The organism is Agrobacterium sp. CG160-95 (genome assembly GCF_053521725.1).
Genome location: NZ_JBNWDU010000010.1, coordinates 1 through 181316 on the forward strand (window position 1 = coordinate 1; position 181316 = coordinate 181316).

The 181316-nt window shown below is 57.5% G+C and carries 197 protein-coding genes and 10 pseudogenes; 85 read left to right on the top strand and 122 right to left on the bottom strand.

The features are described 5' to 3' along the window. Window positions 1-36: 36 nt before the first annotated feature. Entirely contained in the window at window positions 37-600 is a 564-nt protein-coding gene (locus tag ACQZ63_RS25175; RefSeq protein ID WP_173998604.1) for a hypothetical protein, read from the top strand. A gap of 229 nt (window positions 601-829) precedes the next feature. On the opposite strand, the gene ACQZ63_RS25180 is transcribed toward ACQZ63_RS25175, so the two are convergent. The 3 genes from ACQZ63_RS25180 to traA all read right to left on the bottom strand — a co-directional run bounded on the left by ACQZ63_RS25180 (window position 830) and on the right by traA (window position 7279). Continuing rightward, window positions 830-1108 (bottom strand): helix-turn-helix transcriptional regulator, encoded by a 279-nt coding sequence (locus tag ACQZ63_RS25180; RefSeq protein WP_111817816.1) that lies wholly within the window; start codon window positions 1106-1108, stop codon window positions 830-832. Window positions 1109-1125: 17 nt separating this feature from the next. Beyond that, window positions 1126-2448: a type II toxin-antitoxin system HipA family toxin gene (locus ACQZ63_RS25185; RefSeq protein WP_173998606.1), complete on the bottom strand. Its 1323-nt coding sequence runs from the start codon at window positions 2446-2448 to the stop codon at window positions 1126-1128. Window positions 2449-2650: 202 nt separating this feature from the next. Further along, entirely contained in the window at window positions 2651-7279 is a 4629-nt protein-coding gene (traA, locus tag ACQZ63_RS25190; protein WP_173998608.1) for a Ti-type conjugative transfer relaxase TraA, read from the bottom strand. A gap of 222 nt (window positions 7280-7501) precedes the next feature. Between traA and ACQZ63_RS25195 the strand changes: the two genes are divergently transcribed. From ACQZ63_RS25195 to ACQZ63_RS25220, 6 genes are all read left to right on the top strand, one after another. Beyond that, window positions 7502-7789 (top strand): TraC family protein, encoded by a 288-nt coding sequence (locus ACQZ63_RS25195; RefSeq protein ID WP_448799442.1) that lies wholly within the window; start codon window positions 7502-7504, stop codon window positions 7787-7789. After that, on the top strand, window positions 7779-8012 hold the full coding sequence (locus ACQZ63_RS25200) for a conjugal transfer protein TraD (protein ID WP_013637342.1): 234 nt from the start codon (window positions 7779-7781) through the stop codon (window positions 8010-8012). Before ACQZ63_RS25195 ends, ACQZ63_RS25200 begins: the two co-directional genes overlap by 11 nt. Then, window positions 8009-9928 (top strand): Ti-type conjugative transfer system protein TraG, encoded by a 1920-nt coding sequence (gene traG, locus ACQZ63_RS25205; protein ID WP_173998610.1) that lies wholly within the window; start codon window positions 8009-8011, stop codon window positions 9926-9928. The genes ACQZ63_RS25200 and traG overlap by 4 nt, the downstream gene beginning before the upstream one ends. Before the next feature lie 520 nt (window positions 9929-10448). Further along, complete coding sequence (locus tag ACQZ63_RS25210) at window positions 10449-10760, top strand: WGR domain-containing protein (protein ID WP_173998629.1); 312 nt, start codon at window positions 10449-10451, stop codon at window positions 10758-10760. A gap of 33 nt (window positions 10761-10793) precedes the next feature. Further along, window positions 10794-11072 (top strand): HU family DNA-binding protein, encoded by a 279-nt coding sequence (locus ACQZ63_RS25215; RefSeq protein WP_003517400.1) that lies wholly within the window; start codon window positions 10794-10796, stop codon window positions 11070-11072. Window positions 11073-11212: 140 nt separating this feature from the next. Further along, entirely contained in the window at window positions 11213-11362 is a 150-nt protein-coding gene (locus tag ACQZ63_RS25220; RefSeq protein WP_173998612.1) for a hypothetical protein, read from the top strand. Between the two features lie 248 nt (window positions 11363-11610). Here ACQZ63_RS25220 and ACQZ63_RS25225 read toward each other — a convergent pair whose 3' ends face one another. Beyond that, a complete protein-coding gene (locus ACQZ63_RS25225; protein ID WP_173998614.1) occupies window positions 11611-11856 on the bottom strand; it encodes a hypothetical protein in 246 nt (81 codons plus the stop codon). A gap of 346 nt (window positions 11857-12202) precedes the next feature. Continuing rightward, window positions 12203-14341, bottom strand: coding sequence for a prolyl oligopeptidase family serine peptidase (locus ACQZ63_RS25230; RefSeq protein ID WP_173998616.1), 2139 nt, complete (start codon window positions 14339-14341; stop codon window positions 12203-12205). Window positions 14342-14520: 179 nt separating this feature from the next. Here ACQZ63_RS25230 and ACQZ63_RS25235 point away from each other — a divergent pair, with 179 nt between their 5' ends. Beyond that, window positions 14521-15147 carry a TetR/AcrR family transcriptional regulator gene (locus ACQZ63_RS25235; RefSeq protein ID WP_076846252.1) on the top strand — a complete coding sequence of 209 codons (627 nt, stop codon included), beginning with the start codon at window positions 14521-14523 and terminating at the stop codon, window positions 15145-15147. Between the two features lie 55 nt (window positions 15148-15202). Here ACQZ63_RS25235 and ACQZ63_RS25240 read toward each other — a convergent pair whose 3' ends face one another. The 8 genes from ACQZ63_RS25240 to ACQZ63_RS25275 form a co-directional block, all read right to left on the bottom strand. Further along, window positions 15203-15367, bottom strand: a complete 165-nt coding sequence (locus tag ACQZ63_RS25240) for a hypothetical protein (protein ID WP_173998618.1) — start codon at window positions 15365-15367, stop codon at window positions 15203-15205. Between the two features lie 319 nt (window positions 15368-15686). Further along, window positions 15687-15998 carry a DUF736 domain-containing protein gene (locus ACQZ63_RS25245; RefSeq protein ID WP_003517402.1) on the bottom strand — a complete coding sequence of 104 codons (312 nt, stop codon included), beginning with the start codon at window positions 15996-15998 and terminating at the stop codon, window positions 15687-15689. Window positions 15999-16588: 590 nt separating this feature from the next. After that, complete coding sequence (locus ACQZ63_RS25250; RefSeq protein WP_019565693.1) at window positions 16589-17521, bottom strand: ArdC family protein; 933 nt, start codon at window positions 17519-17521, stop codon at window positions 16589-16591. Window positions 17522-17952: 431 nt separating this feature from the next. After that, window positions 17953-18552 (bottom strand): hypothetical protein, encoded by a 600-nt coding sequence (locus ACQZ63_RS25255; RefSeq protein WP_076846236.1) that lies wholly within the window; start codon window positions 18550-18552, stop codon window positions 17953-17955. A 505-nt stretch (window positions 18553-19057) separates the two neighbouring features. Beyond that, window positions 19058-19456: a DUF1419 domain-containing protein gene (locus ACQZ63_RS25260; RefSeq protein ID WP_112651663.1), complete on the bottom strand. Its 399-nt coding sequence runs from the start codon at window positions 19454-19456 to the stop codon at window positions 19058-19060. 90 nt (window positions 19457-19546) lie between these two features. Further along, window positions 19547-22804, bottom strand: a complete 3258-nt coding sequence (locus ACQZ63_RS25265; RefSeq protein ID WP_173998620.1) for an error-prone DNA polymerase — start codon at window positions 22802-22804, stop codon at window positions 19547-19549. Beyond that, window positions 22801-24312 carry a Y-family DNA polymerase gene (locus ACQZ63_RS25270; RefSeq protein WP_173998622.1) on the bottom strand — a complete coding sequence of 504 codons (1512 nt, stop codon included), beginning with the start codon at window positions 24310-24312 and terminating at the stop codon, window positions 22801-22803. Before ACQZ63_RS25270 ends, ACQZ63_RS25265 begins: the two co-directional genes overlap by 4 nt. After that, a complete protein-coding gene (locus ACQZ63_RS25275) occupies window positions 24233-24985 on the bottom strand; it encodes an ImuA family protein (RefSeq protein WP_111835370.1) in 753 nt (250 codons plus the stop codon). Before ACQZ63_RS25275 ends, ACQZ63_RS25270 begins: the two co-directional genes overlap by 80 nt. A 282-nt stretch (window positions 24986-25267) precedes the next feature. Here ACQZ63_RS25275 and ligD (ACQZ63_RS25280) point away from each other — a divergent pair, with 282 nt between their 5' ends. Next, window positions 25268-26320, top strand: a complete 1053-nt coding sequence (gene ligD, locus ACQZ63_RS25280; RefSeq protein ID WP_173998625.1) for a non-homologous end-joining DNA ligase — start codon at window positions 25268-25270, stop codon at window positions 26318-26320. A gap of 58 nt (window positions 26321-26378) precedes the next feature. After that, window positions 26379-27143, top strand: coding sequence for an SOS response-associated peptidase family protein (locus tag ACQZ63_RS25285; RefSeq protein WP_173998630.1), 765 nt, complete (start codon window positions 26379-26381; stop codon window positions 27141-27143). A 127-nt stretch (window positions 27144-27270) separates the two neighbouring features. Here the strand turns inward: ACQZ63_RS25285 and ACQZ63_RS25290 are convergent, their stop codons facing one another. The 3 genes and pseudogenes from ACQZ63_RS25290 to ACQZ63_RS25300 form a co-directional block, all read right to left on the bottom strand. After that, complete coding sequence (locus ACQZ63_RS25290; RefSeq protein ID WP_065687550.1) at window positions 27271-27858, bottom strand: DUF1349 domain-containing protein; 588 nt, start codon at window positions 27856-27858, stop codon at window positions 27271-27273. A 340-nt stretch (window positions 27859-28198) separates the two neighbouring features. Beyond that, window positions 28199-28318 (bottom strand): annotated as a pseudogene (locus tag ACQZ63_RS25295) (hypothetical protein); the annotation flags it as partial. Between the two features lie 317 nt (window positions 28319-28635). Beyond that, a complete protein-coding gene (locus tag ACQZ63_RS25300) occupies window positions 28636-30585 on the bottom strand; it encodes a methyl-accepting chemotaxis protein (RefSeq protein ID WP_145167096.1) in 1950 nt (649 codons plus the stop codon). Here ACQZ63_RS25300 and ACQZ63_RS25305 point away from each other — a divergent pair. After that, entirely contained in the window at window positions 30579-30842 is a 264-nt protein-coding gene (locus ACQZ63_RS25305) for a hypothetical protein (RefSeq protein WP_236776499.1), read from the top strand. The genes ACQZ63_RS25300 and ACQZ63_RS25305 overlap by 7 nt on opposite strands. Window positions 30843-31020: 178 nt before the next feature. Here ACQZ63_RS25305 and ACQZ63_RS25310 read toward each other — a convergent pair whose 3' ends face one another. Next, on the bottom strand, window positions 31021-31287 hold the full coding sequence (locus tag ACQZ63_RS25310; RefSeq protein WP_080802594.1) for a hypothetical protein: 267 nt from the start codon (window positions 31285-31287) through the stop codon (window positions 31021-31023). Between the two features lie 148 nt (window positions 31288-31435). On the opposite strand from ACQZ63_RS25310, the gene ACQZ63_RS25315 reads away from it, so the two are divergent. After that, the gene (locus tag ACQZ63_RS25315; RefSeq protein WP_065658907.1) at window positions 31436-32047 is read left to right on the top strand and encodes a TetR/AcrR family transcriptional regulator; all 612 of its coding nucleotides are present in this window, start codon (window positions 31436-31438) and stop codon (window positions 32045-32047) included. A gap of 68 nt (window positions 32048-32115) precedes the next feature. After that, window positions 32116-32361, top strand: a pseudogene (locus tag ACQZ63_RS25320) (IS6 family transposase); the annotation flags it as partial. A gap of 415 nt (window positions 32362-32776) precedes the next feature. On the opposite strand, the gene ACQZ63_RS25325 reads toward ACQZ63_RS25320, so the two are convergent. The 4 genes from ACQZ63_RS25325 to ACQZ63_RS25340 all read right to left on the bottom strand — a co-directional run bounded on the left by ACQZ63_RS25325 (window position 32777) and on the right by ACQZ63_RS25340 (window position 35673). Then, complete coding sequence (locus ACQZ63_RS25325) at window positions 32777-33475, bottom strand: nucleotidyl transferase AbiEii/AbiGii toxin family protein (protein WP_173998519.1); 699 nt, start codon at window positions 33473-33475, stop codon at window positions 32777-32779. 11 nt (window positions 33476-33486) lie between these two features. Continuing rightward, window positions 33487-33750 carry a hypothetical protein gene (locus tag ACQZ63_RS25330; RefSeq protein WP_013637284.1) on the bottom strand — a complete coding sequence of 88 codons (264 nt, stop codon included), beginning with the start codon at window positions 33748-33750 and terminating at the stop codon, window positions 33487-33489. A gap of 189 nt (window positions 33751-33939) precedes the next feature. Continuing rightward, on the bottom strand, window positions 33940-35007 hold the full coding sequence (locus ACQZ63_RS25335; protein ID WP_173998517.1) for a D-alanine--D-alanine ligase family protein: 1068 nt from the start codon (window positions 35005-35007) through the stop codon (window positions 33940-33942). A 45-nt stretch (window positions 35008-35052) separates the two neighbouring features. Continuing rightward, window positions 35053-35673 carry a C39 family peptidase gene (locus tag ACQZ63_RS25340; RefSeq protein ID WP_025591215.1) on the bottom strand — a complete coding sequence of 207 codons (621 nt, stop codon included), beginning with the start codon at window positions 35671-35673 and terminating at the stop codon, window positions 35053-35055. A gap of 83 nt (window positions 35674-35756) precedes the next feature. On the opposite strand from ACQZ63_RS25340, the gene ACQZ63_RS25345 reads away from it, so the two are divergent. Beyond that, window positions 35757-36425, top strand: coding sequence for a GntR family transcriptional regulator (locus ACQZ63_RS25345; protein WP_113556456.1), 669 nt, complete (start codon window positions 35757-35759; stop codon window positions 36423-36425). 471 nt (window positions 36426-36896) lie between these two features. Next, a complete protein-coding gene (locus ACQZ63_RS25350; protein ID WP_173998515.1) occupies window positions 36897-37793 on the top strand; it encodes a transglutaminase family protein in 897 nt (298 codons plus the stop codon). A 254-nt stretch (window positions 37794-38047) separates the two neighbouring features. Here the strand turns inward: ACQZ63_RS25350 and ACQZ63_RS25355 are convergent, their stop codons facing one another. From ACQZ63_RS25355 to ACQZ63_RS25380, 6 genes are all read right to left on the bottom strand, one after another. Continuing rightward, a complete protein-coding gene (locus ACQZ63_RS25355; RefSeq protein ID WP_173998513.1) occupies window positions 38048-38332 on the bottom strand; it encodes a MurR/RpiR family transcriptional regulator in 285 nt (94 codons plus the stop codon). 99 nt (window positions 38333-38431) lie between these two features. Continuing rightward, window positions 38432-39451: a Gfo/Idh/MocA family oxidoreductase gene (locus ACQZ63_RS25360; RefSeq protein ID WP_112361297.1), complete on the bottom strand. Its 1020-nt coding sequence runs from the start codon at window positions 39449-39451 to the stop codon at window positions 38432-38434. Window positions 39452-39474: 23 nt separating this feature from the next. Continuing rightward, window positions 39475-40269, bottom strand: coding sequence for a TIM barrel protein (locus ACQZ63_RS25365; protein ID WP_173998511.1), 795 nt, complete (start codon window positions 40267-40269; stop codon window positions 39475-39477). An 84-nt stretch (window positions 40270-40353) separates the two neighbouring features. Further along, window positions 40354-41142: an ATP-binding cassette domain-containing protein gene (locus tag ACQZ63_RS25370; RefSeq protein ID WP_019565642.1), complete on the bottom strand. Its 789-nt coding sequence runs from the start codon at window positions 41140-41142 to the stop codon at window positions 40354-40356. Next, complete coding sequence (locus ACQZ63_RS25375; RefSeq protein WP_065662701.1) at window positions 41142-42263, bottom strand: ABC transporter permease; 1122 nt, start codon at window positions 42261-42263, stop codon at window positions 41142-41144. Before ACQZ63_RS25375 ends, ACQZ63_RS25370 begins: the two co-directional genes overlap by 1 nt. A 126-nt stretch (window positions 42264-42389) precedes the next feature. Further along, window positions 42390-43343 (bottom strand): sugar ABC transporter substrate-binding protein, encoded by a 954-nt coding sequence (locus ACQZ63_RS25380; RefSeq protein WP_173998509.1) that lies wholly within the window; start codon window positions 43341-43343, stop codon window positions 42390-42392. 175 nt (window positions 43344-43518) lie between these two features. Between ACQZ63_RS25380 and ACQZ63_RS25385 the strand changes: the two genes are divergently transcribed. Beyond that, window positions 43519-44514 (top strand): LacI family DNA-binding transcriptional regulator, encoded by a 996-nt coding sequence (locus ACQZ63_RS25385; RefSeq protein ID WP_019565639.1) that lies wholly within the window; start codon window positions 43519-43521, stop codon window positions 44512-44514. A gap of 583 nt (window positions 44515-45097) precedes the next feature. Here the strand turns inward: ACQZ63_RS25385 and ACQZ63_RS25390 are convergent. The 6 genes from ACQZ63_RS25390 to ACQZ63_RS25415 all read right to left on the bottom strand — a co-directional run bounded on the left by ACQZ63_RS25390 (window position 45098) and on the right by ACQZ63_RS25415 (window position 49211). After that, a complete protein-coding gene (locus ACQZ63_RS25390) occupies window positions 45098-46165 on the bottom strand; it encodes an alkene reductase (RefSeq protein ID WP_111796583.1) in 1068 nt (355 codons plus the stop codon). Window positions 46166-46280: 115 nt separating this feature from the next. Continuing rightward, a complete protein-coding gene (locus tag ACQZ63_RS25395; RefSeq protein WP_080802563.1) occupies window positions 46281-46688 on the bottom strand; it encodes a winged helix-turn-helix transcriptional regulator in 408 nt (135 codons plus the stop codon). Window positions 46689-46947: 259 nt separating this feature from the next. Further along, complete coding sequence (locus ACQZ63_RS25400; protein WP_173998507.1) at window positions 46948-47241, bottom strand: type II toxin-antitoxin system RelE/ParE family toxin; 294 nt, start codon at window positions 47239-47241, stop codon at window positions 46948-46950. Continuing rightward, window positions 47241-47495 carry a type II toxin-antitoxin system ParD family antitoxin gene (locus tag ACQZ63_RS25405; RefSeq protein ID WP_173998505.1) on the bottom strand — a complete coding sequence of 85 codons (255 nt, stop codon included), beginning with the start codon at window positions 47493-47495 and terminating at the stop codon, window positions 47241-47243. Before ACQZ63_RS25405 ends, ACQZ63_RS25400 begins: the two co-directional genes overlap by 1 nt. A 158-nt stretch (window positions 47496-47653) precedes the next feature. Next, on the bottom strand, window positions 47654-48907 hold the full coding sequence (locus ACQZ63_RS25410) for a type II toxin-antitoxin system HipA family toxin (RefSeq protein WP_173998539.1): 1254 nt from the start codon (window positions 48905-48907) through the stop codon (window positions 47654-47656). Then, window positions 48900-49211, bottom strand: coding sequence for a helix-turn-helix domain-containing protein (locus ACQZ63_RS25415; protein WP_173998503.1), 312 nt, complete (start codon window positions 49209-49211; stop codon window positions 48900-48902). The genes ACQZ63_RS25410 and ACQZ63_RS25415 overlap by 8 nt, the downstream gene beginning before the upstream one ends. 247 nt (window positions 49212-49458) lie before the next feature. Between ACQZ63_RS25415 and ACQZ63_RS25420 the strand changes: the two genes are divergently transcribed. After that, a complete protein-coding gene (locus tag ACQZ63_RS25420) occupies window positions 49459-49725 on the top strand; it encodes an NAD(P)-binding domain-containing protein (protein WP_211387622.1) in 267 nt (88 codons plus the stop codon). Further along, complete coding sequence (locus ACQZ63_RS25425; protein ID WP_211387620.1) at window positions 49688-49900, top strand: NAD(P)-binding domain-containing protein; 213 nt, start codon at window positions 49688-49690, stop codon at window positions 49898-49900. The genes ACQZ63_RS25420 and ACQZ63_RS25425 overlap by 38 nt, the downstream gene beginning before the upstream one ends. Before the next feature lie 592 nt (window positions 49901-50492). On the opposite strand, the gene ACQZ63_RS25430 is transcribed toward ACQZ63_RS25425, so the two are convergent. The 3 genes from ACQZ63_RS25430 to ACQZ63_RS25440 form a co-directional block, all read right to left on the bottom strand. Further along, the gene (locus ACQZ63_RS25430) at window positions 50493-51314 is read right to left on the bottom strand and encodes an oxidoreductase (RefSeq protein WP_173998501.1); all 822 of its coding nucleotides are present in this window, start codon (window positions 51312-51314) and stop codon (window positions 50493-50495) included. A 79-nt stretch (window positions 51315-51393) separates the two neighbouring features. After that, window positions 51394-52173, bottom strand: coding sequence for an SDR family NAD(P)-dependent oxidoreductase (locus tag ACQZ63_RS25435; RefSeq protein ID WP_003519125.1), 780 nt, complete (start codon window positions 52171-52173; stop codon window positions 51394-51396). A 69-nt stretch (window positions 52174-52242) separates the two neighbouring features. Further along, window positions 52243-52539, bottom strand: a complete 297-nt coding sequence (locus ACQZ63_RS25440) for a YciI family protein (protein ID WP_003519127.1) — start codon at window positions 52537-52539, stop codon at window positions 52243-52245. Between the two features lie 127 nt (window positions 52540-52666). Between ACQZ63_RS25440 and ACQZ63_RS25445 the strand changes: the two genes are divergently transcribed. From ACQZ63_RS25445 to ACQZ63_RS25455, 3 genes are all read left to right on the top strand, one after another. Next, complete coding sequence (locus tag ACQZ63_RS25445) at window positions 52667-53098, top strand: winged helix-turn-helix transcriptional regulator (protein WP_173998499.1); 432 nt, start codon at window positions 52667-52669, stop codon at window positions 53096-53098. Window positions 53099-53654: 556 nt separating this feature from the next. After that, window positions 53655-53966, top strand: coding sequence for a type II toxin-antitoxin system RelE/ParE family toxin (locus ACQZ63_RS25450; protein WP_173998497.1), 312 nt, complete (start codon window positions 53655-53657; stop codon window positions 53964-53966). After that, window positions 53956-54270 (top strand): addiction module antidote protein, encoded by a 315-nt coding sequence (locus ACQZ63_RS25455; protein ID WP_065689125.1) that lies wholly within the window; start codon window positions 53956-53958, stop codon window positions 54268-54270. Before ACQZ63_RS25450 ends, ACQZ63_RS25455 begins: the two co-directional genes overlap by 11 nt. Before the next feature lie 180 nt (window positions 54271-54450). Here ACQZ63_RS25455 and ACQZ63_RS25460 read toward each other — a convergent pair. Then, window positions 54451-54597 (bottom strand): annotated as a pseudogene (locus ACQZ63_RS25460) (SDR family NAD(P)-dependent oxidoreductase); the annotation flags it as partial. Between the two features lie 661 nt (window positions 54598-55258). Here ACQZ63_RS25460 and ACQZ63_RS25465 point away from each other — a divergent pair. The 4 genes from ACQZ63_RS25465 to ACQZ63_RS25480 all read left to right on the top strand — a co-directional run bounded on the left by ACQZ63_RS25465 (window position 55259) and on the right by ACQZ63_RS25480 (window position 58397). After that, on the top strand, window positions 55259-56080 hold the full coding sequence (locus tag ACQZ63_RS25465; RefSeq protein WP_013637262.1) for an LON peptidase substrate-binding domain-containing protein: 822 nt from the start codon (window positions 55259-55261) through the stop codon (window positions 56078-56080). An 89-nt stretch (window positions 56081-56169) separates the two neighbouring features. Further along, window positions 56170-56685, top strand: coding sequence for a GrpB family protein (locus ACQZ63_RS25470; protein ID WP_013637261.1), 516 nt, complete (start codon window positions 56170-56172; stop codon window positions 56683-56685). Window positions 56686-56771: 86 nt separating this feature from the next. Next, window positions 56772-57920, top strand: coding sequence for an amidohydrolase (locus ACQZ63_RS25475; RefSeq protein WP_013637260.1), 1149 nt, complete (start codon window positions 56772-56774; stop codon window positions 57918-57920). Window positions 57921-57992: 72 nt separating this feature from the next. Continuing rightward, on the top strand, window positions 57993-58397 hold the full coding sequence (locus ACQZ63_RS25480) for a hypothetical protein (RefSeq protein ID WP_173998495.1): 405 nt from the start codon (window positions 57993-57995) through the stop codon (window positions 58395-58397). Window positions 58398-58504: 107 nt separating this feature from the next. On the opposite strand, the gene ACQZ63_RS25485 is transcribed toward ACQZ63_RS25480, so the two are convergent. Next, window positions 58505-59167, bottom strand: a complete 663-nt coding sequence (locus ACQZ63_RS25485) for a VOC family protein (RefSeq protein ID WP_236736263.1) — start codon at window positions 59165-59167, stop codon at window positions 58505-58507. A gap of 902 nt (window positions 59168-60069) precedes the next feature. On the opposite strand from ACQZ63_RS25485, the gene ACQZ63_RS25490 reads away from it, so the two are divergent. Continuing rightward, window positions 60070-60429 carry a type II toxin-antitoxin system RelE/ParE family toxin gene (locus tag ACQZ63_RS25490; protein WP_041699467.1) on the top strand — a complete coding sequence of 120 codons (360 nt, stop codon included), beginning with the start codon at window positions 60070-60072 and terminating at the stop codon, window positions 60427-60429. After that, window positions 60426-60752: an XRE family transcriptional regulator gene (locus ACQZ63_RS25495; RefSeq protein ID WP_013637255.1), complete on the top strand. Its 327-nt coding sequence runs from the start codon at window positions 60426-60428 to the stop codon at window positions 60750-60752. Before ACQZ63_RS25490 ends, ACQZ63_RS25495 begins: the two co-directional genes overlap by 4 nt. Window positions 60753-60888: 136 nt before the next feature. On the opposite strand, the gene ACQZ63_RS25500 is transcribed toward ACQZ63_RS25495, so the two are convergent. Next, window positions 60889-61260: a response regulator gene (locus ACQZ63_RS25500; RefSeq protein ID WP_041694743.1), complete on the bottom strand. Its 372-nt coding sequence runs from the start codon at window positions 61258-61260 to the stop codon at window positions 60889-60891. A gap of 921 nt (window positions 61261-62181) precedes the next feature. On the opposite strand from ACQZ63_RS25500, the gene ACQZ63_RS25505 reads away from it, so the two are divergent. Continuing rightward, window positions 62182-63633: a sensor histidine kinase gene (locus ACQZ63_RS25505; protein ID WP_173998493.1), complete on the top strand. Its 1452-nt coding sequence runs from the start codon at window positions 62182-62184 to the stop codon at window positions 63631-63633. Window positions 63634-63661: 28 nt separating this feature from the next. Here the strand turns inward: ACQZ63_RS25505 and ACQZ63_RS25510 are convergent, their stop codons facing one another. The 7 genes from ACQZ63_RS25510 to ACQZ63_RS25540 all read right to left on the bottom strand — a co-directional run bounded on the left by ACQZ63_RS25510 (window position 63662) and on the right by ACQZ63_RS25540 (window position 66789). Further along, entirely contained in the window at window positions 63662-64033 is a 372-nt protein-coding gene (locus ACQZ63_RS25510; RefSeq protein WP_173998491.1) for a response regulator, read from the bottom strand. Then, window positions 64026-64433, bottom strand: coding sequence for a response regulator (locus ACQZ63_RS25515; protein WP_013637249.1), 408 nt, complete (start codon window positions 64431-64433; stop codon window positions 64026-64028). Before ACQZ63_RS25515 ends, ACQZ63_RS25510 begins: the two co-directional genes overlap by 8 nt. A 208-nt stretch (window positions 64434-64641) precedes the next feature. Continuing rightward, window positions 64642-64866 (bottom strand): hypothetical protein, encoded by a 225-nt coding sequence (locus ACQZ63_RS25520; RefSeq protein ID WP_049790405.1) that lies wholly within the window; start codon window positions 64864-64866, stop codon window positions 64642-64644. Window positions 64867-64921: 55 nt separating this feature from the next. Next, window positions 64922-65221, bottom strand: a complete 300-nt coding sequence (locus ACQZ63_RS25525; RefSeq protein ID WP_013637247.1) for a DUF982 domain-containing protein — start codon at window positions 65219-65221, stop codon at window positions 64922-64924. Window positions 65222-65298: 77 nt separating this feature from the next. Next, the gene (locus tag ACQZ63_RS25530; protein ID WP_013637246.1) at window positions 65299-65772 is read right to left on the bottom strand and encodes an Hsp20 family protein; all 474 of its coding nucleotides are present in this window, start codon (window positions 65770-65772) and stop codon (window positions 65299-65301) included. Between the two features lie 358 nt (window positions 65773-66130). Further along, on the bottom strand, window positions 66131-66421 hold the full coding sequence (locus tag ACQZ63_RS25535) for a hypothetical protein (protein WP_111783373.1): 291 nt from the start codon (window positions 66419-66421) through the stop codon (window positions 66131-66133). A 95-nt stretch (window positions 66422-66516) separates the two neighbouring features. After that, the gene (locus ACQZ63_RS25540) at window positions 66517-66789 is read right to left on the bottom strand and encodes an usg protein (RefSeq protein ID WP_013637244.1); all 273 of its coding nucleotides are present in this window, start codon (window positions 66787-66789) and stop codon (window positions 66517-66519) included. Between the two features lie 277 nt (window positions 66790-67066). On the opposite strand from ACQZ63_RS25540, the gene groES reads away from it, so the two are divergent. Together groES and groL are read left to right on the top strand one after the other, a co-directional pair. Then, entirely contained in the window at window positions 67067-67381 is a 315-nt protein-coding gene (gene groES, locus ACQZ63_RS25545; protein ID WP_013637243.1) for a co-chaperone GroES, read from the top strand. Between the two features lie 48 nt (window positions 67382-67429). Continuing rightward, the gene (groL, locus tag ACQZ63_RS25550) at window positions 67430-69058 is read left to right on the top strand and encodes a chaperonin GroEL (protein WP_013637242.1); all 1629 of its coding nucleotides are present in this window, start codon (window positions 67430-67432) and stop codon (window positions 69056-69058) included. Between the two features lie 269 nt (window positions 69059-69327). On the opposite strand, the gene ACQZ63_RS25555 is transcribed toward groL, so the two are convergent. The 4 genes and pseudogenes from ACQZ63_RS25555 to ligD (ACQZ63_RS25570) all read right to left on the bottom strand — a co-directional run bounded on the left by ACQZ63_RS25555 (window position 69328) and on the right by ligD (ACQZ63_RS25570) (window position 73853). Then, entirely contained in the window at window positions 69328-69726 is a 399-nt protein-coding gene (locus ACQZ63_RS25555) for a LysR substrate-binding domain-containing protein (protein WP_049790366.1), read from the bottom strand. Between the two features lie 49 nt (window positions 69727-69775). Continuing rightward, entirely contained in the window at window positions 69776-70273 is a 498-nt protein-coding gene (locus ACQZ63_RS25560; RefSeq protein ID WP_041694741.1) for a DUF4334 domain-containing protein, read from the bottom strand. A gap of 35 nt (window positions 70274-70308) precedes the next feature. After that, window positions 70309-71166: pseudogene (locus ACQZ63_RS25565) on the bottom strand (hypothetical protein). Window positions 71167-71189: 23 nt separating this feature from the next. Further along, window positions 71190-73853: a DNA ligase D gene (ligD, locus tag ACQZ63_RS25570; RefSeq protein ID WP_173998489.1), complete on the bottom strand. Its 2664-nt coding sequence runs from the start codon at window positions 73851-73853 to the stop codon at window positions 71190-71192. A 210-nt stretch (window positions 73854-74063) separates the two neighbouring features. Here ligD (ACQZ63_RS25570) and ku (ACQZ63_RS25575) point away from each other — a divergent pair, with 210 nt between their 5' ends. The 7 genes from ku (ACQZ63_RS25575) (at window position 74064) to ACQZ63_RS25605 (ending at window position 79559) form a co-directional block, all read left to right on the top strand. Beyond that, window positions 74064-74951 carry a non-homologous end joining protein Ku gene (gene ku, locus ACQZ63_RS25575; RefSeq protein WP_173998487.1) on the top strand — a complete coding sequence of 296 codons (888 nt, stop codon included), beginning with the start codon at window positions 74064-74066 and terminating at the stop codon, window positions 74949-74951. Window positions 74952-74954: 3 nt separating this feature from the next. Then, window positions 74955-75776, top strand: coding sequence for a non-homologous end joining protein Ku (gene ku / locus ACQZ63_RS25580; protein WP_173998485.1), 822 nt, complete (start codon window positions 74955-74957; stop codon window positions 75774-75776). A gap of 283 nt (window positions 75777-76059) precedes the next feature. Beyond that, on the top strand, window positions 76060-76419 hold the full coding sequence (locus tag ACQZ63_RS25585) for an SPW repeat domain-containing protein (protein WP_013637234.1): 360 nt from the start codon (window positions 76060-76062) through the stop codon (window positions 76417-76419). Window positions 76420-76447: 28 nt separating this feature from the next. Beyond that, the gene (locus ACQZ63_RS25590) at window positions 76448-77623 is read left to right on the top strand and encodes an alcohol dehydrogenase catalytic domain-containing protein (RefSeq protein ID WP_173998483.1); all 1176 of its coding nucleotides are present in this window, start codon (window positions 76448-76450) and stop codon (window positions 77621-77623) included. Window positions 77624-77625: 2 nt separating this feature from the next. Beyond that, entirely contained in the window at window positions 77626-77856 is a 231-nt protein-coding gene (locus tag ACQZ63_RS25595) for a hypothetical protein (protein ID WP_173998481.1), read from the top strand. Further along, window positions 77789-78775: an SDR family oxidoreductase gene (locus ACQZ63_RS25600; protein WP_173998479.1), complete on the top strand. Its 987-nt coding sequence runs from the start codon at window positions 77789-77791 to the stop codon at window positions 78773-78775. The genes ACQZ63_RS25595 and ACQZ63_RS25600 overlap by 68 nt, the downstream gene beginning before the upstream one ends. A gap of 64 nt (window positions 78776-78839) precedes the next feature. Further along, window positions 78840-79559 (top strand): DUF4336 domain-containing protein, encoded by a 720-nt coding sequence (locus ACQZ63_RS25605; RefSeq protein WP_173998477.1) that lies wholly within the window; start codon window positions 78840-78842, stop codon window positions 79557-79559. A gap of 88 nt (window positions 79560-79647) precedes the next feature. Here ACQZ63_RS25605 and ACQZ63_RS25610 read toward each other — a convergent pair whose 3' ends face one another. After that, the gene (locus tag ACQZ63_RS25610) at window positions 79648-80592 is read right to left on the bottom strand and encodes a DMT family transporter (RefSeq protein ID WP_173998475.1); all 945 of its coding nucleotides are present in this window, start codon (window positions 80590-80592) and stop codon (window positions 79648-79650) included. An 89-nt stretch (window positions 80593-80681) separates the two neighbouring features. On the opposite strand from ACQZ63_RS25610, the gene ACQZ63_RS25615 reads away from it, so the two are divergent. After that, the gene (locus ACQZ63_RS25615; protein WP_013637228.1) at window positions 80682-81296 is read left to right on the top strand and encodes a CGNR zinc finger domain-containing protein; all 615 of its coding nucleotides are present in this window, start codon (window positions 80682-80684) and stop codon (window positions 81294-81296) included. Between the two features lie 75 nt (window positions 81297-81371). On the opposite strand, the pseudogene ACQZ63_RS25620 reads toward ACQZ63_RS25615, so the two are convergent. After that, a pseudogene (locus ACQZ63_RS25620) lies at window positions 81372-81793 on the bottom strand (DUF6766 family protein); the annotation flags it as partial. A gap of 298 nt (window positions 81794-82091) precedes the next feature. Here ACQZ63_RS25620 and ACQZ63_RS25625 point away from each other — a divergent pair. Further along, complete coding sequence (locus ACQZ63_RS25625) at window positions 82092-82334, top strand: hypothetical protein (RefSeq protein WP_049790362.1); 243 nt, start codon at window positions 82092-82094, stop codon at window positions 82332-82334. Window positions 82335-82554: 220 nt separating this feature from the next. On the opposite strand, the gene ACQZ63_RS25630 is transcribed toward ACQZ63_RS25625, so the two are convergent. The 4 genes from ACQZ63_RS25630 to ACQZ63_RS25645 all read right to left on the bottom strand — a co-directional run bounded on the left by ACQZ63_RS25630 (window position 82555) and on the right by ACQZ63_RS25645 (window position 85785). Further along, entirely contained in the window at window positions 82555-82884 is a 330-nt protein-coding gene (locus tag ACQZ63_RS25630) for an ArsR/SmtB family transcription factor (RefSeq protein ID WP_049790361.1), read from the bottom strand. Between the two features lie 332 nt (window positions 82885-83216). Next, window positions 83217-83720: a DUF3459 domain-containing protein gene (locus tag ACQZ63_RS25635; RefSeq protein ID WP_173998473.1), complete on the bottom strand. Its 504-nt coding sequence runs from the start codon at window positions 83718-83720 to the stop codon at window positions 83217-83219. A gap of 65 nt (window positions 83721-83785) precedes the next feature. Further along, entirely contained in the window at window positions 83786-85012 is a 1227-nt protein-coding gene (locus tag ACQZ63_RS25640) for an alpha-amylase family glycosyl hydrolase (RefSeq protein WP_173998471.1), read from the bottom strand. After that, window positions 85009-85785 (bottom strand): SDR family oxidoreductase, encoded by a 777-nt coding sequence (locus ACQZ63_RS25645; RefSeq protein WP_173998469.1) that lies wholly within the window; start codon window positions 85783-85785, stop codon window positions 85009-85011. Before ACQZ63_RS25645 ends, ACQZ63_RS25640 begins: the two co-directional genes overlap by 4 nt. Before the next feature lie 233 nt (window positions 85786-86018). On the opposite strand from ACQZ63_RS25645, the gene ACQZ63_RS25650 reads away from it, so the two are divergent. The 3 genes from ACQZ63_RS25650 to katE all read left to right on the top strand — a co-directional run bounded on the left by ACQZ63_RS25650 (window position 86019) and on the right by katE (window position 89415). Next, window positions 86019-86531 (top strand): ferritin-like domain-containing protein, encoded by a 513-nt coding sequence (locus ACQZ63_RS25650; protein WP_111783367.1) that lies wholly within the window; start codon window positions 86019-86021, stop codon window positions 86529-86531. Window positions 86532-86637: 106 nt separating this feature from the next. Next, on the top strand, window positions 86638-87138 hold the full coding sequence (locus ACQZ63_RS25655) for a YciE/YciF ferroxidase family protein (RefSeq protein ID WP_173998537.1): 501 nt from the start codon (window positions 86638-86640) through the stop codon (window positions 87136-87138). Between the two features lie 78 nt (window positions 87139-87216). After that, window positions 87217-89415: a catalase gene (gene katE, locus ACQZ63_RS25660; RefSeq protein ID WP_173998467.1), complete on the top strand. Its 2199-nt coding sequence runs from the start codon at window positions 87217-87219 to the stop codon at window positions 89413-89415. Window positions 89416-89548: 133 nt separating this feature from the next. On the opposite strand, the gene ACQZ63_RS25665 is transcribed toward katE, so the two are convergent. The 4 genes from ACQZ63_RS25665 to ACQZ63_RS25680 form a co-directional block, all read right to left on the bottom strand. Then, window positions 89549-90478, bottom strand: coding sequence for an NAD(P)/FAD-dependent oxidoreductase (locus ACQZ63_RS25665; RefSeq protein WP_173998465.1), 930 nt, complete (start codon window positions 90476-90478; stop codon window positions 89549-89551). Beyond that, window positions 90471-90800, bottom strand: coding sequence for a DUF983 domain-containing protein (locus ACQZ63_RS25670; RefSeq protein WP_173998463.1), 330 nt, complete (start codon window positions 90798-90800; stop codon window positions 90471-90473). Before ACQZ63_RS25670 ends, ACQZ63_RS25665 begins: the two co-directional genes overlap by 8 nt. 207 nt (window positions 90801-91007) lie before the next feature. Further along, window positions 91008-91178: a hypothetical protein gene (locus ACQZ63_RS25675; RefSeq protein WP_419457088.1), complete on the bottom strand. Its 171-nt coding sequence runs from the start codon at window positions 91176-91178 to the stop codon at window positions 91008-91010. Continuing rightward, on the bottom strand, window positions 91178-91381 hold the full coding sequence (locus ACQZ63_RS25680; RefSeq protein WP_013637215.1) for a hypothetical protein: 204 nt from the start codon (window positions 91379-91381) through the stop codon (window positions 91178-91180). The genes ACQZ63_RS25675 and ACQZ63_RS25680 overlap by 1 nt, the downstream gene beginning before the upstream one ends. A gap of 339 nt (window positions 91382-91720) precedes the next feature. Here ACQZ63_RS25680 and ACQZ63_RS25685 point away from each other — a divergent pair, with 339 nt between their 5' ends. After that, window positions 91721-91966, top strand: a complete 246-nt coding sequence (locus ACQZ63_RS25685) for a DUF982 domain-containing protein (RefSeq protein WP_083807409.1) — start codon at window positions 91721-91723, stop codon at window positions 91964-91966. A gap of 108 nt (window positions 91967-92074) precedes the next feature. On the opposite strand, the gene ACQZ63_RS25690 is transcribed toward ACQZ63_RS25685, so the two are convergent. The 3 genes from ACQZ63_RS25690 to ACQZ63_RS25700 form a co-directional block, all read right to left on the bottom strand. After that, window positions 92075-92554, bottom strand: coding sequence for an MgtC/SapB family protein (locus ACQZ63_RS25690; RefSeq protein ID WP_013637213.1), 480 nt, complete (start codon window positions 92552-92554; stop codon window positions 92075-92077). Window positions 92555-92785: 231 nt separating this feature from the next. Then, a complete protein-coding gene (locus tag ACQZ63_RS25695; RefSeq protein ID WP_173998461.1) occupies window positions 92786-93394 on the bottom strand; it encodes an exopolysaccharide biosynthesis protein in 609 nt (202 codons plus the stop codon). Window positions 93395-93463: 69 nt separating this feature from the next. Next, window positions 93464-94078: a flavodoxin family protein gene (locus ACQZ63_RS25700; RefSeq protein WP_013637211.1), complete on the bottom strand. Its 615-nt coding sequence runs from the start codon at window positions 94076-94078 to the stop codon at window positions 93464-93466. A 471-nt stretch (window positions 94079-94549) separates the two neighbouring features. Between ACQZ63_RS25700 and ACQZ63_RS25705 the strand changes: the two genes are divergently transcribed. Both ACQZ63_RS25705 and ACQZ63_RS25710 read left to right on the top strand, forming a co-directional pair. Continuing rightward, on the top strand, window positions 94550-94792 hold the full coding sequence (locus ACQZ63_RS25705) for a DUF2934 domain-containing protein (protein WP_173998458.1): 243 nt from the start codon (window positions 94550-94552) through the stop codon (window positions 94790-94792). Continuing rightward, window positions 94695-95102: a SemiSWEET family sugar transporter gene (locus tag ACQZ63_RS25710; RefSeq protein WP_272870725.1), complete on the top strand. Its 408-nt coding sequence runs from the start codon at window positions 94695-94697 to the stop codon at window positions 95100-95102. Before ACQZ63_RS25705 ends, ACQZ63_RS25710 begins: the two co-directional genes overlap by 98 nt. Before the next feature lie 78 nt (window positions 95103-95180). Here the strand turns inward: ACQZ63_RS25710 and ACQZ63_RS25715 are convergent, their stop codons facing one another. Beyond that, a complete protein-coding gene (locus ACQZ63_RS25715; protein WP_448799443.1) occupies window positions 95181-95432 on the bottom strand; it encodes a DUF6894 family protein in 252 nt (83 codons plus the stop codon). 536 nt (window positions 95433-95968) lie between these two features. Here ACQZ63_RS25715 and ACQZ63_RS25720 point away from each other — a divergent pair. Continuing rightward, complete coding sequence (locus ACQZ63_RS25720; RefSeq protein WP_173998454.1) at window positions 95969-96472, top strand: hypothetical protein; 504 nt, start codon at window positions 95969-95971, stop codon at window positions 96470-96472. Between the two features lie 156 nt (window positions 96473-96628). Here ACQZ63_RS25720 and ACQZ63_RS25725 read toward each other — a convergent pair whose 3' ends face one another. Together ACQZ63_RS25725 and ACQZ63_RS25730 are read right to left on the bottom strand one after the other, a co-directional pair. Then, window positions 96629-97426: an SDR family NAD(P)-dependent oxidoreductase gene (locus ACQZ63_RS25725; protein WP_013637207.1), complete on the bottom strand. Its 798-nt coding sequence runs from the start codon at window positions 97424-97426 to the stop codon at window positions 96629-96631. Between the two features lie 11 nt (window positions 97427-97437). After that, entirely contained in the window at window positions 97438-98607 is a 1170-nt protein-coding gene (locus tag ACQZ63_RS25730) for a zinc-dependent alcohol dehydrogenase (RefSeq protein WP_013637206.1), read from the bottom strand. A gap of 209 nt (window positions 98608-98816) precedes the next feature. Here ACQZ63_RS25730 and ACQZ63_RS25735 point away from each other — a divergent pair, with 209 nt between their 5' ends. After that, window positions 98817-99131, top strand: a complete 315-nt coding sequence (locus ACQZ63_RS25735; protein WP_173998452.1) for a plasmid stabilization protein — start codon at window positions 98817-98819, stop codon at window positions 99129-99131. Between the two features lie 51 nt (window positions 99132-99182). Next, entirely contained in the window at window positions 99183-99479 is a 297-nt protein-coding gene (locus ACQZ63_RS25740) for a DUF3175 domain-containing protein (protein WP_013637203.1), read from the top strand. Window positions 99480-99838: 359 nt separating this feature from the next. Here ACQZ63_RS25740 and ACQZ63_RS25745 read toward each other — a convergent pair. From ACQZ63_RS25745 to ACQZ63_RS25755, 3 genes and pseudogenes are all read right to left on the bottom strand, one after another. Continuing rightward, window positions 99839-100347 (bottom strand): annotated as a pseudogene (locus ACQZ63_RS25745) (flavodoxin family protein); the annotation flags it as partial. A gap of 141 nt (window positions 100348-100488) precedes the next feature. After that, entirely contained in the window at window positions 100489-100896 is a 408-nt protein-coding gene (locus tag ACQZ63_RS25750; RefSeq protein ID WP_013637201.1) for a low affinity iron permease family protein, read from the bottom strand. A gap of 370 nt (window positions 100897-101266) precedes the next feature. Next, window positions 101267-101926, bottom strand: a complete 660-nt coding sequence (locus ACQZ63_RS25755; protein ID WP_173998450.1) for a DUF6766 family protein — start codon at window positions 101924-101926, stop codon at window positions 101267-101269. Window positions 101927-102108: 182 nt separating this feature from the next. Between ACQZ63_RS25755 and ACQZ63_RS25760 the strand changes: the two genes are divergently transcribed. The 4 genes and pseudogenes from ACQZ63_RS25760 to ACQZ63_RS25775 all read left to right on the top strand — a co-directional run. Next, entirely contained in the window at window positions 102109-102975 is an 867-nt protein-coding gene (locus ACQZ63_RS25760; RefSeq protein ID WP_013637199.1) for an SDR family oxidoreductase, read from the top strand. Window positions 102976-103158: 183 nt separating this feature from the next. Next, window positions 103159-103518 carry a hypothetical protein gene (locus ACQZ63_RS25765; protein WP_013637198.1) on the top strand — a complete coding sequence of 120 codons (360 nt, stop codon included), beginning with the start codon at window positions 103159-103161 and terminating at the stop codon, window positions 103516-103518. Between the two features lie 144 nt (window positions 103519-103662). Beyond that, window positions 103663-104460: an alpha/beta fold hydrolase gene (locus ACQZ63_RS25770; protein ID WP_336510474.1), complete on the top strand. Its 798-nt coding sequence runs from the start codon at window positions 103663-103665 to the stop codon at window positions 104458-104460. A 143-nt stretch (window positions 104461-104603) separates the two neighbouring features. Further along, window positions 104604-104908, top strand: a pseudogene (locus tag ACQZ63_RS25775) (IS1096 element passenger TnpR family protein); the annotation flags it as partial. 87 nt (window positions 104909-104995) lie between these two features. On the opposite strand, the gene ACQZ63_RS25780 reads toward ACQZ63_RS25775, so the two are convergent. Genes ACQZ63_RS25780 through ACQZ63_RS25810 form a run of 7 tightly spaced genes read right to left on the bottom strand, consistent with a single transcriptional unit; the run spans window position 104996 to window position 111859 of the window. Beyond that, window positions 104996-105814 (bottom strand): bifunctional allantoicase/(S)-ureidoglycine aminohydrolase, encoded by an 819-nt coding sequence (locus ACQZ63_RS25780; RefSeq protein WP_173998446.1) that lies wholly within the window; start codon window positions 105812-105814, stop codon window positions 104996-104998. After that, on the bottom strand, window positions 105811-106473 hold the full coding sequence (locus tag ACQZ63_RS25785; protein ID WP_173998444.1) for a flavin reductase family protein: 663 nt from the start codon (window positions 106471-106473) through the stop codon (window positions 105811-105813). Before ACQZ63_RS25785 ends, ACQZ63_RS25780 begins: the two co-directional genes overlap by 4 nt. A 1-nt stretch (window position 106474) precedes the next feature. Then, the gene (locus ACQZ63_RS25790; protein WP_173998442.1) at window positions 106475-107899 is read right to left on the bottom strand and encodes a M24 family metallopeptidase; all 1425 of its coding nucleotides are present in this window, start codon (window positions 107897-107899) and stop codon (window positions 106475-106477) included. 31 nt (window positions 107900-107930) lie between these two features. Continuing rightward, window positions 107931-108752: an ABC transporter permease gene (locus ACQZ63_RS25795; protein ID WP_173998440.1), complete on the bottom strand. Its 822-nt coding sequence runs from the start codon at window positions 108750-108752 to the stop codon at window positions 107931-107933. Beyond that, window positions 108745-109572, bottom strand: a complete 828-nt coding sequence (locus tag ACQZ63_RS25800) for an ABC transporter permease (RefSeq protein WP_173998439.1) — start codon at window positions 109570-109572, stop codon at window positions 108745-108747. Before ACQZ63_RS25800 ends, ACQZ63_RS25795 begins: the two co-directional genes overlap by 8 nt. Before the next feature lie 9 nt (window positions 109573-109581). Further along, window positions 109582-110622 carry an extracellular solute-binding protein gene (locus ACQZ63_RS25805; RefSeq protein WP_173998438.1) on the bottom strand — a complete coding sequence of 347 codons (1041 nt, stop codon included), beginning with the start codon at window positions 110620-110622 and terminating at the stop codon, window positions 109582-109584. 19 nt (window positions 110623-110641) lie between these two features. Beyond that, the gene (locus tag ACQZ63_RS25810) at window positions 110642-111859 is read right to left on the bottom strand and encodes an ABC transporter ATP-binding protein (RefSeq protein WP_173998437.1); all 1218 of its coding nucleotides are present in this window, start codon (window positions 111857-111859) and stop codon (window positions 110642-110644) included. A 531-nt stretch (window positions 111860-112390) separates the two neighbouring features. Here ACQZ63_RS25810 and ACQZ63_RS25815 point away from each other — a divergent pair. From ACQZ63_RS25815 to ACQZ63_RS25830, 4 genes are all read left to right on the top strand, one after another. Further along, window positions 112391-113326, top strand: coding sequence for an ABC transporter substrate-binding protein (locus tag ACQZ63_RS25815; protein WP_173998436.1), 936 nt, complete (start codon window positions 112391-112393; stop codon window positions 113324-113326). Window positions 113327-113329: 3 nt separating this feature from the next. Then, on the top strand, window positions 113330-114184 hold the full coding sequence (locus ACQZ63_RS25820; protein ID WP_173998435.1) for an amino acid ABC transporter permease: 855 nt from the start codon (window positions 113330-113332) through the stop codon (window positions 114182-114184). Window positions 114185-114284: 100 nt separating this feature from the next. Next, window positions 114285-115415: a sugar phosphate isomerase/epimerase family protein gene (locus tag ACQZ63_RS25825; protein ID WP_173998434.1), complete on the top strand. Its 1131-nt coding sequence runs from the start codon at window positions 114285-114287 to the stop codon at window positions 115413-115415. 157 nt (window positions 115416-115572) lie between these two features. Next, the gene (locus tag ACQZ63_RS25830; RefSeq protein WP_173998535.1) at window positions 115573-116322 is read left to right on the top strand and encodes a GntR family transcriptional regulator; all 750 of its coding nucleotides are present in this window, start codon (window positions 115573-115575) and stop codon (window positions 116320-116322) included. A 239-nt stretch (window positions 116323-116561) separates the two neighbouring features. Here the strand turns inward: ACQZ63_RS25830 and ACQZ63_RS25835 are convergent, their stop codons facing one another. Beyond that, a complete protein-coding gene (locus tag ACQZ63_RS25835; protein WP_173998433.1) occupies window positions 116562-116843 on the bottom strand; it encodes a DUF427 domain-containing protein in 282 nt (93 codons plus the stop codon). 436 nt (window positions 116844-117279) lie between these two features. Between ACQZ63_RS25835 and ACQZ63_RS25840 the strand changes: the two genes are divergently transcribed. Continuing rightward, complete coding sequence (locus ACQZ63_RS25840; RefSeq protein ID WP_173998432.1) at window positions 117280-118125, top strand: type IV toxin-antitoxin system AbiEi family antitoxin domain-containing protein; 846 nt, start codon at window positions 117280-117282, stop codon at window positions 118123-118125. Then, window positions 118115-119032: a nucleotidyl transferase AbiEii/AbiGii toxin family protein gene (locus tag ACQZ63_RS25845; RefSeq protein ID WP_173998431.1), complete on the top strand. Its 918-nt coding sequence runs from the start codon at window positions 118115-118117 to the stop codon at window positions 119030-119032. The genes ACQZ63_RS25840 and ACQZ63_RS25845 overlap by 11 nt, the downstream gene beginning before the upstream one ends. Before the next feature lie 214 nt (window positions 119033-119246). On the opposite strand, the gene ACQZ63_RS25850 is transcribed toward ACQZ63_RS25845, so the two are convergent. From ACQZ63_RS25850 to ACQZ63_RS25870, 5 genes are all read right to left on the bottom strand, one after another. Beyond that, window positions 119247-119498: a hypothetical protein gene (locus ACQZ63_RS25850; protein ID WP_448799444.1), complete on the bottom strand. Its 252-nt coding sequence runs from the start codon at window positions 119496-119498 to the stop codon at window positions 119247-119249. A gap of 91 nt (window positions 119499-119589) precedes the next feature. Continuing rightward, window positions 119590-120561, bottom strand: coding sequence for an SDR family NAD(P)-dependent oxidoreductase (locus ACQZ63_RS25855; RefSeq protein ID WP_173998430.1), 972 nt, complete (start codon window positions 120559-120561; stop codon window positions 119590-119592). A 219-nt stretch (window positions 120562-120780) separates the two neighbouring features. Next, window positions 120781-121167, bottom strand: coding sequence for a GFA family protein (locus ACQZ63_RS25860; RefSeq protein WP_110802728.1), 387 nt, complete (start codon window positions 121165-121167; stop codon window positions 120781-120783). Window positions 121168-121220: 53 nt separating this feature from the next. Further along, window positions 121221-121484 (bottom strand): hypothetical protein, encoded by a 264-nt coding sequence (locus ACQZ63_RS25865; protein ID WP_165910742.1) that lies wholly within the window; start codon window positions 121482-121484, stop codon window positions 121221-121223. A 7-nt stretch (window positions 121485-121491) separates the two neighbouring features. Continuing rightward, window positions 121492-122136, bottom strand: coding sequence for a TetR/AcrR family transcriptional regulator (locus tag ACQZ63_RS25870; RefSeq protein ID WP_110802706.1), 645 nt, complete (start codon window positions 122134-122136; stop codon window positions 121492-121494). 118 nt (window positions 122137-122254) lie between these two features. Between ACQZ63_RS25870 and ACQZ63_RS25875 the strand changes: the two genes are divergently transcribed. Both ACQZ63_RS25875 and ACQZ63_RS25880 read left to right on the top strand, forming a co-directional pair. Continuing rightward, window positions 122255-123130 carry an SDR family oxidoreductase gene (locus ACQZ63_RS25875; protein WP_173998429.1) on the top strand — a complete coding sequence of 292 codons (876 nt, stop codon included), beginning with the start codon at window positions 122255-122257 and terminating at the stop codon, window positions 123128-123130. An 85-nt stretch (window positions 123131-123215) separates the two neighbouring features. After that, window positions 123216-123953, top strand: a complete 738-nt coding sequence (locus tag ACQZ63_RS25880; protein WP_419457095.1) for an NADPH-dependent F420 reductase — start codon at window positions 123216-123218, stop codon at window positions 123951-123953. A gap of 350 nt (window positions 123954-124303) precedes the next feature. Here the strand turns inward: ACQZ63_RS25880 and ACQZ63_RS25885 are convergent, their stop codons facing one another. The 5 genes from ACQZ63_RS25885 to ACQZ63_RS25905 all read right to left on the bottom strand — a co-directional run bounded on the left by ACQZ63_RS25885 (window position 124304) and on the right by ACQZ63_RS25905 (window position 129832). Beyond that, window positions 124304-125467: a mandelate racemase/muconate lactonizing enzyme family protein gene (locus ACQZ63_RS25885; RefSeq protein WP_173998427.1), complete on the bottom strand. Its 1164-nt coding sequence runs from the start codon at window positions 125465-125467 to the stop codon at window positions 124304-124306. Between the two features lie 307 nt (window positions 125468-125774). Further along, the gene (locus ACQZ63_RS25890; RefSeq protein ID WP_173998424.1) at window positions 125775-126857 is read right to left on the bottom strand and encodes a tartrate dehydrogenase; all 1083 of its coding nucleotides are present in this window, start codon (window positions 126855-126857) and stop codon (window positions 125775-125777) included. 18 nt (window positions 126858-126875) lie between these two features. Beyond that, a complete protein-coding gene (locus tag ACQZ63_RS25895; protein ID WP_173998422.1) occupies window positions 126876-128378 on the bottom strand; it encodes a tripartite tricarboxylate transporter permease in 1503 nt (500 codons plus the stop codon). Next, on the bottom strand, window positions 128363-128815 hold the full coding sequence (locus ACQZ63_RS25900; protein ID WP_173998420.1) for a tripartite tricarboxylate transporter TctB family protein: 453 nt from the start codon (window positions 128813-128815) through the stop codon (window positions 128363-128365). The genes ACQZ63_RS25895 and ACQZ63_RS25900 overlap by 16 nt, the downstream gene beginning before the upstream one ends. 51 nt (window positions 128816-128866) lie before the next feature. Further along, entirely contained in the window at window positions 128867-129832 is a 966-nt protein-coding gene (locus ACQZ63_RS25905; protein WP_173998417.1) for a tripartite tricarboxylate transporter substrate-binding protein, read from the bottom strand. 123 nt (window positions 129833-129955) lie between these two features. Between ACQZ63_RS25905 and ACQZ63_RS25910 the strand changes: the two genes are divergently transcribed. Together ACQZ63_RS25910 and ACQZ63_RS25915 are read left to right on the top strand one after the other, a co-directional pair. Beyond that, window positions 129956-130867 (top strand): LysR substrate-binding domain-containing protein, encoded by a 912-nt coding sequence (locus ACQZ63_RS25910; protein WP_173998415.1) that lies wholly within the window; start codon window positions 129956-129958, stop codon window positions 130865-130867. Between the two features lie 335 nt (window positions 130868-131202). Continuing rightward, window positions 131203-132195: an alpha/beta hydrolase gene (locus ACQZ63_RS25915; RefSeq protein ID WP_209159888.1), complete on the top strand. Its 993-nt coding sequence runs from the start codon at window positions 131203-131205 to the stop codon at window positions 132193-132195. Between the two features lie 232 nt (window positions 132196-132427). Here the strand turns inward: ACQZ63_RS25915 and ACQZ63_RS25920 are convergent, their stop codons facing one another. Continuing rightward, entirely contained in the window at window positions 132428-133006 is a 579-nt protein-coding gene (locus ACQZ63_RS25920) for a TetR/AcrR family transcriptional regulator (protein WP_173998412.1), read from the bottom strand. Window positions 133007-133134: 128 nt separating this feature from the next. Here ACQZ63_RS25920 and ACQZ63_RS25925 point away from each other — a divergent pair, with 128 nt between their 5' ends. The 6 genes from ACQZ63_RS25925 (at window position 133135) to ACQZ63_RS25950 (ending at window position 138026) form a co-directional block, all read left to right on the top strand. Beyond that, the gene (locus tag ACQZ63_RS25925) at window positions 133135-134457 is read left to right on the top strand and encodes an NtaA/DmoA family FMN-dependent monooxygenase (RefSeq protein ID WP_173998533.1); all 1323 of its coding nucleotides are present in this window, start codon (window positions 133135-133137) and stop codon (window positions 134455-134457) included. Between the two features lie 16 nt (window positions 134458-134473). After that, a complete protein-coding gene (locus ACQZ63_RS25930; RefSeq protein ID WP_272870724.1) occupies window positions 134474-135244 on the top strand; it encodes an NADPH-dependent F420 reductase in 771 nt (256 codons plus the stop codon). A 33-nt stretch (window positions 135245-135277) separates the two neighbouring features. Then, window positions 135278-136060: an NADPH-dependent F420 reductase gene (locus ACQZ63_RS25935; RefSeq protein WP_272870726.1), complete on the top strand. Its 783-nt coding sequence runs from the start codon at window positions 135278-135280 to the stop codon at window positions 136058-136060. A gap of 88 nt (window positions 136061-136148) precedes the next feature. Beyond that, window positions 136149-136898 carry an SDR family NAD(P)-dependent oxidoreductase gene (locus ACQZ63_RS25940; RefSeq protein ID WP_173998406.1) on the top strand — a complete coding sequence of 250 codons (750 nt, stop codon included), beginning with the start codon at window positions 136149-136151 and terminating at the stop codon, window positions 136896-136898. Between the two features lie 90 nt (window positions 136899-136988). Further along, entirely contained in the window at window positions 136989-137828 is an 840-nt protein-coding gene (locus ACQZ63_RS25945; RefSeq protein WP_236776496.1) for an NADPH-dependent F420 reductase, read from the top strand. Between the two features lie 45 nt (window positions 137829-137873). After that, window positions 137874-138026 (top strand): hypothetical protein, encoded by a 153-nt coding sequence (locus tag ACQZ63_RS25950; RefSeq protein WP_173998403.1) that lies wholly within the window; start codon window positions 137874-137876, stop codon window positions 138024-138026. 139 nt (window positions 138027-138165) lie between these two features. Here the strand turns inward: ACQZ63_RS25950 and ACQZ63_RS25955 are convergent, their stop codons facing one another. Beyond that, window positions 138166-139056, bottom strand: a complete 891-nt coding sequence (locus ACQZ63_RS25955; RefSeq protein WP_173998401.1) for an SDR family NAD(P)-dependent oxidoreductase — start codon at window positions 139054-139056, stop codon at window positions 138166-138168. Window positions 139057-139136: 80 nt separating this feature from the next. Between ACQZ63_RS25955 and ACQZ63_RS25960 the strand changes: the two genes are divergently transcribed. Beyond that, window positions 139137-139631, top strand: coding sequence for a MarR family winged helix-turn-helix transcriptional regulator (locus ACQZ63_RS25960; RefSeq protein WP_173998399.1), 495 nt, complete (start codon window positions 139137-139139; stop codon window positions 139629-139631). Here the strand turns inward: ACQZ63_RS25960 and ACQZ63_RS25965 are convergent. After that, window positions 139591-140061 (bottom strand): Lrp/AsnC family transcriptional regulator, encoded by a 471-nt coding sequence (locus tag ACQZ63_RS25965; protein WP_209159887.1) that lies wholly within the window; start codon window positions 140059-140061, stop codon window positions 139591-139593. The genes ACQZ63_RS25960 and ACQZ63_RS25965 overlap by 41 nt on opposite strands. A gap of 117 nt (window positions 140062-140178) precedes the next feature. Here ACQZ63_RS25965 and ACQZ63_RS25970 point away from each other — a divergent pair, with 117 nt between their 5' ends. The 3 genes from ACQZ63_RS25970 (at window position 140179) to ACQZ63_RS25980 (ending at window position 142957) form a co-directional block, all read left to right on the top strand. Continuing rightward, entirely contained in the window at window positions 140179-141387 is a 1209-nt protein-coding gene (locus ACQZ63_RS25970) for a diaminopropionate ammonia-lyase (RefSeq protein ID WP_173998394.1), read from the top strand. Then, entirely contained in the window at window positions 141384-142604 is a 1221-nt protein-coding gene (locus ACQZ63_RS25975) for a M20 aminoacylase family protein (protein WP_173998392.1), read from the top strand. The genes ACQZ63_RS25970 and ACQZ63_RS25975 overlap by 4 nt, the downstream gene beginning before the upstream one ends. A 221-nt stretch (window positions 142605-142825) precedes the next feature. Beyond that, window positions 142826-142957, top strand: coding sequence for a hypothetical protein (locus tag ACQZ63_RS25980; RefSeq protein ID WP_255610409.1), 132 nt, complete (start codon window positions 142826-142828; stop codon window positions 142955-142957). On the opposite strand, the gene ACQZ63_RS25985 is transcribed toward ACQZ63_RS25980, so the two are convergent. Further along, on the bottom strand, window positions 142958-143656 hold the full coding sequence (locus tag ACQZ63_RS25985; RefSeq protein WP_173998390.1) for a type 1 glutamine amidotransferase domain-containing protein: 699 nt from the start codon (window positions 143654-143656) through the stop codon (window positions 142958-142960). A 147-nt stretch (window positions 143657-143803) separates the two neighbouring features. On the opposite strand from ACQZ63_RS25985, the gene ACQZ63_RS25990 reads away from it, so the two are divergent. After that, window positions 143804-144709 (top strand): LysR substrate-binding domain-containing protein, encoded by a 906-nt coding sequence (locus ACQZ63_RS25990; protein WP_173998388.1) that lies wholly within the window; start codon window positions 143804-143806, stop codon window positions 144707-144709. A 209-nt stretch (window positions 144710-144918) separates the two neighbouring features. On the opposite strand, the gene ACQZ63_RS25995 is transcribed toward ACQZ63_RS25990, so the two are convergent. Then, window positions 144919-145818 carry a LysR family transcriptional regulator gene (locus ACQZ63_RS25995; protein WP_173998386.1) on the bottom strand — a complete coding sequence of 300 codons (900 nt, stop codon included), beginning with the start codon at window positions 145816-145818 and terminating at the stop codon, window positions 144919-144921. 190 nt (window positions 145819-146008) lie between these two features. Here ACQZ63_RS25995 and ACQZ63_RS26000 point away from each other — a divergent pair, with 190 nt between their 5' ends. From ACQZ63_RS26000 to ACQZ63_RS26010, 3 genes are all read left to right on the top strand, one after another. Next, window positions 146009-147292: a serine hydrolase domain-containing protein gene (locus tag ACQZ63_RS26000; protein ID WP_173998384.1), complete on the top strand. Its 1284-nt coding sequence runs from the start codon at window positions 146009-146011 to the stop codon at window positions 147290-147292. A gap of 33 nt (window positions 147293-147325) precedes the next feature. Then, window positions 147326-148207: an NmrA family NAD(P)-binding protein gene (locus tag ACQZ63_RS26005; RefSeq protein ID WP_173998382.1), complete on the top strand. Its 882-nt coding sequence runs from the start codon at window positions 147326-147328 to the stop codon at window positions 148205-148207. 74 nt (window positions 148208-148281) lie between these two features. Next, on the top strand, window positions 148282-149112 hold the full coding sequence (locus tag ACQZ63_RS26010; RefSeq protein WP_173998380.1) for an aldo/keto reductase: 831 nt from the start codon (window positions 148282-148284) through the stop codon (window positions 149110-149112). 203 nt (window positions 149113-149315) lie between these two features. Here ACQZ63_RS26010 and ACQZ63_RS26015 read toward each other — a convergent pair whose 3' ends face one another. The 8 genes and pseudogenes from ACQZ63_RS26015 to ACQZ63_RS26050 all read right to left on the bottom strand — a co-directional run bounded on the left by ACQZ63_RS26015 (window position 149316) and on the right by ACQZ63_RS26050 (window position 154396). Further along, window positions 149316-149609, bottom strand: a complete 294-nt coding sequence (locus ACQZ63_RS26015; protein WP_081308669.1) for a type II toxin-antitoxin system RelE/ParE family toxin — start codon at window positions 149607-149609, stop codon at window positions 149316-149318. Beyond that, window positions 149609-149812, bottom strand: a pseudogene (locus tag ACQZ63_RS26020) (ribbon-helix-helix domain-containing protein); the annotation flags it as partial. The pseudogene ACQZ63_RS26020 and the gene ACQZ63_RS26015, both read right to left, overlap by 1 nt. 46 nt (window positions 149813-149858) lie before the next feature. Then, the gene (locus ACQZ63_RS26025) at window positions 149859-150248 is read right to left on the bottom strand and encodes a RidA family protein (protein ID WP_013637179.1); all 390 of its coding nucleotides are present in this window, start codon (window positions 150246-150248) and stop codon (window positions 149859-149861) included. A 241-nt stretch (window positions 150249-150489) separates the two neighbouring features. After that, a complete protein-coding gene (locus ACQZ63_RS26030) occupies window positions 150490-151248 on the bottom strand; it encodes an alpha/beta fold hydrolase (protein WP_173998378.1) in 759 nt (252 codons plus the stop codon). A gap of 107 nt (window positions 151249-151355) precedes the next feature. Beyond that, window positions 151356-152090 carry a L,D-transpeptidase gene (locus ACQZ63_RS26035; RefSeq protein ID WP_153793619.1) on the bottom strand — a complete coding sequence of 245 codons (735 nt, stop codon included), beginning with the start codon at window positions 152088-152090 and terminating at the stop codon, window positions 151356-151358. Next, the gene (locus ACQZ63_RS26040) at window positions 152087-152617 is read right to left on the bottom strand and encodes a VOC family protein (protein WP_080850527.1); all 531 of its coding nucleotides are present in this window, start codon (window positions 152615-152617) and stop codon (window positions 152087-152089) included. The genes ACQZ63_RS26035 and ACQZ63_RS26040 overlap by 4 nt, the downstream gene beginning before the upstream one ends. A 65-nt stretch (window positions 152618-152682) precedes the next feature. Beyond that, window positions 152683-153531: an alpha/beta fold hydrolase gene (locus ACQZ63_RS26045; RefSeq protein ID WP_173998376.1), complete on the bottom strand. Its 849-nt coding sequence runs from the start codon at window positions 153529-153531 to the stop codon at window positions 152683-152685. Window positions 153532-153571: 40 nt separating this feature from the next. After that, a complete protein-coding gene (locus ACQZ63_RS26050) occupies window positions 153572-154396 on the bottom strand; it encodes an oxidoreductase (RefSeq protein WP_080850531.1) in 825 nt (274 codons plus the stop codon). 108 nt (window positions 154397-154504) lie between these two features. Between ACQZ63_RS26050 and ACQZ63_RS26055 the strand changes: the two genes are divergently transcribed. Continuing rightward, window positions 154505-155368, top strand: a complete 864-nt coding sequence (locus tag ACQZ63_RS26055; RefSeq protein WP_173998374.1) for a LysR substrate-binding domain-containing protein — start codon at window positions 154505-154507, stop codon at window positions 155366-155368. 67 nt (window positions 155369-155435) lie between these two features. Here the strand turns inward: ACQZ63_RS26055 and ACQZ63_RS26060 are convergent, their stop codons facing one another. From ACQZ63_RS26060 to ACQZ63_RS26095, 8 genes are all read right to left on the bottom strand, one after another. After that, entirely contained in the window at window positions 155436-155747 is a 312-nt protein-coding gene (locus tag ACQZ63_RS26060; RefSeq protein ID WP_410118134.1) for a chorismate mutase, read from the bottom strand. 26 nt (window positions 155748-155773) lie between these two features. Beyond that, window positions 155774-156358: a DUF308 domain-containing protein gene (locus tag ACQZ63_RS26065; protein WP_173998372.1), complete on the bottom strand. Its 585-nt coding sequence runs from the start codon at window positions 156356-156358 to the stop codon at window positions 155774-155776. A gap of 51 nt (window positions 156359-156409) precedes the next feature. Further along, entirely contained in the window at window positions 156410-156739 is a 330-nt protein-coding gene (locus tag ACQZ63_RS26070; protein WP_173998370.1) for a hypothetical protein, read from the bottom strand. 34 nt (window positions 156740-156773) lie between these two features. Then, on the bottom strand, window positions 156774-157550 hold the full coding sequence (locus ACQZ63_RS26075) for a molybdopterin-binding protein (protein WP_013637168.1): 777 nt from the start codon (window positions 157548-157550) through the stop codon (window positions 156774-156776). Then, window positions 157547-158401, bottom strand: a complete 855-nt coding sequence (locus tag ACQZ63_RS26080; RefSeq protein ID WP_041694735.1) for a cytochrome b/b6 domain-containing protein — start codon at window positions 158399-158401, stop codon at window positions 157547-157549. Before ACQZ63_RS26080 ends, ACQZ63_RS26075 begins: the two co-directional genes overlap by 4 nt. 108 nt (window positions 158402-158509) lie before the next feature. Beyond that, window positions 158510-159136: a hypothetical protein gene (locus tag ACQZ63_RS26085; RefSeq protein ID WP_003519160.1), complete on the bottom strand. Its 627-nt coding sequence runs from the start codon at window positions 159134-159136 to the stop codon at window positions 158510-158512. A 67-nt stretch (window positions 159137-159203) separates the two neighbouring features. Then, window positions 159204-159794 carry a TetR/AcrR family transcriptional regulator gene (locus tag ACQZ63_RS26090; protein WP_003519161.1) on the bottom strand — a complete coding sequence of 197 codons (591 nt, stop codon included), beginning with the start codon at window positions 159792-159794 and terminating at the stop codon, window positions 159204-159206. Window positions 159795-159849: 55 nt separating this feature from the next. Continuing rightward, window positions 159850-160677, bottom strand: a complete 828-nt coding sequence (locus ACQZ63_RS26095; RefSeq protein ID WP_127966515.1) for an oxidoreductase — start codon at window positions 160675-160677, stop codon at window positions 159850-159852. A gap of 93 nt (window positions 160678-160770) precedes the next feature. Here ACQZ63_RS26095 and ACQZ63_RS26100 point away from each other — a divergent pair, with 93 nt between their 5' ends. Further along, entirely contained in the window at window positions 160771-161682 is a 912-nt protein-coding gene (locus tag ACQZ63_RS26100) for an AraC family transcriptional regulator (RefSeq protein ID WP_173998368.1), read from the top strand. A gap of 51 nt (window positions 161683-161733) precedes the next feature. On the opposite strand, the gene ACQZ63_RS26105 is transcribed toward ACQZ63_RS26100, so the two are convergent. From ACQZ63_RS26105 to ACQZ63_RS26125, 5 genes are all read right to left on the bottom strand, one after another. Further along, the gene (locus tag ACQZ63_RS26105; protein WP_112153591.1) at window positions 161734-162423 is read right to left on the bottom strand and encodes an aspartate/glutamate racemase family protein; all 690 of its coding nucleotides are present in this window, start codon (window positions 162421-162423) and stop codon (window positions 161734-161736) included. Between the two features lie 266 nt (window positions 162424-162689). Further along, window positions 162690-163445 (bottom strand): SDR family oxidoreductase, encoded by a 756-nt coding sequence (locus tag ACQZ63_RS26110; RefSeq protein WP_173998366.1) that lies wholly within the window; start codon window positions 163443-163445, stop codon window positions 162690-162692. A gap of 88 nt (window positions 163446-163533) precedes the next feature. Next, window positions 163534-164952: an MFS transporter gene (locus ACQZ63_RS26115; protein WP_173998364.1), complete on the bottom strand. Its 1419-nt coding sequence runs from the start codon at window positions 164950-164952 to the stop codon at window positions 163534-163536. 80 nt (window positions 164953-165032) lie between these two features. Next, entirely contained in the window at window positions 165033-165716 is a 684-nt protein-coding gene (locus tag ACQZ63_RS26120; RefSeq protein WP_448799448.1) for a TetR/AcrR family transcriptional regulator, read from the bottom strand. Window positions 165717-165725: 9 nt separating this feature from the next. After that, complete coding sequence (locus ACQZ63_RS26125; RefSeq protein ID WP_065689099.1) at window positions 165726-166106, bottom strand: winged helix-turn-helix transcriptional regulator; 381 nt, start codon at window positions 166104-166106, stop codon at window positions 165726-165728. A 46-nt stretch (window positions 166107-166152) separates the two neighbouring features. Here ACQZ63_RS26125 and ACQZ63_RS26130 point away from each other — a divergent pair, with 46 nt between their 5' ends. After that, complete coding sequence (locus ACQZ63_RS26130; protein WP_065689098.1) at window positions 166153-166962, top strand: SDR family NAD(P)-dependent oxidoreductase; 810 nt, start codon at window positions 166153-166155, stop codon at window positions 166960-166962. Window positions 166963-167007: 45 nt separating this feature from the next. On the opposite strand, the gene ACQZ63_RS26135 is transcribed toward ACQZ63_RS26130, so the two are convergent. Beyond that, entirely contained in the window at window positions 167008-167994 is a 987-nt protein-coding gene (locus ACQZ63_RS26135) for an alpha/beta hydrolase (RefSeq protein ID WP_065689097.1), read from the bottom strand. Between the two features lie 250 nt (window positions 167995-168244). Between ACQZ63_RS26135 and ACQZ63_RS26140 the strand changes: the two genes are divergently transcribed. Next, on the top strand, window positions 168245-169153 hold the full coding sequence (locus tag ACQZ63_RS26140; protein ID WP_065689096.1) for a nucleotidyltransferase and HEPN domain-containing protein: 909 nt from the start codon (window positions 168245-168247) through the stop codon (window positions 169151-169153). A 461-nt stretch (window positions 169154-169614) separates the two neighbouring features. Here the strand turns inward: ACQZ63_RS26140 and ACQZ63_RS26145 are convergent, their stop codons facing one another. The 3 genes from ACQZ63_RS26145 to ACQZ63_RS26155 form a co-directional block, all read right to left on the bottom strand. After that, entirely contained in the window at window positions 169615-169866 is a 252-nt protein-coding gene (locus ACQZ63_RS26145) for an antitoxin (protein ID WP_173998362.1), read from the bottom strand. Window positions 169867-170372: 506 nt separating this feature from the next. Then, entirely contained in the window at window positions 170373-171317 is a 945-nt protein-coding gene (locus ACQZ63_RS26150; protein WP_065689093.1) for an alpha/beta hydrolase family protein, read from the bottom strand. A 37-nt stretch (window positions 171318-171354) separates the two neighbouring features. Further along, on the bottom strand, window positions 171355-172113 hold the full coding sequence (locus tag ACQZ63_RS26155) for an SDR family oxidoreductase (protein WP_080850543.1): 759 nt from the start codon (window positions 172111-172113) through the stop codon (window positions 171355-171357). Window positions 172114-172211: 98 nt separating this feature from the next. Here ACQZ63_RS26155 and ACQZ63_RS26160 point away from each other — a divergent pair, with 98 nt between their 5' ends. Beyond that, entirely contained in the window at window positions 172212-173111 is a 900-nt protein-coding gene (locus ACQZ63_RS26160) for an AraC family transcriptional regulator (protein WP_173998360.1), read from the top strand. 336 nt (window positions 173112-173447) lie between these two features. Here the strand turns inward: ACQZ63_RS26160 and ACQZ63_RS26165 are convergent, their stop codons facing one another. After that, window positions 173448-174404, bottom strand: coding sequence for an MBL fold metallo-hydrolase (locus tag ACQZ63_RS26165; protein ID WP_173998359.1), 957 nt, complete (start codon window positions 174402-174404; stop codon window positions 173448-173450). 93 nt (window positions 174405-174497) lie between these two features. On the opposite strand from ACQZ63_RS26165, the gene ACQZ63_RS26170 reads away from it, so the two are divergent. After that, on the top strand, window positions 174498-175451 hold the full coding sequence (locus ACQZ63_RS26170) for a LysR family transcriptional regulator (protein WP_065689089.1): 954 nt from the start codon (window positions 174498-174500) through the stop codon (window positions 175449-175451). Window positions 175452-175915: 464 nt separating this feature from the next. On the opposite strand, the pseudogene ACQZ63_RS26175 reads toward ACQZ63_RS26170, so the two are convergent. From ACQZ63_RS26175 to ACQZ63_RS26190, 4 genes and pseudogenes are all read right to left on the bottom strand, one after another. After that, window positions 175916-177672 (bottom strand): annotated as a pseudogene (locus ACQZ63_RS26175) (thiamine pyrophosphate-binding protein). Window positions 177673-177802: 130 nt separating this feature from the next. Beyond that, entirely contained in the window at window positions 177803-177982 is a 180-nt protein-coding gene (locus ACQZ63_RS26180; RefSeq protein WP_173998357.1) for a hypothetical protein, read from the bottom strand. Window positions 177983-178203: 221 nt separating this feature from the next. Next, window positions 178204-179169: pseudogene (locus tag ACQZ63_RS26185) on the bottom strand (Y-family DNA polymerase); the annotation flags it as partial. Between the two features lie 186 nt (window positions 179170-179355). Then, a complete protein-coding gene (locus ACQZ63_RS26190; RefSeq protein WP_173998355.1) occupies window positions 179356-179709 on the bottom strand; it encodes a DUF982 domain-containing protein in 354 nt (117 codons plus the stop codon). Between the two features lie 379 nt (window positions 179710-180088). Between ACQZ63_RS26190 and ACQZ63_RS26195 the strand changes: the two genes are divergently transcribed. The 3 genes from ACQZ63_RS26195 to ACQZ63_RS26205 are packed head-to-tail and all read left to right on the top strand — an operon-like array spanning window position 180089 to window position 180981. Continuing rightward, window positions 180089-180262, top strand: coding sequence for a hypothetical protein (locus tag ACQZ63_RS26195; RefSeq protein WP_173998353.1), 174 nt, complete (start codon window positions 180089-180091; stop codon window positions 180260-180262). After that, entirely contained in the window at window positions 180259-180459 is a 201-nt protein-coding gene (locus ACQZ63_RS26200) for a hypothetical protein (RefSeq protein ID WP_173998351.1), read from the top strand. The genes ACQZ63_RS26195 and ACQZ63_RS26200 overlap by 4 nt, the downstream gene beginning before the upstream one ends. A 30-nt stretch (window positions 180460-180489) precedes the next feature. Then, a complete protein-coding gene (locus tag ACQZ63_RS26205; RefSeq protein ID WP_173998349.1) occupies window positions 180490-180981 on the top strand; it encodes a DUF4142 domain-containing protein in 492 nt (163 codons plus the stop codon). Window positions 180982-181316 lie beyond the last annotated feature (335 nt).

Here is a 181316-nt window from a genome sequence, read left to right on the forward strand (position 1 = left end):
TAGGAGTATCGTCCATGATTTGGTGTCCACCTATTTTTGATGGACACTTCATGCATCAGAGCACTGCGCTTCAGAAGGTGCACAGAAATTCGCGCTTACCTTGATAAAGCCTCAGGATCTACAAACATCTCTCAAAAAACGATATCGGACGTCGAAGCTGATTACTCTCGCAAACGGCTTGATGCCCTTAGAACCGAGTGGCGTTCAGTTCACCCTAAAATAGATGCCTACATCTCGCTCATAAGTCGCCAAACAGGAAAAAATGAAGTCCGGGAACTGGCGGCGCGCGACCGCTTGTTGGAAGTTTGCTTCGAGCTCGCCGAATTGGAAGGCACCGACAAGTATAAAGACGAGTGCTATGAGAAAGCAGCGCAATATTTAAAAAGGGAAAACTACCGCAAACTGTTCGAGCTCTCAGCTTGCATCGTAAGTGTTCTCTACAAGATAGGTGCAATTGAACTGAAACTTAGCAAACAGGAAACGTTTTATGCAAGTTACAGAAACGACGCTGTTGTTGCTCCAGTTCAAATCACTGAGGACGCCTCCTATCGCGTGACACCTATGCTTTGGAGAGCTCTCGGCATAACGCCAAACATTTAGGTATCGAAGTGGCGCCAATTATTGGCAATTTGCAAAAGTGCCGGTCCGCTCACCGAGACTTTCGATGTGCTCAGGCTTCAGCTTGACGTTCGGCTCAAGAGCGACATTCGCGGGACCGCTTGTCATCGAAGAAGCGTCAGCCAGCGGCCTGCAGCAGCCGATTGATTTTGATCCTCGCCGTCGCTTCCTTGCGTAGTACCAACGCCCATCCCCCGAGAAAATTCAGCCATCATTGCGCCTTCGGAATAAACCCCACAGTAAATCCGAACAATCGCCCAATCTTCCCTAAAGTTTCGAGGGTTGGGTTCGCCGTCCCGGCTTCGATCTCAGCAACTTGGCGCCTGGTGAGCGATAGCGTCTTGGCGAATTCGTCCTGCGTCAAACCAAGCCCTCTTCGGATTTCAACAACAGCCTCAGGTAACCTCAAGTCGCCAGTCCGAGCGCGTTGCGCCAGTGTTCGCCGGTTCTCAAGAATTTCCTCTTTCGTTGGCTTTCTCCATCGAGCCATTTAGCTGTCCTCCGGCATCACTGGCACGCCACCAGAACGCTCTCCGCGATTTCAATGCAGCGTCCCATTGCACGCTTTAGAATTTCCGGAGACCCACCCATATCTTTCGCCATAGCCGGTGTTTGCCGGAGGTATTCGGCAAACACGGAAAGCTCAGTTGCGAGCGCATTCTGCTCATCAGGATCAGGGATCAGTTCAGCGCAAATGCGTTTCCAATCGGGAAGGTGATCGCGACCACTGTCCCGCATCATCGCCCAGCGGGTGGAACGAACGATCCCCTCTTTGGCGAGCCGCATTGGCGCGAAATCAAAGAGCGGAGACAGGCGGATCGTGCCGTCCTGGTGCTTACTTAGTGCAGAATTTCGGCCGTGATTATCGGGATTGCCGAGCGCCAAATTGGCGATGTCCCGCTTCAGGTATTCGGCAATGTCCGCGAAGGGATTGGCAGAATATTGGCGCAAAACGTCGATGTAGGCCTCGTGTGAGCCGACATGACCGAAATCAGCAACGCCGATCGCGGATACCAGGCTTTCTTGGCCCAGCCTAACGGTTCCGCCACCTTCTTTTTCCTTCCGGTCGAACCGAGGAATGATCAGGACACTTTCGGCATAGGTCGAAGGTTCGTGCACATTCAGGCCGATCTCTTGAGCGATCCGCGAATAGAGAGCTTCGCCTTCGAGTATAAGGCGGTCCACGGGCTCGTTGCTGCGGACCAGCTTGACAATGACGTGGCGCACGGCCTCATCGTCAGTTACGAAGCTGTCGGGATAATAGAGACCGTCCTTCGCTTGGGTCATCGAGACCTTGGGCCATTCGCCTTGCAGGCCACTTGAGCCAGAGGCGAGCATTCCGAAGCGATCGGCGACTTCCATGAAACGATCCGAGCGCTCAAGGATTTCCGCTTCTGTAACCCCTTGGCGCTCAACACCGCGCAGCCGTTCCGTCTCGGCCTCCGCCGCTTCTTTGATCCGGATATTGCCTATGCCGCCCGTCGCCGATCGCAGAAGCAGCGGTAGATCGGAAGCGCGCGAGCCTTCAGCAAGACTGAGATGCTCGGCAAGCTTTCGCCTTGCATGCCCCTGGGGCATAAGATCCAAGAGGAAGGGCGGCCAGCTGCGGCTATATCGATTTTCGAGATCAACGGGATATCGGACAGATAACGCGCGATGGTCGCGAACCGTTTTTCCACCCGCGAACTCCGCAGATGCAACTGTGACGAAATAGTCGAGATCGTAATCGACGATGGACGCGCCCTGGAAGCCGGCCGCGTCATCCTTAAGTTCTAGCGTCGCGGCGTGGTGCCACTGGCCATAAAAATGGGTTTGGAGCGTTAGGCGCATTAATTGACCCTTTCAATGGTTCAATTAATGCATATTTTCAATTTATTCAACCCATCAAAGTGGGTTGAATAACTTCCCTTGGAACTGCCAGCTACTGAAGCGGTCATTAAAACTCCTGATCCGGCTGACCATCTTCCGGCCACGCAACGCATTGCCGTAAGCGAACAGCATGAGGGACAAGCTCAGCACAGGTGTTAGCCATTCATTGGTTAAAGAGGATAACGCCGCGGGCGCGGTCGAGTACACGCCGGTGGCGCTCTGCTACGATGTTCTGGCTTGCCTGCATGCGGACAACCTGCTGCAGCACCTTCAACTGTTCCCGCATTACCTCGAACGCACGGCGCTGAGGAGGCGGCACGCGATTGATAACATCCAGCTCTCCACGCAGGATAGCATTGCGGCCGAAGCGCTCGTCGAGGGCGCGGCTCACGGTTGCAAACTCCTTACTAATGGCGGGATCGAGCGAGCCGGCAGCGACGTCGAGCCTGCCGTTCTTTTTCTTCATCGCCACTGAGAGTTCTCTCAGTGCATCTTCGGCGGACGGCGACAGTCCCGGGATGGCAATGCTCATGCGCTGGCGCTCCTCAGTGATCGCCTCCCTCTCTGCATCAAATGCGGCCCTAAATGAGGTGGCCAATAACCGCACACGGCTTGCCGCCTCCGGGACGGCACGGAAAGCCTCCTTCCGCTCCTGGCCGACAGCGAGCAATTTATCCATGATACGGCCGGAGCCTCGCAACGCGCCGTAGGCAGCGGGATCATTGCTGATGGCCGCAGCGATCCGCTCACCGGCAAAGCCCTTCAGGATCAGATCTTCAATCTTTCCGACAGCACCTGCCGGATCGCGCCAGATACGCGCTGCCGCGTTCGCAAGGGCGGCGCGATTTTGACTGTAGTGAGGAACAGCTCGCGCCCTCTCCCGCGCCTCGTGGTCGATCGGGGTTTCAAACTCTGTTACAGCTGCAAGCATTGGCAACACCGGCACCGTCTCTTTCCCAGGCACGACGCTGGCGCCGGTAACGATCCTGGAGCGATCTTTCCTTTCGACAAGATGCTGTTCTTCGGCAAAGCGGCGTATGGCGGCAAAATGACGATTGAGCTTTTCGCGCCGGTCGAGGTCAAGGTCGTCCGGCATGCGCTCGATCATGTTGCGCTGGGCAACAGTGTCTGCCTTGTCGGTGAAGGCGGACCAGCCGAAGCGAGCGTTGAGAGCGTCGTTGACCCCCCTCACCTCTTGAACAAAAAGGCGATCCTCCGCCGCGTAGGCGAAGGCCGTCTTGTAGGCATCCTTGCCACCGCGCTCGCGTACGGCTTCGATTTCGGCAAGGCGCGCCATAGCCGGTTTGGAAAGCGCCGGGATCGACAACGACATATGCGCGCGCCGTTGCTCCTCGCGAATGCCGAAGCGATCGACCTGGCGGCGGAACTCTGTGGCATGGGCACGTGCCAGCGGCAGCAATTCGGACAAGGCCGACACCGCCGCATCGCGCTCGGAGCGGGCCGCGCGGCCATCGACAAGAAGATTCGATCCACGCAGACGGCCGAGACGCTGCGGCGAGGCCTCAAGATCGTCGGCAAGCTCGCGAGGCGCAATCCGCGCGTCGGAGGCAAGCGCGTTCAGTCTTGCAAGCGCACCTTCGGGATCGCGATAGATCTTTTGCAAGACTGGGCGAAGAATGGCGTCGCGTTCCTTCCAGTGATCCGAGCGAAGCTGCGCGCGGCGGGCATCCTCGCCGACACTACGGGAAAACAATGTTTTCGGCGGGATGAGATATTGTCGATCCGTCGGAATTTCTGCCGTCCGGGTTTCGGCTCGTTCCTCACTATAGGAAACACGCTTCTCGCTTTCGATCGCGAAGCCGAGCGCCACGCTCGCCCGCTCCCAAAGCTTCGCCACTTGCTCGCGCTTCTGCGCCAGCCACGCCAGCTGCCGCCCCGCCCCGTCCTCCATCCAGGCTGCGACACCGGAGAGCGTATCGATACCGCGACGCTGGGCAAAATCCCGAGCGTGCGCCTGGTAGCCGGCCTCGCTCTCGAAATCGAGGGTCGTCGTCTTGGCGCCGGAGCGGCCAAGACGCTCCACCAGTTGCTTGAACAGTTCCGGCCGATGGCTCTCCTCATCTATGCGCTGCCGGCGAACCTCTCCCGTTTCGATCCGTTTGGCAGTCCAGACGTTTCGATCGACCGTCCGTTCCTCGAACCTCTTCTCTCCGGTTTTCTCGTCGATGACGGGCACCGTCACCGTCACCCGTTCGACACCGTCCTTGCGCAGCGTCACCGTGTCGCCTTCCGACACGTCGGCCTCCTCCAGGGCCTTTGGCAGGCTCACGCCCCAGAGCCGATGCACGGTTCCGTCGTCCGTTTTCACATCGGCATAGGGGCTTTGGTCGGCATCCTCGTCTTGCGGCCTGAACTTCGCATTGCCGGTTCCGACCAGCTCGCCCGTGACGCCTGCGGCGTGATCAACCCGGGATCTTTTCCCCCATTCCGGCTTCGGCTCAAAGTCCTCGCGAGCGGCATAAAGATCGGCCCGATCGCGATGGCGGGTCATCGATACGTATGTCAGGTGCTGATCCATCAGCCCGGTTGCGAGCACGAATGTCCTGTCGACGGTCGCACCTTGGGACTTGTGAATGGTCGCAGCATAGCCGTGATCGACATTGCGATAGCTGTCTTCGCTGATGACGACATCCCGGCCATTATCGAGACGGACCGATAGCAGTGGGCCGCCGTGCGTGTCGCCGGTGGATACGACCGTGCCGAGCATGCCGTTCTTGACATATTGGGGTCCAAGCTTTCGCGCACGCGGCTCGAGGAACCGGGCGTTTTCGAGGAAGATGATCCGGTCGCCGACGGCGAACTCCCGCACGCCTCGCTCCGTGTAAAATTCACGAGAAACGGTCAGGGCGCCTTCATCTTTCATGACGTTGCGCAGCGCTTCATTGAGCCGCCTCACGTCGTCATTGGTATGGGCGAGAACGAGCAGTTCGTCACCACGCAAGCGGGCCGGCTGTTCTTTATCGGCATGTTGCTGGATGAGGTCGCGGCGAGCGCGCGTCCAGTCTGCAACGATGCGCTCAACAGCTTCAGCCCGGCTCTCCGCCTCAACGATACGCCCCCGCTGCGCATAGGCATCCAGCCCCTCCTCGACCTTGCCGCGGGCGAAAAGACGGGAGGCCTCTCGCGCCCACTCTTCACGCTGGCGCCGCACACCGGCAAGTTCGGCAGAACCGATCCGTTCGGAAATCGCCCGAAAGGCTGCGCCGGCCTGGATCGGTTGAAGCTGCATTGCATCGCCGACCAGAACCACCTTGGCTCCGGCCTCCTCGGCGCGCTTGAGCACACGCGCCATCTGCTGCGACGAGACCATGCCAGCTTCATCGATGACAAAGATGTCCCGCCGGTCGAGGAGATCGCGTCCGTTCTCCCAGGCTAGTTCCCATGAGGCGAGCGTGCGCGATCTGATGCCGGAACTATCCTCAAGCCCTTCGGCCGCCTTGCCAGCAAGCGCCGCCCCGAAGACGCGGTAGTTGCCGCTCTCCCAGGCGATGCGCGCCGCGGCAAGCAGCGTCGATTTTCCCGCACCGGCATGCCCGACCACAGCGGCGATGCCAGTGTCGCCGGCGACATGATGGACAGCCTCCACCTGTTCGCGATCAAGCGTGAACGGATTTTCCGGATTGGCGGTTTCTATGGTTCTGACAGCCGCCGCAATTTTCGCGTTGGCGACGCCGAAGCCCTTGCGCCGGGCCAGAACTTCCGCCGACTGCGCCATGTCGTATTCGGTGCGCAGGATATCGCGTGTGGTGAAGACCGCAGGTTCGGCCACCTTGCCGGTCTGCAGGTTCGCCTGTTGCGGCTTCAACAGTACGAGATCATTAGAGGCCATCAGCTTGGAGCGTATGTTGGCGAAATCAGCGGGATCGTCGACATAGCGGTGCAGTGCCTTGGCGATGTCCCGTTCATCGAAGGTGGAGCGCTCGTTGCCGAGTTGTTTCAGGAGTAGGTACGGATCGGCCAGCAGCCGGTCGGCCATCTCCTGCCGGCGCGCGAGATCGGCCGGCGCGAAATACATCGCGACACCCTTGCGGGCGAGCGCTGCCTTTTCCGGCCCGAGATGTTTCTGGGCAATCCCGTCGAGCCCCTGTTCGGCATAGGAACGCCCATCGAGGCGGATCTCATGGCCGGCAAGCCCCAGATGCCGATTGGCCGTATCCGCCCAGGCGATCTTCCATGCCTTCATGGTTTCCTTGTCGCCGGCCCAGAGCCTGTAGACGATCTTGCCCTTCGGTCGGTCCGGCGTGACGACCCGCAACGGCTCGCCGTCGGCGCCAAGCACCGGCACTTTCTTCGGCCCGAAACCCTGTTCCGTCAGAGGTCGAAGCGCGGTCATCAGGTGGATGTGTGGATTGCCTTGCCGGTCATGATAAACCCAGTCGGCGATCATGCCCTTGGACGTCAGATTGTCCCGGACGAACTCGCGCACAAGGGCGATGTTCTCTGATCGCGTCAACTCTTCCGGAAGCGCGATGATCAACTCGCGGGCAAGCTGCGCGTCGGCACGAGTTTCGAATGCGTCCACTGCATTCCAAAGAGCCTCGCTGGCCGCAACGACGCTCTTCCCATCGATGACCGCGCGCAGCCAGGCCGGTACCTGGTCCGGCAGCGCCAACTCCTCGTGTTTCAGTTCGGCCGCGCCGCCAAGGTAACTGAAGGAGGTTCCGGCCTGTTCGTCCATCATCCGCGCCCGATGACGATAGGCGGCGGCCGAAACGATACTGCGTCCCGCTCCCCTGCTGATCACCTGCGCTCTGACGAACATGATCGCCACTAACGTCTCCAGTCCTTCCAGGCACGTCGCGTCAGCGACGTATATTGCGCCCTCAAATCAATCGGCCTGACAAGACCGATGCTGCTTTTCCAGAAGACGGCCCTGCTGGGATTTCCAATATCGACGTTTGTGGGCTTGTGTACGGTAGCGCTTTTGACTACTATTTTCTAGTCAGTTAAATGACGGGATGAAAATTTCCAAAGACGTTGAGAGGACTTGCCTATGGCCACTAAGCCGGCGCTCATGGATATTGATGCTCAAATTGAGAAGCTTCGCGAACGACGAAAAACTTTAATAGTGAAATCAGCTGATCGTTTCGCGCGTGCGGCAACGAAGTCGGGATTGGCAGAGATGGAGATCGCTGACGAGGAGGTGGATCGCATCTTCGACGAGATCGGAGCGCGATTTCGCAACGGCGAGAAGAAGCAGGCCGCTGGCTCACCTGCTTCGCCGCGTGGACAGGCAAATGGAGCGACTGGTTCGGAAACGGAGGCTCCACATGACATCTGACCGAAAGAAGGGAGCGAGAGAAAAGTTCTTGCTCGGTGACATTGTCGTTCGCGCGGGCCTGTCGAACGCCGATCGGGCTTTCCTGCTTGGCGGACTTCTCGAAATGAAGCGGGTCGTGCCGGGGACACCTGAACATCGGCGTATTCGCGATATCGGGGAGCTCGCCTTCAGGGCCGCGGCATCCAGCGGCAGGGTGGAACGCTTTGCGAAGGCGTCGGAATGAAGGGAAAGGCCAAACCTCGTCCAAGCCTCTTGCTTATCATCATTCCCATCGCCGTCACCGGTTTTTCCTTTTACGTCGCCCACTGGCGTTGGCCTGAATTGGCGACCGGCATCACAGGCAAGACGCAATACTGGTTCCTTCGGGCGTCACCATTGCCCGTCCTTTTGTTCGGGCCGCTGGCTGGACTGCTGGCGGTCTGGGCGCTGCCCCTCCATCGGCGGAGGCCCGTGGCGTTGGCAAGCTTTCTCTGCTTTCTCCTGATGGCCGGCTTTTACGGGATGCGCGAGTTCGGGCGGCTTCAGCCGCTCGTAGAGAGCGGTGTGCTGACCTGGGATCAGGCGCTATCATTCGTCGACATGATTGCGGTCGTTGGCGCAGCGATGGGATTCATGGCGGCCGCGGTCGCGGCGCGCATCTCCAGCGTCGTGCCCGAACAGGTGACGCGCGCCAGGCGCGGAACATTCGGAGATGCAGACTGGCTGCCGATGTCGGCGGCGGCACGGCTGTTTCCCAATGATGGCGAAATCGTCATCGGCGAGCGCTACAGGGTCGACAAGGAACTCGTCCATGAGTTGCCGTTCGATCCGAAAGATCCGGCCACCTGGGGACGTGGTGGCAAAGCCCCGCTGCTGACCTACTCCCAGGATTTCGATTCGACCCACATGCTTTTCTTCGCGGGCTCTGGTGGCTTCAAGACCACCAGCAACGTCGTGCCGACGGCGCTCAGATATACAGGCCCGCTAATTTGCCTGGATCCGTCCACCGAGGTGGCCCCGATGGTCGTTGACCACCGAAGAGATAAACTCGACCGAGAGGTCGTTGTGCTCGATCCGGCAAATCCGGTCATGGGATTTAACGTGCTCGACGGCATCGAGCACTCGCTAAAAAAGGAAGAGGACATTGTCGGCATCGCGCACATGTTGCTCTCGGAAAGCGTGCGCTTCGAATCGTCGACTGGCTCTTACTTCCAATCGCAGGCGCACAATCTGCTGACCGGTCTTCTGGCGCATGTGATGCTGTCACCGGAATATGCAGGACGACGAAACCTCCGCAGCCTGCGCCAGATCGTCTCCGAGCCGGAAACCTCCGTGCTCGCCATGCTACGCGACGTACAGGAACACTCCGCGTCCGCCTTCATCCGCGAAACGCTCGGCGTCTTTGTTAACATGACCGAGCAAACATTCTCAGGCGTCTATTCGACGGCATCGAAGGATACGCAATGGCTGTCGCTCGATAATTACGCGGCACTGGTTTGCGGCAACACGTTCAAATCGAGCGAGATCGCTGGCGGAAAGAAAGACGTCTTTATCAATATCCCCGCATCGATCCTGCGGTCCTATCCCGGTATCGGTCGGGTGATCATCGGCTCGCTGATCAACGCGATGATCGAAGCGGATGGCGCGTTCACGAGGCGAGCGTTGTTCATTTTGGACGAAGTCGATCTGCTTGGCTACATGCGCGTGCTTGAAGAGGCGCGCGATCGCGGTCGCAAGTACGGCGTTAGCATGATGCTGATGTACCAGTCCGTCGGGCAACTGGAACGGCACTTCGGAAAAGACGGCGCGGTCTCATGGATCGACGGCTGCGCTTTCGCGAGTTACGCCGCGATCAAGGCACTGGATACCGCCCGCAACGTCTCAGCCCAATGTGGAGAAATGACTGTCGAAGTCAAAGGCAGTTCTCGCAATCTCGGCTGGGGTACGAAAAACAGTGCGTCGCGGAAATCCGAAAGCATCACTTTCCAGCGCCGCCCGCTGATCATGCCGCACGAAATCACACAATCGATGCGCAAGGACGAGCAGATCATTATCGTCCAGGGCCACAGTCCGATCCGCTGCGGACGGGCGATCTATTTCAGGCGGAAGGACATGGATATGCACGCCAGGCCCAACAGGTTTGCCAAGCTGGGACCTTGACGGCTCAGGTGTTTTCTTGCGGACCGTATTCGGCTTCTATTGGCCATTTCGTTGCCTTCATCAGCGCCAGTGCCGCGTCGATCGCCTTCTAGCGCTTCGATCAGGTCGTTGTGTCTCGTTGAAGGATGGGCATGGACACCGAAGAATTGGCGATGTGCTAGCTCAACCCGTCCTAATGCCTCTCCAGTGTAGATGACAGATGCTCCTGTATCGTAGTCGTTGCGGCCGCCGCTTCCTCAAAGGGTGCCATTTGATCCTCCTTTTTCGAAAACATGCGATGCCTGAACATGGACCTACTGACGATTGGAAGCGAAGACAGCTCGCCATCTGATTTACCGGCTGTGCTCACCTCGACGATCGCGCCCGGACGTACCGTTCAGACCGGGAAGCTTGATCCCGTGAGGATGATCGGACACTGCCGAAACCGCAACAGGCTTCCATCACAGAAATGAATCGGAAGCGACCTTTCGATTCATAAGTCTCGTTGGACCAGATCGCGAGCATCGCCGATCATGCGGGGATGGGAACACACCACTACCAGCTTTATTGCCAGAGGATCGACGCCACCAGGAACATGGCCCGATATTACGCGCTTGCGATCCGGCCAACCCTTTTTGGCGAAATAGCCGTCGTGCGAAGCTGGGGACGGATCGGCAAGGCTGGCGGGGAGATGACCGAGGTGTTCGGCAATGAGAATGATGCGATATCGCGCTTTCTCGAACTGGTACTGCAGAAGCGCAAAAGGGGCTATCAACCGGCAAGAAACTGTGGAAACCCCGGCAGGAGCGCCACTCTAAGGACATCGCCGCATGACAACGTAACGATCGCCTGAAAGGGTTTTCCCGTCTTTAACGAGGAAACCGTCATGACCACAACCAATGAAATCGCCGAAAAGATCGCATCCGAACAGAACCTGACCAAAGCCCAGGCGAAATCGATCGTCGAAACCGTCTTCGCGTCGATCACGACGGCAGCCACGTCCGGAGCGGAAACATCTATCCCGGGATTCGGCAAGTTCAAGATCAAGGATACCCCGGAGCGTGAGGCTCGCAATCCGGCAACCGGCGCCACCATCAAGGTTGCCGCTGCGAAGAAGCTTACGTTCCAGCCTGCCAAAGCACTGAAAGATGTGCTGAACAAGTGAGCCGAAGCGCGGTAAGCGGGGTCATCAGGGGGAGCCGCCAAAGGCAGACGGCGCAGCGTCATCGGCGCTGCTTGCCATCACGCTTAAAGCTGATCTCGATCTCGATGGCAATCGGACGGTGGTGGCAGCATTGCGGGTGTATGCCGCCCTCAGAAGGGCGGCACGGCGTCAACGGAACCGTCCTGCTCGGCCATGAGAACGGCCAGTTCGGCCAGAGCCAGTTCCAGCTCCGCGGCAATCTGGCGACGCTCGTCTGGGTGGCAATGGTTCATCTCGAGGCGTTATGCTGACAGTCAAGGATCAAGGCCGCTTCTGGCCCACTTGCCGCCCCGGCAGGCGATCAACATCCTGGGACCGCCGTTCCAGCACCAGGCGTGCGCTGAAACCGGCGGCGTGCGAGGCCCGCTTTCCCCTCTGCATTGAGATTGGGGCGAGAAGGGCCTCCAGGTCTAACGGAACCGGAAGCCCTCTTCTCAGATTGCATGCAATTCGCCGCACTGGCTCTCTAAGAGATCTGCCAGCTCCCGTAATCGGTCGATCACGAGTCCGACGGTTTTAAAAGGTTCGCAGCGAAGCTTCTTGCCCGTTCGGCAAAGTCGAACTCCAGCTCCGATTGTGGATCGAGGCGCATTATGTACGCCTCGACATCCGTGGTGATACGTTTCCTCAGGCCCGGATCGGCTACGCTCGCGTTGTCTACCAAAGCCCGGATCACCGTTGTGAGCGCAAGCCGATGCGCGCCCTCCGCCGTGCCGTGCTTGTCCGGCCGTTCGTCTATCGGCATGTCATGAATTCCTCTTCCTTTCTGCCGCAACTCAGAGGTCAGTACTCCCCGCGTTTCCTTCTGATCTCTCGGAGCATCCTGAGATTTTCACGGGCCTGCTGAGCACTTATCAGGGCTCTTTCCTGGTTCATCAGTTGTTCGCGATCGCGATGGTACTGTTGGCCGTTCATGCATCCGGCATAGTGTCTCGAACTGTAGCATGCGCGCCTGTCTTCATAATGTTGGTCTTGAGCGGATGTGCACCCAGCTAGCGCCAGGGCGATGAGGCCACCCCCACAGACCGTTGTCATGGCTTTAATCATAGGCTTCTGCGATCTCGTCATTTTTACATTCTCCTTTTGATCGGTCATTTTCCCGATGTAATTTTCAGCCCCGTCCAGTGGGCCGCGAATGAAAATATATCGGCGCTCTGTGCGACGACCTTGTCGATCGGCAGGCCGCTGCCATGGCCAGCACGGGTTTCAATGCGCACCAGTCGCGGTTTCGGGCCGAGGTCAGCGGCCTGCAGTGCCGCGATATATTTGAAGGTGTGCGCGGGAACGACGCGGTCGTCCGCGTCCGCCGTCGTGGCCAGGATCGCGGGATACTCCTTGCCATCTCTGATCGTGTGATAAGGCGAGTAGGTCAGGAGGTTGCGGAAAGACTTCTCTTCGGCAGGGTTGCCGTATTCGCCTCTCCAGAGCGCACCGCCTGTGAACTTGTCGTAGCGCAGCATGTCCATGACCCCGACACCTGGAAGCGCGACGTCGAACAGGTCGGGGCGTTGGTTCGTGACCGCACCCACAAGCATGCCACCGGCGGATTCGCCCTGGATGGCCAGACCTTTCGGCGATGTGATGCCCGCCCGCTTCAAGAATTCGGCGGCGGCGATGAAGTCATCAAGCGCGTTCTGCTTTCTTTCGAGCTGACCAGCGCGGTGCCAGGCGCGACCGTATTCGCCGCCCCCGCGAATGTTGGCGATCGCCAACACGCCGCCCTGTTCCACCCATGCGAGTTGCATCGGATTGAAGACGGGGATCTGGCTGATGCCGAAACCGCCATAGCCGTAGAGCAGGGTCGGAGCCGGCGCAGTGACATCCTTGCGGCGGATGATAAACAACGGCACTTCGGTGTGGTCCTTGGAGCGATAGAAGCGTTGCTCGACAAGAATTTTATTCAGGTCGATCGGCACTTTCGGCTCCGCCCACGGGGTTACCGCTTTGGAAGCCGTGTCGTAATGATAAATTGCTATCGGTGCGTCGTAGCTGGTAAAGACGAAGAAGGCTTCCTTGGCATCACCTTCCAGAAATCGGGCGCTTCCGACCCCCGGTAGGCTCACGGTACCTTCAGGCTTCCCATCGAGGGTGAAGCGTCGCAGTTCCGCCTTGACGTCGATCTGATAGTTCACCAGCAGTTTGTCACCCGCAAGAACCGCGCCGTCCAGAACCGCGCCATCGGCAGCCTCGGCTATGATCTCTTTTGGCTCAGGATTTTTATCGGCGAGATCGAGCGAGACGATGCGCGCACGCTCCGCCCCCTGTGTCGTAGCGAGAAACAGAGTGGTCCCATCGTTACCTATGACATACCACGCTGAATCCATGTCACCGACGATCGTCCGGGGCTTCCAGTCCTGAGACGCGAGATCGATGACGGTCAGGGAGCTTTCGTTCGTACCGGGCGTCGAAGAAATGGTGAGGTAGCGTCCGCCCGAAACCCTGTCGGCGCCGTGCAACAGGTCAGGGCGTTCAGGGGTGGCGTAGATGAGACGATCCTCTGTTTGCTCTGTCCCCAGCCTGTGGAAATAGACGGCGTGGTTGGCAACAACCGCAGCGGTCGTTCCATCCACCGGCTTCGGAACACGTGAATAAAAGAAGCCCGAGCCATTAGGTGCCCATGCGATGCGTGTGAATCGCGCCCATTCAACGACGTCGTCGAGTATCTTGCCACTGTCGACGTCGAGCACCCTGATGGTCCGCCAGTCGGTACCGCCCGTCTGCTTGCCGAATGCCAGGAGGCGTCCGTCGTCGGACGCGTTCCATATACTGAGTGCGTCGGCGCCGTCCTCCGACCAGCTATTGGGATCGATGAGCACGCGACTGTCACCAAACACGCCTTCACGAACATAGAGCGACGGCTGGTTTTCATTGCCCTTGATGACATTGAAGAAATAGCGGTCTCCGCGCTTTCGCGGAACGGTATAGCGATCATAATCAAGCAGCTCCTTCATCCGTTTGCGGAAGTGGTCACGTCCAGGGAGGGTGTCGAGATAGGGTCGCGTAACGGCGTTCTGCGCCTCAATCCATGACCGAACCGCGCCGTCTTCAGGGTTGCTGTTCTCCAACCAGCGATACGGGTCCACAATCGTCTGACCAAAATACTGCTCGGTCACGTCGATGCGTTTTGTCTCCGGATAGATGTCTTTAGGCAATTTGCCTTCCAGTTGTTCGGCGGAACTGCCGTCTACACACGTGAGCAGGAGGGCGACGAAAGCGGCTGGTGTTCGCATTGGGGACTCCGGTTAAAAGTGGCGATTATCCTCAGGTGGAAAAAACGGATAATGGCACTAAGTGTCATTATTATGACTTGTTAAATGAAAGGAGTTAGCCGATTTGCGATACTCTCCCCTATGGATGCGGCACTGAATGTCGTTTACATTCCCCGCGAACGAGTCCCTTAGGAGTATTGATGAGCAGGACGATCCCGGAAGATGCGCATATCGAAGTGGCGAGATGTGCCGCGCGCTTGTTCCTGCAAAAAGGCGTAGCGGACACGACTGGCGATGAGATCGCCGATGCGGCAGGCATCTCAAAGCGGACGCTTTGGCGCTACTTCCGCACTAAGGAAAGCTGCGTTGAGCCACTCTTTGCGCTCGCGTCGCAACGTCTCGCGGCCAGGTTTCGTAACTGGCCGAGCGACGTCTCAGTGGAACGGTTCTTTGAGATCACCTACGATATGAGCAAGATCGACGGCCAGGAACTGATAGATACCGGTCTTCTCATCCATCTCATCGCTCGCCTGGACGAGGAACCAGCGCTTCTCGGCCCTTGGCACATGTCGACGCGGAACACCGAAGACACGATGGCTGAGGTGATTGCCAGCCGGCTCGATCTCTCGCCGCAGGATTTCGACGTGATGCTGTGTGCCGCAACGGTCGCAGCGGCGATGCGGGTCGTTGACGAGACCGTCAGCCGTGGCGCGGTGAGATACGGACAGACACCGACCGTCGCAGAGACGAACGACCGACTAGCCCAAGCGATACGACGTGCAAGCACCCTGCCGTTCTGCGATCCCGTTACGCCCAGGCCGAGATGAACGGGCAGCCTGTAATCGAGAGGGTGCTTAGACGAGTAAAACGGCGATGACCGCCCTATTCGGGCGGCTCGGCCTTCAGCTGCGCGTTATACGCGGCCTCTTCCTCCGCAAGCTGCGCTTCCGCCGCTGCAAGCTCGTTGAGGATCCACTGATGCTCGTCCTGGTAGACGGCGTTACGCAACTCGGCGCGCAGTTCTTCGATATGTTGTTCCAGTAGCATCGTCATCTCCTTGACGTTTGAGAAAGATGACGCCGCGGGGCGTGAGGAAATGACGGGGTCAAGGATCGCGTCGGCGACCGCCAGAGGCGGCGAGTGGGGTGCCGGTTTTGTTGAAGCGCAGGGAACCGGAGCGGAAGCAAAATCGGGGGGCCACGCGAAGTCCTTGAGGCCGGCATTTGCTCGCGGCACGATTGGTCACTCTGAGCAGACCCCGCCTCTCCGTATCGCGACCAGTAGAAGAAGCGGGCTAGATGCCCGGTTCCTTCTTGGTTTGAACAAGGGAAAAGCCCCGCCGTTTCCGGCAGGGCTTCGTCTTTGATCAGGCGTCGCGCTTCGGGCGGTTCCAGACCAACGTATAGTCGCCTTCCCTCTCGGTCGGCCAAAGTGCCGCATTGATCGGGGCCGGGAAGCTCGGATCGTCGAGCTTGACCGAGATGTAGGGCTCTCCGTCGCCGGAAACCTGGCTCCAGGCGGCGCCGACTTCGGCCGCTCCGGACATGATCCGGAAGTCGGGAGCGTCGCGGGATGTGCGTTCGATCGGGTTCAGACGGGCCTTCATGGAGACCGTCAGAGTGCGTACGTGGCCGAGGATGGTGTTGCCGTTGGTGGTGAATTCGCCGATGATTGCCATTGTCGTGATCCTTTCGGTTTGATCGGGCCGCGACCATCGCGTCCTCGATGACTGTCGATTTGATCGGGGACGATCGGACCGCATCCTTAAGGGACCGGAATGCAATGGAGGGCGGCGGGAGACGGCTTTCTTGGACCGCGAGGAATGCGAACGCAGGTCGCAGGGGAAGAAAGGGGGCGATGCCGTTGCGGGAGAACGATCGAGGCGCAGCCGATCTTCGATCGGACATGTCAAATCGAGGCCGCGTTGGCCGCGCCCACTTCCTATGCCCGAATGGATGGCAGCAATGGCCACATCGATCGTTTGGGCATTGCCGGGCCAATGCGACAAGTCCGGTGAGCGTCGCCGAACTTTCCTTCTCGATGGCGGCTCCGGTTTTCAATCTGGCACATGTCGCCCATGCTTGCTCGTATCCGCAAGAATGACCTGTTGCTGATGCGCAACGCATAAGGGCCAGTCGCAGCAAAACTGGCTCGCGCCCGCACGGAACAAGATCGCCTTCGCTTTCCTCCCGAACGGTCAATCCGCGCTGCCCGGATTCAGATTTTGGGAGCAGTACCAAAGGACGCTCTAAAAAGAGAGGGGCGCTATTACACTGCCTCCCTCGTCGCGCAGGCATCCGCCCTTGGCTGAAGACCGTGGAGATAATTGACCGCCCGCTGCGCATGCGCGGCCGCCTGGAAAATTGCCCGTTTGTCGTTGGCCAGCACCGAGAGCCATGACTGCAGATAGGACGCGTGATCCGGCCGCGGCTCAAGTTCCGGCGCGATACCGAGGTCAGCGCAGAGGAAGCAACTGCCAAGTTCGGCAATGAGTTCTTCCCGCGCTCGCTCCGTCCGGTCCTTGGCATAGCGCGACAGGTCGCGTCCCACGCGATGTTCTGCCGCCGTCCAGTGGGTCGCCTCATGGCTGAGGACTGCCGCATACCCGGCGGCATCGCGGAAGGCTTCGAACGGTGGCATCTGGATATAGTCCATGGCCGGAGAATAGTATGCCTGGTTGCCGCCGTGCCGAATGACTGCGCCGGTATTGCGGAAGAACTCGTCGGCGTGACCGATGCGCTCGATCGGGCTCAGGAGCGGTTCGGGTACGCCATGATAGTGGTCAGGCAGGCCGTCGATCTGCGCTACGTTGAACACCGTGTACGATTTAAGGAACGGAATATCGCGCTCCACCTCGCCGCCATTACTGTCGGTCTCCGACTTGGTGAAGCGGCTTGCATAGATGACCGTCGTTCCGGTCTCGCCCTTGCGAACAGCTCCATCCAGCTGCAAGGCCTGTTTGAACGTCATCCATGTCGGCGAGACATAGCCCCTCGCTGTGCTCTCCGACCACAACAGCAGCACGTTGAGACCGCTATAGGCTTCGCCGTTGTGGCGCAGCGGCCGGGTGATCCGTCCGGTCGTATTTGCGGCCGACCAGGGCTTCATCCACGGACGGACGCCTTTTTCCAGATCCGCAACGATCATGTCGGTGATCCGCGCATAGAGATCGGCGCGCTCGCCCTGCCCTTTTCTTTTCATATCCTTGAACCTCCGTTTTCGGAGGTCGCGACCATCGCGACCCCGTCACGTCGGTCAAAAGCCGGGGAGATCAGGGATGAGCGCACGCGGAACGCGCCGTAACAACGTGAAGGAGGGCGAAGCCCTTGCGCGAGACCCTCGGCCCGGCAGACCGCAGGCGGGACGGGGTAGCAATGGACAGATTACCGATCTTCATCCGCAGCCAATGCGAGGGTGTCGCCAGCAGGACCACTTTCTGCCGCACGGTAGCCGATGGAATCTTAGCAACGGCGCGGTTGAGGTTGGGACCTTCTGTCGACGCATTGAAGTCGCGTCCCGTCGTTGATCCGAGGCGGTGGCCGGCACAGGCCCTCGTGACTTCGAGCTGACGAGAACAGGACACCTTCGTCGACGTGAACAAAGGCGGGGCCGGAGCCCCGCCGTGATGGATGTTATTCGAAGGCTGACAGCTGGACTGCTGCCGCCTTGCGGTCGAGCGTCTGGCCGGGATTTTCGACCGGCCGGTCGAAGGGTTTCCATGTTTCGCCTACCACCTGCTCATAGGCTGCGACAGCGCCGACGGCCGCCATTCTGAGCGCATGTGCCTGGATGCCCATGTCGGCTGCGAATTCGCGCTTGCGCTGGGCGGCGCTCTCATAGCCGACCGGACCGTCGAGATCCTCGTCGCGGGCATCCGCAGCGCTCTTGGCGGTGGCGTTCCGCGCCTCGGTGACGGCGCGGGAGTAGAACTGGCCGGCGCCATGGGCCGATCCGACATAGGCCCCGACGATGCGCTGCAGATGGATCTGCATCGCCCGGTCGCCAAGGCCATCGGAAAGTGCGGTGGCGGTTTCGACGATCAGGCGCTCGTGCATGCCACGGATGCCATCGCTGTCGACAATGGCGATCCCGAAGCTTTCGGCGATCCGAAGCGCCTGTGTTTCATCGGGGCATGAAAGGCGGACCATTTCGAGGGTGGCGCCTCTGCGCAGCGGCACGACGCGGGCGGATTGGCGGATTGATTGACGGGATTGGGTTGCTGACTTTGCCATGGTGGTCTCCTTTGCTTCGCCGAAGTGTCGGCCCCCTGGCCGTTCTGTCCTTCGGTGCGGTCGAAAGGAACAGGCGCAATCCGGGCGGATCAGGGCCCGGGCAGGCCAGATCGAGCGAAGCAGGCAGGCGGTCAAGCAGGGGTGACAAGCCCTTGCGAAGCCCGCGTGCCTGCTTTGTCGAGAGCGGCATGACCGGCCGCCCCGCGGCGCGAGAGCGGCCTTGAACCGAACGGGCGCCGGTTCAGACGCCACGAAACCGAAGGACGGAACGGCCAGAGGCAAACCTCGGATGCCGAAGCTGAGAGGAAACCACGCTAGACCTGCGCCAGGCCGCGCCGATCCAACGTCCAAGCCGCAGCTTGCCCAGTCATCACAACCGCCGACGTCACTATCGGCTCGTGGTCCCGTTTGGCCTGAGCCACCCGGCAGATGTGCACGGGCACGCAATGATGCGATTGCATCCTCCTGTCGCGCGAGCGTTCACGAAAGTCCATCGACGGAGGAATTATGCCGCATAACCGAGACAATCGTCCGCAGTGCGCGACCAAATATGTTCCAGCTTCTCGTCGTGCGTCATCACAAGGGAGGGCCTGGATTCGCGTTCGATGACAGCGCTTTGCATGCGTTCGGGCGAGCTCTTGTCGGCCAGGTCGCAATAACCGCGGAAGTGCCGGATGCACCCGTCGACCGGCAGAGAGAAGAGGATGCTGGTGACCAAACCGTTCGGGAATTCGCGCATGGCGAATATCCCGGCCTTGATCGAGAGCGGCGGCAGTATCTCAAACGTGTAGTCGTGGGATGCGTCGGCGATCTCGAACCATTCGCCGCTGTAGAGCGCGCTGTCGTCCCACTCCCATACATGCTCAGCCTCGTTCGGTAATGATCGCGCTGATGTGGCACCCATGGCTGCACGCCAACTCTACTGTTTTCCAAAAAAATGCTGCGGGGGCCCTCGAGGGACGCCAAGCGGCGCGGCTCCCGGGATAGCGAAAAATCACTGAAAATTCCGACTTTTTATCTTCAGCGTATCGATATGGAGATCGGGTGTGAACATGTCCCGCGGGACAACAGGCTTTTGTCGATCACGCGAATCCGGCCCGCCGCCGCCGTGGGCAAACTCGTCGCCCCGCCCCGCCGGCAGCCTGAACCCGGTATCCCGATTAGCCAGACCGACAAGGTCCGCTGACAGGTCGAAGAGTTGCTGCGCGACAAGATGCACGACCTCCCCTTCCCGCTGAATCCGCCCATTGATTGCCATCATCGAGGATCCGAGCACCACGCTCCTGCGCTTCTCGAACAGTGACGGCCAGACGACGATGTTGGCAGGGCCTGTTTCGTCCTCGATGGTGATGAACATGACACCCTTGGCCGACCCGGGCTTCTGGCGCACCAGCACCACACCTGCAGTATAAACCCATCGCCCATCCCGAGCATTCATCGCCTCCGCACAAGGGATGATGTTGCGTGCCGACAGGTCCCTGCGCAGGAACGCAACCGGATGCTGCCGTAGCGTCAAGCCCGTATGGCTGTAATCTTCGATGACGTTGTGCCCGTCCGTCATCTGCCGAAGGGCGACCTCCGGCTCCTGCTGCTCAGCAATTGCCGCCATCTCGCGCTCAGTCGCGGCGGCAAACAACGGCAATGGCTCATCACGCAGCGCCTTGATGGCCCAGAGCGCGTCGCGCCTCTCGAGTTTGAGCGATGGCAGAAAGGCATCGGCCTCTGCCAGCTGGACAAGGGCCTCCGTCGGCACGCTGGACCGGCGCCACATGTCATCGACGGATAAGAAAGGACTATTCATTCGTGCCGTCACGATCCGCGCTGCGTCAGCGACAGCCAGTCCCTTTACCTGCCGAAACCCAAGCCGGACAGCATGCCGATCAATGCTGCCGATCTTTTCCAGAGTGCAGTCCCAGCGCGAGCGGTTGACGCACACAGGTCGCACCTCGACGCCATGCTTGATCGCATCGCCGACGATCTGGGCGGGCGCATAAAAGCCCATCGGCTGACTGTTCAAAAGCGCCGCGCAAAAGACATCCGGATAATGGCATTTGATGTAGTTCGATGCATAGGCGATCAGCGCAAAAGATGCCGCGTGACTTTCCGGAAAACCGTAGCTGCCGAAACCTTCGAGCTGGGAAAAGGTCTTTTCGGCGAACTCCGCCGAATAACCGTTCTTGACCATGCCGGAGACGAGTTTTTCCTTGAAGCGGGAGACCCCGCCGGTGAACTTGAAGGTGGCCATCGACTTGCGCAGCTGGTCGGCCTCGCCACCGGTAAAACCGGCGCAGACCATGGCGACGCGCATGGCGCTCTCCTGAAACAGCGGCACGCCCAGCGTCTTGCCGAGCACGGCCTCAAGCTCGGGTGTGGGATACTCTACCGGCTCCTTGCCTTCGCGGCGGCGAAGATAGGGATGCACCATGTCGCCCTGGATAGGACCGGGCCGGACGATCGCCACCTGCACGACGAGATCATAGAAGGTGCGTGGTTTCAGGCGCGGCAACATCGCCATCTGCGCGCGGCTTTCGATCTGGAAGGTCCCGAGCGTATCGGCTTTTCGGATCATTGCGTAGGTGGCTGCGTCTTCCTGCTGGATCGTAGACAGATCGAGATCCTCGCCCTTATCCTCACGGATGAGATGAAACGCCTTTGCCATGCAGGTGAGCATGCCGAGTGCGAGCACATCCACCTTCATGAACTTCAGCGCCTCGACATCGTCCTTGTCCCATTCGATGATCTGGCGGTCCTTCATCGTTGCCGGCTCGATCGGTACGAGATCGTCCAGCCGGTCATGGGTGAGGACAAAGCCGCCAGGATGCTGGCCAAGATGTCGCGGCGCCCCCATCAGCTGCTGCGCCAGTTTCAGGGTGAGCGCTAAGCGCCGGTCGTCGGGGTTGAGATTGAGCTCGCGGATGTTTCGGTCGGGCACTTCCTCCGACCAGGACCACATGCCTGATGACAGCGCCTTGATCACGTCTTCCGGCAGGCCGAGCGCCTTGCCGACATCGCGGATCGCTCCCTTGGCACGATACCGCGTAACGGTGGCGCAGAGGGCTGCCTTGTCATGTCGGTAGGTCTTGTAGATCCATTGGATGACCTCCTCGCGCCGTTCATGCTCGAAGTCGACATCGATATCCGGTGGCTCGTCGCGTTCCTGGCTGACGAAACGCTCGAACAGGAGGTCATTGGTCGAGGGGTCGATCGATGTGATGCCGAGAATATAGCAGACAGCGCTGTTGGCCGCCGATCCCCTGCCCTGACAGAGAATGCCCTGGCTTCTGGCGAAGCGCACGATCGAAAACACGGTGAGGAAATACGGCGCGTATTTCATGGTGCGGATGAGATCGAGCTCGTGCCGAACGGTCTTTAAAACATCCGGTGGCAGGCCTTCCGGATAACGGTCAGGCGCGCATTCCCAGACATAATGCTCCAGCGAGGCCTGCGCATCCTTGCCCGGCACAATGGCTTCCTCCGGGTACTGGTAGGTCAGTTCCTCAAGCGAGAACTTGCAACGACGCACGATCTCCATGCTTCGTGCCAGGGCCTCCGGATAGCGCGGAAATAGGCGAGCCATTTCTTCCGGAGGCTTCAGATATCGGTCGGCATGACGCTCGCGCTCGAAGCCGACATCGTCGATCGTGGTATTGTGCCTGATGCAGGTAACGATGTCTTGCAACTGCCGCCGACCCGGCTCATGAAACAGCACGTCATTGGTGACGACGGTTTTGACCCTGAACCGTGCCGCCATGTTGGAAATCTCATGGAGCCGCATCTGGTCGTTGGGTCGCCGGCGCAGGCACAGCGATACATAGGCTCGATCACCAAAAACGTGCGCCAACTTGCGAAGCTGCACGGCGCATGTGGCGTCCGGCAGATCCGGCACCAGAATGCCGATCATGCCTTCCGAGTAAGCCATGACATCGTCCCAGTGCAAAATGCAGTTGTTCTTGCCGCCGCGCGACTTGCCAAGCGTGATGAGCCGGGTCAGGCGCGAATATGCCGGACGATCCATCGGATAGACCAGCAACGACATACCGTCGGCGAGGTCGAGGCGACAGCCAACGACGAGGCGGAGACCCGTCGCGCGGGATGCTTCAAGGGCGCGGACGATGCCTGCGAGCGAATTGCGATCGACGACGCCGATCGCACTGATCCCAAGGAGTTTTGCAGTATCAAACAACTCCTGCGCCGACGAAGCACCACGCAGAAACGAAAAATGTGTCGTGACCTGGAGCTCGGCATAGCTCATGCGAATATCCCGTGGCAGAACCAGCGGTGTGACCCGGTTTCCGGATCAATACCGTCGCCGGAGCGGAACACCCACAAGCGCTCGCCTGCTTCATCCTCGATGACGAAATAGTCGCGCACGGCGTCCATTTCGGCATCTCGCTGCCACCATTCCCCGAAAATGCGTTCCGGGCCGTCGGCACGTTTGACCTTGCGGCGCTTGCCACGCCAGACGATGGAGACTGGGGGCCGGTCCGGCATCAGCGCGATCGCCTCGATCAACTCAGGTCTCGGCAAGAGACGAACGGGGCGGCGCCAATGGCTGACCCAGGCAACGGCGATCGGTTCGGCGACGGGGCTGATGCGCTGGACAGAGCGTTCCGGCACATCGGAGGCGACCGGTGCGACGCGATAGACCCTCTGCCCCCGGTTTCCATAGAGGTCGATCAGCGGCGTGACATCAGTGACCTCATCCTCGACCAGAGCAGAGGCTTTCTGAGCCTCCTCAAGAGGCTCGGCTATAACGGCGAGCAGGATCAGCTTTTCGATCCCGAAGCCCGGCTCGATCTTTTCCGTCCGGTCCCGAAACAGTTTTGTCAGCCAGGCGACATCTCGGGCGGGCCTGGCGGTTCCGGCGCGGATGGCCTGTCTCGTGCCATCGACCTTCTCGACGATCAGGTCGGCACGGCGAATGCCAAGCCCGCGCTTCTGGAGTTCGTCAACGAGTTGGACGACCAGACGGCCAACATATTTATTGATTGTTTCGACTGCCCCGATCGGTTCGGCAAAGGCCTTGGAGACTTCAACCAGCTCTGCGGTCCGGATCGGTTCGATCGGTTCGGCGACACGACAGAGCATCTGGTCGAGACGGCGGCCGACCTCCGGACCGAAGCGCAATGTCAGCGGGGCCCGCGGGGTGTTGGCAAGCTCGCCGATTGTCTGGAAACCGAGAATGCGCAGATCAGAGACGATCTTTGACGGCAGGCGCAGAAGCGAAATCGGCAGTTTTTCGACGGCACGGGCCGTCTCGCCCGGAGGAACGACAATCGTTTCGCAGTTGATTGCGCGGGCGCAAGCATGGGCAGCACCCCAGCTGTCGGCAACCGCCACGCGCGCCGTCAGTTTTCGGGCAAGAAACTGGTTGGCGATCTTCGTCACCATCGGCAGTTCACCACCCTGCAAATGATCGGCGCCTTCCGTATCCATGACGATACCATCAATCCCGTCGACGGCGACGATCGGCGAATAGATCGTCAGCGCCCAGAGCGTGATGCGCTCGAGCGCGGCTTGATCGGCTTGCGAATCTGCGTCAACCAGCATCAGGCCGCGAAACAGAGACTGCGCCTTTGCCGCCGCCATGCCGGCATGCACGCCCGCCTTTCTGGCAGCCGCATCGGCGGCAGACACCCATCGCTTCGAACCGCTTCTCGCGATCACGGCGATTGGCTGTTCAGGCGGAATAGACGGATCGGCCCGACGAATGCGATCCGTCGGCAGATCCGGAAGATAGATCGAGACGACCCTTGTCATCGCACGCCCTCACGAGAAACTCAGCACACTCACCCGCTTTCACGCGCATCAATTCCAGAAACCATTGAGGCCTGCCCACCCCCGGTACCGGCAAGTCCTCTGACGGCATCACGCTGACACGCCATCGCGTGGTCGAGGCCGTCGGCTGCCCAAAGTCATTGGCCTCCGTCTGTCGCCGCCATCGGCGGACCGCGAGCGCCATGGTCCCGGTTCGCTCGGCTGCAAGCTGCAGACGGCGGGAACTGACCATAGGCAGGCGAACAAGTTCACCGACGACGGCACCAAGTCCGCCGAAGGAAAGGCCCTCCTCCATATTGGCCAGCACATCCTCTTCCTTGTCGGATTCAACAAAGATGACGCGGTCGGGATGCAGGCCCACATGGGCAAGAGCCGGAAAAAAAAGATCCGGCCGCGTCAGACACCAGATGACGGGGCCTTTTGTTCTTGCGGCAATGCCGGCAACACAAAGGGCGGCCGCTGCACCATCGACAGTACCGGAGCCACCGCCTGCAAACTCGTGCAGCGCGCCATAGGCGAGGCCCCCGCCAGGCAAGGCCGCATCGATCTCGGAAACGCCAAAAGAAAGTGTTCCGGCCCGCTTCGCGGATACCCCTTCCATCGACGCGATGCGGTCTCGCAAGTCGCAAATCACCCTCTGACGGGCAGCACTCATCGTTCACGGCTCCCTTCAAGGTCGCGTTCAAAGGATCGACATTATGTCGTACGGGCTATATGTTCATTGTTTGTTCTCGGAATGCAAAAGAGTCAAGCACCACATGGTTGAGGAATATTATCCCAGTATTAGCAAAGTCGAAGATTCGAAAAGGATTCAAGGAGGTAAGGGAAAACAGAAATTTTTGCAGCCCTTGCGTCCGTCGGGTTCAAAACGGTGGATAGCGGGGATAGATGAACGGCGTCACAATCTTCTTAAGGTTTTCGTGCTGAACTCGTTTGCATGACGAAGCCACCGAGATCAAAGCCGCTCCTTCGTGATACCGAAGCTCCGCTACGGTCAAAGCCGCGTCGGAAGCGCAATCCCGCACAGCCACAGCTGCTGTTTGATCCGATGCCCGATCGCGTCGAGCCGGCGCTCGCCCAATTGAAGGCGCACCCTCCACAAGGCGACCAATGGAGCTGGGAGCTGAAATGGGATGGCTATCGCCTGGCTATCCATATCGAGCCGACAGGGGTCCGCATCCTCACGCGTGGTGGCCATGACTGGACGCACCGGTTTCCGGCGATCGAGCAGGCTGCCCGGGCGCTTGGTCCGGCAACGATGATCATTGATGGCGAGGCGGTTGTGCTTGACGATGAAGGGCGGCCGGATTTCGGGCTACTGCAGAAATCGTTGGGTGCGTCTGGAAAGACGGCTGGCAACCGAGCTTCGGACGCCATCCTCTACGCGTTCGATCTTATTTATCTCGACGGCCATGACCTGCGCAACGTGGAGTACCGTTCGCGCCGGCATCTTCTCGAGGATACGCTGAAGGAGCACGACGGCGCGATCCGCCTTTCGGAAACCATTGACGCCAATCCCGCGATCCTGCTGGAACATGTTGGCAGCCTTGGCCTCGAGGGCATCGTCGGCAAGCAATTGGATCAACCCTATCGCTCCGGCCGGACCGGCGACTGGGTCAAGATCAAGTGCGTTAAGAGCGAAGCCTTCATGGTTGTTGGCTACGAGCCATCGACGGCATCGTCCGGCGGCTTCGGCTCTCTGGTGCTTGCTGCCTATCGCGGTGACGAGCTCGTTCATGTCGGGAACGTCGGGACGGGCTTCAAGCAAGCCGAGATGAACAGGCTGCGCAAGATGCTCGACAAGCTGCGCTGGAATCGGAAACAGCCGCCTGTTCCCTATGCCGAACAGGCAGACATCGTTTGGGTCGAGCCGACTTTGATTGCCGAGATCGAGTTTCGGACCTGGACGGCCGACGGCAAGCTACGCCATTCTTCCTATAAGGGCTTGCGGGAACGGCAAGACAATGCCGACGTTTACAAGCTCGACTAGCGACGCAGGCGGAACTCACCACACAACTGCATTCGGTCGCAACGGAGGAATTGCTGCCATGTGCAATCTATATCGGATGGAAGACAAGGACTGGGTCTCCAAATGGGCTCAGGACGCCGAAAGCCTGATCAACCTGATGCCAGCCTATCAGATGAACCCCGACCAAATGGGGCCGATCGTCCGCAACACGGCGGAAGGCAAGAAGCAGCTTGTGCATGCGCGATGGGGATTACCTTCCCCTCGCTTCGCCTTGGAGAAAGCGGCCAAAGCCAAGGCCGAGAAGCTCGCGGCCAAGGGCAAGCCATTTGATCTCGAGGAGCTGATCCGCATGGAGGCCGACCGCGGCACGACAAACGTGCGTAAGCTCAATTTCCCGCACTGGACGCGATGGTTCGACGTCGAACACAGATGCCTTGTCCCAGTCACCAGCTTCGCCGAACCGGATCCGGCGAGCAGAGAGGAAGGCGGCAATGTGCCCAATGCCTGGTTTGCCCGCGATGACAAGAAATCGCTGATGTTTTTTGCCGGCATCCATGTGCCGCAATGGAAGAGCGTCCGGAAGGTTAGGGACGGACTCACGATCGACGACCTCTATGGTTTTCTGACCACAGACCCCAACGATCTCGTGAAACCGATCCATGAGAAAGCCATGCCGGTTCTGTTGCTGACGAAGGAGGACACGGACATCTGGATGCGGGCGCCGTGGGACGAGGCAAAACATCTTGTCCGCCCGCTTCAGAACGATGCGTTGATTATTTCGTCGCGAGAACCGTACGGGTCCACCGTCGTGTCGAAATCGGGCGAACCGGTTGACCAAGACTGATTTGTGTCGTGTCTGATCAGGCGGCACTGGCGCCGAGAGGCCGTGGCTGCTCCTATCCCTTTACTGGCACCTGTTACAAGGACGATAGATCGAGACGGCATTTGTGAAGAACTCCCTTAAATAGCTGCTAGCTAGACAGGTCGTGGAGATCGGTAGTGATCGCCGCACCGACTGAAAACTCCGAAAACCGGACATCCAGTCCGCCACGCTCAGGCGTACATGCAGTCAACCCAACGAAATAATGGGAAACTTTAGGAAACGGAGCAAGCCGCAGCAACGGCCAAATGCTCCCATTAGAGGATGCCTGAATACGCATCGTGCCTTCCTTCAATGTGATCCGGATATAGAAATCTTCAAGCTCCTTGAAGGGCTGGGACACTGACCAGTCGGATTTTCCATCGGTAATGACTGTGCTGAGAAACCGTTCGCCATCTGTAAACTCAACGCCTGACTTCACCCATCGATTTTCATCAATGCGCACCATAAGACCGGCCTGATCGTAGAGAGACCGGAATTCGCCTTGGACGCGGACACTCGCTGTGAAACCATCCACGACCATTACACCTAGGAAATGGCCACTGTCGCGCGTGAAGCCGTAATGTGTTTCACGCCAGAAGTCAGTGTTTGCTTCGGTGGTTAAAGAGAGACCCGTCTCGGTGGCTTCCCACACTACAGGTTTATTCAGCCACTCAGCTTCTTTGAGATTAACGTCCACGGCACTGTCTCCGGAATTGCCCTTACATCACTGCTGGTGGGGCTATTGCCCGACTCAACGGATACCCGTGATCATAAACTCGGTAAAGTGAGTGTTGGCCTGCTGCCGGTTTCGTGGACACCAAGTTAAGGTGCTTCCAATGAAACTGGAGTGCATAAATGCAACGAAGGGAGTTCAGCCGCGAGTACAAGCTTGAGGCAGTGAAGTTGGTTAGGGAGCGTGAGGTCACACCCTCACCGAAGCGCTCGGCAAAAATCTTTCGATGGCAGTTGGTAGCACTATAGACAAAGCGCCTGACGGACAGATGCAATGCGATCCGTCGACCCGTACGCGGCAGATCACCGATCACCCGAGGGTAACGGCTATGAACTCGACGGGAAACGGTCCCGCAACGGGGACATATGGAGTCCGTTGACCCGGCGGACGCAGTGACAACGATCGCATCGGTGGCATCATGCATCGATTCAACGTTCAAACCGGCCGGGATCAGGTCGGAAGTCAAAACTGGGCTCGCATGGCGCTGATTCCACTTCGGAAATCACACCAATTGAATCCGAAACATCATCGAGAATGAGTCCGTGCCCAAAAAGATCCCCACGGCCATAGTCGCGACGCGCTGCGTGAAGGATAATGTATTGCGAAGATTGCCAGACATGTTCGTCACCGCCCCTCTGGCATAAACTATGCCACGCAAACGATTTCCGATTGCGTGGCATAGTCCTTGATTGGCGGCGGGGATATCCCCCGCCGATGCTCATGTCGTTGACCGATCGCCGATCAAAACTCCTGCCAGTCGTCCTTTGACGTATCGACAGCAGCGTTACCAGAGAATGCGGATGCAATCTTGCGGCCAAGCGCGCGTACGGGGGATGCCACGTATCTGTCGTTGCCGCCGGCATTGCGAACCGGAGCGGGCTGGCTCTTCTGCTGATAGGCGGTATCGGCGAGCTTGAACTGCGCGAGAAGCTGGTTGAGCGAAGCTACCTCCTTGGCCAGATTGTGGCTGGCGGCGTTGGTCTCTTCCACCATGGCAGCATTTTTCTGCGTGTCCTGGTCCATCTGGTTGACCGCGGTATTGATCTGCTGGAGGCCAGAGGATTGCTCCTGCGCGGATTCCACGATGGAGACGACGTGCCGGTTGATTTCCTGCACTTCCGATACGATCGTCGCCAGTGCCTTGCCGGTGTCGCCCACCAGCTGAACGCCCTGCTGCACCTGATCGTTCGAGGTGGTGATCAGCGCCTTGATTTCCTTGGCCGCATTGGCGGAGCGTTGCGCCAGTTCGCGCACTTCCTGCGCGACAACGGCAAAGCCCTTGCCCGCCTCGCCCGCACGCGCGGCTTCTACGCCAGCATTGAGCGCCAGAAGATTGGTCTGGAAGGCGATTTCGTCGATCACGCCGATGATGTTGCTGATCTCGTTGGCGGATTTGGAGATCTGCTCCATGGCGACCACGGCGCGACGTACCACTTCGCCGGATTGCTCGGCACCTGCCTTGGCGCGGCTGACGATCAGGCCGGCCTCCTGCGCGCGCTTGGTGGAATCCTTCACTGTCGTGGTGATCTCTTCCAGAGCGGCAGCGGTCTCCTCAACGGCTGCTGCCTGCTGTTCGGTACGCTTGGCCAGATCGTCGGCGGCCGATTTGATCTCGTTTGCGCCCGCGCCGATGCCACCGGCATTCTGCGCAACCCGGGTCAATGCCGATTGCAGCTTTTCGGCGGACATGTTGAAGTCGTTACGAACACCGTCGAGTGTCGCCGTGAACGGCTGGCCGATGCGGTAGGACACATCGCCATCCGAAAGCTTCGAAAGACCGGTTGCCAGATTGTCGACGGCAAATTTGACGTCGGCAGCTTCCTTGGCCTTCTGCTGCTCGCGCGCGATGCGTTCCTTTTCCGAAAGGCTGCGATTGGCTTCGGTTTCCTGTTCAAGGCGGATGCGCTCGATCGCACTCTCGCGGAACACCTGAACGGCAACCGCCATCTGGCCGACTTCGTCCTTGCGGTCCATGCCATCGATCTCGGCTGCCGTATCGCCGCCTGCCAGCGACACCATACGCTCCCGCAGGCGGGCGATCGGCGTTGTGATGCCACGCGAGGCCACGAAAAGTGCGAGAATGATGCCGGCTGCAAAGCTGATGCCAACCACAACAAGCGAGGTCAGGATCGTGGAATTCGTCTGGCCACTCAGATCGTCGCTGCCTTTTGCAACACCCTTGGTAAGCTTGTCCAGCAACGAGCCTATTTCGTTTCCGGCCGCGCGAATTTGCCCATCAGCCTTCAGGAGTTCCGCCGCGGACTCCTGATTACGATTAGCGGAGCCAAGCTCGACGGCCTTATCCGTGCTTGTGATGATGCTCTGAGATTGTTTGAGCAGTTTGTCGATTGTGGCCGTCTCTTCCGGGAATATGGCCTTGACGTTGTTCAATCGCGAGATCAGTTCGCCTTTGTCGGTATTATACTCGCCTTTGGCGATGGCGAAATCCGGAATGGAGGTGTCGTATGCCATTACCTGATAAGCACCGTAAGCCACCGCCTGAAGATTGCGGTTGGCACGAGAAAGCTCGACAAGCGCGGCATTGTCGCCGGCAATGAACTCTGAATAGAGCGTGTCCGCGTTTTTGTAACGGGCGGACATATATACTGTTGCACCCAGACCGATGATGCAGAGCGGTAAAATGAGCGACAGAATTTTGGTGCGGATACTGGCATTCTGGAGAAATGACACGGATAACCTCAGGGCATGAATACCGCTCCTTCCCCGTGCCGGAGGTGTTCGGCAAGACTGACATTGCACGTCGCGTAACCTCGATCATCAAGGCTTCGGTAGCCGCATCATCGGCTCTGATCGCAACTGCATCATGCATGCGCCGAAAAACGCCGGCCTGCCCCTTCAAATACGGGCAGGTCACCATTCCGCGGGCGAAACGACAGCCCCGCCAACAGGCGGAAACGCCGGGCCGCATTTCGCAAAACACGGGCTAGAACCGATTGTTCCACGACCGTGCTTCGCTGGTTTTCTTGCGATTAGTTATAGTTAAATACTTTACAATTTCTTCATGCCCAAACGGGCGCAGGAGATACCAATATCTAAAGATCAGCGTGCGATTAGCCATCCCACCGCGGATAAGCCCGACTTGTGAGATGGTGATGCAGGCCACATTCACATATGGGCAGCGCAAGGCTTAAAGAAACCTGCGAACAAGGGCTGCACGGCGGTTACGAGTGTACGCTTCGATGAAGCTGCAGGCCCGCTCGTTTCAAACTGTTCAGCAAATGCTGCGCCATCGCGTGTCGTCAAGGACGTCGCCGCCGAATGCATCAACTCTTTGAAATCGTCCAGACCAACGTCGTCGGCGCGCATGACTGAACGGATCAGTGGATCTGCGAAAATCTCGGCGAGCGTCATCTCGTCTATCGTCTGTCTCATCTCAGTCTCCTTTCGATAATTCCTAAGCTGTGAAAGCGGGCGATTGCTTGACGGGCTCGCGCCAAGGTGTTACCGGTAAGTAACTTTTGTGATAGTTACCGATCGGTAACACGCATGTCAACACCGCTTGAGGGTAAAAATTAAACTCATGAAATCCGAGACATCTGATCGTGCTTCTGAGCAGAAAATCGCACCTCGTGACCGGATTGTGTCAACGGCCTGCCAACTGTTTCGTGAACATGGGATACGCGGCATCGGTGTTGATGCCATTGCCGAAGCCGCCTCGACCAACAAGATGACCTTATACCGACATTTTGGTTCCAAGGACGATCTTGTGTGTGAAGCGCTCAAGCACAGTTCTCGAACGCTCGATAAAGCCTGGGAAGATCTCGAAAAAGAGAACCCGGGCGACCCGAGGGCTCAACTCACGGCATGGGTTAAAGCGCGCGCACAATGTCTTTCCAGCGAGCCCTATGGATGCGATTTGGCCAATGCTGCGGTAGAGTTGAAAGAGCAAGGGCACCCTGCACATGCGATAATAGAAACGTTGAAGATGGAACAGCATTCCCGGCTTGCCGATCTTTGTCGTTCGACAGGTGTAAGCGATCCTGAACTTTTGGCTGATACGCTATCCATGCTGTTAGAGGGAGCACGCGTCAGCAAACTTGCCGCCGGCAAAGAAGGTCCGTCGATGCGGTTTACGCGTGCGTGTGAAGCTGCGATGGTCTCGTTTGGTCTAGGTGCACAGGCTTCTGCCTGATCCTGCTGGTGCAAGAAGGAAGTGCTACTGAAGGCAGTGAACGTTAACCGGGCGTCGAATAAGGCTATATGACCAGACTTGCCCGCGATCCTCTTTATCGTCACCACCGATTTCCACCTGACGTGATTGCCCATACCGTTTAGCTCTATGTCCGGTTTCCGCTCAGTCTGCGAATGGCCGAGGATGTGCTGGCAGCTCGTGGGGTCATCGTCTCTCGTCAGACCGTGAGACTTAGGGCTGAGAAATTCGACAGGCACTTTGCCAATGAAATCCGGAAGCGATCGATCGACAAGCTCGGCGACAAATGGCTGTTGGTTATCGCACGAATATGATCCATTCTTCCATTTCGAAAAGATCCACTCTCACTTCGGAAAGATGTTTTCGGTCAATACCATAGAAGCAATGTGTTGGTACAATGCCAAATGAAAAACTGGCTTAAACCCAGCTGAAAACCGACAGCCGCAGCACAAAAAGTTGGTGCGGCACTTTACACGCACGCGCAAGCCTCTCATTAGCCCAGTGACGCAGGACGCCCAGCAATATTGTGGCTCTTGAACGGATTCGAACCGTCGTCCACGCGTCGTGGATTGGCTAAGCATTTGCGACGCAATTCACTCACACTCGCTGGCGCCGCCCTAACTTGGTTTTGCTGGCTAATCGGAATGATGCGCACCGAAAGAATGATCGACCGAACGGCGGTATAGCTAAGGTCGCCAAGTTGCGTAGAAATCAGCGCGGAGATGTAGAGGAAGGCGCTGCGGATACCGATGGCTTGTGATCGCACACCGCTTTCAAAAGCGAGATTGTCGTCGCTTGAGCAGTTTTCGAAATACCCGCATATCCTTCTCTATACTGAAGCTTCCCCATAACTGTGCTAGCGAGGCCTGCATCCATTCTCTCGGCGACTGCCAATGCAGCGGCGGCCCTGTTTTTGAATGGCAAGAGAGCTTCGAGAACGTATCCATCGCCGCATGCCTTGGCGATGCACGCGATATCGAACATGTCACGTGGCTGAAGAGAGGATCCTCGATAGTGAACCTTCTTCGCGATGATTTCGCCCGGGGTCTCAAGGTCAACTTGGATTCCACGTACTGCGACACGGGATGTTGGATCGTTGGTCAGACTTGGAGCACAAATGAAGTCAATTTCACCGATGCCCGCGAACACGATTTTCAACGCATGCGTCCCGTCCGAAACATATTCATCTGGGTTCACCTGCAGGCTATAGCCCTGTGTTGTCGGGTTCAGATATGGGAGGACCTGCGGATCATCGACGAAAATGTCGATATCGAAGCTTTCACGATGGTTTATCTGGAGCATAAGGGCGGTGCCACCCCCGAAAGTCCAGCTATCGAGGAGTTTAAAAGAAGAGTTCGCCTGAATGATAATTGACGCAGCCTGGTCGAAAAGGCTTTCCCATTGGCTCATCAGGACAACCCTCAGGCGGCTAGGGCGAGGGGATATCCAGCTAGCTGCGAGAATTTCTGGGCAATCTCGGATGCTGTACCGTGGTCGATTTCCATCTCATCCAGAAACTGGTGCTGGAGCTCGGCTTTCACTTCGGAATAGAATGAGAATGCCGAAGCATCGAAATTCTCAACGCTCGCAAAATCCGAAATCTTCGAAGCGAGTTGCTCAGCCGAAAGGTTCGTCCCGTAAGGGGCGTTCACCGTCGACAGTACCTTAATCGCAACGCTAGACATCGTTATCACCACCAATTTTCAATAAGTTATGTAATACATACCCGCCAAAAACGCAAGAAACACAGCAGACGCAGGCATGCAACGGCAATTAATCCGGCTTATTCCAGTTCTTGTCACAAGAGCAGACGAAGCTGCGGCGTTTTTCTTCCCGGTGCATGTCTACTACACCGGGAAGAGGCATTTTGCGGCTCAGAGGCCGGCGCGCGCAAAACCGTGTTCAACGAGCCGGTCGATTACCTCAGGATAGCTGACGCCGCTTGCCGCCATCGCCTTCGCATACATGCTGATATCGGTGAACCCCGGAATGGTGTTCACCTCGTTGACCAAAAAAGCCATGTCCTCGGTCAGGAAGAAATCGACGCGCGCCATACCGTCGCAACCGAGCGCCCGGAAGGCGAGTGCTGCCGTCTCGCGGATCTTCGTCTCAACCTCTGGCGGAAGCTCTGCCGGAACCGTCAGCGCCGCGCCATCGTCGTCGATATATTTCGCATCGTAGCTATAGAAGCCATGGCTTTCGGCCGGGATGATCTCACCCGGGCGAGAGACGAACAGGCCACCCTTGGCGTCCTCGAGCACGCTGCACTCGATCTCGCGGCCGCGGATGAATTCCTCGGCAAGCAGCTTGCGGTCATGCTTGAAGCCCTCCGCGAGCGCCGGCGCAAATTCCTGGTTGCCGGAAACCTTGCGCACGCCGACCGAAGACCCCTGACGCGCCGGCTTAACGAACAGCGGCAAACCCAACGCGATCTCAAGCGTGTCGAAGGACGGCACCCGATCAGCATGCACGGTAACAGCACGCGCCACCGGTAACCCCGCCGCCCGCAGCAGCTGCTTGGCGATATCCTTGTCAAGCGCTGTCACTGAGCCCAGGATGCCGCAGCCAACCAATGGCACGCGGGCCACCTCCGCCAGTCCCTGCACGGAACCATCCTCGCCGAAAATACCATGCAGAACCGGGAACAGAATATCGATCTTCCCGGCATCGCTCATCCTGCCGCCGTCGATGGCGATCATCCGCCCACGCCCGCCGGGCACCAATGCGATTTCGGTGCCGTTTGCCGGCCTGGCGAGCACGCCATTTTCGAAATGGCTGAGCAGCCACTCGCCTTCCCGCGTCACGAAGATCGGTACCGCCTCGTATTTCGAGGGCTCCAGTGCCCCCACGACATTCGTCGCCGACATGACGGAGACGTCGTGTTCGGCCGAGCGGCCGCCGAAGAGAACGGCGATGCGCAGCTTGCCGCGGGAAGATGTCATGAAAACCCCCAAAATAATCTCGTGTCTAAATAGTCTAAATAGATGTCAGAAGCCGATCGCGATGCCGCGATTGGCAAAGAAGCGGTCGAATATGGCAAGCGGTAGCAGCACATCCGCCTGGCTCGCAGCATCATGACCGGATGGATTGTGGAAACGGACCGTATCAGCCGAGGCTGCCGTCACCAGAATGAGATGCCCGCCTTTTGAGGGCGGCATGCGTTCCGGCCAGCGTATGCCGCTATTGACCGAGGCGATGAAGAACGGGCGTTCAGCGAGCAGACCGGGGATGCTCTCTGTTGCGACACCCGTCATCGTTTCTGCCGAGAGCCCGAAGCGCTCGCCCACATAGGTCACGAAGGGCGCATAGATCAGTCCCTTGATCGAAGCATCCAGCTCGTTGACGACATAGCCGCCATAGGCGGTGCAGGCACGGGCGAGAGCAAGCGTCGGAAGCAGGTCGCCGCGCGCTGCCAGGATCATCTTCAGGCAGGCCATGCCGCAGACATTGACCGCCCAGCGCGCGTATTCCTCGATCGTCTCGGCACCCGATTGCCGCCAGAGCGGATCGCGCAGCAGCGCCGCAGATCCTTCGGCAAGCACGGGCAATGTCATCTCCGGTGTTTCCCACTGACTGAAATAAGGAACGACGCCTGTTGATAAGGGCATGGCAAAAATCTCCTGAGCGGTATACTCGTATACGAGGTTGCTTGGCATGATCAAGATGATTGCTGTCTCGGAGAAGGTTGGCCATGAACGATTTCGTCGCAATAAATGTTGAAACCATCCGGCCGGAGACCGTGGCGGATCGTATCGCAAGGGTTCTCAGGGAAGCGATTTCCGGTGGAGAGCTTCGCGGTGGCGTCGCGCTCCGACAAGACGAGCTGGCCGCACGATTTGGGTTCAGCCGCATGCCTGTGCGTGATGCCTTGAGGCTTCTGGAAAGCGAGGGCCTCGTAACCATTCACCCGACAAAGGGGGCCTTCGTGGCAAGAATAGATGCCAAGGAGATTGCGGAGATCTATTCCATTCGCTCGCTACTGGAGACGGAAGCCTTGCGCCTATCATATGTAGGGCTGACGACAGCCGATTTGGACAGGGCGGCAACATTTCTCGCCCAGATCGACGCTGAGAAGGATGTGGGACGTTGGGGGACGCTGAATAAGCAGTTCCACATGACACTTTACGGCGCCTGCCAAAATGAGCGGCTCATCGGCCTTATCGCTACCCACCATGATGCAGCCGACCGCTACGTACGTGTATTGCTATCCAGCTTGGACTATGAGCAGCAATCGCAGGAGGAGCACCGTGCTCTGCTAAAGGCTTGCAGAGATCGGAATATCGACGCTGCAAGTGCAATTTTGCAGCGTCATTTGCTTGAAGGAAGTCGCAAGCTCAGCACGGCCGCCCAGTCGAGCTAAGGCGGCTCGCCGGTTCAGCGTTCGAGACGGGCGAAAGTACGCTTGACTTAGGAGATTCGCTGCCGTTGAGACGGGTAACAGGTTCATTTTTTGCTCTTGATGAGAGGTGAACCGCTGACCCCCACACCGCGGAAGTAGGAATCTACCCTGACAGACCGTTGCGTTATCACGACCTCTTCGGAAGTTTCGACTTAAAACTATCTTTCGCTTCGGCTGAAAGTGGACAAAGAGTGATTTTAGCTTAACGTCGCGAACGCATCGGGCGGGCTCAAGGTGGATTAGGCGTGGGCTTCTTCGGGACATTTGATAGGCTGCATCACGGTTTTCAACCTCAGCCGGATTGTCACCAATAGGTTGGGGGCCATCGCCCGCGCGGATTATCGCATGCCAGCTGGAACGATGTAACAATGCATGTGCTTCTTTAGAGTGATACGGTACCAGCCGTCCTGGACCTCGTACCCCCGGTGATCGATGACAATATTTACCGTCCGACACGTCACGTCCTATCGTTATAAACGGCCGGTTGAGTTCGGAGAGCACAGACTTTTGTTCAGACCGAGAGACAGTTTCGATCAGACGCTGCTGAGCTCCCGACTCCTCATCGACCCGGAACCGGACTATCTTCGTTGGATCCATGATGTGTTCGGAAACTGCGTCGCAGTCATAGGCTTTGCTCAACCCTCACGTGAGCTCCGCTTCGAAACCGTCATTCGCCTTGACCATACACCCTATGTCGCAATTGATCTGCAAATCGATCAGGACGCTTTGACTTACCCGTTTTCATATGATCCAGACGAAGCGCTGGATCTGGAACGAACCATCCAGCGCCATTACGCTGATCCACATGATCAGGTCGGTAAATGGGCGCGCCAATTCGTGCGAATCGGGCAACCCACTGAAACCGGGCACCTGCTGATGACGTTGTGCTACGCCATCCATGAAAGTTTCATCTATGCCCGACGACAAGAGCATGGAACGCAAGCGCCGACCGAGACGCTGCAGCTTCGCAAGGGAACCTGCCGCGACTTCGCGCTACTTATGATGGAGGCCGCTCGATCACTTGGGTTCGCGGCCAGGTTCGTCACGGGCTATATCTACGTTCCAGACCGAGACGGATCAATCACCCTTGGCGGCGGTTCCAGCCATGCGTGGTGCCAGATCTATTTGCCGGGCGCCGGTTGGGCTGAGTTCGACCCAACCAACGGTATCGTGGGCAACCGTGATCTTATCCGTGTTGGGGTGGCGCGGGATCCGAAGCAGGCAGTTCCTTTGTGGGGAAGTTACGACGGAACCGCCGCTGACTACGAGGGCATGTCAGTCCAGGTCAACGTCACAACGGATGATCGCATCGAAACTGTGCTCAACTGATCGGAACGCATTGCCTATCCCGGCGTTTGCCGCCCAAGCTAGTCTCACGGCAATTCGCCGGCGCAACGGAATTTTATGATGAAGATACCGCGACCGGGTGAACCGACAGTTTTTCGCGCCTGCGCCAAACATGCACGATGTTGATTAGTGAGAATGTGTGCTCCTATCCGAGCGGCGAGACACGAGCTAACAAACTTGGCAATAGCAGCTTTCCCTCACGGTAGGTGTACGGCGAGACTCAGGGACCGATTCCCCTATCTGTAGGTTGCGTTGAGTTTCACATGCTGCTGGAAAACGCGTCTGAATTCGCGGTAACTCTCAAACCCAAGAGAGGTCGCCAACCGAACCACCGTCGACTGGGTGACGGAACAACAAACAGCAAGGGAAGTTGCTGTCCCGAAGGCGACGACGTCCGGGCAAGCGACAGCAGTTCGCGCTACTCTCTCTTGATGGCTCGATAGCCTCAAGCTTTTGACCTCAAGCATGTTTCTCAAATCATATACTGTTTTGGGCTTCTGAACTGTTGATTTCGTTGCCATGACGATTGTCTTTCGCCCCGCCGATGCGTTTCTGAGTGGCTGATTTTTCCAATACCTATGTGATGGCAGGAGCAATATCGGCCCCTGCCATCTATGCCTTCAACTCACAGGAACCGGCTGTTTTTTCGACACGGATTCAATCGCAGCAAGTGCAATCGCCAGAGCGTTGCGAGCATCAGCTCCTGTTGGTGCATTCTGAACAACACCGTTACGAACAGCATCGACAAAGGAAGCAAGCTGCGCCGTATAGGCCTGAACGAAGTGGTCCGTATCGCGCCGCCATGTGTCGTTGGATACGCCAGTAGCGTCGAACAGCGTCATGCTAGAACGTCGTACGTCGCCCATCGCAACCATTCCGCCGGAGCCGAATACTTCGCCGCGAATATCGTAGCCGTACATTGCAGAGAAGTTTGCTTCCGCAACCGCGATGGAGCCGTTGTCAAAACGAATATTGACGACGGCGGTATCGAGGAAGCCTGTATTGCGTGCGTCCGAGCGAACCAGCGCATCTGCCATTGCAAACACTTCGACAGGCTTTGCGCCGGGGTTCAACCAAAGCAGGGTGTCGAAGTCGTGGATCAACGTTTCATAAAAGATGGTCCACAAAGGAATCCTGTCTGGGTCGCCGCCGAACGGACCAGGATCACGCGTTAGCGACCGGATGAGTTGAACTGCGCCGACCTTTCCGGCATCGATCGCTTCGCGGCCTTCGGCAAATGCCTGGTCCCAGCGACGATTAAAACCGACCTGCAGCGGAACGCCTGCGGCCTTGGCGGCTGCAATGCCGCGGTCCGCATCTTCAAGCGTGAGCGCCATTGGCTTCTCGCAGAAAATCGCTTTGCCGGCCTCCGCAGCCTGCACGAGGATATTGGTGTGAAAGCGTGCGGGTGTCGCAATGATGACCGCATCCAGACCGGGGTTAGAAAGCATTTCTGCAACGTCGGTGTAAGAAGCGTCGGCGCCCAGGCTCTCCGCAAGCTTTGTAGCGGCGACGGGGGCGGGGTCGGCGACGGCTATCAGCTCCGCGTCCACAAGCCTTTTTGCGACGCTCTCACCATGAAACGAACCGATGCGCCCTGCCCCGATAAGTCCGACGTTGACTGTTTTGACCTTGGTCATGATTTTTAGTCCTGTTTCTGAAATCAGAGAGTGAAGGCTTCGCGGAAGGCAGCAAGCGCGGTGTCGGCATCTCCGGATGCCCATGCTTCCATCCCGATCGGGCCGGAGTAGCCCATGTGGCTCAGGGCTCTTGCGATCCCCTTCCAGTTCACTTCGCCGGTGCCCGGCTCAAATCGCCCGGGTACATCGGCCACCTGAATCTCACCGATCCACGGCAGGCTGCTTCGGCAAAGTTCGATCAGGTTCCCCTCACCGATCTGCGCGTGGTAGAGGTCCAGGTTCAAACGCAGGCGCGGGTGGTCGATGATCGATACGAGTGCCAACGTGTCTTCGGCGCGCCCGAACGGAACGCCGGGGTGATCGACGGGAAGATTGAGGTTTTCCAGCGTGAAAACCACGTTTTCTTCTTCCGCGAGGTCGACGATTCGGCGTAGCGTATCCTGAGCCTTCAGCCACATGGCTCCCGTGACGACCTCGACAGGCTGAATCGGTAGTCCACGATCCCCGAGGCCAGTGCCGTGAAGGTTGAGGCGCTGCACGCCAAGACGTTTACCGATCTGAGCTGTTTCGCGCGCGGTTCTCAAAAGTTCGGCTGCACCTTCTTCATCCGTAAGGCGCCCGGTCAGGTAACCGTTCATAATTGTGAAGGTCGCACCTGTGGCTTCGAGCTTGGCGATGTCGTGCTCTGGCCAATTCCAGAGGCCCACGCCAAATCCCTGCTCCTTCAATCGGGAAGCGCGCCATTCGATAGGCTTGTCCCGCCACAGCATCTCCGCGCAGGCGGCTAACGGAAACGGGGTGTTATTCGTACTGCTCATTTGGGGTGGTTCCCTGGATTTTGGATATGACTGTCCCAAGGCCCGGCGAACGCGCCGGGCCAAAATTCATGTTTCCAAGTGTCTTCAGATGGTGCCGCCCAGCTCCGCGGAGATCGACTGGAGTTCTTTGCCGCCGGCCATCAGGTTCTGCAGGCCATCGAGGCTGATTTCATGTTTGGCAAATGTGCCAAGCGTCTTTCCCCTGTTCAGAGCTGTAAAACGGTTGCCGACGGCAAAAGCGTGTCTGACGTTGTGGGTAATGAAAATCACGCCCAGACCTTTGCGACGAACCTGATCGATGTACTTTAGGACCATCGAGGTTTGTGCAACACCGAGTGCAGATGTCGGTTCATCGAGAATGAGGACTTTCGCCCCGAAATACACGGCGCGTGCGATCGCCACGCATTGACGTTCGCCACCGGAGAGCGTGCCGACGGCCTGCCCGGGTTCACGAACATCGATGCCAATTCTCTTCATTTCTTCGCTGGTCACGCGATCCGCGAATTCCATGTCCATGTATTTGAACGGACCGAAACCCTTCAACGGCTCGCGACCCATGAAGAAGTTTCTAGTGACAGACATCAGCGGGATCATCGCCAGATCCTGGTAGACGGTAGCAATCCCCGCATCGAGCGCATCTCTTGGCCCGGTAAAGAGATGTTGTTTCCCCTCGACGAGGAAGTCGCCGGATGTCGGTCTGTGAACGCCGGAAAGAGTATTGATCAGAGTTGATTTTCCGGCTCCGTTATCTCCGAGGAGGCACAGAACCTCTCCTGCGTGAACACTCAGCGAAACGCCGTTGAGTGCGATAATCGAGCCGAAGTGCTTTACGAGGTTCTTGACCTCGACGAGTGGTGTCTGGCTCGTGCTCATCAGCGTTCTCCCGTCACACGCTTGCGAATGATGTTGTTGAAAATAACCGCAATCAGCAGCATCCCGCCGAGGAAGACGAGGTACCAATCCTGGTCGATTGACGTGTAGGTGAGACCGATCAAGACCATGCCGAAGACGATCGATCCGAAGAACGCACCGATTGCCGAACCATATCCTCCAGTCAGGAGACATCCGCCGATGACGGCCGCAATGATGGCTTCGAACTCCTTCTGAAATCCCCGTCGTGCGTCCGTTGAACCCGCATCAAGCACGGTGAGGATCGCGACAAGAGTGGCGCACATGGCGGTAACAATGAAGAGGGTCGTCTTTACGCGCGCGACGGGAACACCCGACTTGCGAGCTGACTTCGGGTCGCCTCCGGATGCAAAGATCCAGTTTCCAAACCTCGTGCGCAGCAGAACCCAGGTCGCGACGAGTGCAATCAGCACAAACCAGAGGATTTCTACGGGGATACCGGGGACTTTCGGCGTTCCATTGGGGAAGGTCTCGATGACGCCTGCACTGCCAAGCCACGTGAAGAGGCCCGGGAAGGCATCGCCTGAAAACAGCGGCGCAAGGGGACTGTCCGCCACAGCTTCCCTCATGCCGCGAAGCTGTGTTGAACCGCCGCTCGCCCACTTCAGTCCGACGAGCGTGAGGCCACGAAGAATGAAGAGAAACGCAAGCGTTACTATGAACGATGGAAGTCCGGTGCGCATGGTGAGCTGGGCGTTGGTGACACCGATGACCACGGCGAAAGCAAGCGCGATCAGGATCGCGACGCTAAGCGGCAGATTAAGGACCACAAGGGCCGTGCCAAAAACTAGCCCTGCGAACGCGACCATCGAGCCGATCGACAGATCGAATTCGCCGCCGATCATCAAGAGTGCCGCGCCAACCGCAAGAATCCCCAGTTGAGCAGCTGGCGCCATGAAGTTTACAACGCCTGCAAGTGTGAACATGGCGGGGTTTGCGGTCAGCATGAAGAATGTTGTGACGAGCACCAGTCCTGCGACTGCGCCGAGTTCCGGACGTCGCGCGAGCGCGGTCAAAGTCGAAACCTTTTTCAGGCGCTCGTCGGATCGAGTCGGGGACCCGTTCTGTTCGTTGGCCAGCGTCATGGTCGTACCTCAGATGTCAGTTGTTTACGTGCGCCATCGGCTGCCGTTCACGCTTCACGCGGATCGGATGTCGGGCGATGAGGGCAGCCCCCGCTGGAGGTGCGGGAGCTGCCGGATGGGTCTCGCTCAGCGGATACCCTGGGAGGATTTCTCGATCACCGAAGCGGCGGTATCCTTCTCGACAAAGCTCGGACCCGAGGCAACGTTTCCAGCAGGAATCGTGCCATATCTTGCATTCAGCGCGAGGAATGTGACTGGCAGATATCCCTGGAGATAGGGTTGCTGATCCACGGCAAAAAGCGCCTTGCCTTCCGAAACAGCCTTCAGGAAATTGGCCGAGAGATCGAAAGAAGCGACCTTGACCTTGTCGCCATTGCCCATCTTCTCGACAACAGCAACCGCTCGCTCACCGACGAGCGGTGCCGACAGGCCAAGCACGACATCGACAGAAGAATCCGAGGTTAAAGCAGCCTGGATCTTTGATTCAATTTCCGCCGGGTCGGCGGACGTCGGCAGGACCGTTACCTTTCCACCTTCGAAGCCCTTGGCGGTACCTGCGCAGCGCTGGTCAAGGGCGGCATTTCCCACCTCCTGGTTTACGCACAGCACATGCTTCATGCCCAGAGACTTGAGTTTTTCGCCGACCTTGGCCCCTGCGGTAAGTTCGTCCTGGCCAACATGAAGCTTGATGCCAAGCTTTTCCGTTGCGGCAATGCCGGAATTCATGGAAATGACGGGGATACCGGCCGCGATGGCCTTGGCAATCGCCGGGCCTAGCGCATCCGGATCGGGATTGGAAATTACAATGCCCGCCGGGTTTTGATTGACTGCGGCCTCAATGAGCTGAGCCATTGCGACCATATCGAAGGTCTCGGGTGCCCGGTAGTCAACCTTGGCATTGATGTCCTTGCCGGCCTGCATCATTCCGTTTTTCACGATCGACCAGAAGGGGTCAGAAGCTTGTCCATGAGTGACGGCGATGATGCTGGGCTGCTCCTCGGCTTTGACGCCAACCGAACAAGCGCCAATCAGTGACACGGCAATAGCCGCAGAAGCGAAATTCTTCCAAATGGATTTCATTTTTTCCTCCTCAATGTCACCCACTCCTCTGAGTGACGAATTCGAATGCTACCGGGTGCAAATGTGTTTGCTACCGGGTGCAAGCGGGTGCATGTTATGTCAGAATGCGTTAAAAGCAAGCATTCATTTCACTGAATCAAAAAAATGGAATTTATGTTCCATTACCGGAGAGTTTATGCGGAAGAGAGCAACGGCTAAACAGGTGGCAGATGCGGCGGGAGTCTCCAAGTGGACCGTGATACGAGCTTTCACACCGGGAGCTTCGATTACCGACGAAAGCAAGCGGAAGGTCCTGGAGACCGCTGCAGCTTTGAACTACACGCCGAACCTTCTTGCACGAAGCCTTGCTACCAACTCGACGGGGCAGATCGCTGTCTTCGTGGACGACTTTTCCAACCCGCAAAAGCTTCCTTTCCTTGAGGCGCTTACCGAGAAGCTCCAGGCCGCAGGCCTGGTCGTGATGCTGATCAATATCAATAGCCACTTTAACCATGTGAACGCACTTCTCCATGCGGACCAGCGTCAGGTCGATGCCATCATTCTGTTTGGTACAGCGTTTCGCGACGAAACCCTGACAGACCTGCAGCACGGACGCGGCATGCCGCCTATGTTCGTGCTTGCACGTGACAGTCAGATCGACGGCGTGCCAGCGGTTGTCTGCGACGCGGAACTTGCTCTCAGGGAGATCGTCGACCACCTTCATGCGCAGGGATACAAACGCCCGGGCTTCATGAGCGGTGCTGCCGCTTTGTCCACGGCTTTAAAAAGAAGCCATTACTTCACGGAGTTCTGGGCAGAAAAAGGCATCCAAAACATCGTCCAAATGAGCGCGGAAAAATACAGTCTGGACGCTGGTGCGGCCTCGGTGAGGAAGTACTTAAGCGAGACTTCACCGCAAGATCGCGTCGATGTGCTAATGTGCGAAAACGACATTCTGGCGATGGGCGCAATGGATGAGATCCGGGCAAACTTTCGCCTTCAAGTTCCCGAAGATATTGCGATAGTGGGTTTCGACAACTACGAGATATCCGGTTCGTTCGGATACGGTATTACCACCTACGAGCAACCGCGCGACGAAATGATTGATGCAATTCTGAGTATGATCAAGGGGAGTTCGGCTTTGAAGACGGTAACTCTTCGGGGAGAGCTTGTCGTTCGACGCTCAACTTAAACGCTGTTGACTGATCACAGTTGACTATTCTTTAGGACCATCCGATCAGAACGACACAAAGTCGCGGCGAAGCTTGGATGTCATCCAACCTGGATTTCATCAACGAGGCAGGCGTGCAGTGTGCGTACCAACCGCCTTGGACGGAATCGAGCCGTCGACCTGCCACTACTTCAAATGCAAACTCGCAGATAACCACGCCAGATCAAGTACCTGGCCTACTTGGAATGTCGGGAAGGGGGTCGCGCGGGGACTGTCTGGTGTTGGGGTGTCAAAGGCTAGAGCGAACATCGAAGAATCTGCCGCCTTGTCCGAGTTCGGCCATTGCGGCATCGGCGTCGATGGTCACTGAAATGGCCTTGCCCAAACTGAGGGCGTACTTGCAAAAAACGCCGAGCGAACCATTCATGGCCTCCGGGCGACCATCGCCCCATCCTTGACCTCTATCGCCCAGGAACGGCTGAACTACTTCGCAGCCGCTCGTTACGATCTAGAGCCATCAGGAACTGCTCTCACGACGATCCCGTCACTCTGTCCGTAATGGAGTGAGCGACGGGACAGCAGATGAAGCCTAGCTTGACATGCTTCAGCCGAGGGGTGGATAGTCGGTATAGCCTCGCTCGTCGCCCACGTAGTAGCTGGACGGGTCGGACGGCGCCAATGGGGCATTTTGACGGAAGCGTTCGGGCAGGTCCGGGTTGCTAATGAAGAGAGTTCCGAACGTCACCGCGTCCGCCAGATTGCTTGCTATCGCCCGCTCGCCACTTTCTCGGTCATATCCAACGTTTACGACAAACAAGCCGGAGAACCGCTTTCTCGCCTCGGGCGCCAGCAGCTTGAGACCCTCGGGAAGCTGCGCCGACTCCATGAAGTGAAGAATGCCCACCTTCCTCGTTTCGAGAGCTTCGACGGCGAACATATAGGTGCCCTCCAGGTCGCTATCGCCCATGTCGTTATAGGGTATCCGGGGCGAGAGCCTGACCGAAACACGGGAAGCCCCAAATACCCGGATTGCGGCGTCGGTTGCTTCGAGCAGGAAGCGGGCGCGGTTTTCGACAGGGCCGCCATAGGCGTCCGTTCTCTTGTTGGAACCGTCCTCGAGGAATTGGGCCGGCAGATAGCCGTTGGCGCCATGCACCTCAACCCCATCGAAACCAGCGGCCTTGGCCGCACGCGCGGCGGCCTCGTAGTCCTGAATCGTACTGTGGATCTCGTCGAGGGTGAGAGCCCGGGGCGTGACGGTCGGCTTTGGCCCCTCGGGCGTGAAAGCCTGGCTATTGAAGGGCACAGCCGAAGGCGCGACAGGCAAGGCTCCGCCATGGAAGTCTGGATGAGAAGCGCGGCCGGTATGCCAGAGTTGGGCGAAGATGAGGCCCCCGGCGTTGTGCACGGCCCGGGTGACCTTTCGCCATCCCTCGATCTGCTCGGCCGTGTGGATTCCCGGCGTATTCGTCCAGCCGATCGCCTGCTCGCTGATCTGAGTCCCCTCAGAGATGATAAGGCCAGCGGTGGCGCGTTGGGCGTAGTAGTTTGCAGTGAGTTCGTTCGCCACATGGTCTGGTGACCGCGCTCTTGTCATCGGGGCCATGAAGACGCGGTTCTTGAATTCGAACATCTCGGTCTTCAGCGGGGTCAGCAATTTTAACTCAGTCATTTTGACGCTCCAGTTGATCTGGACGCCTAGGTATACGTTGTAGACTTGCTGTCAATCAGGCACCTTGAATCGCCTTGGTAGGCCTGAGGATACCTGGTCGCCGTCTTGGTTGGGCTCAATCAGCGCGTTTTCCCAGCTGAATACCGCTGAAACCGTCATCTGATCGTCGGGCGTCGAAGGCTTCTCGCGCTGCATTGACCTCCGGCAGCTTGTCCAGCGTCCACCGGTGAAGCTCGCCGAACGGCTTTTGCAGTGTTTGGCCCAGCTTTGTGATCTCATACTCCACAGCCACCGGCGATACGGACACGATGCGACGAGTGATGAGGCCGTTGCGTTCCAGTTTGCGGAGACACTGTGTCAGAGCCTTCTGGCTCACGCCCTCCAGACGCTTACGGATGAGGTTGAACCGATGAGGTCCGTCCGACAGAACCGCCAGAACCATCATGGACCATTTATCGGCGATCTGATCGAAGAGTGTCCTGCTGGCGCAGTCCGAGGAGAAGCAAATCGGATCTAATTCCATGACGATACGCACCTTCACAATCCATCCATGTCGATATCTTTATGCGCACAGGTAGCCCATGTATACTTGTATTTCCCGAGGCGCTTCCTCAACACAAGCTTCAGCCGGGTGCAGCAGACTCAAAATGGCCGGATGTGGGGTGCGAAGCGATCATTGCGTGCGGACCGCGAGTGGCCATCATAACCGCGCTGCCAGCATCGTGCTCTTGATGAGATTCGCACTTACGACCAATATGTTATAAATTCGGCGAAGTGGTTGGTTAGAAAGGATCTCCCGCCCAATCTTCATGGCTGTGCCGTATGCGGATGATGAATACGCTCCCGTCTTCAATGATGCGGTACACGACAAGGTGAGCTTTGAAAGGATGGATCCTGACAGGAGGAGAAATCTCATGGCGTTCGCGTGCCATTCTTGGGTTGGTGGCGATGAGCTCGAGCAAGGCAAAAAGCTCATCGTGATATTGTCTGGCGACTAGTGCTCCGAAGATGCGGATGCCTTCTTCTGCAATGGAAATAATATCCTCTTCCGCTTGGACAGATAGGCTGAATGGCATTAGGCGCGTCCGCGGCTGCTGTTAGCTCGAGAAGTGGCTAAAGCAAACAACTCTTCCGTTGAACGGCTCCCAACTCCGCTTCTGATCCCGTCGTCAACAAATCGCTGCATCTCGGCAATCTTATCCGTACGCGCTTGGTCTCTGCGGATCAGGTCCCGGACATAATCGCTCGCATTCGAGTATCGACCAGTCTTGGCCTGTGCTTCAACCCATTCTTTCATGGGGTCTGGCAGGGATACATTCATCGTCGCCATTCGAGTCTCCTTAATGCCTCAACATACCCGCTGATGGCAAAGTTTGTCAAACTAATGATGAGGTCGCAATTACAGCTCTTGAACAGATTCGAACCAGCGACCCTATCGGTTTTGGTGGGCTATGAGACTGCTAACGAGTTACGCAAAAACACCAATTGCTAATTCGCGCACGTGCCGAGGATCGGCGACATCAGCTTGATGTGGGCATCAATCCGTTCCAACACTCTATCGGGTAGAACAACTCGTTCAGGGAGAGACCACCAAGACTGGTTGACGCGCTCGACGGTCTCCGTAACAGCCTTCAGCACAGCAGCTTCAGGCAGTCGCGCACGATGCGCGAAGACTTTCCATCGCTGGGCGTTCATTGCCTTGAACGGCCTTTGACTGGCCAGCGACAGTGCCATGGCATCCGACGGAATGTAAGGGACTGTCGAGAGTACATCATAGACTGGAGCGAGTGCCGGCTTGTTGCCCTTCCCATAATAAATCAGCGACCAATTCTTGAGGTGCATGTCGCCATTGCCTGTCAGGACTGCCAAAGCCAGTCGTCGGACGAACTCGAGGGCTGCCGCTGAAGAAACGGCGACCCCAATAGCCACAGCGATATCATGATATGAGGCCCCCTCATATTTTCGAGACGGATAGACGCCGAATACCTGTGCGAAATCTTCGATATGGATGCGTTCACCACCGGCAACGCGATCGAAACGTTTGACGAGGAGGACTTTGCCGTCGGACAGTGTCTCAAACTCCTCCGGGATACCCTCGAACTGCGATTGTTCCACGAGCTCGCGTTCCGGCACGTCCATACCAATCGCTTCGGCCAATGCAAGATTTGCAAATTCGTTTTCCGAGACACTGGGAAATGATGTCGATGGAAACTTGGCGATATATGAACCCTGCTCGTCGCCTAAGGGGATCGTCAGACCGCCGCCCTTGCCTGTGTTTTTGATGACGGAGAGTTTCATTTGCACGCCGGCGAGCGAAAACCGGGCCTTCGGTCTCGAGAGTGTCAAACCCTCATTACAAACAACGCTGCCTTCGCTCGGCACAATTCGGACAGCCCCCGGCAGATCCGATCCGAGTGTTGCAAGCAGGTCGAAATCATTTCCTGCTCGCACGCTGCCTGAATGGTGCTTCTCCATCGCCTCGCGCAGTTTATCCTCTGGAAGAAGGTTCGCAAAGAACGATGGCAAAGCCCTTGCGACAGGCTTCGGGTCCTTCCGCAAACCCCCATGTGCCGCGCGAAATGACAAACTGAGCACTGGGAAACCACCCGTCTGTCGATAGCTCTCCTCAAAGCTGAATGCGTTGAAGTCTCCCGGCGTCCTCACGATCACGCCGACCTTCAGGTCATTCAGCAGCACGTCCAGTGAGGTTATCGATCTTGGATCAAGAGGCGCATCAGACATTGCCATCACCATCAGGACTGGCGACGAAAGCAGGAAGGTCATCTTCGGCGCCACCTGGCTGCAGTAAAGCTTCAACCGCCGGGACCATCGCTTGAGGGATGAGCATCAGTTCCAGACCAAGCGCACGACCAATGTTGATCAGAGTGGTCGTACGGGCAGCGCTGGCTCCAGCCTCAATCTCGCGGAACCGCGGTCGCGATATACCCGCCATATTCGCAACCTGCTCCTGGGTGAGGCCCAAAGTCTTGCGCGACGTCTTAAGCAGCCGCCCTATGTCCTGAAGAGCCTCCGAATCCGACTTCATATGATACCTTAACGATTCATCTTTCCCATTATGATATGTTTACGTATCTCACAGCATCTGGTCATGTCAAACTAAATGCCGCTAATAGGGATCATATGAGACTAAAAGATCTTCTTACAGATCAATTTTGTTTCCTCTACTGAGACAATCTGGGCAACGAAACTGGAAGCACCCCCGCAATACACCCTTCTTTAAAAGTCCGCTCCTATCCGCCTGGCAACCTGCCTGCCTAGCAGGAAGACAAGGCATGAGGATTGGCTTCACCGGGGCCGAGCACATCGGTAAGGCATTGGCCCGGCTTGCAGTCGCGAACGGACATACCGCGACGCTCAGCAATTCGCGCGGACCAGAACCCCTGCGCGAGGCAGCGGCCGAAATTGGTTGTCAGGCCGCTGTTGTAACCGACGTGCCCTCGTCCAGCGATGTGATGGTTCTCACAGTGCCGTTCGGAGCTTGCACCGCAGTTCCTAGATGGCATGATCGTCATCGATACGAACAACTACTACCCGGATAGGGACGGCAGTATCGATGCCCTCGACCGGCGCGAGACGAAAACGTCGCAACTGATCGCAAACCATTTCCAAGCGGCGACGATCATCAAGGCGTTCAACGCCATTCTGGAGAACGACCTCCTCGATCCTGTTGCACTTCCAAACAGAGCTAAGTGTGCCTTGCCGAATTGGGGGTGACGATGCCGCCAACAAGGTGATTGTGACCACCCTACAAGCGGACTTCGGGTTCGATACTGTAGACGTCGGGCCCCTCGCTGATAGCTGGCGTTTTGAGCGGGCCAAGCCCGCTTACTGCATCCCGCTCGATAAGGACGGTGTCATTGCGGCACTCGCTGCGGCGGAACGGGATAAGGAACTCCCAGAGGGGTCGTGGAGGCGATAGCCCAACAAGCGGCGGCTCAACGAAGAGGCCGCCACTTGAATTCGCGACCTTCGGAGTGAAAATGTTAGGTGCACTCATTGTCCGCTATGGGCGAAATTGGACTTTGCTCGAACTCGTTTCGCTTTAAGTAAGCGCGAAAGCGCTTGACCTCAACCCGCCGATTAGAGAAGCGCCGCATCGCGGAAGGCGGGACCGACTACCCCGGCGAAAACGCTCCATCAACTTCTGCTTATGCGGCTTCGCTCATAGCAACCCGGCCCAGTTCCGCCGATAGCCATGGATCAACCGACAGATCTCGCTGCCCACAACGCCCTCGGATATCCACTATCGTCGCTGAGTTGAAGACGTTTCCATCGTCAGGAGGCGTCTTACCGAGTGCCACCGTCGTCAGGCAGGCAGCTTCATCTGCTTGCGCAGGCTCTTGTCGAACGCGCTTGCGGGTACGAAGCGTCGCAGGAAATGCAGTTGCCGCGCCGCCTTGGTGGCGGGGTAGCGCAACTTCGGCGACTTTACTGTCGCCGCCTTCACGACGGCTTCCGCGACAAGCTCCGGCGCATCGCCTGCCTTGATGGCACTGTTCCACACGGCTTCCGTTGTCTTGCGGCCCGCATCGTAGACGCTCGTCATGCGGTCGGGCTGTTTCGCGTTGTGGTCAAGCGCCGTGTTCGTAAAGGCAGGCTCGACCAGGAGGACCCTGATACCGAGCGATCTGACTTCGTGATCGAGAGACTCCGAGTAACCCTCGACGGCATGTTTCGTGGCGGTGTAAAGCGCGCTGAACGGACTGGGAATGAAGCCAACCACCGAACTGATGTTTATGATGCGCCCGCTACGCTGCCTGCGCATGATCGGTAGGACCTCGTTAGTCGTCCGGACGATCCCGAAGACGTTGAGATCGAAAATAGCCTGCGCCTGTTCAACGGATGATTCCTCGGCGCCACCGATGAGGGCCCCGCCCGCGTTGTTAACGAAGATGTCGATACGGCCAGTGCGGCTGACGACTTCGGCGACCATTGCAGCCACCGAAGCGCTGTCGGTCACGTCGCATTCAAGCATCGTGATCCCCGCGACCGTCCCCGTCCCCGTCCTCGCCTTCCGACTTGTTCCAAAGACCTGGTAGCCGGCCGACACCAGAGCCTTGGCCGTGGCAAGACCGATCCCGGATGCCGAGCCAGTGACGACGGCGACGCTACGATTGTTCGTGTTCATTTCAATTCCTTTCGTTCGCCCGATACAGGGCGGTGTTGATGGCGCGGGAGTTGCAAGTGGTCCCCGCGAGGTCGAAGTGTCATGAGTTGGAGCGGTATCGCGCGGCGGGTTCGGAGTTGCTAAAGCCTGCGGCCAAGACGCCACGCGCCTGCTCGAAGGCATCCCATGCGGCGACGTCGGGCACGGGCGGGATCGTCACCAGCTCCTTCCGGTCAAACCCGATCAGCGCCGCGTCGACGAGGTCTTCCACTTCCATCAGGTTCTGGACACGGTTGATGTCGCCTCCTGCCCGCTCGAAGATTTCCGTACGTGTCGCGGCGGGCAGGACGGCCTGGACGTATACGCCCTTGGAAGAGACTTCTGCGGCTAGGCTCTGCGACATGGTCAGCACATAGGACTTGGTGGCGGCATAGATGCCGTGGGAATATTCGGGTAAAAGCGCCAGCACCGAGGCGATGTTGACGATCGACCCGCTGCCCCGCTCCACCATGCCCGCGATTACCGCGGAAGCCAGTAGCGTCGGAGCGACGACGTTGAGACGAAGCAGTGTTTCCATCGCCGCAGGATCGGCCGACGTGAATCCGCCGAGCAATCCTGCCCCGGCGTTGTTGACGAGAATGTCGATAGACGGCTCTGCCTTCAAGCGTTCGGCGACCGTGCCGAGTTGCGTCGGGTCTGTAAGGTCGGCCGTGATGTTCTCGACGGCGATGCCATATGCCAGGCTAAGTTCGGCGGCCAGCGTTTCGAGGCGATCGGTCGCCCGGGCGACGAGAACGAGGTCATGTCCCCGAGCGGCTAGCCGTCGTGCGTAGACGGCGCCGATACCGCTGGACGCTCCGGTAATGAGTGCGATGGTCATAGAGGTTCCTTCCGTCGGTCGCGTGACGGCCGATAATTGGTGGCATGAGGAGACATGGGTTTTGCGGACTCAGCCGCGATGCTTGATGTGAAGCATGGGATAATGCTCGTAGTGGCCAGCGCCGTTTTGCACGATCGGGTCAAGCGAGGTCAGCGCCTCGATATTTTCGTCGTCTTCAATCTGATAAAGCGAGACGCCGTAACCGCCAGCGGGGTCCATGACAGGCCCGTGCGCCACGATTTTACCTTCCCCGAGAAGCCTGTCGAGATAAGTGCCGTGCTGGCCCATCCAAGTCTTTTCGTCGGTCGTCATCGTGGCGAGGAAATCCGGGCGCGGGGGTATGTATTTGCAGAGATAGAACTTCATCGTCGTCTTCCTGATGGGGATTGGGCACTGGCTGTTTTCGACGGCCAACAGAAATTTACGCTGGAATGTCGATGGATAAAGAGTTACTATCATTTTAGGAGTAAGTCACTACCAAAATGAGATCCACATGAAAAATCTTTCGAACCAGCCATGCCTCATTGCCCGGAGCCTTGCTCTCGTAGGCGATGCATGGAGCATGCTGATCATGCGCGACGCCCACGCCGGGTCCACGCGATTCGACGAGTTTCGCAAAAACCTCGGAATTGCGCCGACACCGCTGGCGACACGTTTGGCTGCCATGACGGAAGAAGGACTTCTCGAAAAGCGCCGCTACTCGGAACGCCCACCTCGCGACGAGTATGTCCTCACCGATGCAGGGCGGGACTTTCTCCCGGTCCTTTTCGCGCTCGCGACCTGGGGCGGAAAGCATCGCGGCGGTGGCGAGTTCACCCGCTTCTTCGATGAAGGCTTGGGCACGGAAATCGAGCCGGTGATGATCGATAGAACCACGGGCGAACCCATCGGGACGCGTCCCATCAAGATCGTGATGCCTGGCTGATGTCGATCTATGGCGATCTTTTCACTTGGTGCTTCCGCATGTCACCCCTTGCTTGAGCACACCGCGGCCCTCACAAGCACGTCGGTCGAGAGCAGTATCGTGGACACGAGGGCTGCGAACGACAGAAGCCCTGCCATCCTCTCCGAATAGCGCACCGTCTCGGTGTCGACCGACTTCGCTGTTGAGTAATAAAGATGGTCGTCCGGTAAACTGTCGTGCGACAGAATGTGAACCCGTGCACCCGCCGGAAGCGGAAATTATTTCCGCTTAATGGCCATTTCCGGTTCCGACACCTTGATGAGATACGAACCGGCGGCCCCGTCGCTTGGGTCACTTGTATTTGCATCAATTTGCGCTCGGAGTGCTCGGTCTTAGGCCACGCAAAGCGGGCAAAACGCTATGGACAGCCGCAACAGGAAAAACAGGCCATTCTGATTTGATGAAGATTGGACCCGCGGCAATCATATGGCTGACATTTGTGATAAAAAGATCAAAACATCCAGCCCCCAGAGCGCCACCGCCTTGAGTTTATGTCCCCTATGGGTTACATAAACTCATGTTCACGATTAGGCGCACTCGTGATTATGCGGACTGGATCAAAACGCTAAAAGACTTTCGTGCTCAAGCTCGAATTGCCGACCGCATTGACCGTCTCGCTGCGGGAAATCCTGGGGATGTAAAGCCAGTCGGCGAAGGCGTGAGCGAACTCCGCATTAATTATGGGCCTGGTTATCGTGTCTATTTTGTCCGGGACGGGTCGGTCGTTTATGTTCTTCTTTGCGGTGGCGACAAGGGTACCCAGGACAAAGACATTCGATTAGCTAAAAAACTAGCACAGCAATTGAAGGAGCAATCGCATGCCACTTGAGACATTTGAGTACGACTCCGCCGAATTCCTTGGGAGTGAGGAAGCGATCGCTGAATATCTTTTAGCTGCTAGCGAAGATGGAGACGCAAACCATATCGCTCGCGCTCTTGGTGTTGTCGCGCGCGCGCGCGGCATGTCGGATCTCTCTCGGAATACCGGCCTTACGCGACCTGCTCTCTATCGAGCATTAAGTGGCGATGGCAACCCAGAGTTTGGGACGATTGCGAAGGTAGCTGACGCCCTTGGTTACAGGCTAAATCTTGTTTTGAAATCCAGCAGCGGTTCGAACGCCGCGGCGAAGTGAACGGCACATTCGAACGTTTTCTAAACGCTTTTTGGGCTCGAGACAGACCGAGGTAGCCGATTTCTCATGGTTTAAGCTCTTGAAAGGAACCGAACCGGCGACTGGGTTGGTCATACGGCTTAATTGTATGAAAATACATCAGTATTTCGACCCATGGCGCGGATCTTGGCAACGAGCTTCCGCTTTCTCGACCGACTTCTCATAGGTGATCGCAACGTCGGCACCATCCTCGGCCAGTTTTAGCGCAATTGCCGCACCGATACCGCGTGCCGCACCGGTGACCAGCGCGCGCTTGCCGGAAAGAGGTAGTGTGGAGATGTTGTTCACGGAGAGTACCTCTGTATGTCTCTGTTTTGCTCGGGAGTTTCACGCCGTTTCCGCGCGATCGGCTGGTGATGCGCTGCTATGGGGCCGCTCATCGACGCAACGGTTGGGCGATGTCAGGCTGACGGAAAGCCAGCCGACAGAGTGTTAGATGTTGCTGAAAATGGAACGTGGGAGCTACCTTAAATGCGAGAAATGCGGTGACACTCGTGAGACCACGCGGCTTCCCGGCAAAGTCGGCTTCCCGACTGTCGAGCCGTAACGGAAGAACCGTCCGTTGAACCATCCTCTCACATTACGTGGCAAAGAGACTGAAACGCGGCAGTGAGGGGGTCAAAGTCGGGCTTAGCTTGGTTGCAGAAACTTGTCGCGAAATTCCGCATTTTGCGTTGTCGCAAATGTCAGACGCAAAACTGAAAAAGAAATCGGGAATTTTGCGATAGGGAGCGGCGGCTTCCTTCCAAGATGGAGTCTCGTCCAGCTTGAGATTGACAAGTAAAAGGCTTCTGCGCACAATTGGTGCTCGGTAGATACAGCCTGCTGCTTGCGCCCCGTCGGGGTATGGTGAATGTATCGAGCCACTTATGGCTCCCTTTGCCCGAACGAACGGGTCAGCAACGCAAGCCCCTGACACTCTCCGTTCGTTTATGCAAAGGATCATCTCATGCGCGATTTCCGCGATGCCAAAGCTATGGCGAAAACGCTACGTGAAGCGCTTCACGCTAAATCTGTCACCTTCACCAACAGTGAGAGCCAGGAGCTAATTGCTCGAATTCTTGGCTATCGAGACTGGAACGTATTGGCCGCAAGGATCCAAGCGACCCAGTCGTCGACAACCTCGGCCCGGGCTAGCACGCCTTTTCCAGTCGGGGTAAACATTCCCATCGTTCCTATGCGGGACATGGTCCTGTTTCCGCACATGATCTCGCGGATTTTCGTGGCGCGCGACAAAACTCGGCAAGCCTTGGAACACGCTCTTGCCGGTGATCGGCGTGTTGTCGTTCTCGCCCAGAGGCATGGTGCCGACGATCGTCCCAACACTCTTGAGGCCCTCCATCCGGTGGGCGTAATAGCAAACGTGGTCGATCGTCAGACTCAGGCGGACGGAGCTCTCAAGGTCACCGTCTGTGGTCTTCAGCGAACAGGCATCGTCCGCCTTACCGATGGCGAGTTCCTGGCGGCGGAGGTTACGCCGATTGAAGAACAGGGCGGCCAGTCGAAGGAGGCCACCGCTCTTTCGAATGCGGTTCTCGATGCCTATCAGACCTACGCCGATGTCGATTTTTCCGCGCTTCCGCCAGGATCCAAAGCCCGTTTCGGCCTGCCTTCGATCGGCGATCCGAGCCTGTTGGCTGACACAGTCGCCCCGTTGCTATCGACCAGTATCGAGCACAAGCAGCAACTCCTGGAAACCAGTGACGTGGTGACTCGACTCAAAAGACTAATCGAGTTGATGAGCGCTGGTCGCCCTAAAGCTGTCGCATAAATAATGAAAGGGAGCATCCAGCCGTCGCGCTGGGTGCTCTATCCCGCTGCCACAGCAACGGGCCACTTTAGGATTTGGGAGGACACAAGGTGGCGCTCACCAGCGAAATCGCCCCCTATGACAGTCGGTGGCGTGCTCTATTTTCCGCTGAGAAGGACCGGATTGCACCAAGCTTCGGTGTCGAGCTTGACGGGATTCATCACGTAGGGAGTGCGGCCGTCCCTGGCCTGGCCGCAAAACCTGAAATCGATCTCCTGGTTGAAGTCTCAGAGCATCGAAATGAGACTGCTTGTGACGATTCCATGCGAGCTTTGGGCTATGCCCGGGGAAAGGACCTGTCAGAAGGCCACCATTTTTACCGTCGCGATGCCGATGGTGTGCGAACACATAAGGTGCACGTCTGTATCAAGGGGCATTGGCAGATAGAGCGAATGCTCCGTTTTCGCGACCTTTTGCGGAATGATCCCGTTATCCGACAGCAATACGAGGATTTGAAACTTCGACTTGAGGCCGACAATCGAGACGGTATTGGCGAATATCTTGCACAAAAAGCTCCCTTCATCGATGCCTTGATGGGACCGGAGCCTTTGCCGCGAGATTCCTAAACCTTTGCATCGGAGGTGTTGCAGATTTTTGCATTTGGCGGGAGCATGCCGTTTAATGACAGTCGATATAAAACGGGACTGCATCCATGCACGACGAAATCATATCCTGGCGCCGTGATCTGCATGCCAACCCGGAGCTTGGTTACGAGCTCCCTCGCACCGCATCCTTCGTAGCCGACAAGCTACGCACCTTTGGCTGCGATCAGGTTACCGAGGGGGTTGGGAGGAGCGGCGTTGTTGGCGTTCTCCACGGCCGGAATCATTCTTCCGGCAGGGTGGTCGGTCTACGCGCCGACATGGATGCGCTGCCTATTCACGAAACGACAGGACTTTCCTACGCTTCTACGACGGCGGGCCGAATGCATGCTTGCGGGCACGACGGACACACGGCGATGCTGCTGGGTGCTGCAAAGGCGCTGGCAGAAACACGCAACTTCGATGGCACCGCCGTTCTGATCTTCCAGCCAGCGGAGGAAGGACAGGCCGGCGCGAAGGCGATGTGCGACGACGGCTTGATGACACGCTGGGGGATCGAGAGGGTATTCGCCCTTCACAACGAACCGGGCCTGGACGTTGGTCGTTTTGCCACCCGCACCGGCCCGTTTGGGGCTGCCGTGGCGAGCTTCAAGATAGCGGTCGATGGCAAGAGCGCCCATTCTGCTAGTCCTCAGGCTGGCGTTGACGCGCTGCTTCCCGCCGCCAACATCCTCATTGCCCTGCAAACCGTTATTGCGCGCAACGTCCACCCGCTCAAAAGCGGCGTGATCTCCTTCGGATCGTTTCAAGGCGGAAAGCCCGGAGGAACGTTTGTCGGATCGAGCGAGCTGCGTGGCCTAGCCCGCTGGTTCGAACCGGAGGTTCGAGACACCATGCATCGACGTATTATCGACATTTCGGAGGGTATCGCTGCGTCCTACGGGGCGACTGCAACATTGACATTCAGAAACCTGTATCCCGCATTGGTCAATCATCCAGCCGAAACAGCGTTGGTTGTGAAGGTTGCCCGTACCGTTATGGGAGAGGATTCCGTCGATCCCGACCACTCGCAGCTCATGGGCTCGGAAGACTTCGCATTCATGCTCGAACAACGGCCAGGAAATATTGCGCTGCTTGGCAACGGCAGCACGGCGGGGCTGCATGACCCTGCCTATGACTTCAACGATGCAGCGATCCCCTATGGGGTCGCCTACTGGACGAGATTGATCGAAGCATCCATGCCGTTGCAGAACTCCTGATTTTGAAGCGCTGCAAAAGTCGGAATAACATATCGAGCAAAACTCGGGAGTTTTGCAAAGAAGGAGAGCCACATGAAAACCGACTGGAATCTGATCCGGGAAATGATGGGTGCGGCGATCGATGCCTGTGAACGGATCGAGGCGGCCGGCTATTCTGAAAACGACCGAGACGCGACCATCGCGGTTGGAGGGCAGCAGGTCAGCGTTCACGATTTTCTTGTCAGTGCTTGGACACTACCGGAGAACCTTCGCTATCAGATCATCCGCGAGCGCCACGACCAAGCGGCAGACCTTCCCTACGTGCCAGAGGCGGCCCGCGTTCTCGTTGCCATGGCACAGGCAAGCGCGGAACTGATCAGCGCAGGCGATACATCCCCGGCGGGGGATGACATTCAAAAACTGATTCAGTGGTTTGGAAATCATGCCGCGCCCGGTATCGAGCGAGCTATTGCCGATCGTCGCCGCGCTGTCGCGTAATTCCTAACATTCGCGACAAAATCGGTGGCGCTGAAAACTCAAGGGAAATTCTGTCGTAAAACTCGTTCGCAAAAATCAAAGTTTCGCGACAGACATTTGCGACAGAATTACGCCGCGAGTGACATGCCCTCGGCCTTACGCTCTGCGAGCGCCCAGATGTGGCCGAAAGGATCGAAGATCGAGGCCACGCGCCGACCGATTATGTCGGTCTGGATTTCGTCGCGGACCACAGCTCCGGCCGCAAGGGCACGCTGCATCACATCTTCGATGTTGCCAACATTGAGGTGGAACATCGTGCTAACCGCCCCCGGCTCTTTTGGAAAGAACGGACCGCCGTAGGAAGGGGATTTTTCGCGATTTGGATTGGAGCCGGCGACCCAAACAGGCAGGTTTCCGAACCGCATTTCGACAGCCGCCAAAACGCCATCGATGTCACTGGTGTTCTCTTCCTGCGCACCAAAGGCAGCGGCATAGAAGTTGGCGGCCTCTCTCTCCCGCCCATGTTCAACAAATAAAGAAAATTCGAGGCTGATATCTTCGGTCATCTTGGCTCCTCGCTCGATCTGAATCACAATCCAACATACCGCAAACTTTGCCGAACCAATGGCATCGGAGAAGAAGCTGCCAAATTCAGAGCTTCTGCGATGCACTACCGTGTAGCGATCGCAGCTGCAGCCAATGCCATTGCAGCTCCGCTGATCTAATTGATGCGCCGGATCGCTCGGCTGTTTCGAAGGAAGTGTCGAGCTTTCGATGCCAAGAATACCCATGATAGGTCGACAACGATAAGAGTGATAAGCAGAGTTACCACCAATTGGATCCATCCCATCGTGGTCACGCTATTCATATCGATGAGTGAAGGCATACGGGAAAGCTGGAAGGCGTGGTTCTGCGCGAGGAAAAGATCCGTATTCATCTGAGGGCTCCATCGTTGGAGCGGGCCATTCCCGCTCGATGGCTCCCGTCAGTGTCCGGAACCGGTCGCGATCACCGCGAAGGCGCAGCCGCAGCGGCCGCAGCTTGGCTCACGGACCCCGTCAGCGGGTTGATCGACGGAGATCCGGGGCCGGACCAGGAGCCATCCATCAAGAGCGGGAATAGGACGCCTCCTATGGGCCGCCTCCGACCGACAATGATCGTGGTGATGCGGATCTCGCTGCCCCGACACTTTGGTGCTTGGTTCCTTCCACTCCGGACATCAGTTTGGGGTCGACGCCCACGACTGATGGAGACGGGTTCCATGGGACGTGAAACCGCAAACTTCCGGGCGCTCGATTTTCCCATCGCTTTGCGCATAGGTGCATTGCACAATTTTTGTTTGCGCATCGCATAAATTCTAAGCATAAAGCCCATAGCTGATGCACGCGATGGCCTCTTCCCAGTGCCATCGCATCAGCTGTTCCCCTCTGGAGGTTTTAACCTTCACTTCAAGGGCCTCGGTTTTCCGATGGCCCTATTTTTTTGCCTGCTAGTCGACCGACTTGTGGAAGCCGCATCAAGAAACCATCTAGTTTCGAGGCGGGTACAGATAAAACACTCGCTGGAATCAACTGAGATCGCAGCCGCTTACAACCTGGTATCGTCGCCACTTGCCAGTGGACAGCGGTCGCGTTATTCCATCTACGGAATATCGCTTGAAATATTCCACAGATGGAATACATTTGGAGCATCGATGAGTTGGAGCGTTGAATATACCGATGAGTTTGGTGAGTGGTACGCGACGTTGGTCGAAGCCATTCAGGACGATATTGTAAGGGTGGTCGGGCTTCTCGAAGCCAAAGGACCACAACTCCCCTTCCCGTACTCATCCGGCATCGAAGGCTCCAGGCACGAACATATGCGGGAATTGCGGATTCAGAGCGGCGGTGAACCCTACCGGGTATTCTACGCTTTCGATCCGCGTCGCACCGCTATTTTGCTGGTCGGTGGAAATAAAACCGGCGACGACCGCTTTTACGAGATCATGATTCCGGTCGCTGATCGCCTATATGACAATTACCTGATCGAGATCGGGAAGGAAGGGTTGATATGACTGGACATCGCTCGTTTAACGACCTGCGCAAGAGTATGGCGCCTGAACGTCGCGCCCGCAATGATGAAGCAACCAAGGCAATTCTCGAGGAAATGGCGTTACATGAGCTGCGTCAAGCGCGTGAAAAGACCCAGCAGGATGTAGCACGCGCACTCCACGTGAAGCAGCCAGCTGTAGCAAAGCTGGAGCAGCGTGCCGATATTTATGTCAGCAACCTGCGACGTTACATCGAAGCTCTTGGCGGGACGCTGGAGATCACAGCAAAGTTCCCCGACGCCTCAGTCAGCATCAAGAATTTCAGCGAATTGGCCACCGAAAAATAACATTTTCGCCTTGAAAGGTTTCGAACAGACGGCCAGTCAATTTCATTCATCTATTCATAGAAACAAGGATCCGGCGGGCAGTTTCAGGCATTCATCTGTAAAACCTCGGGAACGCCAGACTCTCCTGAAGTGAGGCTTAGGCTGTGGCTAGCATTTCCCTCATGGTCGCGATGACGCAGCCGTGATCGTACGGTTTGCTGAAAAATTTTCCCTCAACCGGTAAAAGCCTGTCGCTCAATTGACGGTGGCCAGAAGCCACGATGATCTTGACCGGAGGCCATCTGTCGCGAACAGCAGCAGCCAGCTTCAGGCCGTCCATGCTGCCCGGCATGTCGATATCGGTGAACATCAACCGGATCTCCGGATGGGCGTTGAGAAGGTCGATGGCCTCGTCGGCATTTGAGGCCTCGATCACAATGAACCCCTCGTCCTCGAGCGACATAACTATATCCAGCCGGACGAGGGACTCGTCCTCGACAACAATCACCGTGGTCCCCTTTTGCGTCATCCTTCACACTCCCTGCAATTGACGCTCGCGCATGTGTCTTTTTTTAATATGTGAACCTGATGAACGCGCAGAAAGACAGATCGATCCAAAGAGAACTGTTTTATCTCTCAAGGTGTTATGTAAGGGCGATTTCAATCCATGATTGACGGATCTCGGAAACTGTTGTCGTGCTATAACGCAAGTCAGCGACCCGCTCACCGACAAACGAAAGCCACCTGGCGCGAAGATAATTTGCGGAACCGTGGCGAATAGTGATCCCAGGGCGGAGCGCACATATCGCGTACCATAACCCTGCCGCGTCGGTTCTTGGACAGACGGTCCCCCGACTTCCGTCCAGCTCAGAGAGAGCTCGGAATTGCAATTTGTGGCAAAAGACCACAGAAGTTCAACGTGCCCATCCGGGTGCGAAAGCGCGCCATACTATATGGCGTTCGTGATCAGCTCGTGCAGGTACAGTGCGATCGTTGTGCCGGCGTCCCGGCTAGGCTGCCGTCGACAGTATCTACACCGGGCTGATGTTGCGGGGAACCGACGAGTGGACCGAGGTTCTCGTCAAAGAGAAGGCGAGCAATTTCGTCACAAGCCTCATGACATCGTTCACATACGATCGGGTCTAAAGCGCTGTAGCGCCCGCGAATAACCTCGGCGGCCTGTTTTCTGTCTGACGAGAATATTGCGCGGGCCAGCGCCATTGTTTTCGGACCAGGAGTGTTGAGGGATGTGGTCCGCGAGCCGAGTGTTCTCCATCCAACCCATGGCCTGAGCGTAATCCAATCCCCGATCCGTCACCCGGACGGTCTGTTGAGCTAACACCATGTAGCAAATGGGATTTACGCTCGAAACTGCCAAAAAAATTGTCGTGAAATGCGTTGACTTGCTGATCGGAAGCTTTCAAATAAATAGCGGGCGAGAGGGCTTTCAATGCACAATCACGGTCCGGCCACCCCCAATCACGGCTCGATGGCTGACATTATTCGCAACCACGACTGGGCAAGCACCAGTCTCGGACCCATGTCGTCGTGGCCGCCCCAATTGAAGTGTGCGGTTGACATTGCCATTCCGTCGGGTGCCCAGATCGTCATGTTTTGCGGTGATGATTTCACTGCCATCTATAATGATGCCTACGCCCCATCGATCGGGACTAAGCACCCCACGGCGCTGGGGCGACCGGCGAAGGAAAACTGGGCCGAGCTTTGGGACGACCTGGAACCGCTTTTGCTGAAAGTTCGAGAAGGTGGCGAGACCGTTGTTGCCAAGGACAGGCCGTTTTATATCGAGCGGCATGGCGTACCGGAGACAGTCTACTTCGATATATCCTACTCACCCGTTTCCGACGAACAGGGCCAGGTGCTTGCCGTGCTTTGCATCGTCAACGAAACGACGGAACGGATTGGGTACGAGGCGAAGCTCAAGCGCCTGGCGTCAATCATCGCCTCGTCGGAAGATGCAATTCTCGGAATCGACCTTGCCATGACGGTTACCGATTGGAACAGTGGCGCCGAAAAGCTCTATGGATTTTGCGCCGACGAAATCGTGGGTCGGTCGGTCACCCTCCTCGTTCCAGAAGACCGCATCGACGAGGAGGCTCGCATCATCGCCCGCATCAAGGCGGGAGAACGGGTGGAAACCCATGAGACCGTCCGGCGACATAGCAGCGGACGGCTCCTGGACGTTTCTTTGACTGTCTCACCAATCTATGACGCAGATGGCAAAATCGCCGGGGCTTCAAAAATTGCCCGCGATATTACAGCCCGAAAAGAAGCTGAGCGCGTTCAGGGCCTCCTGGTCGGCGAACTGAACCATCGTGTAAAGAACGTCCTTGCGACGGTCGCCGCGATCGCCCGTCAGACGTTTGCCGGCTTGCCGGACGTCGAACCAGCAAGGTCAACCTTTGACGCCCGCTTACAAAGCCTGGCCAGAGCGCACGACCTGCTGACGAAAGGGAGTTGGAAAGCAGCCAGCCTTCGCGCGGCGGTTACCGAGGCGCTGTCTCCCTATCCGCCCGAACAATTCGAGATCAGTGGGCCCGATGTCGACGTCTCGCCCAAGGCCGTTGTCGCCCTAACGCTGATATTGCACGAGCTTGCCACGAATGCCGCAAAATACGGTGCCTTGGGAGTGACTTCCGGAAAGGTGACAGTGTTATGGGACGTCTCGGCCACAGAGGCGCAACTCACTCTGTCGTGGAAAGAAACTGGGGGGCCACAAGTCCAGCCTCCGAGCCGCAAAGGCTTCGGATCCCGGTTGATCGAAGCCCTGTCATTTGGTCATCTTCGGGGTCACGCCGTTCTTAACTACGATGTTTTGGGCGTAAATTGCATAATCTCCGCGCCGCTCGACACGGAATGGAGCGACCAAGACCATATTCATTAGCAGATTTGACGCTATGGCACTTGCCCCGTCAGGATCGTCGCAATCGCTTGATGCGCTCGACAAGCTGTTGGGGGTGATAGGGATGATCCAGCGGACCGTCTTCGCAAAGGTCGCCCGCGATCTTGGCCGTTCTCTCGGCCCAGTGTGTCACCACCACCTCGAGATTTGGTCGAATTTCTCTGGCTTTGGCGGAAAGCTGAAACCCGGGCTCATCCCGTAAAGCAATGTCTGTCACCAAAATCTCGATACCTTGATGGGACAGGGCAGTGATTGCCTCTGCGGCATCAGTCGCTTCAATGACCCTGTATCCACAGTCCCTCAAATATTGGCCGACCGTCGAGCGCTGGAGAGGATCGGCATCGACCAGAAGGATCGTTTCGGATGCTATCGCCTCAGTCATCGATATTACCTGCCAGCGGAGATAACGCGCTTACGATGTTCGGAACAGGCTTTTGCAGAAACAGGTCAAACAGATGTCGGTCATCATCGGATGGTCGATGCTGTCCTGACATGACGGCAACCTTGATGTGCCGATAGGACTGTTTCACCATCCTTGCCAGGTCGAGGCCCGTGTGGGAACCGGGCATATGAACATCGGTCAGCACCATTTCGAACTGTTGGTCTCGCGCCAGAACGGCAAGGGCATCATCCGCCGTTCCGGCTTCTACGACCTCCCAGCCTTGCTTACGAAGCGTGTCTGCGATGTCCATCCGGATAAGGATTTCATCCTCGGCGATCAACACGCGCCGTCTTGATTCCGAAGCTTGGGGGAGGTTTAAATTGTCTGCTGAAATCACCATCGCCCCTTTTGCGCGCGAATGTGTCGCGATTGGACATACACGCAAGGGTGCGAAATTGTTCCCTTGCCGCTTTATTTGATCATCGCAAAGCAGCGACGTAAGATTTCAGTACCCTAGTGATTACCCGACAAGTGGATCCCTGAACTGGGAGGCCCGTTTCCTTCGACCGAGGAAGAATGTCGCCGAGCCAACGCGAAACATCTTCGGCTCAGCGCCCATCAAGTTCGACAAGGGCTGACTGGATCTCGTCGATCGGGACAGGCTCTGGCGTTCCGGGCAATTGCCGAAGCGCCGGCTCCGAGTCGACCGCATAGAAATCAGATGCCCATGCGGCAAGGATGGTCCGTTTATCATCGATCGACAGAGATGACGCTTTCACAACATCGATCGGCCGTCGAAGCTGCATGCCTCGCATCAGAACCGTCGGCCCCATTGTCACTGCACTGTCGACCACCTGCTGCAACCGGATGTCTCTCACTGAGACCACCTCAATGCACGTGGGGACCGCGGTCGCCCCGCATGTGAGAAGCCGCGATCGCGGGCGTCTCAGGGGCGAGAATCTCATGTTTTTCTGCGAAGGCTGCGAACAGGCCGCGCGCGGTCTCCGCTTCGATCTCGCCGCGAAGCGCCGCCTGGCATGCTTTCATGGCAACGGTGTGTACCGTGTCTCTGAACGAGGCCGGCCACTCGACAAGGTGTCGGTAGGCGTCCATGACACTGTGAACTTCCGCCGGGAAGCCCAGGCCAACAAGAATGGTGACAGGTTTTCTGAACATATCGGGTTTCATTGCTCTCTCCTTTCCAACCCCGAATGTTGACGGGCGCCGTACCAGCGGCGCCCTGATTTTGCGGATCATTGTAGATATCAAGCCGCCTTTTGCGCCTCGATCTGCGCTGGAGCGACCGAGGTCAAAACGGGTGTGCTCTGGATCGTGATCTTCCGCGGCTTCAAAGCCTCAGGGATCTCACGGATCAGCTCGATCGACAGGAGCCCGTTGTTCAGATCCGCCCCAATCACGCGGACATGGTCGGCAAGTTCGAAGCGGTGCTCGAACGGACGCCCGGCAATGCCACGATGCAGGTAGCCATCCGTTGGAGTCTCCTGCTTCTTGCCGGTGACAGTCAGCAGATTGGACTGGAAACTGATGTCGAGATCATCCCGGGCAAAGCCCGCCACCGCGATCGAGATCCGGTAGGTGTCGTCGTCGGTCTTGACGATGTCGTAGGGCGGCCAGTCGTTAGTAGAGCGGCCACGCTGGGCATTTTCCAAAAGATTGAAGACCCGGTCGAAGCCGACGCTCGAGCGGTAGAGAGGTGCGTAATCGAAAGATGTTGCCATAGCCATATCCTCCTTGAAGCAACATGGATACGGGAATGCCACACGTAGCGCTCCCGGCGATGCCAGCCCTTCATCAGCGGCTGGCGGCAAACGATTTGGTTTTGGCGAATTTCGGATTCAAGATCCGCGACAGAAAAAAATTGCACCCTTCTCGAAGCCGCACCAGCGCTTCAACATTCTATCGCGCGGCAAGGTCAAAGTGGCGTTTTTACCACTCGCTCGCTATTGGCGCCGTGAATGCATGATCTCCAGGTACCGATGAGAAGAGCCCCCCATCTACGACATAGCGATCGCCTTTGGCCAGGCGCTTGCATGATTGGTGCGAAGCATGAGAAGTCCATCCGCCTGGTGCCTCGATTTAATGGATTGACCGACTGAGAATCCGATGAGGGTAGGCAGCTTTGAACTGCGATATCATGGCGCAGGCCTGCTGCAGGACACGCTCGGCCGCCTCCGGATTGTCACGTGCAAGTTCGTCTGCATTGACCCGTATTGCTTCTGCCATGTTCGCAGACATCACGGCAAAGCGTCCTTCGCCATAGACGAGCGCTTCCTGTGAGGTGGTCTCAAGCCACCGGGCGAAATCCACGATGATCTCCTCCCTTTCCGGGACGCTCGCACTCTTGATGATTTTGATGTTCTCTTCCATTCGGGTCTCACTCCATACAGACGTGGTCAAGCGACCGGGCTCGTCAAGCCCCGATCGCCGGGTGAGCTAGGAAGTGGCAAAATCAGATTCAAGCCTCAGTGCAGCTTGAATTCACCATCGACACACCGCCATTCGTTCGGCCCGATCAGCCGCTGATGACTGTAGCGAACCGAATGCAGCGGCCCATCCAGGGACGACTGCCAGAAATCGAGGAATTTGCGCATTTCAGGGAAATCCGGAGCGAGGTCGTAGTCCTGCCAGACATAGGTCTGGAGGACGGTTTCGAAGTCGGGAATGCGATAGAGGATATGCGCTGTGGTAAGGCCATAACCGTTGAGCTGCCGCTCAAGATCCGACGAAAACTGCATGCTTCATCTCCTTTTCATGACAGGCATAAGAATGACGCAGCTCTGCTGCGGCATCAATAATTTTTCAACTTCGAATGCCGTTTATTGTTCCTTTACAGCATGTTAGCAGCCGCCGCACGCGAGTGCTAATTTTTCTGCGGAACCCTCTTGAAATCGGAAAATCTCGAAAATAAATTTTTCGCGCGAAACGCTCAAGGAGGTTTCGCATCCTGCCGGATGCGGCAATCCGATCCGGCCAGGAGAGCTAAGTCACCATTGTTTGTCCATGGAGGAAAACATGTCGTTTAGACCGCTACATGATCGCATTCTCGTCCGCCGGGTCGAATCCGAAGAAAAGACCAAGGGCGGGATTATCATCCCTGATACCGCCAAGGAAAAGCCGCAGGAAGGTGAAGTCATCGCCGTCGGCTCCGGCGCCCGGAACGACGTTGGCCAGGTCCAGGCGCTCGACGTCAAGGCCGGCGATCGCATCCTGTTTGGCAAATGGTCCGGTACCGAGATCAAGATCAACGGCGAAGACCTGCTGATCATGAAGGAAAGTGACGTGATGGGTATCATCGAAGCCCAGGCCGAGCAGAAGCGGGCAGCGTAAGGCCGCGCGTACATCAGTCAAAAAGCTGCCTATTGAAGGAGTGAACAAATGGCTGCGAAAGAAGTCAAATTCAACACCGATGCCCGTGAACGCATGCTGCGTGGGGTCGACGTTCTCGCTAACGCGGTGAAAGTTACACTTGGCCCGAAAGGCCGCAACGTCGTAATCGACAAGTCGTTCGGCGCGCCGCGCATTACCAAGGACGGTGTGTCGGTTGCCAAGGAAATCGAGCTGGAAGACAAGTTCGAGAACATGGGCGCCCAGATGCTGCGCGAAGTGGCATCGAAGACCAATGACCTTGCCGGCGACGGCACCACCACGGCGACCGTTCTTGCCCAGGCGATCGTCAAAGAAGGTGCCAAGGCTGTTGCCTCCGGCATGAACCCGATGGACCTGAAGCGCGGGATAGACATTGCCGTCGATGCGGTGGTCAAGGAACTGAAGGCCAACGCCCGCAAGATCACCAGCAATTCCGAAATCGCCCAGGTCGGAACCATCTCGGCCAATGGCGACGAGGAGATCGGCAAGTATCTGGCCGAAGCGATGGAAAAGGTCGGCAACGAAGGCGTCATCACTGTCGAGGAAGCCAAGACCGCCGAAACCGAACTCGAAGTCGTCGAAGGCATGCAGTTTGACCGCGGTTATCTAAGCCCCTATTTCGTCACCAACCAGGACAAGATGCGGGTCGAACTCGAAGAGCCGTATATCCTCGTCCATGAGAAAAAGCTCTCCAATCTCCAGGCAATGCTGCCGGTGCTGGAAGCCGTGGTGAAGTCCGGCAAGCCTCTGCTGATAATTGCTGAAGACGTCGAAGGCGAAGCGCTCGCGACCCTCGTCGTCAACAAGCTTCGTGGCGGCCTGAAGATCGCCGCCGTCAAGGCTCCTGGCTTCGGCGACCGCCGCAAGGCCATGCTGGAAGACATCGCCATCCTCACCGGCGGCACGGTGATTTCCGAAGACGTCGGCATCAAGCTCGAAAATGTCACTCTCGAGATGCTTGGTCGCGCCAAGAAGGTAGCGATCGAGAAGGAAAACACCACCATCATCGATGGGGTCGGCTCCAAGGGCGAGATCGATAGCCGCGTCGCGCAAATCCGCGCCCAGATCGAGGAGACCACCTCAGACTACGACCGTGACAAGCTGCAGGAACGTCTTGCCAAGCTCGCCGGCGGCGTTGCTGTCATCCGTGTCGGCGGATCGACCGAAGTCGAGGTGAAGGAGAAGAAGGATCGCGTCGATGACGCCCTTCATGCGACCCGTGCCGCTGTCGAAGAGGGCATCCTGCCGGGCGGCGGTGTTGCCCTGCTGCGCGCTGTGAAGGCGCTGGACGGTCTGCCGACAGCCAACGACGATCAGCGGGTTGGGATCGACATCGTCCGCCGGGCGATCGAGGCGCCCGCTCGCCAGATCGCCGAGAATGCAGGGGCCGAAGGTTCGATCGTCGTCGGCAAGCTGCGCGAAAAGACTGACCTTTCCTTCGGCTGGAACGCCCAGACAGGTGAGTATGGTGATCTCTACGCTCAAGGCGTCATTGACCCGGCCAAGGTGGTGCGAACCGCCCTGCAGGACGCTGCCTCGGTCGCCGGCCTGCTGGTCACGACAGAAGCGATGATAGCAGAGAAGCCGAAGAAGGACGCCGCTCCAGCCCTGCCCGCCGGCGCCGGCATGGACTTCTAAACAGACAACGGTGGCCCGTCCCAATTCACCGGGGCGGGCCAAATCTCGGAAGCTTTTCCCTGCTCGCCGAGCGAATACAAGAATAACGGTGAAAGCTCAGCAACCGCTCCGTCAAGGTGATGCTGGCCCGCTATTGGCGGGCTTCCATCGACGATCAGCGCCTTCGCGCAACGGATCATTGCGCTCCAGCAATCAGGCCACGTCTAGCCTGGTCGGGACGCCATGATTGAGAGAATTCGCTATCGTGCAGATCGACCATGCTTGATCGATCAAGGTCTTTGGATCGGATCCATGCGGATGCAGCGGTAATCCATGAGATCGGTCGGATGCTCGGGGCGGCCGCGTTGCTCGATGTAGGCGGGCGACGCTACGGCGATCCAGCGGAGTGGCTTGCCGACCCGCACGCCGATAATGTCGCCCGGGACGGTCTTGCTCAACCGGATGCCGGCATCGCATCCCTGCGCGACGACATCGATGAGGCGTTCTTCATGATGAAGTTCAAGCTCGACGAGCGGATGGCGCAGTCCGAACGCCGGGATGATCTCTGGCAGAAGGTAGCGCAGACGGCCCGCGCGGTTTTTGTCGCGTTCGCTGAGCGGCACGATCTGCTCGCGCCGGAAATCGGCAGTTTTGTCGCCCACAGCAGCAAGCGCAACAGCGACCCGCATATTCGATAAGCAACAGCCTGATGCGGCAGGCCGGGCCTGCCGCGTAGATTCACACCTCTTCAACGCGCTCGAGCTCGAAGAAATAGACGCGCTCGTCGCCTTCGATCACCATGGCTCCCATGAGGCGATCATCGTCGACCTTGCGGAAATGATCGACGATGGGCTGGGTGTCATAGGCCATCGCAGCACTTGTCACCCCCTGAAATGGCATGACTTTCAAAGACGCTACCGGACCCTTGGCTTTGAGTCGGCGCAGCAGATAGGAAAACAGGTTGCTTGCGGCTCGGGTCCTTCCGAGCTTGTGGAAACTTAGTGCAAGCCGAAGTGGGATAAAGGCTGGATTGATGGCGACAAGGCGTTTTTCCCCTCCACGGAACAGCAGCGCATCGGCACGCATCTGAGCCGAGAACCGCTTGCCAAACCAGCCGAGATTTTCGAGCACGCCGTCCAGAGGGTGGCCGGACGGAATACCCCGGCCCGTCCACAGTCCGATCATCTCGTGTGGCTCCACAGGTGGAAGCCCCTGAAACCTTTCCATCTGGGTCATCGCCTATCCCCGCTCAATGGCGTTCACAATCAAACCTAATCTCCCTGCCGCCGTTGGTCCGCGCGCCGTTTCGATCTGGCCTTCTGCCGTGCAACCCGAAGTTCGTCCAGATTCGGCACCCACCAGCCGCGAGCCGCTTCCCGCTCGCCCGGCGGCGTTCGGGCTGGCCAGGTCGTGACCAGTTCCTCAAGGGACCCTGGCCGCCAAGCCGCCCAGACATACTCCTCATCCGATGGCGGCTGAAAATAGACCGCGGTCACAATTTCCGGATCTGCCAGCTCGCCCTGCGTTTCGGTGAAGATAACGACACCTGCATGCGTACCGATTGCGCGCTCAAACGGGGGCATGTCATCGACCGGTACGGGATAGCGTATTCGCCGGCGCTCACTGGCTCTCGCCTTGGCGGCCCGCTCCTCCTCGGTGCCTTTCAAAGCCTCACGTAGCGCCTTTCGCACATGGGGCTCGTTACGCTCGGCCGCCGCTTCGATCGCCGGCCATCGCCGTCGCAAGTCCTCCATTGACCGGTAAGGGACTGTCCATAGGCGGCTATCGGCATCCCAGCGCGCCAATGGAATTTCCCGGATTTCGGTGACGACCGTGCGCGAATAGGGCGTCCGGATTTGCAAACCGGATGGGGCAGCTTCGAGATAGCGGCTTTCGATCGGCTCGAAGGCGAACGCATCCCTGCCCTTTTCAAATGCGTCGGCCTCCGCTTCCATCTCCGCGAGTCAGCGTCCAATGCGCTCGCCGGCAGTGCGCCCGGGCACAAACCAGGCGTTCAGTCTGTCGCTCCACCGGGCACGGGGGAACGACTCACGAAACCGTTGAACCGTGATGCGATCATGAGGAAGGTCAGTCGTTGCTCCGACGGGTGGCTCGGTATCTCTATCCATCGCTCAATCGCTTGTAGCCATACTCAAGCCGCCGCCTTTCGCGATTTTGCCAGCCGCTTGATGGCCTGTTCCAGAGGTCTTTGCCCGTCACAGTAATCTTGCCATGCCGTGCTCTTCTTCAACAGCTCGGGCACAGTGCGGATCGTGAACCGTTTGGGATCCAGGTCCGTTTTCACCTGGCTCCAGTTGAGCGGCATCGATACGGTTGCGCCCGGACGTGCGCGCGGCGACAATGGCGCGACCGCCGTCGCCATCCGGTCGTTGCGCAAATAGTCTAGGAAGATGCGGCCATTGCGTCGGTTCTTGGCCATCTTGATGAGGTAGAGCTCTGGATTGTCGCGCGCCATATCCTGACAGACGTCGTGCGCGAAGCCTTTCGCCTCATCCCAGCTGAGTTTCTTGCCCTTCGGCACGGCCAAGGGCGTGACGACATGCAGGCCCTTTCCTCCGGTCGTCTTGCAGAAGCTTACAAGCCCCAGGTCTTCTAGGCGGTCACGGATTTCTCGTGCGGCCTCGACGACGGTGGAGAATTCAACATCCGGACCAGGATCAAGGTCGAAGACCAGCCGTCCCGGCACTTCCGGCTGGTTGGGCTCGCAGTTCCAGGGATGAAGCTCGACCCCGCCGATCTGGGCAATCGCAGCCAGTCCCTCGACACGATCAATCTGCAGATAGGGCTTCTTGTCGCCAAAGACGGTGACGAGCTCAAGCAGGTTGGATGTCCCCGGCATGGCATGACGCTGGAAGAACTGCTCACCGCCAATCCCGTCTGGGGTTCGGATGATCGAGCAGGGTCGGCCCTTGATATGGTCGATCAACCATGGCCCCACCGCTTCATGATATCGGGCCAGGTCGAGCTTGGTCACCGGTTCCTTGTCACCGGCATCCGGCCAAAGCGGCTTGTCGGGACTCGAGATCATAACGCCCATCACCTCCACCTTCGCGCCCTTGCCAAACTTCCGTGGCGCCGGCTTGTCAGTTTCTGGATCCAGTACTTCGTTTTCGACCGGGGACGCCGGCTTCTCAGCCTCCACCTCCTCAGCCGGCTTGTCTTCCCGCAAGCCCTTGAACGCCGCCTGTCGAACCTGGCCATCACCCGTCCAGCCAGCGAACTCGATTTCGGCGACCAATTCGGGTTTGAGCCAGACGATGTCGGAAGATTTCTTCGGCGCACCGATGCCTGTGAATGGTGACTTCGGGGTCTCCATCTCCTGCAGCTTCGGCAAGAGCCCCTCGACGACCTTTGCGCCATACCCCGTGCCGACCCGGCCGACATAGACGAAGTGGTTACCGCGATTAACGCCGACCAGCAGCGATCGGAACTTGCCGTTGGTCTTGGCATAGGCGCCGATAACCACTTCATGGCCGGCGCGGCATTTCGACTTGGCCCAGGTCTCGGTGCGGCCAGACCTATAGGGCGCGTTGGCCTTTTTTGAGACGATGCCTTCCAGAGACAGGCGGCAAGCAGACTTCAGCACCGCATCGCCTCCGGTCTCAAAATGCTCGACGAAGCGGAGAAGAGGATCGCCCCCCGCATCCGAGAGAAAGCCTTCAAGCGTCTCCTTTCGCTTGGTCAAAGGAAGCTCCCGAAGGTCTTCGTTCCCGGCAAAAAGCAGATCGAAGGCGAAAAAGACGAGGTCGCCGGTCTTGCCTTCCGATAGCGCCGCTTGCAGGGCAGCAAAATCAGGCGCGCCGTTTTCGTCAAGGGCACAGATCTCACCATCAATGATGCAATCGGGAAGCTTGGATGCCGACGCAGCAATCGCAGACCATTTCGCGGTCCAGTCCAGGCCCTTGCGGGTCTTCAGGGTGACCTCACCGTCTTCAACCCGCATCTGGATGCGATAACCGTCGAACTTGATTTCATGGATCCAGCCATTTGCAGATGGCGGACGCGACAGCGTCTCGCAAAGCTGCGGCGCGACAAAGTCCGGCATCGAGGATTTGGCGCGTTTGGCGGCGGCGGGCTTCTTCGCTGACTTGGCGGCTGTCTTTGACCCGGCCTTGCGCTCTTCGGCAGCAAGACCGTGATTGCTGTCCCACACCGCATCCGCTTCGAGCGCGCCGCTCTGCAGCATGAAGGGTTTTGGCTTTTTACCTTTGCCGGATGCGATAGCTTCCATTGTCCGGCCGGACGCTACCGATGTATCGTTCTCCTCAAGAACCGCGGCCCCGTTCTCTTCGACCGAAAACTCGTCATGATGCTTGATCAGCAGCCAATTTGTGCGTTTGCCGCCATCGCGATCATGCCGCATGCGGACGAGCACGAAGCTGCCATGGAGCCGATCGCCCTCAAGCGTGAACTTGAAATCACCCTTGGCGAGCGCCTCTTCCGGCGTCTTCTTTCCCTCCGGCTCCCAATAGCCGCGATCCCAAAGCATGACCGTCCCGCCGCCGTACTGGCCTTTGGGGATGGTGCCTTCAAAATCTCCGTAGTCGAGCGGATGATCTTCCACTTCAACCGCAAGGCGCTTGTCGCCCGGATCGAGAGAGGGACCTCTTGTCACAGCCCAAGACTTGAACACTCCGTCCAGCTCCAGCCGAAGGTCGTAGTGCAGCCGCGTCGCGTCATGCTTCTGGATCACGAACCGACGACGGTTTGACGCACTGACCTTCGCCTGTCCGCTGGGTTCGGCGGTCTTTTTGAAATCACGCTTGCCGCGGTAAGTTGAGAGATTGTCGCTCATGGCTTGTCATCCTAACGCAATACCTTACCGAACGCTGTTGGCCCCCCAGTGGTTTCACGACCACCCTGTTCGGTGACACGTATTTCAGACATGGCGTTGAAACTGCCACATTGACCCTTCGCCCCGATTGACATGATCCAGTCCAACAAAAGCGCCGGAACCAAGCAGGCGGCTTTTAGTTTCCTCCGAAATGGACTTGGAGGGACGGAAATGGCAGCACATCGCGCTCAGTGGAAAGGTCACCTGAAGATCGGTGAACTCAGTTGTGCCGTTGGCCTCTACACGGCCGCCTCGACATCCGAGCGGATCAGCTTCCATATGATCAATGAAAGCACCGGAAACCGCCTGAAACGCGAGTTCATCGACAGTGAGACCGAGGAAGTCGTGGAACGAGATCAACAGGTAAAGGGCTTCGAGACGGGCAACGGCGACTACATCATGATCGACCCTGATGAGATCGCGGCGGTCGTTCTCGATTCCGACAAGATGCTGGAGGCTGAAGCCTTCATCCCGTGTGGGGAGATCGATGACGTCTATTTCGACAAGCCCTACTATCTGGTCCCGGTCGACGAAGCCGATCATGACGCTTTCACCAGCATACGGGATGCCCTGAGCAAGACCAGTGCCACAGCGATTGCTCGCACTGTGCTCTTCCGCCGGATGCGAACAGTCCTGATCCGGGCGCATGGTAAGGGGATGATCGCTACGACCCTCAACTATGACTACGAAGTCCGTCCTTCAGAGGAAGTCTTCAAAGACGTGGCAAAGGTCAAGGCCGAAGCCGAGATGCTCGATCTTGCCAAGCACATCATCACCACGAAGAAAGGCGACTTCGACCCGGCAAAATTCGATGATCGCTACGAGGATGCCCTCGCTGCGCTGGTGAAGGCAAAGGCGGAGGGAAAGACCCTTCCGAAGCCGAAGCCTATAAAGGTTTCCAAGCCAAACGACCTGCTCAAGGCTCTGCGCGAGAGCGCTGGCATGGATAAGCCGTCGGCAAGCAAGCCGAAGGCCGCCAACGCCAACTCAGGCAAGAAGGCCACGGCTTCCAAGTCTACCAAGAGCCGGGCAAAACCCGCAGCTAAGAAAGCGAGCTGATCGATGGCACCACGTCGCCCATATTGGAGAGGCTACCTCAAGCTCTCGCTCGTCACCTGCCCTGTAGCAATGACCCCGGCCACATCGGAATCCGAAAAAGTCCGCTTCCATACTCTCAACAAGGATACCGGAAACCGCGTGGTTTCCCAGTACGTGGACAGCGTGAGCGGCAAGCCCGTGAAGGATGACCACGAGGCAAAGGGCTACGAGCGCGGCGAAAACGATTACGTGCTCCTGACCGACGAGGATCTGGAATCCGTCGAGCTGGAGACGGTCCGCACAATTGACATCGAAAAATTCGTGCCGCGTGGCAGCATCGAATGGGTCTATCTCGAAACCCCGTACTACCTCACCACAAACGACAAAATTGGCGACGAAGCTTTCGCGGTCATCCGCCAGGCTATGGAGGCGGAGGATGTTGTTGGCATCTCACGTGTCGTGCTGGGTCGCCGCGAACGAGCGGTCGTGCTGGAGCCGCGCGGCGAAGGAATCGTCGTGTGGACCCTTCGCTTCGGAGATGAAGTGCGGCCGGAAAGCGAATATTTTACCGGCATAGACAAAAAGTCGGACGCCAAAAACGTGTCAGCGATTGAAGCTGTCATCAAGAAAAGGCTGAAGGACTGGTCGCCGGAGATGGTGTCCGATCCGATCCAGGAAAGCTTGCTGAAACTCATTGCCGATAAGAAGAAAGCCAAGAAGCCGTTGAAGGCCAGGACTTCGAAATCCACGAAGGATGATGAAGAGGAAAAGAGCAACGTCGTAAACATCATGGACGCATTGAAGAAGTCTGTTGCCAAGGAGCTGAAATCACGCAAAACAGGTTGATCAACTCGACCTTGGGACAGTCGTGAGCCCTGGCATGCGATGTTGCACCGAGGGACCATAGCGTTATCCTCCATGAAGCTTTCGAATTTCTGGTCCGTCTGCATTGGTCGACCCGCGTCGTTAGCGGACAGATGAGATGACAGCTCCTTTCCTCTCTTCACGGAGATGCGGTACCGACACTGCTTCCGGGTGCTTCGGCTTTTGTGCTCCTCCTCCTGACTGATGGGAACTATTGCCCATTGTCGTGGTTTATAAAAATCAAAAACCAGGTGGGGGAGAAGGTATGCGCTTTATACCGACCATGCTTCATGGTATCGCCGACTATATCGTCGGCCTTTTAGTTATCGGGCTTCCGTTTTTCCTAGACCTTAGCGGCAGTCCTCGTCTGGTGCTTATCGTCCTCGGCCTTGCGCTAATCCTCTACAGCCTTCTGACTGACTATGAACTCGGCGCCGTACGTTTCCTGAGGATCCGTTTCCACCTTCTGCTTGATGCGCTTTTCGGCATCGCAATGCTAATCTCGCCCTGGCTGTTTGACTTTCCGGCCGATAGCCGCTGGCCGGTCTACCTCCTTGGCGTCCTTGCCCTCGTCCTGACGATGACCACGCAGATCCGCGCGGAAGGGACTGCGGCGACAAACTGAACATACTCTCACGTCAAGGAGAAATTCGGTGAAAGCACTGTGCTGGCACGGCAAGGGCGACATACGCTGCGATAGTGTCCCGGATCCGATTATCGAAGATGGGCGTGACGTCATCATCAAGATGACCGCTTGCGCGATCTGCGGCTCGGATCTGCATCTCATGGACGGCTATATTCCGTTCATGGAAAAGGGTGACGTGCTCGGCCACGAATTCATGGGAGAAGTCGTCGAGGTGGGGCGTGACAACAAGAAACTCAAGGTTGGTGACCGCGTCGTGGTGCCGTTCACCATCTCCTGCGGTGAATGCAAGCAGTGCCTCAAGGGCAACTGGTCGGTCTGCGAGCGCACCAATCGCACTGCCGATAATGCGACCAAGGCGTTCGGCTACTCGACCGCAGGCCTCTTCGGATATTCGCACCTGACCGGTGCCTATGCCGGCGGGCAGGCAGAATATGTACGCGTTCCCTATGCCGACGTCTCGCCGATCGTTATCCCTAATGGCATGACCGACGAGCAGGCTCTGTTCCTTGGTGACATTTTCCCGACTGGATGGATGGCAGCAGCCAATTGCGAGATCGAACCGACAGACATCGTCGCCATCTGGGGCTGTGGTCCGGTCGGACAGTTCTGTATCAAGAGTGCGCTGATGCAGGGTGCCGCTCGTGTTATTGCTATCGACAACGTTCCCGAGCGTCTGGCGCTGGCGCAGCAAGCCGGAGCCGAGGTCATCAACTTCGACGAGGTTGACGACAATATCCTGGACATTCTCAAGGACATGACCGGCGGCCATGGTGCGGACAAGTGCATCGACGCTGTTAGTGCTGAGTCGCATGCGACAGCGTCTTTCGACGCTATCGTCGACAAGGTGAAAGCCGCAACGCTGCTTGGGACGGACCGACCCCACGCTTTGCGCACGGCGATCATGGCCTGCCGCCCCGGCGGGATCGTTTCTGTCCCAGGCGTCTATGGCGGCTTTCTCGACAAAATCCCCTTTGGCGCTGCGATCAACAAAGGCCTGACAATCCGAACCGGCCAGACCCACGTCAACCGTTACTCACTCGATCTGCTTCGCCGCATCGAGGAAGGTGAAATCGACCCGACTTTCATCATTACGCATCGGGCAAAGCTCGAAGATGGACCTGCACTCTATGAAACCTTCCGTGACAAGAAGGATAACTGCATCAAGGTGGTCCTGACGGCGTAAGAATGATGGACGCTGATGCCAAAGCCCTCAAGGAAGCATGTCGCCGCTTCGAAGCCAAGTATGGCATCGAGGCTTTCCTCGATGCCATGGCCGCGATCATGCAGGACCGCCTCGGCGACCAAGGCCTGACCATCGAATTCTTTGAAAATGAAATCGGAGATCATAATGAAGAAGCAGTCAGAAGTGGTGGTGATCACCGGAGCGTCCAGCGGGATCGGGCAAGCCACCGCTGAAACCTTCGCGCGTACCGGCGCCAGGCTCGTGATTGCGGCCCGTAATGCGGCCGCACTTCAAGCTGTTGCAAAGACGTGCCGCGGGTTGGGCGCCGATGTCCTGGTCGTGCCCACCGATGTTACCAATGCCGATCAGGTCAAGGCACTCGCCGAGGCCGCGCTGAGCTTCGGGGCAATCGACGTCTGGGTCAGCAATGTCGGCGTCGGTGCTGTCGGCAAATTCCAGGACACGCCGATCGAGGCCCACGAGCAGGTGATCCGTGCAAATCTTATCGGTCATATGAACGATGCTCACGCAGTCCTGCCGATTTTCCTGAAGCAGGATCGCGGAATATTCATCAACATGATCTCACTGGGCGGATTTGCGGCCGCACCTTATGCCACCGCCTACAGCGCCAGCAAATTCGGATTAAAAGGATTTTCGGAAGCGCTAAGGGGGGAGCTGGCGGAGTATCCGAACATCCATATCTGCGATATCTACCCGGCGTTCATCGATACGCCGGGGATCAGCCATGGGGCCAACTACACAGGCCGCCAACTTTCGGCTCCGCCGCCTGTCTACGACGCGCGCAAGGTCGCCGATGCTGTCGTCAGAGTAGCCCGGCGTCCAAAGGCGACAACAACAGTGGGTGCCACGGCCGACCTCATACGCTTTGGACATTTCTTTGCTCCGACCTTGAGCGCGCGGTTCATGAACTGGTTCATTACGACCTACTTCAAGCAAGCCGATCCAACTCCCGTCACCGATGGCAATCTCTACGCTTCGTCGTCGCGGCCCGGCGGCATTGACGGCGGATTGCGGTCCGGGAAACAGCGATTGGCGCTGGGTGCGGTGGCTGCCACTGCAGCCGTAGCCATTGGTCTCATCGCTTTGGCAAACACCTATGGCCGAAACAGCCGTCGTGGCCGATGGCGTTAGAGACCGAAGTCCTGCGCACGCAATTAAAGCAGACCCCTCATCCTCCCTCACTCCGGATAACCGCATGACGACCTACGCGCCACTCGACGTCCTAAAGCCAGTAGCCGACGGCATCTGGATCGTCGACAGCGGGCCGCTCCATGCTGTCGGAGCAATCCCTTTGCCCGTTCGCATGACGGTGATGCAGTTGGAAGACGGTGGTATCGTCCTCCATTCGCCGACACGCTACGATCCCAGCCTGCGGGAAACGATCGAAAGCCTTGGCCCCATCCGGCATATCGTGGCGCCGAACAGCGCGCACTGGAGTTTCGTCAAGGACTGGAAAGGTCGCGTCCCCGACGCGCTGACATGGGCAGCGCCCGGTTTGAGGCAGCGTCGCCAAGTTAAAAAGGCCTGCATTCCATGGCATGGCGACCTCGGAGCCAAATCCCTGGCGCACTTCGCGCCGGACATCGATCAGATCCAGGTCCCGGGGATCGGTGGTTTTTGTGAGGTCTGTTTTTTTCACCTGAAAAGTCGGAGCCTCGTCGTGACGGATCTCATCCAGAATCTCGAGGATCATCATCAGTCTTCCGTGATGCGCCCGTTTTCGAAAGTTATCGGTGCCCGCGACCGCGCGCCGATTTATTTGAGGGCTGTCGTACGCTTGAAGGGTGAGCCGGCAAAGGCAGCAGCCCGGCAACTCGTGGCACTTGAACCGAAGCGGGTGATTTTCAGCCATGGTCAATATTTCGATCATGATACTCCCACGCGCCTCCGCAAATCGCTTGATTGGTTGATCTAAACGGCAGGGACCAGTTGGGGCCCTGGGGCGGTGCATTGCCACGATGTTACTGAGCAGTAGGCCGGAGCTTGCCGTCGGCCACCGTGGCTCAAGTCTCACAAACTACTTCTTCTGACTTTGGGGCATCCGCCATTGCAAGGTAGGCGCCACTCAGCATGACGATTATGCCGACGACGTCTAGCAAAGTAACTTTTTCGGCAAAGAACGCTGCTCCCAGTGCAACCGCGATCACCGGCGATACGAACGCGTAGCTGCCTGCTCTCGAGGCGCCGACATCTCGCAAAAGCCGCATGTAGGTCGTGTATCCAATCAGCGAACCGAAGATGACCAGGAAAAGCCAGCTCACCCAGCCGATCAATCCCCAGTTTCCTGAGAGCGCCGAAAGCGCGCCGGGCTCGAAGATCAGCGCGATGACGAGCAGACCAAGCCCGCCTATCAAGGTCGTTATTCCTGCCAGCAGCAATGCTGGATATGCGCGGAGCAGAGGCCGAGCCAAAACCGATCCGTATCCATAGGTAAAGGCTGCTGAAGCGACAGCCAGACCTCCAAACAGGCCCGCCCCCTGGAAGGCTTCCGGCTGAGGTGTCGCACCTGATGATGTCGCGGGCCAGAACAACACCACCAAGCCAGCCACCCCCAGTGCTATGGCTAGGATACGCCTCACATCCAGCGTCTCTTCACGCAGCATGAGGGCGAAGCACAGAAGAGCGATCGGCGTCAGCGACATTTCCAATACGGCCGCGGTGCCGGTTTCAATATATTGCATGCCCCAAAGCAGCGGACCGTAGCAAAGAATAATCATCAGGATGCTCACCGCCCCAAGGCGGAGGCCGTCCTTGATCTGGAACCGCGCTGTCTCTCCTTTTGCCAAAGCATAAAGCAGCAGCAAAGCGCCAGCTGCCGTAAAGCGTGTTCCTGCAAACACCAGAGGCGGGACGATTTCGATACCCGCCTTCGTGCCAATCCATGTGCTTCCCCAAATGATGCACAGCATCAGGAAACGCAGCTGATTCTTGTGTGGAGCGTCGAGCATGTCGTATCCGATCAGGTAACGGTTAAAATTGCTTTATACCGTTACAACTTGCTCTTGCCCAAATCGTTCCCCGATACGATATTAGAACCATGGACACCGAGAAGACGATCGACGACATCAACTTGCTGGGCGGCCACGCAGCCCTCGACTTCGTCAACACGGTCGACAGCCGCGGGGTCGCGTGGGGGCCCGACTATCTCAACTCGTTCCGCGACCTGACTGATTGGGCGCTTCGAGTCGATGTGATTGATCAGCGGGAACACAATTTCTTGATACAGGAAGCGAAAGCCAACCCTGCAGCGGCTGATATCGAACTTGAGAATGCTAAAGCCCTGAGAGAAACCTTGCATCGGATCTTCAGTCATGAGGAACGAGATGGCGCCCCTGGGGAGGACGATCTCAATTATCTTAGCGACGCGTTTGCCCATGCGGCTGCACGGCGAAGACTGCGGAGCGGGAGGGGTGGCGTTATCTGGACCCATGGGCCCCCGGCGGCCGTGACCGACATCGCAGGCCGGATCGCCTTAATGGCAGCGGAACTTCTCACGTCCCGGGATCAGCGCCGGGCCGTCCGGATTTGTCAGGGGCGAAACTGCGGCTGGCTGTTCCTGGATCTGTCCCGCGGTGGGCACCGCCGCTGGTGTTCCGACAAAACCTGTGGGTCGGCGGCCAGAGTGAGAAAGTTCCGGGCGGAGCGCGTCTAATGGGCGGACGCCCCCTAAAGCGTCGAAGGACGTTTCCGTGCCAACTTTGGCCGCACCGGCTGGTTACAAATTCGATCAGCTGCCTGTTTCGGTATGCGGAGCGCGACAGGCTTGGATTCGGACGATCCTCGGAAGCGCAGGAAAATCGAAAGCACCACGATCACTGCCGTCGACAGAAATTCGGATTGCCAGTTTTGAAAGGATTCGAACCAGAACTGTGCGCTGGCGAGATGTTCCATAAACGACTGCGCCGGTTGGCCGTGGATGACGGCTTCTGTATTCGCGGCTACTGCACTGTAGCGGAGATGAAGAATGAAGCTGGCAACAAACAGCAGGGCAAGCGCTATGCCCAGCGAGTAGGAATAGAGCGCCCTCGTCCATCCTCCTGCCCGTACAGCCCAAGGTGCATCCGACTTTCCGGCCCGGCTCGCTGGATCCTCGTCCTGAGGTGCGTTCTCGTCCGGATCTTTTGATTCCGCAGAGCCGCGCTGGAAGAGGCGATCGACGTGATGATGAAGTCAGCCGGCCATTTCGATGAAAAATTGCTGGCTGCCTTTATCTCCGAAATGGTCATCAGCGGCACGCTGCACTGAATTCAAGACAAAAAGGAGGATGCGGCGCGGTCCATGCAGCCCCGCGAGAATGTATCTGATCCGAAGTCATCTGGTTCATAAAGACGCAGATCTGTGAAATATCCCCCTATATTCACATTTCATTAACTATAGGCCGCACGGCTTTATTGCGCGTGCAATAATCGCGTTATAAATCGTCATTCCCCCTGAGATGGGACCGCGAATGAGCTTGATTTTACAGCGGCATCACAAAAATGTTCAGGACGCTGCGTCAGCATATCGTCTATCGCTCGATGAAATCGAAGGGCACCTGCGGATCAGAGCAATGTCTAACGATGCCTCCCCGGCCGAACTCGCACTCCTGATGCGACTTAAGGACGAAAAGGCGGCGATACTACGCCGATACGAGAATCTTGGTGAGGCATTCAAAGCCCTGATCCAGATCAGCGGCATGGCAGCGGAGTAGCCGAATGGCCCGAAGTCAGGGTGCTTCAAGAGCACCCAGGTGCTTGGATGCAACGATCAGACCCTCCCGCGAATGAAAGCTCAAGCAACGAAAATGTCTCTATCGGGTACGCTTGGATCCCGCCATCTTGCTGCAGTTGGAAGTAACTTTCCAGCCATGCGTAGCGAGAGGCGGTAATCTTGATCCAATACCAAAGCGAGTCGTCGCACATAACCGGGTCTTAGCCCACGAAATGGGAATGTCTGACAAGCGTCGCACCATGCTCCCTATCAAACTCAGGGCTGAAAATTTCATTCAGCATTTCCAAAACCCGCTGGACACCTGGATTTGCGCAACGGTAGTACACTGTCTGGGCATCACGGCGGGTCGTCACCAGACCGTCCGCCCGAAGCCGAGCGAGATGTTGTGAGACAGCCGACTGGCTCCTATTCAGTCTTTCTGCCAATTCGCCCACAGAGATTTCCTTTTCGGAGATAATTGACAGTAGCTCCAGCCGAACCGTGTTGGAAAGATTGGTTAGAAAGCGTGCTTTGGACGCGTTAGAATACATGACACTTCCATTCACGTGCCCGCCATCAGCGCTGGAAACACAGGAAACACCTGCTTGATTGCACTGGATGGATTATGGCACCGCCGACCATAAACATTCTACGAAGTATTTGAATAAGTAATCTCTTAGGTTGATTTGCCTTTAATAGCAACCACTCATGAATTCCCTGTAGTCAAGAAAACAAGAACTGCGCAAGTGACAGAACCATCCATTGGCGGCTCGTCCCAGTCAGTGGGCACTCACCTGGTCGGTCCCCCGTTAATATCTGGCGCGACGAAACTTGCAACACCAGGCGAACTCTTGACGGTGATCGTTCAAAAGCCATTCTGGTCTTAGCCGTTGCGAATGAATATCTGCACGGTGTTCGTGTCCAGCCGTCCGCCTTCTACAACATCTTCCGGAAAGAGCCGATCTCTCGGACTGTTTGGTAACGAGATACGTTGGGTGGAAAAGTTGGCCCTCAACTGCAACGTCACGCCTCCAAACTTCCAGTCGATGAAAATACACCGCTCCGGCGCGCTTACGACCTTTCCAGCAAAGCCTTTCGCGTCGGCAAGAAGCGGTATAATTTTTTCTCGCCGCAGTCTGATGAGATACTGCAGGTGGGTCGCCCATTCTCGACCTCCTTCGGTCTCGGCTTCGCGCCAGTCGAGCTTGCTCCTCAAAAAAGTGTCATAATCGTTGGGATCGGGGATATCTGCCTCCGACGAGCCTCCAGGAAAGCCTCCGAAATTTGCCGCTTCCCCAAGCCTGTTCGCACGGACAGCCTCGGCTATGTCTCCATCATAATCAGCGAAGAAATAGAACGGTTGAAGTGACCGATGGTCGTCCCCCATGAATTATAGGGGTATCTGCGGCGACAACAACAGCATCTCTATAAGCGCCCGATAGACATGATATTCTATCCCACGGTGCAGCCTGTCCCCAAGTGCTCGATTCCAACCTGGTCGTGGTTCTGAAGGAAATGGATATAGGCAGTTGGCGGCAGGGATTCTGCGGGAGGGGGATCGTCGCTAATGATTGGCTTGCCGGGATTCAAATATCCTTTCGCCATCGCATGCCGGATCATGTCCCAGTTATCGTTCTTGAACGCTTCATAGTAACCGCAACTCTCACCTGTAATTCCAACGTGCACCGCGTGGTGGAAGTCGTCATTCCAGTCGGCTTGATAAAGTCGGCCACCAGGCTGGTCCACCATCAAATCTGTTCCGTTCGCCGGGTTTTCTGTCATCAGATGGACTTGCCTGCCAACAATTTCCTTTCGGACAGTCTGTGCTATTTGCTCGAGAATATGAACGCTGCTGCCGTCCTTGATATGGTCGATTGCATCGAACCGAAGGCCGTCGAGCTTGAAATCGTGTAGCCAGTACAGCGCATTTTCAATAAAATACGCGCGCACTTCCCGCTTCTCGTAAGCGATCGCGTCTCCCCACGGGGTCGATGCGCCACGGTGGAAAAAGGCCGGCGCGTAAAGGCTCAGGTAGTTTCCTTCGGGGCCGAAGTGGTTGTAGACGACGTCTAGGAACACCATCATACCTAAACCGTGTGCGGCATCGATAAGTGCCTTAAGGTCGTCGGGCCGGCCATACGATGAATGCGGAGCAAACTGTAGGACACCATCGTATCCCCAACCGCGTTCTCCTGGAAAATGCGCAAGCGGCATGATTTCTATGGCAGTGAAGCCGAGTTCTGCAAGGCGCGGTAACTTCCTGATCGCCGCCTGAAAAGTCCCTTGTTCCGTAAACGTGCCGATATGAATCTCGTAGACGATCGTTTCTTCCCAAGGCCGCCCACACCAATCAGCATTGCGCCAATGATAGCTGTCCGGATCTGGCAGAATGGACGGCCCATCTATCTCCCCCGCTTGCTGACGCGACGCCGGGTCGCCGACGAGCCGCCCGTTCCCCAGGACGAACGCGTATTCGCTCCCATACCGCGCACTTGTCTCAATACTGTGCCAGCCATCGTCGAACCTGGCCATAGGTATGCCGACCCCGTTGAGCCATAAGCTAACTTCCTTCTGCGCCGGAGCCCAGAGTTGAAATCGGTGTCTGTCGCCGACAATCATCTTCGGCCCCCATTGCGGTTCACGCGAAACTTTTGAAAACGGGGTGGTGTCACTGTTCATCGCAGTAACCCTTGCCCACCATCTACCCAGATCGGCGATCCCGTGATGTGGCGTGCCTTGTCCGATGCCAGAAATGTTATGACGTCCGCTACATCCTCGCTACGGCCTGACTGCCCTCCCGTGATGGGAACTTGCCCTGCAGGCCAGATGACCGGGATAGCCGTCAATTCCTCATGACGCACCGAGGTGTTAGCCCCGATATTCGTATCGATTTCCCCGGGGCAAACGGCGTTTATACGGATGTGATGGCGCGCAAGTTCCAGAGCGAGTTGCTGGACCATCGCTACCTGTCCGGCTTTCGTTGCCGTGTATGCGGTCGCACCAGGTGTGGTAAAAGTTCTCGTTCCGTTTATCGAGGATACCACGACGATTGATCCGCCACCCGATACCTTCAAGTGCGGAACCGTGGTGGCTATCGTTAGAAAAGTCCCAGTGAGATTTACAGTGATCGTGTTGTTCCATTCCGCGAGGCTAAGATCATCGACCGGTGCCCAGACGCCATTGATCCCTGCGTTCGCTACCACGACATCCAGACGACCGTAACGCTCGACGAGGGTAGTGATCGCCGATCGCATCTGTTCCTCATTCGAGATGTCTGCATGCAACACGATCGCGTCTTGCCCGTTCACCTCAATCTGCCTTACCACATCGGCCAGTTCCTCGACGGCGTGGCCCAGTGCGCCGATGGCGTACCCGTTGCTTGCCAGGGAGAGCGCTGCTGCCCGCCCGATCCCGGACCCCGCCCCGGTAACCAACGCCACTCGTTTCACCATTCAACGCTCCCTTTTTCCGATGATCGCCCAAACAAATAGCTGCAGTTTTTGTTCCAGGGCGGGCGCATCGCCCGAAGGGTCTCACTACGAGGCGAAAAAGGAGTCTGGCGCTAGACACAGCATTCCAAAGCAGCCCCTTCTGTTTTTTGGCATTAGGGCAGCCGCCCGCCATACCTCGCGTGGAACATTGGTGAGTCCAGAATGTTAATGCGGTCCAACAAAGGAGAACTATTATGGCTGAAAATGAAACCCGAGAAGTCTTTGTCACCGGCTTGAAGAACGCCCACGCGATGGAGAACCAGGCCCTGTCGATTATGAAGCCGCAACTATCACGGATCGAGAATTATCCTGAAGTCGCGGCGAAACTGGAGCAGCACATCCGGGAAACGGAGGGCCAGATCGTCCGCATTGAAGACGTGCTGGCAGGGCTCAACGAAGACCATTCGTCTCTGAAAGACATGGCGCTTTCGTTCACCGGCGCGATGGCGGCAATGGGCCACACCATGGCGGGCGACGAAATCCTGAAAAATTCGTTCGCGAATTTTGCCTTCGAGAACTTTGAGATGGCCGCCTACAAATCACTTTTGACGGTGGCAGAAGCTGGCGGGTACGCGGCTGCGGCAACCGCCCTGCAGGCCAACCTTGCCGAGGAAAAAGCAATGGCCCAGTGGCTTGATGACAACCTCGTTTCGGTGACGACAAGGTTCCTGTCGCTGCGGGAAGCCGGTGAGACGGCGAAAGTCTAGGGCGACTTGGCGATGGTGAATGCCAGCTGGACCCATTCGGCGCGGGAACATTTCCGTGATCAGACAGTTAATCGGGTGCAATCAATTTCCCTAATGTAAGGAGGATATAATGGCCGACAAAACGTTGGACGACCTTTTCCTTGATACACTCAAGGACATCTATTTTGCAGAAAAGCAGATTCTGAAGGCACTGCCGAAAATGGCCCGCGCCGCCCAGTCGGAAGAAGGCAAAGCCGGCTTCCTGCAGCACCGAGACGAGACGCAGGGGCAGGTCGAGCGCCTTGAACAGGTCTTCGAACTACTGGGCAAAGCAGCACGCGGCAAGACCTGCGAAGCCATTCAGGGCATAATCGCCGAAGGCGAAGAGATCATGGAGGAATATAAAGGCTCGGTTGCTCTGGACGCAGGCCTGATCTCCTCGGCGCAGGCAGTCGAGCACTATGAAATCGCGCGCTACGGCACACTCATCGCGTGGGCCAAGCAACTCGGCCTCAAGGAAGCGATCCCTCTCCTTCAGGCTAACCTTGCCGAAGAAGAAGCGACCGATCAAAAGCTGACGCAGCTCGCCGAAGCCTCCGCAAACCCCAAAGGCAAAAAAGCTGCCTGATCATCCACCGTCTCCTGAAAGGCCGCCCATCCGGGCGGCCTTTTCTCTGTTTACTGCACCCATTATGAGGAGAGACCGATGGTCAAAAAGTCCACACCGTCAAAAACAGCAGCAACTTCGCTCAAGGCATCTGCATCCAAGAATTTATCCACCCCAAAGCAAGCTTCGGCCAACACCGTAACGATCCATGATCAACAGCTCCATCGCGGGGAAGGCGGCGAGCTTCACCAGTTCGCAGAAGGCGACACGCCTGTCATGACGACCGCCCAGGGCGGTCCAGTCGCCGACGACCAAAACACGCTACGTGTCGGTGCCCGCGGCCCGCTGATCTTGGACGACTTCCATTATCGCGAAAAGATGTTTCATTTCGACCACGAACGTATTCCGGAACGTGTGGTTCACGCTCGCGGTTACGGCGCGCATGGTTTCTTTGAGACTTATAAGTCGCTTGCGGCCTACACCAGGGCCGACCTCTTCCAGCGCCCCGGTGAAAAAACGCCGGTGTTCGTCCGCTTCTCGACCGTTGCTGGCAACAAAGGATCGGCCGATCTGGCTCGCGACGTCCGCGGCTTTGCTGTGAAGATGTATACGAAAGAAGGCAACTGGGACCTCGTCGGCAACAACATCCCCGTCTTCTTCATCCAGGACGCCATCAAGTTTCCTGATCTCATCCACGCCGCCAAGCAGGAACCCGATCGGGCGTTTCCGCAGGCGCAGACAGCCCATGACAATTTCTGGGATTTCATCAGCCTGACGCCGGAAAGCATGAACATGATCATGTGGATCATGTCGGACCGCACCATTCCCCGTTCGTTCCGTTTCATGGAAGGGTTTGGTGTTCACACATTCCGCTTCCTCAACGACAAGGATGAGTCCACCTTCGTCAAGTTCCACTGGAAGCCAAAGCTGGGGCTGCAATCGGTCGCCTGGAACGAGGCGGTCAAAATCAATGGTGCCGATCCGGACTTCCACCGCCGTGACCTGTGGCAGTCGATACAGTCAGGCAACTTCCCGGAATGGGAGTTGTGCGTCCAGCTGTTCGATCAGGACTTCGCCGACAACTTCGACTTTGACATCCTGGATCCAACGAAGATCATTCCCGAGGAAATCTTGCCAGCTCAGCCGATCGGACGCCTCGTGCTCGATCGGATGCCGGACAACTTCTTCGCCGAAACCGAGCAGGTGGCGTTCATGACCCAGAACGTGCCACCGGGGATCGATTTCAGCAACGATCCGCTGCTGCAGGGGCGCAATTTCTCTTACCTTGATACGCAACTCAAGCGCCTGGGCGGACCGAATTTCACGCACCTTCCGATCAATGCGCCCAAGTGTCCTTTCGCGCATTTCCAGCAGGACGGGCATATGGCGATGCGCAATCCAGTCGGCCGAACCAACTATCAGCCGAACTCGCGCAACGAGGGACCGCGGGAGTCGCCGGTTCAGGGATATCGCCACTTCCCTTCGGAAGAACAGGGGCAGAAGGTCCGTCTTCGCCCTGAAAGCTTCGCTGATCACTACAGCCAGGCGCGTCAGTTCTATATCAGTCAGACCCCGCCCGAGCAGCGCCACATCGCCATGGCTCTGACCTTTGAGCTCAGCAAGGTCGAAACGCCGGTCATTCGGGAACGCATGGTGTCGCATCTGATGAATATCGATGAGACGCTAGCGACGACCGTTGCCCAGAAGCTCGGCTTCCAGTCCATGCCAAAACCTGCTGATGCGGCCGTGCCCACCCGTCAGGACCTGGAGCCCTCTCCGGCGCTCAGCATCGTCGAACGCGGCCCCAAGCGTTTCGAAGGTCGCAAGCTCGGAATCTTGATCACCGACGGTGTCGATTCCAAGCTCCTGAAAGGCCTGACCGCGGCGATCACCAAAGAAAAAGCCGTATACGAACTGATTGCTCCCAAGGTCGGTGGCGTAACGGCTGCCGATGGTTCCTGGATTGAGGCGCACCATATGATTGACGGCGGCCCATCGGTCCTGTTCGATGCGGTAGCCATTCTGACGTCGCCCGCCGCGATTGACGATCTGCTGAAAGAGGCGACGGCCCGGGACTTTGTCGCCGACGCTTTCCAGCACTGTAAGTTCATCGGTTATGATCAAACAGCGCTGCCACTGCTCGAAAAAGCCGGGATTGACAATGATCTCGACGAAGGTGTTCTGGCCTTGCCTGGAGAAGAAGGCTTGTCAGCCTTCGTTTCGGAGCTAGGCAAGCTACGTGTCTGGGGCCGCGAGCCTTCGGTAAAGCTTGGCAAGGCTTCCCCGCCGATCAAGTGATCCTCGATGGGGCGCGGAGACCGCGCCCCTTCTAAGCAAAAAGGGCGATTAGGGCGGCGGCACATACATGCTTCGCAGGAGCGGATCAGCAGGCAGCAAGCTGGCGAAGCTCGCCTGACGCACTCGGGATTTATCACCGAACCAATGGTTCGATTTCACAGAGATCGTTGCGAATAGCGGTTGCAGCGACACCTGCTTGTCCCATCGCATGGCTGATCTGGTCGAGGCCTATCACGACATCGCCTGCAGCATAAAGGCCCGCAACACTCGTTCTTTGGTGCGCGTCGACGTCAATGCACCCTTCAGCGGAGATTTGCGCCCCGAGGGATACCGCTAGACTTGAACGGATGTCCGAGCCAAGGGCCGGATAGAGTGACGCGAATGCGTATGATCGGGCGGTCGTTTTCACGGTAATCAATGCCCCATCTGGTTCGATTGTCGTTACAGGCCCTTCCGCCACCTTAACGCCGAGATTTTCCAATTCTCTTCGCTCGCCGTGCGAAAGATCATGCTCCGCAGCAGGTGCCACAAGTGTTACATCCCTTGTGTAACTTCGCAGGAACTTTGCTTCCTTGAACCCCTTCGTGCCGGCTCCCAGGACACCGACCGATTTGTCCGACACCTCGAACCCGTCGCAGACCGGACAGTAACGGAGGAGCCCGCGAGTGACCGCCTCGTCGTGGGCAGCAGACAACATCAATGGTCGGCGGTTCAGCACGCCTGTCGCCATGAGCACGGTCCGGGCAGACAGCGGGCCGCCCTCGTATTTCAACGTAAAAAGATCATCGCATTTCCGAACGCCCGCGACCTTTCTGTTTATAACCGCAGCGCCGTACCGCTGTGCTTGCGCTTTCATTCTCGCCAGAAGGTCCGGCCCACTGATCCCATCTGGAAATCCTGCATGGTTGTGCGAAATCGGGATCATCGCCGCCCGGCTGGTATTATCGTCCAACACCGTCACCGAAAGATGGAAGCGGGCCAGGTAAATCGCTGCAGTCAGCCCGGCAGGACCGCCACCGATGATCGCGCAGTCCCATACTGACATTCCCGGCTGGTTAGTCATGGACGTCTCCGTCTGCAACAAGGCACAACAGTGCTGCCAACGGCAATGTTGTCGGAATTTGCCACCAGTAAGAAAGATCAAATGTTCCTTGGAACCACACGGCAAAGAGAAGAACTGGACCCGTTGCAATCATCATTGCAAAGAATGCCGGCCCGTCGGCGGCGTCAGCAAATTCGTAGTCCAAATGGCACACGTCACGGCGCGGCGTGAGCCACAAGTAGCCCTCGAATAGATGGCCTTTTTCACACCGGGGACATAGGCCCCTTACGCCCAAGGACGCAGGCGATGCAACAGGCGGGATAATGTCGCCGTCGTTGATCAATGATTACTCCTGTCGACCGTATCTCGATTGGCGACGGTATTTCGTCGTGGAAATCAGAGTGACAGGCGATGTCCGGGAACCGCTAGTTATTACGAATGCCTGCGGGTAAGTTTCCGCACAACCGCATATCCTTGATTAACTGTGAAAATCACCCTCGTTCGTTTCGCGCTCGTCGTAATTCACGTCCCATTCCTTCTTGATCGGCCTCTACCCGGGTGGATTTTTATGGGAGGTGGCGTCGTCAGAACCCGTGATGACACGCGGTTTGGCGCTGTCGACCCCATTATTGTTGTTCCGCTTCAATCCGCGTGCAAACTGGCCTTCAGCATCCTCGTGGATCTCTTCTATCGAGCCTTTGTTGTCCTCGTTCGTGGACATCACGTGTCTCCCTTGACCTTACCGGCATCACCCAAGTTCTTTCGGCAAGGATTTCCGAGATTTTCGCCCACAGAGTCCCGGTCAACCTCTGGATCGTCTTTTGCCGGCATATAGCCTGCGGGGCGAGTATCCTGCGGTCCCTCCCAGCGAGGAGACTGGACAGTTGTTCCGGGAGCGCCGGGCTTTGGTGTTTCCTGTTTCATAGTCTCCTCTCTTATCGAGCGAACCGATATAATGAGAGGTGGTTCCCTGTGATTTTAGAATTTAATGCGTAATAGAGCTGTCTACGTTTTTTAGAGATTGCACCGTCCGCACCTTGGGACGCCTTCGCCCCGAAATCTTCGCCGACCATCACAGTCGGGCGCGGCAATTCTACATCAGGTAGACAGGTGCAGAGCAGCGCCACATCGCAGCGGCACTGACCTTCGAACTCATGAACTCATCGAGATTTAGAACCACAAAGAGAAATTCATCAACTATGTGAGGCGGAACTAATTAAAGGCTTCGGCGTTTACAACCTTGGTTATCGAGGAGGTTGCGATATGTCCGGACCAGGTGCTCGGTGGAGCGCCCCTGTCAAGTTTAATTTCCCATCGAACGGCTCCTATGAGGTGGGCGGCCCATTCGAAGCGCTGGTGCATATGACGGAACAGTGGCCAGCTATCCAAGGACCAAATTTTGTGAGAGCCCGAAGCGCATGCCGAGCGGCACTGGCAGGTCACAAATCTGTCGATGAGGCTCGCACCGCTTTTGAGGCTGCGGTCGCAGAAGCGCGCCATCGACACTAAAATTTGCTACACCGGCTCTGGAACCAACGAAATCTGGTCGAGCTTAGTGCCCCGTAACCATGTTCATCGGCCTGCGTTACGCGAATTTCTTCGCGGTGGCCAAGGTAATTACTCTTGATCCGGCGCTTTAACCGGCAAGTTGACCGGGTTCCCTTCGGACTTAAAGTTTGTCATCACTCTCAAGGTCGCAAAGGTGACAACTGAGAGAACAATTGCTGTGTCATATGATCCCAGCCCCACTGCAGCGCCGATAGCACCTGTCGCCCATATGCTCGCAGCCGTTGCAGTTCCGCGCGTTCCCATTTTGCCGACAAGGATCGCTCCGCCTCCGATAAAACCGACGCCATTGATCAGGCCTTCAAGCACCCGGGCGGTTGCCTCTGCATTACCAAGCGTGATCTTTTCCGACGCTTGTATGAAGCCACATGCTGCAATCGCAACCAAAGGGAACGTTCGAAGGCCCGCACTTCGCTCATTCTGTTCGCGGTCCCATCCAATAGGAAGCGCGAGAAGATAAGCTACAAGCAGTGCGATCAGATGAGGAAAGAAGTTGAGTTCAATGCCAAACGATAAAAGCCATTCGTTCATGTGATGTCCCCCGATGCTGTCAATGACCGAGTATTATTTGTTTCTACCGTTTTCCCTCGGAAAGTGAAAAGCCGGAGTCATGAAACCGTATATTCAAATCTCCACATATTGGACGATAACTATTCTGCAGAACCCTACACGGGAACACCTCGGTTACAGGCCAAACGGGTTGCCGGAAGGCATTAGATGGAGAAGCGCTCGTACGAGGATATAACGCCGGTCACCCCTGACTTACAATTCTGACAGCGTTCTAAACACTGCGTAGCCCGTCCCGGTAGCCAACAGCAGCGCCAAGCATGCCAGCATGCCGTCGCGCCCAGCAAGTGACAACCCGATGAGAGCTACTGCCGCCATCGGTAAAGTGCTCGCAAAAGGAATGAGTTCAAGTGGTGGTACTGTCGCACAAAGGGCGATAGACAATGTCGCCAGCCCCCGAAGAAAAGGTGGTTTCGTTGCCCACGCTAGTCGCGGGCGGACCAGCTTGTCGATCCATCGCGATGCGGGTTCTATCTTGTCAACTCCACGCTTAAGCTTCGGGCCACTTATCTTTCTTTTCTCCAGCCAATCGGGGAGCCACAGGTGCTTTCGCCCAAACAGGATCTGGATCGCAAAAAAACTTATGACAATAGCGATGACGCTCGGAAGGCCTGGAATTCCTCCGATTGGGCTCATTTCGATGATCGCCGGGATTGTCAGAAAAGGCCCGAAACTGCGTTCGCCAACTGTTTGCCTTATATTATGAATTGATAGTTGTTCAGAGTCTCGGGCAAGAGCCTTGATATCTCGGAGAAGCCCGCCGAGGTTTTGCTTTCGTTGATCAGCGTTAGCATCCGACGTCATGTATCGTTTCCAAAATCTATGGGCTCAATGCGGCGCAAAAGTTGTAGGCCGATCTGCATGAGGCCGAACTCACTGCTCACCAGGATATTGATGCTCTTGCAGAAGGTTGGCGAGATGCGCTGTGTTCCGGACTAGCATTTCCACCATCGTCGTTACCGTCTCGGGCGTATCTTCCAAATCGCAGAAGTTTGTTGATCCCATTGCTTCACCCACCCAATAAGCGACGGCATTTGCCGGGATCGTAAAGCCGACATCATTCAAGGCCTGGAAAACTTCGGCAGACACATGATGCGCACCGTCCTCATTGCCAACCACAGCGACAGCGGCAACCTTTCCATAAGAAACCATACGACCTTGTTCATCGGTTTCCTCCAAAAACGCATCCATGCGCTCCAGCGCCCGCTTTATGACGCTCCCCGGCTGCCCAAGCCATATGGGGGTACCGACAAGAAGGATGTCCGCATTTAGAATTTTAGTCCTTATCGCGGGCCAAGCATCGCCCTCCCCCTCATCAGATGAGACGCCGGGCTTGATGTCGTGATCTGCCAGCCAAACTGTTTCTGTCACTGCATCGAAAGACTTGAATTCCTCCGCTATGAGATCAAGCAGACGTGCGGTCGACGATGTCTCTGTTGATGACGATGATTTGAGAGTGCCGTTGAGGGCAAGAACCTTCAGTGCCATATCTTCCTCCAGAAAAATGTGTGTTCGTCCAGCAATCTCTATCAGGATGATCGACGGCCCAGGATCAGCTGAACAACTGCCATGCCAACCTTGGAGTGGGGTATTTGGTTCCCCGAAACATGCGGTCCGCATCGGTCGTCACGTAAACACTCGGCCGTATCCAGCAGGCTGTCACAATTGGTCAACCGATGGAGATGATGACAGTAAGCCCACAAGATTTGGAGGCGCTGAATATTGCAATCGGTTGATCGTGCCGATCATCCTGAGAGAACAACGATCATTCCTCGACGTCCATGACACCAGCAAATCTTATGATCTGGACCCTCGTCCTTTGACCGATGCTATCCTCGCTGAGCGCCGCAAAAAACGAAAATCGTATCCGCCAAGCCCCAGGAACATTATCGATGCTGAACAGTTGAAAGGCCTGCCAGTCCGGCTAGAATATCAACAAAAGAGACCCGAGCAGCACCAATGAACGAGAAACGCGATATCTGGATCAGCGCACGCGCATATGCACTTTGGGAAGAAAACGGGCGGATAAACGGAGACGATCACGAACACTGGCTGCAAGCCGTCCGAGAATACGAGCTTATGATGCAAACCCGCGCATCGCCTGATGGTTCGGAAATACTGGCCAGCCGAAACACGGCGAGACGAGTTAGCCGTGGACGAAACGCGCCAGCGCAACAATGGGTCGATAGTACCGAAAGTTAGCCATGAGGGACTGCCTGCTGTCCCTCCAACAGCAGCATCTGCACGAAGGAAACATTCATTGGATACCGCTCTGTTGGTCGGATACCTCGCCTCAATGTGTTCAGTCTTAAGCTTTGTTCCACAAGTCTACAAGGTTGTCAGGACCAACGATACCAAGGCGATCTCGACAGGAATGTACTGTCTCACGGTTACAGGATTTGCACTTTGGACCATATTCGGGGTTATGCGCACCGAATGGCCTATCATCATGACGAACTCGGCTTGTTTTATATTGTCGCTGGTCATTCTCGTAAAGAAGTTAAGATCGTAAGCCCTCTCGAACGGGTGCCACAATAGCCGGTGCGATTTGGATATAGGTGAGAGGCTGAATGGGTCGAGCGGGAGCGCGTCACGCGTCTTCAGCAATCACACCTCTGGACACTGAATTCAATGGTATCCTGTCCATTAAAGATCGGTCCGAACGCGTAATCTCGAAGTAGATTCCGTTTAGATCGTGACCTTTAATTATTTTGTCCGCCGCCAGCTCCCGCGCAGTCCTCATGGCCTCTAAACACGCATTTTTGTCATCCGCAAATTCGGCCCCATGCTCATCGATCATAGCGACGTCTTCATAGTGGAAACGAAAAAAATACATAGGCATGGCGTTACCGTTCGAGTGGAGAACCAATTACGTTGGCCGGGCGTCAGTTTGAATATGGTTGGCTTCGAGAAGTACAATCATCTCGTCTGCCTCGTCCTCTGTCAGGGCATCCATAGGTAGCTCATCGACTGTAGCCGGTCTTGCCGTGACAGAGTCGATGACAGTCCAAAATTCATCATGAATGTTTCTTCGTTTTTCGAACCGGCTCATGGCGTAATTTCAGCAAAATGGCTTTGCTGGTCAAATACGAGTTCTTGCGATCAATAATTTCCAGTCTCGCAGACGGAATGCGTGACAGTGGTGGTGAATGGCATCAGCTGAGGAGACTGCGAGGGGCGGTGGTTCGAGCCTCTGTATGACGGCCATACGGTCCGTCTGCGTGGCGGTAGCAGATTCGCGGTGATCTTTGTGGGTCGCAACTAAACCGAAGTGTTCTGCGGACCGTAATGTTAATCGATCGTGACGGATGATTGCCCCGCCCATCATCCCTCACGGCACGGCATGTTGGCACGAAAAGGACAAGAGATAAGACAGCTATGGAAAATCTAAGACCGAAACTGATCGAACACTCGATGCAAGGAGCTGGCTTTTATTCGTGGTCACTCCAAACGAATATTCTGACGGCCGACAAGGCATATGCGGACATCTACGAGATCGACGAGAGAGAATTGGCGCAAGGGTTACCGGTCGAGTACATCCTCGCCAGGATCGTCGACCAGGACCGTCCCCGGTTGGCAGCTCGAATTCATGACGTCATCCTTGGCGGGCAATCATTTGTTTCGTCATACGGCGTCGTTTGTCCGAGCGGCTGCACAAAAGCTCTTCTGAGCATGGGCTCGTGTTCGAAAGACGCAAACGGCGATCCGTCAATCTATACTGGAATCGTCCTCGTCGAGCGGAATTTCGGCAATGCCGTGGAAGCCGTGCAACTCGAGTCCCAGATTTCGGCGGCGATCGATTTAGCAAGAAGCGGCAGGCACGAGCTTACTGAACGCTATCTCGTGTCGGCGCTCAAATCATTGGCGACCACTGGGCTGTAACGACCTGTCACCCATCAGGCATTTCACAATCCTCGCCTTGAAAAGAATCGAACCGTTAATCCTGGTACCGCAAAGCTCTCGCCTTCAAAAGTTACCATGTGCACCAGCGGGTGCCTTCTAGTCCAACGACGTTGGGTCCATATTCCGGCGCCTGATTTAGTTCTTGCCGGAGCCCGGCTCGGCCATCTTTGCATGTTGATGGGCCAGCGTGCTCGCCGGGGTGACGTTGGCGACTGCGGCTTGCAACTTGTTCTTCCAGCCGCTGACAACGTCGCCTTCGCCATCCATCATCGCGTCATAGCCAACCTTGGCAACGTCGGCCGGGTCATCCTTCTTCGCCTGAGCGACGGAAGTGTCCGTCATGTTAGCCCGTTGAAAAAACTCAGTCTCCGTCGGACCCGGCATCAGACAGCTAACCGTAATGCCGCTGTCTTTCAGCTCTTCGCGCAACGCGAAGGAGAAGCTGTTGATGAAAGCCTTGGTACCATTGTAGACGGCCTGATAAGATCCGGGCATGAAGCCGGCAATCGAACCGGTGAGCAGAATGCGGCCTTGACCGCAGCTGCGCATCAAATTTCCGACCTGCTGCACGAGATAGATGGTGCCGACGATATTGGTACCGACGACCTTGCGCGCCTCGGCGAAGTCTTGGTCCAGGAAACCCTTTCCCAACCCGCGACCGGCGTTGGCCATCAGCAGATCAACGGAGCGGCCAGATGCCTCGATGTTTTCGAGAAGGCGGTCGACGCCTTCCTCCGTGGACAGGTCGGTCTCGATGGCGTCCACCGAAGTGCCGAATTCCCTGAGGCTGGCTGCAGCCTTATTGATGCGGGGCTCATCGGCCGCAATGATCAGATCATAGCCATCCTGTGCAGCACATTTGGCCAGTTCGTACCCAATACCCGTCGATGCACCCGTGACGACGGCAAGGCCTTTTCCCGTTTCAATCGCCATGCTGTATCTCCTTACGGTTTGAGAACGACTTTGACGCAGCCGTCCTTCTTTTCGAGGAAGGTCTTGTACAGGTCCGGTCCGTCTTCCAGGCTTCCCGTATGCGTGATGATGAAGGAGGGGTCGATTTCACCGTTCTGAATTCGGTCCATCAGGATCGGCAGATAGTGCTGGACCGGTGTCTGGGCCATTTTGAACGTCAGGCCGCGATTGATCGCCGATCCCATCGGGATCTTGTCCAGGAAACCGCCGTAGACGCCGACGATCGAGACTGTGCCGAAATTTCGGCAGCAATGGATCGCTTGGCGCAGGACGTGCGGGCGGTCCGTGCCCATGAAGGTTGCGACTTTGATGCGGTCGATCCGGGCATCCCAGCTTGCGGATGGATCAGATTCGGTTCCAACCGCATCGATGCAGGCATCAGCCCCGCGGCCATTGGTCAGTTCCATGATCCGATCATAAATGTCCTTGTCCATATAATCGAGGGTGATGGCTCCCGACTTTTCAGCAAGCGCCAGCCTCTCTGGAACAGTGTCGATCGCAATAACCCGCTCCGCCCCCAGAATGAATGCGGACTTGATTGCCATCTGGCCAACGGGGCCACAGCCCCAGATAGCGATCGTGTCGCCCGGCTGGATGTTGCAGAAATCGGCGGCCATATAACCTGTCGGGAAAATGTCGGAGAGGAAAAGCACCTGCTCATCGGTCAGGCCGTCTGGCACCTTGATGGGACCGACGTCGGCGTAGGGAACCCTTAGATATTCGGCCTGGCCGCCGCTGAACCCGCCCAACAGATGAGTATATCCGAACAGGCCAGCGGGCGAGTTGCCCCACATCTTGGTGACCTTTTCCGGTTTTGGATTCGAGCGTTCGCAGCCGGAGAAAAAACCGCGTTTGCAGAAGAAGCACTCGCCGCAGGCGATCGTAAAGGGCACGACCACCCGGTCGCCGACCTTCAGCTTCTTGTTGTCCTTGCCGACCTCGACGACCTCACCCATGGTTTCGTGACCCATGATGTCACCACTGTGCATGTCGGGCATGACGCCATTGTAGAGATGAAGGTCCGATCCGCAGATCGCGCAGGCCGTGACCTTGATGATGGCATCGCGACCGTCCTCAATCTGGGGGTCGGGGACGCTTTCGCAGCGGATGTCATGCTTGCCATGCCAGGTCAGTGCTTTCATCTGTTTGCTCCAAGGTCGTGTCTTTTATGTACGAGCGTCTTGGCTGCAAACGACAGGTCAGAAAATTTGTTCCTTGACGATGTGGCCTGTACCGAAGCGCACGGAAGACCACAATTCTCGCAAAAGATCCAACCTGCGGACATGGCGAAGGAACTTTGACGGTCGAGATGTCGTTTTCTTTGCTTCATCGAAGCAAGAGGAGATGTTCCATGCCGCAGGGTGACAAATCCGCATATACCGACAAGCAGAAGCGCAAGGCCGAACATATCGAGGAAGGCTACGAGGACCGCGGTGTTTCCGAAAAGGAAGCCGAACGCCGAGCCTGGGCCACCGTCAACAAGGAAAGCGGCGGCGGCAAGAAGTCAGGCTCAGGCCGCGGCCATGCTGAAAAACACGCCCCTTCCGAAAAGGGCGGTCGCAAGGGCGGCGCGGCTGCCGCGTCGCGCACCAAGGAAGAGCGCTCGGCCTCCGCCAAGAAAGCTGCAGCCACGCGCAAGCGCAACGAGCAACATGCGCATCATTGATGGGACACGGCGTCACGACAGTGGCGCCGTTTCTTCTAGGGAGGAACGTTCATGCCGAAGAAGAAATCCAAACAGAAATGGTCGCAGGATGTGACTGACAACAGCGATGCAATGGACCTGAAAGGCGGCGTCTTCAAACAGCGCAGCGCCAAGAAGATCGCCGACTCACTGAAGGCATCTGCCGAACACAGCGACCGCCGCAAGGCCAGCCCTTTCCAGTCCGCTATGTCGATGCTGACTTTTTATATCAATCGTGCTGGCAAGCAGCTTTCGAAGTCGAGATTGGCGACGCTCGAAAGGGCTAAGGACGAACTGCGCAAGGATTTTGGCAAGGATCCGACACACTGATCATCGGGGGGCATCGCCAATAGCCCGGCTACCGCCAAGCGATCCGCCGACAGATGAATCGGCGCATTGCCTGGCGATTCGTTTCAAAACTCATTCTCGAGCTTAGAGGAGACCGATTGTGCAAGCAGTCCGTATCCATCGCTTCGGCGGTCCGGAAGTCATGGCAATCGAGGAAATCGATCGGCCAACGCCTGCCGCCGATGAAGTCGTCATCAAGGTGTTTGCTGCAAGCGTCAATCCGGTTGACGCGAAGGCTCGGCCTGCCGACGCAATGCCGCCAAGTCCTTCGCTTGTCCAAACGGCGCGACGAACGCCGGCGGCAGGCGGGCTACTGGCTTTGCGGACCCTGCAACCACCAACTATTCCTCTTCTCCCGGATACTGCGATTGTTGCAGCAAACCGGCGAGGTGTGCAGCGTTTCGCGCAAGCATCGATACCATCGTCTGAACGGCTTCGGGCGTCTCTTTCAGATCGACAAAGTTCGTTGAACCCATCGCCTCGCCGACCCAATAGGCCACCGCGTTCGCTGGGATGGTGAAGCCGACGTCGTTAAGCGCCTGGAACAACTCTGCTGAGACATGATGAGCACCATCCTCGTTTCCGACCACTGCGACGGCCGCGACTTGCCATAAGAAACCATCCGGTCTTGATCGTCGGTCTTTTCCAGGAAAGCGTCCATCCGTTCGAGCGCCCGCTTGCACACACTTGCAGGCTGACCGAGCCAGATCGGTGTTCCCGTCAGCAAGATATCGGCTTCGAGCACTTTTGCACGGATCGCAGGCCATCCGTCTCCCTCGCCTTCATCCGACGTCACGCCCGGCTTGATGTTGTGGTCAGCCAGCCGGATCGTTTCGGTTTCAACGCCGTACTTCTTGAATTTTTCTCTTCACGCCAGCAGGGCCGTTCTTGGGAAATTTAAACCCAATTCTTGACGGAAATACTGAGGGCACGAGTGAAAGTTCCGCTCGGCGTTCGCCCGCCAGCCTAGTACGATGCGCGCGCCCGTTCCTTATGAGCTGGTCTTGCGCGCTTTTCGCTCGGCGTGCGTCCTCTTCAGGATGGCTTGCGAACGCTTGGCCGATTTTTCACAACGAAGATGAAGTGCTTCGAGTTCAGCGTCGGTCAACTTCTCAATCCCGATGAATTCATTCTCGGCGTCAGAGGAGAGTATGATCTCGTCGAGCTTGGTCTGAAGGGCAGTCCCATCCCGATTTTGGGTGTTCTGGATTAAGAACACCATTAGAAATGTGATAATGGTTGTGCCGGTATTGATCACCAGCTGCCACGTTTCCGAAAACCCGAAAAATGGCCCGGATACTGCCCAGATAACCACAGCGGCGACACAGAGAATAAAGGCGATCGGACTACCGGTTGCCCGGGCCGTTGCATTAGCGAATTTTGCAAACAGGCGATCCATGAACACTCCTCCGACGATCAAGGTAAACACGTGGTCGATACGACCTGGCGAAGTCGGCCGAGGTCGCCAACAGATTCCCGCCGCAGCGCCCCTACTTCTCAGAACTCGGCGTCTCGCAACAGAGGTCAGCCACAACGGCGGCGGGACCTGGCCGGTAATAAGCACCATTCAGGACGCTCGTAGAGACGCGTTTTAAAGCTGGCACTTGAGACATGGTCAACCTGTAAAGTTGGCTTGATCAACCGACCCCTTTGCTGAGGGTGACAACCGTCCCGACCAATACACATGCGACGAGGCTGGCTCGTCACAGCCGTGGCAAAGAAACACACCCTTCGCTCTCACAACGCAAACCACGATGAAGGAAATCCGATCAACTGCCTGTTTCGGAATGCGGCGCCGCAACGGGCTTGGATTCAGGCGATCCCCGGAAACGCAGGAATATCGAAAGCACCACGATCACCGCCGTCGACAGGAATTCCGATTGCCAGTTCTGAAATGATTCGAACCAGAACTGCGTGCTGCCGAGATGCTCGATCATCGATTGCGCCGGCTGGCCGTGCATGCCGGCTTCCGCGTTTTCGGCTACAGCACTGTAGCGGAGGTGAAGAATGAAACTTGCGAGGAATAGCAAGGCGAGCGCTATGCCCAGAGAATAGGAATAGAACGTCCGCATCGTGCGTCCCGCTCGCACGGCCCAGGGAGCGTCCGACTTCTGACTTTGGATCGCCGGATCCTCGTCCTGGGACGCGGGGTGGTCGGGATCCTTCGATTCCGCAGAACCACGCTGAAACAGGACCGCCGTCAACATCACATATGCTGACATCTGCAGGAACTCGCTCTCCCAGTTTTCGAAGATTGCCGAGAGGAAATGTCCAGACAGCGCGTAGCTCGCAAGCGAGAGTGGCACGCCGCCGTGCTGGATGACTTCCTCGTTGTTAACCTGCCATCCCGTCAAGAGCATCCCGGTTACGGTCGCGATGGTCAGCACCAACAGAACGATCGTCAGCCCATTGTCTTTCAGTACCCGCATTCATTGTGCCTCCCACTACGCTTGACGTCGTGAAAACGTCATGACCGGAAGTAGGGTTCCAGGACGGCGCTCCGTGAGCATCAACAGGCTAAATCTGTTGCTCCTAGCTGCGCTGAGAATCGAACTTGCGGAACCCAGAACGCCCTTCAGGGTTTATCGCGCAGTCCCCAAAAGGAGATTGTATGATGGAAGACACTCGATACCCTACGCCGCCATATCCTGAACAGCAGCAGGAGCCGCCAGGCAAGACTGCGGAAATGGAACCTGTCCCCGATCATGGTGAGAAGTCCTACAAGGGTGACGGCAAGCTCACAGGCAAAGTCGCCCTCATCACCGGAGCCGACTCCGGGATTGGCAAGGCCGTCGCTATCGCGTTTGCCCGCGAAGGCGCCGACATCGTCGTTTCCTACCTGAACGAGGATGACGACGCCCGCGATACCGCAAAGTGGATCGAGGAAGCGGGACGCAAGGCTCTTGTCGTTCCGGGCGACATCAAGTCCGAGGAACATTGCAAGGATCTCGTACAGCGCGCCGTTAACGAACTTGGTGGCATAGACATCCTCGTCAACAACGCAGCTTTCCAGCGGACCTATGGCGACATCGCCGACATCACGGCCGAGGAATGGGACGAAACCTTCCGCACCAATATCTACGCACCATTCTTTCTGTCCAAGGCGGCCGCTCCTCACATGAAGCCCGGCAGCTCGATCATTAACACGACCTCGATCCAGTCGCGGCAGCCGTCGCCTCAGCTTCTCGCATACGCGTCCACGAAAGGCGCGATTTCGAACTTCACGGCGGGTCTCGCCGAGATGCTTGCGGAAAAAGGCATCCGCGTGAATGCGGTCGCGCCGGGGCCGATCTGGACGCCGCTCATCCCTTCGACGATGCCAGCGGAAAAGGCTGCCAAGTTCGGGGAAAATACCCTTATCGGCCGGGCCGGACAGCCAGGAGAACTGGCGGGTGCCTACGTCCTGCTCGCTTCCGATCTGGGAAGCTACATGACGGGAGCCGTCATTCCGGTAACCGGCGGCGAGATCATGAGCTGATACGCACCTGGCCGGCGGCCAACTGGGTCGGCCGTCACTGTCAACATCTTGGTAGTGTGGCATAACAGGACTATCTCCTAGGCTTGCAGTAAGGTCCGACCAAGCCAAAGGATAATAGCCTTGTGATGTCGAGCACTCCGGCCTGGATGGCTGCCTCAACCACTTGGTGCATAGGAAGCCACAATGACGTTCATCAATGACAACCCGCAGGGTGCGTTCTCCGACACTCGCCGCGACTGCTGGCTTATCCAGATTTTGCTGCCCCAACGAGATGATGCTGGGGCGCCGTTCGAGGCCAATGTCTATGAACAAGTTCGCCACCGCCTAACACAGAAGTTTGGGGGAATGACCTTCTATCGACACGCTCCAGCCGAGGGGACATGGCAGGCAAGCTCCAACACCGAACATGATGAGATCGTTCTCGCCGAAATTATGGTAGCTGATCTAGATGAAGACTGGTGGTCTGCTTACAGGAGCGAACTCGAGAAGCGGTTCCATCAGAGCGAAATTGTCGTCCGAGCGATCCCGATCCGGCGGCTATAGCTGAGTTGTTTCTGTCCGTTGACGCATGAACAGCACCAGATCCAAGGTGAACGTCCGCAGCCACATGACGAGGAAAAGCCTGTGGTCGACTTCTTCAATGACTTCTCTGAACGGCTCGTACCTACCCCGCATGGCGAGATCCGTGTGCGGCATGGCGGGTCCGGCTTTCCCATCCTCCTTCTGCACGGGCATCCGAGAACGCATACTACTTGGTTCAGGGTGGCTCCCCAACTCGCGCACCAGTTCTCCGTCGTTTGTGCAGACATGCCCGGGTTCGGGCGGAGCTATCAGCCCGTAACTCTGGCGGGTAGTTCGGGGAAGGCGAAGGCGGCTGCATTACACGAGTGTATGGCTATGCTCGGCCATGACAGGTTTGGTGTCGCTGGCCACGACCGTGGCTCATATCGCGCGTTCCGACTGGCGATGGATTTCCCCGAAAGCGTCTCCGGCCTTGTCGTCATGGACGGTGTTCCGATCTACGAGGCTCTGAACCGCGCAGACTGGCGCTTCGCCAAGAGTTGGTGGCACTGGTTCTTCTTTGCGCAAAGCGACAAGGCAGAAGCTGCGATCCAGGGCAATCCAGACCTCTGGTATCCCGCGGAAGCAGCCGTTGGTGCCGAAAATAAGCTGGATTATCTCGCTGCCACCCGAAATCCTGACGTGGTGCGGGGCATGCTTGCTGATTATCGCGCAGGGCTTGAGTTCGACTACGATGATGACAAACGCGACAAGGTTGCAGGGCGACAGCTACAATGTCCTTTAGGAGTTCTTTGGTCACTGCGGGACGACATGGAAAACCTTTACGGCGACCCTGTTAGTCCTTGGTCGGAGTGGAGCGACCAGATCATGCTGCGGCATAGTATCGAAAGTGGACATCACATGGCCGAAGAAGCCCCTAATGACGTTGCCGACCAGATCGCGGCCTTCTTCGCGAAATTATGAAATAGAGCTTGAACTTGATGGGGCCGAGCTACCGGACGCGACCCAACATTCGATCGCGTTGACGCAGATTGGTCTGCAAGCTCCGGCTTCTCCAAGGTCTTGGTGAGAATCGAAGGCGCGGCACGGCAAAGTATCCCAGCATGCGGCGCACCGTCGCGGTTGAGGACTTCCTGACGCTTCTACGCCCTAACGCGGGAGCTGCGTCGCCGGTGAAAGAGCGCGACCGCCCGAAGGTGTTGGTGGGTTTTCAGGATATGAACGGTTCATGGACACCATCGCCGACCGGGAGGATCCTGAATACGCCGAAACCATTCGGTGGTGCGGCGGCTATTTTGATCCGGAATGGTTCGACCTGTCGATCGTGGACTAGGATGTTCGCAATGCTCTGCGCTCGAATGCCAAAAGGCGGTTGTATCAACCGAAGCCCAAAGCCTTCCCGATGAAATGAGTTGGCTAAATTCAAGGTGCGCCTTGAGCGGATACGAACCTACGCCCCGCTCACTCTTCGCCACCACATCTATTATTTATCAAGAACTTACAGATCCGGGTGACGGTTGACGTCCTTGTAGAGCAGGTAGCGGAAACGGCCCGGGCCGCCGGCATAGCAAGCCTGCGGGCAGTAGGCGCGCAGCCACATGTAATCGCCGGCTTCGACCTCGACCCAGTCCTCGTTCAGCCGGTAGACGGCCTTGCCTTCCAGCACATAGAGCCCGTGCTCCATAATATGGGTTTCCATGAACGGAATGCTGGCGCCTGGCTCGAACGTCACGATATTCAGATGGAAATCATAACGAACATCGTTCGGATCGAGAAAGCGGGTCGTGCCCCAGAACTCGTTGGTATCTGGCATCCAGTCGAGCGTGCATTCGTCCTCATGGATGAAGACCGCCGGCGGTGCCTTAAGACCTTCGACGATCTTGAACACTTTGCGTACCCAGTGGAAACGAAGCGGCGCAGCACTGTCATTTTTCAGCATCCATTGACCGCCAGCCGGGATATAAGCAAAGGAGCCGGTGCGTAGCGGCCGGTCCTTGCCGTCGTAAGTAATCGTGCCTTCGCCCTCGACCACGAAGATCGCGGCCTGCGCGCGGGCATCCGGCTCCGGCTTCATGCTGCCGCCGCCTGGCGCCACTTCCACGATATATTGCGCGAAGGTCTCGGCAAAGCCGCTCAAGGGGCGCGAGATGATCCAGGCGCGCGTCTTTTCCCAATGCGGCAGGACACTGGTGACGATGTCGCTCATCACGGTCTTCGGGATTACCGCATAGGCGGTGGTGAACACGGCCTTGCTGGTAAGCGTCTGCGTCTGTGGCGGCAAGCCGCCGACCTGCGAGAAATACCGGCCATTTGTCATTCGGCAGCTGCCTTTGAACCGCCCTGACGGTTTTCCCATTCCTGTGGCGTCAACGTCTTTATGTCGAACTGATCGCGGGTGCGGGTATAGGTATGTCCGCCCATACGACCGACGGCATCCATGAGTTGCTGGTCGATATGCAGGTTCGACGCGTTGACGGCATCACTGCGAACGAACACGCCGACGACTTCACCAAGAATGATCTCGCGTGCCGGACCGACCTGAAGCGTTGTGTGGCGACGGCATTCCAGGGCGGCAGGCGCGGCCAGAATGCGCGGGCTTTTCACCATCTGGCCCGGTACGGTTGCAAGGCCTGCTTCTTCCATCTCGTCCACTTCAGGGCCGAACTTGATGGCGCAGACTTCCATCTGGTCGACCAGCGCATTGTCGCAGATGTGGACGGTGAACTCGCCGGTCTCGCGGATATTGCGGGCGGTGTCCTTGAAGCGCATGTCGGAATAATTCTCGACGCCGATCGCGACGATTGCCGGATCATGGGTCAGCACATTGAAGAAACTGAAGGGTCCGGCGTTCGGTTGCCCGTCCTTGCTGACGGTCGTCACCAGCGCGATCGGCCGTGGGATGACTGTGCCGATCAAGATCTTGTAGCGTTCGCGCTCGGTGAGCTTGGCGAAATCGAAATGGGTATGGTCGATCATTTCAGGCCTCAACAGCGATACGGTGGGTTTCAAGCGGGGTGTGGCGCGACAGGTTCTCGAACCCGTCTCTGGTGACGACATACATGTCGCCGACATTACAGCCGGCCGACAGCGGTTCCAGCCACTGCGTGTGCAGCACGAACACCATGCCCTCCTCCATACGGTCATAGTTGTGGGAAGAGATGTTGAAGCTGTTTTGCCCGCCGGCCATGCCGACGGAATGACCGAGATTGGGGTTATGCGGCCCATGGGTCGCCGGATAGACATGCATCAAGGTGCGGCCCTGGGCTTCCCAGTCGATGTTCTTCACATACTGACGCGGGATCAGGCGAGCGCTGCCATCGTCCATCGGAGCCCAGTTATAGGGCATGGTGCGCGCCTCAGGGGAAGACAGCATGCCGCGCTCGATCATCGGCTCGAAAGCGGCATTGTTGACGTCTCGCATCAACGCACCCGGCCGGATCAGCTTTTCGGCGCGCTTGACGCCCTCGGTGCAGGCGGCCAGCACCTCTTCCTGCCGCTTGGTGATCTCGCCGACGGCAATCATGCGGGCGGTTTGTGCGGTATAGCCGCGATAGGTGATGTTGGACACATAGAGATTGATCAGGTTTCCCGGTCGCACGACATGGCCGTATGGCTTGCCGCAATGGGTGCCGAATTCGTTGATACCGATCTGGTAACCGTCACCTGTCTCGCCGCCGAAGGAGAGTTGCGCCTGGGTGAAGGCAGCATAGATCTCGTAGTCAGTGACGCCCGGTTTTGCCACATGATAGGCTGCCTGCGTGGCGATGCTGACCAGTTGAGCGGCAGCGCGGAACATGTCGATCTCGCGCGGCGAGCGCACCTTCTGCATCCGGTCGAGAATGGCGTTGTCGGCAACGAATTTCACCTTCGGCATCAACTCATCTAGCCCCGCCCAGAAGGTCAGTGAGGTCCGGTCGCCGATACGCCCGATCTGCGCCTTGGAAAGCCCCATTCCGGCCAGCAGTTCGGCGCATTTTTCCGCCGTCTTGATGACGCTGTCGCCCGGACGATCCGCATATTCACGACCGATCGGGCCGATCTGCCAGATATCCTCGACCAGCACCGGCTCGCCGCCCGGTGGCAGAAGCACGGACTGGGTGAAGAAGGACAGAAGGACCATCGGTTTGTCGACATCCGTCGGGATGATCAACACGCCCTCGCGCATCCAGTCGCAGATATAACGCAGATAATGGTTGGACGTGTGGAACCAGCCCACCCCACCGGTATGGACGATCAGCGCATCATGTCCGGCCTCGACCGCCTGACGGCGGATACGGCGCAGCCGATCCTCAAATTCCTTGACCGGGAGTGGCAGCGGGGCGGCAAAATCGAAATCCGGCTGGAAATCGGCAAGCAGCGATCCGACGCGGTAGGCTCCTGCCTTGGTGGCATTCATGTTCATTGGGGGTATTCCTTCCAGGATTATTTTTGCATCAGGCTTGTCGTGAGGGCGCCAGCACCCGCCTTGCCACCAGCATCACCACCAGGGTCAGGCCGATCAGCAGCCCCGACATGGCGGCGACGCGCACATCAAGCGATTCCTCGATCAGCGCGAACATCCTGAGCGGCAGGACTGTCGTCTGCGCATCGGCGAGGAAGAGCGAGACGGAAACGTTGTCGAGCGACTGGATGAAGACGAGGAATGCGCCGGCGAGAATGCCGGGGGTCAGCAAGGGCAGGATCACGCGCCTGAGCGTCGTTACCCAGGTCGCCCCCATCACCGTCGAGGCTTCAGCCAGCGAGGGATTGATGCCTTGCGCAACGACAGAGGCGGCGCGATACATCAGCGGCCCGAACACCACGACATGGCCAACGACGGTGAGCCAGAGCGACGGCTGAAAGCCGACGAAATTGGCGACGATCAGAGCTGCGAGACCATAAACGAGGCTCGGCAGCACCAGCGGGGCGAGAAGCAGCGGTTCGATCGTGTTGACTGAACGGCGCCGCATCCGTGCCATGCCGATCGTGGCGGGCACGGCAACGAGCAACGAGCCGAGGACCGCAAGGCCCGCGATCTTCAGCGAATTGCCGGCCGCGATATGTTCCGTCCCGGAGCGGAGCGGGTCGAGCAGCGCCTCGTACCAGCGTAGCGAGAACCCTTCCGGTGGATATTTCAGCGTCTGCCCTGAAGTAAACGACATGGTGATCGCGATGACGATCGGGGCGACCAGATAGATGAGGCTCAAGCCGCCGAAACCGAAGACGAATACCTTGTAGAGAAAAGCGGGGAGCGGGTTTTCGGATTGGTTACGCATGGCCGACGAGCCTCCGGTGACGAGAAATCATGGTCATGGCGACAAGCAGGATGCCGGTCGACAACAGGAGCACCACGGCGATCGCCGAGGCCATCGGCCAGTCGAACAGCGTACCAACCTCGCGGTAGATCAGTTGCGGTACATAGACATTGCGAGCACCGCCGATGACGGCCTGGGTGACGAAGGACGCGCTGGTGCTGGCGAAGACAAGGATCCATCCCGCCAAAAGGCCGGGCAGCATCATCGGCAACAGAACCGTGGCGAGAATGCGCCAGGGGCCGGCACCCGAAACCTGCGCGGCCTCGGTATAGGTGACCGGGATGCGCGACAAGATGGCGACCAGCGGCAGGATGATCAGCGGCAGGTCGATCTGACACATGGCCATTACGAGGCCAAGTTCGGTGGACATCAGCGAGAACGGACGCTCGGCAAGTCCAAGCGCCACGAATGTCTCGCTGATCGGTCCCTGCCGCCCGAGGATGACGATCCAGGCAAAGGTGCGCACCACATTGCTCGTCAGCATCGGGATCAGCGTCAGGAAAATGATGATCTGGCGGGCGGTCCTGCCGCTGTGCCAATAGAAAAGCGCAATCGGAATACCGAGCAAAGTCGTGCTGGCGATGGTCTGGAGACCGAGCTTGGCGGTATTGACCAGAACACGGTAATTGAACGCATCGCCGAAAAAGCGCGCGTAATTGTGGAGAGACAGGCCGTCGGGCCCTAGGAAGCTGAACCCGACGAGAACGGCGAGCGGCGTCGCAAAGAACGCCACCGACAGCAGAAGCATCGGGATAACGTATGGGAAGCCGCTCGCTTTCATGGCTCTACCTCAACCGGCGACGAGGGCGTCGAACTGGCGGATCCATTCCGCACGGTTCTTGTTGATCGCGGCCCAGTCCGGATAGACGAGCGAGGCCAGCTGTTCGCGCTTTACATAGGCTTCGATGCCTGGCGTCAGTTCTACGTCCTTGTTGGTCGGGAACATTTCGCGTGGCGGCATCTTCAACTGGTCCTGCGCAGCCTTGGAGATCGCGGCATCCATATAGGCATAGGCTGCATCGACATTCTTGGCACCCTTGGTCAGATGGATATTGACGGGCGCTGCCGGCGAGCCGGTTTCAGGCTGAACGAACTCCGCCTTGAGCCCAAGAGCCTTGAGCTTGGCGACATTGCCCGTCGAGCACATGAAGACGGCGATCTCGCCCTGCTGGAACAGTGTCATCTGGTGGTTGGTGCTGGCAACGACACCCTTGATGTGTTCCGGATGGTCTTTGAACAGCTTGAAGACGGCATCCATGTCGGTCGGGCCGGAGCCAAAAATCTTGGCGATCTCGGTATAGGCCATCACGCCGGTATTGGAGGCAAAGCCGGTCCACGAAACGAGGCCTTTGTAGGCCGGGTTTTCGAAGAGATCGCGATAACCTTTGGGTGCCGGAACGAGATCGGGGTTGTAGGCAATGCCGTTGACTTCGACCGTCACGGTCGGGCCGTACTCGCCCTGGAATGCCGGATCGAGCATGCCCCAGTTCTTCAGCTTCGACGGGTCGATCTTCTGGATAAGGTCGTTCTCGACGGCGACGGCCATCTGGCCGGGCGACATCAGCAGCGTGTCGTAAGGCGGGTTGCCGGGGCTTGCCATGACCTTGGCAAGCTGATCCTGCGCCATGGCCGGGGCAACTGTCAGATCGAAACCGGCCGCCTTGACGAGCGGCGTCAGCACGCTGCGATAACCGTCTTCCCAATTAGCCGGAAAGGTCGCGGCAACAGCAGTGCCACCGGCCGCGCGGGCAGCAAAAGGAAAGGTCGCGGCTGCAGCCGCACCGGCGGCAAGCAGTCCGAAATGACGTCGTGTGATGTTGAAGTCTTGCATCTGTTCACCTCTGTTGTTGTTATTCACGGAATGCTTCCGGTTCGCTCGGAAAGGCGTGACACCTCATGGTGTCGATCTCGGCAAAGAGCTGTGCTCCCGGCTCGGGAATGAAGGTCGAAGGTCCGCGGACCTCCGAGGCACGAAGGTTGGTCCCGTCTTCGAGAAGGAGATCATGGACAAGGGTGGGTCCAAGCGGCACTGACACGGTCAGCCTCGCCGGCAGCGCCGATGCGCTCGGCGTCGCAGACAGGCGAACGTCCTCCGGACGGAAGGTAATCGTGACCGTGGAGCCCGTGGTAAAATTCAGGCGGCGCGGCAGAACGAGAGCCTTGCCATTGGTAAGCGCGATCGTGGTTGCCTCAGCCTCCAGGCGGTCCACTTTCCCATGCAGCACATTGGCCTGTCCGATGAACGTATTGACGAACAACGTTTTCGGCCGGTCATATACGGCCATCGGCGTGTCGATCTGTTCGACATTGCCTTTGTTCATCAGCACGAGACGGCCGGCGAGGCTCTGCGCCTCTTCCTGGTCATGGGTAACGATCAGCGTGGTAATGCCGAGCGTCTTCTGCAGATGAAGCAGTTCGACCTGCAGGTCGAAACGCAGCGCCCGGTCCAAGGCACCGAAGGGCTCGTCGAGAAGCAGAAGCGAAGGGCGGCCTGCGATCGCGCGGGCCACCGCCACGCGCTGCTGCTGGCCGCCGGAAAGCTCGCGCGGCAGCCGGTTGCCAAAACCCTTCAACTGCACAAGCGAGAGCATTTCTTCCACCCGCTCACGACGCTCGGTGCGCGCCACCTTTTGGCAGGCGAGCGGATAGGCGATGTTCTCGGCCACCGTCAGGTGTGGGAACAGCGCGTAGTTCTGGAACACCATGCCGATACCACGCGCACGGGCCGAGACATTGGCAAGATCCTGGCCGCCAAGCTGGATCAACCCGCTTTTCGGCTGGATTAGGCCCGCAATGGCGCGCAGCACCGTCGACTTGCCGCACCCGCTCGGCCCCAGAAGCGCAACGATCTCGCCCGCCTTTATATCGAAAGAAATGTCGCTGATCGCATTCTGCCCGCCATAACTATGGGTCAGGCCACGAACGCTTAGCTCTCTGCCTTCTGCTGCATTCGAAGCCTGCGGCATTAATATCCCCTCGGGTTGCGCCTGACCTGACGAGAGCATCGCGCTCGCCGGCATCAGGCGGAGATGTGATCGATCGGCAAATTTGAGTTCGCTCTGGGTCATGGCAAAGGATTTGCAAGCAACGTGCCAACTCTACAATGAGCGCGGTCGAACATGGATCAACCAATTGATTAACATATTAAATTTTTGGTTTATCTAGTTTCGTATATCCATAATTACGGATCGGCGGCATAACGTAACAATCTATAAATTGTGCATCATTAGCGGCCGAACGATGATTTGATGTGCACCGATTTCGGCTTGTCAGCGTAGAAATCGGGCCGTTTCACCGCTTTGCGCCACTTGCGCGGATGTGCCATCGATCTCGGGTATGCAAAGGATGAAGAGTAAAATCAGTAAATTAGCTAGCGCCAACCGAGTCCGGTCGGCGCTGCGGTAGCTTAAAGGTCATTTTTTCATCAAAGTATGTTCGCACGGATATGCGAAAATTGGTTCGAATTCACTGGAATATTTTAGATGAGAAAATATCACATGAAAAACAACAGCATACAGATGCTATATCCAAGGTGGCATGGTGATTGCATCGAACTATCCTGAAAATTCACGACGTAGAAATGTGAAAAGGGGTTCCGCATGCATAGCTTCAAGAAAACTCTCACAGCCGGTCTTGCAGGCATCGCGTTCGCGCTCATCGCATCGACTGCACAGGCCGCGGAAGGCGCGCCCGTCAAGATGGTGCCGGATGCGGACGTGGCCAAGCTTCCGGGCATCGCCTTTAATCAGAAACTGGCCGACAGCCTGCCTGCCGCCATCAAGGGCAAGAAGGTCATCAAGGTTGCGACGGACCTGACGCCGCCGATCAGTTTTCAGGATGAAGCCGGCAAGCTCGTCGGCATCGATGCGGACCTTGCCGCGGCGCTGGGCGTCATTCTCGGCGTCGATATGCAGATGACCAATGTCGGCGCGGGCGCGGCAATCGTTCCGGCCGTGTTGTCCAAGCGTTTCGACATGACGCTCTCCGGCATCAATGACGACGTGGAGCTGGAAAAGCAGGTCGATGTGATTGACTACATGTATGATGCGACGACCATCATGACGACCAAGGGCAATCCCCTCGGAATCAAGAGCATGGAAGACCTCTGCGGCAAGAAGGTTGCCGTGCCGGTCGGCACTTTTCAGAACAGGCTGGTCGTCGCCGCATCGGCAAAATGCACGACGGCGCCGATCGAGATCATGTCCATCCCGAAAATGCCGGACGTCCTGCAGGCGGTGCGCACGGGCCGCGCCGATGCAACCGTCAACGGCTACGCAACCAGCGTCTACACGACCGAAAAGCAAACCGGCAAGGGTGTCGGCCTGCAGGCGCTACCGGATGTACGACTTGCCGTCGGTTATCTCGGCATGTTGGTCTCCAAAGACAATCCGGAACTGCGCGATACGGTGGTCGCCTCACTCCAACATATGGTCGATAGCGGCGCCTATCAGGCGATCATGGAAAAATGGAGCCTCGGCCCGCTCGCCGTGAAGACCGTCAAGTTCAACGACGCTGCCTCGATGCCGGTGGACTGAGCAATGTCTTTCGCCCAACAGTCTCTCAGCATGCCAATGGCTCCTCCGATCGGCAAGACAGTCCGGTTCGGGCAGCTCGTGACTGGTGCCGTCGCGATCATCGCGCTGGCTCTCATGCTTCTGGTCATTGGGCGGAATCAAAGCGTTCAATGGAGTGAAATCCCGCGCTACATGATCGACCCCGTCATTCTCGACGGCGTCGTCCTCACGCTCGAACTAACGGCCGGCGCCATGGTCGCCGGCATCGTTATCGGTTGCCTCGTCGCCATCATGGCGACCAGCCAGAACGTTGTTCTGAAGGCGATCGCCGTCGCCTTCGTCTGGTGGTTTCGCGGCGTACCGCTGATCGTCCAGATCTTCTTCTGGTTCAACATCGCGCTCTTCATTCCTGAGATCGGCTTCGGTTCTTGGTCCGTCTCGGTCAACGACATTGTGACACCCGCCCTTGCAGGCTTTCTGGCGCTCGGCCTGCACGAGGCGGCTAATATGAGCGAGATCATCCGTAGCGGTCTGACAGCCGTGGATCGGGGACAGCGCGAAGCCGCATCCTCTTTGGGCCTCAGACCCCTCCAGACCCTGCGGACTGTCGTCCTCCCGCAGGCAATCCGTCTCATCGTCCCGCCGACCGGCAACCAGGCGATCGGCATGCTGAAGGCGAGTGCCATCGTGTCGGTTATCGGCATGCAGGATCTGCTGACACAGGCACAGGCTATCTATGCCCGCAACTTCCTGGTCATTGAACTCCTCTGCGTCGCATCACTCTGGTACCTCGGCATCACCACAATCGCCTCGGTGGGCCAGCATTATCTGGAACGGAAACTGGCACCGAAAGGCCGCTCCAACAGCAATGAGAAGTGACCATCCGCAGGCCTAAGCGCCGGCGGCAGCTTCAAGAAAATCTAACAAGCAGGGATCGCCATCGCAGCGCATCCCGTCAGGAAACACTAAGGAGACCATCATGAGACTGGGTATCGATAGCCAAAAACTTCCCGAGTTCCTGAAGCGCGGGCCGCTGGCAAGCCTCGACCATGTCAAGGAGCTTGGTCTTGGTGGCCTGTTCTTCCCGACCGTTCTCGACATGAGCCCGACGCTCGACAAGGGTGCGCTTCGCGACATCCGGGCGAAAGCCGACGAGCTTGGGCTTTACCTCGAAAGCGGTGTCGGCAAGATCAATCCCTATTGCAGCGCCGAGGCTCCGGAATTCCGGGCGATCGGCGACGGCGACATCATTCTGGGCTTCACCCGGATGATCGAGGCGAGCGCCGCGATCGGATGCCTCGAACTGTGGATCTCACCGGGCAATTTCAAATCGGAATACCGTGGCAGGTTGGCCAATGACCGCTTTCGCACCGATGTCACCTGGGACGAGCAGTTGCTGGCCATCGAAAAGATCTTGTTGAAGCTCGCTCCCGTCGCGCGCGCCAATGGCGTCCACCTCAACATGGAAACCCATGATGAAATCACCTCTTTTGAAATCCTCCGGCTGATCGAGAAAGTTGGCGATGACTGTATCGGCGTCGTGTTCGACACGGCCAACGGCCTGCAGCGTGGGGAACATCCGGTGTTTGCGGCAAAGCGCGTCGCGCCTTACGTCCGCCAGACGCATATCAAAGACGCCTATGTCGGCCGAGCATTCGGAGGTCTCGATTTCCAGACCCGACCGGTCGGCAAGGGTATCGTGGATTTTCCCACGATCCTTCCCATCCTTGCCAAGGCAAATCCGGATCTAAACCTTTCGCTGGAAGTCGCAGCCTCTGTCGAAGACAAGCCGCGCAAGGCGAACCCGCGCCAATGCATCCAGATCGATGACCCGATCTGGCGCGCCGCGCATCCGGACCTGAACGCCGAAGAACTGGAGGTCTACATGGCTACGGTGGACACCTTCGAAGCGCGCGTGAAATCCGGCGAGATCCCGGATTGGGAAGCGTATGAGGCGAGCCAGTACGGCTATCCGACCTACGAGCGCCAATCCTACGGCTATGGTGAGACAGTGACCTTCATCAAGAACTCGGCTCGTTACATCGAGAGGCTATGCGCGGAGAAGGGCATCGCGCTTTCCCCGTCGACTGCCAAGCGCCACGCTGCATAAACCGGCACTCACCCAGTCTGTGGCGGTACTAGCCGCCATAGACATCTGATAACCTCTTGACCGGGTGGATTTCTGGCAGACGGCGATATACGCAACAATATTTCTATGAACATAATTAGATCGAGCGGCTTGGGCCGCCATGCATCTGGAGTACCACATGAAAAGGACGCGCCGTCAAACGACGAAGGCAGCGCCGAAGGCCAACGCCTCGGCTGATGCGGCTGAAAGCGCCAATGACGACGTCTCCGAGCGGATTCGCACAACGCTCGCCAATGCCATAGGCGAAGGCGCTCTGAAGCCGGGGACGAAAATCCTCGAAGATGCGATCGCCGACCACTTTGGCGTAAGCCGCACCGTCGTTCGCGGCGCCCTCGGCGTCTTGGAGAGTGATCATCTGCTGGAGCGCAAGCGAAACCGCGGCACCTTCGTCGCCGAACCAGGCATCGAAGAAGCAAAGGCCCTGTTTGAGTCACGGCGCAAGATCGAACACGCGATCCTCGAGCTCGCCATGGCCCGTGCCACCACTGAACAACTGGACGCGCTCGAAAAACTGACCGACGAGGAAGAGCATATCCACCATCACGGCGATGAGAAGTCGAAGACGGTGCTCTCCGGCAAGTTCCACATCGTTCTGGCCGAACTCGGCGGCAACGCGGTTATGACCGAAATGCTCTCGAAGATCGTCGCTCGCCTGTCTCTGGTCATGGCCCTTTATGAGGAAGAAAAACAGGACGATTGCGGCGCTGACCACCACCGCCAGATCGTTACGGCGCTGAAGGCCCAAGATCTGGCAAAAGCACAGCAGTTAATGGACCACCACCTCGCCGATATAGAAGGTCGGGTGCGCTTGACCGAGGGCCAGGGTGATCGTCATACCTTCTTGGCTGTGCTGGAGAACTTTTCCTGACCATTCAGGTCTTGACAGGATCTGAACTCACGACAACCGACAAAATGAAGATATTATCCAGCGAAATCAACTTATTGGAACAACCATTAAACCATCGGACGAATGACTGCGCAATTGGCCAGTTTCCTTCGAAAAGATCCAGCAATCGCTATCCGCCTATCAAGCATTTGGATGGGGTAATCGGTGGCGACAAGCGGATGCAGACAGTAATAACATTTGTCGCGATTGATGAATCGCGGTCAATATCCGACCTGCACACCTTTCCAGAAAGCCACCCGGTCTTTGATCTCATTGGCGGCCGGTTTGGGTTCGACATAGAACCAGGCTGCGTCCGCGTTTTTCTGGCCGTCGACCTCCAGCGTATAGTAGCTGGCTTGCCCTTTCCACGGACAGCTCGACTTGGTATCGCTCGACCTCAAATATTCATTTTTGACAGAGCCAATCGGAAAATAGTGGTTGCCCTCAACGATGACCGTATCGTCGCTCTCAGCAATTATCGCCCCGTTCCATGTCGCTTTCATAACCGAAATCTCCTCTGTGTGGGTCCAAATATAGGAACGTACCAAAATCGTAGCCGCCTCCGACAGTCAAGGTGCCAGAGTTTGTATTGATCTGAACTGCGATCAGCAGAAAACGATTGGTGTTGGATCTAGACGCACGGACCTTCGTCCGTATCAGCCTAAATGATGTAAAAATGGGGAACTGCTTCGTCTTCCAATGCGAGACATCGGCAAAGGCACAGCGCTCGATGTGTCGGCCAGGTGGTCATCGATTGCATCAGATGCAACGCGCGGACTAAATTTGGGGCGGAGTTTCATGCCGCCATGACCAAGGCGCTGCCAACGGGCCGGTACGCGACTTCGAGGTTTCCAATTTCTGTCAATTTCTGATTGACAAATACAAAGAATTTTAAAGTACACTTGATATTCACTTTGAACTCGTGCGATAATGTCTATTATGAATGAACATTTGCCGTCAAAGCTAAAGCATCTCATACAATCGGTTCCGCCGGGCTTCCTCGTCGATTCGGCTTGGACAGCACGCCATGCGATCTCACGGCAATCCGTATCGGCTTATATCAAGCAGGGTTGGCTTGAGCGGATCGCGACAGGCGTCTACCGACGACCATTTTCGGCAAGAGAGACGGTGCAAGCCCTCACGGGCTGGAAAATTCCCTTGTTATCCGCGCAGTGGATCATGGGACATGTTTTCCACGTAGGAGGTTGGACCGCACTTGGGTTGCGCGGACATTCCCACTACCTGCAGCTCGGCGGCGATACACGCGTCTACCTCTACGGCTCCGATATACCTGATTGGCTGATGAAGTTGCCAACCGATGCCAGGTTTGTCCGGCGAGGTCATGGACTGTTCACCGACGAGAACAACGGCGTCGAGGACGGCGAATTCAGCCTCTCCGATAATCCAGATGAGGAACTGGCCATGAGCCCGTGGCGCTGGCCTATCAAAATGTCGTCTGCGGAACGGGCGATACTGGAGGTTCTCGATGAACTTCCGAAGAACGAAAGCTTTCACAACATCGACATGGTATTTGAAGGAATGGTCAATCTGCGCCCGAAAATGTTGACGACGCTGTTGACCCGGTGCCGCAGTGTAAAGGTGAAACGCCTTTTCTTCGTCTATGCCGACAAGCACGCGCATGCGTGGCTCAAGCATATCGACAAATCGCAAATCGATATGGGACGCGGCGACCGGTCACTTGTCCCCGGCGGCCGGCTTCACCCGATTTATCGCGTAACGGTCCCTGCAGACCTGTTGCCAAAGGAGATTATCGATGGCGCGTGATCGCTATATGCGGCAGGTCGAGCTGCTCGTTCGGACGTTGCCCTATATCGCGCGGCAGGATGTCTTCGCCCTCAAGGGGGGAACGGCCATCAACCTGTTCTACAGGGATATGCCTCGTTTGTCGGTCGATATCGACCTCACCTACCTTCCCATCCAGGATCGGGAAACGACGCTCAGCGGTATCGACGCCGCGCTTGACCGCATTCGCGAGGACCTGCTGAAAAATCTGCGCGGCGTCGACGTCCAGCGTATCGCCGGTGGCGGCAACAATGACACGCGGGTGCTCGTGAGGCAGGGCACCACCGAAATCAAGATCGAGACCTCGCCGGTCGCGCGTGGAACGGTGCATCCTCCGGAACTGCGGACGGTCACGGATGGCGTGGCCGAGGCGTTCGGCTTTGCCGAAATGCAGGTCGTGTCATTCGAGGATCTATTTGGTGGCAAGCTTCATGCCGCCGTGGACCGCCAGCACCCGCGCGATCTCTTCGACGTGAAGCTGCTCTACGATAACGAAGGGCTCACCGATGCGTTGTTTCGGACCTTCCTCATCTACGTCGCAAGCTCGGGCCGCCCGCCGCATGAGTTGATCAGGCCGTCATTGTCCGAAATCGATGACGCCTTCGTGAAAGAATTCGAAGGCATGACCATCGAACCCGTCAGCCTGATCGAACTGAAAAACGCACGGGCACAGCTGACAGATGACCTTCGAACCCGCCTCGATGATAAAGCGATGCGGTTCCTGCTTACTCTCCATGATACGGAGCCGGATTTCGACGCAATCGGGTTGCCACAGGCAGCGGCACTACCGGCAGTACGATGGAAATTGATCAACCTTGCCAAGCTAAAACAGCAAAACCCCGATAAACACGCCATCCAACGTGCGGAGATTGAAAATATGTTTGCGTAAGCTTCCGCAGGCACGTGCGGCCGGCAGTCATTTGCCGAACGTTGAGGTACAACGGTTAGGCGCTTCCTTGAAGCGTAGGAGCGGAACGGAACGCTTGAAGCGCGGGGATTGCATCGCCTTTCGCAAAGGCTTCCAATCCCACAGGTCCGCGATAACCCAACGATTTCCGAAGGACGATGGAGAAGCCTGGACATGATGAACTCCAACTGTTTTATCAGACGAGACCAACCCTGACGGCGGCGGCTTTCAACGCATCGAGGCCGAGCGACTGGTACTGGAAGGAATTGCGAACGGCTGGATCCTGCTCGGCTTCGATGACGATCCAGCCGTCGTAGCCGGCATCTTTCAGGATTTTTAGCAGCGGTTCGAACTCCACCCCGCCCTCCTCGTCTCGCGGTACGGTGAACACGCCGGCCCGAACTCCGTCCATGAAGCTCATCGCATCGTCGCGCACCCGCTGCATCACGACAGGGCGAACGCTCTTTGCATGGAAATGGCCCACACGATCAATATGGCGGGTGAGCACCGGGGCCGGACACGGCCGTTCTTTAATACTGTTATTCGAAGTGCTCCCCGATCATCTCTTCGCTCTTAATCCAAAGGGCCTTGGCCCGCTCGGCATCGAGCGCATAGGCGCAGACATCTTCGCTGATGCGGCTTGCCGGGTTCTCCGTTACGGTCGCGACACGGCAATTGTGGCAATAGAGACCACCGACCTCGTCACCAGCGGCAACAAAGCCAGCCCATAACGAGGTGGCGGCTCCCTGCGGGATCGACTTCAATTCGAAAGGCGACTTACCTTGGGCTGCGAGTTCCTTGTTGACCTTGTCGATCATCGCCTCAAACGCTCCGTCTCCCAAGTGGCGGGTGAGCTCCGTGCGGATACCGCCTGGATGTACCGCCGTTGCGCGAACCCCGCGCGCCTTGTGCCGTCGGTCGAATTCGACAGCGAACAGAATATTGGCAGTCTTGGAGCGCCCGTAAGCAATCCAGGGATCGTAAGCCGTGTGTTCAAAATTTGGATCTTCAAGATCGACATCGGCGTAGCGGTGGCCGGACGATGCCAGGTTCACCAACCGCCCGCCGGGTGCAATCAGGGACGCGATGCGATTGACGAAGGTGAAATGGCCGAGATGGTTGGTGCCAAACTGCGTCTCGAACCCATCGGCCGTATGACCGAAGGGAGCCGCCATGACACCGGCATTGGCAATGACGACATCGAAGGTACGACCATCCTTGAGCAGAGCGTCCGCGCAGGCGCGCACGCTTGCCAGCGATGCCAGATCGAGCTGGATCAGTTCGAGGCTACCGCCATTGGCAGCCTCGGCAAGGACAGTCGCCGTTGCGCTTTCGGCCTTGGCCAGATCGCGGGCAGCGCCTACGACATTTGCTCCGTGGGCTACCAGCGCCCGCGCAGTTTCGACGCCAAGCCCAGCGGATACACCGGTGACGAGCACGCGTCTGCCGCTAAGGTCGATGCCGGAAAGCACGTCTTCGGTGGTGGATTTGGCTCCGAAACCATTTGTCATCGAATAATCTCCTTGTGTTTTGCACATTTAGGCAGTGGTGTTGGACAGACGACTGATCGAGTTACGGATGAGTTGGCGCGCTCGGCGCGGTCGCGGATGGGTATCAGAAACCTCAAAATGCGGCGGCGTACAGCCAGCCGACACGTCGTGGCTTGTTGTTTAACATGCGGGATCACCGATGTTTTCAGTGCGCTCCCGACTGCCAGCATCGTGCTGGCGTTACGCGAACTGTGGCAACTCGTCGTGTATCTCGTACCACTCGGCTTTCGAGGCGACAAAATAATGTGCTGTCGGCGACGTCGGCAGCGGCGTATCGAGCGTCCCCAGCCGTAAGCGGACGACATCTGGCATCTCGTCGCGGCGACTTATGATCGCCGACCCGCAATTGGAACAGAAGAAGCGATGAACGCCTGGCGAAGAATCGAACGCCTTCAGCGCAGCTTCGCCCTCAATGATCACGAAGTCACTGGCTACAACAGACGCATTGGTCGCAAACGCGGTTGCGCTTGCTTTGCGACAACGTGAACAGTGGCAATAGATTGCTTTACCAAGCTCTCCACGAACTTCGTATTTTACCGTGCTGCAGAGGCAACTGCCTTTATACATAGTAGCTCCTATGGCCGAGATAGCGCTTTGCGCATATTTGGCAGGACGGAAGTTCATTGCGTTGCTGTTGTTTTCCACGCAGAACTGAGCCGGTTAGGCAGATAATTTCCACTGAGAATTGAGCCATGTGACCTTCCCCCGAACGCGGTCAGCGACGGGGGCAACGGAGTGATCCACATGGGACTTTTAAACATCATCCGGCGAATGAAGCTGCGCGAGAAGCAGTCGATCCGCGAGATCAGTCGGCATACTGGTTTGTGGATGGCATGGGAAAGCGTGGCACGCAGCCATTGTCCAATTTTCAGGATGTCCGGCATGACTGTCTCAGTCTCTTTCCGATTTCGACGCCACAGCCATCTCGTTCTCTAGCAACAACCTAGCGGCATCGCGATTGGCTTCGACAATTCCCTCGCTCGGAATGGATTGAGCTATGACGAAAGATCCCTGAACCAGCGATAGGACCTGGATAACGGCTCGCTCAGGTTTCTTCAAACCCAGCGGCTCAATGAGCCGCGTAACTAATTCATGTAATTCTTTGTAATAGTCGGCAATGGTCGCCTGTACTTCTGGTGTGTTTGCCTCGGGTCCAAATTCTGCCAGCCCTCTCGAAAACGAACAACCACGGAATGTAGGCGCACGGAGAGGTTCATCAATTGCATCGAAGATTGTAAGCACGCGCTCTATGGCTGACAGGCCAGGCTTTTCCGCCGCCGCTGCAAACATCTCAAAACCAATGGTTTTTTTATCACGGAGATACGTCGCGATCAGGGAGGCCTTTGACGGGAAGTGCTTGTAAAAAGTCATCTTCGCCACGTCACTCTCTGCAATGATGCGATCTATCCCGACAGAGTGAACGCTGAGCCGATAAAACAGATCTGAGGCAGTCTTTAATATCCGCTCTCTTGGGGGAAGGCCCTCGAGCGACTGGCGCTCCAACTCCACGATTTCAGGCATGCTGCCCTTTTGCATTTGGCATCTCCTATTCATCATCTCAAGGTGGACAGACTATTCTGTATTTTTCCCTATTGCAAGTACATACAGGTCTGTATATTGAAGGGACGTCATATTCAAAAAAGAGAGTTTTGCGATGAGCGGGAAAGTTGTGGTTGTGACGGGTGCGAGCAGCGGCTTCGGGAACCTTACGGTGCTCGAGTTGGCAAGACGGGGGCATACGGTGGTTGCGACCATGCGAGACGTCGAGGGGCGAAACGCTCGGGTGCGCAAGGATCTCATTGACGCTGCGGCAACTGAAGGACATGTACTGCACGTTCTGGAGATGGATGTTGCCGACGACGTTTCCGTCAATTCAACGATCGATAAGGTCGTGAGAGAGCACGGAAAGATCGATGTCCTCGTCAACAATGCCGGATTGATGCCTGTCGGGATCACCGAAGCCTACACGGTTGCTGACATCGAACGGCTGTTTGCGGTCAATTTCTTTGGCGCCGTACGCGCGGACCGGGCCGTTCTTCCTCATATGCGGGCTGCTGGCAGCGGGCTCCTTGTCCACGTCACATCCCTGATGGGCCGGGTGGTGTTCCCCTTTTTCGGAACCTACTCAGCAAGCAAGTTCGCGCTGGAGGCACTTGCCGAGGCATATCGTTACGAGCTGAAGGGCTTTGGTATTGACTCCGTCATTGTCGAGCCCGGGCCATTCCCGAGCAACCTCATCTCTTCGAGCCCTGAGCCATCGGACCATGCTGTTCTTGCATCCTACGGTGAGATCGCGGCAATCCCAGGCCAAATCAAGGCGCACGCTAACGACGGAGACGATGCCAACCCACCCCGTCCTCAGCGCGTTGCCGTTTCCATCGCAGAGTTGATCGAAGCGACTGAACGACGCCCGTTGCGAACCGTCGTTATGCCTGAAGGCCTGGACTTTGGTATCCATCAATTGAACGAGGCGGTCCGCCCCATTCAGAACAGTATGCTCACCTCGTTCGGCATGTCGGACATGCTCTGACCACGGTGGCCTGCGGCTCTCGCCGCCCTTCGGAACACCCTTCAAAAATTTCGCAAATCCCGCGAATGAACAGGAACAAGGAAAAATCATGAAAATCGGAATTATCGGAGCAGGAATGGTCGGCGCAAATCTCGCACGGATCTTGGCAAAGGCCGGCCATGACGTGAAGCTGGCCAACTCGAAGGGACCGGAAACCCTCAAAGACATCGTTGACGGCACGGCAATTGCTGCTGTCACGCGTGACGAAGCGGTCAAGGATGTGGAGGTAATTATCCTTTCCGTACCATTTGATCGAAATCCGGAACTCGCACCTGTGCTTGCCGCTGTTCCCGCAGGCGTCATCGTCGTCGATACGTCCAACTACTATCCAATGCGGGACGGCATGATTAAAGAGGTACAAGAAGGAAAACTGGAAACCGTCTGGGCCAGCGAGCAGATCGGAAAGCCTCTCGTGAAAGCCTGGAACGCGCTCCTGTCTTTCACTCTCGCCGACTGCGGCGCGAAACGTGGCGCGGCTTCCAGATTGGCCATACCGATCGCTGGAGATGATGCCGCTGCTAAAGCTGTGGTATCGGGTCTCGTTAATGACACTGGCTTCGATGTCGTGGATGCCGGCCCGCTATCGGATTCCTGGCGTTTCCAGCCGGGAAGCCCCGCCTATTGCACGGAACTCGATGCAGCCGGTCTGACGAAAGCACTTTCGTCTGTCGACAAGACCCGCCTTCCTCACAACCTTGAACTCATCACGCAAGGGATTGTCGATGGAAGCGTTGCATTCGAACGCGAAGCCATGGTCGCCAGCATTCGCAAAATCACAAGCTGAACGTAAGCCATAGAACCGAGCGTTCTATAACGGCAAACAACATATAAGACCGCAGAGGCGCAGAGTGTTTCCGCCTCTGCTTAGGCGCCATACGAGAGGTAGGTCGCAAACATGGGGTCGCATGTTAACGGTCGTTTCATGACACCCATTTCGTCGCTGACTACATCCCATTCCCGGCAGGGAGCTGTCGATCAACTTGATGAGGCGGCAATACAATTGTGGGTCGCCTCATGATGTCGCAAATGGACGTGGTGCTCAGCCAATCCTCGCGTATGCCGCATGTCATCGGTAATTGTTTGCGGCGCCGATTGTTAATGCGGGAGTCGCGTGCCACTCCCCCAGAGACTTCATTACTCGGCGAGTTCGCGCATGACCTTGATCAGGTCGGATTTGCCTTCGAAGCCGATGCCCGGCAGTTCCGGCATTGTGATGTGGCCGTCGATAACCTTGACGCCGTCCGGGAAGCCGCCATAGGGCTGGAAGAGATCCGGATAGCTCTCGTTACCGCCCAGCCCAAGGCCGGCGGCAATATTGAGCGACATCTGGTGGCCGCCGTGGGGGATACAACGCGACGGTGACCAACCGAACTGGCGCAGCACGTCCAGCGTGCGCAGGTACTCGACGAGACCGTAGGACAGGGCGCAGTCAAACTGCAGGAAGTCGCGGTCAGAACGCATGCCGCCGTAGCGCAGCAGGTTACGGGCATCCTGATGGGAGAAGAGGTTCTCTCCGGTCGCCATCGGGGCATCGTAGAATTCCGAGATCGCCGCCTGCAGAGCATAGTCGAGGGGATCGCCGATTTCCTCGTACCAGAACAGAGGGTAATCGCGTAGCATCTTGGCGTAGGCGATCCCGTTCTCCAGATCGAAGCGACCGTTGGCGTCGACGGCCAGACGTGCCTCGGAACCGATCTCTTCCAGCACGGACTCGATACGGCCCCGGTCTTCGTCAATCGAGGCTCCCCCGATCTTCATCTTGACGACATTGTAGCCTCGGTCGAGATAGCTTCGCATCTCCTTGCGCAGCGCGCTATTGTCCTTGCCGGGATAATAGTAGCCGCCTGCCGCGTAAACGAAGACCTTCGAGTTCGCTTCACGGCCCTTCATATCGGCCAACATGCGGAACAGAGGTTTGCCTTCGACCTTCGCGACCGCATCCCAGATCGCCATATCGAGCGTTCCGACGGCGACCGAGCGCTCTCCATGACCGCCGGGCTTTTCATTCATCATCATAGTCGACCAGATCTTGTGCGGATCGAGGTTGGTGCCCTCATCGTTGATCAGGCTGTTCGGGTCTGCCTGCAGGATGCGGTCCTTGAACCGCTCGCGGATCAAGCCGCCCTGGCCATAACGGCCGTTCGAGTTGAAACCATAGCCAACGACCCGACGGCCGTCCTTCACAACATCGGTGACAACGGCGACGAGGCTCGCCGTCATCTTCGAGAAGTCGATATAGGCGTTGCGGATGGGCGAAGCGATTGGTTTGGTGACTTCGCAGACGTCGATGATACGCATTTTAACCTCTGTTTTAGTTTAAAATAGATAGCGAATGGTGGCGCTCCGCCGCAACTTCGTAGCGATCAGACGACCGGACTGTTGCCTCCTTGGTAGCCAGCCGCGGCTGCAAATTCCAATGCTCTGACGATTTATATTGATGCCATTTCGGCATTGCCATTTGCAACAAGGCGGCCGAAGACTTTGCTGAGAACTTCAGATTACTCGAGGTTAATGGCTCTGTTCACCTTCACGGGATCGCATATTCCAATGCAAATTCAGCTTCATGGCTCTGTTGCTGGCACATTCAGCGCTACAGCAATGCATATTACCCGAGAGTGTCCGCAACGGCCTTTCCGCACGTTACGGTATCCGCGTCTCCGCCGAGATCGCGCGTCCGAAGCCGCTCGTCTGCCAGAACGGTCTCGATCCCCGCCATGACCGCGGCGCTGGCTTCGTGCTCTCCCAGATGTTCAAGCATCATCGCTGCCGACCATATCTGGCCGATCGGGTTCGCAATCCCGACCCCGGCAATGTCAGGGGCCGATCCGTGGACGGGCTCGAACAGGGAGGGGAATTTCCGCTCCGGGTTGATATTTCCCGAAGGCGCGATGCCGATCGTGCCGGTGCAAGCCGGCCCCAGGTCCGAGAGGATGTCACCAAACAAGTTCGACGCGACAACGACGTCGAAGCGGTCCGGGTTCAGCACGAAATGGGCGCAGAGAATATCGATATGATATTTGTCCCAGGCGATATCCGGATAGGACTTCGCCATCTCTTCCACCCGCTCATCCCAATAGGGCATCGAGATGGAGATGCCGTTCGACTTGGTCGCGGAGGTGAGCCGTTTCCGCGGCCGGGTCTGGGCGAGATCGAAGGCGAACTTCAGGATCCGATCGACGCCGATCCTCGTCATTACCGTTTCCTGGAGAACCGTTTCCCGCTCCGTGCCCGGAAAGATGCGCCCGCCGACCGAAGAATATTCGCCCTCAGTGTTCTCGCGCACGACGTAGAAGTCGATATCGCCGGGTCCTCTGCCGGCGAGCGGCGAGGTCACGCCGGGCATCAGCCGCACAGGCCTCAGACTGACATACTGGTCGAATTCCCGCCGGAACTGGATGAGCGAGCCCCAGAGCGAGATATGATCTGGGACGACCTCCGGCCAGCCGACCGCCCCGAAGAAAATGGCGTCATAACCGCCGATCTGCGTCTTCCAGTCCTCCGGCATCATTTGGCCGTGCTTCATGTAGTAATCGCAGGAGGCGAAGTCGAAGGTGTCTATCCGGAGTTCGAAGCCGAATTTCTTCGATGCCGCTTCGAGAACCCTGATGCCTTCGGGAACGACCTCCTTGCCGATTCCGTCACCGGCGATGGAGGCAATCTTGTGTACGCGGTTGGTTCTGTTTTCCAAGGCTATGCTCCTGTTCGATCAGTCTTCCTCGACGAAGACCTGATTGCGACGTCTCGCGATGTTGGGGAGAAAGGCGACGACCAGCACGATGAGTGCAACCGTCAGGAGACCTGCGCTGATTGGCCGGGTGACGAAGACGGAGATGTCGCCGTGAGAAATCGTCATCGCCCGTCGCAAATGCTCTTCCAGCAGGGGCCCGAGCACGAAGCCCAGCAGCATGGGCGCAGGCTCGAAATCCAGTTTCGACAAAGCGTAGCCGAACACGCCGAACGCCGCCATCACGTAGAGATCGAACGTGTTGGAGTTCACGCTGTAAACGCCGATCGAGGCGAAGGCGAGGATCGCCGGAAAAAGCACCGTGTAGGGAACCGTCAGGAGCTTCACCCACAGACCGATCAACGGCAGGTTGAGGATGACGAGAAGCAGGTTGCCGATCCACATCGAGGCGATGAGGCCCCAGAACAGGACGGGTTGCTCAGTCGCGACCTGCGGGCCGGGCACGATACCCTGGATGATCATGGCGCCGATCATCAGCGCCATGACGGGATTGGCAGGCACGCCGAGGGTCAGCATCGGTATGAACGACGTCTGCGCCCCGGCGTTGTTGGCGGCCTCCGGTCCCGCCACACCCTCGATCGCGCCATTGCCGAAGCGCTCCGGCGTCTTGGAGATTTTCTTCTCCAGAGCATAGGATGCGAAGGACGCCAGGATGGCACCGCCTCCCGGAAGAACGCCAAGCGCAGATCCCAACAGCGTGCCGCGGCATGCCGGCCCGATCATCGCCTTGAAATCTGCACGGCTCGGCCAGAGGCCTGCAACGCGGCTGACGACGGCGGTTCGCTCGATCGTCGTTTCGAGATTGCGCAGGATTTCGGCAATGCCGAAGAGGCCAACGGCGACGGCGACGAAGTTCAGACCGTCCGCCAGTTCCGGTCGGCCAAGCGTGAAACGCATCGCCCCCGTATTAATGTCCGTTCCGACAAGCCCAAAAACGAGGCCCATTGAGACCATTGCGATCGTCTTCAGCACCGATCCGCGCGCCAGAACGATGGAGGCAGCGAGCCCGAGCACCATCAGACCGAAATACTCCGGCGACCCGAACTTCAGCGCGATCATTGTCAAGGGCGGCGCAAGAGCGGCCACGATGACGGTCGCGATGGTGCCGGCAAAGAAGGAACTGAGAGCCGCAGCTGCAAGCGCCGGCCCTGCCCTGCCCTGCCGGGCCATCTGGTATCCATCTAGAGCTGTCACGGCCGACGAGGATTCGCCCGGCAGATTGATCAGGATCGCGGTCGTCGAGCCGCCATACTGCGCGCCGTAATATATGCCAGCAAGCATGATCAGGGATGTCTCGGGCGAAAGAGACAAGGTGATCGGCAGCAGCATGGCAATCGTCGCCGTCGGGCCGATGCCCGGGAGAACACCGACCAGCGTTCCGAGCAGTGTGCCAACGAAACAGAAGAGAATAGGCCCATCCCTAGATTTCCGATAAGGTCCATCATAGCTTAAGCTCCCAACCAAGGGCCGATAAGACGGACGGGAAGCCCGAGGCCATAATAGAACACAGCCAGACAGAAGACGGTGATGCCGAGCGTGATGGCGAGAACGACGAGCCGTCTCTGCCCGGTCGCCGCGGTTGCCGCAGACAATGAAGTGAGCGCCACTGCCGGCACAAACCCCAGTCCTCTAACAGTCAGGCCGAACAGGATAGGCGCAACGATAATGGCGATGAGAGCCCGCAAGGGTGCGATCTGCGGGTGAAAGGCTTCAGTGTCCCTCAGAGCCTTGATTCCGATAACGACGCCGATCACGGTAATGACGATCGACAGGATCAGAGGGAAATAGCCGGGGCCCATTCTGAGCGCGGATCCGACATCCATTGTAAATATGGATGAAATGCCGAACCCGATCCCGACAGCCAGCAGCGTGCCGGAGGCGACAATATTCTTGATATCCATAGAAGCCCTCCGTTCGACTGCGGGCTTTACTCCGCAGCCGAACCATCATCGTTAATCTGCGAACTGTCCGGCAGCTTTGATGATGGGATCCCATCGCTTGATTTCGCTATCGAGCTTGGTACGGAGCGCGGCCTGGGTCGCCTGCTCTTTGGTTGCAGGCATAGTGGCGATCTGCGCGAAGCGTTCTTTCAAGGTAGCGTCTTCCATTGCGGCCTGGAGTGCCGTCGTCAGCTTGTCCAGGACGTTTTTCGGAGTGCCCTTGGGGGCGTATACGCCATGCCAGACGCCGACTTTGAATTCGGGCAACCCGGCCTCTGTGGTCGTTGGCACATCGGGCAGCGTTTCAGCACGCGCCTCACTGGTGATTGCGTATGCCTTCACCTGTTTTTGCGTGATCGGACCAACAGTGTTCGTCGCCTGGTCACAGGTCATATCGATCTGGCCGCCCAGCAGGTCGGTCATGATCGGGCCATTTCCCTTGTAGGGAACGGTCGTCATTTGCGTACCGATGGTTGACATGAACAACGTGCCGCACAGGTGGGACGCGGCTCCAATTCCGGCATGGGCATAGGTTACCTTGTTACCGTTCTGCTTGATGTAGGCGACGAGTTCCTGAAACGTCGAAGCCGGGAACTCGTTGCGCGCGATCACCGTCATCGCAGCGTCGCTGACGAGGCCAATCGGCTCAAAGGCTTCCGTGGGTTTATAGGGCAACTGCCGATAAAGTGCGGGAGCCGTGGCCATCCCGATGTGGTGGACGAGGATCGTATAACCGTCTGGATCCGCGTCTGCCACACGCCGGGCGCCAATCGTTCCACCCGCGCCCGCAACGTTCTCGACGACGATCTGCTTGCCGAGCGACTTTGACATCGCGTCTGCGGTAAGCCGGGCGATGGTATCGGTCGGTCCGCCCGCTGCGTATGGGACCACCATGAATATATTGCGTTCGGGGTAGTCTGCAGCAAAAACCGGGGTGACGGATAGTGTAAATACAGCTATGATCGAAAGTAACTTCATTGTCTTCCTCCCATTTGCCGTCGTCTCCAACAACGGCTGTCCTCAAGGCGACATTCGCGAACAAGCGATTGACGGTCCAATGCCGTTTCGGCTTCAAATGATGCCGTAAGTGATGAGGATGAGATGGATACTGCCTGGCTTTTAGATCTGCGAGCACTCGCCGACACTCTCAATTTTTCGAGGGCTGCGGAGATGCGCAACATTACCCAGCCCGCTTTCGGTCGACGGATAAAGGCCTTTGAGGACTGGAGCGGGTCCGTTCTGGTCGACCGATCGACGCACCGCATCAGGATTACGCCTGCCGGTGAAATCATGCTGGATGCCGCAAATGATATTCTTCAAAGGATAGAGAGGGCAGTCCAGGACTTGAGCCAGGAACGGTCAGCCACTGCGACCCTCACCTTTGCGGCCACGCACGCCTTGTCGTTCACCTTTTTTCCAGGTTGGGTTCAGAGTCTGGGGTCTTCGGTGGCGATTGTCCCGATCCGGCTCCTTTCGGATAATATGAACGAGTGTGAAAGGATGATGGCGGAAGGCCGAGCGCAGTTTCTGCTCTGCCATTTCCATCCAAACAGCGAAATCCGCTTGCATGAATCGGATTTCAGGCACGTGGAACTCGCCACGGACGTTCTTCTTCCAGTCGCGAGCAAAGGTGAGGATGGCTTGCCGATCCATAGATTACCCGGCACGTCTGAGGCTCCCGTTCCTCACGTGTCATTCGACGAGAAGTCAGGCATGGGTCGGATACTTGCCGCCAACCTGCCACACACCGAATTGCATCTCGTTCGCGTGTTCACATCTCATTTGGCCATGGTTTTGAAAGCGCTGGCACTCGAGGGCAAAGGCGTCGCCTGGATACCACGCAGCCTTGCCAATTCCGAGTTGGAGCCACAAGGAAAGCTTGCGATCGCGGGTGACGAGACGTGGGTGGTCCCGGTCAAGATCGTGCTGATCCGACCCAGGAACCGGATGACTGAATTGGCCGAGAAATTCTGGACAACGGTCGAAAGCGCGTCGAAACGAAAGCCAGTTTGATGAAGGACGCTTCGCTCGAAGTTGGGACGATCCGCAAGTCTTTGGGAGAGTACGACGATCTGGAAACTCGAAGCCCTTTCGAAGATTCCGTCGCGGTCAAATTACACATCGTTAATTTTACGCTTTACCGAAATTCAGTTAGGGGAGGAACGATTAGAGTCGGGTTCCGTATATCCCAAACAGCAAGAGCCGCAAAAAGCGGCCCTCGCGCCGCAGGATCAAGCGCATTGTTCCTTCCTGTGTTTTGAACTTTGAGGAATCCAGCACTTATTCAAGGAGAATTGACCATGAGGCATGCCCCCCTACTCATCGGCACATTAATGTTAGGAGTATCGATGCTGACGACCAGCCTTGCCCAGGCCGATGATAAAACGTCGCTTCCCGGCTACGCAGAGGGTGCGCAGGTCGTTCGCGTCGAGAAAACACAAGGCCAGATCGATCAAATCAGTGGTGTAGTGTTTACGCAGATCAAGCAGGTTCGTGCCGTTACTCAGCTTGAAATGTCCTTGCTTGTGCCGCGAACAAAAGATCTGAAACCGGCAATCGTCTATTTCCCGGGCGGCGGTTTCATCTCAGCTGATCATGAAAAGTTCATTGATCTTCGCATGGCGCTCGCTCAGGCGGGTTTCGTGGTCGCAGCCGCGCAGTACCGGACGGTCCCGAACAAATATCCGGCGCTTGTCGAGGACGGCAAGGCGGCGATCCGCTACCTCCGTGAACATGCCGACGAATATGGCATCGACCCGACCCGCATCGGTGTGCTCGGCGATTCCGCCGGCGGATACGTATCGCAGATGATGGGCATGACGAGCGGCGAAAAGGGCTTCGACAAGGGTCAGTTTCTCGATAAATCCTCCGACGTTCAGGCAGCTGTGACAATGTACGGCATCTCCAATCTGCTTGAAATCGGCGACGGGTTTCCGGAAGCGATCGCCAAGGTGCATACGTCTCCTGCTGTGACTGAAGCGCTGCTAGTGAATGGCACGGCTTTTGCGGATTTTCCCGGCGCATCGATCGGTAGCAATCCCGAAAAGGCGTTGCAAGCAAGCCCCATGGGTCATGTTGCCGGCAACAAGCCACCGTTCCTCATCATGCATGGAAGCGCCGATACGCTCGTGTCGCCTCGTCAAAGCGTGCAGCTCTACGAAGCATTGAAGAGCAAGGGCGACAAGGTCGAATACGTTCTCGTAGAGGGTGCCGGTCATGGCGATCTCACCTGGTATCAGCCGCCGATCATCGATCGGGTGGTCGACTGGTTCACGGCTACATTGGGTGGTCCGATCAAGAGTAATAAAAGCGAACCGGCTTCCAACGCTGGCAATCTTTAGAGGCCTCGCCACAGCGGCCTTAAGTTTGCGGTCGCGCATGGACAGCCTTTGATCAGCCGTTGATCCAGCATTTACGGCGCATGCGCGACTCGAGCAATCATCCGACATTTTAAGCCGACATGGAGCACCGGCGTCATGTCGACCCCGTGACGCAGCGCTTGAAGCGTCATGTCAGGTTCTCAACGGCCGCTTCGGCCAACGCGAATAGAAAGTTGCCCCAAACTGCCAGTTGCTACTTTGGTTGTAGCCAGCCATCTCGCAGGACATCGCGGAGCACGTGTCGTGTATCCTCCTTCGCGACCATAGACCCGCTTGCCCAGGCAATTGCCAATGCGCCCAGAAAGACGTCCCTGCCGGTCACTGTTCTTCGTGCTGATCCCTCTTGCTGTGCAGCATTCAGTATTCGTTCGGTCGTCGCAATGACCGTGTCGCAAGTCGGGGTAAGGGGCGAGTCTTTGCTGCAAGCAGCCCGGAGCGGCTCGGCCAAGCCTTCATAAGCCACCATCCAGTCTCCCAACGCATCAATCCAGCGCTCCAGTACGCGCGCTGGATTCGACTCCTGTTCTTCGATCTCGACGCGACGAATGTCCAGTGCCTCATAGTGATCGACGAGCAGCGCGGCCAGTAAAGCGTCCTTGTTCGGGAAATGGCGATAGAGCGTGCCCGGTCCCACCCCTGCCAGCTTCGCCACAGCATCCATGGAAACATCAACACCATCGCTACCGAAGGCCTGTCGCGCCACATTGAGAATATGCGCTCTGTTCTGCTGTACGTCTCTCCCGCGCCGCGGCGGTTTTGGCAAATCTTGCATTCTGACTTTCGACCCTTGAACATCGGAGAGCCTCTCCGTATATGCAGATCATATCGGAGACACTCTCCACATATATGTTCTGTCGGGCCGCTTTAACAGATGGTTTCCGTCAGGGAAAAGAGAATACGATGAGCAAACAGATGATAATTGGCATGCATCTGGGCAACGGATACGGGAACCTGCCGGGAGCCTGGCGTGCCACGACGGTCGATCCCAGGAGTTACACCAGTTTCGATGCGAAGGTACGACACGCCCAGGCGGCCGAACGCGGAAAGCTTCAGTTCCTCTTCCTGCCGGATGGTCCGACACATGTCGGCGACATCGAGAACGAGCCACCCAATTTCAATCTCGACGTCATTGTCACCCTGGCGGCTGTCGCGTGCGCGACCGACCGGATCGCCCTTGTCGCAACGGGATCGACCACGTTTAACGAACCCTTCAACCTCGCCCGCCAGTTCAAGGCGCTGGACGTCTTGAGCCATGGACGGACGGGTTGGAACGCCGTCACGTCAAGTGGAGAAGATGTCGCAGCGAATTACGGCCGTCGCCTGCCGTCCAGCAAAGACCGGTACGGAAGGGCGCATGAGACAGTGCAGCTCGTCCAGGCACTCTGGGGCAGCTGGGGTCAGGATGCCTGGTTACACGATCAGGCAGCTGGACGTTTCGCAAACGCCGAACAGATTGCTCCCATCAAAATGGGCGGCTCGTTCGTCGCCTCGCGTGGGCCCTTGTACATCCCCCCGTCCGAACAGGGACAACCGGTCATCTTCCACGCTGGCGGCAGTCCAAACGCCCTTGAACTCGCCGGTCGTTATGCCAACGGCGTCATTGGTGCCACATTCACAATCGAAGACGCACGTCGGCAGCGCACAGCGTTTCGTGACGCGGCTGAACGTGCTGGGCGCAGCCCGGACGAGATCAAATTTTTTGCCGGCCTTATGACGACGATCGCCAGCGATCGACGGGAAGGGCTCGATCGCCGGATCGCGTTAAGCGAGAGGACATTTCCTCAACGCGCGGCATATCTCGGGCAGATGCTTGGCCTGCGCCTCGATCCTTCCCGGCTCGACGTGCCGTTATCGCCGGACCAACTGGCCAAAGCTCGCCCATCACCGGGTGATCCGCGCTCAGAGCACGCGCTTAAAATCGCACGCGAAGGCTGGACACTTCGCGACGTGCTTGCCCACGGCGTGATCGATTATCACCCTGTTATTGTCGGCCCCGCAGTTGAGGCTGCCGACCACATGCAGGAATGGTTCGAGGCAGACGCTGTCGATGGCTTCTGGGTGTCGCCGGACATCTACGAGGACGGAATCGACGCTTTCGTTGACGGCGTCGTGCCTATCCTCCAGGAGCGCGGGCTGTTTCACCGGGACTATGAAGGTGCCACGCTTCGCGATCATCTCGGCGCTCCCGCCCAGTACGGGGTCGATCCACGCGTAATTCAATGACCTCAATCCACCATCGATGAGCAAACAACAACTGGAAGGAAATCACATGAAAATCGGTATCATCGGCGCAGGAAACATTGGCGCCACGATCGCACGAAAGCTGGCAGCAGCTGGACATACCGTCAAGCTGGCGGGTTCTAAGGGTCCTGACGACATCCGCGACAAGGCGGGGGAAGTGGGTGCTGTCCCAGTCGCAGCGCAGGACGCGGTCAAGGATGTCGAGGCGGTCATCCTCTCGATCCCGTTCGCGGAGATCCCCAAGGTAGCCGGCATCTTCGCGGACGTGCCGTCGAACGTGGTCGTGATCGACACCGGCAACTATTATCCCTTCCGCGACGGGAACATCGCGGAGGTCGATGGCGGCAAGCCGGAAAGCGTTTGGTCGAGCGAGCAACTGGGCCGACCTGTGGTCAAGGCGTTCAATGCGCTTCTCGCCGAAACGCTGGCGAATGGCGGCACTGCGGCGGGCACGACAGGCCGGATTGCGATCCCCGTCGCGGGCGACGACGCGCAGGCAAAGGCGATCGCGCGGCAACTGGTCGACGAGGCCGGTTTCGACACGCTGGATGCCGGCGGTCTGGCTCACTCCTGGCGTCAGCAGCCGGGCACGCCGGCCTACTGCACCGAACTGACGTTGCCCGAACTCAGAGACGCACTTTCCAAAGCCGACAAGGAGCGTGCACCGAAGGACCGTGACGCGCTCATCAAGAGCTTCATGGCGGAGACCTCACCCCTCAGCCACCAGCAGATCGTCACCCGCAATCGCGAAGTCACTGCTCCAAAGTAATCGTCAACGCGGATCGGGGTGCAGCGAGCACTGCTGCCTCCCGATTGTGTCCAAAAGGAAGGAAGAGATATGAGAATCGGAATTCTAGGCTCCGGCCACATCGGCAGAACTCTTGCTCGAAAGCTGGCCGCAGCCGGCCATGAGGTAAAAGTCGCCAACTCGCGCGGACCCGACACGGTCGATGCAGATGCTCTCTCCACAGGCGCCCAGGCGGTCACCAGGGAGGAGGCCATCATCGGCATCGAGGTTTTGATCCTCTCTATCCCCTTCATCGGCATCCCCGCGATCGCGCCGCTGGTCGCCGACCTTCCCGCCGAAACGGTTGTCATCGACACGTCGAACTATATCCCCGCGCGCGACGACAGGATCGCTGAGATCGAGAACGGGATGGCCGACAGCGTATGGGTGACGGCGCAACTCGGCCGTCCGATCGCCAAGGCGTGGAACTCAATCTATTCGGTCACGCTGGCGGAAAAGGGCAGACCCGCCGGCGACCCCGACCGGATCGCGGCCCCGGTCGCGGCCGATCGCCCCCGCGACCGCGACGTGACGATGGCGCTGGTCGAGGACACCGGCTTCGACGGCTATGATGCCGGGCCGATCGCGGAATCGTGGCGGCAGCAAACCGGCTCGCCATCCTATTGCACCGAGGTCACGCTCGCCGAACTGCCGGACGCGCTGGCATCGGCGGATCTCGCCCGATCGCGCAGGCGGTCGGACCTGGCCTCCAAGGTTTACCTCGAGCGCTTCGAAGCCGGTCACAACCCCGGCCGGGACTTCATCGTCCAGCTCTCGCGGCTGCTGTACGCGGTTTGAATGGGCCCGGGAACGCGGCAGGACCACGGGGTGAACGCCAGTGCGGCGATGCCGCACCCTCATAGGTGATCGAAAAGGAACGAGACGAATGAACAAAATTCTGGAAGGCAAGGTCGCCCTCATCACGGGTGCAGGATCCGGTATTGCTGCTGCGGCAGCAAGGCTGTTTCACAGGGAGGGCGCCTGCGTAGTGCTTGCGGATGTCAGTGGGAAAGAGGTGGAACTTGCCGCCGGACTTGGCGAGCGCGCGGTGGCTTGCCGGGCCGACGTCAGCAAGAGTAGCGATGTCCAGGCGATGATCGACATGGCCATCACCGAGTTCGGGCAACTGGACATTCTGTGCAACGTCGCAGGTATTACAGGCCCACAGGGTTCGCTGGAAGATGCGCGCGAGGACGACTTTGACAAAGTCATTGCGGTCAACATCCGCGGCTTGCTGCTTTCCATGAAATACGCACTTCCCCATCTCGTCGCGGGGAATGGCGGTGTCATCGTCAATATCTCGTCCGCCACGGCGCTCGTTGGAATGCCGGGCCTTGCCGTCTATTCAGCGACGAAGGGCGCTATTATCGCCGCAACCCGCGTCATCGCCGCCGAATATGCGAGCAAGGGCGTTCGCGCCAATGTGATCTGCCCAGGTGGGATCGAGACACCGATCTATCTGGAGCATCTGGCCAAGGACCCGGCGTCGGTGAACAAGACCGTAAGCCTCATCCCGGCAGGGCGCGTCGGGAAGCCCGAGGAAATCGCACAGGCCATGCTGTTCCTCGCGTCGGACGCATCCTCCTACATGACCGGTGCAGTCGTTCCCGTCGATGGCGGCCAGACGGCCGTCTGAACACCGGGCCACTCTAACGCCTGCCTATACATCTCGTGTTTACCGCGACGCCCCGCCGAGACCGCTCGCTCCCAGTGCGGGCGTTCTCGGATGCTGGAACATGCAGAATTACGAATCACCACTCTCGAAGGAAAGAAAAGATTTATGAAAATCAGCATCATCGGAACTGGGTTGATCGGAGCCAATCTCGCGAAGAAATGGGTGGCCGCAGGTCACTCTGTCCGTATCGCGAACGACTTCGATCCTGGTGCACTTGACAATCTGGTTCGCGAGACCGGTGCGCAGGCTGTGCCAGTAGCGGACGCTGTGCAGGATGTCGAGGTGATCGTCACCACGATCCCGCTCCACGCCATACCCTCGCTGCCCGACGGCCTTTTCGACGCCGTACCCGACGACGTCATTCTCGTCGATACCTCGAACTATTTCCCGGGACGCGACAGAACCATCCCTGCCATCGAGGAAGGCATGGTGGAAAGCCAGTGGGTTGAGCAGCAGATGGGGCGTCCGATCATCAAGGCGTTTAACAATCAGCTGGCCTACACCCAGGCGCATGAGGGAAAGCCGGCGGGCACGCCTGGCCGCATTGCGATGTCGGTTTACGGCGAGGATGTGGACGCTAAAACGAAGGTCGTCGGCTTGATCGACGATCTGGGCTTCGACGGAATTGACGCGGGTCCCATGGCAGAATCCTGGCGGCAGCAGCCTGGAACGCCTGCTTACTGCACCGAACTGACTGCATCAGAGTTGAAGGCGGCGCTAAGCAGGGCTGTCAAGCGTAGATCACCCAAACTTAGGGATCTCTCACTCAAGCATCTTGAGGCCTTTGGCGAGGGGTTTCTAACATCCCTTGGAAAGGGCGAATACACCCTCGGGTACACAAGCAAAGACGTTGTGGAATTGTATCGCAGGCTCGAGTCGCAAGACATCTGAAATAGGATTTGAAACCGTGCTCGGTAGAGGAGATGCTCGGGGGAAATGGATCTGCCAGTCATGACCTCGATCATCCGACCGTCGCTTGTGTTGACCATACTAGCAGCCGTGGCGATCTTCAGTCTCCGGATGTCCGTGATTACGGCACTTCTGATCTCGGCGGGCCTTGGCGTCGCGGGGACGTTCGCGGCTGCATGACTCGCATAAGAGACCCGCGTTTGTTGCCTTTATGAGATCCGAACTCGTGACCTGTGCCTTCCGGTTAATCTTACCAGCACACACCAATATTCGAATGAACCTACTGCTCACGATCTCGGAAGCATAATCTTCCTAGAATCTACAAGCCGGCTTCAGCTTCGGCCATCAGAAACGAGCCGAGAAGTTGAGCAGTCGTAATCCACAGGCGAGTACGTTGCTCCTCGCTGTTGGCGGGCGCGATGGGCGTCAACGATCCGGCATTTTTAACGGAGACGTAAAGGCCAGTTTTGACGCCAAATTCAGGATCGGTCGCGAGCCGCGCGATGATCCCAGCACCGCGGGCTGGATTTCCGATCCCCAGCCAGTTCAAGACCCAGGCGAGCGAGCCCGAGAATCCGAGCTCGCGACCGAGACTTGTTACGTTGAACCCTGGATCCAGACAGTTGACTGTTACCCCCGTACCGTCGAGCTGTCGTGCAAGCTCGATCGATAACATGATATCCAGCAGCTTGGTGCGACCGTATATCTTTGAGGATCCACGGGTCGTGAACGGTGCGGTATCCAGGAGATCCTTCTCGATGTTCAGTGCGCCGCTCCGACGTGACGCCTCCGAGGCAACGGTGACGATACGAGCAGGAGCCGATCTCACCAGAGTGTCTCGCAGTACCGATGACAGAAGCCATGGCGCAAAATAGTTCACGGCCATCATTTCGGCAAAACCGTCCTTTGTGATGCGCTGCTTGAACGCATGCAGACCCGCATTGTTGATCAGCACGTCGATACGCGGATGCCGGTCGGCGATGGCTCTGCCGACCGCAACCACGGTTCGAAGATCGGAGAAGTCCGCGTAGAACACATCGACGGCTGCGCCTGGTGCGGCGGCCTCGATCAGCGCGCGCGTGGCGTTCGCCTTCGATTGGCTTCTCGCCGTCAGGATAAGATCGGCACCCCGGCGCGCCAGCTCGATTGCTGCGAGCTGACCGATACCGTCAGTGGCACCTGTTATGAGAACTTTCGTACGCTGAGGCATTTGCAAGACCGCGCTTGGTTGATATATATCCACTATGTGCATTTAGTTGACATATGTCCACCATATATGCTGAGGTGATTATGGAAAAGGCGCGCGTCGAACACCTAAGGGAGCTTGGACTCGAGCTCAATGCGCTGCTCGCTGCCTCACGCGCGATAACCGCCGCATCGGCGGAACGGTTCCACCCGAAGCTTCAGCCGGCTGCCTACCAGATTGCCACGATCCTGTCGGCGCGGGATGCTGCAACAGGCAGACAGCTTTCGGAACAGCTCGATATGGACAAGAGTGCGGTCAGCAGGCTGTTGAAGTCACTCTGCGACCTGGGGCTGGCAGAATCAGTGACCGACCCCGACGACCGACGTTCGGCGATCTATCGGTTGACGCAGGAAGGACGATTGAGGCTTGAGGCATCCATCGAGGTGAAGGCCGGAGCGTTCCACTCACGCACTGATGGATGGAGCGAAGCCGAGCTTATCCAGTTCACAGGATTGCTCCGGAAATTCAATCGACCCGAACAAGCGACCGACGTGGCCGTCAAACGGACCGAGGTAGCGGGACTTCGAGCCCAACCTTGATCCGATCCATTGCCACGAATGTCCGGAAACGCTTGACGTTATTGTTGCCGAAAAACAGCCGACGGGTCAGCGCCTCATAATCCGCCATCGACGGGACGATAACGACCAGCAAAAAATCCGCCTCGCCAGTCACGTAGAAGCATTGCTGGATCTCAGGCGTAGCCGCGAACGCCTGCTTGGCGCTTTCAATCTGCTCGGATGTTTCGCTGATCACCTCCACTTCCACGAAGATTGTGATCGGATGTCCTAAGACTGCGGGATCAACGACGGCAACATTGGCGGTGATAATTCCGGCTTCAGTCATTTTCTTGATCCGGCGCTGAACGGCAGGAGCGGAAAGGTTGACCGCCTCACCAATCGTTCTTTGCGGCGTCAGATTATTCTTCTGAAGGATGCCGAGGATTTTGCGGTCGAAATCATCAAGGGTCACGAGATAGTCGTCTCCAGCAGTGCGCAAACGAAACAAACTTGCAAATCAAGCCGCGATATTCAGCGCTCAGTGCGCGTCCAATGCAATATGGTTTCGCGACGTATATCGGAGCCAATCATGTTTTTGCCAAACACACTTTCGGAATACAGATCTCCACTTGATGCTCCTGACGCCAAAACGCTCGGCAAAGACGCCGCCAGGGAGGTCGAACGATATCTGACATACCGCGAAGACAATGCTGCCACACCGCTGGTCGCGCTCCCAGGTCTTGCCGCCGAGCTAGGCGTGTCGAGCATCAACGTGAAGGATGAGGGTTTCCGTCTCGGCCTTGGCAGCTTCAAGGCATTGGGTGGTTCTTATGCCGTAATAAGGGTTGTCCTCGAAGAGGCCTCCAGGCAGCTGTCGCGGCAGATCGACATCACCGAACTTCACTCCCCCGAAGTCAGAGCCATCGCGAGCACCATGACCGTCACCTGCGCCACCGATGGCAACCACGGGCGATCCGTGGCCCAGGGAGCAAAAATCGTCGGCGCCCGGGCCGCGATATTCGTTCACGCCGGCGTCAGCGACGAACGGGTCGCGGCCATTGCCAGGTTCGGAGCGGACATGATCCGGGTCGAGGGCTCGTACGATGACTCCGTCAGGGAGGCAGCCAGGGTTTCTGCCAAAGAGAACTGGACCGTCGTATCTGACACGTCATGGCCCGGCTATGAGCGCATTCCCGGCCTCGTCATGCAAGGCTATACCGCACTCGTCCGCGAGGCGCTCAGACACCTCGCCGAACCTCCAACCCATGTCTTCGTGCAGTCTGGCGTCGGCGGCATTGCCGCTGCGGTGGCTGGCTATCTTTCGATAGCCATGGGTGAGAAGCGGCCGATGTTCATCGTTGTCGATCCGAAAAGAGCGGCCTGCATTGTCGAGAGCGCAAGGGTGGGACATCCGGTTGTCGTTCCACATGGGGAGTCCACCGTGATGGCGATGCTCGAATGCTACGAACCATCGCTGGTCGCCTGGCGTATTCTTTCGCGCGCCGCTGACGCCTTCATGACGGTGGACGAGCAGGATGCGATCGATGTCATGAGGAGATTGGCCCGCCCCGCTCGTGGGGATCATGCAATCGTCGCAGGCGAGAGCGGCGGTGTTGGACTGGCTGGACTGATCAAGGCTCTTGCGGATCAGGGTATCAAGCAGACACTCAAACTCGGCGACCGGTCTCGTATTCTCCTCATCAACACCGAAGGGGCAACCGATCCTGTCAGGTACGAAGAACTCGTTGGCGAGACACCCGCATCGGTTCTGGCGAGAGCAGCGAAGGCGAAGGTATGACTGGAGAAGCAAAGGCAGCACCAGTGAGTGACATAGGCCAGTTGATCGCAGAAATGACGGCGTGGCGCCAGCACCTCCATGCCCACCCGGAGTTCGGTTTCGAGGAGCGCGCCACTGCCGCCTTCGTCGCCTCCAAACTCAGGGAATTTGGCCTCGATGATGTAACGGAGAACATTGGTGGCACCGGCGTCGTCGGCACTTTGAAGCGGGGAAGCGGTAATCGTGTCGTCGCCCTGCGGGCCGATATGGATGCGTTGCGGATTACCGAGAATGGCAGCGCGGACTACAAATCCACAAACGAGGGGATCATGCACGCCTGCGGACACGACGGTCATACGGCCATGCTTCTCGGTGCTGCGAAGCTTTTGGCCGAGGAAGGCGGTTTCGATGGTACCGTCCGCTTCATCTTCCAGCCTGCGGAGGAATGGGGAAAAGGTGCGCTGTCAATGATGTCGGATGGCCTCTTCGAAAAGTTCCCGTTCGATGAGATCTATGGCATCCACAACATGCCGGGTCTGCCTGTGGGCGTGTTCGAAACGAAACCCGATGCCATCATGTCGGCCGAGGACAATTTCGAAATCACGCTCAGGGGCATCGGCGGTCATGCTGCCCGACCGCATTCAGGCAATGAGGTGCTTGTTGCCGCCTGCGCACTTGTTACCAACCTCCAGACGATCGTCGCACGCCGTCTCGACCCTGCCGATATCGCAGTGGTGTCGGTCACCGAACTCATCACCGACGGGACGAGGAACGCGCTTCCAGGAACTGCACGCATCCTTGGTGATGCCCGAAGCTTCCGAAATGAGGTAAGCGCCGACATCGAGAAGCAGATGCGTATTATCGCGCAAGGTACCGCCCTCACCTACAATGTCGAGGCGCATGTCGACTATACGCGGGAATTTATTCCGCTCGTCAACGATGTCACCCTAGCAAATGAAGTGATTGACGTGGCGCGAGATCTCTTTGGTGCCGCCAAAGTTCGGGTCAGCTCGAAACCGATGACGGCGTCGGAAGACTTCGCCCAGTTCCTCACCAAAGTTCCGGGGTGCTTCGTATTTCTTGGCAACGGAGAGAAGTCTGCGCCGCTTCACAATCCGAACTATGATTTCAGTGATGAGGGGCTGGTTCACGGCTTGCGGTTTCACGCGGGGATAGCGCGGCGTCGTTTGGCCATGTCTAATGGAGCGGTGAGAACCTCTGGAGCCGCCGAAACGTAAACCGCTATCACCATCCGTCGAGGTGGCAGCAGTCCGTCATTTCAAACCTTGAAGAGAACCGGACCTTGGCGTTGACCGCAAGTATTTTCAGCCACCTCCCAGATGCTGCGCATCATCCCTCGACGTCTGGATCGACACGAACCTGCAATAAAGCATCTGTCGGCATATACACAATGCTCGCGCCGGTTACGTGCCCCTAGGATAAATCCAAGGCGGTCGCCTTGGATTTTGATGTCTCGATCATCTCGCGGGCATGCGCAACCGAGAGCGTTCGTTTGAGGCTGATCATTTCGGTATCCGATTTTCGGGTGGCCGACCGCCGTCTGTTGGCGGCCATCCACGATGCTGAATGATCAGGCTGCCCGGACACGGGTCTGGCGCAGGGCGGTGAGCAGCGCTTCGGCGGCCTCACCGGAAGATCCCGGGTTCTGGCCGGTGATGAGCTGGCCATCCACGACCGTATGAACACCCCAGTCCTTCACCTTGGAGAACACGGCTCCTTGGGCGATGAGCACGTCCTCGACCAGGAAAGGGACCACCTTGGTCAGCCCAACGCCTTCTTCTTCGGTATTGGTGAAACCTGTGAGGTAGCGTCCCTGAGCAAACGGCGAGCCATTAGCATTCTTGACATGGCGCAGTACACCCGGAGCGTGGCAGACCAACGCGATGGTCTTGCCGGCGGCGATGAAGGATTCGATGAGCGCGATGGAATTCTTGTCTTCAGCCAGATCCCACATCGGGCCGTGACCGCCGGGATAAAACACCGTGTCGAAATTCTTCTGGTCGACGCTGTCGAGGCGCACCGTCTGGGCGAGCTGCGCGTTGGCGTCGGCGTCTGCCTTGAAACGAGCCGTCAGCGCGGTCTGAAACATCGGTTCGTCGCTCTTTGGGTCGAGCGGCGGCTGGCCGCCCTTGGGCGAAGCAAGCGTGATCTCGGCGCCTGCGTCCTTGAAGACGTAATAGGGAGCTGCCAGTTCCTCCAGCCAGAACCCGGTCTTGCGGCCGGTGTCGCCGAGCGTATCGTGGGAAGTCAGTACCATCAGAATTTTCATCGTCTTATCCTTTGTTGGTCGCGGCCGGACCGGCCTGGATTTTCGATCAGCGCTGCTGGCCTTTCGATGAAGTGATCATGTCAGCTGGAGAGATATTTGAGAAATTTACTTGTTGGATTTTAGATATTCACGTGCGATTACATCTGGATGAAATACGATCTGAACCTTCTGCCCGTCTTCCTTGCTCTCATGGAGGAGCGGAGCGTCACCCGCGCTGCCAGCCGTCTTGGCATCACGCAGCCTGCGCTGTCGAATTCGCTTAATCGGCTTCGCGACATGCTGAAAGATCCGCTGTTCATCCGCGAGCGCTACGGCATTAGACCGACACAGCTTGCCGAGGAGATTGCGCCGACGATCGAGGCCGCATTGGCGCAGCTCGACGATCTCATCGTCCATCAGCAGGATTTCGATCCGGCAAGCGCGGAGCGGCTGTTCCTGATCGCTCCGAACAGCTACGTCGAACTGGTGTTGATGCCAGCGCTGGTGGCAAGGCTGCGAGAGCAAGCTCCGGGGATCAAACTTCGCATGACCCCATTCGGCAACGATCTGGCGGATACTGGCGTGATCTCAGGGACGACTGCAATAGTGCTGGGCAGGGTCATCGATCCGCCTGACAACCTGGTCGTCCAGCATCTGATGGACGACGGCCTTGCCTGTATCGTCCGTCGCGACCATCCGGACGTCGGCGCCAGCCTGACGCGAGACCTTTACGAGAGCCTGAAACACGTCAACGTCCTACCGCCAGGCCGAATTCGCGCAGGCGTGTTCCAGGCCTTAGGGCAACAGAACCTCAAGCGCGACGTTGCCGTCTCCGTCACGCATTTCCTGTCAGTTCCCGAGATGGTCGCGGTCACTGACTACTGCGCAACCCTTCCCCGGCTGATCTGTCGCAGCCTCGAGCGCGATCCTCGGCTCAAGGTCGTTGAAGCACCTGTCGACCTCGGAACGTTCCCGGTCGAGATGGCTTGGCACGTGCGCTATCGCCACGATCCAGCACATCGATGGCTCAGGGGCGTCGTCAGCGAACTCGCCAAAGACCTGGTAGTGACATAGAAAGCGACGCTGCGTTTCACTAAAGAGCGCGATAGCGTTCACCTTGAACGGAATCGAACCGTAAGCACTGTTCGTTGGGAACAGCATTGCGGCACGATCCCAACTGGTGCGCGGATTTGACCCGTCATCGGGGACCGATATACTCCCCTTCGACTCTTACGGCCAGTATGCAACACCAATCGTGCGAAGCGGCAAGAATGCACCCCGCGCTATGTCACCGCGATTCGTTGAACAAAATCCAGAAAAGCCCGCACCTTGGCCGGCGGCATGTGGCGTGACGGATGATAGGCGTAAAGTGGAAACCGCTCGCCCGACCATTCCGTGAGGATCGTCGTGAGCGCCCCGCTCTCAAGCCACTCGTCGAGGCCGATGGCAAAACTCTGGAATATGCCTTGCCCTGCGAGACAGGCCGCGACCGCAGCGGAGGGATCGTCCATGACCAACCGCCCGGCCACCTTGATCTCGATGGCGCCGTTATCCCCCTGGAATTCCCAGGTGAACGGTCGCCCGGTCTGCGGGTCGCGAAAGAGAATACAATCGTGGCGCATCAGGTCGTGGGGCGTGACTGGAACTCCGTGACGGTCGAGATAGCATGGGGCGGCACAGGTCAGCACCGGTACGTCCAGCAGTTTGCGCGCGATCAGCGAGGATTCGTCCGGCGGGCCAAAACGCACGGCGACATCAGCGCCGCTCATCATCTCTTCGCGGTAGTTGCTGGTGGTCAGATCGAGCGTCAGGGCGGGATAGAGCGCTAGAAACTCACCGATCCTCGGCGCCAGCACCATGCGCGCGAACCAGGGATCGATCGAAACCCTGATCCGCCCACCGACGAACGCCGCCGAACCAGCGGCTTCGGAGGCCGCCTCCTCCAGCCCGGCCAGCAACGGCATTATCCTGGCATGGAAGCGGACGCCCTCTTCCGTCAGCGTAACCTTACGCGGGCTGCGGTCGAACAACCTGACGCCGACGCGTTGCTCGAGTCGCGCTATCGCACGACTTACCCCCGATGGCGTGAGGCCGAGAACATCCGCGGCCCGCACGAAATTGCCCGCCTCCATCACCGCCCCGAAAACGCCGACCCCGGTCAGCAGCCGCGTGTCGAAACTCATGCACCTCTCCGCCGCAAGGTCGGTCTTCGCCGACCGTCTTGTCATGATGATTTGAAGTCATCTTATCCTTGATTTTAATGCGCGTGAATCATCTTTCTTCATCCCGTAAATAGTTACTTAGCGCCCGCGCGGCGCCAGCGGCATGCCGGAACCGTGGAAATCTCCGGCCTTGCAGAGAAGGACTTCATCCATGAATGCGATCTCACGCAGAAGCCTGTTGGCGCGCGGCGGCCTCTTGCTGGCAGCCGGTACAGTCGCTGCAAATACGCCGGCTCATGCGCTGACAGCCAAACCGCAAGCGCGGTCCGGAAATTTCAAACCGATCGACATGGCGATGGAGCAGGCCGTTCGGGACGGAACCGTGGCAGGGATCGTTGCCACAGCCGCGGGACCGGACGGCATGATCTACGAAGGGACCTTCGGAAAGGCCAATACAGTGACCGGAGCGACAATGCGCGCCGATACGGTGTTCTGGCTGTTATCGATGACGAAGGCCTTCACCGCCACGGCCTGCATGCAACTCATCGAGCAGGGTAAGATTGATCCCGAGGACGATGCGGCGAAACATTTGCCGGAACTCGCCAATCCGATGGTGTTGGAGGGTTTCGACGGCGATGGCCAGCCGCGCCTGCGCCCGGCCAAGCGGGCCATCAAGGTGCGGCACCTGCTCACCCACACCTCCGGCTATACCTATTCGATCTGGAGCGATGCGCTGACCCGCTATCAGCAGGTTACAGGAATGCCGGACATAGCGACCTGCAAAAACGGTGGGTTCCTGGCACCGCTCGAGTTCGATCCCGGCGATCGCTGGCAATACGGCATCAGCATGGACTGGATCGGAAAGCTGGTGGAGGCGGTCAGCGACCAGTCGCTGGAGGTCTATTTCCGCGAAAACATCTTCGTTCCGCTCGGCATGACCGATTCAGGCTTCCTGATCGGCAGCAAGCAGAAGGCCAGGGTCGCCACCTTCCACAAGAGGAACGCGGACGGCGGACTGACGCCCGCGCCCTTTGAGATGCCACAACGGCCGGAATTCTTCCTGGGCGGCGGCGGCGCCTTCAGCACGCCACGCGACTACATGGCCTTCCTGCGGATGCTGTTGAACGGCGGCTCCCATAAGGGCGTGCGCGTGCTGAAGCCGGAAACGGTCGCGTCGATGATGCGAAACCAAATCGGCGACCTCGACGTGCGCGCCATGACGACGGCCCAACCCGCCTATTCGCAGAGCTTCGACCAGTTTCCCGGTGAACCCCACAAATGGGGATACTCGTTCGACATCAATACGCTGCCCGGTCCGAACGGTCGGTCGGTCGGCAGCATTTCCTGGGCTGGCCTGCTCAACTGCTATTTCTGGCTCGACCCGGCCCGGCAGGTGACCGGCGCCATCTTCACCCAGCTTCTCCCATTCTACGACGAAAAGGTCGTGCAGCTCTACGGCACATTCGAGCGCAGTCTCTACGACGGCCTCGCCTGATCCATTCCCAACCTGAACACCAGGAGACATATCATGTATGCGATTACAGGAATTACCGGCAAGGTCGGCGGCGCGCTTGCGAACGCCCTGATCGAAGCCGGAGAACCGGTCCGCGCGGTGCTGCGCGATCCCGCCAAGGCGGAAATCTGGTGCAAGCGCGGTTGCGAAATCGCCTTTGCCGACATGGGCGACGCAACAAAGCTCGCCAACGCGTTCAAGGGCGCCAAGGGCGTCTTCATCCTACCGCCGTCGGAGTTCGATCCGGCGCCCGGCTATCCGGAAGCGGCAAAGCAGAATGAGGCGCTGACGACCGCTCTCCTTGCTGCCCGCCCGGAAAGGGTCGTCTGCCTCTCGACCATCGGCGCCGACGCGGAAGTCGACAATTTGTTGAGCCAGAGGACGATGCTGGAAAAAGCCCTCGGCGACCTCGATCTTCACGTCACCTTCCTGCGGCCTGGCTGGTTCATGGAAAATGCGGTCTGGGACGTGGTCGCGGCGCGCGACGAAGGCGTGCTCCACAGCTTCCTCCAGCCTGCCGACAAGACCTTCGCCATGGTGTCGACGCAGGATATCGGCGAGCTTGCTGCAGATCTTATTCGCGAGCAATGGATCGGCAAGCGGGTGGTGGAACTGGAAGGCCCGGCACGGGTCTCCCCCAACGATCTCGCCAATGCCTTCGCGATAGTGCTCGGGCATCCGGTACGGGTGGAGATCGTCCCGCGGGAACGCTGGGACGGCCTATTCCGTGCCCAGGGTACGCGTCACCCGCAGCCGCGCATGCGTATGCTCGACGGTTTCAACGAAGGCTGGATCGACTTCAAAGCCGACGGCGGAAACCGTGTCAGGGGCAAGACGTCGCTTGCGCAGGTGATCGAAGCGCTGGTCCGGCAAGCAGCGGCGAGCGAGACCGCGTGAACGCGCCGGGAGAACGGGCGGGGGACGGCTTCTGCCTCTGCCGTCGCGTCCCTCGCAACTCGAAAGGTTTGATCATGGAAACGATTGAGACTCACGGTGTCGCTATACCCCGGTTAGGACTGGGGACTTTCAGGATGCCGGGCGATGCCGCCCGACCGGTGATCGAAAGTGCGCTTGAACTCGGCTTTCGCCACGTCGATACCGCCGCCATGTATGACAATGAAGCCTCCGTCGGCGCGGCGCTCACGGCCTCCGGCATAAACCGCGCTGACCTCTTCGTCACCACCAAGGTCTGGCACGACAAGCTCTCCCCCGATGCCCTGCGACGGTCCTTCGATACGAGCCTCGGCAAGCTTCGCCTCGACCATATCGATCTCTTCCTCGTGCATTGGCCAGCAGCGAACATGAACATGAGCGCAACGCTGGACGCGATCACCAAACTGAAGGAGGAAGGGCTGGCGCGGGCCATCGGCGTCTGCAACTTCAACCTGCCCATGATCCGGCATGCGGTCGAGGATATCGGCACCCCCATCGCCGTTCATCAAGTGGAATATCATCCGTTCCTGTCGCAGACGCCGATGCTGGACTACCTTCGCCGCAAGGGTATTCCGATGACCGCCTATGCGCCGCTTGCGCAAGGCCGGGCGGCAAAGGATCCCGTTCTCGCTAGGATCGGTGAGAAGCACAGCGCCACCGCAGCCCAGATCGCCATAGCCTGGCTTCTGGATCAGGAAAACGTCATCGCTATCCCCAAAGCCGCTCGCCCCTCCAGCCAGCGAGCCAATCTCGATGCGCTCAATATTCACCTCGACGAGGAGGACCGCGCGGCTATCGCGGCTCTGCCGAAGGACGTGCGCTACGTTGATCCACCTTTTGCTCCACACTGGGAGGCTGCAACGCTCTGAAATGGGGGGTCCTTAATCTCGGGCTACGCAGGATACCTCTCGATCTAGCCGAGCAACGTGCGCTGGTTGGAGCCAAGACTATTGGCAGGAACAACCGAAATGGGGCGCGCATAGCTGCCTAAGCCTTCGCAGATTGTAATGCTGTCGCCTTGATGAGATTCGCACTTACGACCAATATGTTATAAATTCGGCGAAGTGGTTGGTTAGAAAGAATCTCCCGCCCAATCTTCATGGCTGTGCCGTATGCGGATGACGAATACGCTCCCGTCTTCAGTGATGCGGTACACGACAGGGTGAGCCTTGAAAGGATGGATCCTGACAGGAGGATAAATCTCATGGCGTTCGCGTGCCATTCTTGGGTTGGTGGCGATGAGTTCGAGCAAGGCAAAAAGCTCATCGTGATATTGTCTGGCGACTAGTGCTCCGAAGATGCGGATGCCTTCTTCCGCAATGGAAATAATATCCTCTTCCGCTTGGACAGATAGGCTAAATGGCATTAAGCGCGTCCGCGGCTGATGTCAGCTCGAGAAGTGGCTAAAGCAAACAACTCTTCCGTTGAACGGCTCCCAACTCCGCTTCTGATTCCGTCGTCGACAAATCGCTGCATCTCGGCAATCTTATCCGTACGCGCTTGGTCTCTGCGGATCAGGTCCCGGACATAATCGCTCGCATTCGAGTACCGACCTGTCTTTGCTTGTGCTTATATGCTCAGCGTGGAGGGGTTCGTTCGCGACAAATAGGTTCCATCATCGCTTTACGGCAACACATTTCACCTCAGCGAGGAGCCCCTGGTGCGCGAGCTCAGAGACACCTATCCGGGTCCACGCATAGGTTCCCTTCGGAAACACCTCGTTTTTGACAGTCCGGAACACGTCCATGTGCTTGGACATTTCGACGTGATAGCTTGTCATTTCCACGATGTCATCGAACGTGCATTGAGCGGCTTCGAGGACAATTCGTAAATTGTCCCACATAGCTCTGAATTGCTCTGAAGGATCGCGAATAATATTGAGATCCTTGGTCCGCCCAACTTGGCCGACGACGTAGATTGTGTCTCCGACTTTAACCGCGGGAGCATAGCCGGCTCGGCTGACGATCTCCTGCATCTCGTCGGGTATAATGATCTCTCGATCCATAGTGGTCCTCGCAATCTTTGCTGGTTGCTAGCGGCACTGATACAAGCGTCGCGAAGTTTTAAGCACCGTTGGATGAAAAAGTACAAACGCCAGCGATGTCGGACAGTCCTTGACTTCGCCCGCCGGCACGGCTCTTTCCCGGGCGCCGGTACGTGTCTCAAAAATGCTGCATCACGTCCCGGACGTGACGCAGCTAGCAAGTTGATCGAGACACGCGCCTTTTGCATAATGCATGCCGCCGCTATTTGGCAGCTTTGGCTGCTTCCTCGATAACCTTTGCGACTGCAGCCGCCTGAGAGATGTAAATAGCGTGGCTGCCCTCTACCTCTGTCACCGTTGAACCGGCACGCTTGTACATCCAGCGCTCCAGGTCGGGGTTTATCGTCATATCGTCCTTCGCTACAATTGCGTAGCTGGGCTTCTCGTGCCAAGCTGCGGCCGAAACCGGTGTATCGGTGGCGACGACGGCGACAGGCATTTGCGACCGGGCCATGAACTCGGCTTGATCCTTGGGCAGATCTGCCCCGAAATCCGCAGCGAACTTTGACCGGTCTATAAGAAGGAACCCATCCTTCGACGGCTTAATATCCTTGGTGGGTGACGGCATAGACTGGAGCAATTGTGCTGTGCTTTCACCTTTTTCAGGTTGGAGCGCTGCGACATAAACAAGTGCCTTGACATTAGGATCATCACCTGCTGCCGTGATGATCGTGCCTCCGTAGCTGTGACCGACGAGAACGACATCTCCGTCCTGCTGATCGACCACGCGCATCGTGGCTGCAATGTCCTGGTCGAGGCTTGTCAGTGGCTGCTGGACAATGCTGACATTGTAGCCGTCGCGGGTCAGGATGTCATAAACGCCGCGCCAGCCCGAACCATCCACGAGCGCGCCATGGACAAGGACGATGTTGCGCGCGTCCGCTAAGGCTGGGGCTGTTACGGCTACGGAAGACAAAAGCGCGGCAACGAGGCAAACGGCCACTTTACTGAAGTTCGACATGGTCGGTAGTTCCTTGAGTTTTGTGCGTGGATTAACTGAGGCTTTGAAATCGCCTGAAGGACATGTCTCTCCTCTATCCAGGGAGAGACGGTGGTGATAGCTTGCGCTTACTGCTTGACGACAATTGGCGCCTTGATCGGCACACGCTCATAGAGGTCGATAATGTCCTGGTTGAGCAGGCGCACACAGCCTGACGAAACGGCCTTGCCAATCGAGCGCCATTGCGGATTGCCGTGCAGACGATAGAGCGTGTCCCGGCCGCCGGCGAAGATGTAGAGCGCTCGCGCACCGAGCGGATTTTTCAGGCCCGGCTCCATGCCACCATTCTCGATCGAATACTTCGCCAGTTCCGGCTGACGCGCGACCATCTCGTTCGGCGGCTTCCAGCGGGGCCATTTCTGACGCCACTTAATGACGCCGTTGCCCTGCCAGGCAAAGCCCTCGCGGCCGATGCCAACACCATAGCGCATCGCGGTCCCACCCGGCTGGACGAGATAGAGGAAGCGGGAGGGGGTGTCGACGACGATGGTGCCGGGCGCCTCGCCAGTTGGGTCGAGGACCTGCTGGCGATAGTAGCGCGAATCAATCTGTTTGTAGGGAACCGCCGGGATCAGAAAGCCGCCATCCTCGATAGGACCGTACATGACAGCCAATTCGGCATCTGTCGGTACAGCTGCGATGTGGACAGGGCCGATCGGATCCGGGAGCGGCGTCGACTGTCGCCCCACCATCCAACCGGTGCCAGCGGTGGAGGCGCACCCCGCCAGAGCGGAGGCCGCAGCCATCGCCGAAAGCGACAGGAGGCTGCGGCGGGATAACGTGGTATCGAAGCTCACGCTCATTTCTCGTCCTGCCACCTGCGCAGATCCGTTTGGTCATGATAGGCCATGCGATCGGGCGTTGTGATAAACTCAATCATCGTGCCCCACGGCGTGCGGCAATAGCAGACCTTGTTTCCGTCCCCTTTTTCGGTTGCGTACGGAATAGCGCGTGGCGCCGTAAGGGGGGTTCCGCCGGCCTTCTCAAAGCGCTCTACCGATGCGTCGATGTCGTCGGTATAGACACCAAAATGGGTAATGCCGAAGTCGCTCGGTGTAACCGGTTGCGCTTGCTTGGGACCGTGCATTTCGAAGAGCTCGATGTCAGGCCCGGTACCGATCTTGACCATCGCCTGCGCACGCACGACCGTTCCGGGGTAAGCACCAGTGGCCCGCTCGAACTCGGGTCCCTGCCTGGCCGGATCCTGCGGCCCGAACGATTGGTAGATCACCTGGCCGCCAAAAGCTTCCACCAGGAACGATTTTGCTGCCTCGATATCGGGCACTGTGATGCCGATGTGATTGACGCCGCGAATTTGAGGTGCAGTCATGACAGTTTTCCTTTCTCGTTGAATCGATGAACGTGTTAGGGCTCAATTTGCCCGGATCACAGAGTTCACTTGGCCTTGAGGAAATCGATGAGAGCAGCGGCCACTTCACCCGGGCGCTCGTCCGCCACATAGTGACTACAGCGGGCAATCGAGCCGCCCGTAACATCTGTGGCGAACTCATTGAGCATCGGGACCATATGAGCACCGAAACGCTGCTCCCCGCCGAGACCTAAAACCGGAATCCGGAGCGGTCGCTTCTTGTATTCCAGCGCGGCCGCATGGTCGGCGGTCAGTGTGCGGTACCATTCCATGCCACCGCGCGTGCGACCAGGGAGGGCCATGGCTTTCGCATAGATGTCGATGTCTTCAGGATTAAAGGTGCTGTGATCGTAAAACCGCTCCGCCATGAAGGCCGAAACATAGTCATATTCGCGGCCATAAATCAGGCGTTCCGGCAGATTCCGATTGGCATGGAACGCGAAGTGCCAGATCTTTGCCGTCGTCGCCTCCCACTGGCTCCAGCCAGGAAGCGGAACATCGAGGACAGCAAGGTGAGTAACCGAATCTCGATAGATAGCGGCCAGCGGCAATGCGACCATTCCGCCAATGTCATGGCCACACACGGCATAGCGATTATGCCCAAGGGCGAGCATTACTTCGTGCGCGTCGCGCGCCATCGTCGCCTTGTCATAGCCGTCAAGCGGGCAGTCGGAAAAACCCGCACCGCGCAGATCTATCGCCACCACGCTAAAATGTTCGACCAGCAGCGGCATGACGTGGTGCCATTCCCACCAGGTTTCCGGCCAACCGTGAAGCAGAAGGATCGGCGGGCCGGAGCCTCCCGTTACGGCATTGATCTTGATGCCATTGACCCGCACCAGCTGCTGGGCAAACCCTTCCAATGTTGGGATCATAACTCTTTCCCGTCGATGTTGATGTTAAAGAACGATCAGCTCAGGGCTGATCGAAATCGGTCGCGATCGAGATGTCGCGCCAGGTTTCGACATCACGGCGAAACGAAGCCAACTTCCGCTCAGCGATCGAATGCGCGACCGGGCCGAGCGGCAGATGAAGCGGAGCCTCATCCGCATCGACCGCCTTCAGGATCGCTGCAACCGCCTTGTCGGGATCGCCTGCCTGGTTGCCGTTATTGGTTTCGCGATAATGCCTGCGCGAACTTGCGGCGTATTCCGGCATCTCTTTGGCCGCCATCGTGATCGAACGTCCAAGGAAGTCGGTCCGAAATGGCCCAGGCTCGACGATCAGCACTCGGATGCCGAACGGCTTCAGCTCGCCGGAGAGTGCTTCGGAAACCCCTTCAACCGCAAACTTGGCTGCATTGTAATATGCTGCGCCGCCACTGCCCGCGATCCCTGCGCCAGAAGACATGTTGACGATCACTCCGCCCGAACGTCGCAGTGCAGGCAAGGCTGCCCTGGTGGTTTCGATAAGACCGAAAACGTTCACCTCGAACATCGGTCGATATTCTTCGGGCGTGCCCTCCTCGAGCGCCCCAAACAGTCCGTAGCCGGCATTGTTCACCAGCACGTCAAAACCCCCAAATGTCTCGACGGCCTTTGCGACCGCGGTATTTGCCGCCGCCGCATCTGTCACGTCGAGCGGCAAGGTGATCATACGGCCGTCGAATGGCCGAGCCATGTCTTCGATCGAGTTGACGTTTCGGGCAGTAGCGACAACCTGATCGCCCCGCTGTGCTGCAGCGACCGCGAGCCGTTGTCCAAAGCCGCTCGAGCAGCCTGTGATGAACCAAGTTCTCATGACGTTTCTCCGCTTGTTTTCGAAATTTGACTTGAATCTAGATGTTTAGATTTGTACTTGAAGTGACAGTTTTGTATTTTCAATATTCATTTTTGTTAGGGCTTGGCCGTGGAATGGAGTGACGTGAAAATCTTCCTTGCGGTTGCGCGATCCGGAACGCTCGGCGGCGCTGCACGTGCTCTTCACACAAGCCATCCCACCGTCGGCAGACGGCTGCGTGCCCTTGAGGAGGCGATCGGCCACACGCTCTTCCAGCGGACCGCGGACGGTCTCGTGCTGACCGAGGAGGGCCATGGGATCATCGCCCTGGCCGAGCAGATGGAAGAAGGCGCGCTTGCCATGGAGCGCCGGCTCGCCGGGCAGGAGCAAAATCTCAAAGGCAATCTGCGCATCTCATCAGCAGACTGGTTCGGGGCTTATGTCCTGCCTCCCATTTTGGCAGAATTCTCGAAAGCCTACCCCAATGTAGACGTCGAAATCCTGACCGGCACTCGCCTGTTCAACCTCGCCCAAAGGGAGGCCGACGTCGCCTTTCGCATCGTTCCGTTCGACACTGCAGATGTCATTCAACGGCGGCTCTTCAGGCTCGAATACGACGTCTACATCGCCGAGGAGTCGCCTGACCCTAAATATGGCGACGGGACAGGTTTCCGGCTGATCACCCACGATACTTCGACAGGGCAATTCCCCGACATAGCCTGGCTCGCCGAGAGTTTCCCGAACGCGAGACCCGTGCTGCGATCAAACAACCGAAACGTCCAGGCACGAATGTGCAAGCAGGGCGTTGGGATCGCCGTCCTGCCCCGCGTCGTGGGCAATCAGATCCCGGGTATCCGCAGACTGGAACTACCTAAGCCCCCGCCGGCGCGAGACATCTGGATGGGATATCACCGGGACCTGCGACGTCTTCAGCGTCTTCGGGCGTTTATCGCGACCGTCTCGGACCACCTCACAAAAACCGCTGCATGGTAAGCCGCCCAAAGAAGATCGATTTTCCACTCCGATCCACGGCTGCGGTAGCACAGGCGCGACAGACAACTTACTTCTTGGCCGCAATCTCCCTATGCCGCTCCACCACAGCACCCACGATCATTGTCATCAGCCGTTCGACAAAGTGCCCACTGAGGCCAACATCACTAGCGATGCTCATCAGTCGATCCAATTGGCGTCGCTCTCGCTCATTATCGATTGCCGGCAACGCCTGCTTAGCCTTCAAATGGCCGACTTGCTCGGTACAGCGAAAGCGTTCGGCCAGGATATAGAGGAGAGCTGAATCCAGGTTGTCGATGGTCCTCCGATAGGAAGCAAGTTGCCCTGCCGCATCATCTGTCATCATTTGAATATCTTCCAAGCGGTTTCATTGGCGCGAGGTAGCGCTTACGAGATGGGTTGCGTACTGCGACGCGACAGGGCGATCGACAGCCAAATTGCCGAAACCAGAAAGTAGAATGCCCCGACGCCAGCGTAGCCCGCAACCGTTGAGATAGAAGGTTCCTGCGGCATTTGCGCTTGAAAGATGAAGAGTGCACCGACCAAAGAGGATTGGCCACCGCTCAAAATCATCGCCCACTGCCCTCCACTCGTTATCCAACGCCTCACGGCAGTTCCAAGCTGCAACAGCCCCGAAAAAATCGCCCATAGACCGAAAGCGCCGAGAACCCAGTTCATGTTCATTGTCAACGCCAGGATCACGGCTATCGTCATAACCGAGCTCGCTGCGACGTTGATCGCTTGGCTCCGGTTGGCGGCAAGACCACCGCTCCTTGCGGCATCGATAACGTTCGCGATTGCATCCCAAGCGGGATAGATGATCAGCAGTGCGGCAGCCACCGCAAAGGAATGTCGTCCGGCAGTCAACGCAGCCGCGACCCACAGCACTGAGAAGGCCGCCCTGGTAAAGTAATACTGCTTGAGCCACTGGTCGTTGCCGCGCGGGGCACGGGAGGTCTGGTTGTGCGACATTGTTTTCTTCCACTTTCTGAACTGGTTGATTGATGGTTTGCGCTAGCGTCGTCAGATGAAGACGACATGCTTGCCGAAGAGGGTGTTCTCGTCCCATTCAGTACGGTCGATCCGATCGCTTTCGCCGGAGAGTTTCCCGGCTGACATCTCGGAACTATCGAGGTCATGCGAGCCGCCTTGAGAGGAAACCTTTGCCCCGCCGCCGTGGGAACCCTTGATGCGCGCACTTTTCTCGAAGGCATCGCTGATCGCCTCTTGGTGCCTCGCCGCCCATCGGCCGTCAGGATCCGAGAGGATCGAACTGGTTTGGTTGATTTCGACCTGTCGTGAAGGTGCAATTGCTGAAATCGGCATCACTTTCTGGACATTGCGTCGGCTCATGGATTGTTTTCCTGTGGTTTGCCATTTGTTGGCCTTAGATGCCGGCGTACCATTCGTAGCCGCGATCTTCCCAATAGCCGCCGTTCCCGCCCCACAGGCCGGCGAAGCTGTCGACCAGTTCGATGCGCATGATGTACTTGGCCTGTTTGTACCCCAGTTGCCGCTCGACCCTGAGACGCAAGGGCGCGCCGTGACCAACGCTAAGGTCCTCGCCGTTCATCTCGTAGGCGAGGATGGTTTGCGGATGAACCGCGTCGATGAGATCAATGCTCTCGTAATAGCGGCCGCTTCCGTCGAGCGTCTTTTCGAGCTCGTCGGCACAATGCAGGACGACATATCGCGCCGTCGGCTTGACGCCGGTAAGGCGCAACAGATGGGCGAGCGGAACGCCTCTCCACTTGGCGATGGCGCTCCAGCCTTCGACGCAGTCATGGCGGGTGATCTGGGTGCGGGAGGGAAGCGCCTTCAGATCTATGAGCGAAATCTCTCGAGGCCGATCAACAAGACCGTCGATCTTCAGTCGCCAGTTTGTGAAGTGACCTTCCAACAGTTCCGCATATTCATCGCTGTCGGGAGCACTCGTTCCATTGACACGGAAGGAGGGGGAAATGTCCTTTTCGTCAAACTCGCGCGCCAGTGAATCGCGCCCCTGAAGCAGTCTCTGGGCTTTCATGGTCAGATGCTCAGCTGAGCGAAGGACGTTTGCGACGTCTGCGTTCTGGTCCAAGAGGTCGCAACCCGAGAGAGTAAGGGCGCTGGCCCCGAGCGTGCCGCCGATGAGAAAGCGGCGTCGGGTGAAAAGCTTGCTCATGATTTCTGGCCTTTCTCCTGGATCGCATAGCGTCCGGTGATCATCGAGCGGATGTTGTTCCAGGTCCCGGAAAGGACCACCATTGCCACGTGCACGATGACGAAGATGACAAGCGCCGACGCTGTGATGAAATGGATCGTGCGCGCGGACTGGCGTCCGCCGAAAATATCGACAAGGGACGGCAGAGCGGCATCGACGCCCGGCGACATTGTCAAACCTGTCAGCACCATCAGCGGCAGCAGAACGACAATGACCGCCAGATAGGTGAGCTTTTGAAGCGCGTTGTAGTGTTTGGCCTTCTCCCCTTCCGGAAAGCGGAGCCGAGCGTGGTCGAGGATTTCGCGGCCGAGGTGGCGCGGCGAGATCTCATGGGGCTTTGGCGCGAGATCTTTGCGGAAATGTCCGCTCAGCACGCTGAAGCAGAGATAGACAATGCCGTTGATCACAAACAGCCAGGCGAAGAAGAAATGCCAGCGACGTCCGGCCGCAAGATCCTGGAATGAAGGGATGGTTGCCCAGGAGGGAAAAGCGCGTGAGACTTGTTCGCCGTCAGCCTGAGAAACGCCAAGCACGCCCGTCGTGGGGATCTCCAGCCCGGCAATACGAACGAAACCGCGCGGCTGACCACCGCCATCATCTGAGCCGATTGTCAGGATGGCGGGATCGCCGTTCGCGCCATAATGACCCCAATAAAGCTCCGGGTGGGCATTGAAGATCTGAAGCCCGCTCAAAAGAAGGAAGCCCAGGCAAAGCACGTTCAGCCAGTGCGTAAGCCGAGTCACAACGGAGTGGCGGCGGATAAAGATCGTCCGAGGGTATTGAACATTGTCATTGGAAGCGTCTGCGCTCATCTCAGCGTCTTTCATCTGTGCATTAGCGGCTGCACACCAAGCAGCGTCGATCTGTAGTCACGGGCCGAAGCAGTAAGGCGGCTGCTCCGGCCAGTGACGGCGTGGTCTTCACATGGGTGGAACCACGCCATTCTTGCCGACGACCACCTGATGGGCGATGGGGCCTGTTGCAGTCTTTTCGGCGGTGATGAAGACAACGGCGCCAGGAACGAGATCATCCTTGGTGGCCGCGGCGATGGTCACGACCGGTGTCCCATCCGGAATGGCGATCTTCTTTTCCTTGCCATGATAGGTCACGGTGACAGTCCGGCCATCGACGCCTTTAACGGCATCCGCGACCGTCGCATTGGTCATGCTGCTGTCGGGCTTCAGATCCCAACCGTAGCTCCCCTCGCCTGTGCCTTTCATTGCCGGCGGAAAAATGAGGACCTCAAGCGCGCCATCGCCGCCGTCGGCCTTTGGCAATGATGCGATACCCACAAAATCGCCCGGCTTGATGTCGGTGACCTTTGCGTTGGCAACGCTGGCGACTTTCCAGTCGTTGGCAAGGGCCACGTCGACAGTCTCGCCTTCGCGGGTCTTCACCTTGAGCGTTGACGCCTGGTAGTCGACGATGCTGCCGCGGACATGGATCGGCGCGGCTTTCTTATCTTCGGCAGATGCGGGTGCCGAAAGGACAGTTACAGCAAGGATGGTGGTCAGCCCGAGGGCCAAGGCTGGGAAAGTATTTCTCATTTTTATCTTCCTACTAGTTGGTAGTTTCGACGGACGCGATTGACCCGAGTAGCCTTGCCACGCAGGATTAGTGAGAAACCGTCGGCGTGAGACGATTGAGGGCAGGTTCGAGTATCATTGAGAACACTTCCGGCTTCCCATTGGCTCTCGCCGAAAGCATTGCCCCGTAGACGGTTGCCAGAAATGTTTCGGCTTCGACATGCGGCGCACTGGTAAGACTCAGTTCGCCCTGCTTGGAACCTCGCTCCATGACCGAAGCCAGCCACGAGGAGATGAAGCGAAAAAAGTTCGTAACCTCGGTTGCGACTTCCGTGGGGAGGGATGGCAGTTCACTGGCAAGCATAGCACAGACACAGTAGGGTCTGCTGGCATCCTCAATGCATGCAGCCCAGTGGTTTGCATAAGCCTTGAGGATGTCCAGAGCATTCGGAACCTTCTGCTCAAGGACTGCCACGCTTGCCTGGCCATCCTCCCGATAACGCTTGACCAGCTCACGCACCAGATCGACCTTGCTGGGAAAATGATGATGAATGCTTGCTTTGCGGATACCGACAATCTCCGAGATATCGGCGTAGCTGAAGCCATTGTAGCCGCCGCTTATCAGAAGGTGTCGGGTGGACGCCAGAATGTCGTCCGAGGTGGTCGAAAGATTGCTCATGCAGCTTGTCTACCTTCTAGTAGGCAGATCGTCAACAGCAAATTTTGGGTTCGCGTTAGCCGTCTGTGGAGACAGTCACGCCCATCCAAGCTTCGATTTCCTGGGTCAGGCGTTCGATCCGCGCCGTTACATGTTTGAGCGCATCGCTGCCAAGGAGAAGTTGCGGCGGGGGATTGTCAGATTCGATGAGGGTCAGCACCGCGTCGGCGAGCTTTTGCGGATTTCCGAGCTGCTTGCCGCTCACTGCCTGACGCGCCTCGCGGATCGGATCAAACAGGGTATCATAGTCAGGAATGGAACGCTCTGTGCGGACCATGGAACGGCCTGCCCAGTCCGTCCGAAACGAGCCGGGGCAAAGGGTTGTTACGTGTACACCGAACGGCGCCATTTCCGAACGCATGACCTCTGAAATACCCTGCAACGCGAACTTGCTGCCGCAGTAATAGGCGATGCCGGGCATGGTGATCATGCCGCCCATCGACGTGACGTTGACGATAAAGCCGCTTCGGCGCTCACGGAACCTTGGCAGAAACGCCTTGGCGACTGCAACGGCGCCAAACACGTTCACGTCGAACTGGCGGCGCATCTCCTCGATCGGCGATTCCTCAAGCACACCCTCGTGCCCATATCCGGCATTGTTGATCAGCGCATCGACTGGGCCATGCTCTTCCTCCGCTTGCTGCACCGCGACCGGAATACGATCAAAATCGGTGACGTCGCAGAGGACCGGGCGCAGTTCCGGGAGGGTCTTTGCCAGCGCTTCGCGCGAGGCTTCGGAGCGGATGGTCCCGATGACGGTATGACCGGCTTCGATTGCGGCAGTGGCGATCGCCAATCCAAAGCCCGAGTTCGCCCCTGTTATGAAAAACGTTTTGCTCGACATTTCTGAAACTCCTTGATTACCCGTTGATGTGACAGATAGTCTGGAGACAACGCGGGTTCGATTGCGGATCCTTTTAGAGTTTTGCCAATTCCTATGAACTGTAAAACGCCGCCCTCTACACATGACCAGTCTGCCGCCTTGGCCGGACAACTCGCTCCTCGTCTTGGCTACAACCAGACCGGGCTCGGTTGTATCCGTATCCTACGCACGGAAGCAGTGCTGAATGACATTCCGGTTCTTTATAAGCCGGGTGCCGTGTTCGTATTGCAGGGGAGCAAACACGGCATTCTGGACGGGGAAATCTACCTCTACGACGAAGACCACTATCTTGCCGTTTCGGTGCCCGTTCCCTTCCGGATGACATCTACAGCCAGTGCACGGCGGCCATTGCTCGCGGTCTATTTAGAGTTCGATATGCAGATGGCGGCCGAGATCGCCACGCAGCTCGAAAAACTCGCCGGTCCTGCAAGCGTCAAGCCAAAAGGGCTCTTCTCGAGCAGGATGGATAGCAGTATCGAAGACGTCCTGCTGCGCTTGCTGACGGTGCTTGGCAGTCCGGTTGAGGTCGCTGTCCTTGGACACTCCATCCTGCGTGAGCTGCATTACCGGGTCATGTCAGGGCCGCAAGGCGGCGCAGTGATCGCCGCCCTGCAGCGGAAAGGGACGTCGGGAAAACTGGTCGAGAGCCTGGCATGGCTGCGCAAAAACTACGGCTCTGAAATCACCGTCGCGGACCTTGCCAGAGCGGTGGGCATGAGCGTTCCTTCCTACCATGTCCATTTCAAGGAACTGACAGGCTCAAGTCCGATGCAATATGTGAAGGCGATGCGGCTCCATGAAGCGAGACTGATGATCGCCCGCCAGACTGGAACAATTGCAGAGGTGGCGGCGTCAGTGGGCTATGTCAGCCCGGCGCAATTCAGCCGCGACTTCAGACGGCATTTCGGGCGTACCGCATCGGAAGAAGCGAAGTGGGTCCGGCATCACCTGGGCGAACAGGTTTGACCATTGCCCCTCATCGTTCTCACAATCGATCGACCGTCAGAACACAACATGTCATTGTACAGCAGCTTGAAGGGCGGCTTTGCAATGAATGAGGGTCGTGTCGAAGACGGGAACGCCTACGTTATCCTGGTTTAACAGCATACCCACCTCGGTACAGCCAAGGATAAGACAGTCGCAGCCTTTGTCGACCAGACGCTGCGCAATCCTTTCATAGGTCAAGCGGCTCTCCTCGCGAACGATGTCGCGGCACAGCTCTTCATAGATAATACGATGGGTTTCAGCTCGATCATCAGCTTCAGGGATCGTTGGCGACAGCCCCTGAGCGATGAGGCGGTCGGTGTAGAAGGTCTGCTCCATGGTGAAGGCGGTTGCCATCAAACCCGGTCTCCGGAAACCGCGGTCGAGGATAGCGGTTGCAGTTGCGTCCGCGATGTGCACGAAGGGAATAGACACCCCGCCCACGATCTTGTCCGCCACCTTGTGCATGGTGTTTGTCGCAAGGATGAGGAGGTCGGCGCCGCCGCGCTGCAGCGCGATAGCATGTTCATTGAGGATTCGGCCCGCGGCGTCCCAATCGGAGGATGCCTGCAACTTTTCGATTTCGTCGAAGTCGACAGACCGTATGAGAAGCTCGGGAGAATGAAGTCCTCCCAGGCTCTCGCGGGTAAGCCTGCAGAGTTCTCGGTAATAAATCTGGGTTGACGTCGCGGACATTCCGCCAAGTATGCCGATGGTCTTCAAATGTTTCTCCATGTTCATACGTTAGGTCTGTTACCGCTCAACGGGCGCTTGCGCAGAAACCAGGCCACCCATATTTGCTACCTTGGTACGATTGCAACTCAGGAAAACCACCAACGGAGTGGAGAAATTCCTGGATGATGGCCGCAGCCCGCTTCGCCAAAATCACGCGTACAGTGCAGCGGAGGGAACTCCGCAGCCCGTGGGCGCCCAAATTCCGCGTTATCACCTGCAGGACAGAGCGGCGAGGCACCGCCTCGTATCAATGCTCAGGCACTGATGCCGCCATCGACGAGAATGCCTGAGCCGGTGATGTAGGCTGCACCGGGCCCCGCAAGAAAGGCGACGGCCTCAGCGACTTCTCTGGTTTTACCATATCGAGCAATCGACAGGTTTGGCAGAATAGCGGCTGCAAGCGCGCCATCGGCAGGGTTCATGTCAGTATCAATCGGACCTGGTCGGACCAGATTGACGGTAATTTCCCGAGAGCCCAGCTCACGTGCGAGACCGCGCGTGAAGCTTTCCAGCGCAGACTTGGTCGCGGCATAGACCGCGATCCCCGCGAACGGCACAGCCAGACCCGCATTGCTGCCGGTACTGATGATGCGACCTCCGTTGGGGATGTATTTCAGCGCAGCCTGGGTGATCAGAAAGACGCCGCGAACATTGACGTTCAGCTGAAGATCAATCTCCTCAAGTGGCTGCGTGGAGAAATCACTTGCGAAAAGGACACCGGCATTATTGACCAGAATATCAAGGCCGCCGAGCTCAGCGACAGTTTGTGCGACGGTAGCCATGGCGGCGGATGTGCTCGCGGCATCGGCATGGATGGCGATCGCATTTCGACCCATGGCGCGGATCTTGGCAACGAGAGCTTCCGCTTTCTCGACCGACTTCTCATAGGTGATCGCAACGTCGGCACCATCCTCGGCCAGTTTTAGCGCAATTGCCGCACCGATACCGCGTGCCGCACCGGTGACCAGCGCGCGCTTGCCGGAAAGAGGTAATGTGGAGATGTTGTTCATGGAGAGTACCTCTGAATGTCTCTGTTTTGCTCGGGAGTTTCACGCCGTTTCAGCGCGATCGGCTGGTAATGCGCTGCTATCGCGCCGCTCATCGACGCAACGGTTGGGGCGATGTCAGGCTGACGGAAAGCCATCCCGCGATGAGAAGACAAATGGCAATTGCAACGGCTGCAACGCTGTATGCTCGGCCAATGGATTGAACGTCTGTGGCCGACCCCAAGATCGAGAAGAACAATCCGCCAACGATTGCGGCTGCCAACGCACCGCCAATCTGAAACATCGAATTGACCAGACCAGAGGCCAATCCTGACTGCGTCCGGTCCACCCTTTGCACGATGCTCTTCACCAGGTTTGGAAGGGCGATCCCCTGCCCCGCTCCGATAAGAAAAAGCGCAGCAAAAAGGAATTGCGGAAGGCCATTCGAAATCAAGGCCGCCGTTCCAAACAACCCTGCAGCTTGCAGCACCATGCCGGCGCCGGCGGAAAATCTTCCGAAGACGCGGAGGATGCGCTCACTTGCAAAAGGACCAAGGACGAAGCCGACGGCCGCAGGAAGGATCGCCAGCCCGGCCTCGAAAGGCGTCAGACCAAGGCCACCCTGCTGATAGACCGAGAATATCAGCCAGAAGGCCGCAAGCGCGTAGAAGAACAATGCAGCCAGCAGCCCGCGCATTAGTCCACGGTTTTGCAGCAGGCTAGGTGCAAGAATCGGATCTCTCCCCGCCGACTCCAGGTGTTTCTCATGCCGCCAGAACAGGAGGAAAAACGGGAGGGACGTGGCAAGCATCAGGATTAGCCAGATCGGCCACCCCTGCTCCCGCCCCTCGATCAGCGGCGCAATCAGCGCAGATAGCGCAATCGCGATCAACAATGCTCCGCCAAGATCCAGTTTGCTTGGGCGCTCAGATCGGGTTTCCCGCAACATGATGAAGGCCGACGGCGCAGCGACCGCGACAACCGGCAGATTGATGAGGAAGATGGCTCTCCATCCAAGTCCAAGGATATCAAGCGCAATCAACGCACCACCGAGAAACAGACCAACCATCGATGCAACCCCGAATGTCAGGGCATAAAAGCTGAGGGCTTTTGATTTTTCGTGGTCTGGGAAAATCGCATTGATGGAAGCCAAGGCTTGCGGTGCCATGATTGCCGCTGCAAACCCCTGAAGGATACGGCCAGCGACCAACGCGGCCTGAGACCAGGCAAAACCGCATAAGGCAGATGCGGCTGCAAACCCGACCATTCCAGCCAGAAAGACATTTCGTCGACCATAGAGATCTCCAAGCCTGCCCCCAGTGATCAGCATCACAGCATAGGTGGTGGCGTAACCGGAGATAATCAGCTGCATCGTTGACGCAGAGGCCCTGAAATCCTCCCGGATCGAGGGCAGCGCCACATTGACGATGAAGAAGTCGAGCGGTGGCAAAAAGGCGCCGGTCAAAAGGATGACCAGTGCTATCCATCGACGTGGATCGAGTTTGTCATCGGGATTGCTGGTGTCTCTCATAAGTCTCTCCACATCGACCAAAAAATCGATCGACGGTTTGCAATGTTAAGTATTTGGAACTATTTGGTTCCAAATTTGGGTCAGCCAAGTGCCTTCAGCGCCAGTTCGACCATGGCCCTCGTCTCAGCGCGATCCGCTCCTGCTTTGGCAAGGACCCGCATGCCCTGAATCTGACACACGAGGAACCTGGCAAGCGTTCGTTCATCCAGCTCGGGATCGATTTCGCCCAAGGCCTGCGCTCTTATTATCGCCGCCGCATAAAGATCTTGCAGCCGCCTGAACAGCCGGGAAATACGTGGTGCGACCTCTTTATCCTTTGGGAGCATCTCGACAGCTGCAAAGACGACAAAGCATCCACGCAAACCGTCCTGTCCCGATGCTTGATCCACCTGTTGAGAAAAAGCGTCTCGAATTGCGGCTTTGGGCGACGGATTGGAATGCAGCGTTTCACCGACCGAGCGAACGGCTTCCTCGATGTAAGCGTCGAGGGCACGCAGATAGACGCCTCGCTTGTCGACGAAAGCCTTATAAAAGCTGCCTCTGGAAAGCTCCATGCCCTCAAGCAGGTCGGGAAGTGATGCATCGTGATATCCACGATCCCAAAATACCTGCATTGCTTTTCGAACTGCTTCATCGAGTTCAAATTCTCGAGGGCGACCAACGGACGCGGATATTTGAGTGCGCTTGACCATGGAGTCAATATGGAACCATTCAGTCCATAATACAAGCGATATTTTCGGAATGTTGCGCCAAGCGTTCGGCACCCAAGTTAGTTATCGACGCCGTTCGACAGGATAATCCCGAGAGAATTCCCTGACCGCCATCAAAATCGGCATAAGCCCGTGGCCTGCTGAACTCAGCGAGTATTCGACTCGAGGAGGCTGCTCTTGAAAGTCGTGTCGGATTATGAGGCCGTCATTTTCCAGTTCCCTGAGATGTTGCGTTAGCATCTTCTGGGATATGCCAGGTATGTCTCTCATGAACTGCGATGCCCGCAATGATGGTTCGGCGAACAATCGGAAAAGGATCGGCAGTTTCCAACGTCCTGTGATCATCCGAAGCACCCTGCTCACATGAGAGACAGATCCGTCGGCTCCGAGGCATGTCGCCCTGTCCTCGACAGGCACTTTAAAGTGCGTAATTGCCTGTTTCATCAACGAACCTCATATCTGCAGGAGACGATAACACGGATGAAATATCATGGACTTACAACTCCAAAACAAGGTTGCACTGGTCACGGGAAGCAGTAAGGGGATTGGCGAGGGCGTGGCCAGAGGCCTCGCAAAGGAAGGGGCAACCGTTCTTGTCCACGGTCGCGACAGAATGAAAACAGAGGAGGTCGCCCATGATATCATATCCTCTGGAGGTCATGCTTTCGCGGTATTCGGCGATCTGACAGTGCCGGATCAGGTTGATCGTCTGGTTCGTGATTCAAAGGCTGCAGCAGGCTCGATCGACATCCTGGTCAACAATGCCGGCGGATCTGCCCCGGCGGAGGATTGGACCTCGACAAACTCTGAAACGTGGGCCGCTGTCTATGACAGGAATGTGCTCGCATCTGTGAGGATCATCTCGCTCGTTCTGCCCGCAATGAAAGCGTCGCGGTGGGGTCGGATCATAAACATCTCAAGCCTGGCGGCCCTGATGCCGCCTGCAAGTCGACCGGACTACTCTGCCGCCAAAGCAGCCATGATCGCGATGACGGCGTCGCTCGCAAAAGACGTTGCTGCACACGGCATCACCGCAAACACCGTTTCGCCTGGAACGGTGCATAGCATCAGTTTGGATACCGCATTCCGTAAGAAGGCCATTGAGAAGGGGATGGCCATTGACGCCCCCTGGAATGACATAGAGAGAGAAATCCTGCCAATGTTTGCTCAGGTGCCCCTTGGAAGGGTCGGAACCCTCGAGGAGATTGCGGATGCGATTGCGTTTCTCTCGAGCCCCCGTGCCGGCTATATCACAGGAGCAAACCTCCGACTTGACGGAGGAATGTGGCCAGGGATGTAGCAGGTCAACAGAGGGGCTGCGCCAAACCTGTGTGGGTTTCCCGCCTCAGTTCCAGTTTGCCATGACGAACCGGTGGATCTCCGCTTCGAGTTCCTGGTCTTCCGGTGTCCCACCCATGAAGCCACCATGGGGCATCGCTTCAAAGACGTGCAATTCTGTTTCCACGCCAGCTTTTCGCAAGGCTCGATGCATCCTCACCGTGTTCGATAGGAACAGGTCACGCGTGCCGGTCTGCAGGAATGTCGGCGGAAGGCCCGCCAAATCGCCGAAGAGCGGTGATAGATAGGGATTGGAAAGATCAGCACCACCGGCGTAGAGCAGGTTGTTTGATCTGAGCGGGCGCGGCAGAACGAGATCAATCATCTGGTTTGTTTGGAAACTGTCGCCCGATTCGGTGAGGTCAACCTGTGGCGAGAGCAAGACTAATCTGCCGGGCATTGGCATGCCTTCATCTCTCGCCCGCAGCAGCATGGCGGTCGCCAGATTGCCGCCTGCCGATCGACCCAAGATGACCACCTTGTCGGAGGAATGACCAGTCAAGACATGGCGATACGTGGCCAAGCAGTCATCAAGAGCGGCCGGATATGGATGCTCAGGCGGCATCCGGTAGTCGACGCCGTAGCATCGAACGACATGCTGGTGCGCCTGTCGACGCGCACTGACGCGGCAGGCCTCACCGCCTCCGAACACCAATGCGCCGCCATGCAGATCGATCAGTGCGCCACGAGCATCAAATTGTCCGTGCGGCGTCGCGACATGGATCGTTGCTTGTTCGACTACAATTGTCTCGACTGTGGACTGCAAACTCCCGGCAAGATCTTTTGCCGCGGCGGCGTAATGCGCATCTACTACGGCTTTTTTATTCATCCAGCCGGAAAAGTCCTCCGGAGAGGGCATTTCATACTGCGCATTGATGGGACTGCCGTCCTTGTCGACCAGGCGCGACAGTGACGCTTGCGCTTCGACGCTGATGGACTGTGGGGGGTGAATTGTCCGTGAAGGGATGGCTGCGCTGCCTGTAAAATCGCTCATTTCTTGCTCTGTCATTGGTGGAATATCGACATGTCTGTGTTTCGGCATGGAATATTGACGGTTCTGGCGGGGCGGGATGTGGACGAGACTTGGACCACCAGGAGGTAGTTCATGTATTCTTATTCCGACAGACCTCGATCCTAAACCGAAAAATGGCGTCCTAGCCCCTCAACCCCTACAACAATGTGGAGTAGCAATCGCCACCCGATCACGGCTAGAATATCCGTTCAGAAGAATCGATGGTGAGGCTATGAAAACGGATATCGGACATCTTCCGCAGACAAAGCAGCGCGAACTGGGAAGGGTGGTCCGGATCATCCACGAAGAGTTCGCCGGCATTGTCGAGCGCTCGAAGTCCGAGGCCAAGAAAGACGGGCAGATTTTCAAAATCATTCTGTTCGGCTCCTACGCCCGTGGCACTTGGGTGGATGAGCCGCACACGTCAAAGGGCTATCGATCGGATTTCGATATTCTCGTCATCGTTAGCAACAAGGAACTGGCCGATCCGAAATACTGGGACAAGGCAACCGACCGGCTGATGTGGGACAAGGAGATCGAGACACCCGTTGGTCTCATCGTGCATGGAGCACGCGAGATCAGCAATTTTCTGCATGATGGCCAAGCCTTCTTCGTCGATCTCGCCCGTGAAGGTGTCGTGCTCTATGAATTCGACGACCGGCCGTTGGCTGAAGCGAAACCGCTCAGCCCTGCCGATGCACTCAGGGTGGCGGAGGAGCATTTCCGCAGGCATTTTCCTGATGCTCAAACCTTCATCAGGTTGGCTGGGTTTGCCCTTAAGGATAACAATGCCAACATCGCGGCCTTCCAACTTCATCAGGCGGTCGAGACGGCCTACAACTGCTTTCTCCTGACAGTGACAAACTATTCACCTGCGTCACACAACCTCAAATTCCTCCGAGGCCTTTCAGAGGATCGTGATCAGCGGCTGGTCGACATCTGGCCACGCGACCATCAGCGTTTTACCGCATGGTACAACGTTCTCAACGAGGCCTACGTCAAAGCGCGCTATTCGAAGCGTTTCGAAATTTCCGAAGAGGCACTCGCCTGGCTTCAGGACCGAACGGCACAACTTCACGCCCTGATCGAGGCGCTCTGCCGCGAGCACATAAACAAACTGCAGCAGGTAGCGAAGTCCTGACGGCGGTGATGCAACGGCTGCCGGGATAGCACAACCGCCTGGTTTTGGCCGGTTTCGCTCTTGAAGGGATCAGAACTGACGACCCATGTTTCGGCCACGCAACAACGACGATTCGTCGGTCTTGGGCTCACATAATCTCGCCTCCGCCCAAACGTCATTCTTTCAGACGATCCACCGAACGCTTCATCAGATCCATTCGTTCGTGAAAAATCGCTACGATAAGGGCGGGCGCATCCTCACGAAGCAGACAAAAGACGTAGTGGTGCTGGCATCGCGCCATACTTAACGCCGGATAAAGCGCACTCATATCCTTGAACGAACCTCTGCCTTCGGCAAGGGTTGCGATACCTCGCTCCAAACCCGAGACTAGCGGCGTACCTGCGCAGCACTCCATTGCGTATATGTGTAGCGGATTACCGAAGGTAGATCTGATTCCGCTTCCGCGGTAAGAATATAGGCAGTCAAGCACGACCCTCGGAAACCTCCTCGTCAAGGATCTCCCCTACAGTTTTGGTCGACAGTCTCCCGGCAAGCCCCTCATTGACGCGCATGTTCATCAACGTCCTCAACTCCCCCCAGATTCGCTCTGCGTCTGCGTCACCGGGGAAGAGGAGCTCAAGCGCATACTGCTTGATTGTCTTGCCTTGCAATGCTGCCAGCGCCTTCAGGCTTTGATGTTGTTGATCCGTTATGTCGATCGTCAATCGGCTCATCTAACGCAGTCCAAATCTAAGAAAACCCACATTAACGCATATGTAGTTTTGTAGCCACCGCTGATGCTTGTCCGATGTCGCTTGGAGGGCTTTGCTATTTCGGAGACTCTGATCCCCCTACCTTCCTCCGCTCAAGCACAATCCCTACCGATCAATGGACGTGTGCGTATTAAGGTCTTGAGCGGAATCGAACCTGCGACCTGCCAATCAGACATAATAGCTAACTGAATTATTGATTGATTTAACGTACGTGGATTGGTAGTGCGGCGTAATCGCCTGTCATGGAAATACTCAATGCGCGGCGGCGGTGGGACCATGAACAGCGCGGATCTGGAAGAGCGACCAGATCAACAGGTACGGGCGAGTAGCCCCACCCGCGTGCCCGCGACGTAAGCCGCGAGGGTCGCCTGCGTTGAAGCGGTCGCCACCAATATCGCGAGCGATCTCGGTAAAAGCGGGCATAACAAGATCAGTCCCGACGATGCCTGAGACAATCGCCCCCAGGTCTAGATCTGCTTCTCTCTGACCGCCGCAAGCGTTGCGACCTCACCCTTAAGTGCGAGGCAAGCTCTCGGCCAAGCGCCCTTGTCCGCGCCGAGCGCGGTCTGAAGCCAGGCGAGCGTAAGACGTCGGGTCGCTTCCAGCACGTCTGGTGCTTCAGTGTCTGTTTCCTTTGCGTCGAGAGCTGCAATGCCGCCAAGACCATGCCCGACCCCGTGCATCATCAGCATTTCTTTAGCGCCCGGTGCATCGTGGAATGCATCTGCATGCCACTCAGGACCGCGGGTTGTAAAATGCGGATTGTCCATATCACCGCAAACGACGAGGCTGCGTGTCGATAGCGTCGAGAAATCGACGTCGAAAAACGGAAACCGGGCAGCACTCTCAGGCGTCATGTCCTTGCCGCCGCGGCCCGGTGTCGTCAGGAGAACGCCGGCCGAGATTCTTGGATCGGAAAAATCCTCACCATCCACCTGCGCGCCGAGCAGGAGCCCAACGGTGTGGCCGCCAAAGGAATGACCGACCGCGCCGATGCGTGAATGATCCATCCGGCCAGCAACGGCTGGCGCCTCCCGTTCAATTTCGGTCAACTGGTCAAGGATCGCCTTCATCTCATTGACACGCTCGCGCCAGAAGAATGGCGTGCCGGATGAATTTGACGGCAGGCCACCGACGCGAGAACTCGCATGCGTCGGCTGGATCACCACGAACCCTCTCTCGGCCCAAAACTGGACAAGAGGAGCGTAACCGTCCTTTGACGGAATGTAGTTGGATGGGCCGTAGCCATGCGACAGCAGCACGATCGGAAGCTTGGCCCCCGTAGCGGGGGCGGTCAGACGCAGTTCCAATGGCTGGCGGCCGTGCATCGAAAGACGGATCGGCGTGTAGGCTACGGTGAGAGCGGCCTCAGGTGTCGGAATATGCATCGCGAGATTGATCAGATTATTCATGGGTCTGGACCTTCAAAGGTTGATTTGGGTGATGATGTTAGGCGAGCGAATGACCGGCTTCGCGATATGAGGTTTCCGCGTCCGCTCCGGCCGGGATCTTCATTGGCGCATCGCTCTCTGTCACAGACCTCCAGACAGCCTCTGCGACCTCATCCGGCGTCGTGACTTCAGTCCCGGATCTCAACTTCGTCAGGTAGTCTTGGACGAATGCTTGGTAAGGCTCGGGGATTTCCATGCCCATGCGCGAGACAGCATTCTTGCCGAAGCCGGTCGTCGGTGCAGAGCCAGGTAGGACGAGTTTAGCGCGGATGCCGAACAGCGCCGCCTCGAGCGCGAGGCTCTCCGTGAAGGCATTGAGCGCTGCCTTGCTGGCGCGGTAAACCGAAAGCGCGGGCAACGGCCTTATCGTGACGGCCGAGCTGACGTTAACGATGACGCCTGAGCGACGGGATCGCATCTGCGGAAGGACAGCTTTTGACATCGCCATCGCACCGAAGACGTTTGTCTCGAACAGTTCGCGGATATTCGACATCTCCGTGCCTTCAAGCACATTGAGCATGCCGACCCCGGCATTGTTGACCAGAGCATTGATCGTGCCGGCGGTTTCGACCGCCTCAGCAATGCTGTCCGCGCTGGTGACATCCAGCTGCAGGATTTCGAGCCTGTCGTTCGAAGGAAGAAGGTCGCTTCGAGGCGTGCGCATGGTTGCGACGACGTCCCACCCGGTGTTCAAGAATTTGCGTGCGATGGCGAGGCCGAAACCGGACGAGCAACCGGTGATGAGGATCTTTGGCATGTTCCGTCTCCTGACATTTAACAAAGCTGAAGATGGACCTGATCAACCGGACCTTCTATATGCTCATGTCCGAGATTGTTTAGCAGAAGTCCGAATTGATGACCGATCCGGTTGCCGAAGTTGTTTCCTTGTTGAAGCCGAGCCCGTCGATATCAAAGCTGGTGACGGGCGGCGGTCGGTGGCTCGTTGAGCGTACGGAGGTCGGAAGCCCCTTCTACTGCGCCGTGGTCGAGGGCCGTTGCCTGATGACGATTGCCGGTCGTGAGCCAATGGTGCTCACTGAGGGTGACTTCGTCCTGGTCCCAAAGATCTTCTCATTCACGATGAGCAGCATGGAGCCGCCACCACGCGGCGCACTTCCCCAACGTCTGGAAACCAGCCCCGGTATCTTTCGCCTGGGCGACCCGGAAACGTCGGCGGAGATCAAGGCACTGGTCGGGCATTGCACTTTCGGCTCGGATGACAAAGCCCTTCTCGTATCTCTGCTGCCGGAAGTCATCCATGTTCATGGTGAAGAGCGACTGATCGCTCTCGTCCGAATGATCAACGAGGAGACGAGGGCTGATCGTGCCGCGCGCGAAATGGTCCTCCACCGATTGCTCGATGTGTTGTTAATCGACGCGTTACGATCGGCAGCAAGCGCCAAAGCGCCGCCGGGTCTCCTGCGTGGCATGGCCGATCCGCTGCTGGCGCCGACCTTGCGCCGGATACACGCAGATCCGGGTCGTAGCGTGACGGTGGAGACGCTTGCTCAGGAGGCTACCATGTCTCGCTCGACCTTCTTCGATCGTTTCCGCAAGGAAGTTGGTGTAGCACCGATGGAATACGCGACGGGATGGCGTATGGCACTGGCAAAGGAGTTCCTCCGCGAGGATATACCCATAGCGGACATTGCCGAGCGCGTCGGCTATGGATCGACCAGCGCTTTCAGCGTCGCCTTCAATCGGCATGTGGGAATGCCGCCCGGCGTCTATTCGCGGGCAGTTGGTGCGGCTTAACGCTTCCGAACCTTACCCGCCGATATAGGCGGCCAGCGGCCCTGTGGCGATTGGGCCGTCAAAGGTTAACAAAGCTTGAAGGCAGGCCCCGCTTTGGGGTCATGCTGACTTCACTGAAAGTTTGCAACAGGCACGACACACCCCTAGCACTCGTGGCGACAACGGGCTGGGTGCGTCTTGCCGAGCACCCATAGATTTTTCTAATTTCCGGTCCGCTCGACCCGGACCAGTAGCGAATTGGTTCCGGCCGACCGACCTGTAGGAAACGACCTTTGTCGCTGCGGAAGACGGGGCTATCTCGAGCCCAGTCTTCCCATCGCTCAATCGGGGGGAATCCTAGGAGTAGTTGACCGGGAGCCAGTCATAATTGGTGCTATCTGTACGCACGTGGCCGATTCCGGGGAACGCAATATGTGCGCCTGCCACAAGGTATTTGCCTTCCACAGCCTGCCTGAAGGCGACGTCGCGGGCAGCAACGGCGGCCTTCTGTTCGATATCGAATTCTATGGCGATGCCGGGCTCATCGAATTGCAGGATATCGCCATGGGTGATGTCGCCCCAGAAAACGATCTTCTGGCCTTCGCTTTCCAGCGTGATGGCGCTGTGACCCGGCGTATGTCCCGCATAAAGAATCGAGCCCAGACCCGGGACGGGTGCTTGGTTATCTCCGAAGGTTTCAAATTTTCCAGCTCGCACGTAAGGCGTCACGCACTGGTCTGCCTCGCCAAAATGCTGCTTGACGATGCCGGTCGCCGCTTTGGCGTTTTCCGGGCTCAGCCAGAATTTCGCCTCCCGCTCATTGACCCGTAATGTGGCGTTAGGGAAAGTGCGTTTGCCTTCGCTCATCAACCCACCGGAATGATCGGTATGAATATGGGTGAGGATGACATCGTCAATGTCACCTACCTTGTATCCGGAAGTCTCGATGTTGGACACGAGCTTGCCGAGCGATGGGCCCAAATAGGTACCGGTGCCTGCGTCGATCAGCACCAGTCTTTCGCCGGTGTTGACCAGGAATGCGTTGACGGAAGTTGGTACGATTTCCGGCAGAAAAGCATCATTCAGAGCGTCCTGCGCGTGTTCTTCGCTAGTGTTGGTGTAGAGCTTGGCGAGCGGCAGGGCAACTGTGCCGTCCAACAGGGCTGTGACCTCTACGGAGCCGATCTTCAGCCGGTAGAAACCCGGTGCCTGAACAGCGGCAAAAGGCGCCTTGGCGAAGACGATTGATGGCGCGACAAAGGGCGCTGCTAAGCCAGTCAGAGCGCTTTTGAGAATGGAACGACGAGATGGCATGGGTTTGCTCCTTACGTTGTGGTGCGGAACGGCTTGCAAGTTCCTGCCCATCAGCTAAGGATGCGCTAGTCAGCAATCAAATCGATACAACTTATGCAGGTCATCGATCATTTCAATCTTCGTTCCTTCGACCTCAATCTTCTCGTCGCCTTCGATGCGATGATGGAAGAGATGAGTGTAACGCGTGCAGCACAACGATTGAAAATCCAGCAGCCCGCCATGAGTCATAACATAGCCACCCTGCGCACGCTGTTTCAGGATGAGCTGTTCATCCGTGTCGGGCAGGTGATGAAGCCGACGGCGCGGGCGCTCAATTTGTCTGGCCCGGTGCGGCAGGCTCTGCGACAGGCGCAAGCGGCGATGTTGATGACGGATGCCTTCGATCCGGCAACCGAGCGGCGTACATTCAGGCTGGGGCTGTCCAGCGAGGTGGAACTATTGTTGCTGCCTGACCTGACCGCTCGGTTGCGCGATATCGCGCCGGGCATTCGTATTCTGGCTCGTGGCGGCGATGCACTGGAGATCGAGGCGATGCTGGATTCAGGCGTCGTCGACCTGTCTGTGGGATGCAGCTATCTCCCGGATTCACGGCACCATTGCGAACCGCTTTATCAATCCAGCGTCTTGTGCTGTTTCAATCCGCAATTGCTAACGCTTACCAACCCGGTGAGCATGGATGCCTATTTGGCCGCACAACATGCGGTGATCTCGCAGACCGACAGCCTGCATGGCTGCGTCAAGGATGCTCTGGAGCATGCGGGTGTAGAGCTGGAAGTGGTGGCGGCGGCTCCCGATTTCATGTCGATATTGGCCACGGCGCGTTCGTCTGCGGTGATTGCCACCGTATCTTCGCGCATCGCACTTCGTTATGGGCCGCTGTTGGGACTTGAGGTCAGCCCGGTGCCACTGGCACTTTCTTTTCCGCCCGTGGCAATGGTTTGGCCGCTTCATATGGAAAGCGATCTTGGCTGCGCATGGTTGCGGCAACAAATCCGTCAGGCGATGCTAAGAACAAATGGGAGCAACGCCGCGGATATTACGGCGTGACGGGCGTGGCGATGAGCATGTGTCTGAAGTCCTAACGCCTTGAACGGAATCGAACCGACCACCCTATTGTTAGAGCCATTCTCCGTCTCCAATTTCTCAAATGCATACATCGACATGATCTCGATGGAATGACCGATTTGGGGCCGTCTCCAGACAGTCTGGTTTCGGAGGTCGGCATCGATAAGCTGTCGGTAGGCCAGTATGTCGATCTGTATCGCCCTCTCGTCCAGGCTGTCTTTCAAGCGAGCGGCGGCTTCATTCCGGCGCCATTCTCGTGTGCCGGAAAGCGGCGATCACTGACCCGGAACTGATGGCGCTCTGTTCGGAAATTTCCCGCGGCCAGCGGGTCGAAATCGAGAGAATGAACGCAATCGACGAACGCCTCAGCGCAAGGATGGCAGCGCGCAGAGATGGTTGCTCCACCATGGCTCTGTCGCGTCGGACAGCTGATATGCCACCGGTTATCACGGGTCAGCTTTTGGCAGACCTTTTCCACGCAGCATCGTCCGCAGCGGCTCGCGCGCCATATTCTCTTCTATCTGCCGATGCCCCGGCGTATCGGGCAGCGCCTTCTTGAAGTTCGTCCTATAAGCGTCCGGCATTTTCGGCGGCATCATCGGTTCGTATTTATCGACAATCGACTGGACGATAACAGGGCCATCCTCGGCGAACGCCGCTTCAAGCACCGGTTCTATCTCGTCAAACCCGGAAATCGTAAAACCCTTTCCGCCCATTGCATCGGCCGCCCTGGCAAAGTCTATGGGTGCGAGTTCGCAGGCGAATTGCGGATGGCCGAGGAACATCATCTGCTCCCATGCAATCTGATTCAGCATCCCATTGCAGATAACCAGAATCTTCAGAGGCAACCGATGCCGGACGGCGGTGGAGAATTCGCCGAGTTGCATGGCAAGTCCACCGTCGCCCACAACCGCATATACGTTACGGCCGGAATAGGCCAATCCGGCGGCAATGGCGTAGGGCAAGCCGGATGCCATCGAGGCGAGTGCACCCGAAACGGCAAAGGCGTTGCTGGTTTTCAGGTCGACGTGACGCGCAGCCAGTTCCGTGTTCTGACCGGAATCGGTCACAAGCATTCCGTCTCCATCGATACGCCTGCCGAAGGCACGCACCACTGGCTGCGGTTTCAAGTGTTGATTGCTCCGACGTCAGGGCGGCCATCTGTTCGCGCCAGGTGTGCATCCCTTTCCGCGCGGCTTCCAGAAAACTCCGGTCGCTCTTTTTCTCCAGCAGGGAATTCAACCGGTTCAGTATGTCACCTGCGTCACCCACCAGGCCACACTGCACGGGATGCCGAAGTCCGATGCGCTGCGGGTCAAGATCGATCTGTTTGGATCCAGATAAAATTCGATGTAAGGAAATGTCGACCCCGGGATAAGCAGGGTATCGCAATTTTTCATGATGTCCTGGGAGGCGGCGGTTCCCAGAATGCCAATTCCGCCGGTGGTGAAGGGGTCGTCATCATCCATGACCGCCTTGCCCAGAAGAGCTTTCGCCACCGGCGCGCCAAGCAGTTCGGCGGTTCGCTTCAATCTTTCTCAGCGCCAAGGACACCGCGTCCGGCGAGTATCGCAACCCTGTTGCCACGATTGAGCAAGCATGCTGCCTCGTGGATGAGTTCGTCAGCGGGTTTAGAGCGATACGCGAACCAGTCATTTGGAACATGCCTGGGCAGGTTACGGCGAGACCGTCCTTCCTCGGCTGGCTTTTCCTGCGTGTCGTTTGCTATCGAGAGATGCGCGACGCCACGCCGCGCGATCGCCGTGCGGCAGGCGAGGCTGGCGACATTTTCCATATGCGCAGCATCGCTGACGACGGTGTTATAAATGCTGACATCCTCAAAAACGCGGGTCAGGTTGACGTCCTGCTGCGTGAAAGTTTCGATCAGGTCGTGATATTGCATCCCGGTAATTGCGAGGACAGGAACCTGGTCCAGCTTGGCGTCATAAAGACCGGTCAGAAGATTGGTGCCACCCGGACCCGAAGTGGCAAGACAGACGCCGAGCCTGCCGGTCCATTTGGCATAGGCCGTCGCCATGAAGGCAGCGGATTGCTCGTGTCGGGCCTGGACAAACCTTATCGCATCCTGACGTTTGCGAAGCGCCTCCATGACGCCATTGATGCCGTCTCCCGGAAGGCAGAATATCGTGTCGACCTTCCATTCGATCAAGGTCTCCACCAGAACGTCTGCTGCGGTCGTCATGATCAGTTCCTCAACTCTCGGCGGTCGTTCCAGACTGGCCATCGAAAGCGGTCATGAAACTTCCTGTCCCGTCAGGGAATAAAACAAGGAAATCCCCACGACGCGCGCGGGGATTCCCAGTCTGTCAGCGTTAGGAGTTTTTGTGGCTCTGTTGACCCGCCTTCACATGTTGCTCATGCGTGCCACCGCGGGTCTTGCCATTGTCGTCATTATTGGAGGCCGATGCCGACTGCGAACGCTTGTCGCTGTTCTTGTGGCTCTGCTGGCCGGCCTTCATGTGCTGTTCGTGCGTACCACCTTGATTTGGCATGATATGTCACTCCTCATATGGTGATTTTTCACTTGCGCGCCTTGTGGCCCGCCCTAGACCAACCATGCCGCGCCACGGGAGTTCCGAGATTTAATATTTCGTGAGGAGCTATTTACGGAACGGCCCCGAGCCCGGCTGTGGGGCGCAGGGCCGTCGCAATCGACGTCTGTACACTTGCGTACGTTTACCTTTGGAGGTTTCCCTGTAGTATGCAAGCGTCTTGCGGCCTGAGACACGCGATAGGCTCGCTGGCCGCGGTTTCCATAGATATCGATCAACGGCGTCACATCGGTGATGTCATCCTCGACCAGAGCAGAGACTTTCTGCGCCTCCTCCAATGGCTCTACCACGACGGCGACAAGGGTGAGCTTCTCGATCCCGAAACCCGGCTCGATCTTTTCGGTCCGGTCCCGAAACAGTTTCGTCAGCCGGGCGATATCACGGGCCGGCTTGGCAGTGCCTGCGCGAATGGCTTGTCTGGTACCGTCGACCTTCTCGACGATCAGGTCGGCGCGGCGCACCCCAAGGCCGCGCGTCTCAAGCTCATCGACCAGTCGCACGTCGAGGCGGCCGACATATTTGTTGATCGTTTCGGCAGCGCCAATCGGTTCAGCGAAGGCTTTCGAGACTTCGACCAGCTCAAGCGTCCGGATCGGCTCGATCGGCTCGGCAACACGACAGAGCATCTGGTCGAGACGGCGCCCAACCTCCGGCCCAAAGCGCAACGTCAGCGGCGCGCGCGGGGTATTGGCAAGCTCACCGATCGTCTGAGATCCGAGAATGCGCAGATCGCCGACAATCTTGGACGGCAGGCGCAGGAGCGATATCGGCAGCTTTTTAACCACGATCGTTCCGCGGATGATGGCGCGGGCGCAGGCGTGGGCCGCACCCCAGCTGTCGGCGACCGCCACGCGGGCAGTCAGCTTCCTGCCCAGAAACTGGTTGGCGATCTTTGTCACGATTGGCAGCTCGCCGCCCTGCAGGTGGTCGGCGCCTTCGGTATCCATGACAATGCCATCGATCCCGTCGACGGCAACGATTGGCGAATAGATCGTCAGCGCCCAGAGCGTGATGCGTTCGATGGCTATCCGATCGGCTTCGATATCCGCGTCGACCGTCATCAGACCGCGAAGCAGCGACTGCGCCTTCGCCGCCGGCATGCCGACATGCACGCCTGCCGCTGTCACCGAACCCTTGTGAAAATAAAACTTCCGCGCGCGCGGGAATGTTCATTGGCTCGCAAGGCTAGCCCGGAATGTGTCCTCGCCCATAGCCCTAGGGTGAGACCGCATTCCATCCCCAGGACACCGTGGGGCGCCCGCGTCCCAACTGCGATCACTCCTACAGCGTCCGCCGTTGTCGACCAGAAGCGATTAGCCAGGGTGATTATAATTAGCCCTATCGGATATCCTCGAACCTTCTTTCGAGGACAAATTTTTCCTACCTCCCCTAAAGGATGGTCCGGAAGATAATGCTTCGTCCTTTTGACGCTGCACAATCTGCGCTTCCTGAGCCGCCTGCAAGAACATGTCGCGAGCCCAGTCTGGGCCTTGACGTCCAGCGAGTGCGGCACGGCAAGCGCTCCTTGCACGTACGTAAGCAGGGCCTCTTTTGTCCGGCCATTCGTCCAGCAGGAAAATGAGAGCCTCGAAGGGACCTCGGACGGTTTGTCGCCCACCTTCCGTGCTCAAAATTGTTACCGGACTACTCCATCGGGAAATTGACATCAACGTGTTCCTCCAATTCGCGCCTAACCGTCGGCTGCACTCTCTGTTCCCGCAATCAAACTGAATTATTATATCCTGACCCGATGCTCTGTCGATGATAATGCAACCGAAGGTCTCGCTGCGCGGTCGATCTAATTGTCCCGTTCCTCTTTAGACTTGCGGCACGGCAGATGGTGAAAGCTCCCGACGAAATTCCTGGTCTCGGCGAGGACCGGTAGGCGTTCCTCGACCGCGGCGACCTCACCGTCTGAGCCTTGCTTCAGCGCCTCATCTGACAGGCGATTTTTGTCCCATCTGCTTGCTTTTCAAATTTCCAGGAACATTGGCCCTGGTCTGTGGTTCGTCGTGGCACCAACCTCATGAACTGACAGGAGGCATTATGGCGGATGTATTTTGGCTGGCTGTTGTCGCTGGAGGCCCATTGCTGCTGGGTGCCGTGGTCGTTTATGTCCTGCTGCGTCAGCGCAGGTTATTCGCCAAGGAGCAACAAGAACAAGCTCGCAAGGTTCATAAGCTTTACGACGGAAGTAACCGGAAGCGGAGACAGATATGAAGAACTATAGAAACATATGGCCCTTGGCAGGGGCCGCGGCTGTGGCTCTGGCGATGATCGTGGTCGTCTACTTCGTCAGGACGACTCCGGATACAGCACCGTCAAATTCACCAGACAGGGGGCAGACGGAAGAGCAAGCACCTGCGGGGCCTGCCGACAGGAATGCGCTGCCGGGCAGCCAGAACACGACGCCCTGAACCATAACAGTCATTGAGGGAGAGTTTAACATGAAGCCATTCCATGCCTGCTGCGCCACTCTGTGTCTTTCGATGTTAATGCCCGCTTTCTCGAACGCGCAATCACCCGCAGACTTCACCGCCGAGGCGGCTTCCTTCAATCAGTTTGAAGTGGAGGCGAGCAGGCTGGCGCTAAAAAGTGCGCAGGATGACGCGACAAAAATGTTCGCTAATGACATCATGCGCGACCATGAGAAAGCGCTCGTCGATCTCGCCGATGCTGCTCAAAAGGATGGTACCTCGGTCCCGAAGAACCTGAGCGCCGAACATGCCGAGAAGATGAGAGCTTTAGAAGCCGCTTCACAAAGTGAGTTCGACCAGGCCTACCTCTCGACGCAGGTTTCGGTCCTTGAAGATGCGAAGACGATGTTCGAGGCCTTCATCAAGACCGGAATTGCAGGCTCGTTACGTGCATACGCTGAAAATCAGCGTGGCACCCTGCGGACCTATAATGTGCGTGTTCAGGGCCTGACAAATCCGTGAAAGCGACCGGATCCACTCCAGCTCAACATTCGAATTGAGTCACCATCGGCAATTCAGCGACGAGCTATATTGACCTAGCCTGTCTGCACGCGGCCGGCAACCGTACTTACGTTAAACCGGCCGATCGATGAAGATATTTGATCTAATCCACCCTATGCCACCGCGACAAATCCCGTGACGATTAGACATATGCTCGGCTGAGGGCGTCAATGCGATCAAGCTCATTGGCGATCAATAGTAAGCGCGATTTTCGATGCGCCTAGACGGCCTCTTCAGGCGTAATCGCGCACGGGTTCTAGCGGTACCTAGCTTTATTGGGCATTTGCCCTGGAGAA

Excerpts from the sequence above, each read along its gene's own strand:
- ACQZ63_RS25180 (WP_111817816.1), bottom strand. The coding sequence starts at position 1,108 with ATGGCTCGATGGAGAAAGCCAACGAAAGAGGAAATTCTTGAGAACCGG.
- ACQZ63_RS25185 (WP_173998606.1), bottom strand. The coding sequence starts at position 2,448 with ATGCGCCTAACGCTCCAAACCCATTTTTATGGCCAGTGGCACCACGCC.
- ACQZ63_RS25195 (WP_448799442.1), top strand. The coding sequence starts at position 7,502 with ATGGCCACTAAGCCGGCGCTCATGGATATTGATGCTCAAATTGAGAAG.
- ACQZ63_RS25200 (WP_013637342.1), top strand. The coding sequence starts at position 7,779 with ATGACATCTGACCGAAAGAAGGGAGCGAGAGAAAAGTTCTTGCTCGGT.
- traG (WP_173998610.1), top strand. The coding sequence starts at position 8,009 with ATGAAGGGAAAGGCCAAACCTCGTCCAAGCCTCTTGCTTATCATCATT.
- ACQZ63_RS25210 (WP_173998629.1), top strand. The coding sequence starts at position 10,449 with ATGGGAACACACCACTACCAGCTTTATTGCCAGAGGATCGACGCCACC.
- ACQZ63_RS25215 (WP_003517400.1), top strand. The coding sequence starts at position 10,794 with ATGACCACAACCAATGAAATCGCCGAAAAGATCGCATCCGAACAGAAC.
- ACQZ63_RS25220 (WP_173998612.1), top strand. The coding sequence starts at position 11,213 with ATGCCGCCCTCAGAAGGGCGGCACGGCGTCAACGGAACCGTCCTGCTC.
- ACQZ63_RS25225 (WP_173998614.1), bottom strand. The coding sequence starts at position 11,856 with ATGCCGATAGACGAACGGCCGGACAAGCACGGCACGGCGGAGGGCGCG.
- ACQZ63_RS25230 (WP_173998616.1), bottom strand. The coding sequence starts at position 14,341 with ATGCGAACACCAGCCGCTTTCGTCGCCCTCCTGCTCACGTGTGTAGAC.
- ACQZ63_RS25235 (WP_076846252.1), top strand. The coding sequence starts at position 14,521 with ATGAGCAGGACGATCCCGGAAGATGCGCATATCGAAGTGGCGAGATGT.
- ACQZ63_RS25240 (WP_173998618.1), bottom strand. The coding sequence starts at position 15,367 with ATGCTACTGGAACAACATATCGAAGAACTGCGCGCCGAGTTGCGTAAC.
- ACQZ63_RS25245 (WP_003517402.1), bottom strand. The coding sequence starts at position 15,998 with ATGGCAATCATCGGCGAATTCACCACCAACGGCAACACCATCCTCGGC.
- ACQZ63_RS25250 (WP_019565693.1), bottom strand. The coding sequence starts at position 17,521 with ATGAAAAGAAAAGGGCAGGGCGAGCGCGCCGATCTCTATGCGCGGATC.
- ACQZ63_RS25255 (WP_076846236.1), bottom strand. The coding sequence starts at position 18,552 with ATGGCAAAGTCAGCAACCCAATCCCGTCAATCAATCCGCCAATCCGCC.
- ACQZ63_RS25260 (WP_112651663.1), bottom strand. The coding sequence starts at position 19,456 with ATGGGTGCCACATCAGCGCGATCATTACCGAACGAGGCTGAGCATGTA.
- ACQZ63_RS25265 (WP_173998620.1), bottom strand. The coding sequence starts at position 22,804 with ATGAGCTATGCCGAGCTCCAGGTCACGACACATTTTTCGTTTCTGCGT.
- ACQZ63_RS25270 (WP_173998622.1), bottom strand. The coding sequence starts at position 24,312 with ATGACAAGGGTCGTCTCGATCTATCTTCCGGATCTGCCGACGGATCGC.
- ACQZ63_RS25275 (WP_111835370.1), bottom strand. The coding sequence starts at position 24,985 with ATGAGTGCTGCCCGTCAGAGGGTGATTTGCGACTTGCGAGACCGCATC.
- ligD (WP_173998625.1), top strand. The coding sequence starts at position 25,268 with ATGACGAAGCCACCGAGATCAAAGCCGCTCCTTCGTGATACCGAAGCT.
- ACQZ63_RS25285 (WP_173998630.1), top strand. The coding sequence starts at position 26,379 with ATGTGCAATCTATATCGGATGGAAGACAAGGACTGGGTCTCCAAATGG.
- ACQZ63_RS25305 (WP_236776499.1), top strand. The coding sequence starts at position 30,579 with ATGACACGGATAACCTCAGGGCATGAATACCGCTCCTTCCCCGTGCCG.
- ACQZ63_RS25310 (WP_080802594.1), bottom strand. The coding sequence starts at position 31,287 with ATGAGACAGACGATAGACGAGATGACGCTCGCCGAGATTTTCGCAGAT.
- ACQZ63_RS25315 (WP_065658907.1), top strand. The coding sequence starts at position 31,436 with ATGAAATCCGAGACATCTGATCGTGCTTCTGAGCAGAAAATCGCACCT.
- ACQZ63_RS25325 (WP_173998519.1), bottom strand. The coding sequence starts at position 33,475 with ATGAGCCAATGGGAAAGCCTTTTCGACCAGGCTGCGTCAATTATCATT.
- ACQZ63_RS25330 (WP_013637284.1), bottom strand. The coding sequence starts at position 33,750 with ATGTCTAGCGTTGCGATTAAGGTACTGTCGACGGTGAACGCCCCTTAC.
- ACQZ63_RS25335 (WP_173998517.1), bottom strand. The coding sequence starts at position 35,007 with ATGACATCTTCCCGCGGCAAGCTGCGCATCGCCGTTCTCTTCGGCGGC.
- ACQZ63_RS25340 (WP_025591215.1), bottom strand. The coding sequence starts at position 35,673 with ATGCCCTTATCAACAGGCGTCGTTCCTTATTTCAGTCAGTGGGAAACA.
- ACQZ63_RS25345 (WP_113556456.1), top strand. The coding sequence starts at position 35,757 with ATGAACGATTTCGTCGCAATAAATGTTGAAACCATCCGGCCGGAGACC.
- ACQZ63_RS25350 (WP_173998515.1), top strand. The coding sequence starts at position 36,897 with ATGACAATATTTACCGTCCGACACGTCACGTCCTATCGTTATAAACGG.
- ACQZ63_RS25355 (WP_173998513.1), bottom strand. The coding sequence starts at position 38,332 with ATGGCAACGAAATCAACAGTTCAGAAGCCCAAAACAGTATATGATTTG.
- ACQZ63_RS25360 (WP_112361297.1), bottom strand. The coding sequence starts at position 39,451 with ATGACCAAGGTCAAAACAGTCAACGTCGGACTTATCGGGGCAGGGCGC.
- ACQZ63_RS25365 (WP_173998511.1), bottom strand. The coding sequence starts at position 40,269 with ATGAGCAGTACGAATAACACCCCGTTTCCGTTAGCCGCCTGCGCGGAG.
- ACQZ63_RS25370 (WP_019565642.1), bottom strand. The coding sequence starts at position 41,142 with ATGAGCACGAGCCAGACACCACTCGTCGAGGTCAAGAACCTCGTAAAG.
- ACQZ63_RS25375 (WP_065662701.1), bottom strand. The coding sequence starts at position 42,263 with ATGACGCTGGCCAACGAACAGAACGGGTCCCCGACTCGATCCGACGAG.
- ACQZ63_RS25380 (WP_173998509.1), bottom strand. The coding sequence starts at position 43,343 with ATGAAATCCATTTGGAAGAATTTCGCTTCTGCGGCTATTGCCGTGTCA.
- ACQZ63_RS25385 (WP_019565639.1), top strand. The coding sequence starts at position 43,519 with ATGCGGAAGAGAGCAACGGCTAAACAGGTGGCAGATGCGGCGGGAGTC.
- ACQZ63_RS25390 (WP_111796583.1), bottom strand. The coding sequence starts at position 46,165 with ATGACTGAGTTAAAATTGCTGACCCCGCTGAAGACCGAGATGTTCGAA.
- ACQZ63_RS25395 (WP_080802563.1), bottom strand. The coding sequence starts at position 46,688 with ATGGAATTAGATCCGATTTGCTTCTCCTCGGACTGCGCCAGCAGGACA.
- ACQZ63_RS25400 (WP_173998507.1), bottom strand. The coding sequence starts at position 47,241 with ATGCCATTCAGCCTATCTGTCCAAGCGGAAGAGGATATTATTTCCATT.
- ACQZ63_RS25405 (WP_173998505.1), bottom strand. The coding sequence starts at position 47,495 with ATGGCGACGATGAATGTATCCCTGCCAGACCCCATGAAAGAATGGGTT.
- ACQZ63_RS25410 (WP_173998539.1), bottom strand. The coding sequence starts at position 48,907 with ATGTCTGATGCGCCTCTTGATCCAAGATCGATAACCTCACTGGACGTG.
- ACQZ63_RS25415 (WP_173998503.1), bottom strand. The coding sequence starts at position 49,211 with ATGAAGTCGGATTCGGAGGCTCTTCAGGACATAGGGCGGCTGCTTAAG.
- ACQZ63_RS25420 (WP_211387622.1), top strand. The coding sequence starts at position 49,459 with ATGAGGATTGGCTTCACCGGGGCCGAGCACATCGGTAAGGCATTGGCC.
- ACQZ63_RS25425 (WP_211387620.1), top strand. The coding sequence starts at position 49,688 with ATGATCGTCATCGATACGAACAACTACTACCCGGATAGGGACGGCAGT.
- ACQZ63_RS25430 (WP_173998501.1), bottom strand. The coding sequence starts at position 51,314 with ATGAACACGAACAATCGTAGCGTCGCCGTCGTCACTGGCTCGGCATCC.
- ACQZ63_RS25435 (WP_003519125.1), bottom strand. The coding sequence starts at position 52,173 with ATGACCATCGCACTCATTACCGGAGCGTCCAGCGGTATCGGCGCCGTC.
- ACQZ63_RS25440 (WP_003519127.1), bottom strand. The coding sequence starts at position 52,539 with ATGAAGTTCTATCTCTGCAAATACATACCCCCGCGCCCGGATTTCCTC.
- ACQZ63_RS25445 (WP_173998499.1), top strand. The coding sequence starts at position 52,667 with ATGAAAAATCTTTCGAACCAGCCATGCCTCATTGCCCGGAGCCTTGCT.
- ACQZ63_RS25450 (WP_173998497.1), top strand. The coding sequence starts at position 53,655 with ATGTTCACGATTAGGCGCACTCGTGATTATGCGGACTGGATCAAAACG.
- ACQZ63_RS25455 (WP_065689125.1), top strand. The coding sequence starts at position 53,956 with ATGCCACTTGAGACATTTGAGTACGACTCCGCCGAATTCCTTGGGAGT.
- ACQZ63_RS25465 (WP_013637262.1), top strand. The coding sequence starts at position 55,259 with ATGCGCGATTTCCGCGATGCCAAAGCTATGGCGAAAACGCTACGTGAA.
- ACQZ63_RS25475 (WP_013637260.1), top strand. The coding sequence starts at position 56,772 with ATGCACGACGAAATCATATCCTGGCGCCGTGATCTGCATGCCAACCCG.
- ACQZ63_RS25480 (WP_173998495.1), top strand. The coding sequence starts at position 57,993 with ATGAAAACCGACTGGAATCTGATCCGGGAAATGATGGGTGCGGCGATC.
- ACQZ63_RS25485 (WP_236736263.1), bottom strand. The coding sequence starts at position 59,167 with ATGGGTATTCTTGGCATCGAAAGCTCGACACTTCCTTCGAAACAGCCG.
- ACQZ63_RS25490 (WP_041699467.1), top strand. The coding sequence starts at position 60,070 with ATGAGTTGGAGCGTTGAATATACCGATGAGTTTGGTGAGTGGTACGCG.
- ACQZ63_RS25495 (WP_013637255.1), top strand. The coding sequence starts at position 60,426 with ATGACTGGACATCGCTCGTTTAACGACCTGCGCAAGAGTATGGCGCCT.
- ACQZ63_RS25500 (WP_041694743.1), bottom strand. The coding sequence starts at position 61,260 with ATGACGCAAAAGGGGACCACGGTGATTGTTGTCGAGGACGAGTCCCTC.
- ACQZ63_RS25505 (WP_173998493.1), top strand. The coding sequence starts at position 62,182 with ATGCACAATCACGGTCCGGCCACCCCCAATCACGGCTCGATGGCTGAC.
- ACQZ63_RS25510 (WP_173998491.1), bottom strand. The coding sequence starts at position 64,033 with ATGACTGAGGCGATAGCATCCGAAACGATCCTTCTGGTCGATGCCGAT.
- ACQZ63_RS25515 (WP_013637249.1), bottom strand. The coding sequence starts at position 64,433 with ATGGTGATTTCAGCAGACAATTTAAACCTCCCCCAAGCTTCGGAATCA.
- ACQZ63_RS25520 (WP_049790405.1), bottom strand. The coding sequence starts at position 64,866 with ATGGGGCCGACGGTTCTGATGCGAGGCATGCAGCTTCGACGGCCGATC.
- ACQZ63_RS25525 (WP_013637247.1), bottom strand. The coding sequence starts at position 65,221 with ATGAAACCCGATATGTTCAGAAAACCTGTCACCATTCTTGTTGGCCTG.
- ACQZ63_RS25530 (WP_013637246.1), bottom strand. The coding sequence starts at position 65,772 with ATGGCAACATCTTTCGATTACGCACCTCTCTACCGCTCGAGCGTCGGC.
- ACQZ63_RS25535 (WP_111783373.1), bottom strand. The coding sequence starts at position 66,421 with ATGGAAGAGAACATCAAAATCATCAAGAGTGCGAGCGTCCCGGAAAGG.
- ACQZ63_RS25540 (WP_013637244.1), bottom strand. The coding sequence starts at position 66,789 with ATGCAGTTTTCGTCGGATCTTGAGCGGCAGCTCAACGGTTATGGCCTT.
- groES (WP_013637243.1), top strand. The coding sequence starts at position 67,067 with ATGTCGTTTAGACCGCTACATGATCGCATTCTCGTCCGCCGGGTCGAA.
- groL (WP_013637242.1), top strand. The coding sequence starts at position 67,430 with ATGGCTGCGAAAGAAGTCAAATTCAACACCGATGCCCGTGAACGCATG.
- ACQZ63_RS25555 (WP_049790366.1), bottom strand. The coding sequence starts at position 69,726 with ATGCGGGTCGCTGTTGCGCTTGCTGCTGTGGGCGACAAAACTGCCGAT.
- ACQZ63_RS25560 (WP_041694741.1), bottom strand. The coding sequence starts at position 70,273 with ATGACCCAGATGGAAAGGTTTCAGGGGCTTCCACCTGTGGAGCCACAC.
- ligD (WP_173998489.1), bottom strand. The coding sequence starts at position 73,853 with ATGAGCGACAATCTCTCAACTTACCGCGGCAAGCGTGATTTCAAAAAG.
- ku (WP_173998487.1), top strand. The coding sequence starts at position 74,064 with ATGGCAGCACATCGCGCTCAGTGGAAAGGTCACCTGAAGATCGGTGAA.
- ku (WP_173998485.1), top strand. The coding sequence starts at position 74,955 with ATGGCACCACGTCGCCCATATTGGAGAGGCTACCTCAAGCTCTCGCTC.
- ACQZ63_RS25585 (WP_013637234.1), top strand. The coding sequence starts at position 76,060 with ATGCGCTTTATACCGACCATGCTTCATGGTATCGCCGACTATATCGTC.
- ACQZ63_RS25595 (WP_173998481.1), top strand. The coding sequence starts at position 77,626 with ATGATGGACGCTGATGCCAAAGCCCTCAAGGAAGCATGTCGCCGCTTC.
- ACQZ63_RS25600 (WP_173998479.1), top strand. The coding sequence starts at position 77,789 with ATGAAGAAGCAGTCAGAAGTGGTGGTGATCACCGGAGCGTCCAGCGGG.
- ACQZ63_RS25605 (WP_173998477.1), top strand. The coding sequence starts at position 78,840 with ATGACGACCTACGCGCCACTCGACGTCCTAAAGCCAGTAGCCGACGGC.
- ACQZ63_RS25610 (WP_173998475.1), bottom strand. The coding sequence starts at position 80,592 with ATGCTCGACGCTCCACACAAGAATCAGCTGCGTTTCCTGATGCTGTGC.
- ACQZ63_RS25615 (WP_013637228.1), top strand. The coding sequence starts at position 80,682 with ATGGACACCGAGAAGACGATCGACGACATCAACTTGCTGGGCGGCCAC.
- ACQZ63_RS25625 (WP_049790362.1), top strand. The coding sequence starts at position 82,092 with ATGAGCTTGATTTTACAGCGGCATCACAAAAATGTTCAGGACGCTGCG.
- ACQZ63_RS25630 (WP_049790361.1), bottom strand. The coding sequence starts at position 82,884 with ATGTATTCTAACGCGTCCAAAGCACGCTTTCTAACCAATCTTTCCAAC.
- ACQZ63_RS25635 (WP_173998473.1), bottom strand. The coding sequence starts at position 83,720 with ATGGGGGACGACCATCGGTCACTTCAACCGTTCTATTTCTTCGCTGAT.
- ACQZ63_RS25640 (WP_173998471.1), bottom strand. The coding sequence starts at position 85,012 with ATGAACAGTGACACCACCCCGTTTTCAAAAGTTTCGCGTGAACCGCAA.
- ACQZ63_RS25645 (WP_173998469.1), bottom strand. The coding sequence starts at position 85,785 with ATGGTGAAACGAGTGGCGTTGGTTACCGGGGCGGGGTCCGGGATCGGG.
- ACQZ63_RS25650 (WP_111783367.1), top strand. The coding sequence starts at position 86,019 with ATGGCTGAAAATGAAACCCGAGAAGTCTTTGTCACCGGCTTGAAGAAC.
- katE (WP_173998467.1), top strand. The coding sequence starts at position 87,217 with ATGGTCAAAAAGTCCACACCGTCAAAAACAGCAGCAACTTCGCTCAAG.
- ACQZ63_RS25665 (WP_173998465.1), bottom strand. The coding sequence starts at position 90,478 with ATGACTAACCAGCCGGGAATGTCAGTATGGGACTGCGCGATCATCGGT.
- ACQZ63_RS25675 (WP_419457088.1), bottom strand. The coding sequence starts at position 91,178 with ATGTCCACGAACGAGGACAACAAAGGCTCGATAGAAGAGATCCACGAG.
- ACQZ63_RS25680 (WP_013637215.1), bottom strand. The coding sequence starts at position 91,381 with ATGAAACAGGAAACACCAAAGCCCGGCGCTCCCGGAACAACTGTCCAG.
- ACQZ63_RS25685 (WP_083807409.1), top strand. The coding sequence starts at position 91,721 with ATGTCCGGACCAGGTGCTCGGTGGAGCGCCCCTGTCAAGTTTAATTTC.
- ACQZ63_RS25690 (WP_013637213.1), bottom strand. The coding sequence starts at position 92,554 with ATGAACGAATGGCTTTTATCGTTTGGCATTGAACTCAACTTCTTTCCT.
- ACQZ63_RS25695 (WP_173998461.1), bottom strand. The coding sequence starts at position 93,394 with ATGACGTCGGATGCTAACGCTGATCAACGAAAGCAAAACCTCGGCGGG.
- ACQZ63_RS25700 (WP_013637211.1), bottom strand. The coding sequence starts at position 94,078 with ATGGCACTGAAGGTTCTTGCCCTCAACGGCACTCTCAAATCATCGTCA.
- ACQZ63_RS25705 (WP_173998458.1), top strand. The coding sequence starts at position 94,550 with ATGAACGAGAAACGCGATATCTGGATCAGCGCACGCGCATATGCACTT.
- ACQZ63_RS25710 (WP_272870725.1), top strand. The coding sequence starts at position 94,695 with ATGGTTCGGAAATACTGGCCAGCCGAAACACGGCGAGACGAGTTAGCC.
- ACQZ63_RS25715 (WP_448799443.1), bottom strand. The coding sequence starts at position 95,432 with ATGCCTATGTATTTTTTTCGTTTCCACTATGAAGACGTCGCTATGATC.
- ACQZ63_RS25720 (WP_173998454.1), top strand. The coding sequence starts at position 95,969 with ATGGAAAATCTAAGACCGAAACTGATCGAACACTCGATGCAAGGAGCT.
- ACQZ63_RS25725 (WP_013637207.1), bottom strand. The coding sequence starts at position 97,426 with ATGGCGATTGAAACGGGAAAAGGCCTTGCCGTCGTCACGGGTGCATCG.
- ACQZ63_RS25730 (WP_013637206.1), bottom strand. The coding sequence starts at position 98,607 with ATGAAAGCACTGACCTGGCATGGCAAGCATGACATCCGCTGCGAAAGC.
- ACQZ63_RS25735 (WP_173998452.1), top strand. The coding sequence starts at position 98,817 with ATGCCGCAGGGTGACAAATCCGCATATACCGACAAGCAGAAGCGCAAG.
- ACQZ63_RS25740 (WP_013637203.1), top strand. The coding sequence starts at position 99,183 with ATGCCGAAGAAGAAATCCAAACAGAAATGGTCGCAGGATGTGACTGAC.
- ACQZ63_RS25750 (WP_013637201.1), bottom strand. The coding sequence starts at position 100,896 with ATGGATCGCCTGTTTGCAAAATTCGCTAATGCAACGGCCCGGGCAACC.
- ACQZ63_RS25755 (WP_173998450.1), bottom strand. The coding sequence starts at position 101,926 with ATGCGGGTACTGAAAGACAATGGGCTGACGATCGTTCTGTTGGTGCTG.
- ACQZ63_RS25760 (WP_013637199.1), top strand. The coding sequence starts at position 102,109 with ATGATGGAAGACACTCGATACCCTACGCCGCCATATCCTGAACAGCAG.
- ACQZ63_RS25765 (WP_013637198.1), top strand. The coding sequence starts at position 103,159 with ATGACGTTCATCAATGACAACCCGCAGGGTGCGTTCTCCGACACTCGC.
- ACQZ63_RS25780 (WP_173998446.1), bottom strand. The coding sequence starts at position 105,814 with ATGACAAATGGCCGGTATTTCTCGCAGGTCGGCGGCTTGCCGCCACAG.
- ACQZ63_RS25785 (WP_173998444.1), bottom strand. The coding sequence starts at position 106,473 with ATGATCGACCATACCCATTTCGATTTCGCCAAGCTCACCGAGCGCGAA.
- ACQZ63_RS25790 (WP_173998442.1), bottom strand. The coding sequence starts at position 107,899 with ATGAACATGAATGCCACCAAGGCAGGAGCCTACCGCGTCGGATCGCTG.
- ACQZ63_RS25795 (WP_173998440.1), bottom strand. The coding sequence starts at position 108,752 with ATGCGTAACCAATCCGAAAACCCGCTCCCCGCTTTTCTCTACAAGGTA.
- ACQZ63_RS25800 (WP_173998439.1), bottom strand. The coding sequence starts at position 109,572 with ATGAAAGCGAGCGGCTTCCCATACGTTATCCCGATGCTTCTGCTGTCG.
- ACQZ63_RS25805 (WP_173998438.1), bottom strand. The coding sequence starts at position 110,622 with ATGCAAGACTTCAACATCACACGACGTCATTTCGGACTGCTTGCCGCC.
- ACQZ63_RS25810 (WP_173998437.1), bottom strand. The coding sequence starts at position 111,859 with ATGACCCAGAGCGAACTCAAATTTGCCGATCGATCACATCTCCGCCTG.
- ACQZ63_RS25815 (WP_173998436.1), top strand. The coding sequence starts at position 112,391 with ATGCATAGCTTCAAGAAAACTCTCACAGCCGGTCTTGCAGGCATCGCG.
- ACQZ63_RS25820 (WP_173998435.1), top strand. The coding sequence starts at position 113,330 with ATGTCTTTCGCCCAACAGTCTCTCAGCATGCCAATGGCTCCTCCGATC.
- ACQZ63_RS25825 (WP_173998434.1), top strand. The coding sequence starts at position 114,285 with ATGAGACTGGGTATCGATAGCCAAAAACTTCCCGAGTTCCTGAAGCGC.
- ACQZ63_RS25830 (WP_173998535.1), top strand. The coding sequence starts at position 115,573 with ATGAAAAGGACGCGCCGTCAAACGACGAAGGCAGCGCCGAAGGCCAAC.
- ACQZ63_RS25835 (WP_173998433.1), bottom strand. The coding sequence starts at position 116,843 with ATGAAAGCGACATGGAACGGGGCGATAATTGCTGAGAGCGACGATACG.
- ACQZ63_RS25840 (WP_173998432.1), top strand. The coding sequence starts at position 117,280 with ATGAATGAACATTTGCCGTCAAAGCTAAAGCATCTCATACAATCGGTT.
- ACQZ63_RS25845 (WP_173998431.1), top strand. The coding sequence starts at position 118,115 with ATGGCGCGTGATCGCTATATGCGGCAGGTCGAGCTGCTCGTTCGGACG.
- ACQZ63_RS25855 (WP_173998430.1), bottom strand. The coding sequence starts at position 120,561 with ATGACAAATGGTTTCGGAGCCAAATCCACCACCGAAGACGTGCTTTCC.
- ACQZ63_RS25860 (WP_110802728.1), bottom strand. The coding sequence starts at position 121,167 with ATGTATAAAGGCAGTTGCCTCTGCAGCACGGTAAAATACGAAGTTCGT.
- ACQZ63_RS25865 (WP_165910742.1), bottom strand. The coding sequence starts at position 121,484 with ATGCCGGACATCCTGAAAATTGGACAATGGCTGCGTGCCACGCTTTCC.
- ACQZ63_RS25870 (WP_110802706.1), bottom strand. The coding sequence starts at position 122,136 with ATGCAAAAGGGCAGCATGCCTGAAATCGTGGAGTTGGAGCGCCAGTCG.
- ACQZ63_RS25875 (WP_173998429.1), top strand. The coding sequence starts at position 122,255 with ATGAGCGGGAAAGTTGTGGTTGTGACGGGTGCGAGCAGCGGCTTCGGG.
- ACQZ63_RS25885 (WP_173998427.1), bottom strand. The coding sequence starts at position 125,467 with ATGCGTATCATCGACGTCTGCGAAGTCACCAAACCAATCGCTTCGCCC.
- ACQZ63_RS25900 (WP_173998420.1), bottom strand. The coding sequence starts at position 128,815 with ATGGATATCAAGAATATTGTCGCCTCCGGCACGCTGCTGGCTGTCGGG.
- ACQZ63_RS25905 (WP_173998417.1), bottom strand. The coding sequence starts at position 129,832 with ATGAAGTTACTTTCGATCATAGCTGTATTTACACTATCCGTCACCCCG.
- ACQZ63_RS25910 (WP_173998415.1), top strand. The coding sequence starts at position 129,956 with ATGGATACTGCCTGGCTTTTAGATCTGCGAGCACTCGCCGACACTCTC.
- ACQZ63_RS25915 (WP_209159888.1), top strand. The coding sequence starts at position 131,203 with ATGCTGACGACCAGCCTTGCCCAGGCCGATGATAAAACGTCGCTTCCC.
- ACQZ63_RS25920 (WP_173998412.1), bottom strand. The coding sequence starts at position 133,006 with ATGCAAGATTTGCCAAAACCGCCGCGGCGCGGGAGAGACGTACAGCAG.
- ACQZ63_RS25925 (WP_173998533.1), top strand. The coding sequence starts at position 133,135 with ATGAGCAAACAGATGATAATTGGCATGCATCTGGGCAACGGATACGGG.
- ACQZ63_RS25930 (WP_272870724.1), top strand. The coding sequence starts at position 134,474 with ATGAGCAAACAACAACTGGAAGGAAATCACATGAAAATCGGTATCATC.
- ACQZ63_RS25940 (WP_173998406.1), top strand. The coding sequence starts at position 136,149 with ATGAACAAAATTCTGGAAGGCAAGGTCGCCCTCATCACGGGTGCAGGA.
- ACQZ63_RS25945 (WP_236776496.1), top strand. The coding sequence starts at position 136,989 with ATGCTGGAACATGCAGAATTACGAATCACCACTCTCGAAGGAAAGAAA.
- ACQZ63_RS25950 (WP_173998403.1), top strand. The coding sequence starts at position 137,874 with ATGGATCTGCCAGTCATGACCTCGATCATCCGACCGTCGCTTGTGTTG.
- ACQZ63_RS25955 (WP_173998401.1), bottom strand. The coding sequence starts at position 139,056 with ATGCCTCAGCGTACGAAAGTTCTCATAACAGGTGCCACTGACGGTATC.
- ACQZ63_RS25960 (WP_173998399.1), top strand. The coding sequence starts at position 139,137 with ATGGAAAAGGCGCGCGTCGAACACCTAAGGGAGCTTGGACTCGAGCTC.
- ACQZ63_RS25970 (WP_173998394.1), top strand. The coding sequence starts at position 140,179 with ATGTTTTTGCCAAACACACTTTCGGAATACAGATCTCCACTTGATGCT.
- ACQZ63_RS25975 (WP_173998392.1), top strand. The coding sequence starts at position 141,384 with ATGACTGGAGAAGCAAAGGCAGCACCAGTGAGTGACATAGGCCAGTTG.
- ACQZ63_RS25985 (WP_173998390.1), bottom strand. The coding sequence starts at position 143,656 with ATGAAAATTCTGATGGTACTGACTTCCCACGATACGCTCGGCGACACC.
- ACQZ63_RS25990 (WP_173998388.1), top strand. The coding sequence starts at position 143,804 with ATGAAATACGATCTGAACCTTCTGCCCGTCTTCCTTGCTCTCATGGAG.
- ACQZ63_RS25995 (WP_173998386.1), bottom strand. The coding sequence starts at position 145,818 with ATGAGTTTCGACACGCGGCTGCTGACCGGGGTCGGCGTTTTCGGGGCG.
- ACQZ63_RS26000 (WP_173998384.1), top strand. The coding sequence starts at position 146,009 with ATGAATGCGATCTCACGCAGAAGCCTGTTGGCGCGCGGCGGCCTCTTG.
- ACQZ63_RS26005 (WP_173998382.1), top strand. The coding sequence starts at position 147,326 with ATGTATGCGATTACAGGAATTACCGGCAAGGTCGGCGGCGCGCTTGCG.
- ACQZ63_RS26010 (WP_173998380.1), top strand. The coding sequence starts at position 148,282 with ATGGAAACGATTGAGACTCACGGTGTCGCTATACCCCGGTTAGGACTG.
- ACQZ63_RS26015 (WP_081308669.1), bottom strand. The coding sequence starts at position 149,609 with ATGCCATTTAGCCTATCTGTCCAAGCGGAAGAGGATATTATTTCCATT.
- ACQZ63_RS26025 (WP_013637179.1), bottom strand. The coding sequence starts at position 150,248 with ATGGATCGAGAGATCATTATACCCGACGAGATGCAGGAGATCGTCAGC.
- ACQZ63_RS26030 (WP_173998378.1), bottom strand. The coding sequence starts at position 151,248 with ATGTCGAACTTCAGTAAAGTGGCCGTTTGCCTCGTTGCCGCGCTTTTG.
- ACQZ63_RS26035 (WP_153793619.1), bottom strand. The coding sequence starts at position 152,090 with ATGAGCGTGAGCTTCGATACCACGTTATCCCGCCGCAGCCTCCTGTCG.
- ACQZ63_RS26040 (WP_080850527.1), bottom strand. The coding sequence starts at position 152,617 with ATGACTGCACCTCAAATTCGCGGCGTCAATCACATCGGCATCACAGTG.
- ACQZ63_RS26045 (WP_173998376.1), bottom strand. The coding sequence starts at position 153,531 with ATGATCCCAACATTGGAAGGGTTTGCCCAGCAGCTGGTGCGGGTCAAT.
- ACQZ63_RS26050 (WP_080850531.1), bottom strand. The coding sequence starts at position 154,396 with ATGAGAACTTGGTTCATCACAGGCTGCTCGAGCGGCTTTGGACAACGG.
- ACQZ63_RS26065 (WP_173998372.1), bottom strand. The coding sequence starts at position 156,358 with ATGTCGCACAACCAGACCTCCCGTGCCCCGCGCGGCAACGACCAGTGG.
- ACQZ63_RS26070 (WP_173998370.1), bottom strand. The coding sequence starts at position 156,739 with ATGAGCCGACGCAATGTCCAGAAAGTGATGCCGATTTCAGCAATTGCA.
- ACQZ63_RS26075 (WP_013637168.1), bottom strand. The coding sequence starts at position 157,550 with ATGAGCAAGCTTTTCACCCGACGCCGCTTTCTCATCGGCGGCACGCTC.
- ACQZ63_RS26080 (WP_041694735.1), bottom strand. The coding sequence starts at position 158,401 with ATGAGCGCAGACGCTTCCAATGACAATGTTCAATACCCTCGGACGATC.
- ACQZ63_RS26085 (WP_003519160.1), bottom strand. The coding sequence starts at position 159,136 with ATGAGAAATACTTTCCCAGCCTTGGCCCTCGGGCTGACCACCATCCTT.
- ACQZ63_RS26090 (WP_003519161.1), bottom strand. The coding sequence starts at position 159,794 with ATGAGCAATCTTTCGACCACCTCGGACGACATTCTGGCGTCCACCCGA.
- ACQZ63_RS26095 (WP_127966515.1), bottom strand. The coding sequence starts at position 160,677 with ATGTCGAGCAAAACGTTTTTCATAACAGGGGCGAACTCGGGCTTTGGA.
- ACQZ63_RS26100 (WP_173998368.1), top strand. The coding sequence starts at position 160,771 with ATGAACTGTAAAACGCCGCCCTCTACACATGACCAGTCTGCCGCCTTG.
- ACQZ63_RS26110 (WP_173998366.1), bottom strand. The coding sequence starts at position 163,445 with ATGAACAACATCTCCACATTACCTCTTTCCGGCAAGCGCGCGCTGGTC.
- ACQZ63_RS26115 (WP_173998364.1), bottom strand. The coding sequence starts at position 164,952 with ATGAGAGACACCAGCAATCCCGATGACAAACTCGATCCACGTCGATGG.
- ACQZ63_RS26125 (WP_065689099.1), bottom strand. The coding sequence starts at position 166,106 with ATGAAACAGGCAATTACGCACTTTAAAGTGCCTGTCGAGGACAGGGCG.
- ACQZ63_RS26130 (WP_065689098.1), top strand. The coding sequence starts at position 166,153 with ATGGACTTACAACTCCAAAACAAGGTTGCACTGGTCACGGGAAGCAGT.
- ACQZ63_RS26135 (WP_065689097.1), bottom strand. The coding sequence starts at position 167,994 with ATGAGCGATTTTACAGGCAGCGCAGCCATCCCTTCACGGACAATTCAC.
- ACQZ63_RS26140 (WP_065689096.1), top strand. The coding sequence starts at position 168,245 with ATGAAAACGGATATCGGACATCTTCCGCAGACAAAGCAGCGCGAACTG.
- ACQZ63_RS26145 (WP_173998362.1), bottom strand. The coding sequence starts at position 169,866 with ATGAGCCGATTGACGATCGACATAACGGATCAACAACATCAAAGCCTG.
- ACQZ63_RS26150 (WP_065689093.1), bottom strand. The coding sequence starts at position 171,317 with ATGAATAATCTGATCAATCTCGCGATGCATATTCCGACACCTGAGGCC.
- ACQZ63_RS26155 (WP_080850543.1), bottom strand. The coding sequence starts at position 172,113 with ATGCCAAAGATCCTCATCACCGGTTGCTCGTCCGGTTTCGGCCTCGCC.
- ACQZ63_RS26160 (WP_173998360.1), top strand. The coding sequence starts at position 172,212 with ATGACCGATCCGGTTGCCGAAGTTGTTTCCTTGTTGAAGCCGAGCCCG.
- ACQZ63_RS26165 (WP_173998359.1), bottom strand. The coding sequence starts at position 174,404 with ATGCCATCTCGTCGTTCCATTCTCAAAAGCGCTCTGACTGGCTTAGCA.
- ACQZ63_RS26170 (WP_065689089.1), top strand. The coding sequence starts at position 174,498 with ATGCAGGTCATCGATCATTTCAATCTTCGTTCCTTCGACCTCAATCTT.
- ACQZ63_RS26180 (WP_173998357.1), bottom strand. The coding sequence starts at position 177,982 with ATGCCAAATCAAGGTGGTACGCACGAACAGCACATGAAGGCCGGCCAG.
- ACQZ63_RS26190 (WP_173998355.1), bottom strand. The coding sequence starts at position 179,709 with ATGTCAATTTCCCGATGGAGTAGTCCGGTAACAATTTTGAGCACGGAA.
- ACQZ63_RS26195 (WP_173998353.1), top strand. The coding sequence starts at position 180,089 with ATGGCGGATGTATTTTGGCTGGCTGTTGTCGCTGGAGGCCCATTGCTG.
- ACQZ63_RS26200 (WP_173998351.1), top strand. The coding sequence starts at position 180,259 with ATGAAGAACTATAGAAACATATGGCCCTTGGCAGGGGCCGCGGCTGTG.
- ACQZ63_RS26205 (WP_173998349.1), top strand. The coding sequence starts at position 180,490 with ATGAAGCCATTCCATGCCTGCTGCGCCACTCTGTGTCTTTCGATGTTA.